At 62.3% G+C, this 224,443-nt stretch carries 220 protein-coding genes, 6 tRNA genes and 1 other RNA gene (2 of these 227 only partly in view); 120 read left to right on the plus strand and 107 right to left on the minus strand.

The genetic code is table 11. The annotated features are described in order from the left end of the window. Positions 1-48 carry the 3' end of a DUF938 domain-containing protein gene (locus K3146_RS01120; RefSeq protein ID WP_221544376.1) on the plus strand. Its footprint begins 543 nt before the window's first position, so only the last 48 of its 591 coding nucleotides appear in the window; its start codon lies beyond the left edge, outside the window; the stop codon is at positions 46-48. Between the two features lie 51 nt (positions 49-99). Here K3146_RS01120 and K3146_RS01125 read toward each other — a convergent pair whose 3' ends face one another. Together K3146_RS01125 and K3146_RS01130 are read right to left on the minus strand one after the other, a co-directional pair. Further along, positions 100-231, minus strand: coding sequence for an entericidin A/B family lipoprotein (locus K3146_RS01125; protein WP_221544377.1), 132 nt, complete (start codon positions 229-231; stop codon positions 100-102). A gap of 12 nt (positions 232-243) precedes the next feature. Beyond that, a complete protein-coding gene (locus K3146_RS01130; RefSeq protein WP_221544378.1) occupies positions 244-375 on the minus strand; it encodes an entericidin A/B family lipoprotein in 132 nt (43 codons plus the stop codon). 135 nt (positions 376-510) lie between these two features. Between K3146_RS01130 and K3146_RS01135 the strand changes: the two genes are divergently transcribed. Then, on the plus strand, positions 511-735 hold the full coding sequence (locus K3146_RS01135) for a hypothetical protein (RefSeq protein WP_247710974.1): 225 nt from the start codon (positions 511-513) through the stop codon (positions 733-735). A gap of 4 nt (positions 736-739) precedes the next feature. Here the strand turns inward: K3146_RS01135 and K3146_RS01140 are convergent, their stop codons facing one another. Further along, the gene (locus tag K3146_RS01140) at positions 740-2,269 is read right to left on the minus strand and encodes a TadA family conjugal transfer-associated ATPase (protein ID WP_221544380.1); all 1,530 of its coding nucleotides are present in this window, start codon (positions 2,267-2,269) and stop codon (positions 740-742) included. A gap of 190 nt (positions 2,270-2,459) precedes the next feature. On the opposite strand from K3146_RS01140, the gene K3146_RS01145 reads away from it, so the two are divergent. The 4 genes from K3146_RS01145 (at position 2,460) to K3146_RS01160 (ending at position 8,033) form a co-directional block, all read left to right on the plus strand. Beyond that, positions 2,460-3,362, plus strand: a complete 903-nt coding sequence (locus K3146_RS01145; protein WP_221544381.1) for a DMT family transporter — start codon at positions 2,460-2,462, stop codon at positions 3,360-3,362. 54 nt (positions 3,363-3,416) lie between these two features. Next, positions 3,417-5,240, plus strand: a complete 1,824-nt coding sequence (glmS, locus tag K3146_RS01150; protein ID WP_221544382.1) for a glutamine--fructose-6-phosphate transaminase (isomerizing) — start codon at positions 3,417-3,419, stop codon at positions 5,238-5,240. After that, positions 5,240-5,611 carry a GFA family protein gene (locus K3146_RS01155; protein ID WP_221544383.1) on the plus strand — a complete coding sequence of 124 codons (372 nt, stop codon included), beginning with the start codon at positions 5,240-5,242 and terminating at the stop codon, positions 5,609-5,611. The genes glmS and K3146_RS01155 overlap by 1 nt, the downstream gene beginning before the upstream one ends. 112 nt (positions 5,612-5,723) lie before the next feature. After that, positions 5,724-8,033 carry a putative bifunctional diguanylate cyclase/phosphodiesterase gene (locus K3146_RS01160; RefSeq protein ID WP_221545180.1) on the plus strand — a complete coding sequence of 770 codons (2,310 nt, stop codon included), beginning with the start codon at positions 5,724-5,726 and terminating at the stop codon, positions 8,031-8,033. Positions 8,034-8,039: 6 nt separating this feature from the next. Here K3146_RS01160 and purQ read toward each other — a convergent pair whose 3' ends face one another. Beyond that, positions 8,040-8,717, minus strand: a complete 678-nt coding sequence (purQ, locus tag K3146_RS01165) for a phosphoribosylformylglycinamidine synthase subunit PurQ (RefSeq protein ID WP_221544384.1) — start codon at positions 8,715-8,717, stop codon at positions 8,040-8,042. Continuing rightward, on the minus strand, positions 8,717-8,950 hold the full coding sequence (gene purS / locus K3146_RS01170) for a phosphoribosylformylglycinamidine synthase subunit PurS (protein ID WP_221544385.1): 234 nt from the start codon (positions 8,948-8,950) through the stop codon (positions 8,717-8,719). Before purS ends, purQ begins: the two co-directional genes overlap by 1 nt. 290 nt (positions 8,951-9,240) lie before the next feature. Between purS and K3146_RS01175 the strand changes: the two genes are divergently transcribed. Then, positions 9,241-11,463 carry a TonB-dependent receptor gene (locus K3146_RS01175; protein ID WP_221544386.1) on the plus strand — a complete coding sequence of 741 codons (2,223 nt, stop codon included), beginning with the start codon at positions 9,241-9,243 and terminating at the stop codon, positions 11,461-11,463. 70 nt (positions 11,464-11,533) lie between these two features. Here the strand turns inward: K3146_RS01175 and K3146_RS01180 are convergent, their stop codons facing one another. Further along, a complete protein-coding gene (locus K3146_RS01180; protein WP_221544387.1) occupies positions 11,534-14,413 on the minus strand; it encodes a M16 family metallopeptidase in 2,880 nt (959 codons plus the stop codon). A 168-nt stretch (positions 14,414-14,581) separates the two neighbouring features. Here K3146_RS01180 and K3146_RS13600 point away from each other — a divergent pair, with 168 nt between their 5' ends. Further along, the gene (locus K3146_RS13600; protein ID WP_221544388.1) at positions 14,582-15,463 is read left to right on the plus strand and encodes a diacylglycerol/lipid kinase family protein; all 882 of its coding nucleotides are present in this window, start codon (positions 14,582-14,584) and stop codon (positions 15,461-15,463) included. Here the strand turns inward: K3146_RS13600 and purC are convergent, their stop codons facing one another. Continuing rightward, entirely contained in the window at positions 15,464-16,270 is an 807-nt protein-coding gene (purC, locus tag K3146_RS01190; RefSeq protein ID WP_221544389.1) for a phosphoribosylaminoimidazolesuccinocarboxamide synthase, read from the minus strand. Between the two features lie 218 nt (positions 16,271-16,488). Between purC and K3146_RS01195 the strand changes: the two genes are divergently transcribed. Then, a complete protein-coding gene (locus K3146_RS01195) occupies positions 16,489-18,168 on the plus strand; it encodes a hypothetical protein (RefSeq protein ID WP_221544390.1) in 1,680 nt (559 codons plus the stop codon). 36 nt (positions 18,169-18,204) lie between these two features. Here K3146_RS01195 and K3146_RS01200 read toward each other — a convergent pair whose 3' ends face one another. After that, the gene (locus K3146_RS01200) at positions 18,205-19,509 is read right to left on the minus strand and encodes a cation:proton antiporter (protein WP_221544391.1); all 1,305 of its coding nucleotides are present in this window, start codon (positions 19,507-19,509) and stop codon (positions 18,205-18,207) included. 77 nt (positions 19,510-19,586) lie between these two features. Between K3146_RS01200 and K3146_RS01205 the strand changes: the two genes are divergently transcribed. After that, positions 19,587-20,483, plus strand: a complete 897-nt coding sequence (locus tag K3146_RS01205; RefSeq protein WP_221544392.1) for an HPr kinase/phosphorylase — start codon at positions 19,587-19,589, stop codon at positions 20,481-20,483. A gap of 10 nt (positions 20,484-20,493) precedes the next feature. Here K3146_RS01205 and K3146_RS01210 read toward each other — a convergent pair. From K3146_RS01210 to infA, 5 genes are all read right to left on the minus strand, one after another. Then, a tRNA-Phe gene (locus K3146_RS01210) sits at positions 20,494-20,569 on the minus strand. Between the two features lie 88 nt (positions 20,570-20,657). Next, positions 20,658-20,837, minus strand: a complete 180-nt coding sequence (yacG, locus tag K3146_RS01215) for a DNA gyrase inhibitor YacG (RefSeq protein WP_040965656.1) — start codon at positions 20,835-20,837, stop codon at positions 20,658-20,660. Continuing rightward, on the minus strand, positions 20,830-21,777 hold the full coding sequence (locus tag K3146_RS01220) for a ribonuclease E/G (RefSeq protein WP_221544393.1): 948 nt from the start codon (positions 21,775-21,777) through the stop codon (positions 20,830-20,832). Before K3146_RS01220 ends, yacG begins: the two co-directional genes overlap by 8 nt. Further along, positions 21,770-22,345: a Maf family protein gene (locus K3146_RS01225; RefSeq protein WP_221544394.1), complete on the minus strand. Its 576-nt coding sequence runs from the start codon at positions 22,343-22,345 to the stop codon at positions 21,770-21,772. Before K3146_RS01225 ends, K3146_RS01220 begins: the two co-directional genes overlap by 8 nt. A 6-nt stretch (positions 22,346-22,351) precedes the next feature. After that, complete coding sequence (infA, locus tag K3146_RS01230; protein WP_006833527.1) at positions 22,352-22,609, minus strand: translation initiation factor IF-1; 258 nt, start codon at positions 22,607-22,609, stop codon at positions 22,352-22,354. Positions 22,610-22,812: 203 nt separating this feature from the next. Here infA and K3146_RS01235 point away from each other — a divergent pair, with 203 nt between their 5' ends. Then, entirely contained in the window at positions 22,813-25,536 is a 2,724-nt protein-coding gene (locus K3146_RS01235; RefSeq protein ID WP_221544395.1) for a TonB-dependent receptor, read from the plus strand. 6 nt (positions 25,537-25,542) lie between these two features. Here the strand turns inward: K3146_RS01235 and K3146_RS01240 are convergent, their stop codons facing one another. The 4 genes from K3146_RS01240 to K3146_RS01255 all read right to left on the minus strand — a co-directional run bounded on the left by K3146_RS01240 (position 25,543) and on the right by K3146_RS01255 (position 30,495). Further along, on the minus strand, positions 25,543-26,331 hold the full coding sequence (locus K3146_RS01240; protein ID WP_345723477.1) for an esterase/lipase family protein: 789 nt from the start codon (positions 26,329-26,331) through the stop codon (positions 25,543-25,545). After that, positions 26,328-27,959: a wax ester/triacylglycerol synthase family O-acyltransferase gene (locus tag K3146_RS01245; RefSeq protein ID WP_247710975.1), complete on the minus strand. Its 1,632-nt coding sequence runs from the start codon at positions 27,957-27,959 to the stop codon at positions 26,328-26,330. Before K3146_RS01245 ends, K3146_RS01240 begins: the two co-directional genes overlap by 4 nt. Before the next feature lie 118 nt (positions 27,960-28,077). Beyond that, a complete protein-coding gene (locus K3146_RS01250; protein WP_221544396.1) occupies positions 28,078-29,253 on the minus strand; it encodes a BaiN/RdsA family NAD(P)/FAD-dependent oxidoreductase in 1,176 nt (391 codons plus the stop codon). 3 nt (positions 29,254-29,256) lie between these two features. Next, positions 29,257-30,495: an APC family permease gene (locus tag K3146_RS01255; RefSeq protein ID WP_247710976.1), complete on the minus strand. Its 1,239-nt coding sequence runs from the start codon at positions 30,493-30,495 to the stop codon at positions 29,257-29,259. A gap of 112 nt (positions 30,496-30,607) precedes the next feature. Between K3146_RS01255 and uvrC the strand changes: the two genes are divergently transcribed. Together uvrC and K3146_RS01265 are read left to right on the plus strand one after the other, a co-directional pair. Beyond that, positions 30,608-32,578, plus strand: a complete 1,971-nt coding sequence (uvrC, locus tag K3146_RS01260) for an excinuclease ABC subunit UvrC (RefSeq protein WP_221545183.1) — start codon at positions 30,608-30,610, stop codon at positions 32,576-32,578. Positions 32,579-32,726: 148 nt separating this feature from the next. After that, a complete protein-coding gene (locus K3146_RS01265; RefSeq protein WP_221544398.1) occupies positions 32,727-33,545 on the plus strand; it encodes a universal stress protein in 819 nt (272 codons plus the stop codon). A gap of 181 nt (positions 33,546-33,726) precedes the next feature. On the opposite strand, the gene K3146_RS01270 is transcribed toward K3146_RS01265, so the two are convergent. From K3146_RS01270 to hisG, 7 genes are all read right to left on the minus strand, one after another. Then, positions 33,727-35,547, minus strand: coding sequence for a DEAD/DEAH box helicase (locus tag K3146_RS01270; RefSeq protein ID WP_221544399.1), 1,821 nt, complete (start codon positions 35,545-35,547; stop codon positions 33,727-33,729). Positions 35,548-35,730: 183 nt separating this feature from the next. Next, positions 35,731-36,627 carry an acyl-CoA thioesterase gene (locus K3146_RS01275; protein ID WP_221544400.1) on the minus strand — a complete coding sequence of 299 codons (897 nt, stop codon included), beginning with the start codon at positions 36,625-36,627 and terminating at the stop codon, positions 35,731-35,733. Between the two features lie 96 nt (positions 36,628-36,723). Continuing rightward, positions 36,724-38,820: a sodium-translocating pyrophosphatase gene (locus K3146_RS01280; RefSeq protein WP_221544401.1), complete on the minus strand. Its 2,097-nt coding sequence runs from the start codon at positions 38,818-38,820 to the stop codon at positions 36,724-36,726. Positions 38,821-38,966: 146 nt separating this feature from the next. Continuing rightward, positions 38,967-39,830, minus strand: coding sequence for a thiamine-phosphate kinase (thiL, locus tag K3146_RS01285; RefSeq protein ID WP_221545184.1), 864 nt, complete (start codon positions 39,828-39,830; stop codon positions 38,967-38,969). After that, the gene (gene nusB / locus K3146_RS01290; RefSeq protein WP_221544402.1) at positions 39,827-40,279 is read right to left on the minus strand and encodes a transcription antitermination factor NusB; all 453 of its coding nucleotides are present in this window, start codon (positions 40,277-40,279) and stop codon (positions 39,827-39,829) included. The genes thiL and nusB overlap by 4 nt, the downstream gene beginning before the upstream one ends. Then, entirely contained in the window at positions 40,276-41,565 is a 1,290-nt protein-coding gene (gene hisD, locus K3146_RS01295) for a histidinol dehydrogenase (protein WP_221544403.1), read from the minus strand. Before hisD ends, nusB begins: the two co-directional genes overlap by 4 nt. After that, positions 41,565-42,218, minus strand: a complete 654-nt coding sequence (gene hisG / locus K3146_RS01300; protein ID WP_221544404.1) for an ATP phosphoribosyltransferase — start codon at positions 42,216-42,218, stop codon at positions 41,565-41,567. The genes hisD and hisG overlap by 1 nt, the downstream gene beginning before the upstream one ends. Positions 42,219-42,262: 44 nt before the next feature. Here hisG and K3146_RS01305 point away from each other — a divergent pair, with 44 nt between their 5' ends. Then, positions 42,263-43,330 carry a DUF2332 domain-containing protein gene (locus tag K3146_RS01305; protein WP_221544405.1) on the plus strand — a complete coding sequence of 356 codons (1,068 nt, stop codon included), beginning with the start codon at positions 42,263-42,265 and terminating at the stop codon, positions 43,328-43,330. 3 nt (positions 43,331-43,333) lie between these two features. Here the strand turns inward: K3146_RS01305 and K3146_RS01310 are convergent, their stop codons facing one another. From K3146_RS01310 to K3146_RS01325, 4 genes are all read right to left on the minus strand, one after another. Further along, a complete protein-coding gene (locus K3146_RS01310; protein WP_221544406.1) occupies positions 43,334-43,810 on the minus strand; it encodes a hypothetical protein in 477 nt (158 codons plus the stop codon). Positions 43,811-43,879: 69 nt separating this feature from the next. Next, positions 43,880-44,779 (minus strand): alpha/beta fold hydrolase, encoded by a 900-nt coding sequence (locus tag K3146_RS01315; protein WP_221544407.1) that lies wholly within the window; start codon positions 44,777-44,779, stop codon positions 43,880-43,882. Beyond that, positions 44,779-45,594, minus strand: coding sequence for an SDR family NAD(P)-dependent oxidoreductase (locus tag K3146_RS01320; protein ID WP_221544408.1), 816 nt, complete (start codon positions 45,592-45,594; stop codon positions 44,779-44,781). Before K3146_RS01320 ends, K3146_RS01315 begins: the two co-directional genes overlap by 1 nt. A 20-nt stretch (positions 45,595-45,614) precedes the next feature. Continuing rightward, positions 45,615-46,499 carry a pirin family protein gene (locus K3146_RS01325; RefSeq protein ID WP_221544409.1) on the minus strand — a complete coding sequence of 295 codons (885 nt, stop codon included), beginning with the start codon at positions 46,497-46,499 and terminating at the stop codon, positions 45,615-45,617. 59 nt (positions 46,500-46,558) lie between these two features. On the opposite strand from K3146_RS01325, the gene K3146_RS01330 reads away from it, so the two are divergent. Further along, positions 46,559-47,164, plus strand: coding sequence for a DUF6445 family protein (locus K3146_RS01330; protein WP_221544410.1), 606 nt, complete (start codon positions 46,559-46,561; stop codon positions 47,162-47,164). A gap of 132 nt (positions 47,165-47,296) precedes the next feature. Here the strand turns inward: K3146_RS01330 and K3146_RS01335 are convergent, their stop codons facing one another. Both K3146_RS01335 and K3146_RS01340 read right to left on the minus strand, forming a co-directional pair. Further along, positions 47,297-47,827, minus strand: a complete 531-nt coding sequence (locus K3146_RS01335; RefSeq protein ID WP_221544411.1) for a hypothetical protein — start codon at positions 47,825-47,827, stop codon at positions 47,297-47,299. 13 nt (positions 47,828-47,840) lie between these two features. Further along, the gene (locus K3146_RS01340; protein WP_221544412.1) at positions 47,841-48,113 is read right to left on the minus strand and encodes a BolA family protein; all 273 of its coding nucleotides are present in this window, start codon (positions 48,111-48,113) and stop codon (positions 47,841-47,843) included. A gap of 59 nt (positions 48,114-48,172) precedes the next feature. Between K3146_RS01340 and K3146_RS01345 the strand changes: the two genes are divergently transcribed. Continuing rightward, the gene (locus K3146_RS01345; protein ID WP_221544413.1) at positions 48,173-48,763 is read left to right on the plus strand and encodes a DnaJ domain-containing protein; all 591 of its coding nucleotides are present in this window, start codon (positions 48,173-48,175) and stop codon (positions 48,761-48,763) included. A gap of 6 nt (positions 48,764-48,769) precedes the next feature. Here K3146_RS01345 and aac(6') read toward each other — a convergent pair whose 3' ends face one another. Genes aac(6') through K3146_RS01365 form a run of 4 tightly spaced genes read right to left on the minus strand, consistent with a single transcriptional unit; the run spans position 48,770 to position 51,123 of the window. Next, on the minus strand, positions 48,770-49,228 hold the full coding sequence (gene aac(6') / locus K3146_RS01350; protein WP_247710977.1) for an aminoglycoside 6'-N-acetyltransferase: 459 nt from the start codon (positions 49,226-49,228) through the stop codon (positions 48,770-48,772). Between the two features lie 5 nt (positions 49,229-49,233). Beyond that, positions 49,234-49,866 carry a glutathione S-transferase family protein gene (locus tag K3146_RS01355; protein ID WP_221544414.1) on the minus strand — a complete coding sequence of 211 codons (633 nt, stop codon included), beginning with the start codon at positions 49,864-49,866 and terminating at the stop codon, positions 49,234-49,236. Beyond that, the gene (locus K3146_RS01360) at positions 49,866-50,225 is read right to left on the minus strand and encodes a DUF1428 domain-containing protein (RefSeq protein WP_221544415.1); all 360 of its coding nucleotides are present in this window, start codon (positions 50,223-50,225) and stop codon (positions 49,866-49,868) included. The genes K3146_RS01355 and K3146_RS01360 overlap by 1 nt, the downstream gene beginning before the upstream one ends. 52 nt (positions 50,226-50,277) lie before the next feature. Further along, the gene (locus K3146_RS01365) at positions 50,278-51,123 is read right to left on the minus strand and encodes an oxygenase MpaB family protein (protein WP_221544416.1); all 846 of its coding nucleotides are present in this window, start codon (positions 51,121-51,123) and stop codon (positions 50,278-50,280) included. Positions 51,124-51,209: 86 nt separating this feature from the next. On the opposite strand from K3146_RS01365, the gene K3146_RS01370 reads away from it, so the two are divergent. The 3 genes from K3146_RS01370 (at position 51,210) to K3146_RS01380 (ending at position 55,202) form a co-directional block, all read left to right on the plus strand. Then, on the plus strand, positions 51,210-51,884 hold the full coding sequence (locus tag K3146_RS01370; protein WP_221544417.1) for a cupin domain-containing protein: 675 nt from the start codon (positions 51,210-51,212) through the stop codon (positions 51,882-51,884). Positions 51,885-51,957: 73 nt separating this feature from the next. Further along, positions 51,958-52,941 carry a cobaltochelatase subunit CobS gene (gene cobS / locus K3146_RS01375; RefSeq protein ID WP_425594589.1) on the plus strand — a complete coding sequence of 328 codons (984 nt, stop codon included), beginning with the start codon at positions 51,958-51,960 and terminating at the stop codon, positions 52,939-52,941. 50 nt (positions 52,942-52,991) lie between these two features. After that, entirely contained in the window at positions 52,992-55,202 is a 2,211-nt protein-coding gene (locus tag K3146_RS01380; RefSeq protein WP_221544419.1) for a transglycosylase domain-containing protein, read from the plus strand. Here K3146_RS01380 and K3146_RS01385 read toward each other — a convergent pair. Both K3146_RS01385 and K3146_RS01390 read right to left on the minus strand, forming a co-directional pair. Continuing rightward, positions 55,199-55,612: a PaaI family thioesterase gene (locus tag K3146_RS01385; protein ID WP_221544420.1), complete on the minus strand. Its 414-nt coding sequence runs from the start codon at positions 55,610-55,612 to the stop codon at positions 55,199-55,201. The genes K3146_RS01380 and K3146_RS01385 overlap by 4 nt on opposite strands. Further along, entirely contained in the window at positions 55,605-56,066 is a 462-nt protein-coding gene (locus tag K3146_RS01390) for a PaaI family thioesterase (RefSeq protein WP_221544421.1), read from the minus strand. Before K3146_RS01390 ends, K3146_RS01385 begins: the two co-directional genes overlap by 8 nt. 138 nt (positions 56,067-56,204) lie before the next feature. Here K3146_RS01390 and K3146_RS01395 point away from each other — a divergent pair, with 138 nt between their 5' ends. The 3 genes from K3146_RS01395 to K3146_RS01405 are packed head-to-tail and all read left to right on the plus strand — an operon-like array spanning position 56,205 to position 58,223. Beyond that, the gene (locus tag K3146_RS01395) at positions 56,205-56,366 is read left to right on the plus strand and encodes a hypothetical protein (RefSeq protein ID WP_221544422.1); all 162 of its coding nucleotides are present in this window, start codon (positions 56,205-56,207) and stop codon (positions 56,364-56,366) included. Positions 56,367-56,382: 16 nt separating this feature from the next. Beyond that, the gene (locus K3146_RS01400; RefSeq protein ID WP_221544423.1) at positions 56,383-57,345 is read left to right on the plus strand and encodes a hypothetical protein; all 963 of its coding nucleotides are present in this window, start codon (positions 56,383-56,385) and stop codon (positions 57,343-57,345) included. Further along, complete coding sequence (locus tag K3146_RS01405; protein WP_221544424.1) at positions 57,333-58,223, plus strand: transposase; 891 nt, start codon at positions 57,333-57,335, stop codon at positions 58,221-58,223. Before K3146_RS01400 ends, K3146_RS01405 begins: the two co-directional genes overlap by 13 nt. A gap of 4 nt (positions 58,224-58,227) precedes the next feature. Here the strand turns inward: K3146_RS01405 and K3146_RS01410 are convergent, their stop codons facing one another. Genes K3146_RS01410 through pyrE form a run of 9 tightly spaced genes read right to left on the minus strand, consistent with a single transcriptional unit; the run spans position 58,228 to position 64,064 of the window. Beyond that, a complete protein-coding gene (locus K3146_RS01410) occupies positions 58,228-58,365 on the minus strand; it encodes a hypothetical protein (protein ID WP_221544425.1) in 138 nt (45 codons plus the stop codon). A gap of 18 nt (positions 58,366-58,383) precedes the next feature. Beyond that, positions 58,384-58,872, minus strand: a complete 489-nt coding sequence (ruvX, locus tag K3146_RS01415) for a Holliday junction resolvase RuvX (RefSeq protein WP_221544426.1) — start codon at positions 58,870-58,872, stop codon at positions 58,384-58,386. Then, positions 58,848-60,092, minus strand: coding sequence for a DUF3089 domain-containing protein (locus tag K3146_RS01420; RefSeq protein WP_221544427.1), 1,245 nt, complete (start codon positions 60,090-60,092; stop codon positions 58,848-58,850). The genes ruvX and K3146_RS01420 overlap by 25 nt, the downstream gene beginning before the upstream one ends. Further along, on the minus strand, positions 60,082-61,197 hold the full coding sequence (locus tag K3146_RS01425) for an AI-2E family transporter (RefSeq protein WP_221544428.1): 1,116 nt from the start codon (positions 61,195-61,197) through the stop codon (positions 60,082-60,084). The genes K3146_RS01420 and K3146_RS01425 overlap by 11 nt, the downstream gene beginning before the upstream one ends. Before the next feature lie 12 nt (positions 61,198-61,209). Beyond that, a complete protein-coding gene (gene lepB, locus K3146_RS01430) occupies positions 61,210-62,082 on the minus strand; it encodes a signal peptidase I (protein WP_221544429.1) in 873 nt (290 codons plus the stop codon). Beyond that, complete coding sequence (gene acpS, locus K3146_RS01435) at positions 62,079-62,480, minus strand: holo-ACP synthase (RefSeq protein WP_221544430.1); 402 nt, start codon at positions 62,478-62,480, stop codon at positions 62,079-62,081. The genes lepB and acpS overlap by 4 nt, the downstream gene beginning before the upstream one ends. Beyond that, entirely contained in the window at positions 62,477-62,749 is a 273-nt protein-coding gene (locus K3146_RS01440; RefSeq protein ID WP_221544431.1) for a pyridoxal phosphate biosynthetic protein, read from the minus strand. Before K3146_RS01440 ends, acpS begins: the two co-directional genes overlap by 4 nt. Further along, positions 62,746-63,486 (minus strand): pyridoxine 5'-phosphate synthase, encoded by a 741-nt coding sequence (locus K3146_RS01445; protein ID WP_221544432.1) that lies wholly within the window; start codon positions 63,484-63,486, stop codon positions 62,746-62,748. Before K3146_RS01445 ends, K3146_RS01440 begins: the two co-directional genes overlap by 4 nt. Further along, positions 63,483-64,064 carry an orotate phosphoribosyltransferase gene (gene pyrE, locus K3146_RS01450; RefSeq protein ID WP_221544433.1) on the minus strand — a complete coding sequence of 194 codons (582 nt, stop codon included), beginning with the start codon at positions 64,062-64,064 and terminating at the stop codon, positions 63,483-63,485. Before pyrE ends, K3146_RS01445 begins: the two co-directional genes overlap by 4 nt. Before the next feature lie 214 nt (positions 64,065-64,278). On the opposite strand from pyrE, the gene coxB reads away from it, so the two are divergent. From coxB to K3146_RS01520, 14 genes are all read left to right on the plus strand, one after another. Continuing rightward, a complete protein-coding gene (coxB, locus tag K3146_RS01455) occupies positions 64,279-65,319 on the plus strand; it encodes a cytochrome c oxidase subunit II (RefSeq protein ID WP_221544434.1) in 1,041 nt (346 codons plus the stop codon). Between the two features lie 30 nt (positions 65,320-65,349). After that, positions 65,350-67,065, plus strand: a complete 1,716-nt coding sequence (gene ctaD / locus K3146_RS01460; protein ID WP_221544435.1) for a cytochrome c oxidase subunit I — start codon at positions 65,350-65,352, stop codon at positions 67,063-67,065. A gap of 79 nt (positions 67,066-67,144) precedes the next feature. After that, positions 67,145-68,104, plus strand: a complete 960-nt coding sequence (locus tag K3146_RS01465) for an alpha/beta fold hydrolase (protein ID WP_247710978.1) — start codon at positions 67,145-67,147, stop codon at positions 68,102-68,104. Between the two features lie 30 nt (positions 68,105-68,134). Further along, positions 68,135-69,058, plus strand: a complete 924-nt coding sequence (locus K3146_RS01470) for a heme o synthase (protein ID WP_221544436.1) — start codon at positions 68,135-68,137, stop codon at positions 69,056-69,058. A 115-nt stretch (positions 69,059-69,173) separates the two neighbouring features. Continuing rightward, positions 69,174-69,746 carry a cytochrome c oxidase assembly protein gene (locus K3146_RS01475; protein WP_221544437.1) on the plus strand — a complete coding sequence of 191 codons (573 nt, stop codon included), beginning with the start codon at positions 69,174-69,176 and terminating at the stop codon, positions 69,744-69,746. Between the two features lie 76 nt (positions 69,747-69,822). After that, positions 69,823-70,686, plus strand: a complete 864-nt coding sequence (locus K3146_RS01480; protein WP_221544438.1) for a cytochrome c oxidase subunit 3 — start codon at positions 69,823-69,825, stop codon at positions 70,684-70,686. Positions 70,687-70,765: 79 nt separating this feature from the next. Further along, positions 70,766-71,353, plus strand: a complete 588-nt coding sequence (locus K3146_RS01485) for an SURF1 family cytochrome oxidase biogenesis protein (RefSeq protein WP_247710979.1) — start codon at positions 70,766-70,768, stop codon at positions 71,351-71,353. A 51-nt stretch (positions 71,354-71,404) separates the two neighbouring features. After that, entirely contained in the window at positions 71,405-72,799 is a 1,395-nt protein-coding gene (gene thrC, locus K3146_RS01490; RefSeq protein WP_221544440.1) for a threonine synthase, read from the plus strand. After that, positions 72,799-73,686, plus strand: a complete 888-nt coding sequence (locus K3146_RS01495) for a class I SAM-dependent methyltransferase (RefSeq protein ID WP_221544441.1) — start codon at positions 72,799-72,801, stop codon at positions 73,684-73,686. The genes thrC and K3146_RS01495 overlap by 1 nt, the downstream gene beginning before the upstream one ends. 9 nt (positions 73,687-73,695) lie before the next feature. Further along, positions 73,696-74,070 carry a dihydroneopterin aldolase gene (locus tag K3146_RS01500; protein WP_221544442.1) on the plus strand — a complete coding sequence of 125 codons (375 nt, stop codon included), beginning with the start codon at positions 73,696-73,698 and terminating at the stop codon, positions 74,068-74,070. Then, positions 74,067-74,372 (plus strand): Rossmann fold domain-containing protein, encoded by a 306-nt coding sequence (locus tag K3146_RS01505; protein WP_221544443.1) that lies wholly within the window; start codon positions 74,067-74,069, stop codon positions 74,370-74,372. The genes K3146_RS01500 and K3146_RS01505 overlap by 4 nt, the downstream gene beginning before the upstream one ends. Continuing rightward, the gene (locus tag K3146_RS01510) at positions 74,369-74,611 is read left to right on the plus strand and encodes a MoaD/ThiS family protein (protein ID WP_221544444.1); all 243 of its coding nucleotides are present in this window, start codon (positions 74,369-74,371) and stop codon (positions 74,609-74,611) included. The genes K3146_RS01505 and K3146_RS01510 overlap by 4 nt, the downstream gene beginning before the upstream one ends. Before the next feature lie 46 nt (positions 74,612-74,657). Further along, entirely contained in the window at positions 74,658-75,071 is a 414-nt protein-coding gene (locus tag K3146_RS01515) for a molybdenum cofactor biosynthesis protein MoaE (RefSeq protein ID WP_221545187.1), read from the plus strand. Between the two features lie 75 nt (positions 75,072-75,146). Then, positions 75,147-75,572 (plus strand): hypothetical protein, encoded by a 426-nt coding sequence (locus tag K3146_RS01520; RefSeq protein ID WP_221544445.1) that lies wholly within the window; start codon positions 75,147-75,149, stop codon positions 75,570-75,572. An 18-nt stretch (positions 75,573-75,590) separates the two neighbouring features. On the opposite strand, the gene K3146_RS01525 is transcribed toward K3146_RS01520, so the two are convergent. Then, positions 75,591-76,271 (minus strand): Crp/Fnr family transcriptional regulator, encoded by a 681-nt coding sequence (locus K3146_RS01525; RefSeq protein WP_221544446.1) that lies wholly within the window; start codon positions 76,269-76,271, stop codon positions 75,591-75,593. Then, entirely contained in the window at positions 76,268-76,786 is a 519-nt protein-coding gene (locus K3146_RS01530; RefSeq protein ID WP_221544447.1) for a hypothetical protein, read from the minus strand. The genes K3146_RS01525 and K3146_RS01530 overlap by 4 nt, the downstream gene beginning before the upstream one ends. 191 nt (positions 76,787-76,977) lie before the next feature. On the opposite strand from K3146_RS01530, the gene rplU reads away from it, so the two are divergent. The 3 genes from rplU to K3146_RS01545 all read left to right on the plus strand — a co-directional run bounded on the left by rplU (position 76,978) and on the right by K3146_RS01545 (position 78,514). Next, complete coding sequence (gene rplU, locus K3146_RS01535) at positions 76,978-77,484, plus strand: 50S ribosomal protein L21 (RefSeq protein WP_221544448.1); 507 nt, start codon at positions 76,978-76,980, stop codon at positions 77,482-77,484. An 11-nt stretch (positions 77,485-77,495) separates the two neighbouring features. Continuing rightward, positions 77,496-77,765, plus strand: coding sequence for a 50S ribosomal protein L27 (gene rpmA, locus K3146_RS01540; RefSeq protein ID WP_221428915.1), 270 nt, complete (start codon positions 77,496-77,498; stop codon positions 77,763-77,765). 209 nt (positions 77,766-77,974) lie between these two features. Further along, complete coding sequence (locus tag K3146_RS01545; RefSeq protein ID WP_221544449.1) at positions 77,975-78,514, plus strand: GNAT family N-acetyltransferase; 540 nt, start codon at positions 77,975-77,977, stop codon at positions 78,512-78,514. Positions 78,515-78,572: 58 nt separating this feature from the next. On the opposite strand, the gene K3146_RS01550 is transcribed toward K3146_RS01545, so the two are convergent. After that, positions 78,573-79,451, minus strand: a complete 879-nt coding sequence (locus K3146_RS01550) for a metal-dependent hydrolase (RefSeq protein ID WP_221544450.1) — start codon at positions 79,449-79,451, stop codon at positions 78,573-78,575. A 114-nt stretch (positions 79,452-79,565) separates the two neighbouring features. Here K3146_RS01550 and K3146_RS01555 point away from each other — a divergent pair, with 114 nt between their 5' ends. Further along, positions 79,566-80,165 (plus strand): TetR/AcrR family transcriptional regulator, encoded by a 600-nt coding sequence (locus K3146_RS01555; protein ID WP_221544451.1) that lies wholly within the window; start codon positions 79,566-79,568, stop codon positions 80,163-80,165. Between the two features lie 6 nt (positions 80,166-80,171). Here the strand turns inward: K3146_RS01555 and K3146_RS01560 are convergent, their stop codons facing one another. Beyond that, positions 80,172-81,251, minus strand: a complete 1,080-nt coding sequence (locus K3146_RS01560) for a S41 family peptidase (protein WP_221544452.1) — start codon at positions 81,249-81,251, stop codon at positions 80,172-80,174. Positions 81,252-81,330: 79 nt separating this feature from the next. After that, entirely contained in the window at positions 81,331-82,053 is a 723-nt protein-coding gene (gene ygfZ, locus K3146_RS01565) for a CAF17-like 4Fe-4S cluster assembly/insertion protein YgfZ (protein ID WP_221544453.1), read from the minus strand. Between the two features lie 38 nt (positions 82,054-82,091). On the opposite strand from ygfZ, the gene K3146_RS01570 reads away from it, so the two are divergent. After that, entirely contained in the window at positions 82,092-82,916 is an 825-nt protein-coding gene (locus K3146_RS01570; protein ID WP_221544454.1) for a patatin-like phospholipase family protein, read from the plus strand. A 10-nt stretch (positions 82,917-82,926) separates the two neighbouring features. Then, positions 82,927-83,964, plus strand: a complete 1,038-nt coding sequence (pyrC, locus tag K3146_RS01575) for a dihydroorotase (RefSeq protein WP_221544455.1) — start codon at positions 82,927-82,929, stop codon at positions 83,962-83,964. Here pyrC and rarD read toward each other — a convergent pair. Next, the gene (gene rarD / locus K3146_RS01580; protein WP_221544456.1) at positions 83,942-84,844 is read right to left on the minus strand and encodes an EamA family transporter RarD; all 903 of its coding nucleotides are present in this window, start codon (positions 84,842-84,844) and stop codon (positions 83,942-83,944) included. The genes pyrC and rarD overlap by 23 nt on opposite strands. A gap of 182 nt (positions 84,845-85,026) precedes the next feature. Between rarD and K3146_RS01585 the strand changes: the two genes are divergently transcribed. Then, complete coding sequence (locus K3146_RS01585) at positions 85,027-85,506, plus strand: glycine zipper 2TM domain-containing protein (RefSeq protein WP_247710980.1); 480 nt, start codon at positions 85,027-85,029, stop codon at positions 85,504-85,506. A 105-nt stretch (positions 85,507-85,611) separates the two neighbouring features. Here K3146_RS01585 and astD read toward each other — a convergent pair whose 3' ends face one another. Together astD and K3146_RS01595 are read right to left on the minus strand one after the other, a co-directional pair. Continuing rightward, complete coding sequence (gene astD / locus K3146_RS01590; RefSeq protein WP_221544457.1) at positions 85,612-87,060, minus strand: succinylglutamate-semialdehyde dehydrogenase; 1,449 nt, start codon at positions 87,058-87,060, stop codon at positions 85,612-85,614. A gap of 78 nt (positions 87,061-87,138) precedes the next feature. Beyond that, positions 87,139-88,536 (minus strand): protein adenylyltransferase SelO family protein, encoded by a 1,398-nt coding sequence (locus tag K3146_RS01595; RefSeq protein WP_221544458.1) that lies wholly within the window; start codon positions 88,534-88,536, stop codon positions 87,139-87,141. A gap of 79 nt (positions 88,537-88,615) precedes the next feature. On the opposite strand from K3146_RS01595, the gene K3146_RS01600 reads away from it, so the two are divergent. The 4 genes from K3146_RS01600 to K3146_RS01615 all read left to right on the plus strand — a co-directional run bounded on the left by K3146_RS01600 (position 88,616) and on the right by K3146_RS01615 (position 92,863). Continuing rightward, on the plus strand, positions 88,616-89,485 hold the full coding sequence (locus K3146_RS01600) for an alpha/beta fold hydrolase (RefSeq protein ID WP_221544459.1): 870 nt from the start codon (positions 88,616-88,618) through the stop codon (positions 89,483-89,485). Further along, positions 89,482-90,585, plus strand: a complete 1,104-nt coding sequence (locus K3146_RS01605) for a glycosyltransferase family 4 protein (RefSeq protein WP_221544460.1) — start codon at positions 89,482-89,484, stop codon at positions 90,583-90,585. Before K3146_RS01600 ends, K3146_RS01605 begins: the two co-directional genes overlap by 4 nt. Positions 90,586-90,713: 128 nt before the next feature. Next, positions 90,714-91,493 (plus strand): tetratricopeptide repeat protein, encoded by a 780-nt coding sequence (locus tag K3146_RS01610; RefSeq protein ID WP_221544461.1) that lies wholly within the window; start codon positions 90,714-90,716, stop codon positions 91,491-91,493. A 20-nt stretch (positions 91,494-91,513) separates the two neighbouring features. Further along, positions 91,514-92,863: a PQQ-binding-like beta-propeller repeat protein gene (locus K3146_RS01615; protein ID WP_221544462.1), complete on the plus strand. Its 1,350-nt coding sequence runs from the start codon at positions 91,514-91,516 to the stop codon at positions 92,861-92,863. A gap of 3 nt (positions 92,864-92,866) precedes the next feature. On the opposite strand, the gene K3146_RS01620 is transcribed toward K3146_RS01615, so the two are convergent. The 3 genes from K3146_RS01620 to K3146_RS01630 are packed head-to-tail and all read right to left on the minus strand — an operon-like array spanning position 92,867 to position 95,353. Next, the gene (locus K3146_RS01620) at positions 92,867-93,169 is read right to left on the minus strand and encodes a putative quinol monooxygenase (protein ID WP_221544463.1); all 303 of its coding nucleotides are present in this window, start codon (positions 93,167-93,169) and stop codon (positions 92,867-92,869) included. Positions 93,170-93,183: 14 nt separating this feature from the next. After that, positions 93,184-94,554 carry a glutamate--cysteine ligase gene (locus tag K3146_RS01625; RefSeq protein ID WP_221544464.1) on the minus strand — a complete coding sequence of 457 codons (1,371 nt, stop codon included), beginning with the start codon at positions 94,552-94,554 and terminating at the stop codon, positions 93,184-93,186. A gap of 40 nt (positions 94,555-94,594) precedes the next feature. After that, positions 94,595-95,353 carry a 16S rRNA (uracil(1498)-N(3))-methyltransferase gene (locus K3146_RS01630; protein WP_221544465.1) on the minus strand — a complete coding sequence of 253 codons (759 nt, stop codon included), beginning with the start codon at positions 95,351-95,353 and terminating at the stop codon, positions 94,595-94,597. A 39-nt stretch (positions 95,354-95,392) separates the two neighbouring features. Here K3146_RS01630 and K3146_RS01635 point away from each other — a divergent pair, with 39 nt between their 5' ends. Both K3146_RS01635 and ubiA read left to right on the plus strand, forming a co-directional pair. Beyond that, the gene (locus K3146_RS01635) at positions 95,393-95,776 is read left to right on the plus strand and encodes a hypothetical protein (protein WP_221544466.1); all 384 of its coding nucleotides are present in this window, start codon (positions 95,393-95,395) and stop codon (positions 95,774-95,776) included. Continuing rightward, positions 95,773-96,687: a 4-hydroxybenzoate octaprenyltransferase gene (gene ubiA / locus K3146_RS01640; protein ID WP_221544467.1), complete on the plus strand. Its 915-nt coding sequence runs from the start codon at positions 95,773-95,775 to the stop codon at positions 96,685-96,687. The genes K3146_RS01635 and ubiA overlap by 4 nt, the downstream gene beginning before the upstream one ends. Positions 96,688-96,723: 36 nt before the next feature. Here the strand turns inward: ubiA and K3146_RS01645 are convergent, their stop codons facing one another. Further along, entirely contained in the window at positions 96,724-96,948 is a 225-nt protein-coding gene (locus K3146_RS01645) for a hypothetical protein (protein WP_221544468.1), read from the minus strand. Between the two features lie 162 nt (positions 96,949-97,110). Here K3146_RS01645 and K3146_RS01650 point away from each other — a divergent pair, with 162 nt between their 5' ends. Together K3146_RS01650 and K3146_RS01655 are read left to right on the plus strand one after the other, a co-directional pair. Next, the gene (locus K3146_RS01650; RefSeq protein ID WP_221544469.1) at positions 97,111-97,731 is read left to right on the plus strand and encodes an SOS response-associated peptidase; all 621 of its coding nucleotides are present in this window, start codon (positions 97,111-97,113) and stop codon (positions 97,729-97,731) included. 5 nt (positions 97,732-97,736) lie between these two features. After that, entirely contained in the window at positions 97,737-98,189 is a 453-nt protein-coding gene (locus K3146_RS01655; protein WP_221544470.1) for a tRNA (cytidine(34)-2'-O)-methyltransferase, read from the plus strand. Here the strand turns inward: K3146_RS01655 and K3146_RS01660 are convergent. Then, the gene (locus K3146_RS01660; protein ID WP_221544471.1) at positions 98,186-99,445 is read right to left on the minus strand and encodes a Xaa-Pro dipeptidase; all 1,260 of its coding nucleotides are present in this window, start codon (positions 99,443-99,445) and stop codon (positions 98,186-98,188) included. The two genes, K3146_RS01655 and K3146_RS01660, sit on opposite strands and share 4 nt — an antisense overlap. A 165-nt stretch (positions 99,446-99,610) precedes the next feature. Continuing rightward, positions 99,611-99,994: a VOC family protein gene (locus K3146_RS01665; RefSeq protein ID WP_221544472.1), complete on the minus strand. Its 384-nt coding sequence runs from the start codon at positions 99,992-99,994 to the stop codon at positions 99,611-99,613. Positions 99,995-100,106: 112 nt separating this feature from the next. Here K3146_RS01665 and soxR point away from each other — a divergent pair, with 112 nt between their 5' ends. Further along, complete coding sequence (soxR, locus tag K3146_RS01670; RefSeq protein ID WP_221544473.1) at positions 100,107-100,544, plus strand: redox-sensitive transcriptional activator SoxR; 438 nt, start codon at positions 100,107-100,109, stop codon at positions 100,542-100,544. A 55-nt stretch (positions 100,545-100,599) separates the two neighbouring features. Here the strand turns inward: soxR and K3146_RS01675 are convergent, their stop codons facing one another. Further along, positions 100,600-100,977 (minus strand): hypothetical protein, encoded by a 378-nt coding sequence (locus K3146_RS01675; RefSeq protein WP_221544474.1) that lies wholly within the window; start codon positions 100,975-100,977, stop codon positions 100,600-100,602. A gap of 71 nt (positions 100,978-101,048) precedes the next feature. Between K3146_RS01675 and K3146_RS01680 the strand changes: the two genes are divergently transcribed. Beyond that, entirely contained in the window at positions 101,049-101,633 is a 585-nt protein-coding gene (locus tag K3146_RS01680) for a TetR/AcrR family transcriptional regulator (RefSeq protein WP_221544475.1), read from the plus strand. 131 nt (positions 101,634-101,764) lie between these two features. Here K3146_RS01680 and K3146_RS01685 read toward each other — a convergent pair whose 3' ends face one another. The 4 genes from K3146_RS01685 to K3146_RS01700 form a co-directional block, all read right to left on the minus strand. Further along, a complete protein-coding gene (locus K3146_RS01685; protein ID WP_221544476.1) occupies positions 101,765-102,292 on the minus strand; it encodes a SixA phosphatase family protein in 528 nt (175 codons plus the stop codon). 103 nt (positions 102,293-102,395) lie between these two features. After that, positions 102,396-103,232 (minus strand): sterol desaturase family protein, encoded by an 837-nt coding sequence (locus K3146_RS01690; protein WP_221544477.1) that lies wholly within the window; start codon positions 103,230-103,232, stop codon positions 102,396-102,398. 111 nt (positions 103,233-103,343) lie between these two features. Continuing rightward, on the minus strand, positions 103,344-104,402 hold the full coding sequence (locus K3146_RS01695; RefSeq protein WP_221544478.1) for an AraC family transcriptional regulator: 1,059 nt from the start codon (positions 104,400-104,402) through the stop codon (positions 103,344-103,346). Beyond that, positions 104,399-107,158, minus strand: a complete 2,760-nt coding sequence (locus tag K3146_RS01700) for an ATP-dependent DNA helicase (RefSeq protein ID WP_221544479.1) — start codon at positions 107,156-107,158, stop codon at positions 104,399-104,401. Before K3146_RS01700 ends, K3146_RS01695 begins: the two co-directional genes overlap by 4 nt. A 149-nt stretch (positions 107,159-107,307) precedes the next feature. Between K3146_RS01700 and K3146_RS01705 the strand changes: the two genes are divergently transcribed. The 3 genes from K3146_RS01705 (at position 107,308) to K3146_RS01715 (ending at position 111,208) form a co-directional block, all read left to right on the plus strand. Next, on the plus strand, positions 107,308-107,592 hold the full coding sequence (locus K3146_RS01705; RefSeq protein WP_221544480.1) for a hypothetical protein: 285 nt from the start codon (positions 107,308-107,310) through the stop codon (positions 107,590-107,592). A gap of 706 nt (positions 107,593-108,298) precedes the next feature. Next, positions 108,299-109,939, plus strand: coding sequence for a lysine--tRNA ligase (locus K3146_RS01710; RefSeq protein WP_221544481.1), 1,641 nt, complete (start codon positions 108,299-108,301; stop codon positions 109,937-109,939). A gap of 147 nt (positions 109,940-110,086) precedes the next feature. Then, entirely contained in the window at positions 110,087-111,208 is a 1,122-nt protein-coding gene (locus tag K3146_RS01715) for a PAS domain-containing protein (RefSeq protein WP_221544482.1), read from the plus strand. Between the two features lie 4 nt (positions 111,209-111,212). On the opposite strand, the gene K3146_RS01720 is transcribed toward K3146_RS01715, so the two are convergent. Next, on the minus strand, positions 111,213-111,881 hold the full coding sequence (locus K3146_RS01720) for a prolyl hydroxylase family protein (RefSeq protein WP_221544483.1): 669 nt from the start codon (positions 111,879-111,881) through the stop codon (positions 111,213-111,215). A 104-nt stretch (positions 111,882-111,985) separates the two neighbouring features. Here K3146_RS01720 and K3146_RS01725 point away from each other — a divergent pair, with 104 nt between their 5' ends. Further along, positions 111,986-112,546, plus strand: coding sequence for a cytochrome b (locus K3146_RS01725; RefSeq protein ID WP_221544484.1), 561 nt, complete (start codon positions 111,986-111,988; stop codon positions 112,544-112,546). Positions 112,547-112,641: 95 nt separating this feature from the next. On the opposite strand, the gene K3146_RS01730 is transcribed toward K3146_RS01725, so the two are convergent. Then, positions 112,642-113,673: an RcnB family protein gene (locus tag K3146_RS01730; protein WP_247710982.1), complete on the minus strand. Its 1,032-nt coding sequence runs from the start codon at positions 113,671-113,673 to the stop codon at positions 112,642-112,644. A 136-nt stretch (positions 113,674-113,809) separates the two neighbouring features. Here K3146_RS01730 and K3146_RS01735 point away from each other — a divergent pair, with 136 nt between their 5' ends. Further along, entirely contained in the window at positions 113,810-114,418 is a 609-nt protein-coding gene (locus K3146_RS01735; RefSeq protein ID WP_247710983.1) for a PNPOx family protein, read from the plus strand. Between the two features lie 35 nt (positions 114,419-114,453). Here the strand turns inward: K3146_RS01735 and K3146_RS01740 are convergent, their stop codons facing one another. Then, the gene (locus tag K3146_RS01740; protein ID WP_221544485.1) at positions 114,454-116,241 is read right to left on the minus strand and encodes a sensor domain-containing diguanylate cyclase; all 1,788 of its coding nucleotides are present in this window, start codon (positions 116,239-116,241) and stop codon (positions 114,454-114,456) included. A 155-nt stretch (positions 116,242-116,396) separates the two neighbouring features. Next, positions 116,397-117,677, minus strand: coding sequence for an aminotransferase class V-fold PLP-dependent enzyme (locus tag K3146_RS01745; protein WP_221544486.1), 1,281 nt, complete (start codon positions 117,675-117,677; stop codon positions 116,397-116,399). Between the two features lie 155 nt (positions 117,678-117,832). Here K3146_RS01745 and mddA point away from each other — a divergent pair, with 155 nt between their 5' ends. Together mddA and K3146_RS01755 are read left to right on the plus strand one after the other, a co-directional pair. Continuing rightward, a complete protein-coding gene (mddA, locus tag K3146_RS01750; protein WP_221544487.1) occupies positions 117,833-118,567 on the plus strand; it encodes a methanethiol S-methyltransferase in 735 nt (244 codons plus the stop codon). Positions 118,568-118,644: 77 nt separating this feature from the next. Continuing rightward, positions 118,645-119,487: a helix-turn-helix domain-containing protein gene (locus K3146_RS01755; protein ID WP_221544488.1), complete on the plus strand. Its 843-nt coding sequence runs from the start codon at positions 118,645-118,647 to the stop codon at positions 119,485-119,487. Positions 119,488-119,520: 33 nt separating this feature from the next. Here K3146_RS01755 and K3146_RS01760 read toward each other — a convergent pair whose 3' ends face one another. The 3 genes from K3146_RS01760 to ettA form a co-directional block, all read right to left on the minus strand. After that, positions 119,521-119,958: an FKBP-type peptidyl-prolyl cis-trans isomerase gene (locus tag K3146_RS01760; RefSeq protein ID WP_221544489.1), complete on the minus strand. Its 438-nt coding sequence runs from the start codon at positions 119,956-119,958 to the stop codon at positions 119,521-119,523. Between the two features lie 135 nt (positions 119,959-120,093). Beyond that, positions 120,094-121,107, minus strand: a complete 1,014-nt coding sequence (locus K3146_RS01765; protein ID WP_221544490.1) for a M28 family peptidase — start codon at positions 121,105-121,107, stop codon at positions 120,094-120,096. 3 nt (positions 121,108-121,110) lie between these two features. Continuing rightward, entirely contained in the window at positions 121,111-122,784 is a 1,674-nt protein-coding gene (gene ettA, locus K3146_RS01770; RefSeq protein ID WP_221544491.1) for an energy-dependent translational throttle protein EttA, read from the minus strand. Between the two features lie 338 nt (positions 122,785-123,122). Here ettA and K3146_RS01775 point away from each other — a divergent pair, with 338 nt between their 5' ends. Continuing rightward, a complete protein-coding gene (locus tag K3146_RS01775; RefSeq protein WP_221544492.1) occupies positions 123,123-124,328 on the plus strand; it encodes a GGDEF domain-containing protein in 1,206 nt (401 codons plus the stop codon). Here the strand turns inward: K3146_RS01775 and K3146_RS01780 are convergent. From K3146_RS01780 to K3146_RS01790, 3 genes are read right to left on the minus strand one after another with little or no spacing between them, the layout of a single operon-like run. Continuing rightward, complete coding sequence (locus tag K3146_RS01780; RefSeq protein ID WP_221544493.1) at positions 124,325-125,473, minus strand: DUF1501 domain-containing protein; 1,149 nt, start codon at positions 125,471-125,473, stop codon at positions 124,325-124,327. The two genes, K3146_RS01775 and K3146_RS01780, sit on opposite strands and share 4 nt — an antisense overlap. Positions 125,474-125,475: 2 nt before the next feature. Further along, a complete protein-coding gene (locus K3146_RS01785) occupies positions 125,476-126,861 on the minus strand; it encodes a DUF1800 domain-containing protein (protein ID WP_221544494.1) in 1,386 nt (461 codons plus the stop codon). Between the two features lie 58 nt (positions 126,862-126,919). Further along, positions 126,920-128,335: an MATE family efflux transporter gene (locus K3146_RS01790; RefSeq protein WP_221544495.1), complete on the minus strand. Its 1,416-nt coding sequence runs from the start codon at positions 128,333-128,335 to the stop codon at positions 126,920-126,922. An 85-nt stretch (positions 128,336-128,420) separates the two neighbouring features. Here K3146_RS01790 and K3146_RS01795 point away from each other — a divergent pair, with 85 nt between their 5' ends. Next, on the plus strand, positions 128,421-129,644 hold the full coding sequence (locus K3146_RS01795) for a M14 family metallopeptidase (protein ID WP_221544496.1): 1,224 nt from the start codon (positions 128,421-128,423) through the stop codon (positions 129,642-129,644). A 112-nt stretch (positions 129,645-129,756) separates the two neighbouring features. On the opposite strand, the gene K3146_RS01800 is transcribed toward K3146_RS01795, so the two are convergent. Beyond that, complete coding sequence (locus K3146_RS01800) at positions 129,757-130,425, minus strand: OmpW/AlkL family protein (RefSeq protein WP_221544497.1); 669 nt, start codon at positions 130,423-130,425, stop codon at positions 129,757-129,759. A gap of 145 nt (positions 130,426-130,570) precedes the next feature. Between K3146_RS01800 and K3146_RS01805 the strand changes: the two genes are divergently transcribed. From K3146_RS01805 to hemN, 10 genes are all read left to right on the plus strand, one after another. Continuing rightward, positions 130,571-131,269 (plus strand): helix-turn-helix domain-containing protein, encoded by a 699-nt coding sequence (locus K3146_RS01805; RefSeq protein ID WP_221544498.1) that lies wholly within the window; start codon positions 130,571-130,573, stop codon positions 131,267-131,269. Positions 131,270-131,348: 79 nt separating this feature from the next. Next, the gene (gene ccoN, locus K3146_RS01810; protein WP_221544499.1) at positions 131,349-133,022 is read left to right on the plus strand and encodes a cytochrome-c oxidase, cbb3-type subunit I; all 1,674 of its coding nucleotides are present in this window, start codon (positions 131,349-131,351) and stop codon (positions 133,020-133,022) included. A 12-nt stretch (positions 133,023-133,034) separates the two neighbouring features. Further along, positions 133,035-133,799 (plus strand): cytochrome-c oxidase, cbb3-type subunit II, encoded by a 765-nt coding sequence (gene ccoO, locus K3146_RS01815; protein ID WP_221544500.1) that lies wholly within the window; start codon positions 133,035-133,037, stop codon positions 133,797-133,799. Continuing rightward, positions 133,796-133,960, plus strand: coding sequence for a cbb3-type cytochrome c oxidase subunit 3 (locus K3146_RS01820; RefSeq protein WP_221544501.1), 165 nt, complete (start codon positions 133,796-133,798; stop codon positions 133,958-133,960). The genes ccoO and K3146_RS01820 overlap by 4 nt, the downstream gene beginning before the upstream one ends. Beyond that, a complete protein-coding gene (gene ccoP, locus K3146_RS01825; protein ID WP_221544502.1) occupies positions 133,950-134,873 on the plus strand; it encodes a cytochrome-c oxidase, cbb3-type subunit III in 924 nt (307 codons plus the stop codon). Before K3146_RS01820 ends, ccoP begins: the two co-directional genes overlap by 11 nt. Beyond that, entirely contained in the window at positions 134,860-136,443 is a 1,584-nt protein-coding gene (gene ccoG, locus K3146_RS01830) for a cytochrome c oxidase accessory protein CcoG (RefSeq protein WP_221544503.1), read from the plus strand. The genes ccoP and ccoG overlap by 14 nt, the downstream gene beginning before the upstream one ends. Beyond that, the gene (locus K3146_RS01835; protein ID WP_345723524.1) at positions 136,440-136,889 is read left to right on the plus strand and encodes a FixH family protein; all 450 of its coding nucleotides are present in this window, start codon (positions 136,440-136,442) and stop codon (positions 136,887-136,889) included. Before ccoG ends, K3146_RS01835 begins: the two co-directional genes overlap by 4 nt. Continuing rightward, entirely contained in the window at positions 136,886-139,009 is a 2,124-nt protein-coding gene (locus K3146_RS01840) for a heavy metal translocating P-type ATPase (protein ID WP_425594590.1), read from the plus strand. The genes K3146_RS01835 and K3146_RS01840 overlap by 4 nt, the downstream gene beginning before the upstream one ends. Beyond that, complete coding sequence (ccoS, locus tag K3146_RS01845) at positions 139,006-139,158, plus strand: cbb3-type cytochrome oxidase assembly protein CcoS (RefSeq protein WP_221544504.1); 153 nt, start codon at positions 139,006-139,008, stop codon at positions 139,156-139,158. The genes K3146_RS01840 and ccoS overlap by 4 nt, the downstream gene beginning before the upstream one ends. Positions 139,159-139,396: 238 nt before the next feature. Continuing rightward, on the plus strand, positions 139,397-140,710 hold the full coding sequence (gene hemN, locus K3146_RS01850) for an oxygen-independent coproporphyrinogen III oxidase (protein ID WP_221545193.1): 1,314 nt from the start codon (positions 139,397-139,399) through the stop codon (positions 140,708-140,710). A 36-nt stretch (positions 140,711-140,746) separates the two neighbouring features. Here hemN and K3146_RS01855 read toward each other — a convergent pair. The 3 genes from K3146_RS01855 to K3146_RS01865 form a co-directional block, all read right to left on the minus strand. Continuing rightward, positions 140,747-140,823, minus strand: a tRNA-Pro gene (locus tag K3146_RS01855). A gap of 33 nt (positions 140,824-140,856) precedes the next feature. Continuing rightward, positions 140,857-140,933, minus strand: a tRNA-Ile gene (locus K3146_RS01860). A 79-nt stretch (positions 140,934-141,012) separates the two neighbouring features. Continuing rightward, the gene (locus tag K3146_RS01865) at positions 141,013-142,782 is read right to left on the minus strand and encodes a sensor histidine kinase (protein WP_221544505.1); all 1,770 of its coding nucleotides are present in this window, start codon (positions 142,780-142,782) and stop codon (positions 141,013-141,015) included. 240 nt (positions 142,783-143,022) lie between these two features. On the opposite strand from K3146_RS01865, the gene K3146_RS01870 reads away from it, so the two are divergent. Together K3146_RS01870 and K3146_RS01875 are read left to right on the plus strand one after the other, a co-directional pair. Next, positions 143,023-143,484, plus strand: coding sequence for an Lrp/AsnC family transcriptional regulator (locus K3146_RS01870; RefSeq protein ID WP_221544506.1), 462 nt, complete (start codon positions 143,023-143,025; stop codon positions 143,482-143,484). Beyond that, positions 143,481-143,909 (plus strand): GFA family protein, encoded by a 429-nt coding sequence (locus K3146_RS01875; RefSeq protein ID WP_221544507.1) that lies wholly within the window; start codon positions 143,481-143,483, stop codon positions 143,907-143,909. Before K3146_RS01870 ends, K3146_RS01875 begins: the two co-directional genes overlap by 4 nt. A 9-nt stretch (positions 143,910-143,918) precedes the next feature. Here K3146_RS01875 and K3146_RS01880 read toward each other — a convergent pair whose 3' ends face one another. After that, positions 143,919-144,539: a hypothetical protein gene (locus tag K3146_RS01880; RefSeq protein WP_221544508.1), complete on the minus strand. Its 621-nt coding sequence runs from the start codon at positions 144,537-144,539 to the stop codon at positions 143,919-143,921. A gap of 2 nt (positions 144,540-144,541) precedes the next feature. Beyond that, on the minus strand, positions 144,542-145,537 hold the full coding sequence (locus K3146_RS01885) for a sterol desaturase family protein (protein ID WP_221544509.1): 996 nt from the start codon (positions 145,535-145,537) through the stop codon (positions 144,542-144,544). Between the two features lie 188 nt (positions 145,538-145,725). On the opposite strand from K3146_RS01885, the gene K3146_RS01890 reads away from it, so the two are divergent. Together K3146_RS01890 and K3146_RS01895 are read left to right on the plus strand one after the other, a co-directional pair. Further along, entirely contained in the window at positions 145,726-146,655 is a 930-nt protein-coding gene (locus K3146_RS01890) for a Vgb family protein (RefSeq protein WP_221544510.1), read from the plus strand. Between the two features lie 199 nt (positions 146,656-146,854). Beyond that, positions 146,855-148,762 (plus strand): TIR domain-containing protein, encoded by a 1,908-nt coding sequence (locus K3146_RS01895; RefSeq protein ID WP_221544511.1) that lies wholly within the window; start codon positions 146,855-146,857, stop codon positions 148,760-148,762. A 59-nt stretch (positions 148,763-148,821) separates the two neighbouring features. Here the strand turns inward: K3146_RS01895 and accC are convergent, their stop codons facing one another. The 5 genes from accC to K3146_RS01920 form a co-directional block, all read right to left on the minus strand. After that, positions 148,822-150,171 carry an acetyl-CoA carboxylase biotin carboxylase subunit gene (accC, locus tag K3146_RS01900; protein WP_221544512.1) on the minus strand — a complete coding sequence of 450 codons (1,350 nt, stop codon included), beginning with the start codon at positions 150,169-150,171 and terminating at the stop codon, positions 148,822-148,824. A gap of 3 nt (positions 150,172-150,174) precedes the next feature. After that, on the minus strand, positions 150,175-150,672 hold the full coding sequence (gene accB, locus K3146_RS01905) for an acetyl-CoA carboxylase biotin carboxyl carrier protein (RefSeq protein WP_221544513.1): 498 nt from the start codon (positions 150,670-150,672) through the stop codon (positions 150,175-150,177). 75 nt (positions 150,673-150,747) lie between these two features. Continuing rightward, on the minus strand, positions 150,748-151,182 hold the full coding sequence (locus K3146_RS01910; protein ID WP_221544514.1) for a type II 3-dehydroquinate dehydratase: 435 nt from the start codon (positions 151,180-151,182) through the stop codon (positions 150,748-150,750). A gap of 95 nt (positions 151,183-151,277) precedes the next feature. Next, positions 151,278-152,525, minus strand: coding sequence for a hypothetical protein (locus K3146_RS01915; protein WP_221544515.1), 1,248 nt, complete (start codon positions 152,523-152,525; stop codon positions 151,278-151,280). Between the two features lie 88 nt (positions 152,526-152,613). Next, positions 152,614-153,027, minus strand: coding sequence for a holin family protein (locus tag K3146_RS01920; protein WP_221544516.1), 414 nt, complete (start codon positions 153,025-153,027; stop codon positions 152,614-152,616). Between the two features lie 153 nt (positions 153,028-153,180). Between K3146_RS01920 and K3146_RS01925 the strand changes: the two genes are divergently transcribed. Next, positions 153,181-153,651: a hypothetical protein gene (locus tag K3146_RS01925; protein ID WP_221544517.1), complete on the plus strand. Its 471-nt coding sequence runs from the start codon at positions 153,181-153,183 to the stop codon at positions 153,649-153,651. A 220-nt stretch (positions 153,652-153,871) separates the two neighbouring features. Here the strand turns inward: K3146_RS01925 and K3146_RS01930 are convergent, their stop codons facing one another. Next, a complete protein-coding gene (locus tag K3146_RS01930; RefSeq protein ID WP_221544518.1) occupies positions 153,872-156,265 on the minus strand; it encodes a M10 family metallopeptidase C-terminal domain-containing protein in 2,394 nt (797 codons plus the stop codon). A 158-nt stretch (positions 156,266-156,423) separates the two neighbouring features. Here K3146_RS01930 and K3146_RS01935 point away from each other — a divergent pair, with 158 nt between their 5' ends. Then, positions 156,424-156,801 (plus strand): hypothetical protein, encoded by a 378-nt coding sequence (locus K3146_RS01935; RefSeq protein WP_221544519.1) that lies wholly within the window; start codon positions 156,424-156,426, stop codon positions 156,799-156,801. Between the two features lie 50 nt (positions 156,802-156,851). Here the strand turns inward: K3146_RS01935 and K3146_RS01940 are convergent. Next, positions 156,852-156,928: transfer RNA gene (locus K3146_RS01940), tRNA-Pro, on the minus strand. Positions 156,929-157,129: 201 nt separating this feature from the next. On the opposite strand from K3146_RS01940, the gene yajC reads away from it, so the two are divergent. From yajC to secF, 3 genes are read left to right on the plus strand one after another with little or no spacing between them, the layout of a single operon-like run. Further along, complete coding sequence (yajC, locus tag K3146_RS01945) at positions 157,130-157,453, plus strand: preprotein translocase subunit YajC (RefSeq protein ID WP_221544520.1); 324 nt, start codon at positions 157,130-157,132, stop codon at positions 157,451-157,453. A gap of 26 nt (positions 157,454-157,479) precedes the next feature. Next, complete coding sequence (gene secD, locus K3146_RS01950; protein WP_221544521.1) at positions 157,480-159,063, plus strand: protein translocase subunit SecD; 1,584 nt, start codon at positions 157,480-157,482, stop codon at positions 159,061-159,063. A 12-nt stretch (positions 159,064-159,075) separates the two neighbouring features. Beyond that, on the plus strand, positions 159,076-160,053 hold the full coding sequence (gene secF / locus K3146_RS01955) for a protein translocase subunit SecF (protein ID WP_221544522.1): 978 nt from the start codon (positions 159,076-159,078) through the stop codon (positions 160,051-160,053). Between the two features lie 18 nt (positions 160,054-160,071). On the opposite strand, the gene K3146_RS01960 is transcribed toward secF, so the two are convergent. Further along, positions 160,072-160,644, minus strand: coding sequence for a helix-turn-helix transcriptional regulator (locus tag K3146_RS01960; protein WP_221544523.1), 573 nt, complete (start codon positions 160,642-160,644; stop codon positions 160,072-160,074). 90 nt (positions 160,645-160,734) lie between these two features. Between K3146_RS01960 and K3146_RS01965 the strand changes: the two genes are divergently transcribed. After that, positions 160,735-161,211 (plus strand): DUF6456 domain-containing protein, encoded by a 477-nt coding sequence (locus K3146_RS01965; protein ID WP_221544524.1) that lies wholly within the window; start codon positions 160,735-160,737, stop codon positions 161,209-161,211. 145 nt (positions 161,212-161,356) lie between these two features. After that, positions 161,357-161,869 carry an SRPBCC family protein gene (locus tag K3146_RS01970; RefSeq protein ID WP_221544525.1) on the plus strand — a complete coding sequence of 171 codons (513 nt, stop codon included), beginning with the start codon at positions 161,357-161,359 and terminating at the stop codon, positions 161,867-161,869. 4 nt (positions 161,870-161,873) lie between these two features. On the opposite strand, the gene K3146_RS01975 is transcribed toward K3146_RS01970, so the two are convergent. The 3 genes from K3146_RS01975 to K3146_RS01985 are packed head-to-tail and all read right to left on the minus strand — an operon-like array spanning position 161,874 to position 165,856. Continuing rightward, positions 161,874-162,452: a uracil-DNA glycosylase family protein gene (locus K3146_RS01975; RefSeq protein ID WP_247710984.1), complete on the minus strand. Its 579-nt coding sequence runs from the start codon at positions 162,450-162,452 to the stop codon at positions 161,874-161,876. Continuing rightward, positions 162,449-164,254 carry an ABC-F family ATP-binding cassette domain-containing protein gene (locus K3146_RS01980; RefSeq protein ID WP_221544526.1) on the minus strand — a complete coding sequence of 602 codons (1,806 nt, stop codon included), beginning with the start codon at positions 164,252-164,254 and terminating at the stop codon, positions 162,449-162,451. The genes K3146_RS01975 and K3146_RS01980 overlap by 4 nt, the downstream gene beginning before the upstream one ends. Positions 164,255-164,296: 42 nt before the next feature. Then, the gene (locus K3146_RS01985) at positions 164,297-165,856 is read right to left on the minus strand and encodes an amidohydrolase family protein (protein ID WP_221544527.1); all 1,560 of its coding nucleotides are present in this window, start codon (positions 165,854-165,856) and stop codon (positions 164,297-164,299) included. 129 nt (positions 165,857-165,985) lie between these two features. Here K3146_RS01985 and K3146_RS01990 point away from each other — a divergent pair, with 129 nt between their 5' ends. The 5 genes from K3146_RS01990 (at position 165,986) to K3146_RS02010 (ending at position 170,218) form a co-directional block, all read left to right on the plus strand. After that, positions 165,986-166,705, plus strand: coding sequence for an SIMPL domain-containing protein (locus K3146_RS01990; protein WP_221544528.1), 720 nt, complete (start codon positions 165,986-165,988; stop codon positions 166,703-166,705). Between the two features lie 62 nt (positions 166,706-166,767). After that, positions 166,768-167,085, plus strand: coding sequence for a PepSY domain-containing protein (locus K3146_RS01995; protein ID WP_221544529.1), 318 nt, complete (start codon positions 166,768-166,770; stop codon positions 167,083-167,085). 85 nt (positions 167,086-167,170) lie between these two features. Next, positions 167,171-167,851, plus strand: a complete 681-nt coding sequence (locus tag K3146_RS02000; protein ID WP_221544530.1) for a response regulator transcription factor — start codon at positions 167,171-167,173, stop codon at positions 167,849-167,851. Further along, positions 167,799-169,289: a sensor histidine kinase gene (locus K3146_RS02005; protein WP_221544531.1), complete on the plus strand. Its 1,491-nt coding sequence runs from the start codon at positions 167,799-167,801 to the stop codon at positions 169,287-169,289. Before K3146_RS02000 ends, K3146_RS02005 begins: the two co-directional genes overlap by 53 nt. Positions 169,290-169,330: 41 nt before the next feature. After that, positions 169,331-170,218 carry a hypothetical protein gene (locus K3146_RS02010; RefSeq protein ID WP_221545241.1) on the plus strand — a complete coding sequence of 296 codons (888 nt, stop codon included), beginning with the start codon at positions 169,331-169,333 and terminating at the stop codon, positions 170,216-170,218. Between the two features lie 10 nt (positions 170,219-170,228). Here the strand turns inward: K3146_RS02010 and K3146_RS02015 are convergent, their stop codons facing one another. Continuing rightward, positions 170,229-170,543 carry a chorismate mutase gene (locus K3146_RS02015; protein ID WP_221544532.1) on the minus strand — a complete coding sequence of 105 codons (315 nt, stop codon included), beginning with the start codon at positions 170,541-170,543 and terminating at the stop codon, positions 170,229-170,231. A 67-nt stretch (positions 170,544-170,610) separates the two neighbouring features. Between K3146_RS02015 and K3146_RS02020 the strand changes: the two genes are divergently transcribed. Then, positions 170,611-171,627, plus strand: coding sequence for a polyprenyl synthetase family protein (locus K3146_RS02020; protein WP_221544533.1), 1,017 nt, complete (start codon positions 170,611-170,613; stop codon positions 171,625-171,627). 13 nt (positions 171,628-171,640) lie between these two features. On the opposite strand, the gene K3146_RS02025 is transcribed toward K3146_RS02020, so the two are convergent. Beyond that, the gene (locus tag K3146_RS02025; protein ID WP_221544534.1) at positions 171,641-172,447 is read right to left on the minus strand and encodes a hypothetical protein; all 807 of its coding nucleotides are present in this window, start codon (positions 172,445-172,447) and stop codon (positions 171,641-171,643) included. 143 nt (positions 172,448-172,590) lie between these two features. Between K3146_RS02025 and hrpB the strand changes: the two genes are divergently transcribed. Together hrpB and K3146_RS02035 are read left to right on the plus strand one after the other, a co-directional pair. Then, the gene (hrpB, locus tag K3146_RS02030) at positions 172,591-175,107 is read left to right on the plus strand and encodes an ATP-dependent helicase HrpB (RefSeq protein WP_221544535.1); all 2,517 of its coding nucleotides are present in this window, start codon (positions 172,591-172,593) and stop codon (positions 175,105-175,107) included. 17 nt (positions 175,108-175,124) lie between these two features. Then, a complete protein-coding gene (locus tag K3146_RS02035; RefSeq protein ID WP_221544536.1) occupies positions 175,125-175,403 on the plus strand; it encodes an ETC complex I subunit in 279 nt (92 codons plus the stop codon). 12 nt (positions 175,404-175,415) lie between these two features. Here K3146_RS02035 and K3146_RS02040 read toward each other — a convergent pair whose 3' ends face one another. Beyond that, positions 175,416-175,895, minus strand: a complete 480-nt coding sequence (locus K3146_RS02040; protein ID WP_221544537.1) for a hypothetical protein — start codon at positions 175,893-175,895, stop codon at positions 175,416-175,418. Positions 175,896-175,969: 74 nt separating this feature from the next. On the opposite strand from K3146_RS02040, the gene ffs reads away from it, so the two are divergent. The 5 genes from ffs to K3146_RS02065 all read left to right on the plus strand — a co-directional run bounded on the left by ffs (position 175,970) and on the right by K3146_RS02065 (position 181,474). Then, positions 175,970-176,064, plus strand: an RNA gene (gene ffs, locus K3146_RS02045) — signal recognition particle sRNA small type. A 73-nt stretch (positions 176,065-176,137) separates the two neighbouring features. Further along, entirely contained in the window at positions 176,138-177,952 is a 1,815-nt protein-coding gene (locus K3146_RS02050) for a DNA polymerase III subunit gamma/tau (RefSeq protein WP_221544538.1), read from the plus strand. Positions 177,953-177,962: 10 nt separating this feature from the next. Then, complete coding sequence (locus tag K3146_RS02055) at positions 177,963-178,304, plus strand: YbaB/EbfC family nucleoid-associated protein (protein ID WP_221544539.1); 342 nt, start codon at positions 177,963-177,965, stop codon at positions 178,302-178,304. 289 nt (positions 178,305-178,593) lie between these two features. Further along, positions 178,594-180,987 carry an endopeptidase La gene (lon, locus tag K3146_RS02060; protein WP_221544540.1) on the plus strand — a complete coding sequence of 798 codons (2,394 nt, stop codon included), beginning with the start codon at positions 178,594-178,596 and terminating at the stop codon, positions 180,985-180,987. A gap of 214 nt (positions 180,988-181,201) precedes the next feature. After that, the gene (locus K3146_RS02065) at positions 181,202-181,474 is read left to right on the plus strand and encodes an HU family DNA-binding protein (protein WP_221544541.1); all 273 of its coding nucleotides are present in this window, start codon (positions 181,202-181,204) and stop codon (positions 181,472-181,474) included. A 75-nt stretch (positions 181,475-181,549) separates the two neighbouring features. Here the strand turns inward: K3146_RS02065 and K3146_RS02070 are convergent, their stop codons facing one another. Next, entirely contained in the window at positions 181,550-182,404 is an 855-nt protein-coding gene (locus tag K3146_RS02070) for a hypothetical protein (RefSeq protein WP_221544542.1), read from the minus strand. A 24-nt stretch (positions 182,405-182,428) separates the two neighbouring features. Further along, positions 182,429-183,220 (minus strand): 23S rRNA (guanosine(2251)-2'-O)-methyltransferase RlmB, encoded by a 792-nt coding sequence (rlmB, locus tag K3146_RS02075; protein ID WP_221544543.1) that lies wholly within the window; start codon positions 183,218-183,220, stop codon positions 182,429-182,431. 155 nt (positions 183,221-183,375) lie between these two features. On the opposite strand from rlmB, the gene K3146_RS02080 reads away from it, so the two are divergent. Next, positions 183,376-183,461 (plus strand) — tRNA-Tyr (locus K3146_RS02080). Positions 183,462-183,690: 229 nt separating this feature from the next. Here K3146_RS02080 and K3146_RS13635 read toward each other — a convergent pair. After that, positions 183,691-184,602, minus strand: a complete 912-nt coding sequence (locus tag K3146_RS13635) for a Druantia anti-phage system protein DruA (protein ID WP_221544544.1) — start codon at positions 184,600-184,602, stop codon at positions 183,691-183,693. A gap of 702 nt (positions 184,603-185,304) precedes the next feature. On the opposite strand from K3146_RS13635, the gene K3146_RS02090 reads away from it, so the two are divergent. The 3 genes from K3146_RS02090 (at position 185,305) to K3146_RS13535 (ending at position 195,302) form a co-directional block, all read left to right on the plus strand. Next, positions 185,305-186,108 carry a hypothetical protein gene (locus K3146_RS02090; protein ID WP_221544545.1) on the plus strand — a complete coding sequence of 268 codons (804 nt, stop codon included), beginning with the start codon at positions 185,305-185,307 and terminating at the stop codon, positions 186,106-186,108. 388 nt (positions 186,109-186,496) lie between these two features. Next, positions 186,497-188,068, plus strand: a complete 1,572-nt coding sequence (locus tag K3146_RS02095; RefSeq protein ID WP_221544546.1) for a winged helix-turn-helix domain-containing tetratricopeptide repeat protein — start codon at positions 186,497-186,499, stop codon at positions 188,066-188,068. 244 nt (positions 188,069-188,312) lie between these two features. After that, on the plus strand, positions 188,313-195,302 hold the full coding sequence (locus K3146_RS13535) for a M10 family metallopeptidase (protein WP_221544547.1): 6,990 nt from the start codon (positions 188,313-188,315) through the stop codon (positions 195,300-195,302). A 24-nt stretch (positions 195,303-195,326) separates the two neighbouring features. Here the strand turns inward: K3146_RS13535 and K3146_RS02105 are convergent. The 3 genes from K3146_RS02105 to K3146_RS02115 all read right to left on the minus strand — a co-directional run bounded on the left by K3146_RS02105 (position 195,327) and on the right by K3146_RS02115 (position 197,644). Beyond that, a tRNA-Thr gene (locus tag K3146_RS02105) sits at positions 195,327-195,402 on the minus strand. A gap of 57 nt (positions 195,403-195,459) precedes the next feature. Beyond that, positions 195,460-196,335 carry a hypothetical protein gene (locus K3146_RS02110; protein ID WP_221544548.1) on the minus strand — a complete coding sequence of 292 codons (876 nt, stop codon included), beginning with the start codon at positions 196,333-196,335 and terminating at the stop codon, positions 195,460-195,462. Further along, the gene (locus tag K3146_RS02115; RefSeq protein WP_221544549.1) at positions 196,325-197,644 is read right to left on the minus strand and encodes a replication-associated recombination protein A; all 1,320 of its coding nucleotides are present in this window, start codon (positions 197,642-197,644) and stop codon (positions 196,325-196,327) included. The genes K3146_RS02110 and K3146_RS02115 overlap by 11 nt, the downstream gene beginning before the upstream one ends. 105 nt (positions 197,645-197,749) lie before the next feature. Between K3146_RS02115 and K3146_RS02120 the strand changes: the two genes are divergently transcribed. Both K3146_RS02120 and K3146_RS02125 read left to right on the plus strand, forming a co-directional pair. Further along, complete coding sequence (locus K3146_RS02120) at positions 197,750-198,346, plus strand: PadR family transcriptional regulator (protein ID WP_247710985.1); 597 nt, start codon at positions 197,750-197,752, stop codon at positions 198,344-198,346. Positions 198,347-198,417: 71 nt separating this feature from the next. After that, positions 198,418-198,840, plus strand: a complete 423-nt coding sequence (locus K3146_RS02125) for a hypothetical protein (RefSeq protein WP_221544550.1) — start codon at positions 198,418-198,420, stop codon at positions 198,838-198,840. 1 nt (position 198,841) lies between these two features. Here the strand turns inward: K3146_RS02125 and K3146_RS02130 are convergent, their stop codons facing one another. Next, complete coding sequence (locus K3146_RS02130) at positions 198,842-200,014, minus strand: glycosyltransferase family 4 protein (protein WP_221544551.1); 1,173 nt, start codon at positions 200,012-200,014, stop codon at positions 198,842-198,844. A 176-nt stretch (positions 200,015-200,190) separates the two neighbouring features. On the opposite strand from K3146_RS02130, the gene K3146_RS02135 reads away from it, so the two are divergent. The 3 genes from K3146_RS02135 to K3146_RS02145 all read left to right on the plus strand — a co-directional run bounded on the left by K3146_RS02135 (position 200,191) and on the right by K3146_RS02145 (position 204,185). After that, positions 200,191-201,348 (plus strand): phosphoserine transaminase, encoded by a 1,158-nt coding sequence (locus tag K3146_RS02135; protein WP_221544552.1) that lies wholly within the window; start codon positions 200,191-200,193, stop codon positions 201,346-201,348. A 112-nt stretch (positions 201,349-201,460) separates the two neighbouring features. Beyond that, complete coding sequence (gene serA, locus K3146_RS02140) at positions 201,461-203,044, plus strand: phosphoglycerate dehydrogenase (RefSeq protein ID WP_221544553.1); 1,584 nt, start codon at positions 201,461-201,463, stop codon at positions 203,042-203,044. Between the two features lie 28 nt (positions 203,045-203,072). Beyond that, positions 203,073-204,185, plus strand: coding sequence for an ATP phosphoribosyltransferase regulatory subunit (locus K3146_RS02145; protein WP_221544554.1), 1,113 nt, complete (start codon positions 203,073-203,075; stop codon positions 204,183-204,185). On the opposite strand, the gene K3146_RS02150 is transcribed toward K3146_RS02145, so the two are convergent. Genes K3146_RS02150 through K3146_RS02160 form a run of 3 tightly spaced genes read right to left on the minus strand, consistent with a single transcriptional unit; the run spans position 204,182 to position 206,251 of the window. Then, positions 204,182-204,784 (minus strand): glutathione S-transferase, encoded by a 603-nt coding sequence (locus tag K3146_RS02150; protein ID WP_221544555.1) that lies wholly within the window; start codon positions 204,782-204,784, stop codon positions 204,182-204,184. The two genes, K3146_RS02145 and K3146_RS02150, sit on opposite strands and share 4 nt — an antisense overlap. Next, a complete protein-coding gene (gene trhO / locus K3146_RS02155) occupies positions 204,777-205,718 on the minus strand; it encodes an oxygen-dependent tRNA uridine(34) hydroxylase TrhO (protein ID WP_221544556.1) in 942 nt (313 codons plus the stop codon). Before trhO ends, K3146_RS02150 begins: the two co-directional genes overlap by 8 nt. A 35-nt stretch (positions 205,719-205,753) precedes the next feature. Further along, complete coding sequence (locus K3146_RS02160) at positions 205,754-206,251, minus strand: RrF2 family transcriptional regulator (protein ID WP_247710986.1); 498 nt, start codon at positions 206,249-206,251, stop codon at positions 205,754-205,756. Positions 206,252-206,319: 68 nt separating this feature from the next. On the opposite strand from K3146_RS02160, the gene K3146_RS02165 reads away from it, so the two are divergent. The 5 genes from K3146_RS02165 (at position 206,320) to K3146_RS02185 (ending at position 211,528) form a co-directional block, all read left to right on the plus strand. Then, entirely contained in the window at positions 206,320-207,246 is a 927-nt protein-coding gene (locus K3146_RS02165; protein WP_221544557.1) for a hypothetical protein, read from the plus strand. Positions 207,247-207,416: 170 nt separating this feature from the next. Continuing rightward, positions 207,417-208,706: an adenylosuccinate synthase gene (locus K3146_RS02170; protein ID WP_221544558.1), complete on the plus strand. Its 1,290-nt coding sequence runs from the start codon at positions 207,417-207,419 to the stop codon at positions 208,704-208,706. Between the two features lie 49 nt (positions 208,707-208,755). Next, complete coding sequence (locus K3146_RS02175) at positions 208,756-209,898, plus strand: beta-ketoacyl-ACP synthase III (protein WP_221544559.1); 1,143 nt, start codon at positions 208,756-208,758, stop codon at positions 209,896-209,898. A 41-nt stretch (positions 209,899-209,939) separates the two neighbouring features. Then, positions 209,940-210,689, plus strand: a complete 750-nt coding sequence (locus K3146_RS02180) for a phosphatidylserine decarboxylase (protein ID WP_221544560.1) — start codon at positions 209,940-209,942, stop codon at positions 210,687-210,689. Then, complete coding sequence (locus K3146_RS02185; RefSeq protein WP_425594591.1) at positions 210,686-211,528, plus strand: CDP-alcohol phosphatidyltransferase family protein; 843 nt, start codon at positions 210,686-210,688, stop codon at positions 211,526-211,528. Before K3146_RS02180 ends, K3146_RS02185 begins: the two co-directional genes overlap by 4 nt. On the opposite strand, the gene K3146_RS02190 is transcribed toward K3146_RS02185, so the two are convergent. Next, positions 211,497-211,748, minus strand: coding sequence for a hypothetical protein (locus K3146_RS02190; protein ID WP_221544561.1), 252 nt, complete (start codon positions 211,746-211,748; stop codon positions 211,497-211,499). The genes K3146_RS02185 and K3146_RS02190 overlap by 32 nt on opposite strands. Before the next feature lie 347 nt (positions 211,749-212,095). Here K3146_RS02190 and rpsB point away from each other — a divergent pair, with 347 nt between their 5' ends. Both rpsB and tsf read left to right on the plus strand, forming a co-directional pair. Next, on the plus strand, positions 212,096-212,845 hold the full coding sequence (gene rpsB, locus K3146_RS02195) for a 30S ribosomal protein S2 (protein WP_221544562.1): 750 nt from the start codon (positions 212,096-212,098) through the stop codon (positions 212,843-212,845). Between the two features lie 121 nt (positions 212,846-212,966). Beyond that, complete coding sequence (gene tsf, locus K3146_RS02200) at positions 212,967-213,893, plus strand: translation elongation factor Ts (RefSeq protein ID WP_221544563.1); 927 nt, start codon at positions 212,967-212,969, stop codon at positions 213,891-213,893. 37 nt (positions 213,894-213,930) lie between these two features. Here the strand turns inward: tsf and K3146_RS02205 are convergent, their stop codons facing one another. After that, positions 213,931-214,785 (minus strand): metallophosphoesterase, encoded by an 855-nt coding sequence (locus K3146_RS02205; protein ID WP_221544564.1) that lies wholly within the window; start codon positions 214,783-214,785, stop codon positions 213,931-213,933. 49 nt (positions 214,786-214,834) lie between these two features. Further along, on the minus strand, positions 214,835-215,878 hold the full coding sequence (locus K3146_RS02210) for a hypothetical protein (protein WP_221544565.1): 1,044 nt from the start codon (positions 215,876-215,878) through the stop codon (positions 214,835-214,837). A 239-nt stretch (positions 215,879-216,117) separates the two neighbouring features. On the opposite strand from K3146_RS02210, the gene pyrH reads away from it, so the two are divergent. The 8 genes from pyrH to K3146_RS02250 all read left to right on the plus strand — a co-directional run. Beyond that, the gene (gene pyrH, locus K3146_RS02215; protein WP_221544566.1) at positions 216,118-216,843 is read left to right on the plus strand and encodes a UMP kinase; all 726 of its coding nucleotides are present in this window, start codon (positions 216,118-216,120) and stop codon (positions 216,841-216,843) included. 30 nt (positions 216,844-216,873) lie between these two features. Further along, positions 216,874-217,431 carry a ribosome recycling factor gene (frr, locus tag K3146_RS02220; RefSeq protein WP_221544567.1) on the plus strand — a complete coding sequence of 186 codons (558 nt, stop codon included), beginning with the start codon at positions 216,874-216,876 and terminating at the stop codon, positions 217,429-217,431. 36 nt (positions 217,432-217,467) lie between these two features. Beyond that, on the plus strand, positions 217,468-218,154 hold the full coding sequence (gene uppS / locus K3146_RS02225; RefSeq protein ID WP_221544568.1) for a polyprenyl diphosphate synthase: 687 nt from the start codon (positions 217,468-217,470) through the stop codon (positions 218,152-218,154). Positions 218,155-218,194: 40 nt separating this feature from the next. Next, positions 218,195-218,839 carry a phosphatidate cytidylyltransferase gene (locus K3146_RS02230; RefSeq protein ID WP_247710987.1) on the plus strand — a complete coding sequence of 215 codons (645 nt, stop codon included), beginning with the start codon at positions 218,195-218,197 and terminating at the stop codon, positions 218,837-218,839. Beyond that, on the plus strand, positions 218,836-219,987 hold the full coding sequence (gene dxr / locus K3146_RS02235; RefSeq protein WP_221544570.1) for a 1-deoxy-D-xylulose-5-phosphate reductoisomerase: 1,152 nt from the start codon (positions 218,836-218,838) through the stop codon (positions 219,985-219,987). Before K3146_RS02230 ends, dxr begins: the two co-directional genes overlap by 4 nt. A gap of 27 nt (positions 219,988-220,014) precedes the next feature. Then, on the plus strand, positions 220,015-221,124 hold the full coding sequence (rseP, locus tag K3146_RS02240; protein ID WP_221545198.1) for an RIP metalloprotease RseP: 1,110 nt from the start codon (positions 220,015-220,017) through the stop codon (positions 221,122-221,124). A gap of 136 nt (positions 221,125-221,260) precedes the next feature. After that, the gene (gene bamA, locus K3146_RS02245) at positions 221,261-224,005 is read left to right on the plus strand and encodes an outer membrane protein assembly factor BamA (protein ID WP_221544571.1); all 2,745 of its coding nucleotides are present in this window, start codon (positions 221,261-221,263) and stop codon (positions 224,003-224,005) included. Further along, positions 224,005-224,443 carry the 5' portion of an OmpH family outer membrane protein gene (locus tag K3146_RS02250; RefSeq protein ID WP_221544572.1) on the plus strand. It continues 251 nt past the right edge of the window, so 439 of the gene's 690 nt are visible here — the first part of the coding sequence; its start codon is at positions 224,005-224,007; its stop codon lies off the right edge, out of view. Before bamA ends, K3146_RS02250 begins: the two co-directional genes overlap by 1 nt.

A 224,443-nucleotide genomic window follows, 5' to 3' on the forward strand; every position in this document is an offset into this window, starting at 1 on the left:
CGCCATGAGATGCCCGCCAACAATCTGATGCTGGTATACCGCCGATAGCAAAACGCCCGCCGGTAAGGGCGGGCGCTTTCCTGTCGACTGACCGTGAGGTTAGTCGATCGCTTCTTCTCCGGCACGGCCGACGGACTGGACGTCCTCGCCGAATCCCTTGACGGTGTTACAGCCGGCCACCACCACCGACATCGTCAGAACCGAAAGAAGAACAGTGATTTTCTTGGTCATTTGAACCGATCCTTAGTTGATCGCTTCCTCACCGGCTTCACCGACCGATTCCACGTCTTCACCGAAGCCCTGCACGGTGTTGCAGGCGGTGGCAGCGAGGCTCATCGATGTAATTCCGAAAGCGATAAGTAGCTTCTTGATCATGGGTGTTCCTTCCCGAAGCGCCCGTTGGTGGCCTTCTGGAGGTTAACAACGCCTTGCTATAATCGCGGTTCCTTGGCGGGCAAGCCTCCATGTGGGCTTGGCGTTGGTGCCCGGTAGCACCATATGGCGCGCGCAATGCATGAATTCCTGACCTTCGCCAGCGATGCGGCCATCCTCGCCTTGTGGGGCGGAGGCTTCTTGCTGCTTGCCGGATTCGCGCTGTTGATGGAGCGAAGGCGGCTTAAGCGTGCCAGCCTGCACGGGGTCGGGTGGGTGCCGTGGACTGGGCTTTTCCTGACCTGCGTGGTGGTCGGCGGCGGCCTGCTGGCCGTCGCCGTACCGGGCATGTTGCAGGGCTAGTCTCTTAGAGACACGCTTCCAGATACGCTTGGTCGAAGCCGAACTGGCGGGCTTTTTCCAGCGTATAGGGACGCAGGCCGCTCGAGCGGAACTCGCCGAGGATCTTGCCGTCCTCGCTCTCGTCCAGATACTCGAACTTGAACAGGTTCTGCGTCACGATCACGTCGCCTTCCATGCCGATCACCTCGGTGATGTCGGTAGTACGGCGCGAACCGTCGCGAAGGCGCTTCACCTGCACGATGAGGTCGACCGATTCCGCGATCTGGCGCGAGATGGCTTCCTTCGGGATCTTGATGTCGCCCATCAGGATCATGTTTTCCATACGGCCGAGGCACTCACGCGGGCTGTTGGCGTGAAGCGTACACATCGAACCGTCGTGGCCCGTGTTCATGGCGGCGAGAAGGTCGAAACATTCCGCGCCACGGATTTCGCCCAAGATGATGCGGTCAGGACGCATACGCAGGGCGTTCTTCACGAGGTCGCCGATGGTGATGGCACCCTGGCCTTCAAGGTTCGGCGGACGCGTTTCCAGCGGCAGCCAGTGCGGCTGCTGCAGGCGAAGTTCGGCGGCATCCTCGATGGTGAGCACGCGCTCGCCCGGATCGATCATCTTCGACAGGGCGTTGAGCATGGTCGTCTTACCCGAACCCGTACCGCCCGAGATGACGATGTTCATGCGGCACGCGCCGGCAATCTTAAGCGCGGTACACATCTTCTCGCTCATCGAGCCGAAGCCCTGGAGCATGTCGAGCGTGATCGGCTTCTCGGAAAACTTACGAATCGAGATCGCGGTACCGCGCAGCGAAAGCGGCGGCACGATCACGTTCACACGCGAACCGTCCTTAAGACGGGCGTCGGCCAGCGGCGTGGTCTGGTCGACGCGGCGGCCGACCTGGTTCACGATGCGCTGGGCAATCTGGAATAGATGCGTCTCGTCGCGGAAACGGATCGGCGCGATCTGCAGCTTGCCCTTCTTTTCCACGTAGGTCTGGTCGGGGCCGTTGACCATGATGTCGGACACGTCGGGATCGTTCAGAAGCTCTTCGAGCGGGCCGAAGCCGAGCAACTCGTCGACCAGCACTTTCTCGAGCGCAAACTGTTCGCGGCGGTTCAGTGTGACCTTTAGTTCGGCCAGCACTTCCATGATGATCGGGCGGAATTCTTCCGACAGCTCATCCTTTGTCAGCGTAGCCGCTGCTTCGGGGTCGACGCGTTCGAGCAGGCGCGGGAGCACCTGTTCCTTGATTTTGTGGACGCTGGCCTCGAAGCCACCGACTTCAGACTCGCCCGAATGGGTTGCATTCATGCGATCCGAGAGGCGCTGCATCGCCTCGGCATTGGCCTCCGATCCGGTGCTTGGCGCAGAAGGTGCGTCCTGCGGGAGGGGCGGGAATTGCTCGCCACCCTTGCCTTCGGCTTTCTCGTCCTTCTCCGAGGAATCACCGCCACCCTGCATCGGGCGAGCTACACCAAATTGCGGACGAGCCCCGGCGCCCATACCCGCCGGTCCGTTTTTCCGCCCGAATGCACTCATTGCATAACCCCCGAGGTGATAAATTCGTGGCGCGCTCCACCTGCCCGAAAGACGGCGAAGTTCGCGTTTGCGTGTTTGGTGAATAAGAAGGAAACCTTGATTTTTTCCTAACCCGGCGCTTGATCCGGCTTCGCTTTGGCCCGAAGCGCAAGCTCTCCCGATTATCCCCGAAAAGAGACGACCTCAAACCATGCAGCCATCCGAACGAAGCGGCATCCTGATCGCTCTGTGTGGCTTTGCGCTACTCAGCGTCGGCGATGCAGTCATCAAGTCGATGGCTGGCGAATTCTCTCCCTTGGGCGTTGCGGCCATTCGCTTTGCTTTGGGGGCAGCGGGCTTGTCATTACTCTTGGGGCTGAACGAGGGAAGGGCGGCATTCCGTCCGCTCAATCCACGCCTGCAGGCAGTGCGGGGCATCTGCCTTGCGGCGGCGTCCCTGTGTTTCTTCTCAGCCATTTTCGTGATGCCGCTGGCCACGGCCATGGCGCTGGCCTTCGTGTCACCCGTGATCGTTGCCCTGCTGAGCGGACCGCTGCTTGGCGAGAAGGTTCGACCGGCGGTCTGGGTGGCGTCGATGATCGCGCTGTCGGGTGTCGTGCTGGTGCTGAGGCCGAATCTCGCGGAACTCGGCTGGGTTGCTTTGCTCCCGCTCCTCTCGGCCTTCTTCTTTGCATCGATGATCATCGCCAACCGCGCGAGCGCGGGGCAGGGCAGCGCCATGTCCATGCAGGTCTTCATGCAGATCGGGGCCATGCCCGTGCTCATCCTCGCCGCGACCGCAGGTCATTTCTCCGGCGTGGAGAGCTTGCGCCTGACCGTGCCCGACTGGACCATTGCGGCGCGCTGTGCGGTCGTTGCCGTCACGGCCAGCGCCGCCCACTGGCTCGCCTATATCGGGACGCAGCGCGCCGGTGCCGCAACCATCGCGCCCACCACCTATGTGCAGATGCTGGTAGCGACATTCATGGGCTGGTGGTGGTTCGGCGATGTTCCGGACCTGCTAACCCTGGTGGGGGCAGCGATCATTATTGGGGCAGGCCTGCTTTTGTGGTGGACGACGCCGAGGGAACCTGCATCCGCTGCTACCGATTGATCGCCTACGCCTTTGCGCTAAGGCTTCAGAGCGACTTACAAGGGATCGACAAGCATGTGCGGAATTATCGGTATCGTCGGCAAGGAATCGGTAGCAGACCGGCTGGTCGACGGTCTCAAACGCATGGAATATCGTGGTTATGACAGTGCAGGCATCTGCACCATCCACGATGGCGAGCTGGTTCGCCGCAGAGCGGAAGGTAAACTCGGCAACCTGGTCGCGGAGCTTGCCGAAAGCCCCGCGCCAGGCAAGATCGGTATCGCGCATACGCGCTGGGCGACACACGGTGCGCCCACGGCCAGCAATGCACACCCACACGCCACCGACCATGTCGCCCTGGTCCACAACGGCATCATCGAGAATTACAAGGAATTGCGCGCCGAGCTGACGGAGGATGGCCGCAAGCTTGAGAGCGACACGGACAGCGAGGTCGTCGCTCATCTCGTCTCGCGCAGGGTCGAGAGCGGCGAAAGCCCCGAAGAGGCGGTGGCCAATGTCCTGCCCCGCCTGCGAGGTGCCTTTGCGCTCGCCATGGTGTTTCGCGACCACCCTGAAATCGTAATCGGTGCACGGCGTGGGTCGCCCCTGGTGGTCGGATATGGCGAGGGTGAAACCTATCTCGGTTCGGATGCGTTGGCGCTCGCCCCGCTGACCCAGCAGATCTCCTATCTCGAAGAGGGCGACTGGGTCGTTGTCCGCCAGGATGGTGCCACTATCCGGGACGAGAACGGCGACGAAGTGACCCGCGAAGTCCGCACGTCAGGCGCATCCGCGGCCGCGGTCGAGAAGGGCAATTACCGCCACTTCATGCAGAAGGAGATCTTCGAGCAGCCGACCGTCGTCGCGCAGACGCTGGGCTCTTACCTGCGCCAGTCGGACAATTCGGTGGCGCTGCCGCAGTTCGATTTCGACATTTCAAGCATCAAACGCGTTACGATCGTCGCCTGCGGGACTTCGTTTTATGCAGGCATGGTGGCCAAATACTGGTTCGAACAGTTCGCCCGCGTTCCTGTCGATATCGATGTGGCTTCCGAATTCCGCTATCGCGAGCCGGTGCTTGAAGAGGGCGGACTTGCGCTGTTCATCTCGCAGAGCGGCGAGACAGCGGACACGCTGGCGGCGCTGCGTCACTGCAAGGAACACGGCCAGACCATCGGCGTCATCGTCAATGTGCCGACCAGCACGATGGCCCGCGAGGCAGACCTGCTGCTGCCGACACACGCTGGTCCGGAGATCGGTGTCGCCTCGACCAAGGCATTTACATGCCAACTCGCTGTCCTCGCAGCGCTGGCCGTGCACATGGCGGTCAAGAAGGGATTGATGAGCCGCGAGGAGGAGCAGGAAGTGGTTGCGCACCTGCTCGAGGCACCCGCTTGCCTCAATGCGGCGCTCGACCATGACGACGATATCGCAAGCATGGCGCACCTGATCGCCCCCGCACGCGACGTGCTCTACCTTGGTCGTGGTCCCGACTATCCTCTCGCCATGGAAGGTGCGCTGAAACTCAAGGAAATCAGCTATATACACGCGGAGGGCTATGCCAGCGGAGAGATGAAGCACGGCCCGATCGCGCTGATCGACGATGATGTGCCTGTGATTGTCCTCGCACCCTCGGGTCCGCTGTTCGAGAAGAGTATTTCGAACATGGAAGAAGTGCGCGCGCGCGGCGGACAGATCGTGCTCATCTCGGATGCGAAAGGCCTCGAAGAGGCTGGCGAGGGTTGCCTCGCCACGATCGAAATGCCGCGCGTCCACCCGCTGATCGCACCACTCGTATACGCCATTCCGGTGCAACTCCTCGCCTACCATGTCGCCTGCGTGAAGGGGACCGATGTGGATCAGCCTCGCAACCTTGCGAAGTCGGTTACGGTGGAGTGATGCGGATCGAGGGCGGCTGTCACTGCGGAGCCGTCCGTTTTGCGGCGAAGATCGAGCCGCCGGCGGAGCTTCTTGCCTGCAACTGTTCGATCTGCAGCATGACAGGCTTCCTGCACCTCTTCGTGCCGCATGCGGACTTCGAGTTGCTGCGCGGGGCGGATATGCTCTTGTCTTACCGTTTCGGCACGCGCAGCGCCGAGCATCTGTTTTGCTCGAGCTGCGGGATCAAGAGCTTCTACCAGCCCCGATCGCACCCGGATTGCTGGAGTGTCCATTGGCACTGTGTCGATGGACAAGAAGATATCGCACATGAAATCAGTCATTTCGATGGACGTAACTGGGAAGATGCACATTCCGGTTTGCAGGACTAGAAGTTCGTCCGGATCGGCTGCTCCCTTTACCCGTAAATAACCTTTCCCGCGTAATCCGCGAAGGGTGAGCGAGACGAAGATCGTGCCGTCCTTTGGAGACGCGCCGCTGACGATGCGGCAAATCGTCGGGTTGCAACAACCCGAGGGTCTCGATTTCGCTCGCGTATTCGGCAGGCAGTATGCACTCGTCACCCGACGCTCCGGGGTGAGGGTAATCATCAATATCTTCGCCGCACTCACGCTCGTCTGGTTCTGCTACCAGTCGGTCTCTGCCACGCTCCTGTCGGTCTGGGGAGTAGCCCTCGCTTTCACCGTAGGGTGCTCCTACTTTCTCGACCGCGTCATGCGGGATGCGGACGAACGTGATTTCACGTCAGACGAGATTCGCAATCACGCGATCGCGAGTGGACTCAAGGGCCTCGTCTGGTCGGCCGGTCTGTGCATCCTGGCCTTCTCCGGGGCTGGCACGCATCTCGCCGAGATGTGGGCAGTGCTCGCGTTCCTGATCCTGGCAAGCTCGGTCAGCCGTTACAGCGCGCCCCTCAGCACGATTGCCTTCTCGCTTACAATGACCGCCGGGGCTCTTGCTGCCGCCATCGGGACCTTCAACCACGGCCTCGCGGCCATCATGCTGGCTAGCGGCATCTTTGCCTGCTTTGGCGTGATCGAAACCGCTCGCATGTCCATCGGCGCACGGCTCGCCGAAATCGAGATGAACGAGAAGAGCGAAACCGTCTCGATGCTGCTGCGCGAATTCGAGGACGGTCAGGCAGACTGGTTGTGGCAGATCGATACCAAGCGCCGTCTCCACAACGTCAGCCCGCGGTTGGCATTCGCCCTGGGTCGGGAGTCCTCTCAGGTCGAGGGCAAGCCGCTCTTGCAGCTCATCTCCGGCGACAGCTGGAAGTCGGGCAACTTCCCCGCCAGCCTTCACGAGCTTGCCGATCGCCTGAAGGGCAAGGAGAGCTTCTCTAACCTTACCGTCAAGGCACTGGTCAACGGCCAGACACGCTGGTGGGAGCTGTCGGGCACGCCGACCTATGATGAAGACGGCAAATGGCTTGGTTTCCGCGGCGTGGGGTCCGACGTCACGACGCAGCGCGAGAGCAGCAAGAAGATCGAATACCTCGCGCGTTACGATACGCTAACGCAGCTGCCCAACCGCCTACAAATCAATGAATCGCTGTCTGCTGCGCTTACCTATGCCGATCAATGGCGCACGCGCTGCGCCCTGCTGATGATAGATCTGGATCGGTTCAAGGCGGTCAACGATTCCCTTGGCCACCTGGTCGGTGACAGGCTGCTGGCGCATGTCGCTTCGCGCCTTACGCCGCTCATGAACGAAGGCGAGATGTGTGGTCGCCTGGGCGGTGACGAATTTGCCGTGGTCATTCGCGATGCGAGCGATCGGCGCCGGGTCGACACGCTTGCCAAGGCGATCATCTCCTCGCTTTCCGCGCCCTATCACGTCGACAACCAGGTGCTCTATGTCGGAGCCAGCGTCGGTTCCTGCATCGGTCCACGTGACGGATCGAAAGTCGAGGAACTGCTGCGGAATGCAGACCTAGCGCTGTATCGCGCCAAGGACGAGGGCGGCGGAAGCCATTTCGAATACGAGCCCGCGCTTCATTCCAATGCGGAGGAACGGCGCGTGCTGGAATTTGCCTTGCGCCATGCGCTCGAGAAAAAAGAGTTCGTGCTGCACTATCAGCCGGTGGTGGATGCGCATACCGAAGAACTTGTCAGCTTTGAGGCGCTCGTCCGTTGGAACAGCGAAGAGCACGGCTTCGTCAGTCCTGGCAAGTTCATCCCGCTGGCAGAAGACACGCGCCTGATCGTGCCGATCGGCACCTGGGTGATGCAGGAAGCTTGCCGCGAAGCCGCGCGCAACTGGCCCGAACATGTGAAGGTCAACATCAACGTTTCGCCCGAACAGCTGGTCGAGCCGGACTTTGCCGGAACGGTGGTCCGGGCGCTGTCGCATAGCGGGCTCGACCCGCGCCGCCTCGAGATCGAAGTGACCGAGAGCATCTTCATGCGCGATGCCAATGTCGCGCGCAATGCGCTGGAGCAGTGCATGGCGCTGGGCTGCTCGGTCGCGCTGGACGACTTCGGCACGGGCTATTCTTCGCTGGGATACCTGCGCAAATTGAAGTTCACGACCATCAAGGTCGACCGGACCTTCGTCCAAGGTGCTGCACAAGACAGCCCGGAAAGCCTCGCGATCATTCGCGCAGTGGTGGCAATGGCGGATAGTCTCGGCATGACTACGACGGCAGAAGGCGTCGAGAATGATGACGAAGCAGAAATGATCCGCCGTCTCGGCTGCAACAAGATCCAGGGTTTCCACTTCGGCCGTCCGATGCCGGCCGAAGATGCTTGCAAGATCGTCGCCCGCGCCGGCTCGCGCAAACGCGCCTGAGCCGGATCAGGCGCTCGCGAGCGCCTTCATCGCACCTTCGAACAGGGCAATGCCATCCGTCCCGCCATGGGCGGCGTCGACCGCTCGCTCAGGGTGAGGCATCATGCCGAGCACATTACCCGACTTGTTCAGCACACCCGCGATATCGCGGCGCGAACCGTTGCAATTCTCGGTGTAACGGAAGGCAACGCGGCCATCGCCTTCGAGCCGGTCGAGCGTTTCCTCGTCGGCAAAATAGTTGCCGTCGTGATGCGCGACGGGGATCTGGATTTTCTGCCCCGCATCGTAGCCTTGGGTAAACAGGGACTGCGCATTCTCGACCTTGAGGCCGACAGTGCGGCAGATGAAATGCTGGCTGGCGTTGCGCATCAGTGCACCCGGAAGCAGCCGCGCTTCCGTCAAGACCTGGAACCCGTTGCAGACACCCAGGACCGGAACGCCGCGATCAGCGGCACGGATCACTTCGCGCATGATCGGGCTGTTCGCCGCCATCGCGCCCGAACGCAGGTAATCGCCATAGGAAAACCCGCCAGGCAGCGCGATGAAGTCGAGCCCCTCAGGCAGTTCGGCATCGCCGTGCCATACGCGCAGGGGTGCTGTCCCGGAAACCTGTTCGAGCGCCACCGCCATGTCGCGGTCGCAGTTCGAACCGGGGAAGGTGATGACAGCCGAACGGAACGCCATCAGCCCAGCTTCTCGATCTTGTAGTTCTCGATCACCGTGTTCGCGAGCAGCTTCTCGCACATTTCGGTCAGCGCTTCGTCACTCGTTTCGTCGGCCACGTCGAGCTCGACCGTGCGACCTATCCGCACATCGTCGACGCCCTTGAAGCCAAGCCCTTCCAGCGCATGGTGGACGGCGCGGCCTTGCGGGTCGAGCACGCCGGGCTTGAGGCTTACGAGAACGCGAATCTTCATGGGCGACCTTTCGGTTTGCTCAGGCTTGGTCTTGCGCCGCGCCTATGCCGTGTGAGGCGCGAGAGGGCAAGCGGCAGCGGAAAGTCGCGCGGGGACAGCGTGATAGCTTCCCTTGTCACATTTGGTCGATGTAACCACGATGCCACAATCCCGGAAATCCGCGCAGTTCTGCGGTCTTGCGACTCGAATTATGCGGCATTTCGGCTACAGGGGCCGCGTCAATTCACTCCCTCCATCCCACCAACCCGTGCCCAAGCAAAAGGCGTCGGGCCAAAAGGATTACAAATCCCATGATTGACCGCTCCCTTTCTCTCCGCCTCATCTCTGCCAGCACGCTGGCGCTCGCCTTTGCAAGCCCTGCATTGGCGCAGGACACCGTCGACAGTTCCGACAGCGAAGCCCCTGGCGCCGAACAGGCCGACGAAGGTGCTCTCGATGTCATCGTCGTGACCGCGAACCGCCGCGAGGAAAACCTCCAGACAGTTCCGATTTCGGCGGCCACGATTTCTGCAGACGCTGCGCAGACAATCTTCGATGCCGGTGCCGATGTCACTGCGCTTGCCGCGCGCGTGCCGGGTCTCTTCGTTGAGAGCTCGAATGGCCGTGCCGCCCCGCGCTTCTATATCCGCGGCCTCGGCAACACCGATTTCGACCTTGCTGCATCGCAGCCGGTTTCGGTCGTCATGGACGAGGTTGTCCTTGAAAACGTGACGCTCAAGAGCTTCCCGATCTTCGACGTTGAACGCATCGAAGTCCTGCGCGGACCGCAGGGCACGCTCTTTGGACGCAACACGCCGGCCGGTATCGTCAAGATCGACACCACCAAGCCGGGCGACGAATTCGCTGTGCGCGGTTCGGCAAGCTACGGCAGCTTCGGTTCGGTCGCGATCGATGGCGGCGTGACCGTCCCCGTGCTTCCCGGCATGCTCTCGGTTCGCCTCTCGGGCCTTTGGCAGCAACGCGATGACTGGGTGGACAATGGCTTCACCGGCGAGGAAGACGCGCTCGGCGCCTACAGCGACATCGCCGGCCGCGCGCAGGTGCTGTTCACCCCGACTGATCGCTTGTCGATCCTCGGCAGCTACTCGGTCCGCGATCTCGACGGTACTTCGACCCTGTTCCGCGCCAACATCCTCGGCCCCGGCAGCAACGATCTCAACGAGAACTACGATCGCGACACCGTGTTCTTCGACGCGGGCGCGGGTAACCAGGCCAAGTACACGGCGGAAATTTCGACCGTGAAGCTGGACTACGATTTCGACTTCGCAACGCTGACCAGCATATCGAGCTGGGCGGATAGCGAAGGCTCGAGCCGCGGCGATATCGACGGGGGCAACCTCGTCGACGGACCGGGTTTCATCCCATTTCCGTCAGATTCGCAGGACTCGATTGTTCTCGACCAGTTCACGCAGGAAATTCGCCTTGCTTCAGCCAGCGGCGGCCCGATCGAATGGCAGGTCGGCGGCTTCTACTTCAGCAGCGACTTCGACGTGACCACGGTCGGGTTCAACTTCCCGCCGCCCGTCACGGTCAACCACACCAATGACAGCTGGGCCCTGTTCGGCCAGGTCACGGGTGAAGTGACCGAAGCTCTCAAGCTGACCGGCGGCCTGCGTTACACCGAGGACGAGAAGGACTTCTTCGTTCGCGATGCTGCCGATCCGCAGGCTCGCTCGGTGTCGGACGAGCGTATCAGCTGGGACCTGGCTGCATTCTACGAGCTGAGCGCCGATGCGAGCCTCTACGCCCGCGTCGCCAGCGGTTTCCGCGCTCCGACCATCCAGGGCCGTGACGTGGCCTTCTTCGCAGCGCCTTCGGTGGCCGACAGCGAGAAGATCATGAGCTACGAGGCGGGTCTGAAAACCGAACTGGCCGATCGCCGTGTTCGGTTCAACCTCGCCGGCTACTATTACACGATCGAGGATCCGCAGTTCTCCGCGATCGGCGGTGGCGGCAACTTTGTCCAGCTCGTCAATGCGAACAAGGGTCGCGGCTACGGCTTCGAACTGGATAGCGCATTCCAGATCACGCCCGACTTCCTTGTCACTGCGGGTGCGAGCTACAACAACACCAAGATCCAGGACGGCGACCTCGCGGTCGGTATCTGCGCGCAGTGCACCGTGCTCGATCCGGTGGTCGATATCGGCGGGACCGATCGCGCTCTCGTGGATGGCAACCCCTTCCCGAATGCGCCCGAGTGGATCGCCGACGTATCGGCCCGCTACGGCATCCCGTTCGGGGACGATGGCGAAGTGTTCTTCTACACCGACTGGACCTACCAGGGTGCGACGAACTTCTTCCTCTACGAGAGCCTGGAGTTCAACGCCGACAACCAGATCGAGGGCGGTCTCCGGATCGGCTATGCTGCCTATGACGACAGCGTCGAAGTGGCTGTTTTCGCTCGTAACATTACCGATGAGGATAATGTGAAGGGCGGCATCGACTTCAACAACAATACCGGCTTCGTGAACGATCCGCGCGTTATCGGTATCTCGGTCCGTTTCAACTACTGATCGGACGCAGTCCAGCTTAAGGGGCCGCGGGGGCAATCACCCCGCGGCCCCTTTTCTAAGCACGATGAACCTATTCCTTCTCCGCCAAGGAAGAGTGAACGACACGGATGCGCAGCGCCTGCGCTGGATCGAGATAGCGCTGGGCAGCCGCCTGCAACATCTCGACCGTCACACCCTTGTAGCGCGCCTCGATGCTACGCACCCGCTCCAGGCGATCTGCCTCGAGTTGCGCGGCATCGGCAACGCCCAGCCAGTAACCGTTGTTTTTGCGCTGCTGGATGATCTGTTCGAGCAGCGGCTTGCGCGCACGGTCCAGCAAATCGTCATCGATCTGACCTGAACGCAGGCTCTCTGCGATCTCGTCAATCACGCCGAAGACCTGTTCCGCCTGGCTGGGCTCGACGATGACCGATGTGGAGAAGGTTCCATAATCCTCGTAGATGTCCGACATCGAAGACCTGGCACCGGGGGAGTAGGACGCACCGAGCTCCTCGCGAATGATTTCCAGCATCTCCAGGCGCATGATCCGTGCAAGGAGTTGCAGGGTGGCTTCTTCCTGCGGATCGTCGTCATCGGTGGTCGGCCAATAGGCGAGTACCAGCGCCTGGTCGGGCGCACCCTCGTGATAGAGAACACGCTCGCTGCGGTCGTCGGAGAAGGCCGCTTCTCGGCGGTCCGTGAATTCCGACAAGGCTTCGGCGCGATCGGGCAGGGCTCCGAAGGTCGCCGCCACGGCATCGATGACGCCCTGCTCGTCGAATTCCCCAACCACCGCGATCTCTATCGGAGCGCTTGCGAACTGCTCGGCGATCAAGCGCCGCGCGCGCTCGGCGTCGACGGATTCGAGTTCCTCTTGCGTCGGAATGCCGAAGCGCAGGTTGCCACCCGTCACGATGCGCGACACCGCAAACTGCGCGACGGCCTGTGGCGTCGCGTCAAGCTGCGCCATGAAAGGAGGGACTACGGCGCGCCATTGGCTGATCATTTCGGGTCGCAGGCCGGGGTCGGTCACGAAGGCCGCGCTGAGCTGCATCTGTGCAGGAAGGTCCGCCATGGTGATCGCACCCGACATGGTGAACTGATCGTCATCGACCGAGAAGCCGTAGCGCAGGCTTCGACCCGCGAAGATCTGGCGCAGCTCATCGAAGCTATGCTGTCCAAGCCCGCCTTGTGCGCTGAGATTGGATAGCAGCAGTGCCTCCGAGATGTTCCCTGTAGGGAAAGCAAGCTGACCCGAACCCATTCGGATCGAAAATCGCAGGCGGTCGTCCTCGAAATCGGTCGGCTTCAGGTTGAGCCGGACGTTATTCGCAAAGCGGATGGTGCGGATGCCGAGGTCCTCGATCGTCTCGTCCATGACAATTGCAGAGGGTTCTCCCTGATCCGTATAGGCGAACTCGATCGCACCGGTGTCCTCCGGCGCGGCCACGGCGATCTTGCTCGACGTGTCGTAGGCAGCAAGGATCGTCGATTCTGCGTCGGCAATCTCTTCCTTGGTGGAAACGTGGATCAGCGGATCGCTGAGGCGGTAATGCCGGGCAAAGGCCGCGTTGATTGCTTCAAGCGTAAGCTCGGGCTTGATCAGTTTGAACACCTCCAGCAGCGTGCTGGGTTTCACGAAGAGGCGTTCGGCACGTGCGGTCGACAGGATACCTTCGGCCAACGCGCGGTTGGAACGTGTGCCCTGCTGGCTGGCCGCATCGCTCAGGCGTTTCTCGAGATTGGCCATCTGCTCGGCAAGTTCGCTGACAGTGAAGCCATGCTCAACTGCTCGCCGCCACTCCTGCTCGCCTGTGGTCAACGCCTGTTCCCATTCTCCTTCCTTCGCCTGCATGCGGATGGAAGCCTGGCGATAGATATCGAAATAGTCGGAAGAACTGACTGCACCGCTGATGATCGGAGCGTCTTCGCTGTTGGCAATCTTCTGGAGCCTGCGGTTGAGCATCCGGTTGCCGAGATCGACCAAGTAGTCCTGGCGCAATTGCGCAATGGTCGCCTCGCGCTCGCGATAGGGAGCGAAGCGGTCGATCGTGACGTAATACTGCACGTCCGGATCCACGAAATTGCCTGCTGCCGGCCCGCGTTCGAGGTCGATCAGGCCCTTCTTCACCCGCTCGATAGGTTGTTCTGGCGCCTGCCAGCTGGCGAATCTCTCGACGATCTTGGCCTCGATCTCGTCGGGATCAATGTCGCCGACGAAGACGAGCGTGGCATTGTCGGGGCGATAGTAGCGGCGATAGAGATCGCGAACCACCGACCCAGGCGCGGCGTCGATATTCTCAACCGTCCCGTCGGCTCGGAAACGCTGCGCATAAAGCGTGTCGGGCGATACGAACTTGAAGTAGTCCTTGAAGCGCCGAATGGTGAAATTGTTGCGCGTGCGGGTCTCCGACTGGATGATTCCGCGCTCACGGTCGACAGCCTCGTCCGTAATGGTGAGTTCCGACGCCGTCTCGCGCATCAGCATCAGCGCTGTGTCGACCAGTTCTTCATCTACCCGTGGGAGGTCGAGCTTGTAGATCGTGTCTTCGAACCCAGTTGAAGCGTTGGTGTCTGCGCCGAATGCAAGCCCCAGCCGTTCGAGAAGCTTGACCATCTCGCCTTCGGGGATGTTGGTCGAGCCGTTGAACGCCATGTGTTCGACAAGATGGGCGAGGCCCAGCTCATTGTCGCGTTCGTCGATCCAGCCCACGTCGAAACCGAAGCGGACGACCGCAGTATCTTCCGGCGTCTCATTCCTGAGGATGGCGTATTTCATCCCGTTCTCGAGCACGCCGAAGCGCACATCAGCGTCGGCCGGTACATCGTAGATGGGGATGCCCCATGGCGTTTCGCCATTCTGTGTCGTCGATGTGACTGCCGCTTCATCCTGGGCCGAGGCCAGGTAGGGCATGCCGAGCGCCAGCAGGGGCAGGACGGCAAGGAGGTGGGTGATGTGTTTGCGTTTCATTCGTGCGTCCCCAACCGGTATCGCGAGGTTGCGACCCGTGCTTTCCTGTTGTGGCTAGGTCAGCTTGGGACGGGTGCAAAGGAAGAATCCGTCAAATTCTGCGAATGAACCATAGAAACGGACGCAGGACATGCTTGTCTTCGAAAAACACGGCCTTAGGACAGGGGCGTGACCACGCTCGATCTCGTCTACAATCCCGTATCGGGCAGTTTTTCGCAGCAGCATCTGGACCGGCTTGTGTCTGCCCTCGAGGCGGAGAGGTTCACGGTCAACCCACAGCCCACACGAGCCGACGGCGTTACGCTGACCGACAGGGCGGAGCTTGTCTGTATCCATGGTGGAGACGGCACGCTGCGTGACGTTGTACGCGCTTTGGGCGACAGGGCGGGATACGTGCCGCTTTGCGTCGCGCCCTCGGGTACGATCAACCTGGTCGCTCGCGAACTCGATTATCCGCGCAAACCCAGGGAATTTGCCCGTAAGCTGGCACAGGCTTGGGCGAGGGGACCGGAGACTTGGGTGGTCGCCCCGCTATATCGGCTTGGCGAATTGCCGATCGTATCCTGCCTCTCCATTGGTCCCGACAGTCACGCAGTGGCGCGTGTCTCTGGCAAGCTGAAGAAACGCATCGGACGCTATGCCTATGTCGCGGCGATGATGCAGCAAATGCGCGAATGGCCTCGCCAGCCGATGACGGTTCGTGGCACCACGACCGACGGGATGAGGTTCGAAGAGGAGGCCGAAGCGGTCATTGTCTCGAACGCCGCCCTCTATGCAGGCCCATTCCGGCTGAGCCCGGAGGCAGCCCTGAACGCCGATTCAGTCGAGCTTATCACTGTGCAGCACGGTACGCGGCTGCGTATCATGGCGCTCAGCCTCGCTGCTATGCTCGGCCTCCCCGTCGAGCGCTTCGCCAAGGCCAGCGTCCGAAGCTGCAGACGCGTAGAATTCGACCGCTGCGTTACGCCGGTGCAGGTCGATGGCGACCACATGCCCGATTGCGCCTATGCCATAGCGCCCGCAGGAATCGCACTGCGTTACGTGGTCTGACTACTTCTTCGGCGGAGTGATCTTGTTGCGCAGGCGGCTGCGGTGGGCACTCATGTCGAGCACTTCGCCGGGGCCGTTGTCGTCACCCTGAAGCAGGCCGAGGCGTCGCGCGACCTCCTGATAAGCTTCGCTCTCACCGCCCATGTCGCGGCGGAAACGGTCCTTGTCGAGCTTCTCGCCCGTGTTGATGTCCCACAATCGGCAGCCGTCGGGGCTGATCTCGTCGGCCAGGATCGTGCGGCTGTAGTCGCCATCCCAGATGCGGCCGAATTCCAGCTTGAAGTCGACGAGGCGAATGTCGATCGCTGCAAACATGCCGCACAGGAAATCGTTGATGCGGATGGCCATGCTGGACATGTCCTGCATCTCTTCATGGCTGCACCAGTTGAAGCAGGCGATCTCTTCCTCGGAGACCTTCGGGTCGCCCAGCGCATCGTCCTTGAGGCAGTATTCGATCAGCGTGTGCGGCAGCAGCTCGCCTTCCTCGATGCCGAGCCGCTTCGAAAGCGAACCGGCAGCGACATTGCGCACCACTACTTCCAGCGGAATGATCTCGACCTGGCGCACCAGCTGCTCGCGCATGTTGAGGCGGCGGATGAAATGCGTCGGGATGCCGATGTGCGATAGGCGCGTGAAGACATATTCGCTGATGCGATTGTTGATCACGCCCTTGCCGTTGATCGTACCCTTCTTCTCGGCGTTGAAGGCAGTCGCGTCATCCTTGAAATACTGGATGATCGTGCCCGGTTCGGGGCCTTCGTAGAGGATCTTGGCCTTGCCTTCGTAGATCTGGCGGCGACGTGCCATCGGTGCATTCCTTCGCGCGAAAATACTGCGCCCCGGTAAGCGGAATCGAAGAGGATCCGCGCGGCCCGGGGCGTTTGGCTGGCGCTTACCGGAAGCGCCTCGCGAAAGCAATTGCGGCCATCGAACTGGCACGCGGCTTTGTAGGACCTTATTCGCTTTCCTACCGGGTAATTCGGTCAATATCTGCGGCGCTCCCACGAAAGACAGGAGCAAGCAACATGACCATTGTCGCATCGCGCGCCGCCGCCATCGGACAGGACTTCACCGGATCGGATATCATCGAAACCGCAGGCTACGCCTTCAAGGGAGATGGCGGGGAAGGGCGGTATTACCTGATCGAACCGAACAGCTACTCCGGCGCACCGAGCGATGCAGGGCCCGGTACGATCGAGTGCGCAAACGGCTGGTACCGTTTGATGGGCGCAACGCTCTACATCGAGCAATTCGGTGCCAGCTCGCGCGGCGCCAGCCAGGCGAGCAATGACGGGAGCACGGGCCTCGACAATGCGCCTGCCATCAACGCGGCCATTGCATTCGCCAAGGCGAACGGGGCTCATCGCGTTTCGGCGAGAGGGAAGGGGCGTTTCGGGATCGGACAGAAGATCGTCCTCGATGACCAGCGGTTGACCTTCGGCAACGGCATCTCTCCGCTCAGCCTCTCGCTCGTCGCGCTCGCAACCAACACCTTCGCGGCCGATGAGGGGATAGTCGAGCTAACCGAAAATCGCGCCTCGATCGATGGTGTCTGGCTGCGTGTCCCGGGAGGCGTCTACGATCCGGCGACTGACACGGGTCCGCACGTTTCGGGAATCAAGATCATCGGCAATGGCAAGACCATCTTCCACAACCGGATCTGGAACGTAGAGGTCGAGGGTGGGTACAAGGCCTTCGATGTCCAGGGCCTCGAAGGCGATTTCCGGAAGGCCCGCGCCTTCGGTCCTTACGCTTTCGGATATCACGTCACCGGGGACGACACCGAGTTCTCGCCAAGCTGCACCGCGGCAGACGGCGATGTCGGCTTTTACGGATCGGCAGGCGTCGAGGGGGCGCTGCATTGCGTACGCAACCGCATCAACTTCCATATCGCCGGCGGCCTTCCCAATCGGCTGTTCTGCTTCGACGACACCCCGCTCGAAATCGGGATCTGGTGCGAGAACATGCGCGGCGGGCATTTGCTGACTTATCATGGCAAGGTCGGGCAACACGCCGATGCAGCCCCGATCGCGCACTACATCAAGCTGGAGCGCTGTCGCCACAACACGATCGAGAACGTCGGTGTCTATCGCGCAGAGGATGCGACGACACTAGCCGTTTCGGCTCCGGCCTATTTCCTCGACATTCCGGGTGAATGGGTCGGGGATCCCTGGACCAGCGTACGAAATCGCTTTCTCGGCTATCATCTGGAGGGTGTCGAGCTGGCGCAGGATGACGCCACGCTGCGTCGCGTGGCCCGCAATACCTTCCTCGGGTGCGAGGGCGCGCATGTCGCGCGTCTGGCAGGTGACAACCACCAGCTGACCGGTGCCGGTGAGGTGCTTGCAGCGGGCGGGACGACCAGTTTCGAGCGGCACCTGACGCGGCGACCTGGCGGAGCCTATCCGCAAGTGCTGCGCGTGCTCGGCCGGGCGCTGGTGTCGCGCAGTGCGACCGAAGACGCGCTTCTTGATATCTCGCTGCGCGTGCCGATCCTCGATAACACCTCGCCATTCTTCACTGGCAGCGCGAAGGTGACCGAACGAGAGCAGGTCGGAAGCGGGAATTTTGGCGTGACGGTGACCAATGTGACCTACCACGTCGCCGACAACCGGATCAGTTTCGACCTGACCGGCCCAGCAAATTTCGCGAGCAAGTGTGAGGTCGTTCTGACCGATGTCCTGTGCGACAACGGGGGCTTCTAAGCATGGCAAAGCGGGAGGGGTTGGCACCCCTCCTACCTAACGCACCGCTTGCGCTGATTCCTCCACTGCCGGAGCATGATCGTCCTTCAGCTTCTCGATCAGGCGTCCCAGCGTCGCGCGCTGTACGAGAACGCTGAACAAAACAGCGGCAAAGGTCGCGGCGAGGATGAAGTCGCGCGTTTCGCCTGGGGGGAGCGAGAGCGCCAAGGCGATGGAAATGCCACCGCGAAGGCCGCCCCACCACAAGACCCGGCCCGCACCCTTGTCCTGTAGCCGCGCCGCCGGGATGGTCTTGGTCGAGACGAAGATGCCAATGGCACGTGCCACAAGTGTGAGCGGGATGGCGAGCAAACCGAAGATCAGCACGTTTCCGCCAACCGTCAGCACAATCATCTCGAGGCCGATCAGCAGGAAGAGAACAGAATTGAGCAACTCGTCGAGCAATTCCCAGAACTTGAGCAGGTAATCGCGGGTAACGTCGCTCATCGCGTAGGTGACCCCGTGATTGCCGATGAGCAGCCCGGCCACGGCCATGGCAAGAGGGCCGGAAATGTGGAGTTGGCTGCACAATGCGTAGCCACCCATCACCACGGCGAGCGTAATCAGGACCTCGAGCGTATATTCGTCCATCCCTGCCAGCGCGCGATAGCCGAGATAACCCGTCACGAGCCCGACGAGAATGCCGCCGCCCGCCTCGAGCGCAAAGAGCTCTGCGCCTTCGATGAATGAGAATTCGTTGCCGCTCACTGCCGCACCGAGCAGGATGATGAACACGACGATCCCCACCCCGTCGTTGAACAGGCTTTCGCCCGCCACCGCGCTTTGCAGCGACTGCGGGACATTCTCCTCCTTGAGGACCCCGAGGACGGAGACTGGATCGGTCGGTGCAATGAGCGCACCGAAAACGAAGTACCAGATCGGCGCGAAAGCGAGCCCGATCATCGATCCTATGCCCCACATGGCGAGACCCACCAGCACGGTCGAAATAATCACCCCGACAGTCGAGAGCAGCAGCACCGGTAGCCAGGCGACCTTCAACCGGTCGAGATCGACATGCAGCGCGCCGGCGAAGAGCAGGAAGCTGAGCATCCCCTGGAGCAGGGTCTCGGTGAAATTCATCTGCTCGAGCGTATCGGCCACCCAATTGTCGAGCGTGATGCCGGGGACCAGCGCATCGACGATCATCAGCCCGATGGCGGCAATCGCGCCCATGACCGTCAGCCCGATGACATGCGGTAGCCGGACGAAATGATGGTTGAACCATCCTAGCAGGGCCGAGGCGACAACCAGCAAGGCGGCAATGTCGAAAGCGGAGAGCGCGCTAGCGGTTTCTTCGTGCATGGCCGCGAGCGATAGCGTGGGACAGGTGAATGGCCAAGCTTGCGTGTTCGCATCTGCTTGGGCAGCAACGATAATCGATGACAGGGCTCTATCATTATCGCCACTCGGGTCTGCTGGTCGCCTCGGAGCTAGAACTTCCCGAGTGGGCCGCCTTCGCCTGCAGCGAAGGCGAGCCGGATGTGCGCATCGTGATCTCGGACGATCCGTGCCCCGATTGCCCGGTCGATGGTAGCGTGGCGGTCGGTGAGACCCTTCGGTTCGCGATCGAGGGCATCGGCGGCTGGCAGGTCGAGTCCGGTCGCATCATCCGCCTTCATCCCGGGGTGACAAGCGATTTGCCCGAGCTCCGCCTGTTCACCCTCGGGAGTGCTTGGGGGGCGCTTGGCTATCAGCGCGGTTTCGCGATGTGGCACGGCAGCGCGGTCGAACGCGATGGACGCGCGATCTTGTTCTGCGGGGACAGCGGGGCCGGAAAAAGCACGATGGCCGCGGCCTTGTGTCAGGCAGGGGCGAAGCTGGTAGCGGACGATCTCAGCCGCATCGAGCCAGCGGCCGGTGGCGTGCTGATCCATCCCTCCTCTGCGCGAATCAAGCTGTGGCGCGAGGCGATCGACCACCTGGGATGGCAGGACCGAATCCTCCAGCGCGATTACTACCGTGACGACAAGTTCCACTGCTCTGCAAATGGGGCGCCTCCGACCGATACTCCCATTGCTGTGGCCGCCCTCGTGAGCCTGGAGGAGGGTGAAGCCACCTGGCTAGAGCGGTTACACGGCCGGGAAGCGCTTGGCGTTACCTTCAGGCAGACCATGTACCGACCGGAGATGGTCGACGCACTTGGCTTGTGGGGTGAACAGGGTGCGCTAGCTTCAAGGATTGTGGCCGATTGTCCGGCCTATCGCCTGATCCGTCCAAAATCTTACTCAACAATCGACGGCGTGTGCCGCGCTGTCGAACCGCTGTGGGGAGAATGAAAGGTAAAAGTGGTGCCCGGGGACGGATTCGAACCGCCGACACTGCGATTTTCAGTCGCATGCTCTACCAACTGAGCTACCCGGGCTAACCCTCGCTGCGGCCTCTCGTGGGGCTCGCCAGCGGTTGGAGTGCGCGCCTATGGCGAAGCCTAGCCGCCTTGGCAAGGGGCTATTTCAATCGTCCTGCGGCTTGACCACTTCCGCAGCGATTTCTTCGGGCAGGGCGGGTCGCCCCGGTACCGCGTAGCCATCACCAAACCACTGCGCGAGGTCGCGGTCCCGGCACCGCGTGGAGCAGAACGGCTTGTGCTCCTCGGTGCGTGGCTTCTTGCAGATAGGGCAGGGCTTATTCATGACCGACCACTTGGGCAGCAGCCGCCTCAATGGCAAGGCCGGGGTCGGTCTCTATCCGCAGGGGGCGTGCCGTCCGGCGCTCGACCTCCGCCATCCACTCTGGCTTGAGCTTGGCATTGAGCGCGGGATGAAGCGTCAGCAAGGTCGTGCCGACTCCCTCGACCATCTCGGCGCGGCGCAGCGCCATTCGCGCAGACATTCCCACCCGCGAGGTTGCAAAGCGATGCAGCAGTGAGGGACCTTCAAGTCGCGCGACCAGCTGCACGAAACCGAACCCGTTCATGGCCGTGCGTTCATGCGGCCAACCGTCCAGAGCATCTCCAAGCGCTGCGTCCACCGCCTTGCGGTCCGCCTTTGCCGCGAGCGTGGGGAAATCGATCCCGATCGACCCGCCAAGATCCAACAGGCGAAGCGCTGCAGCGATCGGGTCGACTGCGGCCATGGAGAGGGCACGGGAGTCAAGACTGCCGTCTATATCGATCAGCGTCATCGCGGGGGTGACAGCAAACAGCAACGAGCCTCCATTGAAGGCGACTTCGCCAGAGCTCGCCGCAGACCAAGCATCTTCCCATAGTCCGGGCGGGAAGCGATGAACCCTTCTTCCCGCATCAAAAACATCATCGACGGGGGCGGATGCCGATATGGGGCGAGCCGCCGCCAGCTTGAAACGTCCCCGTTCTGTCATCGCCGCACGGGATATGACGAGATCAAGCGTGCTTCCCTCGCCTACATCCCGCGGCAACTTGTCGACCAGCAGTTCGCGCCCATCCGGTGTTTCCGCTGTGCCACGCGTGCCATTCTTGGTTGTGAGTTTGGCAGAGATCGCTTGACCCGCATGGAATTCACCGGGCCAGCGACAGCGAGCACCAAGGATCTTTTCTCCATCGAGCAGTATCGCGCGGGTCTCGCCGATACCTTCCTCGATCAACCACTCAGGCAATGTCGAACCCCGCCGCCTTGAGCAGTGCGCGCGTTTCGTGGAGCGGGAGGCCGACCACTCCAGAATGGCTTCCCTGGATGCGGCTGATCAGTCCTTCCGCGATGCCCTGGATGGCATAGCCACCCGCTTTGCCCTCCCATTCGCCGCTGGCGATGTAGGCGTCGATTTCCTGTGTGGAGAGGCGCTTGAACAGGACCGCCGTCTCGTTCAGTCGCTCGCGCATACTTCCGTCGGGAGCACGCAAGGCTATGGCCGACAGCACGCGGTGACGGCGGCCTGACAGAAGTTCGAGGCACTTGCGCGCAGTTGCCTCGTCCTCGGCCTTGGGCAAGATACGTCGTCCGGCCGCGACAACCGTGTCACCTGCCAGAACGAAACCGCGATCGCTCGCTGCCGCTTCGGCTTTTTCGCGCGCCATTCGCTTTGCATAGTCGCGCGGTAACTCGCCCTTGGCCGGTGTCTCGTCGATATCGGCGGGAGCGACGGCGTCCGGCGTCAGCCCCAGACGCGCGATCAGCTCGCGGCGACGCGGACTTGCGGATGCGAGGATGAGAGTGGGCTTGCCCACCGCGTATTACTGCGGGCCGGGACCCTGGCCGGGTCCGCCACGTCCGGGCATGAAGCGGTAGGTGATGCGCGCCTTGGTCAGATCGTAAGGCGTTAGTTCGCAAAGCACCTCGTCGCCCACCAGCACGCGGATGCGGTTCTTGCGCATCTTGCCGGCCGTGTGACCGAGCACTTCGTGGCCGTTCTCGAGCTCGACGCGGAACATGGCGTTGGGCAGCAGTTCCACAACACGCCCGCGCATTTCGAGAAGTTCTTCCTTGGCCATTCGTTTCCTTAATTTGGTGCTATTGGTTGGCAAACGTCGCGCGCCCATAGCGGTAGGCGGGATAAAAGGGAAGAGTTTGGCATTTATCCCCTTGCAGCCGCGCTGCGACGATTTGTTACCCGAGATCCTATTGCCGAACGGCCGGTTACGCGACAATGCGAGCCGACGCCGATCACCAACTCGAACCGATTGGATAGCTGCACTTGATCAAGTTCGATTGGAAACCCACGCTCTTCACGGCCACCGCAGCTTGGGTCTCAACCGTAGGTCCTGTGGGTGCGCAGGAAATGGAGGAGGAAGAGGCAGCCGAGATGACAGCTCCGGCGGGGGTTACGCCCATACTGGAGGACGATGAGATCGTCGTCTTCGGCACGCGGCTCAAGGGCCAGCTCACGATCGATCAACCGCCGCTTGCCGAATATGACGAAGCGGATATCGCCGCGATCGGGGGTAGTTCGATCGCGGACATCATCGCCGCCATCGAACCATCGACCGGCAGTAGCGTGCGCGGTGGGCGCGGCGGCGGACGGCCCGTCTTTCTCATCAATGGCATTCGCGTCTCCAGCTGGCGCGAGTTTCGCAGCTACCCGCCCGAAAGCGTTGCCAAGGTCGAGGTCTTCCCAGAGGAAGTGGCGCAGCGTTTCGGATACTCGCCCGACCAGCGCGTGGTGAACATCGTCCTCAAGCCCAATTTCCAGAGCCTGACGGCGGAGGTCGAGTATGAAGGCCCGGCCGAAGGGGGCTATACGCGGACCGAACAGGAAGCGACCTGGCTTAGGAATGGCGAGCAGGGCAGGCTCAATTTCGACCTCGAGTTCGAGGATCGCAGCCTGCTGACCGAGGCCGAGCGCGGCCTGACGATTGGCAGTGATGACGGTGAAGCCGAATTCAGAAGCCTCCTGCCGGACACTTTCGGCTTTCAGGCGGAGGCGAATTACGCCCGGGCGATCATAGAGACCGGCACTTCGCTGGGGCTCAACGGGACATATGCCCGTAACGAGAGCCGCAGCCTGGCAGGATTGGCCACGGACGGTGCGTCTGTGCTCGAAAGGCGAGCTGAGAATGACAGCTATTCCGCCGGCCTTTCGGTCAACCAGCCGATCGGCGACTGGAGCGCGACTTTCACCAGCGACCTCAACCACACGGATTCGCTGAGCGAGATCGATCGCAACGACGCCAGCGGCTTCGATATTGCACGCAGCCGGACCTATACGGCGGTCAACAAGGCGACGTTGAACGGTTTCCCGATCGCCCTGCCTGCCGGCGAGGTGAGCTACACGCTCGACCTCGGCTTCGACTGGAAGCGAATAAACAGCGAGGATTCGCGCGCGACAGAGGACTTCTCCCTCACGCGCAGGCGGCTCAACGCAGGCGTGACGATCGCCGCGCCGATCTCGCGCCGCGGCGGGCCGCTTGGTGCGGTCGGCGATGTCACTTTGGTGGCATCGGGCGGGGTCGAGGACCTTTCCGATTTCGGCGCGCTGGCAAACTGGTCGCTGGGTGCCAACTGGTCGCCCACCAACAAGCTGAATGTCAGCGCGACCCGGATTTGGCGCGAGGTTGCTCCATCACTGACCAATCTTGGCAGCCCGCGTATCGACGAGTTCAACGCGACCGTGTTTGACTACCTGACCGGCCAGACTGTGCTTGCAACGCTGGTGACGGGCGGCAATCCCAACTTGCGGGCAGAAACGCAGGCCGACTGGAAATTCAGCGCTAACTGGGAAGTGCCGTTCTGGGAAAATGCGAGGCTCCAGGCGGATTATGGGATCAACCGCTCGCGAGACGTGACCGCTACCCCTTCGTTTAGCGCAGCTTTCGAAGAGGCTTTTACCAACCGCGTGACTCGCGATGCGGAGGGCGACCTCCTCGCCATCGATCGTCGGCCGCTGACGCTCTACCAAACCCGCAGCCGCATCCTCGCCTTCGGGCTCAATGCGCGGGGACAGATCGGCAAAGCGCCACCGCGGGCGGAAGGTGGTAGTGGGCGAGGCAGGGGAGGTGAAGGGAGCCGAGGTCCCGGCGGCTTCGATCCTGCACGAATGGAGCAGGCGCGTAAGGTCATCTGCGAAACCCGGGAGGGGGAGACGCCCGATCTCGCAAACCTGCCGGACATGGTTCGAGCGCGACTGATCGACGAGAACGGCAACCCTGATCCTGAAAAGATCGCAGCTGCCCGTGAGCGGTTCTGCGGAGAAGAAGGCACGCAGCGTAGTGAGAGATTTGCTGCCATGCGCGCAGCGGTTTGTGCCGATCCCCCGAAGCTTGAAGACCTTCCCGAAGCAATGCTGGCGCGCCTCAAGAGCGAGGACGGCGAGATCGATCCCGAGCGGCTCAAGGCTCTTCGTGAACGGATGTGCTCTGCAAGCGCGGAAAGCAATGCAGGTGGGCAGCCTCGTTCGAGGGGCGGAATGATGCGCATGCTGGGTGGGGGGAACCCCAATGATCGGCGACCGCGCTATTTCCTGTCGCTCAATCACACGATTACACTCGAGAACGAGGTGCTCCTGGCGCAAGACGGCCCGTTGTTCGACCAGCTTGATGGCTTCGTCCTCGGCGGTGGTACGATTCCCGATCAAAGCTCGACCCTCGAGGCCGGCATCTTCTGGCAGGGCTACGGTCTGAGGCTTTCAGGGCGCTACACCGGGGAAGCCGTGCTGCGAGGTGGGGACCAGCCCGGGGCGAGCGATCTCTTCTTCGGCGATCTGGCGACATTCGACGTCCGCTTGTTCGCCAATCTAGGGGAGATATTCGACAAGCAAGATGGCTGGCTGGACGGACTGCGAGTGTCGGTGCTGATGGACAATGTCTTCGATGCGCGCCGAAGGGTCGTCGACCAGAATGGCGATATTCCGGAGGCTTACGATCCGCTGCGGCTCGACCCGACGGGACGCTACCTCGGCATCGATATCAGGAAATCGTTCTAGACCTGCTTAATGAAGTGCGCGGCGGGGGAAGAACATCCTTGCCAGCCCGCGCGCCTCGAAACGCTTCCAGTCGCCTTCTTCCTGCGCGAGCCGGTCGGCCACAGCATAGACGACAGCCGGATTGACCCCGAGGCCGCAATGGCTGGCGACGACTTCGATATTCTCGCAGTCTTCGCGGTCGCCGCACTGGACCGAGCCGCGCCAATGCACGACGCCATCGGTGCGCGTCAGGATCGAGGTGGTCGGCACGGGAGGTGCTTCCGCGAGAGAACGGAAACTGCCGCCCTGCATCGGCTCGGGCTCCTTTCCGTTGAGGTATTCGAACAGGCGGGTCGCATTGGTGTGGCGACGGTCGTCGGTAATGGGCGAGCCCAGGCTGATCACGAGGCGCACCTTGTCGGGCGCCATCTTGGCCAATTCGCGTGCAAAAACGCCGCCCAGGCTCCAGCCGACTATGCTGATCGGACGCCCGGTACGATCGTGGAGTTCCTCCACGCAGGCCAGCATGGCATCGATCCGCGCATTGTCGACACGGACATTCCGGCCAAGTTTCCACCCTACCGCATCATAGCCAAGGTCGGAAAGCAGGCGACGCAGCGGACGGGTCGAATAATCGCTCGCCATGAAGCCCGGGAGCACAAGTACGCCGTGACCGTCGCCCCTTGGCAATCCCGACATGAGCGGGCGCAGCGCGTAGAAGCTGGCGAGTTCGCCCATCGCGCGGCCGGGTTCGGCCAGCATGAGGAGACGGCTCGGCGGGCGAGCTGCGGACGGATCGGTTGCGACTGTGGTCACGATTTGCTTGTTCCTTTCCCTTTCGGGGCAGCCGGTTTCTTCGAACGGCTGGCGACCCCTTTCGTGCCCGCCGCTCCCGTCTTCTTCTTCGGGGCGGCTTTTGCGGGCGTTTTCTTTTTGGGAGCAGCCCGCTTCTTAGCGGCGGGCTTGGTCGCACCCTTCTTAGGCGCTTGTGGTTTATTTTTGGTGGAGGCAGCGCCCTTATCCGCAGATTTCGCGGCTTCGCGCAACTCGTCGAAACTTGCCTGGATGCATTCTCTATAGAATTCGGGATCCGGCATCATCTCGCGATCGGCCGTAAATGCGATCGTCGCCTCGTCGGTATAGCTTTGCACCACATGGCCGAGGCCAAGCCCGTCGGTAAGACAAAGTAGCCCGAGCATGCTCTCCATCCGCGCTCCGGCCGAATAGATGGGCACAGGCGGTCCGGGGACGTTGGTCACTACGGTCGAGAAGATCGGGCCGACTCCACGATTGGCAAGGCTGAGGCGGCTGTAGAGCTGCGCGCCGAGAGCCATGAACAGGGCGGGGCTGGCCTTGCTCATCTCGGTCATGTTGCGAGCGCCGAGCGCGTCGGTCATCGCCTTGGAATTTTTGGTTCGGTCGTGGACCCATTCGAGCCGTTCGAGCGGATCGGCTATATGCGTGCCGAGCGGCGCGATCATCGCGGCGACCTGGTTGCCCATCGAATTCTTCTCGTCCTTCGAACGGACGGAAATCGGTGCCATCGCGGTGAGGGTCTTCTTGGGCAATTCGCCCTTATCTTCGAGATAGCGCCGCATGGCCCCGCCAACGATGGTCAGGAAGACGTCGTTGACCTTGGCCCCCTCGCTGGCCGTACGGATCGCCTTGATATCCGCCAGCGGAACGCTGACGCCCTCCACTACGCGGTGCGGTGATATCTTGCGATTGAACCGTGTCTTGGGGGCGATAATCTCGGTCGAGACGTCGAAATCCTTCGAAGCAAGGCCCTTCAACGCCTTGGCGAGGCCTGGCGCGGCCTTGGCGGCAACTTCAAGCTGCTTGAGCGGATTGGTGATCGCGTTGAAATAGCTCTTGCCGAGAAGCTCGACGGGATTGGGCAGCTTTTCGGGCTTCCAGGTGTCGGGTGCCTTCGGTGCAGGTTCGTCCGGCCGCAACGTATGCGTAGCTTCCATCAGGTCGATCCCGCTCATGCCGTCGATTGCGGCGTGATGGACCTTTGTAATGTAGGCGTAACAACCCCTCGGAAGGCCTTCGACGTTGTCGAGCCCTTCAACCACGGTGAACTCCCAGGGCGGGCGTTCGAGGTCGAGCGGGCGGGCAAAGATTCTCGCCGCCTGTATGCACAACTGTCGCCAATCACCGGGCTGGGGCAGGGCAACGTGCCGAACATGATATTCGAGATCGAAGTCGGGATCCTCGATCCAATAGGGGTAATCGAGGTCGAAAGGCACGCGCACGAGGCGCTGGCGCATGGTCGTTGAAAGCTGCAGGCGGCTTTCGATGAAGCCGAGGATGTCCTTGAACCTCACGAAGCCACCGGGCGCGGTCTCCGGATTGTAGATCAGGATCGAGCCGATATGCATCGGTGAATTGCGCGTTTCGAGCGCAACGAAGCTGGCATCCATGCCCTGGAGCTGCTGCATCCTGTTCCCCTTGCGACGGCCAGCTTTTCGCCGGTCCGTAAGCGCATGAGGCTAGCAGAGCCGCGAATCTCGTCAACTTGCCGCCCCGGTCAAGAACTGCCGTAGCAGTTACAACAGCTTAGAGCGCATCTCCTGCCGCCACACCGCTCGCCCAGGCCCATTGGAAGTTGTATCCGCCCAACCAGCCGGTCACATCGACCGCCTCACCGATAGCGAAGAGCCCGGGCACTTTCTTCGCTTCCATCGTCTTGGATGACAGTTCAGCGGTCGAAATTCCGCCAACAGTCACCTCGGCCTTCGCAAAGCCCTCGGTGCCTTTGGGGCTGAAGGTCCAGCGCTTGAGACGCTCTTGCGCCACGCGCAGCACCTTGTCACTGGCGTTGCCGAGCTCGGTTTCGACCCCAAGCTTCTCTGCCAGGATGCCGGCGAGCCTGTCGGGTAGCGCGTCACGCAGGACCGAGCGCAGTGTCGCGCGCGGCGTTTCCTGCTTGCGGGCAAGCAGCCAGTCGCCTGACTGGTCCGGCAGAAAGTCGATGGCGATCTGTTCGCCCGACTTCCAGTAAGAAGAAATCTGCAGGATCGAGGGGCCGGACAGGCCGCGATGCGTGAAAAGCGCTGCTTCGGGAAATCTGGCCTTGCCTGCACTGGCGACGACCGGTGCCGAAACGCCCGATATTTCGCGAAACAGCACTTCTTCGCCGCCCAGCGTCAGTGGGACGAGGGCGGGGCGGGGCTTGATGACCTTCAGGCCGAATTGGCGGGCGAGGTCATAGGCGAATCCGGTCGCGCCCATCTTTGGGATCGACGGCCCGCCGGTGGCAATTACGAGGTTTTCCGCCACAGCTATCTTGCCATTCGCCATAACGGCAAACCGCTCGCCATCATGCTCTACTGCAGACACATCGGCGTTGCACCGCACCTCGACATCGCCCTTCGCGCATTCCTCCAGCAGCATCGCCACGATCTGTTTCGAAGAGCCATCGCAGAACAGCTGGCCGAGCGTCTTCTCGTGCCAGGCAATGCCGTATTCCTCTACAAGATCGAGAAAATCGCGCGGTGTGTATCGCGCCAGCGCCGACTTCGCGAAATGCGGATTGCTCGACAGATAGTTTGCCGGACCCGCGCCGATATTGGTGAAGTTGCAGCGCCCGCCACCGGAGATCAGGACTTTCTTGCCCGGTTTCTCCGCCTTTTCCAGCACCAGCACGCGCTTGCCCCGCTGGCCTGCTCGCGCCGCGCACATGAGCCCTGCGGCACCCGCGCCGAGGATAATCGCGTCGAAACCTTCAGGCATGGCTCAGCCGGCAGCGGTCTCTGCTACGGGATCCCCGCGGCGGCGTGCGACAAAATAGAGCAGGGTCCCGACCACCAGCAGCACGCCGAACATCGACCATGCTTCCGCGCTCGCATGGCTGGAAATCCAGATAGAGGAGGCCAAGGCGAGGATGGCGACGATTGTACGGACAATGCTCGAGGCACCTTCGCGGCGCTCGATTACAGGGAGTGCGGCGGCGGTAATGACGTAGGTCAGCAGGCGTGAGAGCGTACTGGCGGCTGCAAGCACCAGGAACCCGCCCCACATTGCGCACAGGCAGGATGCCGCCCCGTAGAAGAGGATCGCATTGGCCGGCGTGAGGTAGCGCGGGTGGATACGTTCGAACCAGCTCGGCAGCATGCCTTGCTGCGCCATGCCATAGGCCATGCGCGGTACGACCACGACGCCTGAGAAACTGTTGGCGAGGATCGAGAATCCAGCCCCCAGCACGATCATGACCGCGCCGATATCGCCCAGCGCTGCTTGGGCGGAAGCTGCCAACGCACTCTCGTCTGCGGCTGGCGATGCGCCGATGGCGAGATAGGCCCATATGATCACCGCATAGAGCAAGGTCACGCCCGCCAGCACGGTAATGAGCACGCGTGGGAGATCGCGTTTGGGATCGCGCAATTCGCCGGCTGGGACCGTGACGCCTTCGAACCCGATGAAGGCATAGAACAGCAGCAGGATCACCGTTTCGACCTGGCTGAATTCGGGCAGCACGATCTCGGGCGACCCGTAGTTGCCGAAAAGTGCCGCGCCGATCAGGATCGCCAGAGGCACCAGCTTGAGCGCAGTCAGTCCCCCCAAAGCGTTCACCGAACCGCGCATGGAGAACAGGTTGATGATTGTGAGCGCCGCGATCACGACCACCGCCGTCACCGTGGCAAGCGTCGGGTCCTGCAAGGGCGGAAACAGCGCTGCGAAGTAGGCGACCATGACATGTGTATTGGCGGCCATCGCCACGGCGCCGGAAGCATAGCGACCCCAGCCAGCCTGGAAGCCGGCAAAGCTGCCGAAGGCTGTCTTGCCGTAAAGGACCGGGCCGCCGCTCATGTCGAAACGCGCAGCGAGCCAGGCGAAGACCAGCGCGAGCGGCAGGAACAGCACGCCGCCCAGCAGCATCAGCACAGGTGCAAAGCTGCCCACGCCGGCCGAAAGCACGGCGGGAAGCGCGAAAATGCCTGATCCGATCATCCCGTTGATCTGGAGCAGCGACATGCCGAAGAAGCCGACCGTGCGCGGCGGTGCGATTGTTTTTCCGTCCATCGTGCAGGGGATGGCGATATACGCGGCTTTGCACAAGCGCTGCGGTGTGACTATCTCCCTGCCCATGTCGCGCAGTAAGGCAGGTTCTCCCCACGATCCGAGAGGCAAGGAGCGTTTCCACGAGGAGCGCGCCACCAAGGTCGTGGCCAGCGCGCAGCCCGATCTCGAAACCGGGATCAAGGCGATCCGCGACACGGTAAAGACCTTGAAGCCGCGCCCCGGTGTCTACCGCATGCTCGATACGCGCGGGGACGTTCTTTACGTGGGCAAGGCGCGCAGCCTGAAGGCGCGTGTAGCGAATTACACGCAGGTGAAAAGTCTCTCAAACAGGCTCCAGCGCATGGTCAGCCAGTGCCGCGCGATGGAAATCGTGGTCACCAATTCGGAAGCCGAGGCGCTGCTGCTCGAGGCGCAGCTGATCAAGCGTTATCGCCCGCCGTTCAACGTGCTTCTGCGCGACGACAAGAGCTTCCCCTTCATCCTCCTGCGCGCCGATCACGCTTTCCCGCGCATCCAGAAACATCGCGGCGCGCGGAGGGCAAAAGGCAATTACTACGGACCCTTCGCTAGTGCCGGCTCAGTCAACAAGACGCTGAATGCGTTGCAGAAACTGTTCCTTCTGCGGTCCTGCACCGACAGCTTCTTCAACAATCGCGACCGGCCCTGCCTGCTTTACCAGATCAAGCGTTGCTCGGCCCCTTGCGTCGGCCGCATCGACGAGGCGGGCTACGATAGCCTTGTGCAGGAGGCGAAGGACTTCCTCTCGGGCAAGTCCGGCACGGTGCAGGCCAATATCGAACAGCAAATGGCGAAAGCCGCCGAGGGTCTCGACTTCGAGACCGCCGCTATCCTGCGCGACCGGCTGCGGGCGGCGACCTTTATCCAGGGCAGCCAGGCCATCAACGCGAGCGGTGTCGGCGATGCCGATGTCTTCGCGCTTGCTGCCAAAGGCGGTCAGATCGGCGTGCAGGCTTTTTTCATCCGCGGCGGGCAGAACTGGGGGCACAAGGCTTTCTTCCCCAAGAACACGGGCGATCTGGAGCATCCCGAGGTGCTGGCCGACGTCCTCCTACAGTTTTACGAGGAGGTCCCGCCGCCCAAGACCATCCTCGTCGATCGCGAACTGGCCGAACAGGAGCTGATCGCCGAGGCGCTGGCCGAGAAAGCCGGCCATGCGGTCGCCATTTCGATCCCGCAGCGCGGCGACCGGCGCAAGCTCATGCAGCAGGCGAGCCGCAATGCCACCGAGGCGCTGGAGCGGCGGCTGGCGGAGAGCGGCACCAAGGCGCAGCGCATGCGCGAGCTGGCGGAGTTTCTCGAACTCGACGAAGTGCCCCAGCGCATCGAGATTTACGACAACAGCCATATCCAGGGCGACAAAGCCCTGGGCGCGATGGTGGTCGCCAGCCCCGAAGGCTTCGAGAAGGGCCAGTACCGCAAGTTCAATATCAAGCAGGCCAAGACCAACGACGATTTCGGCATGATGCGTGAAGTCATGCAACGCCGCTTCCGCAAGCTCGCCGAAACCGAGCGCGACGACGATAGTACGCCCAAGGGAAAGGGCCACGAAGCGATCTGGCCCGACCTGTTGCTGATCGACGGCGGCAAGGGGCAGGTCTCCAGCGTCATGGCAGTGCTGGAGGACCTTGGGATTGCAGATCAGGTACCCGTCATCGGTATCGCCAAGGGCCCGCACCACGGGCGCGAGGGGCGCGAGGTGTTCCACTTCCCCGACGGGCGCGAGAAGACGCTGCCGGTCAATTCGCAGCTGCTGTTCTATCTCCAGACCCTGCGCGACGAAGTCCACCGCTTCGCCATCGGTGCCCACCGCGCCAAACGCAGCCGCGCCATCACCGCCTCACCACTCGACGAAATCCCCGGCATCGGCCCGGCAAGAAAACGCGCGCTGCTCCTCCATTTCGGCACCGCCGGCAAGGTAAGAGCTGCCGCACTGGACGACCTCAAACGCGCCCCCGGCATCAGCGAGGGCGTGGCGCAGCAGATTTACGATTTTTACCATGCGGGGGGTGACTGACCGAGCCGCGCCAGTGGCCCCCGTCATCGCTCTTGAGAAAAATCCGGTAAGATTTGATCCTCGTCAATGAAGAACCAAACTGCGGGCATTAGAGACGCATCTTATTCTCCAGCGGCATTTGCCGCCCGCGCCGGTGAGGAGAGATGCCATGCGCTCGATACTTCTGAATGCCTATGACGATGGGGATTTCGATAAACGCCTGGATGTGGCACTCGACCTGGCACGCTCCTTCGACAGCCATTTATCAATCGTCTCGGCCATGCCATTCGAGGCGGCTGGCGCAGTCGACCCTTACGGCGCTGCCTTCGCGGCACTCATTCCGGTCTGGCGAGAAGAGGCGGAAAGCTTCCAGGAACAGGTCGAGAAGGATCTCGCCAATGAGGATGTTCCTTGGGACTGGGAAAGCAGGCCCGGTCCCCCGGCCAGCGCACTTTTGCGCCGTTCCGCGCTCGCCGATCTCATTGTCCTTGGCTCGCGAGAGCCTCGAACCGGCGGCAAGGCGCCTTCCTTTACAGCGGGGGAATTGGCGGTATCCGCGTCTTGCCCGGTGCTGGTTCTGCCTGACGAGTGCGAGAGGATGGACCCCGACCGCCCGGCATTGGTAGCTTGGGACGGATCGGCAGAAGCTTCGCACGCCCTGCGAGCCGCCGTTCCGCTCCTGCAACATGTGAAGTCCGTTTTCCTCGCGACGATTCGATCCGACAAACCGTCCAAGAACGAGTATGACCTGCCACCTGTGAGCGGCGCGGATTATCTTGCAAGGCATGGTATTTCGAGCGAAATGGTCGAAATCGAAGCGGATGAAAAGGGAGTGGCGCATTCGCTGCTGAACGCTGCTTCTGCCCGCAACGTGGGCCTGATCGTCATGGGCGCCTATGGCCGCACCCGCCTGACTGAGTGGATTTTCGGCGGCGTAACGCGAGCGATGCTATCAGAGGTGCGAGTGCCTCTCCTGCTCAAACACTAGGCCCACAATCAGCCGCCAGATTCTCCAATCTGCCTGCCCTCGCCTGCGTGAAGCTCAACACTGGGGCCGAGAGATTGTTCGGTTGGCGCGGTTAGCTATCGCCACTATGGCTGGCGCTCCGTCTGGCCTTGCATGTCTGCTACAAGCGAAGCGCGTCGCGGGATCACGAGCGCCTGAAACCCTATTTCCCCTGCTTCCCGCCTGGCTTGCGTTTGCCGGCGAACTTCTTGCCGGTCGGCTTGGGGCCCTTCTTGAAGGGCGCTCCTGGCTTCTTGCTTCCTGCAGGTCCCTTGCGGGGGCCCTTGCCGAAAGGCTTGGGGCGGACGCGGGGGCCGTCGTGGGCACCGCTATGTCCACCGCGATCGCGGCGGTTCTGGCGGGCTTCGACGCGGGGGCCCTCGGGGGCTTCCTCGATGACGATCGCGTCCTGTTCGTCTTCGGCTGACGCCGTGCGCGCGACGGCGGCGGCGAACTTGGGGGCGATGGCGGTGGGCACCTGAAACCAGGTTTCGAACTGGCCGACGCGGATCGCGCCGATCTCGTTGCGGGTGATGTGGCCGCGGCGGCACAACAGGGGCAGGATCCAACGCGGCTCGGCATTCTGGCGGCGACCGACGCCGATCTTGAACCAGGCCACATCCTCGAAGCCGGGGCGGTGGCGATCGGCCTTGGCCTTGTCGCGCGCTTCGGGCGTGTTGGGCATGAGCTCTTCGGGCTCGGGCATCTTGGAGCGGTAGGACTGGACGAGCGCTGCGGCGATGTCCTCGGGCGACCGCTTGGCCATCAGTTCGTTGGCAAGATCGCGGTCGTATTCGTCGAAGTCGGTTTCTGCAGTGAGTAGGTCGATCAGGCGCGAGCGGTCGCGCTTGCGGATCATTTCGGGCGTGGGGGCATCCATCCACTCGGCCTCGATCCGCGCGCCGCGCAGCATGCCTTCGACCCGGCGGCGGCGGTTGAACGGGACGATGATCGCGGCGGTGCCTTTCTTGCCAGCGCGTCCCGTCCGGCCCGAGCGGTGCTGAAGCGTCTCCGCATCGCGCGGCACCTCGACATGGATCACGAGGCTGAGCGTGGGCAGGTCGATCCCGCGAGCGGCGACATCGGTGGCAACGCAAACGCGTGCGCGGCGGTCACGCAGCGCCTGGAGCGCCTGGTTGCGTTCGCTCTGCGAATGCTCGCCCGACAATGCGACGACGCCGAAGCCGCGCTCCTGCAGGGTGGCGTGGAAGCGGCGGACATTGTCACGCGTGGCGCAGAACAGGATCGCCGTTTCAGCCTCGTGGAAGCGCAGGAGGTTGACGACCGCATTCTCGATCTCGGCAGGCGAAACGGTGATTGCCTTGTAGCTGATATCGCCATGGCCGCGATCCTCGCCAACGAGGCTGAGGCGCAGGGCGTCCTGCTGATAGCGTTCGGCCAAACGCACGATCGGGCGCGGCATGGTGGCGGAGAAGAGGAGTGTGCGGCGCGTTTCAGGTGTCGCGTCGAGGATTTCCTCCAGGTCTTCGCGGAAACCCATGTCCAGCATCTCGTCCGCTTCATCGAGCACCACGCCAAGCAGGCCCGACAGGTCGAGCGCGCCGCGTTCGAGATGATCGCGCAGGCGGCCGGGCGTGCCGACGACGATGGCAGGACCTGCCCGCAGCGCGCGGCGTTCCTTGCTTGCGTCCATCCCACCAACACAGGTGGCAATTCGCAGTCCAGCCTTGGCATAGAGCCAGCCGAGCTCGCGGCTCACCTGCAAAGCGAGTTCGCGTGTCGGCGCGATTACCAGCATCAGCGGAGCTTCGGTAAGCGTCAGGTTCGCAGTCTCGGCCAGCAGCGCGTCGGCCATGACGAGGCCGAAAGCGACTGTCTTGCCCGAACCGGTCTGCGCCGAAACGATGAGGTCGCGCCCTTGCGCTTCGTCTTCAATAACGGCGGCCTGGACGGGTGTGAGATCGGTATAGCCGCGCTCGGTCATCGCTTCGCCGATCATCGGCGGGAGGGTTTCGAAAGGCATCTTGGCTCGCAATACAGATGCGCCGCGACAAGTTAGGCCGCGGGCGGGAAACAGGGCATGGGTGAAGCCGCTCGTTCCGGCGGCGAGATGGTCGCTCGGGCCGGACAACGGCTCCCATACGACCTTGGTTGGCCGCGCCCCTACACGAGAGAAGAGCGTTTGGCTTGTGTTATTTTTGCAAGGCTAGTCGCGCTTGGCTTTGCGCACGACACCTTCCTGGGCGACGCTCGCGACAAGCTGGCCAGCGCGGTTGAAAATCCGACCGCGATTGAAGCCGCGCCCCGCGCCCGACCACGGGCTGTCTGTGGCATAGAGGAGCCATTCGTCTGCGCTTGCCGGGCGATGGAACCAGATAGCGTGGTCCAGGCTGGCGCCTTTCAGCTCGCCGCGCGCCCAGCTGAGGCCGTGGGGAAGGGCGCTGGTGCCCAGCAAGGTGAAATCGCTGGCATAGGCGATCACGGCGCGGTGCAAGGCAGGATCGTCAGGCAGCGGTGCGGCCGCCTTGAACCAGCTGTGCGCGTGCGGCGGTTTCTTGTCCGCATTCATCCAGTGCAGCTTGCCGCTGGTGCGCATCTCGATCGGGCGAGGCCGAAGCATCAGCGTGCGCTGCACTTCCGAGACATCACCCATCTCCGCGATGAACTTTTCGCGCATCTCCATGTCTGAGGGAAGGTCCTCGGGTGCGGGCACGTCGGGCATGGGGCTATCGTCATGCTCGAGCCCTTCCTCGGGTTTCTGGAAACTGGCGGTGAGATTGAGGATCGGCGTGCCCTCTTGTCGCGCCACCACCCGCCGGTTGGCGAAGCTGCGCCCGTCGAAGTCCGATGCGACCGAATAGTCGATGTCGACGCCTTCGCGCCCGCCGCGCAGGAAATAGGCGTGAAGCGAGTGCGCCTCCATGCCCTCGGGCGCGCTGGCCTGTGCGGACTGGAGGGCCTGTGCGATCACCTGGCCTCCGAACACACGCCCGATGCCACCGGGCTGCTGATTGCCGGTGAAAGCGTTTTCGCCAGCCGGGGCGACGGTCAGCAGGCGAACGAGGCCTGCAACGAGTTGTTCGGGGGTCTTGGTATTGCTCACGCTCCCGGCTCTGCGTTCGCTTTACGGGAGGGTCAAGAAAAAGGCGGCGACACCGTAGTGCCGCCGCCTCTCTTCACGTTCAGGTGATCGGTAAAATCAGCCAGCCGCAAGCGCTGCAAGAAGCAGCAATGCAACGATGTTGGTGATCTTGATCATCGGGTTCACGGCCGGGCCCGCGGTGTCCTTGTAGGGATCGCCCACGGTGTCGCCGGTCACGGCAGCCTTGTGGGCTTCCGAGCCCTTGCCGCCGTGATTGCCGTCTTCGATGTACTTCTTCGCATTATCCCATGCACCGCCACCTGCGGTCATGGACAGAGCGACGAAGATACCACCGATGATCACGCCGAGCAGCAGTGCGCCCACGGCTGCGAATGCGTTCTCCTGACCTGCAAGCAGATCGATCGCGAAGTAGACCACGATCGGGGCAAGCAACGGCAGCATCGAAGGAATGATCATTTCCTTGATGGCGGCCTTTGTCACGAGGTCGACCGTCTTGGCGTAATTCGGCTTGGACGTACCAGCCATGATGCCGGCGTCTGCAGCGAACTGTTCGCGAACGTCGACAACCACGTCACCGGCAGCGCGGCCCACGGCGGTCATGCCCATCGCACCAAAGAGGTACGGGAGCAGTGCGCCCAAGAGCAGGCCGACGATGACATAGGGGTTCTCGAGGCTGAAATTCACGTCAGCATCAGGGAACAGCTTTGCCAGATCGGTGGTGTAGGCCGCGAAGAGCACCAACGCGCCGAGGCCTGCCGAACCGATTGCATAACCCTTGGTCACGGCCTTGGTCGTGTTGCCCACGGCGTCGAGCATGTCGGTCTTTTCACGAACGCTGTCGTCGAGACCGGCCATTTCGGCGATACCGCCTGCATTATCCGTAACCGGACCGTATGCATCGAGCGCCACGACCATGCCTGCCAGAGCCAGCATGGCTGTCGCCGCGTAAGCGATACCCATCAGGCCAGCGAGCTGGAAGGTGGCGATGATGCCGGCAACGATGACGATGGTCGGCAGTGCGGTCGATTCAAGGCTGATGGCGAGACCCTGGATCACGTTCGTGCCGTGGCCCGTTTCCGAGCTCTTGGCGATCGAGCGCACCGGACGATAGTTCGTGCCGGTATAGTATTCGGTGATCCAGATGATCAGGCCGGTGATCGCAAGACCGATCAGCGAGCAGTAGAATAACATGCGTCCGCTGAACTCGGTACCCTGGATCTGCGTCGTCATGCTGCCAAGAGCATATTCCATGACCAGCCAGATCAACGGGATGGCGAGGATCGCAGAGACCAGGAAGCCCTTGTACATGGCGCCCATCACGTTCGTGCTGCCCTTGCCGAGCTTCACGAAGTAGGTGCCGACGATGCTGGTCACGATGCACGCGCCGCCAATCAGCAGCGGGAGCGCCATCATGGGCATCAGCAAATCGCCGAGGAGGTCGCCGAACAGCAGTGCGGTCAGAACCATAGTTGCACCGACGGTGACGACATAGGTTTCGAACAGGTCGGCAGCCATACCGGCACAGTCGCCGACGTTGTCGCCCACGTTGTCCGCAATCACAGCCGGGTTGCGCGGATCGTCTTCGGGAATACCAGCCTCGACCTTCCCGACGAGGTCGGCGCCGACGTCGGCAGCCTTGGTGAAGATACCGCCGCCAAGACGCGCGAAGATCGAGATCAGCGATGCACCGAAGGCAAGGCCGACAAGGCCGTAGACCACTTCATCGCTGTCAGCAGCGAAATTGGCGACACTGGTCAGGTACCAGAAGAACACCGCCATCGAGAGCAGGGCGAGGCCCGCCACGAGCATACCGGTGATGGCACCCGCGCGGAAGGCGAGGGTCAGTCCCTGCTGCAAGCCGCTTTGCGCAGCCGCAGCGGTACGCACGTTCGAGCGCACCGAAATGTTCATCCCGATGAAGCCTGCCACGCCCGACAGCACTGCGCCAATGACGAAACCGATGGCCGGAAACAGACCAAGGAACACGAACACCAGCACGGCGACGACGACGCCGACCATGCCGATAGTGGTGTACTGACGCTTCAGATAGGCCTGCGCGCCTTCTTGAATGGCGCCGGCGATTTCCTGCATTTTCTCATTGCCTGCGCCCGAATTGAGCACCTGGCGGCTGGTTACGAAGCCGTAGATAACGGCCAGCAGTCCCAACCCTATGGATAGGATTACAAGGTCCACGAAAAACTCCCCTCCCGTTTATGTGATATGCGACCCGGCGTGGGAGACGCCGACGCATTGTGGGCGAGGGGTATAAAGGGCAGGAGAGTGCTGACAAGGGGGCAAAGGCGCAGGTTTCCGCGCTTTTCTCCACAAGCCGAGAAATATTAGTGCGTGTAGCCCAGATCGCCTTGGGGAACTGAGCCGTCGAGCAGCACCGGATGGTCCGTCTGGGCGTGAACTTCTCCGATGCAGGTCACGTCGAATTCGCGGTCCAGACCGGCAGGGCCAGTGGCGAGCAGGACGTAATCGTCCCCCCAGCGCATCGCATCGGTGAGGCGATTCTCCGGGGCGAGTGGGGCCACAGCTTCGGACGAGATTGCAAGCGTCGCTCCGCTTGCCTTGCCAATCCTCGAGGCGTCGAGGAGCAGTCCGTCGGACACGTCCATCATCGCTGTTACGTGGGGCGCCAGTTGCCTGCCCAGCTCCAACTGCGGGATCGGTCGACGATAGGCGGTGTCGTCAGCCTCTGTATCGTCTCGCAGGGCCTCGAAGCCAAGCATGGCCTGGCCTATGGGCCCGCCAAGGTAGACCTTGTCGCCCGGTTTCGCTCCAGCCCGAGAGGGCACGGGCGTATGGCTGGCGCGTCCGATGGCGGTGCAGCCCCAGCTTCTCGCTCCGTCGCCGCGCACAGTATCGCCACCGAGCAGTGGCACGTTGAAGGTATCCAGCACCTCCCTGAGACCTGTCACGAACCGATGGTCATCGGTGCCGAGCATGTGCGAGAGCAGCACGCCCACCGGCATTGCGCCCTTTGCAGCAAGGTCCGACAAGTTCACCGCGACAAGCTTCCACGCGATGTCGGCCGGGTCCTGCCCTTCGAGGACATGGACGCCCTCGACCAGCGTGTCATGGGTCAGGACAAGTGTTTCGTCGCCGATTTCGAGAACGGCAGCATCGTCTTCGAGGCCCCGCGCTCCGGAGTTGGTGGCCAGCGCTCGAAGCGCTGCGACGAATTCGCTCTCGTTCAGCGCCCGATTTCCTTGGCGACCGCGTCGAGGATCCCGTTCACGAACTTCGCCTCACGATCATCGAAGAATGCCTTCGCCACATCGACATATTCGCTGATCGCGGCAGCCTTGGGCACGTCGTTGCGCGCGATCAGTTCGTAAGTCCCTGCACGCAGGATCTGCAGCATGGTCTTATCGAGGCGGGCGAGGGTCCAGCCCTCGGCAAGGCGAGCGGTCAGGAGATCGTCGATCTCGCTGCGGCGGGCTTCTACGCCCATGACGACATCGTCGAAGAAGTCGACGTCCGCCTCGGCATATTCCTCTTCCTCGATGACCTTGCCGAGGCGGTGCTGGTGGAATTCATTGAGCAGCTTGGCTGTCGCAGTGCCTTCCATCTGCTGCTGGTAGAGCGCCTGCACCGCACCAAGGCGCGCGGCGCTGCGGGACTGCGAACGGGGGTTGTGGCTCACGAAAGCCTCCTGGAAATGGAAAGGGCGTGCGCCGGGAGGCCTTCTGCCTCTGCAAGACGCACGGCGGCTGGACCGATCGCTTTCAGAGCATCTTCGGACGCTCCGATGAAGCTGGTCCGCTTCATGAAATCGAGCACCGACAGCCCGCTCGCGAAGCGAGCACGGCGGCCGGTGGGAAGAACGTGGTTCGGCCCCGCGATGTAGTCGCCGACGGCTTCTGGCGTCATGCGCCCGAGGAACACGCTGCCTGCATGGCGGAGCTTGTTGAACAGCGCCTCGGAATCGGCGGTCGCGATCTCGACGTGTTCGGCAGCGAGCCGGTCCGACAGGGCGGGGGCCTCGTCGAGACTGTCGACAAGGATCACGAGGCCATGATCGTCCCAGCTCGCCTTGGCCGTCTTGGCCGTGGGCAGTTTCAGGAACTCGAGGTCGATCGCGTCCATCACCTGGTTGGCGAGGCCGCGGTCGTCGGTAATCAGGATCGACTGGCTGGTCGGGTCATGCTCAGCCTGGCTCAGCAGATCGGCGGCGAGCCATTCGGGATCATTGTCCTTGTCGGCAATGACCAGGATTTCGCTCGGCCCCGCGACCATGTCGATGCCGACTACACCGTAGAGCTGGCGCTTGGCTTCCGCGACCCAGGCATTGCCGGGGCCTGTTACGACATCGACGCGCTTGATGCGCTCCGTGCCATAGGCCAGCGCGGCTACGGCCTGCGCGCCTCCGACGCGGTAGATTTCGTCCACTCCGGCGACGTGCGCGGCGGCGAGCACGAGGTCGTTCGCTTCGCCCCTGGGTGTGGGCGTGGTGACGACCAGTCGCTCGACCCCGGCAACCTTGGCGGGAATGGCGTTCATTAACAGGGAAGACGGATAAGCCGCGCGGCCACCGGGGACGTAGAGGCCTGCCGCGTCGACCGCGCTCCAGCGTGCGCCCAGACGCATGCCAATGCTGTCGGTATAGTCGCGATCTTCAGGCAGTTGGCCCTCGTGATAGGCGCGAATGCGGGTGGCAGCCGTTTCGAGCGCCTCGCGCAAATCCGCATCGAGGCTGTCATAGGCGGCCTTGCATGCTTCTTTGGAAATCGACCAGTCGTCGTCGCTCGAGAGATTATGCTGGTCGAAACGGGTAGTGTATTCGACCAGCGCCTTGTCGCCGCGCTCGCGAACCTCGTTGAGGATGGTCGCGACATCGCGCCCGACCTGCGCATCGCTTTCACGGCGGTCGCGCACGATCTTGGCAAATTTCGTCTCGAAATCGGCATCGCTGGTCTTGAGCAGCTGCATCAGGCGGCGCTCCGCTCTGCGCTGTCTGCGCGAAACGCCTCGACCAGCTCGGCCACGCGTGGATCGGTCTTCAGCGCCGCACGGTTGACGATTAGCCGGGCGGTGATGTCCATGATGTGACCCGTTTCGACAAGGCCATTGTCCTTGAGTGTCTGGCCGCTGGAGACAAGGTCGACGATGCGGCCAGCGAGGCCCAGCTCTGGCGCAATTTCCATCGCGCCGTTGAGCTTCACGCACTCGGCCTGGATGCCCTGCCGCTCGAAATGGCGGCGGGTGAGATTTGGGTACTTGGTCGCCACGCGCAGGTGGCTCGCGCCGTTGGTTGCGCTCGCACCCTTCGGTTCGGCGACGGCAAGGTGGCAGTGGCCGATGTCGAGGTCGACCGGCGCGTAGAGTTCGGCGTAATCGAACTCCTCGATCACGTCCGAGCCGACAATGCCGAGCTGCGCGGCGCCATGGGCGACGAAGGTCGCCACGTCGAAGGCGCGCACGCGGATAAGCCGCATGTCCTCGCGCGTGGTGCCGAAGGTGAGCGAGCGGTTCGCCTTGTCGTGAAACGCGTCTTCGGGCACGACGCCCGCACGCGCCATGACGGGCAGCGCCTCGTCGAGGATGCGCCCCTTGGGAATGGCAAATGTGAGTGAGCCTGTCATTGCGAGGCGGCAGATAGGGACACGAGCGAAAAAGGGCAACGGATATGGCGGCAGGTAGCGTGATGGATATCGTATCCGTGGCCGAAGCTATCGAATGGCAGGCACAACATGCGGAAAATGCAGGCGCACCGGGCACAGCGATGGTAGTGCGCGCGCTGCTGGCTCTGCAGGACAGCCAAGCGGCGACGGCGCGGCGCATCTTCTCATGGCAGGGATTGAGCCTGCGCGATGCCATGCCGCTGCGGATCGCTGGCGGGATCCACAACCTCTTGCTGACCGGAGACGAGCCGCGACTGGAAGACATCTACGCTGGGCGCGTGGCGTCGCAGGACGAGGCGGATCGGCTCGTGCTCGAGCTGGTGGAGCGCCACGATACGCGGCTCTTGCCATGGCTGGACGGGCCGCCGCAGACCAATGAGGCCGGACGGTCGGCGAGCTTTGCGGCCGGATTGCTCTGGCTAGCGGAGGGACGGGTAGCGCCGCGTTTCGAATGGCTCGAGATCGGAGCGAGTGCGGGGATCAACACGATGATGCCGCGCTATCGCTATGACCTTGGCGGCGTGCATGTTGGACCGCAGGGCAGCCCGATGCAGATTACGCCTGAATGGCGCGGCGCTCCTCCGCCAAACGCCGAATTCGCCTTTATCGATGCGAGGGGCAGCGACATCGGGCCGGTCGACCTGACCCAGCGCGAGGAAGCCCTGCGGCTGAAGAGCTATGTCTGGCCCGAGGCGACCGGCCGGATGGCGCGGATCGATGCAGCGATCGCACTCGCCAAGGACAGCCCGCCGCAGATCGAGCCGATGGATGCCGGAGACTGGGTATCGAAGGAACTCGCGAGGCCGCAGGAAGACGGTGCAACGCGGGTTCTCGCCCACTCGATCATGTGGCAATACCTCCCGGACGCGACACAGGATCACATCGAAGAGGCCATGCAGCGAGCGGGCGCATCAGCTACCGAGAGCCGGCCCTTTGCGCATATCTCGCTCGAGACCAATCGCGAGACCTTCGCGCACGAGCTGAAGGTCCGCTACTGGCCGGGCGGAGAGGAAGCCGCGCACCTCGCCAATGCCCACCCGCATGGCGCATGGGTCGAGTGGCTCGGCAGCTGAGCCCTATTTGTAGACGTGGATGACCTCGCGGCACCTGTCTGCCTTGATGCCGGAACCTACGAGATCGCAAATTCCCTGCGAATGGGCGCTGGCAGCGCGATACCGCACGTATAGCTGGGTGCCCTGCTTCTGGGGATTAAGGATATAGGCCCGGCTCTCCTTCGCCGCATCCATCAGCATGGGCATGGCAGCGGTCTCGATGTCGGCAAACTGCCGGTTGTCGAGCACCATCGTCAAAACTGTGCCCGACTGAAAATCGGCGCAAGCAAAGGCAACGCCGCGCAGAGTAACGTAGACCTGCACGCCCTTGCAGGTCATTCGCTCGTGACCTGCCGGCAGCGGTCCTTGTTGCAGGTTCATGCCGGGGTTCGGCGCGGGCGTCGAGCGCTGGCGCAGCTGCGCCTGTTGGGCGTTGGCAACGCTCATGCCGCCCAAAGCAATGGTCGCGGCGGCCAGAGCGCCGATGGCGATCTTTTTCATGGTCTTACCCCTCAAATCGTTGCGCGACCCCTTGCGCATCGCCCTCCCGGCGAACCGATAGAGGCTAGCCTAAACCGGGTTCACTTCAAGAAAGTTACCGATTGCGCTGTTGACGATGTCAGGAGCCTCCCAGGGGACGAAGTGCCCGCAATCAGGCACTTCGACCAGTGTCAGGTTGCTGACGTGCCGATCGAGTTCGGCGGTATTTTCGGGCGGCAGGGCAAGGTCGTCCTGCGCCCAGATTACCAGCGTCGGGATGCCGAGCTTGGGGAAGGGGGGAGGAGACCAGTTCTCTGGAACCTCGAAGGGCGCATCCATCGGAGGAATGTCGATCGGGCTGGCGCGATACCAGTTGAGCATGGCGAAGGCCGCATCGCGGTCTTGCCAGTCCTCCAGCAGCTTCGCGCGCTCTTCGGGCTCCATCTTGTCGGGGGCATCCCAGCGGATCTGCGCCTCTAGAATGCCGAAGAGCCCTTTCTCCCGCACGAGCGCGTCATTTCCCGGATCGCGAAAGCCGCGCATGTACTGGCTCGCCTCGCGCTGCACCGGGGAGGTGTAGAGCAGCTTCTGGAAGATCGCGTGATGCGGAGCATTGGCAATCACGGCACGCGGGACGCGTCCCATCTGTTCGCCCGCCATGGCAACACCCCATGCGATCGCGCCGCCCCAGTCGTGGCCGACCACGGTGAAATGCTTCACGCCGAGCGTATCGGCCAGCAGGAAGACATCGCCTACCAGCTTGTCGGGTGTGTAATTGTCGATCCCCTCGGGCTTGGACGAGCCGCGATAGCCGCGCTGGTCGGGCGCAATGCAGCGATAACGGTCACTGAAATTTGCGATCTGGTGACGCCAGGTGCGGTGGCTCTCCGGGAACCCGTGAAGGAATATAATCGCAGGCGCATCCCTCGGACCGACATCGACCGTATCGAGCTCGATCCCGTTGGCGAGTGGAACGCGGACCTGGTCCATCAGTCGTCCGCCTGCATTTTTTCCATGTAACCGGCAGCGACCATGCCCGCGATCTGGTCGAACAGCTGGTCGGGCGTTCGGCGCATCTCGCCCATTGCCTCTTCCATGCCGTCGGCCACAATGATTTCGCGCTGGTTCAGCTCGACCGCGTCGATGATCCGCTTTGCCGCATCGGCTGGCTTGATGCCGTTGTCGATCACCTTGTCGCTGCGGCCGCGCGGGGTTCCATCGGCGGAGAGCGCGTTGCGGCTGACGTCGGTCGCCACCGAGCCGGGGCAGATCACATGTACGTCGACCCCGCTCTGCGACAGTTCTCCGCGCAGGGCGTCGGCATAGCCGATAAGGCCGTGCTTGGCCGCGCAATAGGCCGTGCGCATGGGCACGCCGACCTTGCCTGCAATGGAAGAGATGAAGAGCAGTTTCCCGCTTCCGCGCTGGGTCATGTGGGGGAGCAGGGCCTGCGTCGCAGCGATCTGCGCGGTGAGGTCGATATCGATGATATCGCGATAGACCTGCATGGATGTTTCGACGGCTGGGCTCCGCTGCGAGATACCCGCGTTGGCGACGAAGATGTCGACGCCGTCCTTCCAGCCTGTCGCCTTCTCGGTCGCTGCCGCCATCACGTCTTCGTCGCGCACGTCGAAAGGCAGCACCAGCGTGTCGGCATCGATGCTTCCCGCGACGTCTTCCAGCCGCCCTTCGTCCCTTCCCGACAGGATTATCGTGGCACCGCGGCTCGCCCACTCGCGCGCCAGCGCGGCGCCGATCCCAGAGGATGCGCCTGTGATCCAGGCAGTCTTGCCTTCGAAACTCATGGTTGCTCCTTAATTCGGGGTCAGGGGTAGGTGACGGTCTTCGGCTGGCCATCGGGAAGTGGGATGAATTCTTCCTCATCGCCCGGAACCTTGGGGAATCGTCCCTTGGCCCAATCTTCCTTGGCCTGCTGAATCCTCTCGCGGCTGGAGCTGACGAAGTTCCACCAGGCATGGCGCCGGGTCTGGAAGGCTTCGCCACCCAGCAGCATGACGCGCGCGCCGGTCTTGCTTTCCAGCGTCATGTCCCGACCCGGTTGCAGAACGGAGAGCGAGAACTTCTCGAGCGCGTGTCCGTCGATCATCGCCTCGCCGCCGACCAGCATGACCGCGCGTTCGTCGGCATCCTCCTCGATGGGGATTGCGCCGCCCGGCTCCAGCACGATCTCGGCATAGATCGTGTCGGCATAGGTCGTGGTGGGTGCGCGCTCGCCCCAGAGCTCTCCCATGATAACGATAGCCTTGGCGCGGCCATCCTCGACCACAGGCAAATCCGACACGGCTTCAAACGCCGGGTCGATCTCCTCCTTGCCGTCGGGCAGGGCGAGCCAGGTCTGCATGCCATAGAGCTTGGGTCCGGCCCTGCGCTCGGCTGTGGGCGAGCGTTCCGAATGCACGATGCCCTTGCCCGCCGTCATCAGGTTCACCTGCCCCGGACGGATGGTCGAAAAGCTGCCGAGGCTGTCGCGGTGATCGATCGCTCCTTCGAACAGCCATGTCACGGTGGCGAGGTTGATATGCGGATGCGGCCTCACATCCATTCCCGAGCCAAGATCGAGCTGCGCCGGGCCGAACTGGTCGACGAAAATGAAGGGGCCGACCATAGTCCGCATCTTGGACGGCAAGACCCGTCGGACCTCGAACTGCCCGAGATCATGTGTCGTCGGCGTAATAGTCGATCCGATCATAGGCCAATGTCCTCCAAAGGATTTGTGCCTGCATTGCCATGGCGATATGTCCAGCCACCATGGCCTTGTCTTTCCTAGTCGTCGATGACTTTCTCGAACAACCGGATGCATTTCGCAAGCAGGCGCTTTCGCTGGATTACCCCGACATCAAGGGCAACTACCCCGGACGCAACAGTCAGCAACGTCTGCAAATCCCGGGTGTAGAGCGATATGTCTCACAACTTGTCGGGGAGCCATTGAAGCCGATCGACCCGCTTGAGTCGCACGGGAAATGCCGCATCACGCTGGCCAGCGATCCACGCCGGGGTGCAATCCATGTCGACAAGTCGCAATGGTCTGCCATCCTCTACCTGACGCTGCCCGAGCATTGCCGCGGAGGCACCGAGTTCTTCCGGCACAAGGCGACTGGACTGGAACGTTCCCCCATTACCGACCGTGAGGCGATCGCCCTAGGGCTTCGCGGCCGCGATGCGGTCATCGACCAGACCATCGGCAAGGACGGTATGAAGCGCTCTGCCTGGGAGAAGACAATGGATATCCCAATGCGCTACAACCGGCTCGTCATGCTGCGGCCGTGGCTATTCCATACGGCGGGTCCGGGATTCGGAAAGACAGTTGAGGACGGACGGCTGATCTATGTGATGTTCTTCACGTTGGATCGGTGAGGCAAGCTATCCTGTCGGCGCGGACGGCTGGATCGCGTGAGTCGACAACTGTGCGCTCCGTCGACGTAGAGAACCGCAGAGCCCTGAACCTACCAAGATGCTCCGTCGCTATGGGAGTGAAGTTGTCTCGGCTCATAAACGTTGGATATTTCGACTTTTGGGTCCTCGAATGAGCCGGATGGACAGTAACAGGGTTGCGATGATCACGGAGAACCCCAATGCCAGTAGCCACCAGGGCGGGTAGTAATCCTCTAATTTCATAGCAAAAGTGTGGGCCCCGGTTTCTGGTGCGTATTCTTCTGTCCAGTTTCCCCAGTAACAGAGGCGGTAGGTATGCCCATCTTTGGTCAACTCGGACTTCTCACCAAGAGCGCACTGGTCGCGGGATGAGACTATGCGGACATTCTGCTTGATGAAACTCGCTGAAAAAGTCTGAGATTCCAACCAATCCTCTAGAGTGACTTGGGAAGGCAACTCTCCCATTTCGGAGCGATGCTTCTCAACGAAGGTTCCGACCCTGATCATATCAGCATGGAGATTACGCTGGTTGGACAGGCTGTCCTGATATGTGCTCGGCAATCTCAAGCTCATGAGGGCGAATGCCATCATCAGGGCGATCAAACCAAGGATCATGCCCGTTGCGATGCCGAAAGCGCGTCTCATTGTCAGTGATTTGTCATGCCGTCGGCGCGGAAGCCTGGATGGCGAGGGCGTGGACGCGCTCTCCGGGAATGTCGCCAAGCGCCTTGTTGACCATGCGTTGGCGGTCGAGGCGCGATTTGTCGGCGAAGGCGGGCGCTTCGATCACAACTGTGAAATGCGATTCCCCGCTACCGTCGTCTCCGGCATGGCCATGGTGCTTCGCACTGTCGTTGACGACTTCGAGCCGCGTCGGGGCGAATGCCTCGGTCAATAGGCGTTCCATCTCCTGCTGGACCGATCCTGCCATGCGTTTGAATCTCCTCTTGCCTCTTTCCATACAGCGTTTGGCTCCCCATCCTAGAACGAATGCGCCAGTCGAAGTTTCACGGACGATATGAAGATACCGGACGGGTTTGCGCCCATCCGGCGTGCCAGGAACCAGGCGAATTCCGTGCACCGGGCAGCGGGCACCGGTTCGACGGGCCGGGCGAATACCGCTGGATGTGCCTCGAACACGTGCGCGAGTTCAACGCCGGATACGACTGGTTCGAGGGCATGAGCGCGGAGGAAATCTTCGATGCGCAAAGCCCGGCAAGCGGCTGGCGGACGGAAAGCCCGAGCTTCCGACCCACCGCCGGTGTCGACGGCATGCCGCGCTGGGCGGATTATGATGACCCGCTCGAGGCGATCTCGGCGCGTGCGAACGGCATCAAGAGCCGCGCCCAGCGTGAGGCGGCGATGGCGATGGATGGCCGCTTCAGTCGCGAGGAGGCGCAAGCGCTGGAAGTGATGGGGCTCGGGTCGGACACCGACCGACGCAGGCTCAGGCGCCGCTATTCCGAGCTCGTTCGACGCTACCACCCGGACCGCAATGGCGGGGATCGGCAGTATGAAACGCGCCTCAACCGGGTCGTCGAGGCCTACAACACCCTGCGCCGGTGCCGGGCGATTGCCTGAGCTGTTTCAAAGTTCCCGCCGGAAATAGACGAGGCGTTCCGTCTCTTCGAAACCGATCGCCTCGTGGAAGGCGTGACTTTCGGAATTCTCCAGCAGGGCATTCGAGGCAAATTCCGAACAGCCTTGTTCGCGAGCCCATGATGCCACGTGGTGGCAGAGCCTGCTGGCCAGGCCATCTCTACGACAGTCTTCTTCGATGAAGATCCCTTCGAGGAAGCAGACCGGAGAAGTCTGACAGCCTTCGACATAATCGTGCCTGAGCCTGGCCTCAGCGAACCCGACCAATCGTTCTCCGATCCGAGCGATGAGCGCAATACACCCGGGATTCCCGGACAAATACATGCTGCGAGCCTCATCCGCATGCGACTGGGCATCATCCCAGGGCCAGAGTTGGTGACGCATCTGCGCCCAGCGGTCCAGCATCTCGGACCGCGCCGGAATGATCTCTACCGCTGACCCAGGCATTGCCCTTACGAACCCTGAGCCTCTGCAATCAGCGCCATGTCGATTGCCTTCGCCTCCTTGTAGGCAGGGCGTTCACGCAGTCGGGCAGCGTAGTCCTCGAACACGGCGCGTTTGGGTATGGTGCCGAACTGCAGGCCCCAGTCGACCTGGCTGCCGACATAGACATCGGCCATGGTGAAGCGATCGCCGCACACAAAGTCGCGGTCGGACAGCAAGGTATCGAGCGTGTCCATGGCCCGCTCATAACTACCGAAACCGGCAGTGGCCTGCTTCTGTGGCTCCTTCACATCCCAGCCCATGCTGCGCGCCATGATGGCCTGCTCGACAGGGCCGGAAGCGAAGAACAGTCGGCGGAAGTAGGCGGCCTTCTCATGCGCTTCGGGAAGGAGGCCTGCTTCGGGATGCATCTCGGCAAGGTAATGGCAGATTGCCGCTGCCTCGGTCACGACGTGGACATGGTCGCCGTGGTGGTGGACCAGCGTCGGCACCTTGCCAAGCGGATTAGCCTTGAGGAAGGCTTCGGATTTCGCCGCCCATTCTACCAGTTCGGTATCGTAGTCCGCGCCGACCTCGTGCAGAGCCCAGCGTGCGATTTGGCCCCGGCTCATGGGGTTGGTGAAGAAGGTATAGGTGGCCATCAGTCTCTTCCCATTGTGTAAATCGGGGTGAAGCCGCCCCACATCATGCGCATGCCATCGAAGGCCATCTCGGACATTTCCTCCTCCCAGAAGAGATCGCTTGCCATTTTCTCGTGAGCTTCGTCAGCTGTCGCCTTGTCCGGCCAGATCATCCAGCTGAACACGATCTTCTCGCCAGGTTCGGCCTTCGTGGCCATGCGGAAATCGGTGACCTTGCCGTCGGCAACGTCCTCTTCCCAAGCCTCGACTATCTCGGTGACACCATATTCGCGGAACTTTGCTCCGGCCTTCTCGGCGGATACGCGATAGGCCTCCTTGTTGCCTTCAGGCACAGCGATGAGAAATCCCTGCACATACATTGCGGCTCTCCTCTCATGATCGAGGGTATCACCACCCCGCGGCAAATGCGCGTCAATTCTGACGGAATGCCCACCTGAGCGTCTTGCCCATTCCCCAGGTCGCTGCGCGAGCCGGTATGCTAGCGAGACCGGGCCGCTCGAGCCCGAGCATCGAGCGGGCGAAGGGAGAGAGAAGTGCAACGGCCTCGGCACCCAGCAAGGCCTGCACCGCAGGAGGCGCGCCTTCCGGGCGTTGGCTTAGCACGAGATCGGCGATCTCGCGTGCTTGCGGGCTGGTTGCGAGATCGGAACGCAATTCGCGGAAGATCGCTTCGGCCTCGCGGCGGTCCGTGGGAACCGGGTCGGCTCCTAATGCGCGCGCGATCAGGGCGAATTGGCGATAGTACTCGTCCTGTTCTGACCCCGGCATGTCGGGCCGGACGTGACGCAGATAGGCGGCGAGGAAGCTCGTGGATTCGGCTACATGGACCCACGCAAGCGTGCGCGGATCGGTGGCGGAGTAGGTCGTTCCGTCGGGCAAACTGCCGCCGACCGCCGCATGGATGCGGTTGACCCGCTCGATGGCCTTCTGCGCATCGTCGCGGTGCCCGAACGTAGTCACAGCGATGAAGCGAGCGGTCCGGCGAAGCCTGCCGTGCATGTCGCTGCGGAAATTCGAATGGTCGAGCACACCCTGAAGCGCATGCGGGTGGAGCATCTGGAGTAGTAGCCCCCGAATGCCTCCGACCATCATTGCGACTATATCGGCATGGACCAGTCGGATGGGTGTATCCTTCACGAACAGTGCCTCGTCGGAAACCGGGACCGGCTTCTCGCCGCCTTCGATATCGTTGAAGACCCCGCGCACCTTCTCGACGAGCTTCAATCGCAAGTATTCGCTGGGGGAAGGCGACGCCATGACACCAATCTAGGAAAGATGCACGGGCTTGGCGAGGGGAGTAATCGTTCCCATCTGGCGCGGACAGCCAGAGGCGGAGCGATGCAATGCGCGTGAATGCAGATTTTTCCGAGCGGGTGCTGGTCCACACCAGCGAACTCGATTGGCAAGCCTCGCCGATGAAAGGCGTGGATCGTCGCATGCTCGACCGGATTGGCGGAGAAGTGGCGCGGGCGACCTCGATCGTTCGATACGCGCCGGGAAGTGCTTTCAGCGAGCACACCCATGACGGCGGCGAGGAATTCATCGTCCTCGAAGGCACTTTCCAGGACGAACACGGCGATTATCCGGCCGGAACCTATGTCCGCAATCCTCCTACCACACACCACATTCCGCGCGCCGACGATGGCTGCACGATCTTCGTGAAGCTGTGGCAATTCGACAGCGAGGACCGCAACCAGTTTAGCCTGGATCTCGATGCGGTAGAACTGAACGTGGTGGGCGAGGGCGTTTCGCAGGCCATCCTGCACAAGGACGAGCTCGAGACTGTCCTGCTCCGGCAGATTGAGCCGGGCGCGATGACCTCGATCGGGGATGCCGGTGGGGCGGAGCTGCTTGTTCTCGACGGATCCGTGTCCGGCGGAGATGCCGAACTGACCCGCCATGACTGGCTGCGGCTACCCAAGGGAGACCTGGCCGACCTCGTCGCCGGCGAGCATGGAGCGCGATTGTGGATCAAGACCGGCCACCTCGACCATGTGAAGGAACCAAAGCGGGCCTGAAATCGGTTTTCCTTCGCAATGGGCATTGCGAGCCGCGCGCGCCTCATCTAACCCGCCACACGCGATGAACGATATGACCGACAAGACCTTCGAGCCTTCCGCCAAGACCGTGCTTCCCGCGCCCGACACCGAAGTCGACGTGCGCGAGACCTTCGGCATCGATATCGACTGGAAGGTCCCGGCCTTTTCAAAGCCGGATTCGCGCACGCCGGACCTCGACGAGGCATACGTTTTTGATCCGGACACGACGCTCGCGATCCTCGCCGGCTTCGCACATGACCGCCGCGTGATGGTGCAGGGCTATCATGGTACCGGTAAGTCGACCCATATCGAGCAGGTCGCCGCGCGTCTCAACTGGCCGTGTATCCGCATCAACCTCGATGCCCACATCAGCCGTATCGACCTTGTCGGCCGTGATGCCATCGTTTTGCGCGACGGGCTTCAGGTTACCGAATTCCGCGAAGGCCTGCTGCCCTGGGCGCTCCAGCACCCGGTGGCTCTCGTGTTCGACGAATACGACGCGGGCCGTCCCGACGTGATGTTCGTGATCCAGCGCGTGCTCGAACAGCAGGGCAAGCTGACCCTGCTCGACCAGAACCGCGTGATTCGCCCCGATCCGCATTTCCGCCTGTTTGCGACCGCCAACACGGTCGGCCTCGGCGATACGTCCGGGCTCTATCACGGCACGCAGGCGATCAACCAGGGCCAGATGGACCGCTGGAACATCGTCACCGCGCTGAACTACCTTCCGGCAGAGACCGAGCAGCAGATCGTCGAGGCGAAGAATCCCGACATCGACCCGAAGATTCTCGCCGACATGATCAAGGTCGCGGACCTGTCGCGGCAGGGCTTCATCAATGGTGATATCTCGACCGTGATGAGCCCGCGTACGGTGATCACCTGGGCGCAGAACTACGCGATCTTCAAGGATGTCGGCTTCGCCTTCCGCCTCTCCTTCCTCAACAAATGCGACGAGGAAGAGCGCATGCTGGTGGCTGAGTATTACCAGCGCGTGTTCGGTGAAGACCTGCCCGAAAGCGTGGTCGGGAAGAGTTAAGGTTGGAGCCCCTATGCATAGCTGTGTTATTCGTGTAGCACAGTGAGCGCATGGGCGTTTTGGACACCTTCTTCCGTCGCAGGCAGGCCGAGCCGGAGCCCGTGGCCCATCGCGGCTACTACTCGCTGAACGACGACTGGGACGATGACGATGCCTGGGACGACCGGCTCGACCGGATCGACAGTGCCGTAGTCGAGGAAGAGCGCAGGCGCCTGCGCTTCTGGCAACCGTCCTACTGGAAAAACCGCCGCAAGCGCTGGTGGGTGGTGCGGATCGTCGCGGCGCTGCTGGCGCTGTTCATGCTGTTGGTCGCCTGGCTGGCGATCACCGCACCGCTGAACAAGTCGCTCGAGCCGATCGCGCCGCCGCAGATCACCCTTCTGGCTTCGGACGGCACGCCCATCGCGCGCAATGGCGCGGTGGTAGACGAGCCGGTCGATATCGACACGCTGCCGCCGCATGTGGTCGAGGCCTTCCTGGCGATCGAGGATCGGCGGTTCTACGATCACTGGGGTATCGACCCGCGAGGCATCGCGCGTGCCGCCATCACTGGCACCGGCGGCGGATCCACCATCACGCAGCAGCTCGCGAAATTCACTTTCCTCACGCCTGAGCGCACGTTGACGCGTAAGGGACAAGAGGCGCTGATCGCCTTCTGGCTCGAGGCGTGGCTGACCAAGGACGAGATTCTCGAACGCTATCTCTCGAACGCCTACTTCGGCGACAATGTTTACGGTCTGCGCGCAGCGAGCCTGCATTACTTCTACCGAAAGCCGGAGAACCTCCTGCCAAACCAGGCGGCGATGCTTGCGGGTCTGTTGCAGGCACCCTCGCGCTATGCGCCGACGCACCATTACGACCGGGCCGAAAAACGCATGCAGCTGGTGGTGCAGTCGATGGTTGCAGCAGGCTATATCACCGAGGCTGAGGGCAAAGCCATGCGCCCGCCCGCGCTCGATGTACGTTTGAAGAGCGATCTTCCGACCGGGACCTACTTCGCCGACTGGGCGCTGCCCGAAGCGCGGCAGATGTCCGAAACCGGTTATGCCCGGCAGACGCTGACCACCACGCTCGACGCGCGCCTGCAGAATATTGCTCGCCGCGTGACCAGCCGCGCGCCGCTGGGCGAGGCGCAGGTGGCGCTTGTCGCCATGCGCCCCAATGGCGAGGTCGTGGCAATGATCGGTGGCAAGGATTACGCCAAATCGCCTTTCAACCGCGCCACGCAGGCAAAGCGCCAGCCGGGATCGACCTTCAAATTGTTCGTTTACCTGGCCGCCATGCGCGCCGGCTGGGACCCGGACGACACGATCGCCAACACAAAGATCGAGCAGGGTGGGTACCGGCCGGAGAATTCCGGTGGCCGCTATTCCGAAAGCCTCACGCTCGAACAGGCCTTCGCCCAGTCGAGCAATGTCGCCGCCGTGAGACTGTTCGGTGAAGTCGGAAGCGAGAAAGTGATTGCAACAGCGCGCGACCTCGGGGTCACCTCGCCGCTCACAAAGGGTGATCCGAGCATGGCGCTCGGCACCTCGACCATGAGCCTGCTCGAACTCACCTCCGCCTATGCCGCGCTTGCCTCAAATGCCTATCCTATCGAGCCGCGTGCCTTCGCCGAACCGGAGCGGGGATGGTTCGAGAATCTCATCGACGGGCCGTCCAGTCTCTCGGGTTCGACGAGCCGCAAGATGGACCGCCTGCTGAGCGCAGCGGTCGACGAAGGTACCGGCCGCGCCGCGCGCCTGTCCGTGCCTGCTTTCGGCAAGACCGGCACAACGCAGAACAACCGCGATGCGCTGTTTGTCGGCTATGCGGGCGATCTCGTGGTGGGTGTCTGGATCGGGAATGACGACAATTCGCCGCTAAAAGGCATTTCAGGCGGTGGGCTTCCGGCACGCATCTGGCGCGATTTCATGAGCCAGGCGCTCGGCGCCTCTGCCGCACCCAGTCGCCCGACGCCCACGACCTCGCCCGATCCGGAAGGCCCGGTCGAACCGCTCGACGTGCCCGACCTCGACGACATCCCCATCGGCGACGGCAACTCGCGCATCCGCATCCGCGATGGCGAGGCGATCTTCAGCACGGAGATCGATGGGATACCCATCGACATCCGCATTGGCGAAGACGGCGTAGGCGTCGACGAAGAGCAGATCGAAGAGGCGCGCCGCAGAGTCGAGGAACGCCGCGAAGAAGCCGAGGAACGTCAGTACGAAGCCATAAGGCGCGAACTCGAACGCCAGGCCGAGCGAAACGGCAATTAGCCTTCCGGCTCACCCATCAGCACGTTCATCACCGCGGTAGCGATCGGGCGAGATCGGTCGTCCTGCCACGCCTCGACTGTCAGGTTTGCACTGCGCCGCCCGAGCTTGGTCACGCGGCCCTTGGCGAAGCTCGGCTGGCTCTTGCCCGCAGCGAGATATTGCACCGTAATGTTGATCGGCTTGAGCACCGCCTGGCGATCGCGCTCGACCAGCTCGGCGCGAAGCGCAGCATAGCCCGCCGTCTCGAGTAGGCCCCCCGTGGCGCCCCCGTGGAAATGCTCGGGCCGCCCTTCGACCGCCTCGACGAAATCGACGCGCATGATGGGCACACCGTCTTCCCAGCCTTCCATCGCTATGCCGAGCGAGCGGGCATAGGGCGTCAGGGCCTCGAATTCGGGTTGGTCAGCCATTGGGCAGCTCCCTCGTGTCCTTGCCGCCGCCGATCTTCATGAAGATCGCCTGGATATGGGCGACGGGATCGTCGATGTCTCCGTCATGCGCGACGCCGCGTACGAAGGCGGCGCTGCGCGTGATCCGGTAGCATTGGGAGCGACCGAAAACCGCCGATCCTTCGCGCGCCGGTCGTACGTAATCGACGCGCAGGTCCAGCGTGGCGATGGCCTGGAACTTGTCCATCGCCTTCCAGATCGCGAGGCCGCTCGCCATGTCCATCAGGCTCAGGATCGGGCCGGAGGCGAGCACATGCTGGCCTTCCTCGCCGAGGAGGTCTTCGCGCCAGGGCAATTCGAGCTCTACCCAGTCATCGCCATGCGACGAATACCTAAGCCCCAGCCAGCCGGAATGGCCCCGGCTGGTCAGGAACGGCGTCGCCGTTTGCGGATCGAATTTCGGTGCTTTGGTCATGTGTCCTGCCGCTGCCGATAGCCGCCAGTTCCCAAGGCTTACAATCTTTTAATTCGATCACGGCCGCATCGATTGCCAGCAAGCGCCCCCGGGAGCGTGGCACGGGGTCGCGCCTCCCGCCAATAAGGAAGAAAACCTATGAATTTGCCAAAGATCGACCTCTCCAGCCTGCCTAGTCTCGACAGCGTTTCCGGCCTTTTCGGTTCGCTTGCCCGCGATACAGGCCCGACGGTCGATGATCGCGTGGTCGTCATTATGACCTATCTCTATGAACTGGCGCAGCCGGAAGCGCTCCTCTGAGCGGCGATCACCAGCGATGCGCATAGATCCGCAATTCGCCGCGCTGCAGAGCAATCCCGCTCTGCAGCGCAAGGCGCAGGCCGCCCTCGAGGCGGCTCGCAACGGCTGGCTGGACAGCGAGGCCAAGGCAATTGTCGATGACCTCAAGCTTTATGGGTCGGGAGCAGGGCTGGACGCCTGTCCGGCGCTGGGCGAACTCTATCGCAATGCCGACGCGGCAATCGCTCTGGTCGAGGCGCTCGTCGGTCCGATGATCGAGGCGCTCTCGTGCCATCCGCACGGCCATGTCCCGCTGCGCCACCAGCGTTCCGTTGGCTTAACAATCCTGCAACTGGCGCAGAAGGGTCGCGCCACGCTGAGCCTGCTCGCCTATGACGCGATGGAGCAATCGCCGACCTCGGCCTGTTTCAGCGGCGGCGACCGGCACGAGATCGTGCTCGCCGGCGCAGCGGACATGCGACTGCTGAACCTGATGGAAGTGCGCGAGGGCAGGGCGGCGATCGATTGCGAGAGGCGTCGTCTTGTTGCTGGCGAAAGCATTTCGACCGAGGGCTTCTCGCAAACACGCGTCGTCGAGCGCGTTCATGGCCGGATGGTCCTGCTGCGGCTCGCCCGCAGTGACGAACAACCCTGCGATAGCCTGCAATATGCGTTGGGCGATGGCCGCCTCATCCATCGTGCGAGCGGAAGCCGGGACGAAAGCCGTAGCGAGATGGCGATGGCCCTGCTCGGCCGGATGGGCCGAAGCGACGCTGCACCCTTGCTCGCCGAGCTGGCGAATGAAGGCAGTCGGCACATTCGCTGGCAGGCCCTGCGCGAATGCCTCGCACTCGACAGTCTCGAGGGCTTCAGGGCGCTTTCTGGCATCGCAGCCGATGCAGAAGATGAGCTTGCCTCGCCTGCCGGTGCACTGCGCGCGCAGCTGCTCGAAACCTACCCCGAACTTTCCCATCTGGAGACCGCACCATGCCCCGCGTGATCGAGACCCGCGAGAACCAGTCGCACGGCCTGGAAGACTGCCTTGCCATGCTGGACGAGCACCCCTTCGATCCTTCGTGTGAGGTTAGCCTCGCTCATGGCGCAAAGGCATTGAAGCGCCTCGCGAATGATCGGGATTTCCTCGGCGATATCCTGATCGAACAGCTCGAGAGCCGCTTCCGCGAGAACTCAGTCGAAAGCGGCTATGGCCCGCAGTCGATCGTCCTATCGCACCTGCGCAGCAACAGTTTCCTGCGCGCCAATATCTGGCCCAGCGAGGACGAAAGCTGCTTTCGCGCCAGCGGCGGGGACGCCTTCGTCTACGGCATCCCGCACGATCACAATTTCAGCTTCCTGACTGCAGGCTATTTCGGCCCCGGTTATGGCAGCGACTATTATGAGTACGACTACGAGAGCGTGGCCGGATATCGAGGCGAGAAAGCAGCGCTTACCTTTGTCGAGCGGACACATCTCAGCGAAGGCAAGCTCATGCTCTATCGCGCGCACCGAGACATCCATGCGCAGCTGCCGCCGAGTTCGATGTCGGTCTCGCTCAACATCATGCATATCGATCCGGCGCAGGGCTGGTTTGACCAATATGGCTTCGATCTCGACAGCAATGCGGTCACCGGCATCCTCAATCCGACTTCGACCGAATGCTTCATGCGTTGCGCTGTTGGTCTCGGCGGAGAGCGGGCGGTCGAGTTTGCCGAGTGGACGGGGCGGCACCACCCCAGCGACCGAATGCGAGTGGCCAGTTTCGAGGCACGTAGCAGCCTCCTGTCGCGCGAACAGCAGGACACGCTCTGGCACCAAGCCGAGCAGTCGGGCAGCCTGATGGTAGCCAGAGAAGCGGCTATGCGCCGGGCGGCGCTCTAACCGGTCACCACAGGACGAAGATCGTCAGCATGAAGAAGAGGGCGAGAAAGGCGAATCCGATCATCCGCCCCAAGGCCAAAGCTGCTCCGCCGCGCCTTCGGCGCGAGCGGACACCTTCGAAAACGTCCAGAAAATCCAGCATTGGCGCGACCCTCTCCCCCTAAAATCCGCCTCCCGCCAATGCGTCTATCGCGCCTTGCAGGATGACCGCAGCTGCGTGGCTGTCGATCTTCACGGCCCGCTTTGCGCGGCTCATGTCCTGACCGATCATGGCGCTCTCGGCCGAAGAAGTCGACCAGCGTTCGTCCCATAAAAGCACCGGTAAATCGAAGGCTTGCGCGAGATTCTTCGCATAGGCGCGGCTTGCTTGCGCGCGCGGACCTTCGCTGCCGTCCATGTTTCGCGGCAGGCCGACGACCAGCGCCTTGATGCTTCGCTCGGTGACGATCTCACGCAGCTTGCCACAATCCTTCGTGAACTTACTGCGTTCGATCGTCTTGCCCGCCGTGGCATAGCGCCAGCCAGCATCGCAGGTCGCGACCCCGATGGTCTTGGTGCCAAGATCGAGACCCAGCAGCGCCCCGCCATCGGGCAGGGCATCGCCGAACTCTAGCGCGCTGTCGGTTACGAGCGAGCCCGCGCCGTCCATGCCCTGACCCTCGAGAGTACGTCTTCCTGCAGGTTCTTCCAGAATAGCGGAATGTCGTAGACGTGGTAGTTACCGCCCGGCAGCACACCGGGACCGAGGTCCGGTGGATCGCCGATGCGCAGGATGCCGCGTTCGTCGCACCTTGCCGGAACTGCGCCAGCGACCAGTTCGCCGGAGGAAAGGTCTTCGGAGGGCTTGAGCGTGCCGAGATTGGCGGATGAGGGCGAAGAACCGCCATTCATCCCGCTCAAGGGATTGGTACAGACGATCGTATCGCCATTACCGCGCGGCTCCCCGTCGATCCCGGGCAGGGCGCTGTAGCGCTTGAGCAACTGGCCCGGATTACCATCGTCGGAGAAGCTCAGATAGCTGACGATGCAGCCGGCTTGCCCCGGCGCTGCGCAGGCGGGCAAGGGATAGGCGGGCAGATCGTGTTCAACGGAAATGGGCCAGCCCGGTGCATAGACTGCAGCAACGCGGTCCTCGGCGCCCGACGCGGCCAATTTGTCGCGCAGCAGTCGGAGGATGTGAACCGAGCCCTGGCTATGCCCTGCAAGGACGATCGGCTTGTCGTCATCTATGCTCCCGAGGAAGTATTCGAAGGCCTGCGCCACGTCGGCATAGGCAGCATCAATGGCGAGCGACGCTTCCTCCTTGTCGGTGAGGAATGCGCCAACGGCAGCCTGCCTATACTTGGGAGCCCAGATCTCGTCCGCGCGATTGAACGGGCTGGCGAGACCGCGCAGGAACACGCGCGCAAGCCGGTCGGTCTCTGCATCACCCAGTGGCGCGTTCCAGTCGCCGAGTGCACCCTTGGTGTAGCTGGTCGGCGGCACAAAGAAGACTGCGAAGGAGGGCGTCGCGTCGGCGTTGACAGCCTCACCGGCAATCGAACCGGAGGTATCGAGAGCGTCCGGCTCGTCGAGACTTTGCTCTGCCGCCGGGCTGTCGGGCGAGACCTCCTGCTGCGCAGGATCTACCGCTGGCTGCGCGATTGCTGGCTGATATCGTGCTGGATCTCTCGCGCCGAGGCCGGGCCGCGAATACCACATATCGGGATCTTCATAGGCATTGGCGGCCAGCGCTTCCTGCTCAACGAATTCGCCGCGCGGGACGAAGGCGATTTCGGTTGCCTCGCGTGACCAGATCGCCAGCGCGATCGCGCCGGCGATCAGCACCACGATGATGATCGCGACGAAGTAAAGGAACTTACGCGCCATTCTCGGCTGCCTCCTGCTGTTTCGCTTCGGCGTCGTTCTGTTCGGCTCGGCGTTCGAGTGCGACCTTGATCATCGCCAGCATCGGGTCGGCAAGGAACAGGCCGAGGATGCCGAAGAGGATACCCATGATGAGCTGCGCGGCGAGCACGAGGGCAGGCGCGAGGTCGACCGTTTTCTGCGCGATCATCGGGATGACCACATAGCCATCGAAGTTCTGCACGAAGAAATAGACGAAGATCGTGTAGAGACCCATATCGGTCCCGCCCGAAAAGCCCACCAGTACCATCAACGCGCCCGAGATGATCGCACCGAGATTGGGCACGAAGGCGAGCAGTCCGGTAAGGATCGCCAGCAGGGCCGCCATCGGCACCGGCCCGATCCCGAACAGCTGACCGCCATAGGCGAGCAGGACGTAGGTGAAGACGCCCTCCACGAACATGCCCAGCAGCCGGCCCGCCATGAGCCGGCGCAAAGTATAGCCCATGCGCGCTGCGGTTACGTAGAATGCATCGCGCTTGTGGCGGGGCAGCATCCAGGCGACACCCCGTTCATACAGGATCGGGTCGATCGCCACGTAGATGCCGATGATGGCGATCAGGATGATCGTAGTCACTCCGCCTACGATGCCGCCAAGGGCGCGCGTTACGGTGCTGATGCCGCTGCCTATGCTGCCGGCGTAATTCTGGATCTGGTCCTGCGAGATGCTGAAGCCCTGCGAGCGGGCGTATTCGATCAACTGACCGATCTGCTGTTCGATGATCGCCGGAAATTCGCTCGCCTCGCGCGAAATCGTCGCCCCGGCAAAGCTGACCAGCCAATAGAGAAAGCCGACCAGAAAGGTGAGGACAATGGCCACCCGCCAGGTCCGCCCGATCGGCAGGGCACGTCCGAGAAGGCGCGCGCCTCCATCGATCATCGAGGCAAATACGAGCGCGCCGAAAATGACCAGCAGAGGTCGTGCGATATAAACGGCAAGAACGGCGAGCCCGACAACCCCGGTCCAGATTGCCGCACGCACGATCTCGTGGCGGATGCGCGGATCGCCGATGCGCGAAGGGCTGGTGCCGAGATCTTCGCCAGCTATGTCAAGCTTATCCTCGGCCATCCGAACCTTTCGTCAATCCTGCTGCTCGCCCGCAACCGAGGGGCGGAGCGTCGTCCATGCGCGGCCTTCACGAAGGCTCGTAAACCATGAAACCGGATTGAGCGTGGTTGTTCCGTCGAGCGAGAAGGTGATGAATTCTGCACGCCCGCCGATATTTTCCAGCGGTACGGGTCCCAGCAGGCCGCGTGGGTCGTTGAGTTCACGGCTGTCCGAAGAGTGGTCGCGATTGTCGCCCATCACGAAGACGTGGCCTTCGGGCACGGTGATCTCCGCGAAATCGTCCAGCATAGTGTTCATGTGGTCGATCACGAGGTAATTCGCCCCATTGGGCATCGTCTCGCGGTAAACCGGGACGCGGCAAACCGTTTCGCCCTCGTCGTTGGTCACGATGAAGCTGTCATCGCGAAAGCCGCGACAGGTCGAATTGGCATCGATCGGCAGGTCGAGTTCGGGCTCCACTTCCTGTTTCACAGGCGTGCCGTTGAGGACAATCAGGCCGTCGCGCACCGCGATCCGGTCACCCGGCAGAGCCACGACGCGCTTGATGTAATCCTCGTCGCGCTCCGGATGGACGGGGATCACGATATCGCCATACTCAGGCGTCGATCCCGCGATGCGCCAGTCACCGCGCGGGGCGAGGTGGAAACTGACCGAAGACCAGTTCCAGCCATAGGGATATTTGCTGACCACCAGCCGGTCTCCCACCAGCATATTGGGGAGCATGCTTTCGGAAGGGATGTAGAACGGCTTGGCGATGAGGCTGTGGAAGGCGAAAACCGCCAGCAGCATGAGCGCCAGGCCGCGGATCTCGGCGATCCAGTCGACCTTTTCCTTGCTCTTCTTCTTGTCCTTGGAATCTGTCACGGCGGCTATGTCTGCACTCATGCGGGGAAGGCCTCGATGATCACGAATGCCTGTGCCCATGGATGGTCGTCGGTGAGGGTGAGATGAATGCGCGCCTCATGGCCGTGCGGCATCATTTCGGCAAGCCTTAGTGCAGCGCCTCCGGTGAGATGCAGTGTCGGCGCGCCCGAGCGCGCGTTCACGACGCCGATGTCCTTATGGAACACCCCGCGCGAAAAGCCCGTGCCGATTGCCTTGGCATATGCCTCCTTGGCGGCCCAGCGCTTGGCGAATGTGCCGACGCGGGTGAAGGGGCGCTTTGCCGCCTTGGCGCGCTCTATCTCGGTAAAGCACCGCATTTCGAACTTCTCGCCCCATCGCTCGAGAGAATTCGCGATCCGGTCCATATTGGTAAGGTCATTGCCCATGCCGATGATCATGCCGTCCTCCCGATCATGACAATTAGAATGACCAGCATGATCCAGTGAATGAAGACCTGGGACTTTACCAGCGGATGATCGACCGTGCCGCCCGACCGCTTGAGCGACCCGGCATAGCCGATCACCTGCAGGATCGGCCAGCCGATGGCAAAGGCGAGCGCGGCCTGTTGCGCGACGGCATAGGCGAGCAGGGCTATGCTTAAGAGAAAAGGGATCGCCGCGGCGAGGGCCCACAGCGTGTCGGCGCGACTTGGCGATTGGGCGCTCACCGCGCTTCGTCCATCAGCTCGCGCATCTGGCGCACCGCGTGCTCCAGGCCGACGAATACCGCCTCGCCGACGAGGTAATGGCCGATGTTGAGTTCGGCCAGCTGCGGGATGGCTGCGATCGGCTGGACGTTCTCATAGGTCAGGCCGTGGCCCGCATGCGGCTCGATGCCGTTCTTGGCGGCGAGAGCGGACATGTCGGCGATGCGCTTCAGCTCGCGCGCAGTCTTCTCGCTGTCGCCGGCGAGGTGCGCATGCGCGTATTCGCCCGTGTGGAATTCGACGACGGGCACGCCCAGTTTGAGTGCGGCATCGAGCTGACGCTCGTTCGCCTCGATGAAGAGCGAAACGCGGATACCCTTGTCTTTCAGCTTCCACACGATCGGCGCGAGCGTGTTATGCTGCCCTGCCGCATCCAGCCCGCCCTCCGTTGTACGTTCCTCGCGCTTCTCCGGCACGATGCAGGCAGCATGCGGCATGTGCTTGAGGGCGATCTCCAGCATCTCCTCGGTTGCCGCCATCTCGAGATTGAGCGGGAGGTCGGTCGCATCCTGGATGCGCCTCAAGTCGGCATCGCGAATATGGCGGCGGTCCTCGCGCAAGTGAGCGGTGATCCCGTCACCGCCGACGCTGGCCACGATCTCGGCGGCGCGAACGGGGTCGGGATGATCACCGCCACGCGCATTGCGTATGGTGGCAACGTGATCGATGTTGACGCCGAGGCGGAGCGGGCGGATCAAGCCTTCCGGCTCCCGGGCTTCGTCACCTCGATAGCGGCAAGTTCATCCGGCACTTCTTCGTCGGCATAGGTCGGGAATGTGATCTCGATCAGCGGGAAGAAGGGTACGCCGAGGTCCGCTTCGCCATTGCTGCGGTCGACCAGCGCCACTTCGGCGATGACCTCGCCGCCTTCGCATCCGACCGCGGCGATAGCCTCGCGGCTGGAGAGCCCGGTGGTGACCACGTCCTCCACCATCAGGACCTTCGCCCCCGGTTCGATCCTGAAACCGCGGCGCAGGTGGAACTCGCCCTCGGGCCGTTCGAGAAACATTGCGTCCTTGCCCAAGGCGCGGCCCATTTCCTGACCGATGATGATGCCGCCCATGGCAGGGCTGACCACGATGTCGACCTGGCTGCGGATATCGCGCGGGATCTTCTGGGCGAGGGCGAAGGCCAGCCGTCCGGCGCGTTCGGGGTTCATCAGCACGCGCGCGCACTGGAGATAATGCCCGCTGTGGCGGCCGCTCGAGAGCAGGAAATGGCCTTCGAGCAGGGCTTCGCTGGCGCGGAATTCGGAGAGGATTTCGTCTTCGGTCATCGTGCCTGCGTCCAAAGCGCCTCGCGCGCGTTTGCGCAAGAGGCAAAGGCACTTGCACATTTTTATCGGACACACGCTTGAGGCTAGCGGAAAGCCTGCCTATAGGGCGCAGCGCAATCGGACCTCGCTCGAGGTGCGTCCTCCGCGCGGATGCGGGATTCGCGAAGAGCTGCAATGTTCGACAGACGACACGACACGAAAGAGTTCCAACGTAATGAAAACTCTCGGATTTCACCGGATCGTAGCCAGCCTGGCGCTGGCCTTCTCGCTGGTTATCGGCACGCCTGCCGCCATGGCGCAGGACACCGCCGCAACCGAACAGCTCGAATCCATCGATCCGGCCGAAGCTGCCGATGTCGCCGATCCGGAGGCCGTTTCGGCAGGTAGCGGTGCCTACACGCCGATGAAGCCGACCGAAGGCAAGGGCATGCCTGTAGACGGTGGCTGGGACGTACAGCCGCAGTTTTCGGAGATCGGTGATACTGCCTATACGCTGCACTATGGCCTGATTTGGGTCATGGCGATCATCAGCTTCTTCGTGCTCGCACTGCTGCTCTACACCGTTTTCCGCTTCCGCCGTTCGGCCAATCCCGTGCCTTCCAAGACCAGCCACAACACGCTGATCGAGGTGATCTGGACGGTCGTTCCCGCGCTTATCCTGCTGGTCATCGCGATCCCCTCGATCACGCTGATCGCCAAGCAGTACGAGACCCCGCCGAAGGATGCGATCACCATCAAGGCGATCGGTTACCAGTGGTACTGGGGCTATGCCTATCCCGACAATGGCGACTTCGAGATCGTCTCCAACATGCTGTCGAAGGAAGAGGCTGATGCACGCGGCGAGCCGCACCAGCTGGCCGTCGACAACCGCATGGTCGTGCCTGCAGGTGTTCCGATCCGTCTCCAGGTGACTGCAGCCGACGTGATCCACTCGTTCGCAGTGCCGAGCCTCTGGTTCAAGATGGACGCCGTTCCGGGACGTCTCAACGAACGCATTTTCCAGGTCGACGAGCCGGGCGTGTATTACGGCCAGTGCTCGGAACTTTGCGGCGCGCGTCACGGCTATATGCCGATCGCGGTCGAAGCGCTGCCGATGGACCAGTACAATGCATGGGTCCTGGCCCAGGGCGGCACAGTGAAGGCTGCCGAAGGCGATGGTGTGGAAGCCTCGCTTCCGCCGCTGCAGGATCCCGAGAGCGCCGCCCCTGATGCCCCGGGTGCAGGCGCACCGCCGGTCGAAAATCCGGCTGCCTAACAGATACGATAGACGCGAGAGACTGATATCATGGCTACAACTGCCGACAGCTTCCAGGCTCATACCGACGACCACGCACACGATGCCGATCACAAGCCCGGCTTCTTCGCGCGCTGGTTCATGTCCACCAACCACAAGGACATCGGTACGCTGTACCTGATCTTCGCGATCGTCGCCGGGATCATCGGCGGCGCGATGTCTGGCGTGATGCGCTTCGAACTTGCCGAGCCGGGCATCCAGTACCTCGGCTGGTGGGTCGAGTTCTTCGGCGGCGAGGCCAGCTTCGATGCCAACTTGCACATGTGGAACGTGTTCATCACCGCCCACGGCCTGATCATGGTCTTCTTCATGGTCATGCCCGCGATGATCGGCGGTTTCGGCAACTGGTTCGTACCGCTCATGATCGGCGCGCCCGACATGGCGTTCCCGCGCATGAACAACATCTCGTTCTGGCTGACCGTTGCCGGCTTCCTCAGCCTGTGCTTCTCGCTCTTCGTACCGGGCGGCACGGGTCTTGGCGCTGGCGTTGGCTGGACCGTCTATGCACCGCTTTCGACTTCGGGCTCCACCGGGCCGGCTGTCGACTTCGCGATCTTCTCGCTCCACCTTGCGGGCGCGGGTTCGATCCTCGGTGCGACCAACTTCATCACCACTATCTTCAACATGCGCGCGCCGGGCATGACCCTGCACAAGATGCCGCTGTTCGTGTGGTCGGTGCTGGTTACCGCATTCCTGCTGCTGCTGGCCCTCCCGGTCCTCGCAGCCGCGATCACCATGCTGATTACCGACCGTAACTTCGGCACGACCTTCTTCGACCCGGCAGGCGGCGGCGACCCGATCCTGTACCAGCACTTGTTCTGGTTCTTCGGTCACCCCGAAGTCTACATCATGATCCTGCCGGGCTTCGGCATGATCTCGCAGATCGTTGCCACCTTCAGCCGCAAGCCGGTCTTCGGCTATCTCGGCATGGCCTACGCCATGGTCGCGATCGGCGTCGTCGGCTTCATCGTGTGGGCGCACCACATGTATACCGTGGGCCTCGACGTGAACACGAAGATGTACTTCACCGCGGCCACCATGGTCATCGCGGTTCCGACCGGCGTGAAGATCTTCAGCTGGATCGCCACGATGTGGGGCGGTTCGATCGAGTTCAAGAGCCCCATGGTCTGGGCGCTGGGCTTCATCTTCCTGTTCACTGTCGGTGGTGTGACCGGCGTCTATCTCGCCAACGGCGGCGTCGATGACGTGGTACACGACACCTACTTCGTGGTGGCTCACTTCCACTACGTGCTGTCGATGGGTGCCGTCTTCTCGATGTTCGCGGGCTTCTACTACTGGTTCCCGAAGATGAGCGGCCGGATGCACTCCGAACTGCTGAGCCACCTGCACTTCTGGGGCTTCTTCATCGGCGTGAACGTGATCTTCTTCCCGCAGCACTTCCTCGGCTGGCAGGGTATGCCGCGTCGCTATCCCGACTATGCCGATGCCTATGCCTACTGGAACGAGATCAGCTCGCTCGGTTACACGATCATGGCGCTTTCGATGATCCTGTTCTTCGTGAACATCATCTACGCCTTCGTCGCCGGCAAGAAGGCGGAAGACAACTACTGGGGCGAAGGTGCGACCACGCTCGAGTGGAGCCTGTCGAGCCCGCCGCCGTTCCACCAATTCAGCGAACTGCCGGTGATCGAAGACCACCACGACCACCATGACCACATTGGCGATGCGAAGCCTGCAACGGCTTGAGCCACGCTAATCGCTGGACAGAAACAAGCGGCCGGTTCCACAAGGGACCGGCCGTTTTCTTTAGCCGGAGAGGAATGCGATGCCCGAGATGCGGATGGTCGGTGTCGGTGAGCTGAGCCTCAGATGCGCGATCGAGGGTGAGGGCCCGCTCGCCATCATGGTCCACGGTTTCCCGGAGAGCTGGTACAGCTGGCGTCACCAGATCGCGGCGCTGGCCGAGGCAGGGTTCACCGCCTGCGCCATCGACGTTCGCGGCTATGGCGGTTCGGACAAGCCGCATCCGGTCGATGCCTATTCGATGGAGAATATCGTCGGCGACCTCGTCGGCCTGCGCAAGGCGCTCTCGCCGGACAAACCTGCCATATTGATTGGTCACGACTGGGGTGCGCCGATCGTGTGGAATTCCGCACTCACGAACCCTGAGCATTTCCGCGCCGTTGCCGGGCTGTCGGTCCCCTTTGCCGGAGTACCGCAGCGACCATTCACCGAAGTCTTCCACGAACACTTCATCAGCCAGGGCAAGTTCTTCTACCAGGAGTATTTCCAGGAGCCGGGCGTTGCAGAGGCCGAGGCGGAGAAGGACCCGCGCGACTGGGTTGCCCGGATGATGTATTCGATCAGCGGCGACGTGCCGCCGGGCGATTACTGGTCGAAGCCCTATGGCGCGACCTTCCTCGAGGGCTTGCCCGATCCTCAGCCCGTGCCTTGGCTGACGGAGGAGGACCTCGACTTCTACGAAAGCGAGTTCAAGGCTTCGGGATTTCGCGGACCGCTCAACCGCTATCGCAACCACGAAAACGACTTCGAATGGCTCCGGCAATGGCAGGGCCGGAGGATCGAGCAGCCTGCGCTGTTCATCGGCGGCACGCGCGATCCGGCAACCTATCTTTTCGGCGCCATCACCGATCCCGTGATGCTGATGAAGATGACCGCGCCCAAGGTCGAAGGACATATCCTTGAAGGCGTCGGGCACTGGACGCAGCAGGAGCGGCCCGAGGAGGTCAATCGCTTGCTGATTGACTGGATTCAGCGGCTCTAACCCCCTATAGGGCGCGCAGAAACGAATCCCATGACTCAGGCAGCTTCCCCATCCACCCAGCTCCCCGCGGACTGGCGCGACTTTTTCGCGCTGACCAAGCCGCGCGTGATGAGCCTGGTGATCTTCACCGGGCTTTGCGGACTGCTGGCAGCGCCCGGCCATATCCACCCGATCATCGGCTTCACCGCGATCCTCTGCATTGCGCTGGGCGCAGGCGGGGCGGCGGCGCTCAACCAGTGGTGGGAAGCCGATATCGATGCGGGGATGAAGCGCACCTCCAAGCGGCCGCTTCCAGCAGGCCGGATGCAGCGGATCGACGCGCGCGATTTCGGGATTCTCATTTCGGCGGCCTCGGTCGTGATCATGGGGCTGGGCGTGAACTGGCTGGCGGCAGCAATCCTCGCGGTCAGCATCGTGTATTACGCGGTGATCTACACCATCTGGCTCAAGCCGCGCACGCCGCAGAATATCGTCATCGGCGGCGGAGCAGGGGCCTTCCCGCCCATGATCGGCTGGATCGCGGTGACCGGCGACGTCACGCTGATGCCGGTGCTGCTTTTCGCGATTATCTTCTTCTGGACCCCGCCGCATTTCTGGGCGCTGGCGCTGTTCGTGCAGAGCGATTACGCGAAGGTCGGTATCCCCATGATGCCGGTCGTGAAAGGCGAACGATCCACCCGGCGCCAAATCCTTGCCTACTGCATCCTGCTCGTGCCGATTGCGGCCGCGCCGTGGTTCATCGGCGGGACCGGCGCATTCTACGGCGTGACTGCTATCCTGCTCTCGCTCATCTTCCTCGCCATGAGCCTTCCCGTGGCATTTCGAACCGCGGGTGAGAACGACAAGATGTCCCTTGAGAAACGCCTGTTCGCCTTCAGCGTTTTCTACCTGTTCGCCCTGTTCGCCGCGCTGGTGATCGACCGCGTGGCTGCGCAATACGGAGTATTCGGATGACGCCCGAAGAAGAGAAGGAATTCCGCCGCCGCCAGAAGAGCCGCAACCTCGTGGTCGGCGGTGTGCTGCTGTTCCTGGCCCTCCTGTTCTATGCGATCACCATTGTGAGGATGTAATGCCGGCAGCCGCTTCCGCTTCGCTGGAAAGTCGTAACCTTAAGACCGGGCTGATTGCCTTCGCGGGCGCGCTGGCGATGCTTGGTCTCGGCTATGCCGCGGTTCCGCTTTACGAGCTGTTCTGCCGGGTGACGGGGTTCGGCGGCACGACGCAACGTGCCACCGAGACAGAGGCCGAAATGGCTGCGCGCATGGGTGCTGCAGCAGGCGGCAAGCAGATTTCCATCCGCTTCGACGCAACGACTGCGCCCGGCCTCGGCTGGAGCTTCAAGCCCGAACAGGTGACCGACACGGTCACCATCGGCCAGCGCGACATGGCGATCTATGTCGCGAAGAACAACTCCGACCGGCCGGTAACCGGGACCGCGACCTTCAACGTCGAGCCGGAACAGGCTGGCATCTATTTCAACAAGATCCAGTGCTTCTGCTTCACCGAACAGACGCTGCAACCCGGCCAGCAGGTGCGCATGCCGGTGCTGTATTTCGTCGATCCCAAGGCGCTCGACGATCCGAACATGGAAGGCGTGGAGCAGATCACGCTCTCCTATACTTTCCACGAAGCGAAGAAATAAGCGCTCGCGCCCCTAGACCCGCACGGGATCGCGCATTAAGGGCACAGCGCAAAGCGTAACCCAGGACACAGGTACAATGGCTGGCAACGTCAATCACGAATATCACATCCTCGAACCCGATATCTGGCCGCTGATCGGCTCGATTGCGGCGCTGACCTTCACCAGCGGCATGGTGCTCTACATGCACGACATGCCGTCCGCGCACCTCGTGCTCGGCCTCGGTATCGCCGGCCTCATCGCCACCTTCTTCAGCTGGTTCTCGAACATCGTGAAGGAAGCCGAGCGTGGCGACCACACGCCCATCGTCCAGCTGCACATGCGCTACGGCATGATCCTGTTCATCGCCTCGGAAGTCATGTTCTTCGTCGGCTGGTTCTGGAGCTTCTTCGACTTCGCGCTGTTCCCCGAACTGCTGCAATACAATGCGGAAGACGGAACGACGCTCTCGCTCTTCGGCCAGACTAGCGCTGCTACTGCGACGCTAGTTCCCGAGGGCATGGAGGTCATCAGTGCCTTCGGCCTGCCGCTCCTCAACACGCTGATCCTGCTGTGTTCGGGCACCACGGTGACCTGGGCACACCATTCGCTGATCCATGGCGATCGTGACGGTCTGAAGAAGGGCCTGTGGCTCACCATCATTCTCGGCGCGATCTTCACCTGCATCCAGGCCTACGAATATGCCGTTGCCCCGTTCGCTTTCGGTGGCAATACCTACAGCTCGGCCTTCTACATGGCGACCGGCTTCCACGGCTTCCACGTGCTGATCGGCACGATCTTCCTGATCGTCTGCCTCGTGCGCGCCTATGCCGGCCATTTCACCCCGCGCCAGCACTTCGGCTTCGAAGCGGCTGCATGGTACTGGCACTTCGTCGACGTGGTGTGGCTGTTCCTCTTCGCCGTCGTCTATGTCTGGGGCGGCTGGGGCGCTCCGACCCACTGATGGGTCGTAGCCTACCGGATCATTCAAGGGGGCAGCCCGGTTCGCCGCGGCTGCCCCTTTCGCATTCCGAGTGATGACCATGCGTATTCCGATCATTCCGACAATCATCGTTGCTTGCGCGATTGCCGTAATGGTCGCGTTGGGTTTCTGGCAGCTGTCGCGCATGGGCGAGAAGGAGGCGTTGCTGGCCCGATATGCACAGGCGGAGCAAATGAAGGACGATGCTCCACTCATGGGCAAGGCGCTTGAGCGACCGCTCTTCTATTTTCGCCACACAACGCTGGGCTGCCAAGGCAGCGGCATGACCGAACCGCGGGCGGGCGCAAATACCGAAGGCGAAATCGGTTGGGCGCATTGGGCGAAATGCACGGCCGACGTCGATAGGATTACTGTTTCGGTAAACGTCGGGTGGTCGAAAGAGCCGGCCGCTGTTCCATACGCACTCAGTCAAGTTGTTGGTACTATCGCACCCGATGGTCCGGATGGCGCACGCGTTGTGGCCGATGAGCCCGCTCCAGGTCTCCAAGGAAGCGCCAAGCCCGATCCGCGCAACATACCAAACAATCACCTCGCCTATGCAGGCCAGTGGTTCTTTTTCGCGCTGACTGCGCTGGTGATCTATATCCTCGCACTGCGCCGACGGGCCACACGGGCTACGGACGAATAAACACCGGCTTGCTTGCTCCACCGCGCGGGCACGGCTAACCGCCTTGGCGCAATGAAATACGTCTCGACCCGCGGACAGGCCCCGAGCCTCGATTTTGCCGAAGTGACCCTCGCCGGTCTCGCCAGCGATGGCGGTCTCTACCTGCCGCAAGAGTGGCCGCAATTCTCGCCCGAGGAGATCCGGGCCATGCGCGGGCTGCCTTATCCCGAGCTGGCGGCGCGGGTGATGCAGCCTTTTGTCGGTGATTGCCTCACGCCCGATCGGCTGCGCGAACTGACGGAGAAGGCTTATGAGCGCTTTGCGCATAAGGCGGTCACTCCGCTCGTCCAGTTGAACGAGCAGCAATGGGTGCTCGAGCTTTTCCACGGCCCCACGCTCGCATTCAAGGACGTGGCCTTGCAGATGCTCGGCCTGCTGTTCGAGGAGTTCCTGTCGCGGTCGGGAGGGAACCTGACCATCGTCGGTGCGACCAGCGGCGATACCGGAAGCGCGGCGATCGATGCGGTAGCAGGCCTCGACAATGTCGAAATCTTCATGCTCCATCCCAAGGGCCGGGTAAGTGATGTCCAGCGCCGCCAGATGACGACGGTGCGCGCTCCCAACATCCATAATATTGCGGTCGAGGATGCCAGCTTCGACGATGCGCAGGCCATGGTGAAGCGCATTTTCGCCGACGAGACCGTAATCGCGAAACACCGGATCGGGGCGGTGAACTCGATCAACTGGGCGCGTCTGATGGCGCAGGTCGTCTATTATTTTGCCGCCTCCCTCCAACTCGGCGGGCCGGATCGCAAGCTTGCCTTCAGCGTGCCGACCGGCAATTTCGGCGATGTCTTCGCCGGCCATGTGGCGGCGCGCATGGGGCTTCCCATCGAACAGCTGATCGTGGCGACCAACGTCAACGACATCCTCCACCGCGCGCTATCCGCGGGCGACTATTCGGCCGGCAAGGTCACGCCCACGGCCGCGCCAAGCATGGATATTCAGGTCAGCTCGAACTTCGAGCGCCTGCTCTTCGATGTCGGCGGACGCGATGGGGCTGCGCTGGCCGAGCAGATGCGCGGGTTCGACGCGAACAAGGCGATGCAGCTGACCAATGCGCAGCGCGAAGGCGCAGCCGCACTCTTCACGAGTGCTCGTGCGGACGAACACGACACGGCACAGGCGCTGCGCTGGGCCTACGAGCAATGCGGCGAGCTCATCGATCCGCACACTGCCATCGGCCTCCATGCGGCCCTGCAGGCGGAGATCGACCCCTCGGTGCCGGTCGTGACGCTGGCGACCGCCCATCCCAGCAAGTTCCGTGATGCGGTGGAGCAGGCGACCGGCTGCCGCCCTGCGCTTCCCGCGCGCATCGGCGACCTTTTCTCGCGCGAGGAAAGCTATGTCTCGCTGTCCGGCACATACGAGGCCGTGCGCGACCATATCCTCGAAAACGCCGCCTGATGGCTGACCTGCACCGCGATCCCGTGCTGATGGTGGGCGAGGGCTGGGAAGGCTATCGCCTGCTCGACAGCGGCCATGGCCGCAAGTTCGAGGCCTATGGCGACTATCGCTTCATTCGCCCGGAACCGCAGGCCATGTGGTCGCCCAAGCTCGATCATTGGGACGCGCATGGTGAATTCGTGCCCGGCAGCGACGAGGATGGCGGCGGGCGCTGGCAGTACTCGAAAGACGTGCCGCAAGATGGGTGGGAGCTTGGCTGGGGCGACGAGGTTCGCTTCACCGCGCAATGCACGCCCTTCCGCCATCTCGGCTTCTTCCCCGACATGGCACCTGTCTGGACCTGGATGGGCGAGCAGCTTGCCGGGCGAAGCGATGCCGAGACGATGAACCTGTTCGGCTATACCGGCGTGGGCACGCAGGCGCTGAGCAAATACGGCCGGGTCACACATGTCGACGCCAGCAAGAAGTCGGTTGCGCAGGCTCGCGAGAATGCGGCGCTGGCAGGGCTCGATGACCGGCCGATCCGATGGCTTGTCGAAGACGCGATGAAATACACCGCCCGCGAAGTGCGCCGGGGGCGACGCTACGATGGCATCATCCTCGATCCGCCTAAGTTCGGTCGCGGGCCCGACGGCGAAGTCTGGCGGCTGGAAGAGGGGCTTCCGGGCCTCGTGTCCGATTGTCGGCAACTGCTCGATGCGGACAGCAGTTTCCTCTTCCTCACCGTCTATGCCGTCCGCATGAGCAGCCTCGCGCTTGGCGGCCTCCTAGAAGAGGTCTTCGCCGACTTGCCGGGCAAAATTGAACACGGCGATCTTGCGGTGCAGGAAGAGGGCGGTCGAATGCTGCCCACCGCCATCTTCGCACGCTGGTCCAATCCGCGGTAGGGAAACCCAATGACCGATTCGCTGATCCTCGAAGTTGCCGACTTCGAACATGACGTCCTCACCGGCATCTATTCGGAAGAGACCGGCAAGCCGCAGCCGCTGCGCTTCACCATCCAGGCGAGGATGAAGCCGCTTGCGCATTACGATGCGGATACCTCGCTCGACCATTCGAAGAACTACATGGACTTGAAGTTCGCAGCGTCGGAAGCGCTTCCCGAAGGCGTCCATTTCAAGCTTATCGAGGCAGTGGCCGATCACGTTTGCGAAACGCTGTTCCTGCAGGACAAACGCGTCGAGGCTGTGACCGTGAAGATCGTCAAGCTGGCAATCGCCGAAGCGGGCGAGAAGATCGGCATCACTCTCCATCGCGAGCGCCGCGAATGAAACGGATCGAGGTCGAGGGCCTTCCGGAGGAGCCGCTCGCGGCAGCGGGCCTCTTCCACCAGAACTGGCTCGATCCGATCGAACGCGCGCTGGAGGCAGGTCTCGATGTCATGGTGACGCTCGATCCTGCTGACCATACGCATGGCGAATGGCGCAGGGCCGCCGCTGCCATGCTTGCCCGCAAGCACGCCCCGCAGCGCGCCAATCTCGTGGCTGGCACGAGCGAGAAACTCGCGGCGATTGAAGCCTACCTTGTCAAAGCGCCCGGTGTGACCGGACAGTATTTCGAGGCGGCGGAATGAGTGTGACCATCCTCTTCCTCGGTCCGCTGCGCGATCTCGCCGGACGTCAGGAGATCGAAGTCGATGCGCCGCTTGACTGGGCGGGTCTACTCGCCGCGGTCGGACCGGAGGTGGCAGAACAGCTCGAACAGAAACGCGTCAATGTCGCCTGCAGGGGCCGTGTCCGGGCCGACAAGCGCGCCTTGCTGGCAGAGGATGGCGATGAGGTAGCATTGCTGCCGCCGGTCAGCGGTGGCTAGGCTCTCGCTCTCCACGCCGCTCGATGTCCGCCTGCTCGACAAGGGGATGTCGGTGGGCGAGGCGCTGGCAGCCTTCAACGCAACTCATGCCGAAGCGGGGGGCATCGCCACCTTCCTTGGCAAGGTCAGGCCAGATGGCGAAGTTCGCGCGCTGGAGCTCAGCCATTACGAGCCGCTCACTCTTGCCGGGATGGAAGAGCTTGCAGGGAATGCCAGGGAGCGATTCGATCTCGACGGCGTCCTGGTCTGGCACCGGGTCGGGGTCATGGTGCCGGGCGAGGCGATCGTTCTGATTGCCGCTGCCGCACGCCATCGCCGCAGCGCCTTCGAAGCGGCCGACTTCCTGATGGATCACCTCAAGTCGGCGGCGTGGTTCTGGAAGCGGGAGCGCCGGGCGGATGGCTGGCACTGGATCGAACCCCGACCGGAAGATCACGAAGACCGCGAGCGCTGGAAATAATCGCACCGGTTTGATCTCGATCAAGGTAGCGGCGGCGCCGGAAGGGCAGGAAGGCTCCAACAAAGGAGATCGTCCATGTCGAAGCACCTTACCCGCGAACTCGTTGCCGAACAGGCCGCCATCGTCGCTGCGCCGAAAAAGCGCCACGAGACCGATCGCACGTTCGAACTGCCGAAGGCGCTCTATGGGGCGACTGTAGCGCTCTACCTCGGGTTCCTCGCCGTCATGGCCACCGGCCTTGCAACGCCCGGCCTCATCATTCCCATGGCGATCTTCACGGTCTTTATCGTGGCCGGATTCGGCATCCCTGCGATCTGGACCCGCCTGTCGCCGGAAACGCCGTCGAAGCAGATGAGCTTCGCCAAGCTGCGGCGCGAAGGCGTATCGACCTACACCGGCCGCGTCAGTGCGGTGGATGCGTCCGTCCAGATGCTCATCCTGCCCGCGCTGATCTTCTGCTGGGGTGTCGCCATGGTGACCGTGGCAGCACTGGTGGGCTGAACCTAATTCTCAGGTGCCTCAGGAGAGGGGCAGGAGCGCGGGGTCGATGAGTTCGATCCCGCGCTTTCCTTCGCGCCGGATCGCGCCGTCGCGTTCGAACCGGGTCAGCATCCGGCTTACGGTCTCGATAGTCAGCCCAAGCATGTCCGCCAGTTCCCCGCGTGAGAGCGGCAGGTCGAACCGGGTCGCCGGATGACAGGGCGAATCGCTGGCCGCACGAGCCATCGAGAGCAGGGCCCCGGCTACGCGCTGCTCCGCAGATGAATTACCGGTCAACGCTAGCAATTCGCGGCTGGCGAAGAGATCTTCCTGCGTGCGCCGCAGCAGCGCCTGGGCGAGGCGCGGATAACGCTCGATCGCGTCGGCAAAGGCGGGGCCGGAGAATACGCAGAGCTCGCTTTCGCCGAGCGCCACCACGTCATGGCGCATGTAGGGCGCAAACATTTCGCCGACGAAGCCGGATGGGTGGACCAGCGAAAGGATACGCTCGCGCCCGTCTATGTCGGTCGCGGTGATCTTGAGCGCGCCGCTTTTGAGGGTTGCGCAGGCTGCCCCGCTTTCGCCCGCCGCGAACAGCGTCTCGCCCTTTGAGAGCTTGCGCGTACGTCCGACGCGCGCAAGTTCATCGCGCTCTGCCTCGTCGAGGACGGCGCAGGCCGCGCGGTCACGCACGGGGCAGGTGGCACAGGACAGGCTCATTGGATCCGTCCCCGCAAATCGGCGAGGATCGCGTCTTCGCTGCTCACCAGCGCGACAACCTCGTTGCGGGCCGCATCGATGGCGGCGGTCTCCTCCGCGGCTACGCTTTTCGCGGTATAGATCGCATCGAGGTCGCCAAGCGGCACAGCCGCGCGGCTCCGGGCCGAATCGAGTTCCGCCAAGGCGACCTGCGCGGCGGCCCAGCGATCGCTGCCGACCTCGCTGCCCGATGCGGCGGCGACCAGTTCCTGGGCTCGCGGGGTCACTTCGACAAATTCGGCATGCGCTTCGCGGGCGGCGGCGACCAAGCTGGCGAGCCGCGTCTCGAGCCCGCCCGTCAGGTCGACCTCGACCGGCGGCACGTCGAGGCGCGCCGGCTCACCGGTCTCGAACTGCCCCTGGGCGCGTTCGACATCGCGTATGGCGAGCGAGGGGTACTCCCCGCGCGGTCCTGCACAGGCACCCAGCAGGAAGATGAGGGGAAGGACGATAGCTGGCCTTGCATTTCCAAGCATGCCCGCCACATAGCGAGGGCTTCCGCAGCGTGCCAGCGCGAAAGGTAAAAAACCGCCCGATCCGGCGTTGACTTGGGCCCGCCTTTCGCCTAACGGCACGCTTCTTTCCGGGCCCGCCAATCGGCGGGTCGACGGGTGCGCCGTAGATTCGCAAGAATGCGGCACAGCAATTTGAACGAGAGATACGTACCATGTTCGCAGTAGTGCGCACGGGCGGCAAGCAGTACCGGGTTGCCGCCGGAGACAAGATCGCGGTTGAGAAGCTGGCTGGCGAAGCCGGTGACACCATCACGCTGGGCGACGTCCTGCTCGCCGGTGAAGGCGACAAGCTGGAAGACGCCGGCAAGGTGACCGTTTCGGCCGAAATCATCGCACAGGCGAAGAGCGAAAAGGTCGTCGTCTTCAAGAAGCGTCGTCGTCACAACTATCGCCGCAAGAACGGCCACCGTCAGATGATGACGCTCCTGCGCATCACCGACGTCGGCACCGGCGGTGCCGAGAAGGCTGCACCGAAGAAGGCCGAAGCCAAGAAGGACGCTCCCAAGAAGGACACTTCCGAAGAGAAGGCAGCGCCGAAGGCCAAGAAGGCTGCGCCGAAGAAGGCTGCAGCTACCAAGGCGGCTCCTGCCAAGAAGGCACCCGCCAAGAAGGCTGCGCCCAAGAAGGCCGCCGCCAAGAAGACCGAATCCAAGAAGTAAGGATCTGAACCATGGCACATAAAAAAGCAGGCGGTTCATCGCGTAACGGTCGCGACTCAGCCGGTCGTCGTCTTGGTGTGAAGAAGTTCGGCAGCGAAAACGTCGTCGCCGGCAACATTATCGTGCGCCAGCGCGGCACGAAGTTCTACCCGGCCGTCAATGTCGGCATGGGCAAGGACCACACGTTGTTCGCGCTTACCGACGGCGTCGTCCGATTCCACTCGGGCAAGCTCGGCCGCAAGTATGTTTCGGTCGATGCGATGGCGGAAGCCGCAGAATAATCGGACGCTCCGATAACGGGATCGTCCAGACGGAACGGTCCCAGCCGGGTTAACGACCGGCAGACGAAGAGGGAGATGGGGCCGACCCGTCTCCCTCTTGTCGTTTCTCCCTCTTCAACACCGCTTGGACGAAAGTTCCTTTCGTCATCATGCAATTGTCACGTGTCCGGCCTAGGAGCCCGGAGCGTGGTCCTACGGGGAGAATACCGATGTTCCATGTCACCAAGAGGCTGCTGTTGCGGCCTGCCTGGCCCGAAGATGCAGAAGCACTGTTTGGCGGAATCGCCGACCAGGGTGTCGTCCGCAATCTTGCCCGTGCGCCGTGGCCCTATCTCCCCGAACACGCCCGCGAATTCGTCAAGCGCGAGCAGGACCCGATGTATCCGGTCTTCCTGATTACCATGCCCGGCACGCAGGGTTCGCAGATCATTGGTTGTATCGGGATCGACCCGGGTGAGGACGGAACCGAGATCGGTTACTGGATCGCCCGTCCCTTCTGGGGGCAGGGAATCGCGACCGAAGCAGCCCGCGGTGTGCTCGAAGTGGCGCGCCTGCTGGGGCACACCCGGCTGGCTGCCGGCCACTTCGCGGACAATCCCGCCTCGGGCAAGGTGCTGCGAAAGCTCGGGTTCAAGCCAACAGGCAAGATCGCGCCGCGCCACAGCTGCGGGCGTGGCGAGAAGGCGGACTGCGTGATGTATCGCCTCGAGCTCGAAGCCGAGTCGGGGCCGACGCTCCAGGCCGCATAAACGAAAGGCCCCGCGAGATCCTCGCGGGGCCATTTTCTTGTTTTCCGGAGATCGGGTCCTATTCGGCCGGCATCAGCGCGGCTTCAAATTCGCCGTCGTATTTGCCGATCAGCGCGCGATCGTCGTGATCCCACGGATGGAAGCCCGGCTTGAAGTAAGCGAGCCAGGCCGGGAAGATGCGGCGCACGACACCCGGCTTCACGGTAAGGTACTTGAACAGGCCCCACTTGGCCTTCCAGCCGGTGATGCCGTCCTGCGCGAGCAATTCGAGCGAATCTTCCCAGCGATGCTTGAAGAAGCGCGCGGTGACGATCAGCATCATGAGGCTGCGGACCTTGTAGCGACGCCACTTGGTCCAATCGCGCGTGGCGTGGTTCCAGGTGTCGTAGGCCACGCCCTTGTGTTCGATCTCCTCGATTGAATGCCATTCCCACATGGCGCGGACTTCGGGGTCTGCATCCTTGAAGTGGTTGGGATTGCCGAGGAACTCTGCGGCCATCATCGCGGTGTAGTGTTCCAGCGCCATGGTCGAGGCGAGGTTCAGATATTCCGGGCGGCCCTTGAACATAGCAAGCATGTCGGCAACGCGCTGGTCGATCGCCTTGATGTCGTAGCCAGCATCTTCGGCGAGACGGTTGAAGGCAACGTGTTCGCGCGTGTGGTTGATTTCCTGCTTCACGAAAGCGCGGATTTCCGCGGTCAGCTTGGGATCGGCACCTTCACGGTGCGCCTTAACGGCTTCGATGAAGAAAGCTTCGCCGCGCGGGAAAGTGGCGGAAAGGGCATTGTGCCAGGCCGTGCCAAAGGGTTCGCCGGCCCACCAGCGACGCGGTGTGGTCCCGCGGTTGAAACGCTCGTCACGCACGGTGATGGTGAGATCGCCCGGGGTAGGGGCGGTCTTGGCAGTGGCAGTATCGATGGGGAGGGGGGCGTTCATGTCCGGCTCCAAGGTTAACTTACAAGAGTGTAAGTAAGCGATACTGACACAAATGTCAATAAGGATGCCGCGCGGCTTCCCCTAGCCGCCGCAATGCTTTACCGCCCTGTCCCAATGGCAACGCGCAAACGTCTTTCGCCCGAAGCATCGCGACTCGCAGCCCTCGAGGCAGCGCGTTCGCTTCTCATCGAGACCGGGCCGCAATCGGTAACCCTGAAGGCGGTCGCCGGCCGGATCGGCCGGACGCACGCCAACTTGCTGCACCATTTCGGGTCTGCTGCGGGCCTGCAGAAGGCGCTTGCGGGCCATCTTGCCGAAACGGTTTGTGCCACAATTGCCGATGCCGTGCGTGCCAGCCGGGCCGGGTTGGGAAGTCCGCGAGAGGTCGTGGATCTCGCCTTCGACGCCTTCGACAAGGAGGGGGCAGGCGCGCTCGCTAGCTGGATGATCCTGACTGGCAACGAAGATGCGCTCACGCCGATCGTGGAAACCATCCACGAGCTGGTCGACGAGATCGCCCCCGAAGAGGCGGGCCATTCGGGCGACGCCAGCCATGTTCATGAGGAAACGCTCGCGCTGGTCCTCATGGCTATGGGCGACGCGCTTATCGGTGGTGCCCTTTCCCGCTCGCTCGGCCTGCCTGAGACGGCTGCCCGCGACCGCGCCGAACGAATGCTCGTGCGCTCGCTCGAGGCTACCGGCGGACAGGGCTGATCCCCGCTATTCGCGCGGATGTTTCCAGGTCGGCATTTCGGCCGGGGTCTCTGTCGCCAGTCTTTCGAGTTCGCTTCTCACCCCGGCGTCTTCTTCGTCTTCCGCCGCCTTGGCCAGGGCCATGTTGTAAGCCACGTGGAGCGCTTCTTCGGCCGCAACCGCATGTTCGGGCACGACACCGACATGTTCCCAATTGGTGCCGGTGATCGGGTTGATCGCACGCCCCGTGGGAATGAAGGCCACGAAGCCGTGACCCAGTGAAACCGGCCCGCCCGGATTGGCACCGCCACCGGTGGTTTCGCCGATGAGCACCGCACGCTCCTGCGTCTGCAGATCGTAGGCGAATTCCTCGCCGCCCGAGAATGTGTAGTCCGAGGTCAGGACGTAGACCGGGCCGGTGAAGCGGGTATTCACCGAGCGAACCGTCCAGAAGTCCCGCGTTTCATCCTCGGGGCGGAAGTAGAGACTGTTGAGATGGCGTTCGTCGCCTACGGCAAAGAAATGGCTGGCAAGCTGGGCCACGCTCGATGGATCGCCGCCGCCGTTCGAGCGCAGGTCGATGATGATCGCGCGGCTGCCCGCGAGCAAGTGGATCGCCGATTCGAATGCCGGGCCCACAAATTCGGTCGGACCGAAGAAGCGCACGTCGAGATAGCCGATGTTGCCGGGCAGCTGGGCCGTCCGGTAGATGCCATAGCCATTGGCGGCCATGTCCTTGCGCATCTGCTGGATTTCCTCGGCGCTAGGCGTGCCGTCCCCATTCTCCATCTCGCGGAACGACGGATTGTAACGCACCTGCAAATGCCGGTCGTTGCCCGCTTCGCGCAGGTCCAGGCGCAGCGCATCGGCAAAGGCCTGCGAGCTATCGTGTTCACGATAGGCACCCGCCTTGGCGCGGCGATCAAGTTCCTGCGCCGTTTCTTCGGCGACATCGGGGAAAACGTAATTCGAGCGCATCTTGGCGCCGAGCGTCTCGACAACTTCCATCTTGGCCGCGTCCGAAATCGGCGCGTCCGGCCTCTCCTGCCCCGCTGCACCAACCGCAGCGAATACTCCGAGCGCTATTGGCCCAAGAAACTTCAGCATCCCATCCTCCCGAGGTTCAAACAGAATCGAGCGGAGGAATATCGACGATGACAGCTGTAGTTAAAGAGCAATCGACGAACTACAATTGCAGCCAGTCGGGCGCCAAATCGGGGTCCAGATCACCGATGCGCACATGATCGACGGCAAGGCCGAGATCCTCATAGGCCACCTTGCGCCGCTTCTCGTTCGACCGGTCGAGCGGGACAACGAGCAGCCGGCGATTGACCTTGCTGCGCCAGTTCATCCGCGCGGTATTTTCCTGTCCGATATAGCAGCCCTTGTCGAATGCCACGCCGTGGAGCTCGACAGCATTGGTCTCGAGCCACAATATGTCGCCCAGTTCTGCCCGTCCCTCGGGCACGCCCAGCGAAAGGCGATACGCGCGATAGTCGTCGTCGGCAGCTTCCTCCCCGTCCTGGGCAGGGGCAAGCCAGCGCTGGCCCAGTGCGGCGAGCCGCGGATCGGATGCTCCGCCATCGCCTTGATGCTTCTCCCAATGCACGGCTACGCTGTCGTCGACATCGATCGCGATCTTGCGGCGCAGGCGGTAGAGTGAGAGACGTTTCGCGAGATCTGCGGCGAATTCCGCTTCGCAGTCGAGCAACATCTCCCCATCACCAGCCGGCCAGACGATCATGTCGAACAGTGCCTTGCCCTGCGGTGTCAGCAGCCCGGCATAAACCGGCAACTGGCCCTTCACGTCGTTCGTAAGCAGGCCTTGCAGGAAATCGGCGACGCTTTCGCCCTCTTCCAGCGGAGAGAGGCGGATCACGGCGCGGCTCGTCAGGCGGGTGGCTGTCATGCGTGACAGATAGGCCGCCTGTAGCCATAGGCAACGGCGTGGACACGCAATTCGACCAGATTGTCTTCTCGGGCGGCGGTATTCGCTGCTTCTGGCATGGCGGCTTTCTCGCCGTTGCCGGCAGCAAGCTGGGGCTGGACATCAAGCGGGTCAGCGGCGTTTCGGGCGGGGCACTGAGTGCGGCGGCATGGATCGGAGGACGCGAGCAGGACCTGCGCATGCTGATGGCCGAGGCATTCCGGATCAACGATGCCAACTACGACCGCAGCTATCCGCGCTACACGCCGCACCAGGAGATCTACCGAGCCGTTGTGGAAACCACGCTCGACAGCGAGGCGATCGCGAGGATTTGCGACGGGCCGGAGTACCAGGTGCATCTTTCCTCCCCGCCGCGTCACTTGCCGGCAGGTCTGGCGGCGGTCATTTACGGGGTCCTGTACAAGTTCGACCAGACGGTTCGTCAGACACCGCATCTCGTCCTCCCGAAGCGAGCCGGACTGCGCACCATCTGCGTGGACGCTCGCCATGCCGCGCGTGAGGGGAGGCTGGTGGACTTGATCTGTGCAGCAGCGACTATCCCGCCGGTTTTCGAAGTGCCGCACTGGAACGGGAAACGCGTTCTCGATGGCGGCATGCTCGACAAGGCACCGCTGCCGCGACCCGATGAGGGCCGCACGCTGATCCTCCTGAGCAGCCGCTATGCACGGCTGCCGCAGGACGAGCGGCATCTCTATGTGCAGCCAAGCCGCGAGGTTGCCGCCGACAAGATCGACTTCTCCGATGCAGACAAGGTCCGCCGGACGTGGGAACAGGGCGAAGAGGACGGCAGAAGCTGGCTGGCGGATCAAGGATTCGAAGGCTAGAGCGCGCCTTATGACCACCACGCTGACGATCCGCCGCCCCGACGACTGGCATCTCCACTTCCGCGATGGCGAAACCATGCGCGCGGTCGTCCCGCATACGGCGCGTCAGTTTGCGCGGGCGATCGTGATGCCCAATCTCTCGCCGCCAGTAACTACCGGCGCGCTTGCCGCAGCCTATCGCGAGCGGATAGTGGATGCGGTTCCCGATGGCGTCGAGTTCACGCCGCTCATGACCGCCTACCTCACCGACCAGACCGATCCGGACGATCTCGCTGCGGGCTTTGCCGACGGCGTGCTGACCGCGGCCAAGCTCTATCCGGCCGGCGCGACGACAAATTCAGCGCATGGCGTGACCGATATCGCCAATATCGAGCGCGTACTAGAGCGAATGGCAGAGATCGGCATGCCGCTATGCGTCCACGGAGAGGTGACGCATGCCGACATCGATATCTTCGACCGCGAGGCTGTCTTCATCGACCGCATCCTCGCCCCGCTGGTCGAACGGTTGCCGCAGCTGAAAGTGATCTTCGAGCACATCACCACGAAGCAGGCGGTCAAATTCGTCGACAGCGCGGGCCCGCAGGTCGGCGCAACGATCACCCCGCAGCACCTCCATATCAACCGCAATGCCATCCTCGTCGGCGGTATCCGCCCGCACATGTTTTGCCTGCCGGTCGCGAAGCGCGAAGAGCATCGCATTGCCCTGCGCAAGGCGGCGACCGGCGGCTCGACCAAGTACTTCCTCGGCACAGACAGCGCCCCGCATCACCGGCACGACAAGGAAAGTGCCTGCGGCTGCGCGGGTATTTTCAACGCGCCCTTCGCGCTTGAAAGCTATGTGACCGTCTTTGATGAAGAGGGGGCGCTGGACCGTTTCGAGGCCTTCGCCAGCCTCAATGGCCCGGCCTTCTATGGCCTACCCGTCAATGAGGACACGATTACGCTGGAGAAGGCGCCGGTGGAGGTCCCGGCCGAAGTGGACGGGGGAGCGGCGCAGATCGTCCCCTTCCATGCAGGCGAGACGCTCAACTGGCGGCTGGTTTCCTAGAACGCGACCACAGGTCCCAGACGAAAATACCCGCTGCCGCCCAGATGCAGGCGAAGCAGGCGGCCTGGACCGGTTTCAGTTCCTCGCCGAAAACCGTCAGCCCCAGCACGAAGACGATGCTCGGCGCGAGGAACTGGATAAACCCCAGCGTCGAATAAGGAAGGCGCCGCGCCGCGATAGCGAACAGCAGGAGCGGGATTGCGGTCAGTGCGCCGCCCAGCATGATCGCCAGGCTGAGATCGGTCGATTGCGTGAAGGAAGAGCCGGTTGGTAGTCCGGCATAATACCATGCCACGCCCGCAGCGGGCACAAGCAACAACATCGACTCAATGGTCAGGCCTGGGAGCGCGCCGACATCAACCTGCTTGCGGATCAGGCCGTACGTTCCGAAGCTGAGCGCCAGCGTCAGGCTGATCCACAAGGTCGTCAGCGCACCGCCGAGCAATAGCGACACACCTACGGCGGCAAGCGCAACCGCACTCCATTGCGCGCGAGACAGGCGTTCCTTGAGCAGGAGCGTGCCCAGCAGGACATTGACCAGCGGATTGATGTAATATCCGAGGCTGGCAGCGTAGACGTATCCCGACTGGATCGCCCAGACGTAGACCACCCAGTTCACCGCGATCAGCGTTGCCGAAAGAAGCAGCCAGCCCATGGCCCTGCGGCTGGCGAGCACAGCTCGAAGCTGGGGGATCTGCTTCCTCAATGCGACGATCAGCAAGCACAGCGGCAGCGTCCAGATAATCCGCCAGCCGACAAATTCGAAGGCTGGAACCTCGCGCACCAGAATCAGGTAGAGCGGCAGGAAGCCCCAGATCAGATAGGCTGCAAACGCTGCCCAGAGCCCCGTTTTCGGGTGTTCGGTTGCTGTCGCGTCCATGAATGCCTGCCGCCTAGGCGCAGCGAAAACGCGCGGCAAGCCTCATCTCGTCGCTGCCACATATTCGGTTCGTCGATTAACGCAATTCTGACGCTGCGGTTGCAATCCGTTCAGGAAACGATCGCTAACTATGAACGGCATCGACCCCCTAACGAGTCGAATACGACCAAAGGAACCTAGCTATGCCGAAGCTGACCAAGACACTATCCCTCGCCATTGCCGCAACCGGCATGACCCTCGCCATGCCCGCTGCCGCTGCTGTCCCCGCACATGCCGCGCCGCAAGCCCACGCCGCTGTCGCTGGCGACATGGTTTTCGAACACGGCAAGAAGCACAAGCGCCACAAGCATCGCCATCACCACCGCGGTCATCACGGCGATCGCTATTACGGCGAACGTCGCCCCTATTACATGGGTTACGACCGCCACTATGGCGAGCCGGTCTACCGCGACACCCGCATCTGGCGCGGTCGTGACAACCGCTACTACTGCCGCAAGGAAGACGGCACCACCGGCCTGCTGGTCGGGGCAGGTGTCGGCGCGCTGATCGGTCACGAACTGGCGGGCCGCAACGGCGACCGTACGCTCGGCGCCATCCTCGGCGGTGCGGCAGGTGCGCTGCTCGGCCGGACGATCGACCGCTCCAGCACGCGCTGCGGCTAAACCAGACCAACGAGCTTCAGGTTGCGCCCACCCGCAGCCTGGAGGCGGCCTCCGGGTCGCAGCGGGCGTCGTCCGGATCCCATAACGGGAGCGGGCGGCGCCCTTTTATGTGTGCTTGTCCTTGGTCTTGCGGGTCTGCTTTGACGGTTCCGCAAGCCCCACACCGATGGTTGCACGGGGTTGGTCTACCTCCGTACTGGCGACCGGGTAGGCGCAATAATCGGCGGCGTAATAGGCGGCCGGGCGGTGATTGCCCGACAGGCCGATGCCGCCGAAGGGCGCGGCCGAGGACGCGCCATTGGTCGGACGGTTCCAGTTGACGATTCCGGCGCGGATTTCAGTCCAGAACCGCTCGAAATCTTCCGGCTTGCCGCCGATGAGCGATGCCGACAGGCCATAACGCGTGTTGTTCGCCTCGGCGATCGCTGCGTCGTAATCCTTGACCCGGATGATCTGGAGTAGCGGGCCGAACAGCTCTACGTCCGGGCGGTCCTTGATCTTGGTCGTGTCGATGATGCCGGGACTAAGGAACGGGAGATCGTCCTTCAGCCGCTTCATGGCGAGCACGTCCTGGCCCCCGTTTTCGAGCAACGCCTCGCGGCTTTCGACCAGCTGGTCTGCCGCGACATTGTCGATCACTGTGCCCATGAAGGGCTGCGGATCGGCGAAAGGTTCATCGACGATCAGGCGCTTGGTCAGGCCCACCAGCACCGGCACGATCTCGTGGTACATCTCGTCGAGCACGATCAGGCGGCGCGCAGCGGTGCAACGCTGCCCGGCAGTCGTGAAGGCCGACTGGATGATGGTTGTCGCCGCATCTTCGAGCTTGGGCGTATCGAGCAGGACGATCGGGTTGTTGCCGCCCATTTCCAGCGCGACGATCTTGCCGGGATCGGTGGCGAGCTTCTTGTTGATCGCGATGCCGGCTTGCGCCGAACCGGTGAACAGGAGGCCGTTAATGTCGGGATGGCCGACCAGTGCCTTGCCGACATTCGCCCCGCCGTGGACGCACTGGATCACGTCTTCGGGGATTTCGGCTTCGTGGAACAGCTTGGTCAGGAATTCGCCGACCGCCGGGGTCTTCTCGCTCGGCTTGAAAACCACCGTATTGCCAGCGATGAGCGCGGGCACGATGTGGCCGTTCGGCAGGTGGGCGGGGAAATTGTACGGGCCCAGCACCGCCATCACGCCATGCGGCTTGTGCCGTAGCCCGGCGGTTCCCTGCAATGCGCTGTCGAGCTTCTTCTGGCCCGTCCGCTCGAGATAGGCCGAGATCGAGATTTCGACCTTGTTCTTGACCGCGTCGACTTCGGTGCGCGCCTCCCAAAGGGGCTTGCCAGTCTCGCGCGCGATCAGTTCGGCAAAGGGTTCCGCGTGCTTGAGCACCTGGTTGGCGAAACGGCGCATGAATTCCATGCGGCGCGCGGGTGACTCGTTCGCCCAGCCGGCCTTTGCAGCCTGCGCGCGCTCGATGGCTTCATCGACATTGCCCACCTTGCCACGCCAGATCTCATTGCCGGTCGCGGGTTCCGTGGAAATCATCTTGTCCGCCACGTAAATTCCGATCCTCAATCAGGAAACACTCTTGGATGCGCCTATGTAAGTTCCGCGGTGGCGCGTCAAATAGGAGTTTCACCTGTGCCCTGCAGGCCTTGGAGCGGGGCCATGCGCATCGCCCATCCGCCGCAGGCGCTCGACCTTATTACTGAGCGGCTGCCAGTCGTCCCGCTCGTCGATTGCCGACCAGATTGCCTCGACCTCTTCGATCAGCATGCTTTCGGGTTCGCCTTCTGACCAATATTCGTGGCTGTCTTCGACCGGTGTGTAGTCCGACAGGATCGGCGTTAGGCTCTCCTCAGCGTTCCGACCCCCGCGCAGCCGGTAGAAGAATGCGTCCGGCTGATCGCCACTCTCTGCCATCGCAGCCTCGCAGGCTCCCACTAGCCTGGCGTCCTCTTCGAAACCACGGCTTTGGACGCCCAGCCGCCAGCACCAGCGCCGCCCGACTGCTGCCATATATAGCGGACCGAAACGCTCCATCGCGGCGATCAGCGGCGGCGCATCGGCAATCAGGCGCAGGGCTATGGCGAACTGCCCGCAATTCCAGTGCAATGCCTCGGGCTGGCGACCGAAGGCATAGAGCCCTGCGTGGTCGAAATAGGCGGCGGTGAAGCCCGGTTGCCATTGGGGCAGGAAGCGCCAGGGACCGTAGTCGAAGCTTTCGCCAGAGATATTCATGTTGTCCGTGTTGAGCACCCCGTGGACGAAGCCCGCGACCATCCAGCTTGCGGCGAGATCGGCGAGCCGTTCGACGACGAGATGCATGAGCTGGACTGCCGGTTCATCGCGTCCGGGCGCGTCCTCGGGTGGGGGAGGGCCCGGGAACTGTTCGAAGCAATAGGCGACTAGCTGCTCCATATGCGCTTTCTCCTCCAGCGCGAGCAGGCGCTGGAAGGTCCCGATCCTTATGTGGCCGTGGCTCAGCCGGGTCATCACGGCGGATCGTGTGGGCGAAGGTTCGTCGCTGCGCATCAGTTCTTCGCCGGTCTCGGTAATCGAGAAGGTCTTCGACGTATTCACGCCAAGCGCTTCGAGCATTTCGGTTGCGAGGATCTCGCGCACTCCGCCTTTCAGTGTCAGCCGCCCGTCGCCATCGCGGCTCCACGGAGTCTGTCCCGAACCTTTGGTGCCGAGATCGAGCAGCCGTCCGTCGCCATCGCGTAGCTGGGCGAAGAGAAAGCCGCGCCCGTCACCGATCTCGGGATTGTACACGCGGAACTGGTGCCCGTGATAGCGGAGCGCGAGGGGGCGAGGGAGGTTTCCCTCCAGAGGCGCGAACCTGCCGAAGTGTTTTGTCCATTGCTCGTCGGTCAGGTCGCCGAGCCCGATGGCGGTCGCCCAGCGATCGTTGCGAAACCGGGTTTGTGTGCGCGGGAAGGGAGCTGCATCAACCGGATCGCCCAGCCAATCGGCGAGATCGAGGATCGGTGTATCGGGGCGATATTCGGCGGGTTCTGGTGCGCTTGGCATGGGTCGGGGATGGCGATGCGTGACGTGCCATGCAAGTCGTCTCTCGAAATTTGCGCGCGAGGGCGCTACCGGAGCAATCATGGAAAGCGAATTCAGCGAACGCAGCTGGCAAAGCCCCGACGGGTTGGAGCTGTATTTCCGCGAGTATGGCGCGGAGAATGGCGACAAGACACCGGTCGTGTGCCTCCACGGCCTGACCCGCAACAGCCGCGATTTCGAAGGGCTGGCCCCGCATATCGCGAAGCAGGGACACCGCGTGATCGTGCCCGACATGCGCGGCCGCGGAAAAAGCGCCTATTCCGATGACAGCGCAAGCTATGCTGTCCCGACCTACATCGGAGATGTCATGGCGCTGCTCGAACAGGAGGGGATCGAGCGGTATGTTTCCATCGGCACCTCGATGGGCGGGCTGATGACCATGCTGATCGCGCAATTCGCACCGCATCGGATCGCGGGGGCAGTGATCAACGATATCGGTCCTGCAGTCGACCCGACGGGGATCGAGAAGATCAGGACCTATCTCGGCAAGGGCGGCAGCTATCCCACATGGATGCACGCGGCCCGCAGCCTCGAGGAGGTACATGGCGATTCGCATCCCTCCTTCGACACGAACGACTGGATCACCATGGCGAAGCGTTCGATGACGCTATGCACCAATGGCCGGATCGCCTTCGATTACGACATGAAGATCGCCGAGCCTTTCAACGACGCGGACGAGAACGCGGTGCCGCCAGACCTGTGGCCCGGTTTCGAGGCACTGGCGGCGAAGCCGCTGCTGGTAGTGCGGGGCGGAATCTCCGCGATCCTGAGCGCCGATACGCTGGTGGAAATGCAGAAGCGTGCGCCCAATGCGGACACGGTGGTCGTGCCTGACGCTGGCCATGCCCCCACGCTCGACGAGCCCGAGGTGCGTAGCGCCATCGATGCCCTGCTCGCCAGCGTCGGATGAGCGGTTCCGATAACGGCCTTGCGCCGCATATCCTTCACGTCCTTCCGCAAGGGGCCTCGACCGGTCTCATCGGTGCCTTCGGAACCAAGCTGCGCCACACGCTGGTGATGGCGGACGGAGCCATGCCCGCCGGTCTCCAGCCGAGTGCCTATCTCCGGCTGGCCAGCAATTTCCCGCCGATCGAGGGCCTGCCGACGCCGGGGCGCATGCAGAAGCTCGCCCGCGCAATGACACCCTTCGACCTCGTGCTCACCCATGGGCCCGAAGCGCTCGATGTCGCCATGGCGCATACGCTGTTCAAGGACGCGATGAGCCTGCCTGCTCTGGTCCATCACGAGTACGAGCCGGACGAGAAGTCTGTCCTCAAGCGCAAGTGGTACCGGCGTCTTGCGCTGGGCAAGTCGGCAGGCGTGGTCGTGCCGGGCGAGACATTAGAGGCCGCGGCACTGGTGGACTGGCAGCAGCCGCTCGGTCGGGTGAAAAGGATTGCGCCGGGGATCGACACCAAGGCCTTCGCCAAGCGGCCCAAGAAGGATGGCTTCCGCCTTATCAAGCGCGATGGTGAGCGCTGGATCGGCATGCACCGCGAATGCAGCAGCGACGCCGGGTTGGCGCGGGTGCTCGAAGCCTTTGCTCCGCTGGGCGAGGATTTCCATCTCGTCATCCTGGGCCAGACCGAGGAGCAGTCGGATATCGAGGCCGTGGTCGACCGGCTGGAAATCAACCACCGCGTCCACCATGCGGGCGAAGTCACGGACATGCCCAAGGTCATGGGGCTGTTCGATATCTACGTACAGCCGGACTCGCCTGTTTCCTTTCCGGTCCACATCGTGGAGGCCATGGCCGCGGCGGTGCCGGTAATCGCACCTGGTGGCGGAGAGATCGAGGAACTCCTGTCCAAGGAGAACCGCAACTGGTTGCCCAATGCGGGCGATGCGGATGCCCTTGCCTCATTCCTGCGCGATCTGTCGGCAGATGCCACGCTCCGCAAGGCCGTGGGTGAGGCCAATCGCGCCCGCGCGGTGAAGGAATTCGATCGTGACAAGACGATCGCCACTTATCGCCGCCTTTATTCGAGCGCGATGAAGCGCGAATTCTAGCCTTTCATTTCCCATTCACGCAGGCGGGGACAGGCTCTGCCGGCCGGGTCCGAAAGCATTGCCCTCGCGCGATGCGATGCTTAAAGACCCGCGAACCCGAATTTTGATGGACCGGAGACCGCGCCGCAGTGGCACGCACACCCAAGACAGAACTGAGCCGCGAGGAAGAACGCGCCAAGCGCGACGCCGCCGAACAGGAGGCATTGCTGCGCGAGGTCGACGATGCCGTGCGGCAGGGCGATTTCGAAAGCTTCATGGGCAGTTATGGCAAGCCGCTGCTGGCAGTCATCGCGCTCGGCCTCGCCGGTTTCGGCGGGTACCTGTTCTGGGACAACCAGCGCGAGAACGCGATGGAGAGCTCGAGCGAGGAACTGGTGACGGTGCTCGACCAGCTCGATGCAGGCAACATGGACACGGTTGCCACGCGCCTGGAGGCATTCGAGGGCGAAGGCGCTCCTGCCGTCAGCGCAAAGATGCTGCGCGCAGGCATGGCAGCCGAGAATGGCGAACGGGCTGAGGCTGCCACCCTGTTCGGCGAAGTCGCGGCTGACGAAACCGCTCCGCAGGCGATGCGCGACGTTGCGCTGATCCGCCAGACCGCGCTCAATTTCGATGAGATGGAGCCTGCCGAGATCGTTGCCGCGATGAAACCTTTGGCGGTGCCCGGCGAACCCTTTTTTACCAGCGCGGGCGAGCTTCTCGGCCATGCCTATCTGGCGCAGGACAAGCGCGATGAGGCGGGCGCGCTGTTCGCGCAGATCGCCCGTGACGAGAGCACACCGGAAACGGCGCGCGCGCGCTTGTTGAACTTGGCGGGAATTCTCGGCGTCGATGCTATCGACGATGTGCAGGATGTCCTCGAAGCCCAGCGCTCCCAGCCGGGGCAGGGCGCCAGCCTCGTCGAATAATGATACGAAACGGAAATTCCATGAGCCAGACTATCGCACCTTCTTTCCTGCGTACTTCGCTGCTGGTTACCTGCGCGCTCGCGATGACCGCCTGCAGCGGCGGCCTGTTTGGCGGCGGTGACAAGAAGGATACGCCGACTGTCGGCAATCGTACGCCGATCCTTTCGCGGATCGAAAGCGGGGCGAAGGTCGACCCGGCACTCGCAGGAACGCAGGTCGTGCTTCCAGCCGAGCGGTCGAACGACACTTGGGGCCAGGCCGGCGGCACGGCGAGCAAGAGCTACGGCCACCTCGCGCTCGGCGCTGCTCCCACGCAGGCTTTCTCGGTACAGATCGCCGGGGCCAGCAACAAGCGGCGCCTCGGCGCGGCTCCGGTGATCGGCGGCGGCAAGCTCTTTGCGGTCGGCACGGATGGCGAGGTAACGGCATTCGACGCGCAAACCGGCTCACGCAACTGGACCTACCAGAGCGAACTGACCGACGATACGCGCCCCTCGGCCTTCGGCGGCGGCGTGAGCTTCGACAATGGCAGGCTCTACGGCACCGATGGTGCGGGCAATGTCTACGCCCTCGATGCGAATACGGGAGCGGAGCTGTGGAAGGTCAAGCCGGGCGGTCCGCTGCGCGGGTCTCCGACCGTGGCGTTCGGCAATGTCTTCGTGATGTCGCAGGACAATCAGCTCTTCGCGATCCGCTCCACCGACGGCACGCCCGTGTGGCAGGAATCGGGATCGACAACCATGGCCGGCGTGTTCGGCGTAGCGGCTCCTGCTGCTGGGAATGGCACGCTTGTCGCCGGGTATACCTCGGGCGAACTCGTCGCCTATCGCTACGAGAACGGCCGCAGCCTGTGGGCCGATGCCCTCGCGCGGACCTCGATCTCGACGCAGGTCGGCGCGCTGAGCGACATCGACGCCGATCCGATCATCGACAGCGGACAGGTCTTCGCACTCGGCCAGGGCGGGCGCATGGCGGCCTATGAACTGGTCACCGGCCAGCGCCTGTGGGAACTCAACGTGGCAGGGATCAGCACGCCCGCGATTGCCGGCGACTGGATTTTCGCTCTCACCGATGATGCGCGGATGATGGCCATCGCCCGAACCACCGGCAAGGTTCGCTGGCTGACGCAGATGCCGCGTTTCCGTGACGAGGAAGACCGCAAGGGCCCGATCTTCTGGCAGGGTCCGGTCCTCGCCGGGAACCGGCTGTGGGCAGTCAACTCCGAAGGCGAGATCTATGCGGTGAGCACGGGCGAAGGCTCTGCATCGCTGTTCCGCGAGCTCAAGGAATCGATCAGCCTCCCGCCGGTCGTCGCGAACAACACGCTCTACGTCCTGGACGACAGCGGCACGATTACCGCTTTCCGCTAAGCGTCAGCCGAGCGGCTGACCGTCGTCGGTCTCGTAGATCCGGATTTCGCGCGAAGCGGGCGGATTGGCCGCCATGACCTTCTGGAATTCGGCCATATGCGCCGACCGTCCATGCGCCTCGAGCGCTGCGCGGTCGCGCCAGCGTTCGAACAGGACCAGCGTATCCGGATCGGCCATGTCGCGCGCGAAGGTGTAATCGAGACAGCCATCCTCGGCGCGGCTGGCGCGGACCATCTCGACCATTGCCTTCTGCGTGGCTGCATCGATCGTGCGCCCCAGTTTGATGGTGCCATTGATCTGGATCATGCTGTCTCTCCCGCTCAGAAACTGTATTTGTAGACGCGCGAAATATCGCCCTGCCATTCTCCGTGATAGCGATCGAGCAGGACCTGCGCCGGGACCTTGCCGCTGGCGACGATCTCGTCGAGTGTCTCTAGGAAGCCGGTCTCGTTGTCGCCCGAGGAATTGAGCCGTCCGCGCGAGGCAAGGCCGCTGCGGGCGATCGCGAGGACTTCCTTTGCTAGGTCATGCAGCTTGCCGCCGCCAGGGATCGGTGCATCGAGCGCCAGCCTGGGAACCGCATTGCGCAGTTCCTCGCGCTCTTCCATCGTCCAGTGCTTGACGAGATCCCATGCAGCATCGAGCGCATCCTGCTCGTAAAGCAGGCCGACCCAGAAGGCAGGCAGCGCACAGATGCGGCTCCACGGTCCACCATCGGCACCGCGCATCTCAAGGAAGCTCTTCAACCGCACTTCGGGGAAGGCGGTCGAGAGGTGGTCCCACCAGTCGCTCTCGGTCGGTTTCTCGCCGGGGAGCACCGAAAGCTTGCCCTCGAGAAAGTCCCGGAAACTGAGGCCTGCGGCGTCGATGTATTTCCCTTCGCGGAAGACGAAATACATCGGCACGTCGAGCATGTAGTCGACGTAGCGTTCGTAGCCGAAACCATCCTCGAACACGAAAGGCAGCATCCCGGTGCGATGCGGGTCCGTATCGCTCCAGATATGGCTGCGGTAGGACAGGTAGCCGTTGGGCTTGCCCTCGGTGAAGGGCGAATTGGCAAACAGCGCGGTCGCCAGAGGCTGGAGCGCGAGGCCGGTGCGGAATTTCTGCGCCATGTCGGCTTCGCTCGAATAGTCGAGGTTCACCTGGATTGTGCAGGTGCGCAGCATCATGTCGAGGCCGAGATTGCCCACGCGCGGCATGTGCCGCATCATGATCTCGTAGCGACCCTTTGGCATGATCGGCAGTTCTTCGCGGGTCTTGTCGGGCCACATGCCGAGGCCGAGGAAGCCGACATTGTTGCGCGATCCGATTTCCTTCACCTGCTGCAGGTGCCGCCCGGTCTCGGCGCAGGTCTGGTGCAGGTTTTCGAGCGGAGCGCCCGACAGTTCGAGTTGTCCGGCCGGTTCGAGGCTGACCGTGCCGTCATCGCCGCGCATGGCGATGACCTTGCCGTTCTCCTCCACCGGCTCCCAGCCATACTCGCGCAGCGAGAGCAGGATGTCCCGTATGCCGCCCTCTTCCTCATAGGAAAGCGCGCGGTGTTCCTTGCAGCAATAGACGAGTTTCTCGTGCTCAGTCCCGATCCGCCAATCTGACTTGGGCTTCTCGCCCTTCTGCATCGGCGCGACCAGCTGGTCGCGGCTTTCGATGATGGGATCAGCGTCCCCCGAGGCCTCTCTCGTGCTCATTCAGTGGCGATAGGCAACCGAACCTTGCGTGGAAAGGAAATTATTCTTCGTCACCGATCCAGTCGCCCGCTTCGGCCATCCAGACTGCAATCCCGGCGAGGGCCGCCGTTTCTCCGCGCAGGATGCGGGGGCCGAGGCTGACCGGCCGAGCACTGGGGTGGGCGCGAATGGCGGAACGCTCGACATCGTCGAAACCGCCTTCCGGCCCGATGAGAAGGGCGGCAGGTTCTGCGGCGTAGCAGAATGCGTCTGCTGCCGCTTCGCCGCCTTCCTCGTCGGCGAAGAACAGGATGCGGTCCTCCGGCCAGTCCTTCAGAAGGGCCGCAAGCTTCAGCGGTTCCTCGACTTCGGGCAAAGCGGTGCGCGCGCATTGCTCTGCCGCCTCGGTCACGATGGTCCGGGCGCGTTCGGGGTTGAGCTTGTCCGCAACGCAGCGGCTGGTGACTACCGGCTGGATACGGGCGACGCCGAGTTCGGTCGCCTTCTCCAGCACCATGTCGAAGCGGTCTTTCTTCAGCAGTGCTGCACAGAGCCAGAAATCGGGCACTTCCTCGCGCGGGCGCAAATGCTGTTTCGGCTCGAGCGTGACGTGGCGCTTCGCTGCTTCCACTACCTCGGTGGCCCATTCTCCGGTCTCATCGTCGCACAGTATCACTGTGTCGCCCGGCGAAACGCGCATCACCTTGGCGAGGTAATGCGCCTGATTGCCTTCGACGCGGACGGGTGCGCCCTCCGCCAACGGGTTGTCGACGAACAGGCGCGGGGCGCTCTTGGGCGGCCAGGCGGGTGTTGCAGGCATGGCTTTGCAGGTGGCACGCTCGCTTGTAGGGAGCAAGCCATGACAGCGCGTGTCGCACAACTCTACATAAGCGCAGTGTTCCTCATCCTTGGGGGCTGGGCACTCTTCTTCCCGGGCCACGTCATCGACCTGGGCTTTACCGACGCCTATCGCGAAAACAGTTTTGAGACCCGGTTCATCATGGCGTGTTTCGGTGCCCAGGCAGTCCTGTTTGGCATCGTCTCTCTCGCCGTCCGGTGGAGCGCGCGCACCTTTCTGGTGTTCGCGGTGCTCCTGTTGCCGTTCTTCTGGTTCAACTACCATTTCCACTATGTCGTGCCCGTTCTGACGACCTATGGCATGATCGACTTCGCGGGGAATCTGACCATGTTCATCGCAAGCCTGATCGGCTGGAATGCAACCCGTCCGAGACCGCAATCATGAGCGAAAGTGGTTCGGTCGAAGTCGTCCCCGACAGCGAGCACCGCGGGATCGTTGCGCGCCTGCCGCAGCTACCGCGTGATCTCGCGCAACTCGCCCGGTTCGACCGGCCGATCGGCTGGTGGCTGTTGTTCTGGCCCTGCGTCTGGGGTGTGTGGCTGACGGGAGCAGGTTGGCAATGGGCGCTGCTTGGATGGCTTCTGCTGGGCAGCATCGCCATGCGCGGGGCAGGGTGCGTCTACAACGATATCGTTGATGCCAAGCTCGATCGGCAGGTGGCGCGCACGGCCAGCCGTCCGGTCGCGAGCGGGCGCGTTTCGAAGAAGCTGGCTTGGGGCTGGCTGCTGGCGTTGTGCCTCGTAGGGCTGGTGGTGCTGCTGCAACTGAGGACCGAGGCGCAGCTTGTCGCCTTGGCAAGCCTTGCGCTGGTTGCCGCCTATCCTTTCATGAAGCGCATCACATGGTGGCCGCAGGCTTGGCTCGGCATGGTTTTCACCTGGGGGCTGCTGGTCGGCTGGGCGCAGCTTCGCTTGGACAATCTGGATGCCCTTGCCGCCATGTACGCGGGCGCGGCGCTGTGGGTGATCGGCTACGATACGATCTACGCCATGCAGGACCGTGAGGACGATGCGCTCGTCGGCATTCGTTCCTCGGCGCTTCGGCTAGGCGGACGAGTAAAGGGCGGGGTGGCGCTGTTCTATGCCGGAGCGGTGTCGCTGTGGGCGCTCGCCTTCTCGCTATACCGCGCAGACTGGGTGGCACTGTTGGCGCTGCTGCCCGCGGCAGGCCACTTGTGGTGGCAAGTCGCAACGCTCGACGGTGAGGGCGCAGGCAATCCACTCGAACGTTTCCGCTCCAACCGCTGGACCGGTGGGTTGGTGGCAGCTGCTTGTTTTGTCGTGGGAAATGCCTGATGGTTATCCCGGTTGACACGGCTCGGCGGTGCGCCTTCACTGCGTAGCGAAGGGAGACTGGACATGGGCCTGATCCGAATTGATCTTCGCACAGATATCCGCCCGGACGAGATCGATCACGTCGACATTCACCTCATCGACGAGCGCGACGAGCGGGAGAACCGATTTCACCTGATCGACACGCTGGGGGGCGATCTCGTGCGCGGCGAACGCATCCATATCTTCGAAGGGCTTCGCAACGAAACTGTCTATGGAGTCCACCTCCGACTTTTCCTTCGGCAGGGTGAGCCGTCCTTTCGGCATGAATATCTGCGGATCAGCCTGGGCGAGCGCACCTGTACGGGGCGGCTGTGGTGGAGGCGCTGCACCGACCCGCGCGCCAATGCGAATTTCGTAATCGCTCGCTGACTGTCGCTCTCCGCCATGTGCAATCTCTACCGCATGACCAAGAACAAGGACGAAGTCGCCGCGTGGTTCGATGCGGTGAACGAGCTTAGCGGGGCGAATTTCGGTGAGGAAGTTTACCCGGGCTATCCCGGCGCGGTTGTAGCGGGTGGAAAGCTGAAGCAGATGAGCTGGGGCTTCCCGCTGGTGATGAAGGGCAAGAGTGGCCAGCCATTGAAGCCCAAGCCGGTCAACAATGCCCGCACCGACAAGCTCGACAGCTTCTTCTGGCGCTACAGCTTCGAGGAACGCCGCTGCCTGATCCCCGTCACCGCATGGGCAGAGGCGGAAGGGCCGAAGGGCGGAAAGACCCGCAGCTGGCTCTCGCGGCCCGATGCGGAGCTGTTCGCCGTTGCCGGCGTATGGCGCGACAGCGAGGAATGGGGCGCGTGCTATTCCATGGTCATGACCGATGCGGGAGGCCTCGCGAAGGAAGTGCACACGCGGATGCCCGTGCTGCTTGCAAAGGAAAGCTGGGATCAATGGACCGGCGGCACGCCGGAAGAGGCGTTTGCGCTCTGCCGGCCATGGGAGGGCGAGCTTGCGCTCGATCGGACGAAGGTTCCGTGGTCGGGCAAGGGGCAGGTGGGGCTGCTGTAGACGCCATGCGTATCGCCCTTTTCGAACCAGAAATCGCCGGGAACGTCGGCAATGTCATGCGCCTTGGCGCCTGCATGGGCGCGGGCGTGGATCTTATCGAGCCGCTCGGTTTCGAGTGGGACGATCGCCGCGTGCGCCGTGCGGCGATGGACTATATCGAATATGTCGACGTGGTTCGGCACGCGGATTTCGATGCCTTCTTGCAGACTAGGGCAGGGCGCAGGCTGGTGCTGTTCACCACCCGCGCGACGCAATCGTCCTACGAATTCGATTACCGGCACGACGACATCCTCCTCTTCGGAAAGGAAAGCGCGGGTGTGACCGACGCGGTGCGCGCTGCCGTCGATGCAAGTGTGCGCCTGCCGATGCGCGCAGGTGTGCGGTCGCTCAACCTCGCCACGAGTGCAGGGATCGCGCTCGGTGAAGCGCTCCGCCAGACGGGATCGCTCCCGGACTAGTCGACCAGCTTGCCGCCCTTGATCACGGCATCGACATCGGCAAGCTCGCCGACATCGGCCAGCGGATCGCCATCGACCGCAATGAGATCGCCCCATGAACCCGGCTTCACTACGCCGACCTGCCCTTCTTGGCCCAGCGCATCGGCAGCATTGACCGTCGCCGCGCGGATCGCCTCGATCGGGGTCATGCCGTATTCGACCATCACGCGGAATTGCCCGCCGACATCTTCATGCGGCATTACGCCCGCATCGCTGGCGAAGATCATCTTCACCCCGGCCTCATGCGCGCGGCGGAAATTGTCGCGCTGCGCCTGGCTCAAGGCGCGCTCCTTGGCGATGTTCTCTTCGAGCACGCCATTCGCCGCGCCCTGACTGAGCGTGTATTCGGTGTTGAAGATATCCATCGAGAAATAGGTGCCGCGCTGTTTGGCGAGCTTGATCGCCTCGTCATCGGCATAGCTTGCGTGCTCGATCGTATCGAAGCCGGCGCGGATCGCGGCCTTGATCCCTTCAGCCCCATGCGCGTGGGCAGCGGTCTTGAGACCCCAGAAATGCGCTTCGTCGACGATCGCTTCGAGCTCTTCGGGATGCAGTTGCTGGATGCCGGGCGCGGTGTTGCGGCTGAAGACGCCGCCCGTTGCACAGGCCTTGATGACTTCCGCGCCATATTTGCGCTGTTCGCGAACAGCTGCGCGCAAAGCCTCGGGACCGTCGGCTGCGGCCGGGCTGCGTGTTTCGAAGCTCGGCGGGAGGAAGGTTTCGTCGCAGTGCCCGCCGGTCGCACCGAGCGAGTGATTGGCGGTGACAATGCGCGGACCTTCGATCCAACCCTCTGCAATTGCCTGATCAACACCGATCACCCGATACTCGCTGTCACCAAGGTTGCGCACGGTGGTGAATCCCGCTTCCAGCATCGCACGGGCGTTCGACACGGCGATCGCGCTCCAGAACTGGTCGGTGAATTGCAGGCTCGAATAGCCGCCATATTCGGGCCGACCATCGAGATGGACATGCATGTCGATAAGCCCGGGAAGGAGCGTGTGTCCGGCAAGATCGATATGTTCGGCGCCCTCCGGAACCGCGCTTCCTGACGAGACGCTCGTTACCTTGCCGTCGACGATGACCACCACCGGCGCATCGATATAGCGCCCGCTTTCGACATCGAGCAGCCGATCGGCGGTGACCGCCACGGTTTCGGCAGATGCTGGAACGGCTGCAAAGACGGCGGCAGCAGCGGCAAGAGCGACAGGCTTCATGATAATCTCCCCCGGAATTGGGCCACACGGGGCCATCCGGGGGAAACTCATACACGAAGCGGCCTTTCGGGAAAGCCGGGTCGTGACGCTCGCGCCTTGTCTGCTGCTTGCGCTCGCAAGGGCCTGTCTTTGGGACGCACGAAGAGCGGTCGGCGCAGGATTATCTCATTCATAGCTGACCACCTCGAATTCGATCCCGTCCCAGTCGAAGAAGTAGAACCGTCGACCCGGCTCGTAGTCGCCGTGGCTGAAGGTCTTCAGGCCATGCCGAAGAACCACCTCTTCCGCCGCGTCCAGATCGTCGACCGTGAAGGCGATGTGGTTGAGCGGCAGGCCCTTGCTGAATTCGCCCGTCACATGGTCGCCCGTGTAGAGCGCGAGATAATCATGATCCGCGCCGACGTGGATGGTCTTGCCGCCGAGCATAGAGGGGCCGCGCCAGCGCTCTTCCCAGCCGAGCAGGTCGATAAGGAACCTCGCGCTGCGATCCGGGTCGGTGACCGAGAGATTGGCGTGTTCGAGGCGTCCCGGGGACTTTGGCTTTGACATGTTGCATCTCCTGTTGCGGCCGGCGCGAGACGCGTCGGCCAAGTGATGCACAGACATATGCAACCTCAAGCTAAGTTGAGGTCAAGTTTCAAATCCGCTATCTCTGTGATCGATGAAAGCAAACGACCTCCTGTCCATCGGCGATCTCGCCCGCCGCACCGGTCTTTCGGTCTCGGCGATCCGCTTCTACGAGGAGAAGGGGCTGGTCGAGGCGCACCGCACAGCAGGCAACCAGCGGCGCTTCCCGCGCAGTGACATCCGGCGGCTGAGTTTCGTTCTGATCGCGCAAAGGCTCGGCTTGACCCTGGCCGAGATCGAAGAGGCGCTGTCCGGCCTGCCGCAAGGCCGCACGCCAAATTCCGCCGACTGGAAACGCATCAGCGGCGAGGTGCGCACCCGGATCGACGCCCAGATCGCGGCGCTGGAGAAGGTGCGCAACAATCTCGACGGCTGCATCGGCTGCGGCTGCCTGAGCCTGAAGAAATGCGCGCTCTATAATGCGGACGATGAGGCAGGCGCGGACGGGGCAGGACCGCGGGTGTTGCGGTAAGAGATCGTATGGCTGCTTTCGACCCGGATTGCGTACGCGCGCCGTCTGACCAATGCTAACCAGAAGCGGACGCTGTCCGATCAAGCTCACCGAAAAAGCCGATCACCTTCAGTATCTTGCCCGCATCGCTCACTTCCGTGACATCGAAACCGGTCATGACTTCTTCGTCGTCGCTGTGGATGGACCAGTGGTAGCGACAGAAATTGTTTTGCATCTGCGGCTCGCAAGAAGGCCCGTACCGCAAACCGGGATGCTCTTGCTGGGTCTTGCGAACCATACTTAAGAACGCATCTCGCCCCATGATGTTATGTCTCGGATCCACGAAATGAACGTTGTGCTCCAGCGCCTCAGTGGCGAGCTTCTCCTGTTCGCTCGAATCAAGCGTATTCCAAACTGCGAACATGTGGTCGAGACTCGTGAGATAATCAGACAAGACGAACACTCCTCCAGAAACCGACTGGCGGTTTGTTTGCACTTGGCGCAGTTGTTTGTAAAGAGCAGCGGATGGTCAAACAGGAAGAACGTTCGGCTTCGACGCGTGCCAAATTACTGGAGGCGTTCCGCAGATTGCTGCTGTCGCGCGGCCTGCAAGCGACCACGACACAACTCGTTCTTGAGGACACCGGGCTGAGCAAAGGCGCGCTGTATCATCATTTCCGAAGCAAGGATGAGATCATCGAAGCGCTGTACGCGCAAGAGTCCGAGGCAACACTCGAACGGGCCTTCGGGCCTCGCAACGTCACTGGCCCGCCATTGGAACGAGTGAAGGGCGGATGTATCGCTTGGTTGGATGAGGTGAAGGACACCGATGTTGCGGCGATCCTATTTCGGATTGGGCCGTCCGCGCTTGGCCAAGAACGGGCGAGCGCCATCGAAGATCAACAGGGCATCGCCCGAATACGCGCCTTACTTGAGGAAGCGGCTGAAGACGGAATTGCGCTCGGTAACGTCGAACTGCTCGCATCGTTCATCAACTCGCTAGTTGCTCAGGCGGTTCTTCATCGTCTGAAGTCGGGAAATGAAGTCGGTGACGACCTCGAGAGGGCAATCGATGCAATGATCGATCGCTTCGCTGGGGTCACTAGGTAGGCTGAGCGGTAGACCGACGAAACAACGCGTATCGACGGGCGATGGTATGCCCGCTTATCTGTCCAGGTTTTCTAAAGTGGTCGTTCTGCTTCCCACCCCAATAGCCGACAGTGCGGCGATCTACCGAATTTCTATTGCTCCGGCCCCAATGCGGGATCCAGGTCCCGCGGCCTTGCAAAGTGCACCAGCCTGCCGCAGCCTTCCTTTAGGTCGGCCCAGTCCTCGATGTCCAGCTCGAACACGGCGAAGGCGGCGGTGGGGAATTTGACTTTCGCCTCGTCGAACAAGTCGTTCTCGTTTTTTGGGGCGACGAGTTCGAACACCATGTCGCCGAGGCCGGGATTATGGCCTGCGAGCAGCAGCGCATCGACGTCGCCGCCTTCTTCGGCGATGACATCGAAGATCGTCTCGGTGCTGGCAAGGTAGAGGCGTTGGTCCCACTGCGGGTCGATGCCGAGTTCGGCTTCCTCGAGCGTAACCTTGACCCGTTCGGCCGGGCTGGCAACGAGCTTGTCCCACTTTACCCCGTGATCGCGGATGTGCCGGCCGATCAGTGCCGCGCCCTTGCAGCCGCGCTTGTTGAGGCCCCGGTCGAAATCGCGCTTGTCGCTCTGTCCCCAATCGGACTTTGCATGGCGCAGGAGACCAAGGATTTTCACGGGGCATCATTCTCCGGGTGAGTGCGGAGCCTCCAGCATAGCGAGGCCCCGTACCCTTACAACTCCCGTTGAACCCGTGTCGCGAAATTCTCGCGCGGCTGCCTCAGGGCGCGCTGGCGGAACCGGCCGGAACAGGCTCCCCGCGCTGCCAGATCGGCTTGGCGACGGCGCGGAAACGTTCCTTGTACTGCGGGTGCTCCGTACCCATCCAGCGGTCCCACCAGGTGAAGTAGAAACCGAAATTGTGGTTGCCGCCCGAATGGTGGAGATCGTGGTGCGTCGTGGTGCTGATCCAGTCGAGCCACTTGGTGTCGACCCAACCCGCCGGATGGATCTCCACCCCCGCATGCTGCATCACGTTGCGGCTGATCTGCACCCAGATGAAGATCAGGATCGCAAGTCCGGTATAGGCAAAGCCCATGAGGCTGGTCGCGAGCAGGAACAGCGGGACATAGGCCGCCTCGATGATCGCCTCCCAGATGGAGAAGCTGTAGGCGGTGAAGGGCGTCGGCACGCGCGACTTGTGATGATGCAGGTGCGTCGCGCGGAACAGCCGCTTGGAATGCATCGCGCGGTGCGACCAGTAGAAATAGGTGTCGTGCACCAGGATCATGATCGCCGCCTGGAAGATGGCGAGCCAGAGCGGGAATTCGTTGAGCTCGAAGCGGATGATCCCGGCCTCGCGCAGGCCGAGTGTGGCGAGCGTCGTGATCCCGAAGAAGAACACCGTCCTGAAGGAGGAGAATATCTCGCGGGCGTAATCCTTGCGCTGGGCACGCCGTTCTTGGATGCGGCGATTCTCCGCCCAGGCGCGGAAAATGACGAGCACGCCGAACATCGTGCCCGCCGCGATGGCATAGCGCGAGAAGTCGAAATACATCACGTTCAGAATATGATCGGACACGACCGTGAAAAGCGATGTCAGTGTATCCTGCGTCATTCGTTCGGGCTCCTGTTTCCCGGTGTTGCAGGTCGGTAATGGCATGCGCCTCGCCGGATGGCTCCGCAAGTCCGAAGAATGCCGGTCGATTTCAAAAACGTTCGGCGTTTTTCAGTTTTGATCGATGGCCGAGCGGCGGAAATCCGTAGGAGTTGTGCCGGATTCCACGCGAAATGCGCGGTTGAAGGTCGGCAGTGAATTATAGCCAAGATCCATCGCGATCGTCAGCACGGGCAGGTCCACCCGCGCCGGATCGGCCAGCACCTCGCGCGCTTCGGCGATACGATGGCGGTTGAGGAAGGCCGAGAAATTGCGATAGCCGAGCCGCTGGTTGATCAATGCGCGCAGCCGGTGCTCGGGCGTGTCGAGATGGTCGGCAAGTCCCGTAATGGTAAGGCCGGGGGTGCGATAGAAGCCGTCCGCCATGGCTTGCTCGAGCTTGTCTTTCAGGACCTTCTCGCTGGGCGAAAGCGACTCACCAGAATGTTCTGGCGCGCCATCGTCGACTGTCTCGACCAGCAACACCGAATCGGTCTCGAGCAGGGCGTGGCCGGCGAACAGCGTCAGCGCAAAAATCAGCACCGCGTTGACCAGTTGCACGGCGGGGTGGGCGATCGCCTGTCCCATGACCAATTCGTAGGTCAGGATGCCTCCCGCCTGCGCGGCGACCAGCAGAGGCAACCAGAGACGGATCAGGCGGCGCTTTTCGATCAGGTCGTCTGCCCGGTCCGACAGTGCGACCCGGACGAGGTCGACGATCAGGACCAGCGAGAGAATGTGGATCAGATAGAAGCCGAAGGGATGACCGATCCAGCTGCCCACTGCGCTTTCCGTGGGGATGAAATTGCCAGAGAACCAGCTGAAGACGAGCAGCGCGGCGCTCCCGCCGATGACCCATGGTGGCGGGGTGCGCTCGAACAGATTGCGCGCGAACACCCAGATCCAGAACGGGGTGAAGACCGAAAAGAGGTCGAGAAGCCGTTTCAGCCCCCGCTGCCCATCGGCGATCAGCTCGGAAGAATTGAACAGGTAAGCGACCGCGCCAAGCAACAGGCCGGAAAGGCTGAGCTTGATTGCCGGCCTAGCGCGCCCTGCGACCAGCAATAGCAAAAGGAGCATGGCTGCGCCGGCGGTCGCGATACGCAGGGTCGTGTCGAGCTGCTCGATCATATGTCGCTGTCTGCCGCTTCCTCGTGCGTTGCGCCAGCCCCGGTTTCGCCTGCGCCAATCCCCCGCTCGACCCGTCTCAGCGCTTCGTCGAGCGTTACGCGGTGGACGGGCGTGCCTTCGGGGAAGGCGGAGAGCAGGCGGCTGGGGAAGGCGGGCGAGAGGACGACGAAATGGCCTGCGTCGTCCTTGCTGCGGATCAGGCGGCCGAATGCCTGTGCCAGCCGCGCGCGGATGATGCGGTCGTCATAGCGTTGGGCACCGCCCGGTTCTTCGGCAGCAGCGGCGCGGCGGGCGCGGTGGAGGATGGTCGGGCGCGGCCAGGGCACGCTTTCCATGACGACACAACGCAACGAGCGACCCGGCACGTCCACCCCGTCGCGCAGCGCGTCGGTGCCGAGCAAGCTGGCGCGCGCATCGTCGCGGAAGATATCGGTTAGCGTGCCGGTGTCGATCGGGTCGACGTGCTGCGCGAAGAGCGGCAGGCCCGCCCGCGCGAGCCGGTCGGCGATCCGGCCATAGACTGCGCGCATGCGGCGGATGGCAGTGAAAAGGCCGAGCACGCCGCCATCGCTCGCCTCGATCAGCCGCGCATAGGCCCCCGCGAGCGCCGGGATATCGCCGCGCTTGATATCGGTGACGATCAGCACCTCGGCGCGGCCCGCATAATCGAAGGGGCTGTCGGCCTGCGTGGTCTTCGGCAGCAGTTCGAGATGCGGCGTGCCGCTCTTCGCAATGGCGTGGTCCCAGTCGGCTCCGCCCTCGTCGCGGTCGGTCAATGTCGCGCTGGTCAGCATGACGCCATGCGCCGGCTCAAGCACGACCTTGGCAAAGGGCTTCATCGGGTCGAGCCAATGGCGGTAGAGCCCGACATCGAATTCGCGCGCATCGTTGCGGTCGACCGCAAGCCAGTCGACGAATTCCGGGTCGGCCGGTCCGCCGAGGCGCGAGAGCAGCGCTTCCCATGCCGCGATCAGGTCGATCCGCCAGGCGAGCGAGTGGCGCGCACCTTCGATCCGCGCGCGGCCCTGTCCGTCGAGCCAGTCGGGCGCGTCCTCGATGACTGCCTCCAGCCGGCCTGCGAGCTTCAGCAGTGGCGTGCGGATCTGGGCGAGCGCCTGTGCCGCAGTCCCCGCCGCCTCGACCAGTTCGCCGGGAAGCTGGGAGGTCTCGGTCTCGATGCCGTAGCCCGCTTCCTGCCCGTTCTCGTCGCGCGCATAGGTGACAGCGCGGACCTGCGCGAGCAGCGCTTCGAGCGGTCCCGATGGCGCGCCCTCCGCCAGCCGTCCCAGCCAGCCATCGGAGGGAAGGGCATCGGCCGCTTCGATGGCCGCCTCGACCGCATCGCCGCCAGCCTCGTCATAGCTCGCCACATCCGCCAACCGCGCTGCCAGCCCGCGCCGCCTTCCGCGCGAATTGCGCTCAGGCCCGATGATCCAGCGGCGGAGTTCGATCGCTTCCTGCCCGGTCAGCGCCGCGGAAAACGTGCTGTCGGCCGCGTCGAAGACATGGTGGCCCTCGTCGAACACGATGCGGGTCGGGCGGCTGGCGAGATCGCGCCCGCGCGCGGCGTTGACCATCACCAGTGCATGGTTGGCGATGACGAGGTCGGCCTGCGCGGCATTGCGCGCGCTGCGCTCGATGAAACACTTCCGGTAATGCGGACAGCCTGCATAGACGCACTCGCCGCGCTGGTCGGTCAGCGCTGCGATCCCCCGCTTGCGAAAGAGCGTGCCGAGCCAGCCGGGCAGATCGCCGCCGATCATGTCCCCATCCTGCGTATAGGCAGCCCAACGCGCGACGAGATGCGCGAGGATCGCCGGACGACCCGCGAACCCGCCTTGCAGCGCATCTTCGAGGTTGAGCAGGCAGAGATAGTTCTCGCGCCCCTTGCGCACCACCACGGGCGGCGACCCGTCGGGCCGCTTCTCGGGCCATGCGCGCCTGCTTTCGCCGCGCAGCTGGCGCTGGAGGTTCTTGGTATAGGTGGAAACCCAGACCGTGCCGCCCGATTGTTCGGCCCAGAGCGAGGCAGGCGCGAGATAGCCCAGCGTCTTGCCGATCCCCGTGCCCGCCTGCGCAAGCAACACATGCGGCCGTTTCTGCCGGTCGCGCGGGCCGAAGACATGGCCAGCGCCGCGCGCGAACATCCGCTGCCCCTCGCGCCGCTCCGCCCCTTCGCCGGTCAGGCTTTCGAGATGGGCCTCGATCTCGGGCTCGTCGATCAGTACCTGCGCAGGTTGCGGGCGCTCGGGCGTATCTTCCCATTCCGGCAGGCGAGTGAATAGCCATTTCTCGGCCTTCTCGGGCTTCCTTACATGGGGGCTGAGGACATTGGCCCAGGGCCACCGCAGCCGCGCGAGCGATTGCAGACTCGACCACGCGCCCTCGCGCTCCGCCCAGTCCTCGCTCTCGCAAGTCGCCACCAGAGCACCCGCCGCCTTTTGCAACAGGAGAGGAACCTCCGCATCGTCCTCCGGCTCGGCCAGATCGAGCGCATCGGCAAGCCCCTTGGGCGTTGGCACGCAGAACTTGGCGGGATGGACAAAGGCGAACAGTTCCAGCAGGTCGAGCCCCGACAAGTCCGGATAGCCCAGCCTGCTCGCCACAAGCGGCGCGTTCATCATCAGCAGCGGCGTATCCGCCGCCGCCATCACCGCCTCGCCCTTCGAACACCCCCGCGTCGACCCATTGGCATCGCGCAGCCATGTGCCAGCGTGGCTTGCGTGCAGGGAGGGAAGAGGGAGAGGCTGGCTCACCCCGCAGCGTTAGAACACAAACGGAACGCGGGGCAAGCGACGAGGGTCGGTTTTCCTCGCGGCTATTTCGGCTTTCGAGAACAAGTTCGTCAGCCTAATTTGTCCGACTTTGGGTGGAAAGCTGCCACTTGCGATACTAGGCTAGGATTATGTCGCTCGGTTCGTTCGCTCATAAAATGGCTCGCTTCAACCGAGGCTATGGTCGAATTTTCATACCGATTTGGCTCGCATTCGTTGGGTTCTTCACGATTGCTGCTGTCGCTGACTCAATCTTGGAGTTTGGATGGGGTTACGACTGGAGCGATGTAAAAATCGGCCTGATAATGTTCGGCTGTGGGATCGCTTTTTGGTTCGTCTGGCAAGGCGGGCTCAGACTGAGCGAGTGGTTCAACGAGACCATGTTTGGACCTGACCCGACAAAGAACGACGATTGAGTTCGAGGTAAGGTCGCTAGCCGCCCTTCTGTTTCTGGCACATCGCTAGCTCGGTGAAAGCGACTTCAGAGGGGTGGAAAGCGGACGCCGCCAAAACTAGGTTTGCTGCATGATTCCGCCCCATCGTAACGAAGAAGCGCTGAGGAGCTGGCGCTGGATAGCCCAAGTCTACGTTTGGCTGAGCGTAGCGATATGTATCCTTGCGGCGTTTTCGCTAGGACTCTTCTCGCAAGCCGAGAATGCGAAACTAGTGGGAGCGGGTCTCTTGGTTTTTGCCGGTATTGGAGCCGCCTTCGCCCGAGCACTTCCTAATATCCAGAACGCCCGCTGGTGGCATTGGGCGTTGGGAGCTCTGCTGATTTCTCCTGCTGTGCTCTTGGTTTTTTAGTCCGCAATCGGGTCGTTAGCTGAACAGCTGCTTTCGGGTGCCGTCCCATCCCAACCTCCTGACACGCCCCTGTCCTACTTCGGCTGCGCACAGTATCTGCTGCCGTATGGCAATCCCCGCTTCCCTGTTCATGCCCGCTCTCCATCGGAGGAAAGGTGACACATTTCGCACCAAGGGTGACACTATTGCCGCTACAGCGACAGGTGACGGCTTTTCCGCCGAGACCGTGTTCCATGTGTTCCATCCTGTCGGGCTTGCCTGCGCGCGCTCCAACACTTCGCACTTGCAACACGCCCGGCAAGCGGCAAGAGGGTTCGCATGAGCATGACCGACCTGATCGAAGCCGCACGAGTGTCCAAGGCCTGGCCCTTCCAGGAGGCGCAGCGGCTGCTCAAGCGCTACCCCGATGGGGTGAAGACCGCCAAAGACGGAAGCACCTCGCCGGTCCTGTTCGAAACGGGCTACGGCCCCAGCGGCCTGCCGCATATCGGCACCTTCCAGGAAGTACTGCGCACCACGCTCGTGCGCCGCGCGTTCGAGGCGATGATCGGGGCGAAGCCGGAGGACGGCAAGACGCGCCTCGTCGCCTTCTCCGACGACATGGATGGTCTGCGCAAGGTGCCCGACAACGTGCCCAACCAGGCGCTGCTCGAGGCGAATTTACACCTCCCGCTCAGCCGTGTGCCCGACCCGTTCGAGAAGGGCCACGAGAGCTTCGCCGCGCACAACAACGCCATGCTGCGCGCCTTCCTCGACCGCTTCGGTTTCCAGTACGAGTTCATCGCGGCAAGCGACATGTACAATTCGGGCCGTTTCGACGACGCGCTGCGCCAGGTCCTGCGCAAGAACCAGGCGATCCTCGACATCATGCTGCCCACGCTGCGCGAGGAGCGGCGCAAGACCTACTCGCCGGTCCTGCCGGTCAGCCCGCAGACGGGCCGCGTCCTGCAGGTGCCGGTAGAGGTGGTGGATGCCGAAGCCGGCACGATCCGCTTCACCGACGAGGACGGCACGGTGATCGAGCAGTCGGCGCTGGGCGGAATGTCCAAGCTGCAGTGGAAGGTCGACTGGGCGATGCGCTGGTATGCGCTGGGCGTCGATTACGAGATGTATGGCAAGGATCTGACCGACAGCGGCGTGCAGTCGGGCCGGATCGTCAAGGCACTCGGCGGACGCAAGCCTGAAGGCCTGATCTACGAGATGTTCCTCGACGAGAAGGGCGAGAAGATTTCCAAGTCGAAGGGCAATGGCCTCTCGATCGAGGAATGGCTGCAATATGGCAGCGAAGAGAGCCTCGGCTTCTACATCTTCCCCAATCCCAAGAGCGCCAAGCAGCTTCACGTGGGTGTGATCCCGCGCGCGGTCGACGATTACTGGCAGTTCCGCGAGCGGCTGGCTGAGCAGGAGCTCGACAAGCAGCTTGGCAACCCAGTGTGGCATCTTGCGCGCGCCAATGGCGGTTTTGAGGGCAGCGAGGCTCCGGGTGCGGGCGACAGCCTGCCGGTGACTTATGGTCTGCTGCTGAACCTCGCCAGCGTGCTGGGAGCTGAAGCGAGCGAGGAGAGCCTGCGCGATTACCTCGCCAGCTATATCGGCGCGGACAGGATCGGGCCGGAGCTGGACGTTCTGATCGGTACGGCGGTTGCCTACACGCGCGACTATATCGTGCCGACTCTGTCCAAGCGTGCGCCTGCGGCGAACGAGGCCGAGGCATTGAAAGCTCTCGATGCCTATCTCGCCACTGCCGATGCGGAGACCACCGCCGAGGACTTGCAGACCGAAGTCTACGAGATCGGCAAGCGCGAGGAGTATGGTTTCGAATCACTGCGAGACTGGTTCAAGGCGCTCTACCAGACGCTGCTTGGGAGCGATCAGGGCCCCCGAATGGGCAGCTTTATTGCGCTTTACGGAATTGAAAATAGCCGCAAGCTGATCGCCGAAGCTTTAGCGCGTGCGTGATCGTTAACAAAGTTTACAATCCAATCAGCCTCTTGGCCGAATAATGGCCGAAAAACGGCAGAATACCGCGCTTTTCTTCTTGCAATCCAAAGATCTGGAGGCACTCTCGCAACTGGATCGTTAGGGTAGCAAAAGGGAGTCGTTGGCATGGGTCGCGCCAATGGTGGTGGCGGTGGATCGCGTCCGCCGTCCGGGGATAGCCGGACATTCATGAAATTCGCCGCACGCAATGCGCGGCAAGCCGGGAGGCTGGCAGATCTGAAGATCGGCTCGGCAGAGCTCTTCCTGCAGACGACCGAGCAGACGCGTATGGCGCTGTGCATTTCGGACCCGAACCAGCCCGACTGCCCGATCGTCTATTGCAACCAGGCCTTCGTCAACCTCACCGGCTATCCTCGGGACGAGATCATTGGCCGCAACTGCCGTTTTCTTCAGGGTCGGGGCACACGGCCTGATGCGGTGGCGAAGCTGCGCAGGGCCATTGAAACCGAAGAATATACGGTCGTGGACATCCTCAATTACCGCAGGGATGGAAGCGCCTTCTGGAACGCGGTGCACGTCGGGCCGATCTATCATGAAGACGGCACTTTGGCGTATTGTTTCGGTTCGCAATGGGACATCACCGAACTGCTTGCCGCTCGGGAAACCATCGTCGAGAACGAACGCGTGGCGGCGGAACTGCGTCACCGGACGGACAATCTTTTCGCCGTGCTGACGGCCATCGTCCGCCTGTCGGCCAAGGGCTCGACGGATGTCGACCAGATGTCACAGAAGATCGAACGGCGCATCGAGGCGCTGGCCGGCGCGCACAGGGCCAGCCTTTCGGGCGAGGGGATCGAGAAGGACCGGACCAACCTGCGCAATCTGGTCGAGGCGGTTCTGCAACCTTATCGCAACGCGCATCTCGATCGGATCGAGATCGAGGGCGGCATCATCGACCTTTCGCGCAGGAATGTGACCCCGGTGGGCCTGACGCTTCACGAGCTGGCAACGAATGCGCTCAAATACGGGGCATTGTCGACCGAAGATGGGAAGGTCCATGTCGATTGGGTCGTCGAGGACGAACGTGTCGAGATCCATTGGGTCGAGCGACTGGGCGCGGGTGCGCGGCCGCTCGAGGCGAGGTCAGAACCGCAGGGATCGGGATCGGGCACGAGGCTGATCGACGGCATGATCCGCGGCATTCGCGGGTCCATCTCGACCGACTACAGGCCCGATGGCTTCCGGGCCACGATCCGCGTGCCACTGAGCAGCAAGGTGATGCGCTAACCGGTCAGCTGTGCTTGCGCGTGCGATACCATTTGGTGAGCACGTATTTGGAGCCCTCGATGACCGGGGTTCCAGCATGCATCGTGTCTTCGTTCGGCGTGCCGTCAGGCATGGCGTTGTTCCAGATCAGCAGCACGCCGGGCTTGGGTTCGATCGAGGCACCGACATGGGTGAAGTGCGTGTGCCCGCCCTCGGGGACTTTGTTGAGAAATGCCATGGCGGTCCAGCACCGCTGACCGCCCCGCTTGCGCTCGAGCTTCCAGTATTCCTGGTCGGTATAGAACCAGTCGTTATGCGGCTTGAATTCCTGGCCTGGCAGGTAGCGCTGGCCCTGGATCGGTTCGCCGGTGATGGGACTGAGGCCAAGCAGGTCGTCGATCCGCCGCGACACGCCTTTCACGAAGGGATCGTGCGGGTTGAAGTTGCCCGAATAGGAGGTGCGGAACTTCGCAACGTAAGCCGTCTCGTGCAACTCGCTCGGCCGGGCAACGACATCGATCATGGTGATGAAACGACGGCATTCCTCGGGGGTGAGGAAGTTGGGCACGGCAAAAATCTCGGCCTTGTCGGTCGGGACCTTGTAGATGTCTGGATCGGCCTCGAGCCGCTTGCGCACCTGGGCTCCGAGGCGCTTGAGGGCATCCTGATCGGGAATCGCGGCGGTCTTCGTCATGCGTGAATTTTTAGCAAGCCGGCAGCGCGCCGCAAGCCAACATCTTGTGCGCAAAGCCAATCACGCTAGTCTGCCGGAGAAAAGAGGGACGGGAGCCTGCAACCATGACCGATACTGCCAATGCACGCCGCTATTCGATCGGTGCGATGATCTTTCACTGGGTGATCGCTATCGCGGTCATCGTGAACTGGCGGATCGCCGAAGCCGGCGAGCATGCCGCGGCGGTGGAAGACAAGATTGCCATCTTCGCCAACCACAAGGCACTGGGCTTTCTCATCCTGTTGTTGACGCTTGGTCGCCTTGCCTGGCGCTGGACCCACCCGGTGCCCGCGCTGCCATCCGACCTTGTCAAGTGGGAGGCGACTTTGGCGCGAACCGTGCATATCATCTTCTACGTCCTGCTGATCGGGCTGCCGCTTGGCGGCTGGTTCGCAAATTCGCTTGCCGGGCGCGAGATCGATATGTTCGGTTTCTTCACAATCCCTCCGCTTCCGGTGGGTGAGAATGCAGAGGCAGCCAAGGCGATCTTCGGCTTCCATGCCACCGGCGGATCGATCTTCATTTACCTGATCGCGCTCCACATCCTTGGCGCGCTCAAGCACACTTTCTTCGACAAGAAAGGCGGCATCTTCCGCATGCTGCCCTTCGGCAAGGTTCCAGGCTGACGACAACGAAAAACCCCCGCCGATCTCTCGGCGGGGGTTTCCCGAGCGCTCCTCCGGTCCACTCTCACTCCGGAGAAGCGAAGGAGGCCTGAGGCTTACCAGAAGAAGTCGTAGATCACGTCGACCACTTCGCCGCTGTAGATATCGACCAGCAGCACGTCGTCGTAATAGCGGACCCAGCGATAGGGGCCGTAGACTTCGGGCAGGCGGTAATACCAGGGATCGTTGATCCAGTAGCGGCTGCCGAAGAACAGGCTGCCGAGGCGGAAGCCAATTTCCAGACGGCGATAGCGATAATCGCGATAGGGCGCATAGTAACGACCGATCCGGTAGATATGCCTGTGCGAATGGCGGTAGTCGCGCCAATTGTAGCGACGGTCGCCGCGCCAGCGACGATGGTCCCACCGGTTGTATTCGCGCCACCGGCGTCCGTCGTGATAGCGCGCGCGGCGATCGCTACGGCGGGCATCGCGATAACCATCACGATAGGCATCGCGGCGGATGCGGCGGTCCTCGCGATAGTCGTGACGCCGTTCGTCACGCCGGCCGGCCCGATAGGCGTCGCGATAGCTGCGGTCACGGTTGCCGCGATAGCTCCGGTCGCGGTCGCCGCGGTAGGTTCGGTTGCGGTCCCAGTCGCGATTGCCGCGACGGTCCGAACGCCGATCCTGCCTGCGGTCTTCGCGTCGCTCGCTACGGCGGTCCGACCGACGTTCTTCGCGGCGCTCGCTTCGACGATCGCCGCGGCGTTCCCAGCGGTCATCCGAACGTTCTGCGGCCCTGCGGATTGCCCGATCGCCGAAATCACCTCGATTGCCCCGGGATTCCTGCCGACGTTCCTGGCGCCGCTCCTGCCTGCGTTCACCGCGATATTCGGAACGTCGCTCCTCACGACGTTCGCTGCGGCGTTCCTGGCGCCTCTCGCTGCGTCGCTCCTGGCGACGCTCACCGCGACGTTCCTGCCGACGCTCGCCACGTCGTTCGGACCGATCGCGGCGATCATCGCGCTGGCTGCGTTGTTCGGAGGCTGTTTCTGCGGCTTGGGTCGGGGCGGGCAGGGCCGTGAACGCGGTGGCGATTGCCAAAGCACTCAACGCGCTGCCCTTCATCAGCTGGGTAAGTGTCATGGAGCGTGTCCTCTTCGAGTCGAAAGCCGCTCCACACCTGCGGCCAATGGTTTCGATGTTGCTCCTTGTATCAGCTCGGCCTGTCCCGAAACTGAACCGCTCCAACCGGTCGCCATTCAGGAAAGTACTCCTGACAATGAACGCAACCCCTCGCGTCTTCGCGCGTTCGTGTGAAATGGAATTCACACTCGCCAACGTTCGCGCCGATATCGTCGAGAGGCTGTCACATGCCGCCTCAGACCGCCATTCGGCAATGCACACACCGGTTGTCGCAACCGCCGATGCAGACGCGCGGGTGATGGTCTTGCGGGAGTTCGATGCGGAGAACTGGCGCCTGCGATTCCACACCGATGCGCGTGCACCCAAGAGCGAGGTCATCGCAGATGGATCGCCGGTCGGCGTGCTGTTCTACGACAGGGAGGCGAAGATCCAGATTCGCTGTCGCGGAACTGGCAGGATCGAAGGCGCGGGTCCAATTGCCGACAGGGCCTGGGAGGAGAGCACGCCCTTTGCTCGCCGGTGCTACCTCGGCGCGGCCCCTGGCGAGACGCGACAGGAGCCCTCAAGCGGCCTACCCGACTGGATCGCGGGCAAGCAACCCGAAGAAGAACAGCTCGCTCCGGCGCGGCAAAACTTCGCGGTCTTGATCATCGAGATCCAGAGTGCCGATTGGTACTTCCTGTCCAACGAAGGACATCGCCGGGCGGAATTCGAGAACGGCGAGGGGCGCTGGCTAACGCCCTGAAGTCTGGAAACCGGGTTTTCTCTGGCAAGCAGCGATCACGCTGCGTGGACGGCGTGGCGGTCGCGGCCAGCGTGCTTGGCGGCATAGAGCGCCTCGTCTGCCGCGCGTAGCAGGTCGCGGTCGTCCCAGCCGGGCTGCAGCTCGGCCAGACCGATGCTCAAGGTAACCTGCAGCGGCTGGCCCCAGTCTTGCTGTGACAGGCGATGCCGGATCGCCTCGCAGCGGACCGCAAGGTCTGCGGCGCGGCGGCCCGGGAAGACGAAGAGGAATTCTTCCCCGCCGATCCGGCCAACAGTATCTGCGTCGATCGCCGCTTCGGACAGGATATCGGCAATCTGCTTGATGACCCGGTCGCCGACCCCGTGACCAAAGCGGTCATTGACCGACTTGAAGTAGTCGATGTCGACCATGGCAACGGTCAGCGGATCGCCGGCGAGGTCCGATCGGTCCATCGCTTCCGCCAGATTGGCGAGGATGCAGCGACGGTTTGGCATTCCGGTCAACGGATCGGTGGCAGCCAGCATGCGCACTTCGGCAGCCTCGCGTTCCGCCTTGGCGCGGGCGATTTCGAGATGCTGCATGGTTTCGGCACGCTCGGTCACGTCGAGGATCGTACCGAACAGCTCGACCACGCGGCCGTCCTCGTCGGCTTCGGCTTCGCCGCGGCAATCGAGATGGACGATTTCGCCCGTGGGCGTCTCGATGCGCGATTCGAAAGCGAAGGGCAGGGCATGGGTCGATGCTTCGAGGATGAAAGCGCGGACGCGACCGCGGTCTTCGCTGACATGCAATGCCAGCCAGTCCTCGAAGCGAGGCTCGGCGTCCTCGTCGAAGCCGCAGATGCGCAGTGCCTCACGCGACCAGCGTGCCGAGCTGTCCTGCGGGCAGAAGCGGAAGTGACCAACCTTTGCGGCGTGTTCCGCAATCTCGAGAAGGCGGGCAGTCTCGGCGACCTCGGCGAGTCCTTTCTCCCGCTGGGCCAGTAGAATGGCAAGCGGCATCGAGGATGCGATCAGCGCCACCAGATAGACCTGGAAGAAGAGGACCTGCTGTTCGGTCGATGGGAAGAACAGCGTGACGGGACCGGCGTTGAATGCGGTGAGCACCGAACCGATGATCGCGATGACCGTGAGGGCCACCGCAGCGCCGCTCAGCCCCATGGTCGTTGTGGCCAGCGCCATCGCCATGACCGGAAGGAACAGCAGCGGAATGTCAGCCTGGCCGAACGCAGCAATGGAAAGGATCGCCACCACAGTCACAGTCCAGGCGGACCGGAACGAGAGCAGGTTGCGCCGATCTTGCGGGTCGTTGGCGACGAACAGGATGACCGGCGTTACGATAAGCATGCCGAGCGAGACCGTGCTGGCCCAGGACGAAAGGAATGCATAACTGAGGTTGAGTGAAAGCAGGCCGGCCATCAGTGCGCTGGCGCACCCGCCGACGATGGCAGCCGCAGCGAAGCGTAGCGTCGACAGTGGACGCTCAAGCGTTACCGAATTGCCGGTCTTGCCACCCATCAGCGCGAAGACGAGATAGCCTTCGAGCAAGTTCGCCACTGTGTAACCCGTCGTGGCAAGGAAGCTCGAACCCGACCACATGTTGGAAATCATGCTGGCAACCGCCACCCATGCGGCGGTCACGACACGGTCACGGGGCCCCATCAGCAACAGGGCGGCAACGAAAATCCCGCTGGAGGGCCAGACCGCGGCGATGCCGTCTGCACCTTGCGTGAGGTCCAGTGCGATCACGGCGCATGCCAGCCATGCGATGCCCACCAGCATCGGCCAGCCAAAATAGCCTGCACGTGAAACGCGATCGGTCAAAGCTAGCTCCCCCTTCGACATTCGATCCTAGCCAGCGATTCTGGCTGCCGGATGAATGTCGCGACTCGGTATAGTCGATTCCCCCTATCCACGATTGGAAGGAATCGACCGCAAGCGACCCATCGCCCGATTTGCACAAAGGGGTGTCGAAATGGTTACAGGGCGGCAATCGCCCTGATCGTTCGCTCGACATCTGCCTCATCGGTCATCAGGCTCGGGGCGACGCGCATGTGCAGCGGGCGATAGAAACCCGGCACGACGCTGGCGATGATGCCCATCGTATCAAGCTTGTCGACCGCCTCATAAGGGTCCCATCCGGCCACATCGAAAGCAATGATGCCGGCGGAAAGTGCCTCATCATCGGGAGTCGCCAGTGTCACCTTTGGCAGCTTGGCCAATCCCTGCTTGGTCATGGTCGCAAGCGATGCGATGCGTTCGGCGATTCGCCTGCGTCCGATGGCGCTGCAAAAGCGGAAGGCATCTTCGACTGCCCAGCTATGCTCGAAGGCGTGGAAGCCACCGGGCGTGTGCCATGCTGCCAAAGGCATCTCCCGAGGCGGCATTTTGCGCCAGCTCGGGTCGAAGGTGGGGATCGTCGCCTGCACGAAAGCCTGCGCTTCTGGCCGCGCCCAAACGAGGCCGGTGCCGCGGGGTCCGTAAATCCACTTGTGCGTCCCGGCGATGAAGAAGTCTGCTCCCATGTCGGGAATGTCGATGTCCTGGTTTCCAAAACCGTGAACCCCATCGACGGCAAACAGCGTGCGTGCCTCGTCGGATTTGCCGCGATTGTGCTCGGCTACGACCTCGCCGATTTCTTCGACCGGCATCTTTACCCCGGTACCCGAATGCACCCAGGTCATTGCGAAGAGCCGCGTCTCGTCGCGAAGCGCGGCGCGGACATTGGATATGATCTCGTCCTTCGTCGCGTGCCGGGAGGCGGCATAGAGGGGTTCGCGGCGCAGGTCGGCGCCCGAGCGCTGGGCCGCGTACATCGTCGAGATATGGGTCACGATGTGGTCGCGCGTGTCCGTGAGGACTTCGCGGCCTTGCTCTATCGGGATGTTCGACAGGGTGAGGCCGAGACCCGCCGTGGTCGAACCGACTTGGGCGAGGTGGTCGGGATCGGCGCCCATGAACTCGGCTGCTGCATCGCGCAAACCACGCTCGCACGGCTCCATCATTGCGAGGATGTATCCATGGCTCTCGCGGTCGAGGCCGAGCTGATGCCTCGCAATGGCCTCGCGTACCGGCTTGGGGTGCGAGGCGAGGTAGAACGCACTCATCTGGGTGATGCCGGGCGCAGGATCGAACTGCGCTTTCACCTCCGCCCAATCCATCTCGCCAAGCGCCTTGGCCGTGCTGGCGGTGCTGCCGGCACCCGTTGCTACCGCTCCGGCACCAATGCTCGATGCAACGAGAAATTCCCTGCGCTTCATGATCCAGTCCTCCTCGAGTCGGCAAGGTACGCCTGTTTCGCATCCGCTCCAAATGGAGGGCGCAAGCGCCTCGACTTCCAGAAATGTCCCGTCGCTGCTATTCCGGAGCCAGAAAGCAAACAGATGGGGTCGCGGTTTCTGGAGGGGAGAATCCAATGCCTGCCTTGCGCTTCGGCTATGCCGTCATCGTATACCTGCTGTTTTTCGCGACATTCCTGTACCTTATCGCCTTCACGGCCGACATGTTCGTACCAAAGAGCGTCGATAGCGGCGCCGCGCCCGGCCTTGGCACGGCGCTGATTGTCGACCTCGGCCTGATCGCCCTGTTCGGTATCCAGCACTCGGTCATGGCGCGTCCCGCGTTCAAAAAGAAGCTGACCAGGACATTGCATCCGGCAATCGAACGGGCGACCTACGTCCTTGCTACGCTTGTGGTTCTGTGGGCGATCTTCGCCTTCTGGCAGCCGATCCCGCAGGTCCTCTGGTCGGCGCAGGCCGATTGGGCGGTGATGGCGCTCTGGGCGCTTTTCCTGATCGGCTGGACGATTGCTTTCATCAGCACCTGGCTGCTCAACCATTTCGAGCTGTTCGGCCTCCAGCAGGTCTGGCTCGACATGACCGGTCGCGAGGCGCAGCCGCAGCAATTCCGCGATCCGCTGTTCTACAAGCTTTCGCGCCACCCGCTCTATCTCGGAATGCTCATCGGCCTGTGGGCGATCCCCGAGATGACTGTGGGCCATGCGGTCTTTGCGGGCGGCCTGACGGTCTACGTCCTCATCGCCATTCGCTATGAAGAGCGCGACCTCACCGAGTTCCTAGGTGAGCGCTATACGGAGTATCGTCGGCGCGTGGGGATGCTGGTTCCGGGCATTGGGAAAGCAAGGAATTAACTGCGGTCACTGTCGTGTCCTTACAATTTGTTAGTTCCCGTTTACCCCATAATCTCGGGCGGGAGGGTCCAGTCCCCATGCATGTGCGCTATTTCCGGCCTCGCGAAGATATCGCGGAGTTCGTCAGCAGTTATTACAGCGTGCGCTTCGACACGCCGGTAGCTGACGTCATGCGGGCAGAGATCGCCAGCGTCCGGTTCCTGGTCAAAGGCTCGCTGACGATCGACATCGGGCAGGGGCCGGTTGAGCTGGCTGCCAAGTGCAGCCTGCTGTGCGGGGCCACCCACCAGGCCAGCCCGGTCGAATTTTCGCAAGGCTTCCACGTCTTCGGCGCTGCGGTCACGCCGCTCGGCTGGGCGCGCATGTTTAGCGTCGACGCCAGCGACCTCGCCGATTCCGTTGCGCCACTCGAGGAATATGTCGCCAAGGAGCAGGCTGCGCTGGCAAAGCGGATCGTCAACGCAACCGACGACGAAACCCGGGTGACCATTTGCGATCACCTGTTCGCCTCGATGGCCGACCACGAAAAGCCTATCAATCGAACCTTCATCGATGTGGTGACCGCCTGGATTACCTCGCCCGACGATCACGAGCTTGCGGACCTGCTCGAGAGGCTGGACCTTTCGCCCCGCCAGGTGGAGCGCCTTTGCAAGAAGTATTTCGGCAGCCCGCCCCAGATGCTCCACCGCAAGTTTCGCGCATTGAATTGCGCAAACCAGCTAAGCTGGCACGACCTTACCGACTGGCGGGAAGTGGCGCTCGAACAATATTGCGACCAGCCCCACTTCATCCGCGAGTTCAAGCACTTCAACGGCCACACGCCGAAAGAGTTTATCGAGGGCCCGCACATCCTCCTGCGCACGACGCTACAGGAGCGCCTGCAGATCGAGCATGAATCGCCGTTGAGTTTGATTGGGTGAGGGCGACCACATCAGGCCGCCCTCGCGATTTGTTCAGGCGGCTTTCTGGATATCGCGCAAGGTCAGTTCGAAACTGACGTCCTCGCCCGCAAGAGGGTGATTGCCGTCGGCCTTCACGCTCTTTTCGTTCACCTCAAGGATGAAGAGCACCATTGGCTGGCCGTTTGGAGCTTGCGCGTTGAGCTGCATACCGGGCTGCGGAGCTGGCTCGGGAGGCAAGTTGGCGCGGGGGATGTCGATCACCAGTTCCTCGCGGCGAGGGCCGAAGGCGTTGTCGCTGGCGATCTCGACAGTCTGGCTTTCACCGACCTGCATACCAGAGAGCACCTGCTCGACCTGCGGGAAGATCGGCCCGCTGCCGAGCTGGACCTGCTGCGGCCCTACCTGCTCGGTATTGCCGATAATTTCGCCATCGCCCCGGCGAAGGACGTAGTCGATGGTCACGGTGTCACCGGTGTTGGGAGTGGTCATGGATATCCTTTGGAAGTTCGTGTTCGCGGCGCGGGTAGGGGTGCGCCGTCTGGAACCGCACTCGCGTTTCGAGCGCATCGTGCACGATTGTGTCAAAGGTGGGTAGGGGGAGTCAAATGAAGTTCGAAGCCTGCCCTACTGCGAGAGCACGTCACTCCGGATCAGGTCTTCGAGCCCTTCGACAACGAGGGCAAGGCGAGCATAGTCGAGCGTATCCGCAGTATCTGTGGTGCGGTGGTAATTCGGATTTCTGAAGATGGCGGTATCCGTTATCATGAAGGCGTCGATTCCCCGTTCGGAATAGGCCCAGTGATCTGACCAGTCGATCCCGCGAACAAAGGACGGTGCGGTGCCGCCGATTGAAGGGATGCGGGCGGATTCGCGAAATTGGCCGATCGCTTTCCTAAGGAAATCTCGCGCGGACGTGTCACCAACGAATGCAATGAAGTTGCCGGTCCCCGGATAGCGTAGCGAGAGCGGAAACGGGTAATCCTGACTCCCAGGCTCATCGGAATAATACCCCATCGTTTCCAGCGAAATCATTCCAACAATTTCCTGCGTTGCCGGTATGGCTTGGGCATGAACAAAGCTGCCCATCGCGGGAGTCTTGAAGTGTGGCGGTTCCTCATTCGCGAAGAAGACGAGTTCGAGCGCTAGTTGGCGGTTTGCAGGCACTGACTTCAGGGACCTCGCAAGTTCGAGCAAGGCTGCGATGCCGCTGGCATTGTCGTCGGCGCCAGGCGAGGCACCAGCCGTGTCATAGTGAGCCCCGATGATCAAAACAGGCGCATCGGCAATCGGGGCGGGAAGCCTGACGATCACATTATCGGCGGGTGACACCACCGTTTGGCGATGCGGCTCGTAGCCATAGCTCCTGAGCTCGCCTTCCAGATAGGCGACCGTTCGCATGATCGACGCCTGACGCTCAAGATTACGCGAACCGGTGGAGAGCGCGATCACATGCTCTTCGAGCCTGTCAGCAAGCTCTGTATCGAGTGGTTTGGCTGAAGATCCGGAGTAAGAACTGCCCGGAGTGCTGGTCGCCCAGAAAAATCCTGCAACCAACAAGAGCAGGAGGCCCAAGCCCAAGAACAGAGAAACGCGGCGAGCAATGTCGCTGCGCTTCTCTGCTTGTTCGAAGAAGCTCACTGATTACCTAGTCAGCTTCTTATACGCCAAGCGCGTCGGACGATCCGCTGCGTCACCAAGACGGCGACGCTTGTCTTCCTCGTAAGCTTCGAAGTTGCCCTCGAACCACTCGACGTGGCTGTCACCCTCGAACGCCAAAATGTGCGTAGCGAGGCGGTCGAGGAAGAAGCGGTCATGCGAGATGACCACGGCGCAGCCGGCGAAGTTTTCTATCGCCTCTTCCAGCGCGCCCAGCGTTTCCACGTCGAGGTCGTTGGTCGGTTCGTCGAGCAGCAGGACGTTGCCGCCTTCCTTCAGCATCTTGGCCATGTGCACGCGGTTGCGTTCACCGCCCGAGAGTTTGCCGACGTTCTTCTGCTGGTCCGCGCCCTTGAAGTTGAACGCGCCGACATAGGCACGGGTCGAGGTGTCGTGGCCGTTGACCTTCATGTAGTCGAGGCCGTCCGAAATCTCTTCCCAGACGTTGTTCTTGGGATTCAGGTGGTCGCGGCTCTGGTCGACATAGCCGAGGTGAACGGTCGAACCGATTTCCACCGTGCCGCTGTCGGGTTCTTCCTTGCCGGTCAGGATCTTGAACAGCGTGGACTTGCCCGCGCCGTTCGGCCCGATCACGCCGACGATGCCGCCCGGGGGCAGCATGAAGGAGAGGTTTTCGAACAGCAGCTTGTCGCCATAGGCCTTGGAGATGTTCTTGGCCTCGATGACCTTGCCGCCCAGGCGCTCGGGCACCTGGATGACGATCTGCGCCTTGCCGGGCTTCCGGTCCTTCTGGCTTTCCTGCAGTTCCTCGAACTTGCGGATACGCGCCTTGGACTTGGTCTGGCGCGCGCTGGGCGTCTGCCGGATCCATTCGAGTTCGCGGTTTAGGGCCTTCGAACGGCCGCTTTCCTCGCGCGCTTCCTGCTCGAGACGCTTGGCCTTCTTTTCCAGATAGGTCGAGTAGTTGCCTTCGTAAGGATAGTACGAACCGCGGTCTAGCTCGAGGATCCACTCCACCACATTGTCGAGGAAATAGCGGTCATGGGTGATCATCAGCACCGCACCCGCATAGTCCTTGAGGTGGTTTTCGAGCCACTGGACGGATTCAGCGTCGAGGTGGTTGGTCGGTTCGTCCAGCAGCAGGATCGAGGGCTTCTGGATCAGCAGTCGAGTGAGGGCGACGCGGCGCTTCTCACCGCCGGACAGGTCGGTGACGGGCCAGTCGCCGGGAGGGCAGCGCAGCGCTTCCATGGCGACTTCGAGCTGGTTGTCGAGCGTCCAGCCGTCGACTGCATCGATCTTGTCCTGCAATTCGGCCATCTCGGTGCTGAGCGCATCGAAATCGGCGTCTTCTTCGGCCATTTCCATGCCGATCGCGTTGAAGCGTTCGACCATGTCCGCGATCTCGCGCGCGCCGTCCTTGACGTTTTCGAGCACGGTCTTGCTCTCGTCGAGCTCGGGCTCCTGCTCGAGATAGCCGACGGTGATGTTCTCGCCCGGCCATGCCTCGCCGGTGAAGTCCTTGTCGATGCCGGCCATGATCTTGATCAGCGTGGACTTACCCGCCCCGTTCGGCCCCACGATGCCGATCTTGGCACCCTGGTAGAACTGCAGGTTGATATTGCTGAGCACCGGCTTCTGGGCACCGGGGAAAGTCTTGGTCATGTCCTTCATGACGAAGGCGTACTGCGCGGCCATCGGGCGAATCCTTGGATATCTTCAAAGAGAATGGGAAAGTTGGTGGGGCAGATAGTCGCGCGAGGCCGTCGGGGCAAGGCGCGAAGCGGGGAGACGCGTTGCAATTCTCCTCCCCAGGCATGGGCGGAAGTCAGTGAGCTTCAATTCGGGAGAGTAGCCACAAGTCAAAACACGCCGGGATCGTGTGAATTGTTAAACTAGTATTTGGAAATCATACGAATTTTCTCTCGAAAACTTGCAGGTTTGCCTCCGCCATCCCTTGTAAGAACGCGCCAAATCTATACGGCGCGTTAAGGCTTTCTCTCTAGGGAAGACGGCGAGGGTCGAAGGGCAGTCGCATGCGCGAGCAAATACTCGGATTCATAACGCCGACCATGGCGATCGTATTCTTCTTCGTTTTCCTGGTGATGTGGCACCGGGGGAAGATGGGGAGCTACGTCCTCGCTTTTGCGGCGTCGTACATCTTGTTCGCGATCGGATTCATGATCACCCATGTCGCCGATACGGCCGCTTCATGGACCTGGCACGCGACCCAGTTCTTCTACACGCTGAGCCTTGTGGTCGGCACTTGGGGCCTCGCGAGGCGCGTCGACCAGCCCGCACACCTTGGCATTTTCCTGACGATCTACCTCCTTGCGGCTTTCACGCTGGGCTTTGCGATCGTCATGTCGGCGGAAATCGGCACGCGCCTGATCATCGTCAATATTGCGTATGGCGCGATCAAGCTGGTGTGCATGATGATCCTCCTCGGCGCACCCCGGCGAGAGGCGATCGACAAGCTGATCATCGCCTTCCAGGCGGTGATGGCCGCGCAGTTTTTCGTCCGCCCCTCGATGACCCTGATGGTCGAGAACAGCATCCTGGCCAATGCCTATCGCGATTCTATCTACTACTCGGTGCTCAATTTCTCGCTCACCCTGTTGTCGCTGCTGGGGGCGGTCATCCTTATCGGGGCCTGCATTTACGACCAGATCCGAGCCGTGCGCGAAAAGGCGGAACTCGACCTCCTCACCGGCCTGCGCACCCGGCGCGGTTTCGAGCAGGACGTGCTTGCGCGGATCGAACAGGCCAAGGTCGAAGGTGTTCCGGTTTCGCTCGTTGTTGCCGATATCGACCACTTCAAGGCGGTCAACGATGTCTGGGGCCACCAGGTCGGCGACCGCGCCATCGCGGCATTCGGTAAGGTGATCGAGAACACTGTCCGGGACAACGACATCGCCGGCCGTATCGGAGGCGAGGAATTCTGTGTCCTGGCCTGGAATTGCGGGGGCGATGCCGCCGTTGCCATGGCGGAACGGATCCGCATGGGCTTTGCCGAAGTCAAGGTCGACGGCATGCCGGGCGATCACCGTCTGACCGCTTCCTTCGGCGTTGCCGGACGCCGCGAAGGCGAGGGATACGGCAAGGTCTTCGCGAGGGCGGATGCGGCGCTTTACACAGCGAAACAGGAAGGCCGCAATCGCACCGTTCGCGGCAGCCGGGATGAAAGCACGATCGCGCAGCTCCTCACGGACAAGGAAAAGACAGAGGCGGCGTCCGCCTAGCCGATCAAACCGCCGACCGGTTGCGCGGCCCGCCCGGGGAACAATTCACGCAGCGTCCGCTCGGCATCGAGTGCGAAATGATCCGACAAAGCGCCTGCGAGAACGGCTTCGAGCGCCATCGTCGGCATCAGGTCGCGGCCCTCGTAAAGCTGCGATGGCGCAAGTCCGGGCCAGTCCGACACCACTCTGCCTCCCCTGACTGCGCCGCCCAGTAGGAGCGCTGCCCCACCCGTTCCGTGGTCGGTGCCGTTCGTCCCGTTGATGGCGACCGTCCGTCCGAACTCGGTGACGACGACGACCAGCGTGTCATCCCAGACCTCGCCGATTTCGCTGCGGAATGCGGAGACCAGCGTGTCGAGTCCCTTGTACCGGTTGCCAAGCATCCGCACCTGGCCGGCGTGGCTGTCCCAGCCGGGCAGGTCGAGCATAACTACGCGCGCGCCAGCCGGATCGGCCAGCATACGTCCGGCCAGTTGCCCAGCCTCCCTGGCCTGGCCGAGATTGCGAATATCCGATGCATCGCGCAGGGCGTTGGCTTCCTGGGCCTGCTCCCACATCCGCGCCAGTTGCGGATCACCGGCGTAAAGACCCGGTATCCGTTCGAGCAGCGCCTCGCTGGCTTCGGGAAGATTACCGGGCGCGTAGGTAGATGCGGGCTGGTCACCGCGCAGCGCTAGCGGCATCGCCGAAGCGAGCGCAATGGCGGGTGGAGCGCTCGAACCCACCAGCCCGAGCAGCCGATTGAGGAATCCGTCTTTTCGCTCGAATGGCTTTCTGCCGCCGCTTTCCAGAAGATTCTGGGCATCGAAATGCGACCGTTCGCGATAGCTCGTCGCCACGGCGTGGACGACCAGCGCGTCTCCATCGGCATAGAGGCGACCCGTATCCGCCAAGGCGGGGTGGAGCGCGAACATGCTGTCGAGGCGCGGTGCCGCGTCGTAGTCGTCGATCCACTGTGCCCGGTGGGTAGCAAGACCGGGATCGCCCAGCGGGGCAGCCAGGGAGAGCCCGTCGGCCGCGCCGCGCTGGACCAGGAGCAGCAGGCGCTTGTCGCTCTCTGCCTGCGCCCAGGCCAGCCGCGGACCCGTCGCGGCCATCGCAAGTCCCATCGCCCCGCCTGCAAGGATTTTCCGGCGTGTCGGCATCCCTATCTCCTCAGCATTTCGGGTGAGACCATCAGCAAGGCGAAAGCCATTTCATTGCTTTCGGCCCAGTCGATGGTCTGACGGGTGGTCCGCGAGAGCGATCCGGGGAACAACGCCTCGGCAAGCGCGCGCGTGTCATCGAGCTTTGCGCTCGCGGCGATCCGCTCGGCCGCCTCCACTCGGCGCAAGAGCGCTGTCGACCCGGTCCAGCTGGCATCGCGATCGTCCCATCCGGCCGGCGAGCCGGGGGCCCATACTTGCTGGCCAAGGTCGCGCATCATCATAGCGAACCTGCGCTCGGGAAGCTGCGACTGCTCGCTGGCGCGCAACACGGCCACCGCCCATTCCCAGGGCTGGCGATAACGCACAGGCCCGGATTGCCAGGCTTCCGGTGCGTCGATCAGCGCTTCGTAGACGGTGGGCAGATGCCCTCCACTGCCGAGAAAAGCGTCTGCAAGACGATCGACGAGTGTCGAGGGTGGGGCATCGCCGGCAAAGTGGCGCGCCAACTTCGTAGCGATGAAGCGGGCGGTCGATGGATGGGCGGCAAGATCGTCGAGGATAGCGAGTGCCTGTCGGGCGCCCGTATCGGGATAGTTGCGGCCCATCACACGGCGGACACCGGGTTGGTGGATGAAGGCGTAGAAATTCGCCCCGTTGGGCTGCGGTTCGGACGGATCGGTGAAGGGCATGCCCGGCACAGTCCAGCCGGTGAGCGCCTTGGCCAGTTCGATCACGTCCTCCTGCGCATAGCCGCCATCGACTCCCAATGTGTGAAGCTCGAGAATCTCGCGGCCCAGGTTTTCGTTGAGTCCCCGTTCGGGACGACCGCGCCTCCGCCGGTTTCTTGCCGCCTTGCTATCGGGGCCCTGCGAGCGCGACTGGTCGAGATAGGCAAGCATTGCCGGGTGTAGAGCGGCCGCACGCAGCAGGTCGGCGAAGAACCCGCCAACATGCAGGCGGATGGCGGCAAATTCGAAGGGACCGGCGAGCAGGGGGAGATGGGTCTTGTCGGTCGAAACCGCGAAGTGGTTTGCCCAGAAATGGACCATCCGCTCCATGAAGGGCGTGTTGCTTTCGATCGCGACGCGCGCACGCCGCGCCACGTCGCCTGCGTAGGTTTCCCGGTTGGATCGAGCGCGCAAGCGCTGCATTTCCTCGCGCTCCTCGGTGTCGGACGTGCTGCGCCGCATGTCACGATAGGCAAAGATATCCTCGACCGTTCGCCTAAGCTCTTCGCCATCAAGTGCCCGGTTACCGAGTTCAGGGGGAGCGGGGTCGAATGCCGCTACTTGCGCCTTGAGGTCTGCACGCGGGTCAAGCGGCAGGTCATCACCCCGGCGATAGCCGAGCCCGAACCTGTTCAGGGCGATGGCTGTTGGCGTCATATCTGCACGTTCGACCCTTGTTGGGCGCGGCGCAAGTATCGGATTGTCGCGCTTTTTCTCAGGTGGCGAAGTCACGCCTTAGCAGCCCGGGCATGAACGCGACCTGCAGGATCGCGCGCACCACGAGGAAGAGGCAGAAGGACAGCCACAGGCCGTGGCTGCCGAGAGGCCAGGTGAGATAGAGTGCGATCGCGTAGACCAGCGCCGCCCCCATCATCGTCCACAGCAACCTCCCGGTCCAGCTTGCGCCGACATAGACGCCGTCGAGCACGAACCCTGCGAGACCGGCAAAGGGGATCGCCACCAGCCAGGGGGCTAGTTCCTGCGCTGCGACACGGACCTCATCGGTGGCTGCAAAGCTGGCAAGGATGGGATCGGCAAAAAGCGCGAAAGCAACGGCGACAATTACTGCTGCGGCCATGCCTCGCCACAGGATTGCGCGGACATAGGCCGTGAAGCCTGGGCGGTCCTTTGCCCCCTTGCGCTCGCCATTGAGCACCTGGGCAGCATTCTCGAAACCGTCGAGAAGCAAGGCGGTGAATACGAAGAGCTGGTAGATAATCCCGTTTGCGGCCAGCACCACGGCGCCGCGTTCGGCAGACAAGCGGGTAAGGGCGGCCAGTGCGACCATCAGGACCACCGTGCGAAGGAAGAGGTCACGGTTGACTGAAAGGAAGGGCTTGAGGTCGCGGATACGCGCGATACCGCCGGTTCTGGTGCGCTCGAGCAGTGCCCTCCCGCCGGCTCCGGCCAGCAGGATGACCGAAAGTGCCGTGAGCTTTGCGAATTCCGCGATGAAGCTCGACCAGCCGATGCCCGCAATGCCCCAGTCGAGGCCGAGGACGAACCAAAGGCCCAGCCCGACGTTGAGCAAGTTATAGGCCACTTCGACCAGCAGCACGGTCTTCATCCTGCGCTGGCCGACAAGGAAACCGATGGCCGCGAAATTGGCCATCACTGCAGGCGCGCTCCAGTAGCGGATATCGGCATAAATGCGCGCCGCTTCGCGAACCTCCCCGCTGGCGCCCAGAGCATCGAGAAATAGCGGCAAGAGGACCGGCTTTGCGAGCAGTAACAGCGCAGCAATGGCGAGACCGACCAGCAGGCCGCGCAGGAGGACCGCGGCCTGTTCGGGCAGACCCGAGCGCGTACCCGCCTGAGCCACGAGCCCGGTCGTGCCGGTCTTGAGGAAGTTCATGACAGTGAACAGTACGGCGAAGAGGCGGGCGCCGATATCGACTGCGCCCTGCGTTGGTGCATCCCCGAGTTGCCCGACAATCCACATGTCGCCGATCCCGATCAGCGCTGTGGCGACATTGGTCACCATAGCGGGCAGGGCAATCACCCAGATCGCGCGCGTGTCGAGTGGTCCCGCGGGATTGGAGGACGTAACAGTCAGTTGGTATTTCTCCCTGGGATGTTGCCTTCGATCGATCGCGATTCCCCCGCCTAGCGGGAATCCTTGGCAGGTCACAGCATTTCGGCCAGACAGCTTTGCGGAACCGGCGAAGGCTTCATATCGAACGTCCGCCTGGAACCGGCACGTGGAGATGATTGGGATGCGGGGCCTTCTTCTTGGTTCGATTGTCGCAGCTTTGCTGCTCGGGAGTTGCGCTGCACCCAGAGCTGGAATCGAGGCAACCGCGATACCGGCGAGCGTTGCGGACAAGGCACGCTGCGCCAGCAGCGATATCGCGGTCGATACGGATTTTGCTGCGGGCGCGCTCCAATCCTGCGTGATCGGAGAGGGAGGAGCCATAGCCATAACCCTCGCGCCCGAGGACGAACCACCCATCAACTGCAGTCCCTGGTATGCCTTCCGGGTGACCCCCGCCGCTCCGGTCGAAGTCGACATATCGCTGTCCTATACGGCATGTGGTCACCGGTACTGGCCCAAGATCAGTCACGACGGTGTTGTCTGGACATATCTCGAACCCGACCAGGTGGTTGTCGCGGAGGTGGGCGAGAGCCGGATGGCTCGATTGAACCTCGACAGCGACGGGCGCCCCTTCTTCATCGCGGCGCAGGAGATCGTGGTTTCCTCGACCTACGAGGCCTGGCTGGACAGCGTTGAGCCGCATCCGGACGTGAAACGAAGCCTCCTCGGAAAATCCGCAGAAGGGCGCGAGATTCCGATGCTGAACATCGGGAACACTTTGGCGCCCGCGCGCGAAACGGTTGTCCTCGTGGGGCGACAGCATCCGCCAGAGGTCACCGGGGCCTTGGCCATGTTCCCGTTCGTCGAGGCGCTGTTGGCGGATGACGAGCTCGCGCGGGCCTATCGCGCGCGGTTCCAGACGGTCGTGGTGCCACTATTGAACCCCGATGGCGTCGAGCGCGGTTACTGGCGGCATGCGACTGGCGGCGTCGACCTAAACCGCGACTGGGGTAGGTTCACGCAGCCGGAAACGCGCCTCATGGGCGACCTGATCGCGGGGATACACGCCGACCCTGCGCGCAAGTTCATGCTGTTCCTCGACTTCCACTCGACCCAGAACGATGTGGTCTACACGCTCTCGAAAGACCTCGAAACCGATCCGGTCGGCTTTACCGATGCCTGGCTGGCCGAATACCAGGCCATGCTTCCGGGCTACGAAGTGGCCGAGAGACCCGGCTACAGCGCAGGACGCGGGGTAGCGAAGAACTGGATCTACGAAGAGTACGGAGTGCCCACGGCGACCTTCGAACTGGGCGACGAGACCGACCGGGCGCTTGTCCGACGACTGGGCACAGCGGCGGCAAGGGCGATGATGAAGACGCTCCTGGAAACTCCCGCAAGCTGAAGCAACCACTCCCCTTTCGGTGGGGACTGCATCGCAAAAGCCCCCGGCGAGGGAGATCGCCGGGGGCCTCCGGATTGCGCACCGATATGGGAGGTTCGGTGCGACCAGCCGATCAGAAACGGAAAGCCACGCCCGCGCTGATGACCCATGGATCGAGCTTGTGCTCGGTTTCGATCGCTAGGGTTTCCCCTGCGTACCAACGCGCGGTCGTGTCGACGAAATAGCGCTTGGCATCGAGGGTCAGTCCGAAACCGTTCTCGCCGAGGCTGATGTCGGTGCCTGCCTGTAATACGAAGCCGAATTCGTCCGACAACGTCGTGCGGGTGACGCCGAGCGGGATGGTGTCCGCGCCCGGTTCGACATCGACCCACCAGAAATAGGTCGCACCTGCGCCGATATAGGGTTTCACCGCGCCCGCATCGAAATGATACTTGGCGGTAAAGGTCGCGGGAATGACCTTGCCGTCAGACACCAGTTCCGCGCCGGTCAGGCCCGATACTGCATCGACATCATGTTGCGTCAGGCAGCAGATCGTTTCGATCGAGAAATTGGGGCTGACGAAGTATTCGATCGCCAGCGTGGGCACGACATTGTCGTTCGCTTCTGTTTGCGTGCCGGCAGGCAGGCCGACATTGTCGGTCGTGAATTCGGTGATCTTGCCGTCCGGAGCGACATAGGTTCCGAGCACCTTGATCTGCAGCTTGCCCTCGTCGTCCTGCGCCTGGGCAGGCGCGGCAAGCATTGCCAGACCGCCGAGTGAAGCCACGAGCAGATTTTTCATTTCCTTGTCCTCTGGCGCTGCAGTGGCCGCACCTCGCGGCCCAGGGTTCTTGCTGCGCATGGCGGTGAGGTAGGGGCCCGCAAATTTCCGCGCATTGATCTGGATCAAGGAACTGGCAGGCCGATTGTCGGACAGGGATTGCATGATGAAATGCGTCCCCGCCTTCGAACTGTTTGCCAGCCGGGTCCTGCCGCCGAGGCTTCCCGCCTGTGAATTGGCAGAGTTCCAGTCGCTCGCGCGCTCCAGCCAGCTGACGAAAGAGCAATCGCTCGATTTCCAGCACGGCGGATCGCAATTCGTATTCCTGGCGCGCGGAGCAACGAAGCTGGTCGCGCATGCCTCTGAATCGCGCGACCAGATCGTGGCATTCCATTTCGCGGGAGACGTGTTCGCTGTCCCCGAAGCCGATAACTACTCCTACTCGGTCAGCGCCCTGAAGGACTGCGATGTCCTGTCATTTCCGAGCGAGGAATTCCTGTCCCTGGCATCGAACGACACAAAGGTGCTGCGCCACTTGCTTGACAATACCACACTCTCGCTACGCCGCTGCCGGGAGAAGACGGTTGCGCTGGGCCGCAAGACCGCTGGCGAGCGGATCGCCGTCTTCCTGCTCGGCATGGCGGAGCGGATCGGTGTCGAACAGGACGGCCGGATATCGCTCGACCTGCCCATGTCTCGCCGTGACATATCGGAGAGCCTCGGCCTCACGATCGAAACGGTCAGCAGGCAATTCACCAAGCTGAAGGACGACGGAGTGATCGCGACGACGGGCAGGTCGGGCGTGGTTCTTCGCAAACCGGCACATCTTCGCGATCGAGCCGGCTTCATGCGCGATGCCGCATGATTTCTTTTTCGAATTTGATCTGGATCAATGCCCTTCGCGGGCCAGCCGCCTAGTCACCGGCAAAAGGACGGAGAATTCTATGCACGCGGAAGCAGCGCTGGGCCGGGTGGGCCTGTGGTTCCTTGTCATGCTTGCGGCCGTTGCGGCGGCGCTGGGCGCAGCCGATAGCGGCTTTGCGGCGCACGCATGGCTGATCGCGATCCTGGGCTTCGTGATGATCTGGTTGAGCGCCTCGCGCTTCGATCCCGTCGGTCGGGCTCAAGGCTTCTTCAAGATGCCGGATACACCCTCGCGTTACGACGACGATGTCATTCGCTGGGGCGTTATCGCGACCATGTTCTGGGGCCTGGCGGGGCTTCTGGCCGGTGTCTTCATCGCTGCCCAGCTCGCCTTTCCGCAGCTGAATATCGAGCCTTACCTCAACTTCGGGCGAGTGCGTCCGCTGCATACCAGTGCGGTGATTTTCGCCTTCGGCGGCAACGCACTGCTCGCCACCAGCTTCTATGTCGTGCAACGCACGTGCCGCACGCAATTGGCCTTCCCCGGCCTCGCGCGCTTCGTGTTCTGGGGCTACCAGCTCTTCATCGTGCTGGCGGCGACCGGCTATCTCCTGGGTGTTACCCAGTCGAAGGAATATGCCGAGCCCGAATGGTATGTCGACCTGTGGCTGACGATCGTCTGGGTCGCCTATTTCATCGTCTTCGTCGGCACGCTGGCGAAGCGCCGCGAGCCGCACATTTACGTGGCGAACTGGTTCTATCTCGCTTTCATCGTGACCGTCGCGATGCTGCACATCGTCAACAATCTGGCGATGCCGGTGAGCCTGCTGGGCGCCAAGAGCTATTCGGCCTTCGCGGGCGTGCAGGATGCGCTGACGCAGTGGTGGTACGGCCATAACGCGGTGGGCTTCTTCCTGACCGCCGGCTTCCTCGCGATGATGTATTACTTCGTCCCGAAGCAGGCCGAACGTCCGGTCTATTCCTACCGCCTGTCGATCATCCACTTCTGGTCGCTGATCTTCCTCTACATCTGGGCAGGTCCGCACCACCTTCATTATACCGCGCTGCCCGACTGGGCGCAGACGCTCGGCATGGTCTTCTCGATCATGCTGTGGATGCCGAGCTGGGGCGGGATGATCAACGGCTTGATGACGCTCAACGGCGCCTGGGACAAGGTCCGCACCGACCCGATTATCCGCATGATGGTAATGGCTCTCGCCTTCTACGGCATGAGCACTTTCGAAGGGCCAATGCTGTCTATCAAGAGCGTCAATTCGCTCTCGCACTATACCGACTGGACCATCGGGCATGTGCATTCCGGCGCGCTCGGCTGGAACGGGCTGATCACCTTCGCCTGCGTCTATTTCCTCGTGCCGCGCCTTTGGAAGCGCGAGCGGATGTATTCGCTGCGCATGATCAACTGGCACTTCTGGCTCGCGACGATCGGCATCGTTTTCTACGCCGCCAGCATGTGGGTTGCCGGCATCATGCAGGGCCTAATGTGGCGCGAATACGGTCCCGACGGGTACCTCGTCTGGTCTTTCGCCGACAGCGTTTCCGCGATGTTCCCGATGTATGTCCTGCGCGCCGTGGGCGGACTGATGTACCTCGGAGGGGCGATCATCATGTCCTACAACATCTGGATGACGCTGGCGGGCAAGCAACGCGAGGAAACGCCGATGCGCGATGCTGCCTACGATCCCGAGGCGGACCGTCCGATCGTCAACCAACCCACCGCCATTCCGGCCGAATAGGATCCCGCGACCATGACCGATCCCGTCGTCGACGAAACCGTCAAGGGCCACAAGCGGCTCGAACGCAACATCACGCTGCTTGCCATCGCCACGTTCGTGACCGTGGCCATCGGTGGCCTCGTCCAGATCACGCCGCTGTTCTATCTCGAGAACACGATCGAGAAGGTCGAGGGGGTGCGCCCCTACACCCCGCTGGAACAGGCCGGGCGCGACATCTACATTCGTGAAGGCTGCTACGTCTGTCACAGCCAGATGGTACGCCCCTTCCGCGACGAGGTGGAACGCTACGGCCACTACAGCCTCGCAGCCGAGAGCATGTACGACCATCCTTTCCAGTGGGGCTCCAAGCGCACCGGACCGGACCTTGCTCGCGTGGGCGGGCGCTATTCGGACGAATGGCACGTCCAGCATCTCGAAGACCCGCAGAGCGTCGTCCCCGAGAGCGTGATGCCGCAATATGGCTTCCTCAAAAACACCGATCTCCACATTGGTGATCCCAAAGCCACGATGACTGCGCTGATGCGGGTCGGCGTGCCCTATACGGAAGAGGATCTTGAGAAGGCTGAGGCCGACATGCTCGCGCAGGCCGATCCCGACCTCGATCCGGGCAATCTGGCCGAGCGCTATCCCAAGGCGCAAATTCGCGATTTCGACGGCAACCCCGACCGGTTGACCGAGATGGACGCCCTGATCGCCTATCTCCAGATGCTCGGCACGCTGGTCGATTTCGAAAGCGCCGCCCCGCTCGAGGAACTGGCAGAGGAGAAGGGTCGATGAGCCTTTACGAGACCCTTCGCCACTTCGCCGACAGCTATGCGCTGATCGTGATGCTGGTGCTGTTCGTGGGCCTGTGCGCCTGGCCGTTCCGCCCGGGTGCGAAGAAGCGCAACGAGGAAGCTGCAAATCTGATCTTCGAAGGACAAGACGATGGCGAATGAGGGCCCTGGCAAACGGATCGACCAGCCGACCGGCACCGAAACCGTCGGCCACGAGTGGGACGGGATCGAGGAACTGGACACGCCGCTGCCGCGCTGGTGGCTGTGGACGTTCTATCTCACGATCATTTTCTCGATTGGATATGTAATCGCCTATCCCGCCTGGCCGATGATCGACCGTGCAACCGCGGGCATGCTCGGCTGGTCGAGCCGAGGACAGCTGTCCGAAGAGATGAGCGCAGCCGACCAGGCCCGTGCCACGGTGCGCGAACAGCTGGCCCGCATCCCGCTCGAGCGACTGCCCGAGAACAGCGACCTGATGCAGCAGGCCGTTGCCGGCGGCGCTGCCGCCTTCCGCGTCAACTGCGTGCAGTGTCACGGCTCGGGCGCGGCGGGCAGTCAGGAACTGGGCTATCCCAACCTCAATGACGACGACTGGCTTTGGGGAGGCGACCTAAAGGCAATCGAGTACACGCTGGTCCATGGCATTCGCGAAGCAGGCGACGACGAGACGCGCAGCAGCGTCATGCCGCCCTTCGCAGGGGCCTTCGACAGCGCGCAGCTCGACGCACTGACCGATCACGTCCTCTCCTTGAGCGGCAAGGCCGACGCGAATGCAGTGGGCGCCCAGATCTATGCCGACAACTGCGCCGCCTGCCACGGTGTGCGTGGCGAAGGCGACCGCGCGCAGGGTGCGCCGACTCTCAATGACGCGATCTGGCTGCGCGGGAGCAGCCGTGACCAGATCAAGCAGCAAATCCTCAATCCGCGCATGGGCATGATGCCCAAGTGGGAGGGTCGTCTCGATCCGGTGACGATCAAGATGCTGGCTGCCTATGTCCATTCGCTCGGGGGAGGGGAGAACTTCGTGGAAGTTGCCGAGGATCCCGAGGTAGAGGTCGATGAGCAACCCTGACGATCCAAGAAAAGACGGCGAGCGCGACTGGTCGGTCGTCGTCGAGGACGGAATAGCCAAGTCCAACGAACCCGTGTCGAGCGCGGTCGCCGATGCCGAGGCGGCGACCCGCCGACACGAACCGCACGAGCCGCCGCGCCAGTCTTTGCCGGAAAAGCTCTACGAACCGCGCAAGGCAGTTCACAACAAGCGCATCGATGGGCCCTTCCGGCGCTTCAAGTGGCTGGTGATGGTTGTCACGCTCGGCATCTACTACATCACCCCCTGGCTGCGCTGGGATCGCGGTCCCTACTCGCCCGACCAGGCAGTGCTCGTGGATCTGGCCAATCGGCGCTTCTACATGTTCAGCATCGAGATCTGGCCGCACGAGTTCTATTTCGTTGCCGGACTGCTGATCATGGCCGGCATCGGCCTGTTCCTCGTCACCAGCGCGGTTGGCCGCGCCTGGTGTGGCTATGCCTGTCCGCAGACTGTCTGGACGGACCTATTCCAGCACGTCGATCGCTTCGTGGATGGGGACCGGAACGCGCGCATGCGCCTTGATGCAGCGCCCTGGACATGGGGCAAGGTGACCCGGCGCGGCCTCAAATGGTCGATCTACGCGGTCATCGGTTTTGTCACGGGCGGTGCGTGGATCCTCTATTTTGCGGATGCTCCGTCCCTGTTCCGCGATTTCTTCGCCGGCGAGGCCGCGCCCGTCGCCTATATCACCGTCGCGATCCTCACGCTTACCACGGTGACGCTGGGCGGCTTCATGCGCGAGCAGGTATGCATCTACATGTGCCCCTGGCCGCGCATCCAGACCGCGCTGATGGACGAGAAGTCCCTCCTGGTGACCTACAAGGACTGGCGCGGCGAACCTCGTGGAAGCCTCAAGAAGTCCAAGAAGGACCCCGACCAATTCGGTGACTGCATCGATTGCATGCAGTGCGTTCAGGTCTGCCCGACAGGGATAGACATTCGCGAAGGGCCGCAGATCGGGTGCATCACCTGTGCATTGTGCATCGATGCCTGCGACCGCGTGATGGCGGATATCGGCCGCCCGCGCGGGCTGATCGACTACGCCACGCTGGAGGATTGCGAGCGGGAGGCTGCGGGTGGCGAACCCAAGGCTCCCTGGCGCACGCTCCTGCATCCGCGCACAATCGCCTATTTCATGATTTGGGCCGGTATCGGTGGGGCTTTGCTCTTCGCCCTCGGTACGCGCAGCCATACGGAGCTGACCGTGGCGCCCGATCGCAATCCACCCTTCATGCTCCTGTCGGATGGCTCTGTGCGCAATTCCTACACTCTCAAGCTGCGCAACATGGAAAGCCGGCCGCGCGAAATGGAAATCGCGGTGGAGGGCCTGCCCGGCGCCATCATGTGGACCGATACGATCGGCCGGGACAATGCGGCGGCGGCCCAGACCGTGACCGTTCCGGCAGACCTCGTGCGGCAGGTGCGCGCCTATGTCGCGGTCCCGGCCGGCGGTACCTCGCAGCAATTCACTTTCCGCGTCACTTCGCTCGATGAGCAGCGCGAGACCGACGTCGTGGAAACCCGCTTCGATGCACCGGAGGACGAATGATGCAGCGTGAATTCACCGGCAAGCACATGACCATGATCCTCGTCGCCGGATTCGGCATCGTGATCGCGGTCAATTTCTACATGGCTTCGGTTGCCATTGGCGGTTTCGGGGGCGTGGTGGTCGAGAACTCCTATGTCGCCAGCCAGAAATTCAACGGCTGGCTCGCCGAAGCGCGCGAGACCGAGAAGCTCGGCTATTCGGCGGACCTTACAAGGGACGCAGACGGCAGGCTGGTTGTAGAGACACGAGGCGTGCCCGACACGGCCATGCTTTCTGCAGAACTGCGCAGACCGCTTGGCAAACCCGAGGACCGCTCGGCCCTGTTCGAGCAGGTTGCAGAAGGCCGCTATGTTTCGACAGAACCGCTTCCTTCCGGACGGTGGATCGCCCGGCTCACGGTCGAAACGGGCGGGCGTCGCTGGGTGGACGAAGCCGAAGTCCGTTGAACGCTCCGCTCTCTCACGATGCCCTTGATGGCGCGAGGATGCAGGACAGCCGTTTCACGGTTCCGGGCATGCGTTGTGCCGGATGCATCGCGAAGATCGAGCGCGGCCTAGAGCAGGTCGACGGAGTCGAGGCGGCACGGGTCAATTTCTCGGCCAAGCGCGTCGCTGTACGTCACGGCGAGACGCTGGGGGAACAGGACCTGATCGACGCCATCGCGCAGATCGGTTTCGAGGCGCAGCCGGTCGCCGACAATCCACTTGCGACCGATGACCGCGAGCAGAAAGCACTCCTGCGCGCCTTGGCCGTAGCGGGCTTCGGCATGATGAACATCATGCTGCTTTCGGTCAGCGTCTGGTCGGGTGCGGGCGGGGTAACGCGCGAGCTGTTTCACTGGCTTTCGGCGCTGATCGCACTACCGGTGATCGCCTATAGCGGGCGTCCCTTCTTCTCCAGCGCAGCGATGGCGCTTCGGCACAGGCGCACGAATATGGATGTACCGATCTCGATCGGTGTCCTGCTGGCGACTGCGCTCAGCGTCCACGAAACCATCATCGGCGGCCCGCACGCCTATTTCGACAGCGCCGTGATGCTGCTGTTCTTCCTGCTGGCCGGACGCGCACTCGACGCGACCATGCGCAACAAGACGCGCGAGGGTATCGGGGCGCTGCTGTCGCGCATGGGCAAGAGCGCGAGGGTGCTTGATGAATGCGGGGGTAGCCGGACTGTCGCTGCAGAAGATCTCGAACCAGGCATGCTCATGCTGGTGGCGGCGGGCGATGCGCTCGCCGCGGACGGGACGATAGAGGAGGGCGACACCGCGCTCGACAACTCCATGCTCACCGGCGAAAGCGCCCCGCAACCTGTCGCTACGGGTGATCTGGTCCATGCAGGAGCGGTGAATCTCGGCAACCCCGTTCGCGTGCGGGTGACGGCAGCGAGTTCGGATACTGCGCTGGCCCGGATTGCCCGGATGATGGACGAGGCGGGGCAATCGCGCAGCCAGTATGTCCGGATCGCCGATCGCGCATCGCGCCTCTATGCCCCCGCCGTGCACACGCTGGCATTGCTGGCCTTCGCAGGCTGGATGATCGCGGGAGCAGGCTGGCACCAGTCGCTGATCATCGCGATCGCCGTGCTGATTATCACTTGCCCCTGCGCCATGGGCCTTGCGGTCCCTGCTGCGCAGGTCGTCGCCTCCGGCGCGCTGGCAAAGCGCGGGCTCTTAGTGAAGGACGGTAGTGCGCTGGAACGGCTGGCAGAAGTAGACGTGGCGCTGTTCGACAAGACCGGCACGCTGACGCTGGGCGAGCCGGTGCCGGATCTCGATCACCTTACCGCCCGGCAGGCTTCGATTGCCCTCGCGCTGGCGCGCACCAGCCGTCATCCGCTGAGCAAGGGGATTGCAAAACATCTCGAAACGCAGGGTGTCCGGCCGACAGACGTTTCCGAGATGCGCGAGGAGAGCGGCAAAGGGCTTACTGCCAGTTTTGGAGGTGTGCCCGTCGCATTCGTCCGCCCCGAAGGCACCGTGGCTGGTATCGCTACACGGCTGACAATCGGCGAAGAGCAGGTCGACATTACATTTCACGATGCCATCCGGGCCGATGCAGGCGACGCGATCCGCGCGCTTGCCGAACTGGGTGTACAAGCTTCGGTACTCTCGGGAGATCGCGCGGCGCCGGTCGAAGAAGTTGCCAATTCGCTCGGCCTCGAATGGAGGGCTGGGCTGCTTCCGGGCGAGAAGCTTTCCCTGCTGGAAGATATCAAGGCCGCTGGTCACCGTCCGCTGATGGTCGGCGACGGAATCAACGACGGCCCGGCCCTCGCTGCCGCCCATGCCTCGATTGCACCGGGAACCGCGAGCGACGTCAGCCAGCAGGCCGCCGATGCGGTCTTCCTCGGGAAGGCACTGATGCCTGTAGCACTCGCGGTCCGTGTGGCCCGTAAGACGATGCAGATCGTGCGCCAGAATTTCGCATTGGCGGTGATCTACAACGTGCTTGCAGTACCGCTCGCACTGGCTGGCTTGGCTACGCCGCTCATCGCAGCAGTAGCAATGTCGCTGAGCTCGCTGATCGTGGTGGGCAACTCGCTTCGCCTGGCTAGGGCAGCCGGATGACCGGTCTCGCTTTCCTGATCCCCATTGCGCTCGGTCTCGGGCTGCTGGGCCTTGCCGCCTTCTTCTGGGCGATGCGCAAGGGGCAGTTCGAGGACCTGGACGGGGCAGCGCAGCGTATCCTGATCGACGATGAGGAGGATGGCGAGTGAGTGCCTCGATGCTTTCCGGCCTGCTTGTGGCGGTCAGCCTTGTGCTCGGCCCGCTAGAGGCAGCGCCCGAGACGATCAGCGCAAGGCTCTGCAATGGAGGCTTGATCGAGATACCGATCGAGCGTGAGCCGCAACCGGACGAGCCCTGCGCCCTTAAGGCCTGTCATTCCGCCTCGTGCCGCAAGAGATTTGATCTGGCTCAATGACCCCGCGCGCCCGCAAGCGCATCACCGCGCGCATGTGGACATACTACCCAGAACTGCTCGCCAAGCCCGTGCCGCGTTACACGAGCTATCCGACTGCTGCCGAATTCGGTGATCTCGATCCGGATCGGTACCGACAGGCGCTGCGCAACGCAGAAGGCGACATCTCGCTCTACATCCACATCCCCTTCTGCGAGAAGATCTGCTTCTATTGCGGTTGCAACACGGCCCATGCCGGGCGCAAGCAGCGGCTGGAATCCTATCTTGATGCCCTGCATGCCGAAATCGAACTGGTCGCTTCTCTCTTGCCTCCTACCGCGCTGGTCCGCAGGATTGCGTTCGGCGGTGGAAGCCCCAACGCCATCGAGCCCGATCAATTCCGGCTGCTCGTCGACAAGCTGTTCTTCTCTTTCGCGACAGCTGATCCGGTGCTTTCGATCGAGCTCGATCCCCGGACCATGACGAGCGATTGGGCAGAGGCCATCGGACATGTCGGGATCCAGCGCGCAAGCCTGGGCGTGCAAACTTTCGCCCCGCATTGCCAGCAGGCGATCGGGCGCGTGCAGGACGAGGATTGCATCGTGCGTACCGTCGACTGGCTGCGCGAAGCGGGCGTGACCTCGCTCAATTTCGACCTGATGTACGGTCTTCCCGGCCAGACGATGGCCGATCTCGAGGATAGCCTGCAGCGTACCCGCGTGCTGGGCGCGGATCGCGTGGCGCTGTTCGGCTATGCACATGTCCCGCACATCGTCCCGCGCCAGCGCGTGATCGACGCAAGCGAGCTACCTGACCAGGAACAGCGCTTCGCCATGGCGGAGCTGGGCTACGCCTATTTCGCCACCCATGGCTACACACCCATCGGCTTCGACCATTTTGCTCGGCCCGGCGGGGACCCGCTGGCACGCGCTGCCTTCGACGGCACGCTGCGGCGCAATTTCCAGGGATTCACAGACGACACGAGCGACGTGCTCGTAGGATTGGGCGCCTCGGCGATCAGCAGCTTTCCGCATTTGCTCGCGCAGAACGAGAAGAACAGCGGCCGTTATCGCATGCTGTCATCGCAGGATCACCTCGCGGCCAACCGCGGCATCCTGCGCACGGCCGACGATCGCTATCGCGGCGCCGTGATCGAGCAGTTGCTGTGCCAGGGACGGGCACAGCTCGGCGCCTGCCTGATGCGCGAGGTGAGGCCCTCGCTCCAGCCCTTCCTCGATCGCGGATTGGTGGACATCGATCGCCAGTGGCTAGACATACTGCCCGAGGGGTTGCCCTATGCGCGCACCATTGCCGCGTTGTTCGACGCCCATCGCGCGGCCACGATGCAGCAATTCAGTTCGGCTGTCTGAGGTCTCTCGCAAGGCAGAGCGGGATTGATCGACGTGTGGTCGGGGAGACTGGATTCGAACCAGCGACCCCTTGTACCCAAAACAAGTGCGCTACCAGGCTGCGCCACTCCCCGACGTACGTCGATCTTCATGCCGGACGGTAAGGTTGGTAGGCCCGGCAGGACTCGAACCCGCGACCTAGCCGTTATGAGCGGCCAGCTCTAACCAACTGAGCTACGGGCCCCCGCCAACCGTCCGTGAAGGCGAGATCGCCGCCTAGCGCCGCCCATCGGCAATCGCAAGCGGCGATACGCGGGTTTTGCCTATCCGGCGGCACTTTCCGGGCTGGGTATGGCATCGGCGCCCGCGAGAAGCGGGAGCGATAGCACCAGCCGGTCGCCATCACGCATCAGTTCGCCGCCTGCGACACGGGCCTCCGCCCGCGCAAGACGAAGCGAGAATCCCGCGCCGAATATCCCCGCGCTGAGCGAGCCGGCGGTGGGCCGCGTCTCTACCGAGAAGATGTCCTCCGCCTCTCGTAGCGTTGCGGGAAGGGTAGCGGCGAACTCGATCTGGTCGCCCTCGGTATCGAGCTGGAGCGCGATGGCCTCGCCCGCGCCCGTCGCTCCCGCAAGCGTTGCGAGCAGTCGCCAGGCGAGGATCTCGGCCTCGGACTGGGCAATCCCGATTGGTGCCCGCGCATCGCCAAGCTTCGCGTCGAAGCGCGCCACGCGGGGGCTGAGCACTGTTTGCAGCTGCATTACCTGCCGCCGGGCGATCGCAGCGAAATCGGCCTGCCCTGCCTCGAGGTCGAGCGCGCCCGCCTCGAGCCTTGCCAGACGGTCGAGCTCGTCGAAGCCGGCGAGGATATGCGCGGCATCGCCTGCGATGGTCGCCGCGATGGCACGGTATTCATGCGGCACTGGCCCGATGACCTGTTGCTGGATGATCTCGGCATAGCCCTGCATCGCATTGACTGGCGTGCGCAGTTCGTGGAGCAACTGGCGGAGGCGATCGGCCTCGGCCTCGCGGCGGCCCGTGCCCTCTTCGGAGACGCGGCGGAAGCGGCCGACATAGCCGAAGAAACGCCCGTCGCCGCGAGTGAAGCGCGGCGTTGCATCGATGATCCACTCACCCTCAATCCGCTTCGCACCGTGCAGGGCGATCCTCGTGTTGTGGAGCGGCTGGCGGCGGTCGATCGCCTCCGCAATCGCGGCCGAGCCGAGAGCCTTGAGATCGATCCCGATCACCATGGGCGCGATCCGGTCCTCCGCCCAGTCGATCTTCCCGGCGGAATCGGCCCCGAACAGGAAGTGATCGAGCTCGGCAGGTTCCGGCACATCCTCCATTGGCATGGGCAGGGGCGGTGCTTCGGGTGGTTCGTGTTCCGTGGTTTCCGCTTCCGGCTCCGCATCAGGCTCTGGGGCAGGCGCGGGGGTGTCTCCTGACCTGGCTGCACGCTCGCGGCGGAAGGCCTCAATCCGTTCGACAAGTGCGCGCACGTCGTCCTTGCCCGGAACCGCGGGGGCAGGCTCGGGTGCCTCGTCTTCCTCAGCAGGTTCTGGAGGCGAGGGATTGTCCTCGGAAATCTCCGGTTCTTCGGACGGCGCTTCTGGCGGAGGACCCAGCTCCTCCATCAGTTCGAGCACTTCGGGCTCGGGCAATGCCCGGTCCGACACACCCAGCCGGTCGAGCACGCGTTCCGCCTCCACCGGCAGGTCCCGGCGATGGCGCAGGAAGCCGCGTGCACGGATCGGTAGCTTCGGGATCAGGTCTACCCATTCCTGCCCGGTCAGTTGCGCACGGTAGAGTGCGGCGGCGGCGACATGCGGGTGCGCCTCGCCGAACCACTTCACCAGTTCGGGATTGCGGAACCGCCAGCCATGTTCTCCCACGATCGAAGCGCGGGTCTTTGGCGGGATCATCTCTCCTAGCGCGATCAGCCGCAGGTAGGCTGCCGCCTTCAGCGCGGGATCGCCTGCCTGTGGGCGCTCGCCGAGCAGGTCGATCAGCTGGCGGAACTGCGTCTTCGCCGCACGCTCGCCAGTTGCGCGGATGCGCAGCACAGTGGCAAGGCGGTCGTCGAAATGCATTCAGTCTCCGGCAAATAGGCGCAAGATCGGAGGCTCAGCCATCGCACAACCGCCCTCAGGGACGGACAACAGATATGGTTAGCCCCGCGTTTACCACTCGCATGCTTTGCGCCGTTGCAAAGCGGGACAATTGCTGGCAAAGATAATAATGTTAGCCAATCGCGTGGCTGTGCGTTTTCAACATTTCATATACGCAAAGCGATGCTGGGGGCTTGTGGCTCAACCGGGGAACGAAGTGTGATGGCCAATCTCGACGATATCGATCGCCGCTTGTTGTCCGAATTGCAGGACGAAGGCCGCATCACCAATGTCGAGCTGGCGCACCGCGTCGGACTGACCGCGCCGCCGTGCCTGCGCCGTGTCCGTGCGCTGGAGGAAGAGGGTGTAATTCGCGGCTACCACGCCGAACTCGATCCCTCGAAATTGGGCTTCTCCATCACCGTTTTCGCCATGGTCAGCCTGAAGAGCCAGGCGGAAGACGCGCTGCGCGAATTCGAAACGGCGATGAAGGATCTGCCCGAGGTGCGCGAGGTGCACATGCTCAATGGCGAGATCGACTTCATCATCAAGATCGTTGCGCGCGATTTGCAGGCATTCCAAGAATTCCTCACCAGCAAGCTCACGCCCGCACCAAATGTGGCGAGCGTGAAAACCTCGCTGACGATCCGCACCAGCAAGAACGAGCCGGGCGTTCCGCTGTGAGCGAGAGCATGCACGGACATTGCCTGTGCGGCGCGGTGCAGATCGAACTGGTCGCGCCCAAGGACGAAATCGAAATCTGCCAGTGCGCCATGTGCCGCCGATGGGGCGGGGCATTCTACCCGGCATTGGCTGGCGAGAGCTTTTCCATCACCGGCGAAGAGTCGATCACGGCCTATGCATCGAGCGACTGGGGCGAGCGCGCCTTCTGCTCGACTTGCGGCACGAATATCTGGTGGCGTTTCAAGCCGACCGGCAATCGGAGCTTCTCTGCGGGATTGTTCGATGACGCGACCGGTCTCGCCATCGAGAAAGAGATATTCGTCGATGAAGGCGCCGAATGGTGCAGTCTCGAGGGGGAGCACCCGCGTCAGACGGGGGCGGAGGTGATCGCCGAGGCAAAGGCAGCGGGTTTCAGCTTCGACTGACCGCCGACGCTAGGGCTCGGACCCTGCGTGGATGGTCCTGCGCAAGGTTTTCCTGAACAAATACGGCTCCAGAAATCGTCCGACGAGATAGATCAGCGCGAACAATGCGGCGAGGCCGTAGGCATCGCGCGGGGAGTAGTCGTCGTCCTCCTCGTCCTCTTCTTCGTCCTCGCCCGGATCCTCCGGGGCCGGAGCGCCGAGCATCTGGTCGAACCAGTGCAATTCGCCCGGCTCCTCGTCTTCCTCGTCCTCTTCCTCGGCTTGCGAGGCTTCCTTGCTCTCCTCCCACTGGCCAAGCATCACGAATCCTTGCGCAAGCGCGAGGAACAGGAGCGGGGCGAGGAAGGTCAGCAGCAAGGCCGGGCTTCCGACATCGTAGCGCAGAAGCTGACCTTGGTTGTCTCCGGCCAGTTCAAGCGAGCCATTGCTGAAGGTCGCCAGCTTGTCCTGCGCGGCGGGATTGGGCTTGCGATAGTCGAGCCGGCGATTGGCCTGGTCTATTTCGAGTTCGCCCTGATCGAAAAGGCCGGAAAGCCGGTCGAATATCTCCCCCGGGGGCAGCGGCGGGTCGACCGGAACAGCGCCACGCGATCGCCAGATGCGGTCGATGACCGGCCATTTGCGAGCCATGACTAGCTTTCCAGCCCGGTGATCTGCTTTGCTTCGCGTCGCTGCGCGATCCAATCGCGCCAGGCCTTGCGTCCTTCGGTCCAGGGAAAGACCATGGTTTCGGAGATTTTCATCCTGCGGCCGCCCTCCATGCCCAGCAGTTCGGCCTCTCCATCGACACATGTGCCGAACATGCGGTCGAAGATGATCCAGATCGTGCCGTAGTTGCTGCGCGTTCCTTCGTAATCCTGCGAGTGGTGGACGCTGTGGTGGTCGGTGGTGTTGAACAGGAAGCGCCACCAGCGCGGTGAATTGAAGCGTGTGTTGATGTGCTGGTACGATCCCACCATGAGGCCGATCGCCCCTGCAATCAGGAAGGCGCGCGGGAGGAAGTCGAAGAAGCCACCCACGCCGAGGCCGATCAGGAACAGCTCGATCGGATGTCCGACCGATCCCTTATACACGTTGAGCTGGGTGATGTAGTGATGCGGTGCGTGGAAGATCCATAGCGGCTGCCAATTGTGCATGCCCCGATGCATCCAGTACTGGCCGAAGTCGAAGATCAGCGAGATCGCGAGTGCCTGCACCAGCAGCGGCAGGGCCACGAACCAGGCGAAGCTCTCCCAGTCGAAAGCGCCCTGGACCCATTCGGTGATCGCATCGGCTCCCCAATACAGCTCCATCATGGTTACCACAGTCATGCCCATGCCGAGGTAGAAGATGTCGGTGGCGAACTCCTTCCAGGTGATATTCCAGCTGCCGTAACGCGGATTGATCCACTCGAGCAGCATCAGGAAAATGCTGAAGCCGATGAATATCTTGAAGCCTGTCGAAGCGACCGCGATTTCGTTGGGGGCATAGTACCAGAAGGCAATCGCGGCGAAGAGCATCACTGGCTGGAAATAGGTGAAGAAGGCCTTCTTGAAGGCGCCTCCCTCGACACGTTCGACATTGTCCCAGCCGACCGTGACGGGCGAATCCGCACCGACGATCCGATTGCCTACACGCACACCTGCCATTTTGCTGTCCCCAATTCCCGGGCGCAGGACCAATGCGTCCTCGCCAGTCGCCGCGTCCCCTTCGTAGCGCCCGAAATTGATTGGCGCCGAGACTATACCTTCCCGGCTTCCCGTCAAGCGGGGCCCGTGCTCTATTGTGTGCGGGTGTCGCAATTGCCGCGTGTATGGTGCGGCGAGGGAGAGGCCAGATGAGAACTATTGCCCTGATTGCGATGCTGTGCGCGGCCTGCGCTCCGACCAGTTCCGAGGAGGTGGAAACGCCCGCCTCAATGGTTGAAGTGAAGATAGCGGCGCCGGGTTTCGTAGACTTCCTGACTGTCGACCAGGACAATGTCTGGGTCACCAATACGGGAAGGGTGGAACTCTGGGGCGTGTCCGGTAAGCGGGCCGAGGTAGAAATTCCGCGTCCTTGCGGCACGATGGCGGCGCTCGATGGCAAGCTCTTTGCAGCCAATTGCGAGGGTGCCAATCTCTACCGCATCGATATGGCAAGCGCCGAGGTTGAGGCGGTGATCGAGACGGGCGTCGCCAATCCCGACGGTGAAACCAACGTCGTCGCTGGCGCCGGCTCGATCTGGATTCCCAGCAATGCGGATGGGCGCATTGCGCGCGTCGATCCGTCGACCAATACGGTGATCGCCGAGATCGAAGTTGTCCCCGGAACCTATTTCCTTGCTTTCGGCTTCGACCGACTTTGGGCCGTCAGCAGCGACCGGCAATTGCTCCAGCGCATCGATCCGGCAAGCGACAGCGTCACCGGGACTGCAGAGCTGGGCAACCAACCGGGGTTCCTCGCAGCAGGCGAAGGCGGGGTCTGGGTGCAGGAACAGAAAGACGGAACTGTGGCGCGGGTCGATCCCGACAGCATGGCGTTGGTGGGCCGCACCAAGGTCGGCGAAAGCCTGCTTTGGGGCGATATCGACACCGCCAAAGGAAGCGTCTGGCTCCGCACGACCGAAGACCAGACATTCGTGCAGATCGATGCCGAGACAGGCGAGATACTTGAGCGCTTCGGCGAACCGGTCGGCAGCGGCGCAATCCGGGCGACACCATATGGTGTCTGGACCAGCGCCCACGACGTCGAGCGGATATCGTGGTGGGGCCAGGCGAGGGACTGAGGGGCAACGCCGGGATGTTCTTGGCGAGCAACCACTTGCGCGGCTCCTCTAGCGATCGCGAAAGGTCATGCTATCCAATGAGAGGTCGATTGTGCTTGTCGACACTGGGGTGAACTGGTCCCGTGAGATAAGGCACTAATCTGCTGCAATGACCCTTTCGACGTGCTAACAATACCTGCGTCGCATGTTTGGAGGGTCCTTGGCCGATATCTTCATATCATACGCACACGGCGACCGCGGCACGATCGAGAAACTTGCCAGCGCACTGGAAACCAGAGGTTACTCGGTTTGGTGGGATCGAGAGATCGCCGCCGGGTCGGAATTCAGCATGGTGATCGAGCAAGAGTTGAAGGCTGCCGATGCTGTCGTCGTAGCGTGGTCTGAACGTTCGCTCGGTTCGCACTGGGTTCGGGATGAAGCGGATTTTGCACGCGGACAGGGGAAACTCCTACCCTTGTCGCTCGACGGTTCCCTGCCGCCGCTGGGGTTTCGGCAAATCCACGCGGTGAACTTTCACGAGTGGGACGGCGATCCTTCACATCGAGTGATGGACGAACTGGATTCATCGATCGGCGGCTCCCAATCTGTCCTGAACGGCGCAGCTTCTGAGCGGCAGGTTCGTCCGACTTCGGCTTCGATTGCGGTTCTTCCCTTCGCAAATATGTCCTCCGACCCCGAGCAGGAATATTTCTCCGATGGAATGGCAGAAGAAGTTCTCAATGCTCTTGCCAATGTGCCGAGCCTTCTCGTGGCGGGAAGGACTTCGTCTTTCGCGTTCAAAGGCAAGAACGTCGATATTCGCGAAATCGGCAGGGTGTTGAATGTCGCCAATGTACTCGAAGGTTCTGTTCGCAAACAAGGCGAGAGGGTCCGCATAACCGCGCAGCTCATCAGGGCCTCGGACGGCTTTCATCTCTGGTCGGAAAAATATGATGGAACGCTCGATGATGTCTTCGATCTACAGGACAAGATATCGCTGGCGATAGTCGGAAAGCTGGAGACCCTCCTTTGCCCAAACACGGATCAGCGCCTTGCCGAGAGGTTGACGGAGAACAAGGAAGCCTATGACCTTTTCCTCAGGGCTCGCGCCTTTCTGAACAAGTACTGGGGTGACGAAACTGTGTCGCGCGCGCTTGAACTTCTGCAAGCTGCGGTGGAGCTCGATCCCGACTTCTTGAAAGCATGGGAATTGATGGCATTTGCCCAGGCGCAGTTGCCGCAGATCATCACTGTTCCCGATGAATCCGTTTATTACGAAGCTTCAGCAAGGGCAGCCGCTCGCGCCCTTGAGATCGATCCTCACTCACTGACTGCTAAATACATAATCGCCTACTCCCAGTGGGATGGGACAGATTTCGTCGGCTACTATGAGAAAACGAGCGAAACGATAGAGAACAATCCCGAGTCGATATTCGCAAAGGCTTACAAGAGCATGGCAATCGGCAGGTTATCTGCTGCCTTGCCGCATATCATGGATGCCCTCGAACTTGAGCCGCTATCTGGCCGAATCTCCCATTGCGCCGGACAATGCTATCTCGGCCTCTCTGAGTTTGAACTGGCCGAAGCGATGTTCCACCGGTCGCAAGAGGCGGGCTTTGCCGGTAGTATTTTCTATTTGGCAGAAGCAAAGGCGATGCAGGGTGAGCCAGATGCCGCGCTCGATATGGTCATGCAAAATTACGAAGCGGTTGGCGAAAGATTTGCCTCGCAATTGAGGTCAAAGGAACAATGGGAAGTCATCTTTCGCGCCAAGTTTTATGACGATCCGAAAGCCCAGGACATGGTGGAGGCATTCATCCTCAATGCCGCGAGAACCGGGTCCGAACCGATCAACTTTCCAATGCTGTCAGGGTTGGTCTGTGGAAGGAGCGCCGAGAGCTATTTCAAGCTTTACCTCGAGCACAGATCACCAAGCAACTGGATCTCCCTCGTAAGCGAAGTCTGGATGCCATCTAAGCGTGCGCGGGGATTTCGCAGGCATCCGGGCTTCAAGGCCTTCGCAGAAAAGATCGGCCTGACTGCCGCCTGGCAGAAATACGGCTGGCCGGACCTCGCGCGGCCCGATCCCGGAACAGACGGATCCAATGGCGCGTGGAGTATAGATTAGGCGATTGGTGGCTGTTGCCGACTCACACTAAGTCGTCAGCGACATGAGCCAGACTCAACCTATCCGTCCCGTTCCTTCAGCCATTCTTCCAGCCATTTGATCGTGTAATCGCCGCTCTTCACGTCGTCCTGCTCGAGCAGTGCCTGGTGCAGCGGGATAGAGGTCTTGACGCCTTCGACGACCATCTCCTCCAGCGCGCGCTTGAGGCGCATCATGCAGCCTTCGCGGTTGCGGCCATAGACGATCAGCTTGGCGATCATGCTGTCGTAGTAGGGCGGTATCGAATAGCCGGCGTAAAGCCCGCTATCTACGCGCACATGCATCCCGCCAGCCGGGTGGTAATGGGTGATCTTGCCCGGGCTTGGCGCGAAGGTGAACGGGTCTTCCGCATTGATGCGGCACTCGATCGCGTGGCCCTTGAACTCGAGCTCTTCCTGCTTGACCGAAAGCGGATGGCCTGCCGCGATGCGGATCTGTTCGCGCACAAGGTCGACGCCGGTGATAGCCTCGGTGACCGGGTGTTCGACCTGCAGGCGCGTGTTCATCTCGATGAAGTAGAACTCGCCGTTCTCCCACAAGAATTCGATCGTGCCTGCACCGCGATAAGCCATGTCGCGCATCGCCTTGGAACAGACTTCGCCCATGCGCATGCGTTCTTCATGCGTGATGACGGGGGAGGGCGCTTCCTCGAGCACCTTCTGGTGGCGGCGCTGCAGCGAGCAGTCGCGCTCGCCAAGGTGGATCGCATTGCCTTCGCCATCGCCGAAAACCTGGAATTCGATGTGGCGCGGATTGCCGAGATACTTCTCGATATAGACAGTCGCGTCGCCGAATGCGGCCTTCGCCTCGCTGCCAGCCTGCTGCATCAGCGTTTCGAGCTGGTCTTCGCTTTCGCAGACCTTCATCCCGCGACCACCGCCGCCCGACGCAGCCTTGATGATGACCGGATAGCCGATCTCCGCTGCGATCTTGCGCGCCTCGGACACTTCCGACACCGCCCCATCGCTGCCCGGAACCAGCGGCAGGCCGAGCTTGCCCGCAGTGCGCTTGGCTTCGACCTTGTCGCCCATGGTGCGGATATGCTCGGGCTTGGGGCCAATCCACTTGATGTCATGCGCTTCGACGATCTCGGCGAACTTGGCGTTTTCCGAAAGGAAGCCATAACCCGGGTGGATCGCGTCAGCGTGGCTCACCTCTGCTGCAGAGATGATGTTGGCGATGTTGAGATAACTGTCAGCAGCGGCCGGCGGGCCGATGCACACGGCGTGATCGGCCAGGCGCACATGCATGGCATCGGCATCGGCGGTGGAGTGCACCGCGACCGTCTCGATGCCCATTTCATGCGCCGCACGGTGGATACGCAGCGCGATTTCGCCGCGATTGGCGATAAGAATGCGAGTGATAGTCATGGCTTACCCAATGACGACGAGCGGCTGATCGAACTCGACCGGCTGGGCGTTCTCGACCAGGATCGACTTCACCGTGCCGGCCTTGTCGGCGGTGATCGGGTTCATGACCTTCATGGCTTCGACGATCAGGACAGTCTGGCCTTCCTTCACGCTGTCGCCGACCTTTACGAAGTCCGCCGCGCCCGGTTCGGGAGCGAGATAGACCGTGCCGACCATGGGCGACTTGATCGCGCCTGCCGTGTCGGCCTCTGCAGGGGCGCTATCGGTTGCGGGGGCTGCTGCTGCGGGTGCCGGAGCTGCCGGGGCGGGTGCTGCCACCGGGGCGGGGGCTGCCGCTGCCATTGCAACGCCGCCGCCGCGGGATACGCGGATCTTGCGGTCGCCATCCTCGACTTCGATCTCGGTGAGCCCGGTGTCGCCCAGCATCTCGGCGAGTTCGCGCACGAGCGAGGTGTCGACGTTCATGCCGGATTTCCCGGCGCTACCTTTGCGTTCGGCCATGAATGGTCCCTTGTTTGGTGTTGCACGCGCCTATGCTCCGGCTGGCGCGGCAAGACAAGGGGTAGGGGGCGGAATTTACAGCGCTGCCGCCTTCTCCAACGCTACGGAATAGCTGCGCGCGCCGAGGCCCTGCACACAGTCCGCCGCTGCCATCCCGACATAGGAAATGTGGCGGAAATCCTCGCGAGTGGTGGGGTCTGACAGGTGCACCTCGATGACCGGCACCTCGATCGCCTTGATGGCATCGAGCAGCGCGATGGAGGTGTGCGTATAGGCCGCCGCATTGAGCAACACGGCCTTGGCCCCCTGCCGGTTGGCCTCGTGCAACCAATCGACCAGTTGGCCTTCGTGGTTGGTCTGGTGGAAGCTGATCTCCAGGCCCAGCGGCCCAGCCTGTTCGCGCAACCTCTTCTCGATGTTGGCAAGCGTATCGGAGCCGTAAATCTCCGGCTCGCGCGTGCCGAGCAGGTTGAGGTTGGGGCCGTTGAGGACGAAGACGGTGTTGGTCATGGACGCTGCGTTAGCGGCAGTTCGCCGGGCTGAGAAGCGGTGTGTCTTCTACCGGCCCGAAAGCGGACGCGCCTCCCGCTTCCGCTTACCCGTTCTCAACCTGCCTTCAGCGCGAAGAACATTGCGGCCATTCCGAACATGATGACGATTCCCGTCACGCTAAGCAGCCGAATGTAAGCGTTCGGTCGATGCTCTTCGGGCATGTCACAACGCGTAATGACGAGATGATTGAGCAGCGCGATGACTGGCCCGACAACAAAATAGATCGACGTTACGAGATCGATGAAAACACTGAAGCTTTCCATCATCATTGCAAGAATGAACAAGCACAAAGCCGCCAGGGCTAACAGGAAGAATGCATACCCACTTTCGCTCGCGCGGCCTCCTGTGTTGCCACGATACTCTTCGTAAACGGCGCCAAACCCGCGTGCTGCACCGTCGAACGAGGCGATCATGGTTGTCGCCATCACACAAAGGGCAGCGATTGCAGCAAGATAGGCCGGGATTGTGCCCAGTGTTTCCCGGTAGAGACCGATTATCTGGGATGCGAGATCGGCCGCTCCGCTTTCTGGGGCGATCCCTCCCGAGTGCATCACGCCGGCCCCCATTACGCAGAAGCAAACAGCAAGTATGCCGGTAAGCATGTAGGCGGCGAAAAAGCCTTTGCGCATGGCTCCCATCGACATCCGCTCGCCCTCCGCTTCATCCTCCTGCGCCTTAAGGGTCCACAGGGAGACTTGCACCGATTGGCCGATAGGGCTTGGCATGAACCCTGCCAGAGCAACAACGAAGAGCAGCGCCATCGGATCAAGGCTCCATTCGACATTTGCCATGCTCTGCCAATCCACGCGCGGCAGAGCCAAGGCCGAAGCGGTGATGGTCGCTACCGTCAGAAAGGCGATCAAGATCTTGTTGAGACCATCCAGCCAACCGAAACCGCCTACAAGCAGAAGCAGTATGGTTGCAGCGATTGCCGATGCGGCCAACGCGAGGATGGGAAGCTGAACACCTGTGAGGGCCGCCAATATCGCGGCTGTCGTGACCGTAACGGCGGCGAGACCTATCGGCGCAATCGTCAACGAGGAGAGCGCATAAAGCGGCACGGCCCAAGGGCCCAATTCCCGATAACCACCGATGATCGTCCTGCGGGTTGCGTGAGCGTAATCCATGCCGAACCGGAAGGCCGGATATTTAAGGGCATTGATGAGGACGATAATGACGATCAACGCCAACCCGAACATCGCGCCTGCGCGGGTCGATTGAACGAGGTGCGATACGCCGATTGCCGAACCGGAAAAAATCAAACCCGGAGCCGCAGCTCGTTGCCATGCGCGAAAATCCATTCATCCCCCTGAAGCCCAAATGCTTCTCGCGCCCATCGGACAGCTTACAGGGTATTCAATCAATGGCAATTGTAGCCGCCGATTGTCGCTATCGTTCGACCCCCTTGACCTTCCCCCATTGCCGCGCGGCGGTGTAGCCTAGGTAGCCGGTACCGAAGAGGGCGTAGAGTTCCTCCGGCAGGGCGCGCAGATAGCTGGTCATGCCGTGACCGATGTCCTGTGCCGTCTGGGCGGAGAAGGCCGCGAGAACGCCCATCGGCAGGGCGAACAGGATCATGGCGTACATGACGTAGAGGAAGCTGGGACGGGCGCGGCTGGTCCAGGGGTCTTTCGAATTGGCCTCGGCAACAATCGCGGACAGGCGTGCCTCGATCTGTTTGAGCTCGTGGCTGCCTTCGAGCGCGAGCAGTTCGAGCTTGGCCCTGGCGCGGGCTTCCTTGTCGGGAATGATCTTGTCGATGATCGAGGCGATCGGGCCGATGAGCGAATCGATAAGTGCCATAACGCGTCTCCTTTCCAAATAGACTGAACCGATATGGTTCGTGTAGGAAAGGGGGATCACTTATTTCTCGCCTTGCTTCGGCACGGGCGCTAAGCAAAAATTCATATCTGCTGGGCAATAAGTCGATACGTAAAATACCGGGTAACCTTCAGGATGCGCAGAATTCTCCCGATAGTGATGATCGCCGTGGCGAGCTCGCTCGCCGTGAACGGCGCACTTGCGCAGCCGCGTCAGGATGACACGGCTCCGGTCTTCTCCCGCGAGAAGGGAGACCTGCTGCCGCCCGAAGAATGGGACTGCGGCATCTACGTCGAAGAGTATCGCGAATTCCTCAAGGCGGGCAACGCCCCGGAAGCCTGGCGCTATCACGATAAGCGCTACAAGTCCGAGAACACCGGAGAGGTGTATGACTGGGACCTGTGGCTCCAGTGGGAAAGCAGCGCGCGTTGCGGAGGCGGTGCCTATCTCGACCAGTCGAGCGGTCCGGGTGGCCATCAGAGCGGTCCGGGAGGCGGTTCCTTCGACGGCATGACTGCCGTTGGTATCGTTGCCGGCCTGCTTACGGTTGGCGCGATCGCCGCCGGTGGTGGTGGCGGCGACGGGAACAGCAAGAGCCCCGGCTGATAGACTTGGGTGCGCGGCGCGGTTGCGCTTCCCCGCCTACAATCTAGTTTCACGGTTCCATCCCGCAGCAAGCGGATCCATCCCTTTGCCTGGTGCACGGGCAGGGAGGTGCGGACCTACCTAATCCGGTGTGAGACGGACTTACCGCGTCACCGGCAAGAGAAAACCCCGGAGGCGCCAGGCCCCCGGGGTTCAATCTCATGTCGAAATGATCGTTGGATCAGACGACGTGGTAGGTGAACAGGTCCGCGGTCGCGAAGGAGTTCGCGAAGCCGATGACTTCCGAACCGGCCCATTCGCTGGCCATGACGCCTGCCGACTGGCCCTGGAACACTGCCGTGGCCACGCCATCGACATACAGCACTGCGCCATTGTCGCCCTGCGCCCACTGGACCGAGCCGTCGCTGTCGATCTGGATGCTGTCGTTCCGGGCATCGTAACCGACCACCGTGTCGACCGCGCCATCGAAGTTGTCGAAGACGAACAGGTCGGGGCCACGGCCGCCATTGAGGATGTCCGCACCGGCACCGCCGTTGAGGATGTCGGCGCCATTGCCACCGTACAGCATGTCATCGCCTTCGTCGCCAGAGAGGAAGTCGCTGGCATTGCCACCCTGCAGGATGTCGTCACCCATGCCGCCGAACAGCGAGTCTTCGCCATTGCCACCGCTGACGAAGTCGTCACCGCCATCGCCGTAGAGTTCGTCATTGTCGTTGCCGCCGAAGATGTCATCAGCGCCGTCGCGGCCCATGATGATATCGTCGCCGTCATTGCCCGACAGGACGTTGGCGTATTCGTTGCCGAGGATGACGTCGTTGCCTTCGCCGCCGCTGGCATTCTCGATCACGACCGAGTTGGCAATCGTGTAGCCACCGAACACACCATCGACGAAGGAGACGACGCCGCCGCCGGTCGGGGTGTAGTCGAGCGTGGCAGCAAGCAGGTCGATGCGGACATCGACTTCGCCGTCGTAACGGATCTCGTCCGTGCCGCCCGAATCCCAGATCGTGAGATAGCTGGCTTCTTCCTGGTTGTCGGTCAGCATGTAGACGTCATCGCCGGTGTTGTAGTCGTGCACGCCGTAACGGGCCTGCAAAACCGCGATGTCGAACGCGCCGAGCGATTCGCTCCAGCCATCGCCCAGGGTCGCGCCGGTGAATGCGCGCTCTCCGTCCGGATGGGTAATCCAGCCGTCGTTGTAGGACATGACCGTGTAGACGCCCTGGTTGAGGTCGTAGACGCCAAGCGAGGCCGAGCTGGTGACGCCGAGCATGACGTCCGAACCGCCACCCGTGTCGTGCGGGTGGGCGATGCCGTGGGCATGGCCGAACTCGTGCAGGACGACGGCCCAGGAGAATCCGCCCGGATCGAGGCTCTCGGGGAAGGCACCGAAGCCGCCGCTGAGCAGGTTGAAGATGCCGATGCCGACATCGTCGCCATAGGCAGCAGCGTCCTGCGGGAAGAAGCGGGCACCATAGGCCAGATTCTCGGTCGTCAGCAGGCGGAAGGTCGCCTCATCGACGTCAGTGGTGATGACGTAATCGATGCCCGTGATCGGCGTGTAATAGGTGTTCAGCGAATCCATGATCGCGTCGATCTGGTATTGCTGCCAGCCGAAGGTCGCCATCGGAGTCACGCCGTCGGGTTCGAACTGGCCGAAGTTCTCGCCAGCCGGTGCGAAGTAAACATAGGCGGTCGGCACTCCGTCGACCAAGACCGTCGGAATATTCGCAGCCGAATCCCAGTTGAGCGAATCCAGCGGATCGAAATCTGCCGGGTCGAGCTGTTCGACGTCGATCGTGTAGCCGCCCGAGAAATCGAGGCCGAACTGCGCGCCGAAGTCGACGGTGCGAACATAGACCGTTCCACCCGTTGCCGCGAAGTAGCTGAGGCTGCTTTCGTAGTTGAGGTTGGTCCCGATCAGTTCGCCGGCTTCGTTATAAAGCTCGAGCGTGACGACTGCCTCACCCGGCTCGAAGTCGAAATCGCCCTGGCCCGAAACGCCGCCCGAGAAGCTGAAGTTGTAGACATAGCCCTGCTCGACCGTGATCGAGTACATGTCGTTGTCGCCTGGGACATCGACATAGCCGTAGTTCGTGCCGACCGAGAGGGTCTCGGTGGTGGCGAAGCTGTCCGGCGCGTCATGCGCGGGATCCGGGCTCCACTGCACGAGCGTGTAGTCGCCGGTGTCGAAGTCGGACAGCCCGACGAGTTCGTACCAGGAGGTCAGGTAAAGGAAGTAGGTCCCGTCCGCCGGTGCAGTGAACGTGATCTGCGACGTACGGCCGAAACCGCCGTCATCATCCGTGGTGATGATCGAGAAATCCGTGCCGAGGAGGAACATGAACGGGTCTTCGATCCCGTCTTCCGTGCCGCGGAACGACCAGGTGTAGGTCTGGCCTGCGACCAGGTTGAGGGCGATGATGTCCCCACCTTCGCCCATTTCCAGAGTGCCGCCCAGCGAGAGGTCGGGGTGAGTAGAAATCTCTCCGCCGCGAACGGCGGCCTCGACCGCAGACGAAATTGCCGCAGCCCGCGCATCGAAGTTCAGGGGACGCGTAATCTCGTCTCCGAAAAAGCTATCCCAACCGGAATTCAGAAAAGTCTCAGCCATTGTAAGTTAACCCCTCCAGGACCGCGAATCATTCGCGGACAACTTGTCCACTCGAACACGGAATATTAACTATCGCAAGGTCGTTAGGTATATTGTCCAAAATTTGGCCATCAGATGAATGATGGCCCTGCCCTGCGAGCAAATCGGGAACATTCTCAATGCGTTCGAATCTGTCGATCCTTGCCATGGCTCTTGCTCTCCCGCAGTCGGCTTGCGCGGCAGCAGAGGGGGAAGGGCTGCCGGCGGATGATGCCCAGGAGATCGATAAGGTGCAGCAAGAACCGGGTGACGACATGACCGCGGACAAACCGAAAGGAGTGGCCAGCCTGCCCTTTGCCAGAGGCAGGACATTCGCGACGCTCGATGCCTATCTGCTCTATCTCGAGCAATACAACGGCCCGGTCGACATGCCCTGGTGGCGTGAAATCGCTCCCGGTGTCTATCGCCAGGAAATCCGCATGGCTGGAGGGCCGGAGCCCGAGGTCGCAACGCGCGCTGAATTGCTCGAGCGGTTCGGCTTCCCCGCCGAGGAATGACCCAAGCAGGCCGACCGCTTGTGATGGCGGCGATTGGGAAGGAAAACCACTGGTCGGGATGACTGGATTCGAACCAGCGACCCCCACACCCCCAGTATGGTGCGCTACCAGGCTGCGCTACATCCCGAAACCAGTGGAGGCGGCCCTATAGGCGGGGCCATTCGACATGGCAACACCTCTTCACGCCCAATTCGTTGCCAGCCAACCGCATTGCTGCTAACCGCGCGCCACCAATCGGCGGGAGGGGTTACAGGCAGGCTTGAACCTTGCCCAACACGCCCCAACTCACCGTAACCAGACACACCTATTTACGACAGGCTCTCCTTCGATGATCACCCTTCTTGCCGCCGCCGGTACCGCCGCAGCCCAGCCGCCCATCTGGCTGCAGATCCTGCCCTGGGTCGCTATCTTTGCGGTCTTCTGGTTCCTGATGATCCGCCCGCAGCTGCGTCAGCAGAAGGCACACCAGGAAAAGGTCGCAGGGCTGAAGAAGGGTGACGAGGTGGTCACTGCCGGCGGTCTCGTCGGCAAGATCACCAAGGTCGAAGACCAGTTCGTCGAGCTCGAACTTGCCAAGGGCATGAAGGTCCGCGCGGTCAAGAACACCATCGGCGAAGTGCTCAGCGGCAAGGCCGCTGCGGCCAACGACTGATCCGCGCGAAAGGATAAGGCGCAGCCATGCTGGAATTCCCGACCTGGAAGAAGGTCATGCTCTGGGGCATCGCCATATTGGGCGTGCTTGCAGCACTCCCCTCGATCGCCTCGCTGACCAATAACGACTGGCCCGAGCAACTTCCCAACCCGACGGTCAACCTCGGTCTCGACCTTGCCGGCGGCAGTCATATCCTGCTCGAAGCAGAGGCTTCGCAGGTCGCGGCCAAGCGGCTGGAAGACATGGAAGAAGGCGTGCGCAGTGCTCTACGCCGCGCCGAACCGCGTATTCGCATTGGCGATGTATCGACCGAGAATGGCCAGCTCAGCTTCTTCCTCGACGAAGCGTCCGAGGTGGATCGCGCCCGCGCCGAAATCGAAGGCCTGATGAACGGCACCGGCCCGGTCCGCGAATGGGACTTGCAGGTGGTCGATGGCCAGCGCTTCGTCCTCACACCGACACAGGCGGGTCTCGACAATGCCGTCGATGGGGCGATGGAAGGGGCGCTGCGCACCATCGGCATCCGCGTCGACGAACTCGGCACGCGCGAACCGACCATCCTGCGCCAGGGCGATACCCGTATTGTGGTCCAGGTGCCTGGCCTGCAGGATCCGGAACAGCTCAAGGAATTGCTCGGTAAGACCGCCAAGCTCGAATTCAAGCTGGTCGAACGCGGTGCCACGCAGGAAGAGGTCGATCGCGGCTTCGTATCCGGCGGTGAAGTCGTTCCCTATGCCGACGGGCCGGGTGGGGTCGTGGTCCGGCGTCTGGGCGGTATCGACGGCGATACGCTCACAGGAGCCGTGCAGACTTTCGACAGCCAGACCAACGAGCCGGTTGTCTCGATCACCTTCAATCCCGACGGCGGCCGGCGTTTCCGCGTGATGACGACCAGATACACGGGTCGCCAGTTCGCGATCATCCTCGATGGCGAGGTCATATCCGCGCCAGTCATGCAGGAGCCGATTGTGAACGGTCAGTCCCAGATTTCGGGCACATTCACGGTCGAAAGCGCCAACGAACTCGCCATCCAGCTGCGCTCGGGTGCGCTGCCGGTTGACCTGTCGGTGGTCGAGGAACGCACGGTCGGGCCCGATCTCGGTGCCGACTCGATCAAGCAGGGCCTGCTCGCCATGGGCATCGGCACGCTGCTCGTGATGGTGCTGATGATCGTTTCCTACGGGCGGTTCGGTATCTATGCGACGGTGGCACTGTTCATCAACGTGATGATGTTGCTCGGCATCATGGCGGCGCTCAACGCCACACTGACATTGCCAGGTATTGCGGGCTTCGTGCTGACGATTGGCGCTGCGGTCGATGCTAACGTGCTGATCAACGAGCGTATCCGCGAGGAGCGAAAGCGAGGCCGCCGTGTGATTGCCGCGGTCGAGAATGGCTACAAGGAAGCCAGCCGCGCGATTTACGACGCCAACGTCACCAACTTCATTGCCGGCGTACTGCTTTTCAACTTCGGCTCGGGACCCATCAAGGGCTTTGCCGTGGTTCTGGTGGTCGGCCTGTTTACCTCGGTCTTCACTGCCCTGCCGCTGACGCGGATGTGGGTTGCGGGCTGGCTGCGCAAGGCGCGGCCGGCGGATCTGAATCTTTAAGGAGGGCGGACGATGAAACTTCTCAAGCTCGTCCCCGACGACACTAATATCAAATTCCTCAAGTGGCGTGTGCCCTTCTTCGTCGTCAGCATCCTGCTGATCGCGGCAAGCTGGGCGCTGGTCTATTCCAAGGGCCTAAACTACGGTGTCGACTTCGCCGGCGGCCTCGAAGTTCGCGCGACCTTTACCGAGAGCACGGATGCGCCGATCGCGCAGCTGCGCACCGATATCGAAGGGCTGGGCTATGGCAGCCCTGTCGTCCAGCGCTTCGGGGAGGATAATCAGGTCTCGATCCGCGTGCGCCTTCCTGACGAGGTTTCGGCCGACAAGGACGCCGCGCAGGCGGCAGCCGATGCGGTGATCGATGAGCTCCGGACCAACTATTCCGATATCCGCATCGACGGGAACGACAACGTCTCGGGCAAGGTGTCCGGCGAATTCCGCGAGGATGCGGTCTTCGCGCTTGTCGCGGCGATGCTGGCGGTGGCGCTCTACATCTGGATCCGCTTCGAATGGCAGTTCGGCGTGGGCGCACTGTTCGCTCTGTTCCACGACGTCTCGTTGACGCTTGGCATGTTCGCGCTGTTCCAGCTCGAATTCAGCCTGCAGATCATCGCCGCAATCCTGGCCATCATCGGCTATTCGCTGAACGATACGATCGTCGTCTACGACCGCATCCGCGAGAACCTGAAGAAGTACCGCAAGATGCCCTTGCCCGAGCTGCTCGACCTGTCGGTCAACGAGACGCTGGCGCGTACCGTGATGACTTCGTTGACGCTGCTGGTGGCGCTCTTGCCGCTGCTGTTCTTCGGTCCGGCCAGCCTCTTCGGCCTCACTGCGGCGATCGTGCTTGGCCTGTTCGTCGGCACCTATTCCTCGGTCTACATGGCGGCGCCGCTGCTGATCTGGATGGGCGTGAATTCGAACAGCTTCGTGCCCGAAGAGACCGTAGCCGACCGGCAGGAAAAGAAGCTGCGCGGCGAGGTCTAGTAGATCGGTCCGCCGTCGCTAGAGGCGGCGGACAAGCATTTCCGCAACACCGATCCAGGCAGGGCTGTCCACGACCTGCTGCTTCTCACCGTGACCAGGGGGCAGGATGCCGACGAGGCTGCCCTGGCGATCTATCAGACGTCCAAAGGCGAAGCGTCCGCCGGGGCGGGGTATAAGCACATCGCGATTGACCGCACGTCCCGCATCCTCGGGATCGATCTGGCGCAGCCAAAGCTGGTCGCCAGGTCGGTATTCGCCGTGGGGGTAGTCGACGGTGAGAACCACCAGCGTTCCTTCGCTGCCGAGGTCGGTGGCAAGGATCGCGTCGCGCGTCTTGCCGAGCGCTTCGGGGCCCGCCTGCCCGAGGCTGGCGATTACCTGCGGATGCCCTACGTCTTCGGAGCGCACAAGTACTTCGGGCTCGACACCAAGCGCCGCGCCGATCCGCTCCATCCATTTGAGCGACAAGTTCCGCATGCCCGTTTCTAGCCGCCCGACGGTCTGCGGCGTGGTGGGAGGAGTGCAGGCGGCTGCCAGGTCGGCAAGCGTCATGCCCATTTCCTTGCGAATATCGCGGATGCGGTTGATCACGGTTCCGGCCCTCATAACCAAAATGGTGTTTTCTCTTTCCTACATGAACCGCAAGATTGCAAGTCCGCTATCCACAACAAGGAGGCTGGCATGCAGAGGGAATTGGTCGAACGCGAACTGACGGAAGTAGGACCTAAGCGTGATGGTTCTGCAAAGGGCAGGCAGCGAACCGTAACGGTGAATGTCGGAGAGTCGCCTTTGACGTGGCTGCATTCGCGCGGACATCTCGACGACCGGCAGTTCGATGCGGGCGAGCGGCTGCGTGCAGACTACGAGCGTACACAACTATCGCCTTCTGTCACCATGCGGTGGGACCCGGTGCGCGTGGATGGGGGCGGGGCCGGTGACGGATTGACGCCATCCGAACGCCAGCTTGCGGCGAAGGCTCGCTTCGACGGCGCGATGACCGAGGCAGGAGCGGGGCTGAAGGACATCCTGTGGCGTGTCGCATGCGGTTGCGAGGCACTGCCTGATGCAGAGAAGGGGCTGGGGTGGCCTACACGCAGCGGCAAGCTGGTGCTCAAGCTGGCGCTCGACCGGGTGGCCGATTTCTACCGGATCAGGTGAATTGCCCTTGGACCGTGTTCCATGTGTTCCATCCTGTTGGATTGCAGGCAGGGGTATCCGCCCGGCCTCATCTTCAAAGACGCGCGACATTTACCGATTGCTAGATGCTTCCTGCTATTGGATCGATGGCAATAGGGGGCTTTTCATGTTCGGATGGTTCAAGAAGAAGATGGCGCCGCAGGAGCCGATCCAACTGGCAGCTGTCACACCCGTCAATGCGACGCCCGAGCGTTTCTTCGCGCTTGCGGATTTCTCCGATCCCGCGAATGCGAAGCGCCAGCTCGGCCACGAAGTGCGAGAAACGGGCGACGGCGAGTTTGTTCTCGTAATGAATTTCATGCCGGATCTCGAATTTCCGATCACCGTGCAGAAATCCGAACCGCCCGGCCGCTATGCCTACTCTATCGTCATGCCCGAGGGAGTGGGCAATCTGGTCCGCAGCGAGGAATCCTATCAGATCGAGCCAGACGAGAACGGTGGCTGTATCGTCGCCATGACCATGTCCGCGGAACTGAGGCCGGGGCTCACGATGCGCGAATATGATCGCGAGATCGAATTACTGACCTTGTCGTTGCAAAACGCGATAGGGAAAATGAAACTGCATGCCGAAGGCAGTATCGAAGAAGTCCTCGATTACGAGCGCCAGCAGGCCGGCTAACCGGTTAGGCGACGCGCGCTCTCACACACTCGCGCAGTTCGGGTAGTACTTCGGCCTCGAACCAGGGGTTCTGTTTCATCCAGATCGCGCTGCGCCATGCGGGGTGGGGCAGCGGCAGGAAGTGCGGCAGGAAATCGCGAAAATGTCGTACGCGCTCGGTCATCGAGAGCTTGCGGGCATGGGGGAGGTAGTGGGCCTGCGCATAGGTTCCGACGAGCAGCGTGAGCCGGTCCTTAGGCAGCATTTCCAACACCCGGTCATGCCATTGCGGGGCGCATTCGGGACGTGGCGGCTTGTCGCCTCCGCTGGCCTTGCCGGGATAGCAGAAGCCCATCGGGACCAATGCGACGCGGGCTGGGTCGTACATCTGGTACTTGGCGAGGCCCGTCCATTCGCGCAGGCGGTCGCCGCTCGCATCGTCCCAGGGTATGCCTGTCTCGTGGACCTTCGATCCGGGTGCCTGTCCGATGATGAGCAGCCGCGCGGTGGGGGAGAAACTCGTCACGGGCCGCACGCCGTGGGGCAGGTGGGCCGCGCAGATGCGGCAGCCCGCGATTTCACTGGCGAGCGCTTCGTGGCTCAAAGCGCCTCGACCTGCTCGGCGAGCTCCAGCCAGCGCTCCTCGGCCGCGTCCTTTTCGGAGCGCGCATTCTCGATGCCCTTGGAGACGTTGGCGAAGCGCTGTGGGTCGGCGGTGTAGAGGTCGGGGTCGGCGAGAATTTCCTCGCCGCGCGCGATGGCCGCTTCCAGTTCCTCGATCCGCGCAGGCAGCAGCTCGTAATCGCGCTGGTCCTTGTAGGAGAGCTTGGTCGGCCTCGACGGCGGAGGAGGGGGGGCGGGCTTCTCGCCGGGCTTCTCGGTTCTGGTCTTGCCAACGACGGGCTTCTGCCGCTTCTTCTCCCAGTCCTCGTAGCCGCCTGCCACGACGTCGACCTTGCCCGTACCGTCGAGGCCGAGCGTGATCGTCACCGTCCGGTCGAGGAAGTCGCGGTCGTGGCTTACGATCAGGACCGTGCCTTCGTAGTCAGCGATCACTTCCTGCAGCAGGTCGAGCGTTTCAAGGTCGAGATCGTTGGTCGGCTCGTCGAGCACGAGGAGGTTGGAGGCCTTGGCAAATTCGCGCGCCAGCAGGAGCCGCGAGCGTTCGCCGCCCGACAGCACGGCGACCTTCATGTCGACGATCTTCGGATCGAAGAGGAAGTCCTTGAGATAGGCCTGCACGTGCTTCCGGTTGCCGCGCACGTCGAGCCAGTCGCCGCCCTCGGCCAATACCTGCCGCACGGTCTTGTCGGCGGTGAGGAGCTGGCGCTGCTGGTCGATCATCACGCCGGTCAGCGTCTTGGCGATGTCCACCGTGCCGCTGTCAGGTTCAAGCTCGCCGGTGAGCATCTTGAGCAGCGTCGTCTTGCCCGCACCATTCGCGCCGACGATGCCGATCCGGTCGCCGCGCTGGATGCGCAGCGAAAAGGGCTTGATGATCGTGCGGTCGCCGTAGCCCTTGGTGATCTTGTCGGCGACGATGACGGACTTGGACTTGAAGTCCTCCTCGGTCGCAAGCTTCAGCTTGGCCGTTCCGCCTGCCGAAATCATCGAGGCCCGCTGGGCGCGCATCTGCCAGAGCTTTTCGAGGCGCCCCTGGTTGCGCTTGCGCCGTGCGGTCACGCCGCGTTCGAGCCAGTGCGCCTCGATCTTCAGCTTCGCGTCGAGCTTCTCCGCCGCGCGCGCTTCCTCGGCATAGACCTGTTCTTCCCACGCCTCGTAGCCGCCAAAGCCGACTTCCTTGCGGCGCAGGTTTCCGCGGTCGAGCCAGATGGTCGCGCGGGTCAGGCGCTTGAGGAAAGTCCGGTCGTGGCTGATGACGACGAAGGCGCCCTTGTACCGCTCGAGCCAGCCCTCCAGCCAGTCGATCGCGCCAAGGTCGAGGTGGTTGGTCGGCTCGTCCATAAGCAGGAGGTCGGGTTCCTGCGCCAGCGCGCGGGCGATGGCTGCGCGCCGCCTCTCGCCCCCACTGGCGCCCTTTGTCTCGCGGCTCAGATCGATGCCGAGCTGACCGGCAATCGCTTCAATTTCGTGCTCCTGCGGGGCGTGTTCGCCTGCCAGCGCCCAGTCCATGAGGGTTGCAAACCCGGAAAGGTCAGGGTCCTGTTCGAGCAGGACGATCTTGGCGTGCGGCTTGACCTTGCGCGTGCCCGCGTCGGTTTCGATCTGCCCGTCGATCATGCGGAAAAGCGTGGTCTTGCCGACGCCATTGCGGCCGATCAGCGCGAGCCTGTCGCGCTGGCCGATATGCAGGTTGAGCGGTTCGTGGTCCGGCCCGCCGAACAGCCACTTGCCGCCCTGCTGCAGGGCCATGCCTTCGAGGCTGAGGATGGGGGGCTGTGCCATAGGCCGCGCGAGGTAGTCGCGCCGCCCCGTTCTCGCAAGCGCTTAGCGCGCTGCTTTTTGTGCCTCGACCATGCGTGCGACATCCTCAAGCAGCGCAGGCGCGTCGTAGACGATGCCGTCCTTGATGGTCCAGCGCACGCCGCCGACCTGTTCGATTGCGCCGGTCTCGTAGTTCAGCCGGGTATGGCCAGTGCCGTAGAGCAGCTTCAGGTTGTCGAGCGGATTGCCCGGCACGATGACGAGATCGGCAAGTTTGCCGACCTGGATCGTGCCCATCGGCGCGATTTCGCCTCGCGCCTCGTAAATCTCCTCGGCCCCGGCAATCGTGGCGGCTCGGATCACCTCGAGCGGTTCCAGTCCCGCTTCGCGAAGCATCTCCAACTCTCCGACATAGGCGAAGCCCCAGGTCTGGTAGATATAGCCCGGATCGCTGCCCGCCGTAACGCGGCCGCCGCGCCGGTGAAATTCCTTCGTCAGGTCGAACCAGTAACGGTAGAATTTGCGCCAGGCGACTTCGTCCTCCGTCGACCAGTCCTTGTAGTAGCTGCCGTGATTGGTCGCGCTGGGGGCGTAGAAATCCATGAGGCTCGGCAGGGTATATCGCTCGTGCCAGTCACGGGTCTTGGCCGCCATCACATCGCGGCTGGCGGAATAGATATTGAAGGTGGGGCTGAGCGTCACGCCGCTTTCGACGAGATGATCGATATACTCGTCCCATTCTTCGCTGCCCGGCTCGACCACCTGGTCAGCAAGCCGTGCAACCCAGCCGAAACGCGATTGCTCGTCGAAATAATTGTAGCCCTGCGGATATTTCGGCAACGCGGCCGCTTCGAGCAGGCTTTCGAAATGGCCGTAGAAATGGGTGATCCCGTCCATGCCAAGCTCTACCGCCTTGGCCGCATTTACCCGTTGCACCCCGGGCTGTGCGAGGTGGGCGACCGTGCCGAGGCCCTGCTTCTCCGCCTCGTCGAGCGCGGCTTCGAGTATGGCCGGTTCGAGAGAATTGAAGAACTTGATGCCCCAGAAACCCTGCGCCTTCGCCCAGCGGACCCATGCGCGTGCCTTGGCCTCGCTGTCGATTGCGCCGCCATCCCATTTGTCGCCCATCGCTGCGTAAGGAAACAGTCGGGGCGCGGTGATCGTGTTGTCCGCGCTGCGCTGCGTGTCGGTGAGGTCCGGCTGGCCGGGTCCCCAGTAGAATGCAACGCCGCGAACGCTGGTCACACCATGAGCGAGCCACAGCTTGTAGCCATAGGATGGCTGTGCTGCCTTCATCGGATCGCCATTGTGGCCGTGGGTATCGACGAAGCCGGGCATCACGGTCATTCCGGTCGCATCGATGATCCGCGCGGCTCTTGCGCGCATTTCGTCAGGTGCGCGACCCCCGTGGATCGCCGCGATGCGGTTACCTTCGACGACGATATCGACCGGGCCCATCGGCGGTGCGCCCGATCCTTCCACCATCGTCGCGCCGGAGATGATCAGCGTCTCATATGGACCTTCGCCCTCGCTTCGAGCGGGGACGGGTTGCATCTGCGCCGAGACAGCGGCGGCTGCGAAAGTGACCAAGGCGACCAATCCGATTGTGAGTGTCCTGATCATTCCGCCCCTCCGTTTGGGTCCGTGCTAACGCGCAAATGCTTGCGACGAAAGCGCAATCCGGGACCCATTCGTTCAGCGAGGCGTAAAGCGAGCGGTCGGAAACTGTCTCCGATCAGAGGAGAATCGCCCATGTTCCGTTTTGCCGTTCCCGCCCTGCTGCTGACTGTTGCCATGCCGATGAGCGTACAGGCGGCCGAGGTCCAGATTGCTGCCGAAGGTCCGGTAGTGGAGCTGAATGTCCAGGAAATCGTGCATTCCGCTCCCGACGTCGCACAAATCGGCGCAGGTGTGATCACGCGCGCACCGACTGCGCAGGCAGCAGTTCAGCAGAACGCGCAGGCAATGGAGCGGTTGGTCGAACGGATGCGGGCGCTAGGCATCGACCGGCGCGATATCCAGACGTCGAACTTCAACCTCAATCCCGATTACCGTCACAATCCGCAAACGGGCGAACAGACGTTCTCGGGTTACACCGTGCACAACCAGGTCAATGTGAAACTACGCGACCTCAAGCGAGCGGGCGAAGTGCTCGATGCCCTTGTAGCAGCGGGAGCGAACAATATTCACGGCCCCAATTTCATGCTGGAGGATGACCAATCCGCCAAGGCGGAAGCGCGTAGCGCCGCCTTTGCCAGCGGCAAGGCCATGGCCGAGAACTACGCCCGCATGGCTGGCTATTCCGGCGTGCGGCTGCTCGAAGTATCGGAAAGCTTCCAATCCTACGGGCCGCGCCCGATCATGGTCACCGCCTCGCGGATGGAATCGGCCATGGACGCCGCGACGCCGATCGAGCCGGGCGAGGTGGGCACCGGAGTCATGATTACGGTCAAATACGAGATGGTTCGCTGAACGGGTGTGAACGTCCACATTCACACCTTGTTCAATGCTCCATGCCTAGTAAGACGGGCACTATGAAACAGGTTCTCGCCTCCCTGCTTGCCTTCGGCCTGATCGCCGGGCCGATTGCCGCGACCATTGGTGCGGCCTCGGCAGAAGCGCAGCGTCGCTCCGACCAGGGCGAGGCGCGCAAGGAGATGCGTGCCGGCAATATCCTGCGCGCCCGCGATATCGAGAACCGCGTGCTCCCGATGATGGGCGATGCCGAATATCTCGGCTTCGACTATGATTCGACCGCGATGGCTTACCGCTTGAAGTTCATCAAGAACGGCAAGGTCCTATATGTCGATGTCGACGCGCGCACCGGCCGCATCCTGCGCCGGAGCCGCTGATTTCCGCCATTAGAAACCTCGGCAAACTTGACGCGTTCATGTACATGAACGAAACGCGCAAGAATATTAGCGAGGATGGAAATTCATGAGGATCCTGATCGTCGAGGACGAGCCGACGCTCGGCCAGCAGCTGAAGAATACGCTCGAACAGAACGGCTATGCAGTCGATCTTTCGACCGATGGCGAGGACGGGCATTTCCTCGGCTCCACCGAAGATTACGACGCGGTGATCCTCGACCTCGGCCTGCCTGAGATTGATGGGCTGACCGTGCTCGGCATGTGGCGCAAGGAGGGGCGCAAGTTCCCCGTCCTCGTCCTCACCGCGCGCGACAGCTGGTCCGACAAGGTCGCCGGCCTCGATGCGGGCGCGGACGATTACCTCGCCAAGCCATTCCAGACCGAAGAACTGATCGCCCGCCTGCGCGCGCTCATCCGCCGTGCTTCGGGCAATACCTCAAGCGAGCTGACGGCTGGCGACGTGCGTCTCGACACGCGTTCGGGCCGCGTCACGCTGAAGGGCGAGCCGGTCAAGCTGACCGCGCAGGAATACAAGCTGCTGAGCTACCTCATGCACCACAAGGGCAAGGTGGTCAGCCGCACCGAACTGATCGAACACATTTACGATCAGGATTTCGACCGCGATTCGAATACGATCGAGGTCTTCGTTACGCGCATCCGCAAGAAGCTGGGTGCAGAGGTAATCACAACGATCCGTGGACTCGGTTACAGCCTCGACGACCCCGCCGACCAGCCTCGCGCATCCTGAAGAGGGTGCGACCGGGGCGCGGACGGCGGCGGGTTCTTCCCTCGCGGAAACTTCTGCGCCTGCCGCCGATCCCGTAACGCTGCAGACACCGCCCGCGCCACAGCGCAGCCTTGCCAAGCGCATGATGGCGATTGCCGCCATCTGGATAACGCTGCTGTTGCTCGGCGGTGGTTTCGCTCTCGAACGCGCGCTCACCCGGCAGGTGCAAAGCAATTTCGACGACCAGCTCGAATATGTGCTGACCGCGCTGATCGCCTCGGCCGAGGTCGACGACTGGGGCGATGTGCGTTTCTACCGCTCGCTCGGCGACCAGCGGTTTCTCGAGGTCAACAGCGGCGTCTATTGGCAGATCAGCGGGCCTGGCAGGGATCCCTATCCTAGCCGCAGCCTGTGGGACCGCACGCTCGAAGTCGAAGGCGATCACCAGGATGACGAGCCGCATTTCTACGATAGCGAGCAGTTTGCCGACGAGCCGCTGAGAATTGTCGAGCGGGACATAATCCTCCCGGACAGCGATACGCGTTGGACGTTCGTGGTTGCCTCCGCGCGCGAGGAGCTCGATTTCCAGATCGCCCGCATTCGCTCGATCCTTGTCTGGAGTTTCGTGGCGCTGGGCCTCGGCCTGCTGATCATGGCGGCGCTGCAAAGCTATTACGGTCTTTCGCCGCTGCGGCGTGTCCGGGCGGCGATCCAGTCGATGCGCTCCGAGGGTGCAAACCGGATCGAGGAGCCTTTGCCGCTCGAGGTGGAGCCGCTGGTTGACGAGATCAATGCGCTGCTCGCACATAGCGAGAAACAGGCCGAAGAGGCGCGCACCCATGCCGGCAACCTTGCTCATGCTCTGAAGACCCCGCTAACCGTGTTGACCAATGCGGCAACGGCGCATGATCCCAAGCTGTCGGACCTCGTCTGCCGTGAAACCAAGACGATGCAGCGCCATGTCGAGCACCACCTCGCGCGGGCGAGGGCGGTCGGCCGGCGCGCCACGGGCCATGCCCGCGCCGAAGTCTGGCCAAGCGCCCAGAGCGTGCTGCGCGCCGTCACCCGGATCTACGAGAACACGCGCTTCGATGTGGATGGAAACCAGCAGGCCGCTGTCGCTATCGAACGGCAGGACCTCGACGAAATCCTCGGCAATCTGATCGAGAACGCGGCCAAATATGGCGGGGGAAGTGTCTTCGTAACGGTCGATGCCGAACCCGACAGCGAATTCTGCACCATCTGGGTGGAAGATGACGGTGCAGGCATCCCCGAGGCCGAGCGCATCCGGATATTCGATCGCGGTGCGCGGCTCGACACCGGAAAGCCCGGGACGGGCCTCGGCCTGGCAATCGTTCGAGACGTCGCCGAAATCTACTCCGGCGAGGTCGAACTGGGTGAAAGCGAGGACCTCGGCGGCCTGCAAGTGACCCTAAGATTACCGAGACCCGGCAATTAAATTCACTAATCGTTCAATTCGTCGCTGATACAGCACGATACATGGACGAGAAAAACATCAAGGGGCGCCTGGCGCCATTCGCTATCCGGACCGGCGTGATCGCTCTTGCGGGTCTCGGGCTCGCCGGGTGTACTATCGTGAACGACCCCTATGCCCATTCGGGCGTCTCGGTCGGCGTCGGCTATTACGACGACGACTATTACGACCCCTATTACGATGACTACTACTACGGCTGGTATGACGGGTATTATTATCCCGGCACCGGCTATTACGTCTACGACCGGCGCGGTCATCGTCATCGCTGGCACGACCATCACCGTCGCTACTGGATCGAACGCCGCAGCGGCCTGCGCGAACTGCGCGACAACTGGGCCGGCTACAGCCGTGGCCATGACGGCTACTACCGCGACGAGCGGCGCGGAGCGCGTCGTGACGATCGTCGCGACCGCCGGACGGAACGCCGCGATCGGCGCGAAGAATCCTTCGGAGACAATGTAGTGCGCGAGGCGGCACGCCGTGCTGCCCGCGAGGAACGCCGCGCGACCGACGAGGTTCGCCGCGATGCACGTGAGCAGCGCCGCGATACCCGTGAGGAACGCCGCACCGCACGCGACCAGCGCCGCGACGCTCGCACGTCCGAACAACCTCGTCGTGGGAACGGCCTTGGAAATGCCGCCGTGCGCGAGGCCGCAGCCCGCGCAGCAGAGCAGCGAGCCGCAGCAGCGGATGCGCGCCGCGACCGCCGGACCGAACGTGCCACCGCTCCTGCACCTGTGTCGCGTCCTGCCGCCACGCCCGCACCGAGCCAGCAGCGCCAGGAACGTCGCCAGCAAAGCCAGCAGCGCCGCGAACGGCCGCAGGCAAGCCAGCGCCGCCAGCAGGCACGCGATCAACTGCGCTCGCGCAGCAAGCCCGACAAGGACAATTGACAGGCCCGGCCTAGCCGCCGGTCGATTGCGCCTGTTCGTGGTGGCGAATGACCTCGTCGATGATGAAGCGCAGGAATTTCTCGCTGAACTCGGGGTCTAGCTCGCTTTCCTCTGCCAGCCGCCGCAGCCGGGCAATCTGCTCGGCCTCGCGGGCCGGATCGGCGGGGGGAAGCGTGACCTTCGCCTTGTAGGCGCCGACCGCCTGGGTGATCCGGAAACGCTCCGCCAGCATATGGACCAGCGCGGCATCGATATTGTCGATACTCTTGCGAAAGCCAGCCAGGACGGCGTCATCGCCCGCGGTTTGTTGCACCTCTTGCGTCATCGCTTGCCAGATTAGCGGCAATTGCTCCCTTGCCAAGAAAGCTTAGGCAGGACATGGCCAAGCTGCAATGACAGCAGACGTCGTCCCCCTGCCGCGCAAGGCACCCGAAGCCTCGATCGAGCCCATGCTCGCGTTGACGGCGCAAGGAATGAATGCGGTCAACCAGGTCATTCTGGACCGGATGCAGAGCGAAGTGCCGCTCATTCCGGCGCTTGCAGGCCATCTGATATCGGGTGGCGGCAAGCGGCTACGCCCGATGCTAACTCTCGCGGGGGCAGAACTGGTCGGATACAGCGGGACGCGCCACCACAAGCTGGCCGCCGCGGTCGAGTTCATCCACACCGCTACGCTGCTGCATGATGATGTCGTCGATGGCAGCGACCTGCGGCGCGGCAAGACTGCGGCCAATATCATCTTCGGCAATCCCGCCACGGTGCTGGTCGGCGATTTCCTGTTCAGCCGCAGCTTCGAACTGATGACCGAGGATGGCAGCCTCAAGGTCCTCAAGATCCTTTCGGGCGCCAGTGCGATCATTGCCGAGGGCGAGGTCGACCAGCTCACCGCCCAGCGCAAGATCGACACCAGCGAGGAACGCTACCTCCACATCATCCGTGCCAAGACGGCGGCGCTGTTCGCTGCGGCCAGCCGGATTGCGGCGGTTGTTGCCGAATGCAGCGAGGATGAGGAGCGAGCGCTCGACGAGTATGGCCGCAACCTCGGCGTCGCCTTCCAGCTGGTCGACGACGCGCTCGACTACGATTCCAATGCCGCCGAGATGGGCAAGGACCGCGGCGACGATTTCCGCGAAGGCAAGATGACCCTGCCGGTCATTCTCGCCTATGCGCGCGGTGACGAGAAGGAACGCGAATTCTGGAAGGCTGCCATCGCGGGGTTCAGGACTTCGGACGAGGATCTCGAAGAGGCGATCAGCCTGATCGATAGCCACAATGCCGTTGCCGACACCAAGGCGCGCGCACGTCACTTTGCGCAGCGGGCGATCGATGCGCTGTCGATGTTCCCTGATGGCAAGGCGCGACAGGCCATGACGCAGGCAGCGCTGTTCGCGGTTTCGCGGGGCTACTGAGCGCCGCTCAGCCTTAGCGGCGCTTCGCAACCCATTCGACACGGCTTCCGCTACGCGGATCGATGGTCGTCCCGATCAGCGAGTCGCCATTCACGACCAGTTCGTTGATGACCGTCGTTTCGCCGTTGAGCATGTAGGTTTCGCGGACTCCGCCATCGCCATAGGGCTCGACCTTCACCATCGTGCCATCGTCGAGGCCTTCTACCTCGACCGCATCACCACCCATCGTGGCGGTATAGCCGACGACATTGCGCTTGTTGGTCACTTCGTCGCCGTCGAGCTTGAAGCTGAACTGCAATGCCTCGTCATTCACATCGCCGACGCCGGAGGTGATCCATTTGCCCGAAACGGCATGCGCGCCTTCGGGCCCCGCAGCGGCGCGTGTGTAGCTGGTAGTGCCCTCGTTGCGCTGGTCGCCGCGGATCGTGGTCCAGCTTGCTTCCATCGCTTCGCCATCGGGGCTGACGGTCCAAGTGGTCGAACCAACATCTTCGTCTTCGCGGCGCATCGAGGTGGTGACGCTCCTGTCGCCGGATACGTCGACCTTGGTGCTCATCCCGTTCGACCCGGCGATTTCGTGCCATGCGCCGTCCGCCGGAATTTCGATCGGGGTCGGGCAAGTCGGGCAGGCATAGGTGCCGTCCGCAAGGGAAAATTCCTGGGTGGTCTCGTCAAAATGGGTGTTGCCGACATCGACCATCCAGTCCCCGGCAATGGTCGTCTCGCCGCTGCTGGCCGTGGCTTCCGTCGCATTGTCGCTGCATGCGGTTGTAGCCACTGCGAGACCCAAAACGGCCCATGCTGCCAATACACCTCTCATGAATTCCTCCCCGCCATTTCCATCGGCACCCGGGACTTTCACGCATTACAGGCCTATATTCAAGCGTTGCTCTTCCCGTGTCCCGATGCGGTATGCGTAGGTGACCCGCCAATTGATGGGTGTCTTGCGCAGTGCATTGTGCAATGAGCGCTCCAGTGTCCGACTTGCCCATCGATACCGTCCTGCCAGACCTGCTCGCGGCCTTGCGAGACAAGAGCGGTGCAGTGCTGGTCGCGCCGCCGGGTGCGGGCAAGACGACGGCTGTCGCGCCCGCTCTGCTCGGTGAGGATTGGTGCAGCGGCACGATCATACTGACCTCGCCACGCCGTGTGGCCGCACGCGCTGCAGCAGAACGCATGGCGCACATACTTGGCGAAAAGCCCGGGGAGACAATCGGTTACCTCACGCGCCTCGACAGCAAGCGAAGTGCAAAGACCCGCGTTTTGGTGGTGACCGAAGCGATCTTCGTGAACACGATCCTCGACGATCCCGAGCTTGCGGGCGTTTCCGCGGTGCTGTTCGACGAGGCGCATGAGCGGCACCTCGACAGCGATCTCGGCCTCGCCCTCGCGCTGGAAACGCAGAGCGTGCTGCGCGAGGACCTGCGCGTGCTGGTCATGTCTGCGACCATCGACGGGGCGCGGTTCGCCTCGCTCATGGGTGACGGTATCCCGGTGATCGAGAGTGAGGGACGCGCCCATCCGCTTGATATCCGCTGGCTCGGGTCATCGCCGCAGGCGCGTGTCGAAGATGCGATGACCGCCGCGATTGTCACCGCCTGGCGCGACGAAGAGGGAGACATCCTCGCCTTCCTCCCGGGTGTCGCAGAGATCGAACGGACACGCGAGCGGCTGGCGGAGCGGCTGCCCAAGGCGCTCGTCCTGCCGCTCCATGGCCAAGTCCAGCCAGCTGAGCAGCGTGCAGCCATCCGGCGTAATCCCGAGGGGCACCGCCGGATCGTACTTGCTACTGCCATTGCCGAGACATCGCTCACGCTCGATGGTGTATCGGTGGTGGTCGACGCCGGACTTTCGCGGCGGGCGGAGTTCGACCGTGCGGCTGGCACGACGCATCTCGTAACCCATCGGGCAAGCCAGGCAGCCGCCGCCCAGCGCGCCGGGCGTGCGGCGCGTCAGGGACCGGGCGTCGCATACCGGCTGTGGGAAGAGGGCGGACATGCCGGACGCCGGCAGTTCGATCCTCCCGAAATGGAAACAGCCGACCTCGCGCCGCTGGTGCTCGACCTTGCAAAATGGGGGACGAGCGATCCGGCAAGCCTCCAATGGCTCGATACTCCGCCCGAAGCTTCGGTATCGGCGGCACGGCGCATGCTGGAAGGTCTCGGCGCGCTCGACGGAGACGGGCAGATTACCGGCCGCGGAAGGCAGTTGGCGAGATTGCCGCTCGACCCGGCATCGGCAGCCATGGTGCTGTTCGGGACAGAGCATGGTGCGATGGAAACGGCGGCGCGACTGGCGCTGCTCCTGCAGGAACGCGGGCTCGGAGGGCGGGGCGAGGACCTCGAAGCAAGACTTTTGCGGTGGAACTCCGACCGCGGGGCAAGGGCAGAGGCGAGCCGCAAGCTGGCGGGTCGCTGGGCAGCTTTGGCTAAACATCAGCTTTCCGTTCGCCCTGAGCTTGTCGAAGGGCCGCACTTCACTTCACACGCGGTACCTGAAGAAAAGTACAGGGCTTCGACAAGCTCAGCCCGAACGGCTTTAGAGGTTCCCCCAGCCGTCCTGCTCGCTGCGGGACGCCCAGATTTCGTTGCCAAACGTCGCGATGCTTCGGGAGAGAACTGGATTGCTGCCGGTGGACGCGGATTCGTGCTCGATCCTGCATCGCCGCTGGCTCGGGCTGAGTTCCTCGTGATCGGTGATGCGCAGGGGCAGGCGAAAGGCGCCAGGATCACCTCGGCCATCGCGCTCGAGGAGGCGGAGATCGAGCGCTGTCTGGGCGACCGGATAGAGAAGCGCTCTGTGCTGCGCTGGAAAGACGATCGAGTTGAGGCGCGGCTTGAACGCCGGCTCGGTTCAATCACGCTCGCGAGCGGTCCCGACCCCTCTCCCGATCCGCAGGCGGTTGTGGATATCCTTGTGGAGAAGGCTCTGGAAAATTCGGGAAAACTCCTTCCCGAAGAGCTGCTTGCCCGCGCTTCCTTCGTCGGAATTGAGGCATTCGAGTCCGACCGGCTGGCCGAAACCGCAGCGCTGTGGCTTGCCCCGCTGCTCGAGGGCAGGCGCGATCTGGACATTCCCAAGGGCAGGCTGGTCGACGCACTTCTCGGTACACTCGAATGGACTGACCGCCAGCGGCTCGACACCGAAGCGCCGCGCGAATTCACCTCGCCTGCCGGGACGACGCACCGGATCGACTACACGGGCGACGATGCGCCGAGCGTGGAGGTCCGCGTGCAGGCGCTGTTCGGGCTCGAGCGGCATCCGATGGTGGGCAGGACCCCGCTCCTGCTCAAGCTGACCAGCCCCGCCGGCCGACCGATCCAGTCGACTCGCGACCTGCCCGGCTTCTGGCGGGGTAGCTGGGCCGATGTGCGCAAGGACATGAAGGGCCGCTACCCCAAGCACCGCTGGCCCGAGGAACCTTGGACGGAACAGCCCAGTTTGAAGACCAAGAACGCCTTCCAAAATTCGGGAGGGTGAATTACAGGGCGCCCACTATGGCTGCACGAATCTATCAACGTCCGCAAAACGCGATGCAATCGGGCAAGGCCCGCACTGACGAGTGGGTGCTTGAGTTCGAGCAGACCGAGGCGCGCCGCGCCGACCCGCTGATGGGTTGGACCGGCAGCGGCGACACGCAGGCGCAGGTGCAGCTTACCTTCCCGAGCAAGGACGAGGCAAAGGCCTATGCCGAGAAATACGGGATTGCCGCCCGCGTCCACGCAACGCCGCCGCACAGCCTGAAGCTGCAGGCCTACGCCGACAATTTCCGGTAAGGCGCCTCGCGGTCAGTCGCCGACCGTAAGCCCCATCTCGATCTCGGCCGCATTGGCCTGCCAGGTCAGTTCGCCCGCTTCCACGCCCTCGCGACAGTCGCTCGCATCGTGGCCGATGTCCTCGGCAAGATAGAGCGTTTCGGGCGAGTGCGGCCCGACGAAGCGGATATCGTCGCAAATCCCGTCATAGGCGAAGCTCGAGGTGTTATCGCCAAAGTCGTAGACCCCATTTGTGGCGGGATCGGCGAACAGGGGGTTGCGCTCGATCGAGCCAGCCTTGAACGCCGCGCTGCAATCGGTGGCATCCTTGCCGATATTGTCCGTCAGCAGCGCCTCGGCCATTCCCTCGCCCACGAAGCGCACATCGTCGCATTCGCCGTCGCGGGCGTATTCGGAGCTGTCGTCGCCGAAATCGGGCGAGTCTTCCGCCACTGCCGGCACCGACGCGGCAGCATGCAGCGCAAGCGCCGCCATGGTCGTGTGAAATTTCATGCAGTCCCTCCCACGGCGCATGATAGCCGCTTCGCAGGACTTGCCAAGCGGGGGCCTCGTCGCCATATGGCGCGCCGGGAGTCGGGTGGACGTTTGCGTTCGCTCACCGGGTCAGGTCCGGAAGGAAGCAGCCCAGGTGAATTGCGGCGGGTCGCTCGGCTCCTTTTTACCCACAATTCGTTCCCACAATTCCTGGGCGTCACCATGTGACAACCGGCGCGTCTGCGCCTACCTAATCCTGCATGGGTGATTCACCGGATAATTCTGACGGCCTTCCGTGGGAGAGCGACGTCGAGGACGACGCACCGAGCGCTGCCGAGCTGGAGGCGGCGGGGCAGAATTCGATGTTCGGCGATGCGCCCGAGCCCTCTCCAGCACCTGCGCCGGTCGAAGCGCCACCGAAACCTGAACCGGTCGCTGCCGAAGAGCCTGCCAAGGCCGCACAGCCCTACCGCGTGCTCGCCCGGAAATACCGTCCGCAGACTTTTGCCGAACTGATCGGACAGGATGCGATGGTGCGCACGCTGGCCAATGCCATCGCGCGTGATCGGCTGGCCCATGCCTTTCTGATGACCGGCGTACGCGGGGTGGGCAAGACCTCGACCGCGCGCCTGATTGCCAAGGCCCTGAACTGCATCGGTCCGGATGGACAGGGCGGCCCCACGATAAGCCCTTGCGGGCAATGCGAACCCTGTACGGCCATCGCCGAGGGCCGCCATATCGACGTGATCGAGATGGACGCCGCGTCGCATACGGGTGTCGACGACGTACGCGAGATCATCGAGGCGGTGCGCTACGCGGCCGTATCGGCGCGCTACAAGATTTACATCATCGACGAGGTCCACATGCTCTCGCGCAATGCCTTCAATGCGTTGCTCAAGACGCTGGAAGAACCGCCCGCGCATGTGAAGTTCCTCTTCGCCACGACCGAGGTCGACAAGCTTCCCGTCACCGTGCTCAGCCGGACACAGCGTTTCGACCTGCGCCGCATCCCGGTCGAACTGCTCGAGGCGCATTTTGCCGAGATTTGCCGCAAGGAAGGCGTCGAGGCCGAGGACGAAGCACTCCACATCATCGCCAATGCCGCCGAAGGTTCGGTACGTGACGGGCTTTCCATCCTCGACCAGGCCATCGCTCATGCCGACATGGACACGGGCGGCAAGGTCACTGCCGAGCGCGTGCGCGACATGCTCGGCCTCGCCGATCGCGGTGCGCAAAGGCGGCTCTTTGCGCATATCCTCGATGGCGATGCCAAGGCAGCGCTGGCTGCGGTCGATGACCAATACGCACTCGGTGTGGAACCGCTGGCGCTGATGCGCAGCCTAATGGACCTCACCCACCGGATCGCGCTGGCACAGGTCGCGGGCGGCGAAGCCGATGCACCAACAGCCGAGGAACGCGAACAGCTGAGCGAATGGGCCGGGCGGCTCGAAGTCGGGCAAGTGCACCGGCTGTGGCAATTGCTGCTCAAGGGGCATGACGAAGTCCGACAGGCGCCCGATCCGCTAGTATCCGCCCGCATGGCGCTGCTGCGCGTGCTCCACGCCAGCACCATGCCCGATCCCGGAAAGCTGGCGAAGAAGCTGGAAGAGCTTGCCTCGCGCGCTCCGGCAGCTTCGCCGTCGGGCGGCGAGGGCGGGGTAAGTGCCCCCACCGCAACGCTCGATTGGGAAGAGCTGGTCGAGAAGGTCTCAGCCGCCGGCAAGCTGCAGGCCGAAAGCATCATGCGCCTGCAGATCCGCCCGATAAGCGTGGAGATGGGCAAGCTCGTCTATGCGCGCGATGCGAAGTATTCGGACGCGATCGAGCCGGTGCTCAAGGACGCGCTCTATGCGATTACCGAAACGCGCTGGCAGCTCGAAACGGGCGATCCCGCGCTGGCTGCGCCCTCGATGGAGGAGCAGCGCGTGGCCAAGGCCAAAGCGGCCAGAGCCGCCATGCTCGAACATCCGATGGTGAAAGCGGTTGAAGCCGCCTTCCCCGATGCCGAAATGATAGAAGACGGCGCCGATCTCCCCCCGATGCGGCGCGAGGTTCCCTGGAACCGCAGAGCATGAGGAAATCCCTATGAAGTCCATGGAAGAAATGATCGCTGCCGCTCAGAAGGCTGCCGAAACGATCCAGACCCAGATGAACGAGGCGCAGGCCAAGCTCGACAACATCGAGGTCGAGGGCACGGCTGGTGGCGGGCTCGTGAAGGTCCGTGCCACGGCGCGCGGCCGCATCATCGGTGTCGAGATCGATGAGAGCCTGATGAAGCCGGAAGAAAAGCAGATTGTTGAAGACCTTGTCGCAGCGGCCTTCAACGATGCGCGCGACAAGGCGGACCGCAAGTCGGCCGAACAGATGGAAGCGATCCAGGGCAGCATGGGTCTGCCGCCGGGTATGAATATTCCGGGCTTCGGCTGATCTGTCCTACAGCAGCTGCCGCGTGATAGGTTGCGGCCGTGTCGAAATCATCGAGTTCCATGAAGGTGCCGCGCGAGCGATCGTTGCGGCACTTTGCATTTCCGGCCGGGTTTTCCTTCCAATACCGTGTTCCAAGTGTTCCATCCTTCAGCTTGGCTTGCCTGAAGCTGAACGGAAAGCGCTGTGCACAGCTTAGCTGGAAGCGGACGTTGCACGAGGGCGGGGGGCTACCCATATTCGGTCCCAACGCGATGGCCCCGCTCGCGGGCCTCAGATGGACAGAATGCATATGACCGAGACCTTCCCCCTCCTTCCCCTGCGCGACATCGTCGTTTTCCCCGGCATGGTCGTCCCGCTTTTCGTTGGGCGAGACAAGTCGGTGGCGGCGCTGGAAGTCGCGATGGAAGGCTCGAAGGACATCTTCCTCCTCTCGCAGCTCGATCCGGGTTGTGACGATCCGGAGGGAACCGATCTCTATGACACCGGCGTAGTGGCGCAGGTGCTCCAGCTGCTGAAGCTGCCCGATGGCACGGTACGCGTGCTGGTCGAGGGGCAAGAGCGAGCCAAGCTCGTCGGGCTGCACAACGCCAGCGGCCATGTGAACGCCGAGGTTTCGATCATCGAGGAACCGACCGCTTCGGGCACTGAGATCAGCGCCATGATGCGCCAGGTGGTCGAACAGTTCGGCGAATACGCCAAGCTTAACAAGAAGATCGGCGAAGACGCCGCCGAACAGCTCGGCGAGATCGACGATGCAGGTGAACTGGCCGACACTATCGCGGCCGCGATCAACGCCAAGGTTTCCGACAAGCAGTCGCTGCTGGTCGAACCCGATCCGCTAAAGCGTCTCGAAATGGTCATGTCCTTCATGGAAGGCGAACTGTCGGTGCTGCAGGTGGAACGCCGCATCCGTGGCCGCGTGAAGCGGCAGATGGAAAAGACGCAGCGCGAATATTATCTCAACGAGCAGTTGAAGGCGATCCAGAACGAGCTTGGCGACGGCGACGAGGACGGCGGCAACGAGATTGCCGAGCTGACCGAGAAGATCGGCAAGACCAAGCTTTCGAAGGAAGCGCGCGCCAAGGCTGAAAGCGAGCTCAAAAAGCTCAAGGCGATGCAGCCGATGAGCGCCGAGGCGACCGTCATCCGCAACTATCTCGACGTGCTGCTCGGCCTGCCGTGGGGCAAGAAGAGCAAGGTCAAGAAGGACATCGGCAAGGCGCAGGAGATCCTCGATGCGGATCACTATGCGCTGGAAAAGGTCAAGGACCGGATCATCGAATATCTCGCCGTGCAGGCGCGCACCAACAAGCTTAAGGGGCCGATCCTGTGCCTCGTCGGCCCTCCGGGTGTCGGCAAGACCTCCCTGGGCAAGTCGATTGCCAAGGCGACCGGGCGCGAGTTCATTCGTCAGTCGCTGGGCGGCGTGCGCGACGAGGCCGAAATCCGCGGCCATCGCCGCACCTATATCGGCTCGCTGCCGGGCAAGATCGTCACCAACCTCAAGAAGGCCGGCAAGAGCAATCCGCTCTTCTTGCTCGACGAGATCGACAAGCTGGGACAGGACTTCCGCGGCGATCCAGCCTCGGCGCTGCTCGAAGTGCTCGACCCCGAACAGAACAACAAGTTCCAGGACCATTACCTGGAGCTCGACCTCGACCTGTCGGACATCATGTTCGTCACCACGGCCAACAGCCTCAACCTGCCGCAGCCGCTGCTCGACCGCATGGAGATCATCCGGCTCGAAGGCTATACCGAGGATGAAAAGGTCGAAATCGCCCAGCGCCACCTCCTGCGCAAGCAGGTCAAGGACCATGGCCTGAAGGATGGCGAATTCGAGCTGACCGAGGACGCGTTGCGCGATATCATCCGCTATTACACGCGCGAGGCGGGTGTCCGCACTCTCGAGCGCGAGCTGGCGCGGCTGGCCCGCAAGAGCTTGCGCAAGATCCTCGAAGGCAAGGCCGAGAGCGTTTCGATCACGCCGGAAAACCTCAGCGAGTTCGCTGGCGTACGCAAGTTCAAGCACGGAATGAGCGAGGAGGAGGCGCAGGTTGGCGCCGTCACCGGTCTCGCATGGACTGAAGTCGGCGGCGAGCTGCTGACTATCGAAAGCGTCACCACGCCGGGCAAGGGCGAGATCAAAACCACCGGCAAGCTGGGCGAGGTGATGAACGAAAGCGTCGCCGCGGCCTTCAGTTTCGTGAAGGCCCGCGCGCCGCATTACGGCATCAAGCCGAGCATCTTCCAGCGCAAGAACATCCACATCCACCTTCCAGAAGGTGCGGTGCCCAAGGATGGTCCGTCGGCTGGAATCGGCATGGTCACCTCGATCGTCTCGACCCTGTCGGGTCTGGCGGTGCGGCCCGATGTGGCGATGACCGGAGAAGTCACGCTGCGCGGCCGCGTGCTGCCTATCGGCGGGCTCAAGGAAAAGCTGCTCGCGGCGCTTCGCGGCGGGATCAAGAAGGTCCTTATCCCAGAGGAGAATGTGAAGGACCTCGCCGAGATTCCCGACAATGTGAAGGAAGGCCTGGAAATTGTTCCGGTCAGCCATGTCGACGAAGTGCTCGAACACGCGCTCACGTCGCTGCCGAATCCCATTGAGTGGACCGAAGCAGATGACCTCGCCAGCCAACCAGAAAAGGCCCACGGCGGGACGCCTTCGCCCACTGCGCATTAACAATTGCTATGATGCGCCGCAGCGATTTGTCTCGCTGCGGCACAGCATATTACCGTTTTACCGCGCAAATAACTGCACCGGCCTAAAAACCGCGAAATTTCGCCGATTTTGCCTTTGACAGGCGGCGGAAAATTCTTTCAATTCGCTGCCTCCACCGGGGGAGTCGATTCACCGGACAACAAATCAAAACTCGAATGAGGGGGTTCTACCTAGAATGAACAAGAACGATCTGATTGGTGCTGTCGCAGAATCGAGCGGCCTGTCGAAGAGCGACGCTTCGAGCGCCGTCGAAGGCGTGTTCGACGCGATCACCAAGTCGCTGTCGAAGGGCGACGAAGTGCGCCTGGTCGGTTTCGGCACCTTCTCGGTCGCAAAGCGCAAGGCCTCGACCGGCCGTAACCCGCGCACCGGCGAGCCGATGAACATCCCCGCTTCGAACCAGCCCAAGTTCAAGGCTGGCAAGGGTCTGAAGGACGCCGTCAACTAAGACGCGCCGACTACATAAGAAAAACGCCGCGGCTACGACGGGTAGCTGCGGCGTTTTTGTTTGACGGCAGCCAACCTATTCGAAAGCGATCAAGGCCGTCGGCGCCTGCTCGGTACGCGGGCTGATCTCCCAGACGAGCGCCTGTCCGCGCGCATTGGCGACCGGCCCTTCGTCCGTGTTGTTGGCTAGGATCCGGCCATCGGTCACGATGGTGAAAGTCCCTTCCGGCACCACCATTTTGCCGATATCTTCCCCGTCGCCCTTTTCCGACATCTGGGCGAGACCGGCCATGCCGGCCATCATCCCCTGCATCGGGTTGCCGCCGCCCTGCGCGGCAAATCCGGGTGCATCGACGCGAACCTGCGCTTGGTCGCGCAGCACCACGGTGACGAACATATTGCCCATCGGCATCTTCTCGATGACCGGGAAGGCGAAATCATGCGTCATCCGACCCGATATGCGGAAGTCGACATCGAACAGACCGTCACCCTTGTAGGTGACCTCGTCCCAACCACGCTGGCGCGACAGCTTGGCGGCCAGTTCCTGGGCGGCTTCGGGGTTCGAGGGATCGATGCCGCCGAGAAAGGCTTTCATCTGCTCGGCTTCTTCGCGCTCCTCCGCGGCGCGGGCGCTTGCATTGGCATCCCATTCGGCGCGCTGTTCGTTGACCTCGGCCAGCGTGCATTCGCGCTCTTCGAAATTGTCGTCGTAGCATTCGGCTTCGAATTCTTCCGCCTTATTGCCCATCTCGGCGAGCTTGGAGAGCGCGAGCATCTGGATCTCGCCGTCATAACTGTAGGAGAAGCTGCCGTCTTGCATCAGCTGCAATTCGCTGGTGAAGGCACCCGGCGACAGCAGGCAGCCAGAAAGCGCCAGCGAACTTGCTGCTGCAAGACCGGCAGCGCGGATCTTCATCGAAATCTTGGTCACGTCCAAATCCCCCTGAAACGGATATCAGCCTCGTGTAGCCACTGCATATAGCGCAATGGCAGCTGCGTTGGACACGTTCAGGCTTTCGATTTCGTTAGAGATCGGCAATTTCGCCAGAGCATCGCAATGCGTCTCGATATTGTGGCGCATGCCTTCGCCCTCGGCACCGAGCACGATAGCGACCGGACCTGCGGGCAGGGCTTCGGCGAAAGTGGTTTCGGTGTGGCCGGTGAGCCCGATCCGCCAGTATCCGGCCTCTGCCATCTCTTCCATCGCCCGGGCGAGGTTGACGACGCGTATCCATGGCAGCGTTTCGAGCGCGCCCGAGGCAGACTTGGCAATCACGCCGCCCTCGGGCGGGGCATGGCGGTCCTGGGTAACCAGCGCCGCCGCATTGAAGGCTACAGCCGATCGCATGATAGCGCCGACGTTGTGCGGGTCTGTCACTTGGTCAAGCACGACAATGGGGCGCGCCGGATCGCCGTCCAGGACATCGGAAAGGAACTGGTCTTCAAGCGCCGCGCATTCGAGCACAAGCCCCTGATGCGGTGCGTCCTTGGCGACGAGCCGAGCGAGGTCCTGCACATCGGCATACTCAACGGGGAAATCGGGCGGCAGCTCGCCGTCGAGCGAGGCGACCCCCTCGCGGGTGGCCCATAGCTTGCGGTGCTGGCGCTCGGGGTTCTTCAACGCTGCCTCGACCGCGTGGCGACCCCACAGGCGCACATGGCCTGCACTGGCGCGGCCGCTGCCGCGCCCGCCTTTCATGCGGCCCGCCCGGCCCCTCAATGCGCGTTTGCGTTCACCCTTTGCCATGCTTGAAGTCCTGTAATCGTGTTTGCGTCGCGCTCCTGCCAGCGAGGGCATTGACAGGCAAGCGCCGCTTCGCCAAAGGGGCGCCTCTCGGCAGGGGATGCCAATGCGAATCCCCGCAAATTTCTCTTCGAACAAGAGAATTGGCGAACCGGTGTGGACAGGTGGCCGAGTGGTTAAAGGCAGCAGACTGTAAATCTGCCCGCGCAAGCGTACGCTGGTTCGAATCCAGCCCTGTCCACCACCCGCCAAACCCGCAGAAAACCTTGATTTTACGGCCCCGCGAGGGGCCGTTTTGCGTTGCGCGTTAAGGTCGTCGAAGGGGCTGAAGAGATGTGCAAGTCCCCCCAAAGTTCCCCCAAAATGTGAAGTCGGATATCGCATCCTAAACCTTCCTCCAGTCCACGCTTGGCCTGACTGAGGTGCTGCAAATAGGTAGAGTCGAGGTGCTGAGGCGCTTTCCGGAGAGACACTCAGATCCTTTTTCGCCGCGATGGAAAGTGGCGCACCATGATGAGCTTCCTCCGGCCATGGTGCTCCCTGCGATCTGACCTACCGGACCGTGCGGTACCCTTGGTCATTCCGACGACCTTCCAGTTCGAGGCCAGATAGCAGGTTCCTTTGAACAGCTTTGGATCCACGAATGTTTCAGCCCATCGCAGTTCTACGCGGTAGTGCTTCCTCCAATGATTCATCGCATGCTTTGTCGCGACAGAAAGGATCCTTGACGCCAAGTTTGGCACTTGAACCCAGGGGAGAATTAGAAACCGGGTGTTGTTGACGCCCGCATGATGATCTGAGCCGCCCACAACATTTTCGTCGAGATAATTATCGCGTGGCTGAATTCGGAGACACGGATCCGCCCATGCGAGACAAGCGACCGGGCGCTCCCCGCAAAACACTATCTGCCTCAAATTTCTCCCGACAAGTGGCTTTCGGCCCAAATAATGGAATTGCTCGATTAGGCCGTTCCACAGGCGTGCTTCACATGGAGCGCCGACACCTTGAACCTTCAAGTCTTGGACGGGAGTGGCAATCGCTCTTTGGTCTAGATCTGCTATCTGTGCAGTCGCAAAGCCATTGTTGCGCTCAAGAGGTACTAACGGTGGCGGTAGCTTTACAAGGCCGATGTCCTCCAGTCTGCGCAGAACGTCGCGCATGGCGGACTCCTTCAGCTTGCCGTTTGGCTGGCGATAGGAGAGTTCCCGACAAAGAATCTGGCTGGCTTGTGTGCGTCCGCGACTACCTTCGAGAACTTTTCGTACTCGCTCCAATTTTTCGGGATCAAAAGTGAGACCTCGAATATGGACTTCATGGGAAGTGTCGGGATCATTCGGTATAGGCTCGCCGAGTTGTCTTTCATTGCGCTTTGCGTCGACTGACATCTCTATCCTTGGCTGAAGAGAGGAACGAGTAATACCACTGCAAACCTATGTTCTTTCTTTTGGAATGCGAACCGCAAATCAGCAATTGCCCACGCCTTCGTTAGGGGTGTAGGTAGGATTCGATCAATCCCACGGAGTTGCATGTCTAGCGCGGTGCCAGTCGAATTTCGCAATGAGAGTGCGTTAAGGTTCTCCGACATTTCCAGCGAGGAATGGCGTGAGTATCATTTTGAGTCTGGGACGGTGGTTAGAATTCTAAACCCCCTCCGCCTTAACGTGAGTGCAAGCGGTGGCCATCGAATCTTCGATGCAAATGGGGAGTCACACTACATTCCGTCAGGATGGATACATCTCAAGTGGCAAGCGAAGCCCAATGCGCCACATTTTGTAAGATAGACATCAGGGGCACTTTATTTGATCGTTCTGCTTTCTTCGGCACCACCGAACAGACCACGTTACTCTGATGACATCATTCGCGTCTTGGCTCAGCCTTTAGGCGGACAGATGCAATTCCGATATGATCGGCGTTGGATGACCGATGAGCTTTGGGGGCGGATCGATCATGAGGGTCTCGCGGGTGAGTGGGGGGTTGCCTGCTTTCTTGCCCAGAATCCTCGGAGTGACCCGGACCAAGCAACGCCAGTAATCATCCCGCTCCGGTATGTGAGGACTATCCGAGCAGAGAAAATTGGCTCGTCCTGCTTGATCGTCTTTGAAGCCGGTCAATTCGCTGCAAATCTGACCGATTCCGACGTGCGTTCGCATGCTGCTCCTAGCGATCAAGCGAGCCTACCTGGTGTGGCTGCAAGAGATGATACGAAATACGCCTTTCAAGCGTGTCTGGCGCGCCCTCGAATATCGACAGACCTAGATTTGCGTGCCTTTGAGATAATTGTTGAACGGCTCAGCGATTGTTCCCCATTCGATAGCGATGACACTGTCTTTTATGTGTTGTTTCGAGTCTCCAGAAAGCCAGCCCGGAGCTGGTTCGGCACGTGGCCTAAGGCGGAGAAGGTGGCGAGCGCCTCCTTTGGCGCCTTCGCGTTATCAAGCGGCCTCAACTATGAGTTTGAGGTCTATACCCTCAGCAATGCATCGGGCAGCTCATCGACGTCCGCGCCGGAAATCTCGCTGCAGATACTTCCGTTCGGGGATGATCTCAATTTCATCAGCTCCACCGAGAACACGATTGACTCACGATATGACGTAAAACGCTTTGTTTGCAGCTCAGAGCATTCGTTGGTTGGCCGCGTGAGCAGTTGCAATCTAGCCCTAGCTGGTCCGTCAGGCGTGCGAGCACGAGACATCACTGTCCCAATCATTCTCTCCAGGAATGTTCTACTCGGCTGGACAAAATGGGCATTCTTAACGGCGGGTACGGCCCTCGCGGCTATCTCCGCGCTCATAGCGTCAGAGAAGGACTCTCCAGAGGCTATCATATCGATCGTTATCGGCGCGGCTCTCGCTGCTATCGCTGCTCTATTCCCGTCCATCAAAAAGTACTGAACGCTAACTTGTCATGCCGCTGACGAACCGTTCAGAACCATCAGTCTAGGGGCGGGAGATCCAAAGTCTGCTACCCTTGGGATATTTAAGATACTGAAATATGGAAACAAAATCGCTTCGAATTCGAGTTCCCCCAAAAGTTCCCCCAAACTGAAATCGTGCAGAGATTGTGTCTGCATTTCAGTCCCTTAGGGCAGCAGATTAGGGGACTGTAAATCTGCCCGCGCAAGCGTACGCCGGTTCGAATCCAGCCCTGTCCACCACCCGGCTCCTTCCGACATGAATGTTTCCGGTCGCTGGCAATCCTGGCAGCTTGGACCTATGATCGAGGCATGAACGGTCACCCCTGCGGACAGGATGGTGACCGCCTTCTTCAGCTTCGGGTTTCATGACTAAGTTTACTTTCCTGGATTTCGACTTCGATAGCCTGTCGAACGAATTGCGCCGCGAAAACCAGCCGGTTCCGCTTCGACGCAAGGCATCACTCCTGCTGCGCGTATTCGTGAACAATCCCGGCCGGATCGTCAGCAAGGAGGTGATGGTCGAGGAGGTCTGGAACGGGCGGGTGGTCTCGGATGACGCCATCTACTCCCAGATCATGGCGCTTCGCCGGTTGCTCGATCAGCCAGGGGGCGGGCCATCGGTCATCACGACTGTTCACGGCCAGGGTTTCCGCTTCATGCCAAGCGTTACACGCCTGGCAAGTGCAGAATTGCGCGCTCAGGATTTATCGCTTCAAGCAGCGGCCGAAACCGCTGAGATCGATGGCCCGCCGATCGTCGCGGTACTGCCTCTAAAGTGGCTGGGGCCTACCAGCGAACGCTCGAACCTCGCGCTGGCAATCCCCGACGAGATCATCACGGGGCTGCAGAAGACACGCTACATCAGGATCATTGATCGCGGTTCGGCCTTCCGGTTCCTCTCGCACGATGCGGCAAGCCATGAATTGCGCGAACGGCTTGCTGCCGACTACGCCCTGTCAGGTTCTCTCGAAGTGTGGGACGATAGGTGCAGCATCTCGATGGAACTCGCAGACCTGCGCAGCGGGCGAGTAGTCTGGACCGACCGGTTCGAAGGGTCGGTCGCGGAAATCCACGCGGTCCGCGCCGAGGCGGTTCGGGGCGTGCTCCAGAACATCGACACGGTGGTACCCGAGAACGAAGCGCGGCGCGCGAGCAAGATTGCCGAAGACCAGCTATCGGCCTGGGAGCTCTACCATTTGGGACGGTCGAATGTTTTTGCAGTGACCAACAAGGACCTGCGCACGGGGCTCAGCCGGTTCGAAAGAGCTATGCAGCTGGATCCCGAATTCGCGCGCGCGCAGGCAGGCATCACCTTCTGCCTGTGGTCGATATCGATGGTCAATCTGGGAGACGATGACCGTCCCGGCCTCATCCGGAAGATGGAAGAAGCGACGCGGCACGCCCTGCGCCTCGACCCGAATGACCCGTTCGTGGCCGTAGCAACCGGGCGGGCGATGAGCGCATTGGGACATACCGACACCTCGATGGAACTCCTTACGCGCTCGGTGAAGATTGCACCGGCGAGCGCTTTTGCACACCTCTCGCTTGCATCAGTGCAAGCTCAGATCGGCCTTTTCGAAGAGGCGCTGGACCATTCGCAACTGGCGCTCGAGTTGAGCCCGCTCGATCCGAACTATCACCATATCTGCGCGTTAAGGTCGCTTTCGATGCTCGGGTTGGGTCGTTTCGAGGAAGCGGCAACTTGGGGAAGGCGCGGGATCGCGTTCGATAGTGCGCCGATCGCCCTGCTTGCAATAACGCTGACGAGCATGGTGAAGAGCGGGAACGATGAAGGGCTACAGAAGATAGTCGAGGAAATCGCGAGGGAGTATCCAGGCCTCACGCGCGAAGGGCTGAAAGAGCGTTTCCCGATCGCACGTCCGGATATGCTCGAGCTGATGACCGGCGCCTTTGAGAGGCAGGGACTCCTGTCCTGAGAGATTGCCAGAAGCTCGGAGCGCTTGACGAGAATCCAGAAATTTTCCGGATTTGGTTCACCTTTCGAAAAACCGATCCCGCTAATCCGAAATCCTGATTGCGGATCGGGATCGCTGGAACGGACAAGCTGTTGGGGGTTCACCGGGCAGGGCATTCGCCTCTGCCCGGCGTCACAAACACGCATGGAAGCCGGCAGGTCCCCTTCTTCTCCGCACGGGATGGAACAGGGACGGAAGCAAGACCATGGCTGTGGCACGAAATTTTGACGAAACGGACATTACCAACGAGTACGTCCGCACGCTCATCTACGGCACATACTACACGGGGACAATCAGCTTCTATCTGTCGGATGACGACACTGCCCTCGATGACTATGGCAATCCCACTGTAGGCGGCTGGGCAGCTAACAATTCCGACGACATGTTCCGACACGCGATAAACGCGTGGAGCGCGGTTGCCGATATTACTTTCCAGGAAGTGACGGACCCGGCCGACGATCCGACGTGGACCGAGTATCTCGTGTCGGGCCAGAACTATGGTTACGGTGCCTATCATTGGACGCCGAACAACAATGGCGACGGCGGCGCATACAACTCTTATTACGTAAACGCCTCGACCAACGTCGAGGGCGGCTACGGCCTCTACACCTTCCTGCACGAAATCGGCCACGCCCTCGGCCTCAACCACACTTTCGAGACCGATGGAGACGGCCCCTTCGCAGGTGTCGACGGTCAGAACGATGCGGGCGACAATAATCTGGGGTCGGGCCTCTATTCGGTCATGGCCTATGTCTTCCAGCATCCCGATCTCGACAGCGGAACGACCAGGGCCGGTTATGCCGCAACCCCGATGGCGTTCGACATCGCGGCGATCCAGGCGATCTACGGTGCGAACATGTCGACTGCTACCGGCGACGATGTCTACTATCTCCCCTCCAGTTCCGGCACTGAAAGCTGGATATGCATCTGGGATGTCAGCGGGACTGACGAGCTCAGCGCAGCCCTGTGCGATGGCGGCGTAACCCTCGATCTTCGCGCTGCGACCCTGCTCAACGAAGAGGGCGGTGGCGGCTGGGCGAGCTACCAGGATGGCAGCAGCGGCGCCGGTATCGTCTATGGCGGCTATACCATCGCAAATGGCGTCGTAATCGAGAATGCTACCGGCAGTTCCTATGCCGACAGCATTACGGGCAATGACGAAGACAACGTCCTCGATGGCGGCAATGGTGACGACACCATCAACGCCATGGGTGGCAACGACACCATCGATGGCGGTGCCGGTGCCGACACGATGATCGGCGGCACTGGCGACGACAGGTACTATGTCGACAATGCCGGCGATGTGGTCACCGAGAGTGCCGACGAGGGCACCGACCGGGTCTATACCTCGCTCGCGACCTATGTCCTGCCCGACAATGTCGAACAGCTCCGGACGACAGGAAACACCGCTGCGCGCGACTTTACCGGGAATGACCTAGACAACGTCATCGTCGGCTCGAGCTCGGACGACACGCTTCGCGGCGGCCTCGGCAACGATACGCTGAACGGCGATGGCGGATCCGACACAATGATCGGCGGCGCCGGCGACGATACCTACCATGTGAATGCTGAGGGCGATGTCGTTACCGAACTGGCCGATGAAGGCACGGACACGGTCATCACGTCGCTTTCGACCTACACGCTCGGCGACAATGTCGAGAATCTTCAGTCGACCGGCTCCAGAGCACGAACTTTCACGGGCAATGCGCTAGATAACACTATCACAAGCGGCACCTATTCCGACACGCTGGACGGTGGTGCCGGAAACGATGTGCTCGATGGCGATGGCGGCGATGATACGATGATCGGCGGCGCGGGCGATGACACCTTCTACGTCGATACCGCGGGCGATGTCGTTACCGAACTGGCCGGCGAAGGCACGGACTCGGTCATCACATCGCTCTTGGCCTACACGCTGGGCGACAATGTCGAGAACCTGTCAGCCGCCGACAGCACCGGCAGCAGGACATTCACCGGCAATGACCTGGATAACACGATCTCCGGCACCGAGGACGACGACGTTCTCGACGGTGGTGCGGGCGACGACGCGCTGGTCGGCGGCCTTGGCGACGACACCTACTACACCGACAGCGAAAACGACGTCGTCACCGAAGAATATGGCGAAGGCACCGACACGGTCATCACGACGGCAAGCCGCTACGTTCTTGGCAACAATGTCGAAAACCTGACAGCTGGCAACAACCTCATCGCATACACCCTGGTCGGTAATGACCTCGACAACACGATCACTGGCAGCACCAACGATGACACGCTGAACGGCGATGGCGGCGACGACACTATGGTCGGCGGGCAAGGCGATGACTTGTATCACGTCAACTCCACCGGCGATGTGGTGACCGAACTGGAAGGGGAAGGCACCGACACTATCACGACCGCGCTGACCAGCTTTTCGCTGCAGGATCACGCCAACGTAGAGAACCTCACTTCGGTGCACACCAGCCGGAGCAGCGAATTCGAAGGCAACGCGCTCGACAATTTCATCTCGGGCAACGATGCCGACGACATCCTGCGCGGCCTCGATGGCAATGACATCCTCGACGGCGGCGCGGGTGCCGACCGCATGACCGGCGGGCTTGGCGACGACATCTTCTATGTCGACAATAACGGCGACACCGTCATCGAAAACGATGGTGAGGGCACCGATGAAGTCATCACCACCCTGACGACCTACACGCTCGTGGACCACGTCGAGAACCTTACCGCCGGCGATACCGTTTCGGACAATACGCTGACCGGCAACGCTCTCGACAACACCATCACCGGCGGCGATGGCGACGACGAGCTGGACGGCGGTGCGGGCGCGGACACGCTGATCGGCGGCCTCGGCCACGACATCTATTACGTCGACAACATCGGCGACGTCGTAATCGAAAACGACGACGAAGGTGTCGACCATGTGATCACCTCGCTGACGACCTACACGCTCGGCGATAATGTCGATTACCTGACCGCTGGCGACACGGTTTCTGACAACACGCTCACCGGCAACGATCTCGACAACCTCATTACCGGTGGTGACCGCAACGACATCATCGATGGTGGCGCGGGGACCGACTTCATGGTCGGCGGACTCGGGGACGATACCTATTACGTCGATGATGCGAGCGACCTTGTCTCGGAAAACTTCGGCGAGGGCTTCGACCGCATCATTGCCTCGCTGGGGACCTATGCGCTGTCCGCCAACACCGAGGCATTGACCATCAATGCCAGCACTGCGGTGACCGCGACTGGCAATGCGGATGACAACGACATCGTGGTCAACCAGACCGGTTCTTCGGACTCGGTCTACGCCTATGGCCTGGAAGGCGCGGATACCATCACCATCGATGCCAGCGGCGACAACATCTACGCCTATGGCGGCGACGGCGACGACACGATCACCGTGACGGGGCTCGATGAAATCACCATCGACGGCGGCACCGGTGCGGACGTGATGGACGCGACCGCCAGCGTCGGCGCGGAAATCACATTCTATGTCGATGACGAGAACGACACGATCCTGTTCGACACGGCGACGGGCGCTTCGGTCTTCCTGACCGCGTCGAACTATGCGCTCGTGGAGGGCGTCGACTATGTCTATCTGGGCGGTTCTGGCGGCCAGACCGTCGTCGGCAGCGACACCGCGGCCGCATATTTCAATATCAATGCGTTCGACAGCGTGACTGGCGGCGCAGGAGACGACCGCTACTACATCACCGATGCCTCGGCGATCATCGTGGAAGCCGCAGACGGCGGCTATGACTACGTCCAGATCACCGGCGATATCGACTATACGGTCGCGGACAATATCGAGGAAGCGTACCTCAACGGCGTCGGCACGCTGACGGGCAATGACGGCGCGAACATCCTGCGCGCAGACGCAGGCTCGACCATGGTCGGCGGGCTCGGCGATGACAGCTATTACGTCGTCGGCTCCGTGACCATTACCGAGAATGCCGGTGAAGGTACCGATACGGTCTATGTCCAGAACGACTATACGCTCGGGGCCAACCTCGAAAATATCGTTGCCGCAGCTGCCTACACCGGCAACCGCCTGATCCTGACGGGCAACGAGCTCGACAACCACTTCAGCTGGGAGACCTCGCAGGAACTGTCCTTCGCCTATGGCGGCGAAGGCAACGATACTTTCGATGCCTCGAATTTCGATGCGGACAGCTTTGTCGAACTCAACGGCGAGGATGGCGACGATATCATGATCGGCGGCGCGGGCTGGAACCAGTTCTTCGATGGCGCCGGAGCCGACACAATAATCGGCGGCTCGGGCACCAACCTGTTCTTCCTGTCCGATAATCTCAACACGATCACCATCGACGAAAGCGGCTACAACGAGCTGACCCTCCTTACAGGGGTCACCCATTACGAGCTGCAGAACACCTACGACGAAGTCTGGATCCAGGATGAGGATGCCCATGTCATCGGATCGGATGGCGACGACAATTTTGTTTTTCTGAATGACAACCAGATCGTCGAAGGCGGTGCGGGTAACGACACTTACCATGTGTCAGACGCGAATGTGACGGTTATCGAAACTGCCGATGGCGGCGATGCCGACTATGTCTGGACCAGCATGACCTCGTACGTCCTGCCCGATTTTGTCGAGGATGGTTATTCCTCGGTCAGGAATTCGACCATCACCGGCAACGATCTCGATAACATACTCGAGATTTCATATTCCAGCTCAGCTTACGGCCTTGCCGGCGACGATTTCTTCATCACCAACTACGGGTCGGGTTCGGACGACACGATCGATGGCGGCGAGGGCAATGACACCATGTCCTATGCCGGCGCCTTTTCGGCGGTAACCGTTTCGCTCGCCCTGCAGGGCTCGGTGCAGGACACCGGTTCGGCTGGCATGGACACGCTTGTGAGCATCGAGAACCTGATCGGCGGCGACTATGACGACACGCTGACCGGCGACGACAACGCCAATTTCCTCGATGGCGGCGCAGGCGACGATACACTGGCAGGCGGCCTCGGCGATGACGTCTATTACGTTGAAGGATCGAGCGACACCGTTGTCGAGAATGCAGGCGAAGGGACCGATACCGTCTACGTACGAGGCGGCTATCACGCCATGTCGGACAATGTCGAAAATGCTGTCGGGGCTGATGAATACGACGGTTATGTGAGCATTGACGGCAACGAACTGGACAACTCGATGACTTTGTCGGGTCACCATTCGATCGCCTACATGGACGGAGGTGCGGGCAACGACACCCTCGACGGCTCCAACATCGAGGACGGCGGCGACGCCTATTTCAATGGCGGGGCCGGCGACGATATTCTTATCGGCGGGAGCGGCAACAACGAGCTCGATGGAGGCGAAGGTGCCGACACGCTCTATGGCGGCCTGGGCGAAAACTACTTCTACGTGGACAGCAATGACGATGTCGTCGTCCTGATGGACGGTGCAGAAGAGAACAACCTGGAAGTCACCGCTGCGTATTACGAAGTACAGGCGAGCTTCGATACGATTTCGACGCAAGCCACAGCCCAGCACATCATCGGCTCCGATAGCGATGACTACTTCAACGCCTTTGGAACAGATCACACCCTCGAAGGCGGAGCTGGAAACGACACATATGTCGTCTGGAGCGATACGACGACGATCGTCGAGGCGGCGGATGGCGGCGATAGCGATACGGTGCAGGTCCGCTTCTCGGGCTATGTCTTGCCGGAATACGTCGAGAACGGCGAAGCCTTGGGTTCCGGAAACGGGATGACAGGCAACTCGCTCGATAACGATATCTATCTCTTCAGCGGCGGTTCGGCTTACGGCATGGATGGCGACGACACGCTTCACGGGTTCTCAGGCAATTACGACCTCTATGGCGGAACCGGCGACGACACGCTGCTTGCCAACACCGGCGACAATACGCTGGACGGCGGCGAAGACACTGACACGGCGAGCTACGAGAATGCCATTTCGGGTGTCGTCGTCTCGCTCGCGCTTCAGGGCGCCGCGCAAATCACCGGCTCAGGCAGCGATATGCTGATCGATATCGAGAACCTGACCGGCTCCGACTATGCCGACACGCTGACGGGTGACGATAACGCCAATGTGCTGAGCGGCGGTTTGAGCGGCGATGCGCTGAATGGCGAAGGCGGGAACGACATCATCTATGGCGGTGACGATGCCGACGTCCTAATGGGCGGCTCGGGCTGGGACACGCTTGACGGCGGCGACGGCGACGATCTGCTCGACGGCGGGAACGGTACCGATACCGCGAGCTACGGCTCGGCCTCGGCAGGCGTCACCGTTAGCCTCGCCGTGACCGATCCGCAGGACACGATCGGCGCGGGTATCGATGTCCTTGCCAACATCGAAAACCTTACCGGCTCCGACCATGCCGATACGCTTAGCGGTGATGACAACGTGAACACCATTCTCGGTGGACTCGTTGCCGACATGATCGCTGGCGGCGGCGGATCGGATTATCTTTATGGCGAGGACGGCGATGATGCTCTCGAGGGCGGGGCCGGCTTCGACCGCCTGCTGGGCGGTGACGGCGACGATGTGCTCACCGGTGGCAATGGCGGCGATTATCTGCGCGGCGGCAGCGGTGCCGATCTCGCCTATGGCGATGCTGGCAACGACACCGCCTATCTCGACGACGGCGATGACATCGCCTGGGGCGGGGAGGGCGACGACCTTCTGAACGGCCTTGGCGACCACGACACGCTCTATGGCGAGGCGGGCGACGACCAGCTATATGGAACGAGTGGCCGCGATGAGCTCCACGGTGGCGATTACAACGACACGCTCGACGGCGGCGCGCATAGCGATACGCTCTATGGCGATGCGGGCGATGACATCATCATCGGTGGTTCGAGCTACGACCAGCTTCATGGCGGCACGGGCGCGGACATTTTCTGGTTCGCCGAGGGCGATACGGGCCGCTGGAAGGGCAATGCCGATGTCATCCACGACTTCAGCCAGAGCGAGGGCGACCTCATCGACCTGTCAGCAATCGACGCGATCGCGGGTGGCGGGGATGACGCCTTCACCTTCGTAGGCGAGGCGGAATTCTCCGGCACGGCGGGCGAACTGCGTTTCTTCACCGAGAACGGCGATACCTTCGCCGCCGCCGATACCGATGGGGATGGTTTCGCCGACCTGCAGGTCAGGCTCGAAGGCCTCTACGACCTCACCAGCGCTGACTTCGTGCTGTAGGCTGATCGCAGGAGAGGAATAGAATGGTGCCGGTTAGAGGATTCGAACCCCTGGCCTGATGATTACAAATCAACTGCTCTACCAACTGAGCTAAACCGGCACATGATCGGGCAGGGCGCGCCTCTGGCGGAAAAAGTTCCTCGCGTCCAGCCCGATATCACAATGCTCCGAAGGTCCAACCCTCCGTGCGGGCAATCTCGGGCGTGAGGTCGGCTGGCGCCCAGCGATGGGGCTCGTGAGCGACCTTGCGGAGCCATGCCGCTGTCAACAAGGCGTCGGTCGCGTGATCGTCGATCTTGCCGATGCCCTCTACTGGCGGCGAGCCCAAGGCAGATAGCGCGTTGTTGAGCTCCCCCAGGCTTCGCATCTTGGCCTTGGCCGAGCTTCTACCGGCCTCGATGGCCGCCAGGCTGGTGTAGATCTCGACCACGACAGATCCGCGGTCGGGCAAGAAATCTACCGGCCAGACGGGCAGGTGGCCCCGCAGTCGATGGAGCATTCGCATTCCCGTGAGGCTGGACTTGCCAACCTGCGCTGCGCCAACCAGATTGAAGTTCGAATAGGGTTTGCAGCCCATTGCTGCCTGAGCCTGCTCGGTGACACGGAAGCGGCCCCGGCCATGATTCGCTCCATCGCACCCGAAGTGCACACCGGTCTCCGACCCGTCGCGGAAGTAGGTTCGCAGCTCAGGGTGGGCAATGAAGCTGTTGGCTCCAAGGTTTGGATCGCCCGAGGCAAGCCGGTCGATCAACTCCCAAAGCGAAGGAGCGTCTTGCGGAGTGTCGTCCCAACCCGGAAAGAAAGCGCCGCAATCGGCGTGGGGCAGTGCCATTCCCAGGTCGAGACCAACCAGCGTATCGGCTGGCAAGTCGTCGCGGAGCACCGCCATAACCTCCTCGCGCGACCAGACATGACGCACAAGGACAGGCGGACCGCCTACTGCATCGGCTAGGGCGAGGGCGATCCCTTTCTGCCTGGCACCTTTCGCCCCCGACCAGTCAATCGCGAGGAAATGACGGAACCTATCCTTCACGTTCGCGCCTGAGCTTGTCCCAATAGTCGAGCCGCTTCTTCACCTCCCGCTCGAAGCCTCGTTCGACCGGCTCGTAATAGTTTTGCGGCTCCATCTCCTCGGGCCAGTAATTGTCGCCCGAAAATCCGTCATCGGCATCGTGATCGTAGCTGTAGCCCGAGCCATAACCGATATCCTTCATCAGCTTGGTCGGCGCGTTGAGGATGTTCTGCGGCGGCATCAGGCTGCCGGTTTCCTTCGCCGATTTGAAGGAAGCTTTTTGCGCCTTGTAGACCGCGTTCGATTTTGGCGCGGTGGCGAGGTAGGTGCAGGCCTGCACCAGTGCAAGCTCGCCTTCCGGACTGCCTAGAAACTCATATGCGTCTTTCGCCGCCATGCACTGCACCAGCGCCTGGGGGTCTGCCATGCCGATGTCCTCCACCGCCATGCGGACGAGACGGCGGGCGAGAAAGCGTGGCTCTTCGCCCGCGATGAGCATGCGCGCCAGGTAATAGAGGCTCGCCTGCACGTCGCTACCGCGCACTGCCTTGTGGAGCGCAGAGATGAGGTTGTAGTGGCCCTCGCGGTCCTTGTCATAGACGGCGACGCGGCGTTGCAGGAACTTGCCGAGCGCGGCCGGGTCGAGTTCGCCATCGATCTTCGCATTGTAGAGCGTTTCGGCCTGGTTGAGCAGGAAACGCCCGTCGCCATCGGCGCTGGCGATCAGCGCCTCGCGCGCATTCTCGGTGAGTGGAAGCGGGCCTTCGAGCGTCTCGGCCCGGTCGAGCAATTGCCCCAAGGCTTCATGGTCGAGCCGCTGGAGGATTAGTACCTGCGCGCGGCTAAGCAATGCGGCGTTGAGCGCAAAGCTGGGGTTTTCTGTCGTCGCACCCACGAGCGTCACCGTCCCGCGCTCGACGAAGGGGAGGAAGCCATCCTGCTGGGCGCGGTTGAAGCGGTGGATTTCGTCCACGAAGAGCAGTGTGCGCTGCCCCGCTTCGGCAGCCTTGTCTGCAGCGGCGAACGCCTTCTTGAGGTCGGCCACGCCGCTGAAGACGGCGCTCACACTCTCGAAACGCATTCCTACGCTGTCCGCCAGCAAGCGCGCGGTGGTGGTCTTGCCCGTTCCCGGTGGCCCCCACAGGATCATGCTCGATAGGCGTCCGGCGGCAACCATCCGGCCGATGGCGCCTTCGGGACCGGTGAGGTGGTCTTGCCCGATGACTTCATCGAGGGTTCTGGGGCGCAGACGGTCGGCGAGCGGCGCGTCCTCGCGCGGCGCTTCGCGGCTGGGTGCCTGTGGCATTTCGTCGGGAAAGAGATCGGCCATTGGTCGGCTGACATAGGGTGTTCGCAGAGGATTTGCATGGGGCTCTTGCATGCTGCAATGTAAGATATATCGTAGAGCTATCGAAGATGCATTGAGGAATTTGACATGTACAAGGCTCACAAACTCAGGAAACTGCGCAAGCTCCGCAAACTGGGCATGCTGTCACGCATGGAGATGATGGGCGGTTGGGAAGAAGCATTCGGACCGGGCGGACCTTTTGCAGGTCGCAGTGGCGGGCGCCGTCGGAGGATGTTCGGCTCGGGCGAACTGCGCCTCGTGCTGCTGAAGCTGCTCGGCGACGAGCCGCGCCACGGCTACGAGCTTATCAAGGCAATCGAGGATCTGACCGGCGGTAGCTATGCGCCCAGTCCGGGCACGGTCTATCCGACGCTGTCACTGCTCGAGGATGAGGGCGCAATCACGCCCGCCAAGGGCGATGAAACGCGCAAGGCCTACGAAGCCACGGAGGAGGGGCAGAAGGAACTCGAAGACCGGGCCGAGGAAGTCGAGCGGATCATGGAGCGCCTTTCGGGTCACGGCGAACACCGCCGCGCCTATGCGACACCGGAGATGTTCCGCGCGGTTGGCAATCTTGCGACAGTCCTCAAGAACCGCGCCCGCACCGGCAAGCTAGACGAAGATACGGTCCGAGAGATCGTGGACCTAGTCGACGAGCTGGCGAAGAAGATCGAGCGCCTTTGACCGACTCCCGCTTGCGTCCCTTGCAGCCCGCGTTAGGCTGTGTTTGAGGGACGTGAGAGGGGAGAAGAGAGATGGAAACGCAAGCTAAAGCGCCCTGGCACCTGTGGGTCGTCGGAATTCTCACACTGCTGTGGAACGCGGTGGGGGCTTGGAGCTACACCAGCACCCAACTTGGCAAACTCGATGGCTTCGGGATGAGTCATGAGGCAATCGATTACGTCTCCAACTTCCCTGCCTGGGCCGATGCGCTCTGGGCGCTCGGCGTCTGGGGTGCGACGCTTGGATCGGTGCTCCTGCTCCTGCGGTCACGCTGGGCGGTCACGGCATTTCTGGTTTCGGTGATCGGGCTGGTCGGCACTACGATCTACCAGCGGGTGCTCAACGAGTTGCCGGCGGATATGCAGGGTTGGGGGATCGCGCTGACCATATGGGCGGTCACGCTATTCCTGGTCTGGTATTCGATCCGGATGCGCGCACAAGGCGTGCTGCGATAGCCTATCGAGCGGCCGCACGAGAGGCTTGCAATCGGAGGTAGGTATCGACCACGGCCTGGTTGATTGCATCCCAGCTGTAGGCACGTGCGGCCTTTTCCCCGGCAGAGCCATGCGCCAGTCGCAGCGTGTCGTTCGTACAGTAGGGAGCGAGCGCTTCGGCGCAGCCCTTGGAAAATGCTTCGGGCTTGCCGGGTGGGACCAATTGTCCTGTCTCACCCGGTGTGACCAGGCTGGCCGCACCGGTCGCTCCGGCTGCGACTACCGGCAGGCCGCAAGCCATGGCTTCCAGCGTCACATTGCCGAAGGTTTCGGTGATCGACGGGTTGAAGAAAATGTCTCCGCTCGCCAGCGCACGGCCCAGATCCTTCCCGGTCTGGAAACCCACGAAGGTTCCGCCCGGCAGCGCCTTTTCGAACCACCCGCGAGCCGGGCCATCTCCGATCACCAGAACCTTGTGCGGCACCTGCCGTTTGCGCAGTTCGACGATGGTATCGGCGAACACGTCGAGACCTTTCTCCATCACCAGCCTGCCAAGGAAAACGATCGCGACATCGTCATCGGCCAGGCCGTTGGCGCGCCGCCACTCCAGGTCTCGGCGCGAGGGGTCGAAAGTCTCGCGATCGACTCCGCGTGACCAGATCGAGATGTCCTCGTGCATGCCTTGCGCCCGGAGTTCGTCGATCTGGCTTTGGGAAGGCGCCACTAGCGCATCGCAGCGGTTGTAGAACCGGCGCAAGATACCTTCGACCACCGGTTCGAGGAAGCCGAGGCCGTAGTAGCGTGGATAGGTCTCGAACCTGGTGTGAACGCTGGCGAGAACCGGCACATCCTTACTCCGCGCCCATTTCAGTGCGGCATGTCCCGTGGGATCGGGTGAAGATACATGCACCGTGTTCGGAGCGAAGTCCTCAAGATCGCGCTTTGCCTCATCGTTGAGACCGAGTGGCAGTCGGTATTCGCCCCTTCCCTTGACCGGCATGCGGACGTTGGGGACATTCACCAGATCGCCGGTGGGCTCAAAGTCGGGATTGTCGACCACGGGTGCAAATACACGCAGCGACGCGCCCTGCCGCAGCAGGTATTCCGCCAGCCGGTTGAGCGCTTGGTTCGCACCATCGCGGGTATAGTTGTAATTCCCGCTGAACAGCGCGATGCGAAGATCGGTCACATCCATCGCGAAGCGCCTTAGGGAAGCGGAACCACTTTGGCGAGAGGGTGGTTGGTGCAGCGAAGCCGGAGTTTCGACAGGCGCATACCTATTTCGCGTTGACTCCCTGAAAAGCAACTTTATTGCCGCCGGCGGGCCACGCGGTCCCAACGCCGCGCGTGCTCTCTGCAAGGAGAGAATACATGACTGAACCGACGCTCAAGCCTGAGCGCCCCTTCTTTTCGTCGGGGCCGACCGCCAAACACAAGGGCTGGTCCGCTTCCAATCTGAAAACCGAATCGCTCGGACGCTCGCATCGCAGCGCCCTTGGCAAGTCGCGGCTGAAATACGCCATCGACCTGTCGAAGGAGATGCTCGGCGTGCCCGAGGATTACCTCGTCGGCATCATGCCCGCCTCGGACACGGGCGCGCTTGAATGCGCAATGTGGACGATGCTGCGCCCTGACCGTCCGGCCACCGTGGCGGCGTGGGAAAGCTTCGGTAACGTCTGGATCCAGGACGCGGTCAGGCAGCTCAAGCTGCCCAAGCTGACCACGCTCGACGCCGATTACGGCGAAATCCCCGACCTTGCCTCGATCCCGCAAGACAATGACGTCGTCTTCACCTGGAACGGCACTACGTCGGGCGCCAAGATCCCGAACACCGACTGGCTCGCCCCGGGCCGTGAAGGTGTGACCATCAACGACGCCACCAGTGCCGTCTTTGCGATGGAAATGGACTGGGCCAAGCTCGATGCCACGACCTACAGCTGGCAGAAGGTGATGGGCTCGGAAGCGCAGCACGGCATGCTGGTGCTATCGCCCAAGGCCGTGCAGCGGATTGAGGAATATGATCCGGAATGGCCGCTGCCCAAGCTCTTCCGCCTGAAGAAGGGCGGCAAGATCAATCGCGGCATTTTCGAAGGCGCGACCATCAATACGCCCTCGATGCTGGCCACCGAAGATTACATCGATGCGCTCGAATGGGCGCAGGCGATGGGCGGCCGCAAGGCGATGTTCGAACGCGCCGATGCCAACGCCAAGATCGTCAAGGACTGGATCGAAGCGACCCTTTGGCTGCGCAACATGGTCTCCGACCCGGCCAAGCAGACCAACACCGGCGTGTGCTTCGTCTTCCAGGGTGACTGGTACGACAACCTCTCCGACGAGGATAAGGCAGGTGTGCCGAAGAAGATCGTCAAGCTGCTCGAAGAGCGCGACGTCGGCTACGACTTCAACGGCTATCGCGACGCTCCGCCGTCCTTGCGCATCTGGTGCGGCGGCACGGTCGAGCAGGAAGACCTGAAGCGTCTCCTGCCGTGGATCGAGTGGGCCTACGAGCAGGTAAAGGCTGGCGCCTGACCTATCGCGTCACCCCGGCCTTGAGCCGGGGTCCCACTTCCCTTTTCTCCCGCCTTCAAGAAAGCGGGACCCCGGATCAGGTCCGGGGTGACGATTTCAAGGAATTCAAGACATGAGCAAACCCAAAGTCCTCATCAGCGACAAGATGGACCCGAACGCCGCGAAAATATTCGAAGAGCGCGGCTGCGACGTCGATGTCATCACCGGCGAAACGCCCGAAGAACTGAAAGCCCGCATCGGCGAATACGATGGCCTCGCCATCCGTTCGTCGACCAAGGTGACGCCCGAAATCCTCGACGCGGCGACCAATCTCAAGGTCATCGGCCGCGCAGGTATCGGTGTCGACAATGTCGACATCCCTTATGCCAGCGGCAAGGGCGTAGTGGTGATGAATACCCCCTTCGGTAACTCGATCACGACCGCCGAACACGCGATCGCGATGATCATGGCGCTCGCCCGCCAGATTCCCGCCGCCGACCGCCGCACGCAGGCGGGTGAATGGCCCAAGAATGATTTCATGGGCGTGGAAGTGACCGGCAAGACGCTCGGCCTGATCGGAGCTGGCAACATCGGTTCGATCGTCGCCAGTCGCGCCCAAGGTCTCAAGATGAAGGTCATCGCCTTCGACCCATTCCTCACCGAGGAGCGCGCGCTGGAGATCGGCGTCGAGAAGGTCACGCTGGACACGCTTCTAGCCCGCGCCGACTTCATCACGCTTCACACTCCGCTGACCGATGAGACCCGCAATATCCTTAGCCGCGAAAACCTTGCCAAGACCAAGAAGGGTGTTCGCATCGTCAACTGCGCGCGCGGTGGCCTGATCGACGAGGCGGCGCTTGCGGAGGCGCTCGAGACCGGACAGGTCGCAGGCGCTGCGCTCGACGTATTCCAGACAGAACCTGCCAAGGACAGCCCCTTGTTCGGCATGCCCAACTTCATTTGCACGCCGCACCTCGGCGCCAGCACCACCGAAGCGCAGGTCAATGTCGCGTTGCAGGTGGCAGAGCAGATGGCCGACTACCTCGTCAACGGCGGCGTGACCAACGCGCTGAACATGCCTTCGCTGAGCGCAGAGGAAGCGCCCAAGTTGCGCCCCTACATGGGCCTCGCGGAAAACCTCGGCAGCCTTGTCGGTCAGCTTGCGCACGGCAACCTCACCAAGATCAGTATCGAGCGTGAAGGCGCCGCGGCCGAACTGTCGGGCAAGCCGATCGAGGGCGCTGTCCTTGCCGGCCTCATGCGCCAGTATTCGGACACGGTGAACATGGTCAACGCGCCCTTCCTGGCGAAGGAACGCGGCCTCGACATCCGTTCGATCCGCCACGAGAAAGAGGGTGCCTACAACACTCTGCTCCGCGTGACCGTTGGGACGGAAGACGGCGATCGGTCGGTTGCCGGAACTCTCTTCGGCGCAGAAGCGCCGCGTCTCACGGAGATATTCGGCGTCCGTATCGAGGCCGAACTCGACGGGCACATGCTCTACATCGTGAACCAGGACGCGCCCGGTTTCATCGGTCGTATCGGTTCGCTGCTGGGCGAAAACGGCATCAACATCGGTACCTTCAACCTCGGCCGCCGTGCGGCTGGCGGAGAAGCGGTGCTGCTGCTCAGTGTCGACCAGCCAATCCCGGAAGAGGTCGTCAAGAAGGCTTGCGCGCTCGAAGGCGTGAAGACGGTAATGCCACTGGCATTCTGATGCGTGATAGGGCAGGGGCGCTGGCCGTATGACACAGCCTGACGATCTCCTGCCCATCGGCCTCGAAGACGCGCTGCCTGCGCGCGCGGCCGCGATTACCCGCGCCATGCGCCAGGTCCTCGATGCGATGGACACGCATGGCTATGATCGCGTCCGTCCTCCGCTGGTGGAGTTCGAGAGATCTCTGGCTGGCCGGATGGAAGGCGTGGCGACCCGCCGGATGGTGCGATTCACCGATCCCGAAAGCCTGCGGACGCTTGCGCTACGGAGCGACATTACGGTGCAGGTCGGCCGGATTGCAGCGACCAGCCTTGCTCAGGCGCCGCGCCCCTTGCGGCTCGCCTATGCCGGCGAAGTCGCCACTCTCAAGGCCGACCAGCTCGATCCGGCCCGCCAGCGTTTGCAGATGGGCGCTGAACTCATCGGCAGTGACAGTGTCGCGGCTGCCATCGAAGCGGTGACCGTTGCACTCGACGCTCTCGAGGCTGCCGGTATCTCCGGCCTCTCGGTGGATTTCACGCTCCCCGATCTCGTGGATACGCTGGCCGAGAAGGCCCTGCCGCTCGCCTCGGGGCAGCGTGATGCGGTGCGGCGCGAGCTGGATATGAAGGATGCGGGCGGTTTGAAAGCTGCTGGCGGCGAGGACTATCTCCCGCTGCTCTATGCAACCGGACCGTTCGAAGAAGCCATCGACAAACTTGCGTCGATCGATGCCGGCGGCGTGCTCGCCACCCGGATTGCAGCGTTGCGCGAGATTGCGGCGGCGCTGGGTGATCGCGCACGGCTGACGCTCGATCCGTCCGAACGGCATGGTTTCGAATACCAGAGCTGGTTCGGCTTCACGATCCATGCAGCCGGTGCTCGTGGAGCACTTGGTCGCGGCGGAACCTATGCGATCAAGGGCAGCGAAGAGGCCGCCACTGGGTTCTCGCTCTACATGGAGCCACTGCTAGAGGCGCTCGGCAATTCCGACCTTCCCGATCGTAAGTCACTGTTCCTCCCTCTAGACCACGACCGCGAGGTTGCTGCACGCCTGCGTGGTGAAGGATGGCGCACGGTGGCGGCAATCGGAGAGGGTGATGATGCGTCGGCTCTGGGCTGCACGCATATCCTTGAGCAGGGTCAGCCAAAGGCGCTTTAGGAGCCCTTCCACTGGTCGTGCTTTGCCATGACCCCCTCGTAGAGTTCCGAGTTCACCAGACCATCGAGCCAGCGCTGCACATTTGGCAAGTCCTGCGCTTCGAACCAATCGCGGTCGGCATTGGCGAACTGGCGCACGAAGGGAAAAATGGCGATATCCGCGAAGCCCCTTTCTTCTCCGCACAAATAGGGTGAAGCGGAGAGGCGATCGTCCAAGGCGCACAGATGGACGAGAGCGGCTTGCCGGTGCTCTTCCGGATCAACATCGTTGTAGCGGGTCGAATACTTGTAGCGATCGAGGTGGTGTTTGAACGGGCCGTCATTGGCGGCGAGCAATTCTGGTGCCTCGCGTTCCAGCCAGCCCTCAGGATCGTTCCGCACCAAGGCCCAGCGCATGATGTCGAGGCTCTCTTCGAGCACCCCTTCGTCGGTTACGAGCACGGGGACCGTTCCTTTGGGCGAGACCTTGAGCATCTGTGGTGGCTTGTCGCGCAGCACGACTTCGCGGTGTTCGTGGGCGACCCCGCTCACGTGCAATGCCATCCGGGCGCGCATGGCATAGGGGCAGCGGCGGAAGCTGTAGAGGATCGGTTCAGCCATCGGCGTCCTTGCGCCCGATGTGCTCTTCATCGCGCTTGGTTGCGAGTTTGGCCTGGCGGTGCCTTTCACGGTAGCGGGCGCGCTGTTCGTCGGAGCGCTCACCGAAACACTGGTGGCAGGAGATGCCTTCCTCATAGCGTTCGTGGGCGAGATCACGATCGCTCAAGGGGCGGCGGCAGGCGCGGCACAGGCTGTGCGTGCCGACATCGAGGCCATGCGTGACGCTGACCCGCTCGTCGAAGACGAAACATTCGCCCTGCCAGCGGCTTTCTTCCGCGGGTACATCCTCCAGGTATTTGAGGATGCCGCCTTTGAGGTGATAGACCTCTTCCAGCCCTTCTGATTTCACGAATGCGGTCGATTTCTCGCAGCGGATACCGCCAGTGCAGAACATCGCAATCTTCGGCGTCCTGCCTTCCGCTTCGAACTCCGCGCGGCGTGAACGAAACCATTCGGGAAATTCGCGGAAGCTCCTGGTTCCAGGATCGATCGCGCCCTCGAATGTGCCAATAGCCACTTCATAGTCGTTACGGGTATCGATCAGGATGGTGTCGGGATCGGAGATCAGCGCGTTCCATTCCTGCGGATCGACATAGATGCCCACACCACCGACCGGATTGAGGTCGGGCTGGCCCATGGTCACGATCTCCTTCTTGAGGCGGACCTTGGTGCGGTGGAAGGGCATTTCGGCCGCGCGCGATTCCTTCCATTCGAGGTTCGAGCAACCGGGCAGGGCGCGGATGTAGCCGAGCAGCGCCTCGATGCCCGCGTCGGTCCCCGCAACGGTGCCGTTGATCCCTTCGTTCGCCAGCAGCAATGTCCCGCGAACGCCATGGTCTTCGGCGCAGGCCAGCAGACCGGGCTTGAGTCCGGCAGGATCGTCGAACCGCGTGAAATGATAGAGGGCGGCAATACGGATAGGCAGGTCTGACATGTCGGCGGGCCCTTAGCAGCCCCGCGCCAGCGATGCTATTGGCGCGATCGCAGGTTGTCTGCCATCCATTCAGCGGCCTGCCCGACCTTCGCGGGGCCCAGCTGCGCTGCCACGCTGCGGCTGAGGGTTACCAGATCGACGCGCGCAAGGCTTTCCCGATAGGCCGCCTCCGCCTGCGCAAAGCCGGCAGCAATGTTGCAGGGCAGCTTGCAGTCCTGGGGCTTGCTGGCGCAGGGCCCGTTCTGGCGGATTTCCGTGCAGCGAAACATGGGTTCCTCGCCATCGACGGCAAGCAGGATGTCGAGAAGCGTGACCTCCGCCGGTGGTCGCGCCATGCTGTAGAACCCGCTTCGTCCGCGACCGCCATTCACGATACCGGCGCGGGCGAGCGCCTGCATCTGCTTGGCCATGTAGGGTTCGGGGACGCCGTGGAACTCCGCCAGTGCGGAAAGCGAAAGCCCGCGATCCGGCCACAGGGGAGCCAGCAGCGCGCAGGCATGCGCAGCCCATTCGACACCCTTGTTGATCCTCATCCGAAATATCCTTCTTGCGCGCCCTCTAAAATATGGATATCAAATATCCGAATATAAGGAGATGCGCGATGTTGGGCAAACCTGATGGCCTCGACCGGTTGATGCAAGTGATGATCGCGCTGGTTGCGCTTTTCGCGATCGCCAACGGGCTCTTCATGCTGACCGACCCGCTGGTCTGGTACGGCACGCTGGAGACGGTGCAGACCACCGGCCCGGCAAATCGCCATTTCATCGGCGATATCGGGTTGGCCTACATGATCTCGGGCGCGGTGCTGCTCTATGCGGCAGCCAATCTTGGGCTGCGCTGGGGAGCGGCGCTGATTGGGGTCAGCTGGCTCGCGGCGCATGGCGCGTTCCACGTCTACGAAGTAACCACCGGGATCTGCAACCCCTCGGTATTCTGGCAGGACGCACCGGGCGTGCTCGGCCCGCCGTTGCTGGTACTGCTGGCGGTGGGCATCCAGTTCGCACGTCGACGCGTCTCGCCGGTTCCTCTTCCAAAGCACGTCTTTCTTGCTGCCATGCGCAAGGTAGCGGGCGAGGCCGAACCTTACATGGATGACCTCGACCGGGCAGGGGGATTTGCAACTGAAAAGTTCCAGCATGCGATGCTGCTTTCCGGCCACCGGCATCATGCTCCCTCTGCCCTTTTGCATATGGCGCGGCTGGGCTCGACCCGCGCCGAGGACTGCGGCCCCTGCGTGGAGATCGTCCGCCAATTCGCACTGGCCGATGGCCTCGATCCTGCGCGCATCCAGAATGCGTTGATGGGCAGGCCCGAAAGCGAAGAGGACAAGCTTGCCTATGATTTCGGCGCGGCAGTCTCCTCGGGCGATGTTGCCACGGCCGCCGAGCTGGGCGAGCGACTCGAGGCGCTATTCGGGCGCAAGGTTCGCACCGAACTGGCGCTCGGCGCGGCGAGTGGAAGGCTGTTCCCGGCAATCAAGCGCGGGCTTGGCTTTGCTTCGGCCTGCACCATCCCTCAGGCCGCCTGACAGCGCGCCGCCAGCCGGGCGAATGCGTATGCCTGCGGCTTGACGGGACACCTCCGGCCCCCTAACCCGCGCACCGCATTTGAAGCGGGTGTCCGCTTCTCCATTCCATCCCCTGGTCGAGTCCTGTCGAAGGACCTTGTGGATCCCCTGGCAGGGGTAAAGGCGTAATCATGGCAAACGTGACCGTAATCGGTGCCCAGTGGGGCGATGAGGGCAAGGGCAAGATCGTCGACTGGCTCGCCAGCCGTGCCGATGCAGTCGTCCGCTTCCAGGGCGGACACAATGCCGGCCATACGCTGGTAATCGACGGGACGACCTACAAGCTTTCGCTGCTGCCTTCGGGCATTGTCTCGGGCACGCTGTCGATCATCGGCAATGGCGTAGTGCTCGATCCCTGGGCGCTGAAGGCCGAAGTCGAGAAGCTCGAGGGGCAGGGCGTCAAGATCACTGCGGACAATCTCGCCGTGGCGGACAATTGTCCGCTGATCCTGCCGATCCACCGCGACCTTGACGGCTTGCGCGAAACCGCCGCCGGTTCGGGCAAGATCGGCACGACGGGCCGCGGTATCGGCCCGGCCTACGAAGACAAGGTCGGCCGCCGCGCTATCCGCGTGTGCGACCTGGCGCATCTCGACCATCTGGAACCGCAACTCGATCGCTTGTGCGCGCATCACGATGCCCTGCGCGCAGGCTTCGACCAGCCGCCAGTCGACCGCGAGGCGCTCCTCGAGGAACTGCGCGGGATCGCCGATTTCGTGCTGCAATACGCCCAGCCCGTTTGGAAGCGCCTCAAGAAGGTTCGCAAGGCGGGCGCCAAGATCCTGTTCGAAGGCGCACAGGGCGTTCTGCTCGATATCGATCACGGCACCTATCCCTTCGTGACAAGTTCGAACACGGTCAGCGGTACCGCAGCTTCGGGTAGCGGGCTGGGTCCCAATTCTACCGGCTACGTGCTGGGAATCGTGAAAGCCTACACCACGCGTGTCGGCAGCGGTCCTTTTCCGACCGAGCTCGAGGACGATATCGGCAAGCGGCTTGGCGAACGCGGCCATGAATTCGGCACGGTTACCGGCCGCCAGCGCCGCGTCGGCTGGTTCGATGCCGTGATCGTGCGCCAGAGCTGCGCCATCAGTGGTGTCACCGGCATCGCGCTCACCAAGATCGATGTGCTCGACGGCCTCGACGAAGTGAAGATCTGCACCGGCTACCGACTGCGGAACAATGTCTACGACTACTTCCCCAGCCATGCCGCCGACCAGGCTGCCGTGGAACCAATTTACGAGACGATGGAAGGCTGGAGCGAAAGCACCGCGGGCGCGCGCAGCTTCGCAGACCTGCCGGCCAATGCCGTGAAATATGTCCAGCGTATCCAGGAACTGATCGAAACGCCCGTGGCGCTGGTTTCAACCAGCCCCGAGCGTGACGACACGATCCTGATGCGCGATCCTTTCATGGATTGATGCGCCGGCCCGTCTTGCGGGCTCTCGCGCACGAGACTAGGCACGCCGCATGACTGACCATGCCAAGCTGACCGGCCGTCCGGTAATTTCGTCGACCGGCCTTTTCACGCCTTCCGAAAGCATCACCAACGAAGAGCTGGTTGCCAGCTTCAACGAGTTTGTGAAGCGTCACAACGAGCGGAACGCCGCCTTGATCGAAGTAGGCGACATGGAGCCGCTAGCGCCGAGCTCGGTCGAATTCATCGAAAAGGCGAGCGGGATCAAGGCGCGCCATGTAATGGCAAAAAAGCCGGTCCTCGATCCGGAGATCATGGCGCCGCGCTGGCCGCAGCGGTCGAATGACGAGCTGTCGATCCTTGCCGAGATTGGCGTGAAGGCTGCCCGGGATGCGCTCGATCGTGCCGGACGCAGGCCGGAAGACGTCGACGCCGTGCTCTGCGCCGCTTCGAACATGGAGCGCCCCTATCCGGCTATGGCGATCGAGATCCAGCAGGCGCTGGGAATCGAGGGATTCGGATTCGATATGAATGTCGCCTGCTCCTCCGCCACTTTCGGCATCCAGACCGCAGCCGACTATATACGCGCTGGTAATGCGAAGAGCGTGCTGGTCGTCAGCCCGGAGATCACAAGCGGGCACCTGAACTGGCGTGACCGGGACAGCCATTTCATTTTCGGCGATGTCGCAACAGCCGTGCTGGTCGAGGATGCGGGTGTGGCACCTGCCGCGCATTGGGACATCATCGGCACCAAGCTGAAGACAGTTTTTTCGAACAATATCCGCAACAACTTTGGCTTCCTCAATCGCGCCTATCCGGAGGAAGCGGGCGGAGCAGACAAGCTGTTCGTCCAGGAAGGACGCAAGGTGTTCAAGGAAGTCGTGCCGATGGTCGCGCAGATGATCATCGACGAAGCACAGCGGCTCGACCTTGATCCGCAGGGCTTGCGGCGCCTGTGGCTCCACCAGGCGAATACGGGCATGAACCGGCTAATTGCGCACCGTGTGCTGGGGCATGAGGCGAATGAAGACGAAAGCCCGACAGTGCTCGACACCTATGGGAACACCTCCAGCGCCGGGTCGATCATTGCCTTTCACCTTCACAGCGATGACCTCCAGAACGGGGACACGGGGCTGATTTGCAGCTTTGGCGCAGGTTATTCGGCGGGCACTGTTTTCGTGCGCAAGGCTGCCTGACCGGCTTGTGAGCAAAGGTTCGAGCGCCTAAGCCCGCTCCCATGGCAGGAGACCTCCAAGACAATCGCGGCCGCGGCGACATCCCCTCGAGCATTCCGCGCATTCATCCCGAAGGGCGCAAATTCGGTCTTGCCGCCCTCGGCCTCTCGCTGGTTTTCGCCTGGTTCGCGTGGGAAACGCTGGCTTGGCCGTTGGCTTTCCTGTCACTGCTGATCTTCGCCTTCTTTCGCGATCCGGAGCGTGTGGTTCCACAGGACGACCGGTTCATCGTCGCGCCAGCTGATGGCAAGGTCATTCAGATCGTCGAAGTCGAGCCTCCACACGAGATGGTGATCCCCGACGGCAGCGGAACCGAAGGCCTCACGGCCACACCGGTGACGCGCATATCGATCTACCTGTCGCTGTTCGACGTCCATATCAATCGCACGCCCATCGGTGGCGTGGTGCGGCGGCTCGTCTATATTCCCGGCAAGTTTCTCAATGCAGAGCTCGACAAGGCGAGCGATGACAACGAGCGCCAGCATATCGTCATCGAGCGGTCCGACGGGGTGAAGGTCGGAATTACGCAGATTGCGGGAATAATCTCGCGGCGCATCATCGCCTTCGTGAAACCGGGCGATACGCTCGGCGTTGGCCAAAGAGTGGGAATGATCCGCTTCGGTAGCCGGGTCGATGTCTACCTGCCCGCAGGTACGGGTGCCTATGTCATGGTCGGCCAGAAGGTCGTGGCGGGCGAAACCGTGCTTGCAGCGGTCGGTAGCCAGCCGCTGCTTGAAGGAGTGTCGCAATGAACCAGCCGCCCGAACACCGACCGGTCACCGAGCTTGAAGAACGAGCACGGCTCGGACCGAAGGCGGCCGAGGACGAGAAGCCGGTCATGGGCCGGTCGCGCGGGCTTTCACTTCGCGCAATGGCACCGAACGCAATTACTGCTGCCGCGCTTTGTTCAGGGCTGACGGGCATCCGCTTCGCAATCTCGGAACAGTGGTCGGCCGCAGCCGTGGCGATTATCGTCGCGGGACTTCTCGACGGCATGGACGGGCGCATCGCGCGTCTGCTCAAGGCGCAGTCTCGTTTCGGGGCCGAGCTCGACAGTCTCGCCGATTCCCTGAGCTTCGGTACCGCACCCGCCATCATTATCTACCTGTGGTCGCTTTCGACCGAGCCGCGCTGGGGCTGGCTTGCCGCACTGGCGCTGGCCATCTGCTGTGCATTGCGGCTGGCGCGGTTCAATGCGCAGATCGACGTCGAGGACCAGCCGCACAAGTCGCTGGGTTTCCTCACCGGCGTACCTGCACCCATGGGGGCTGGGCTGGCCTTTATGCCGTTCTATCTATGGATGGCGACCGGACAGGAGATATTCCGCGAGCCGATCTTTGTGGCCCCGTGGATCCTTGCCACCGCACTCTTGATGATTTCCAGCATGGCTACGCCCAGCTGGGCCTCGTTGCGCCCGCGTCGCGGGATTCGCCTGTGGGTGCTGGTGTTCGTGGGGCTGCTGTTCGGTGCCCTGATGTTGGAACCCTGGTGGACCCTCAGCGTGATCGGGATAGGCTACTTGGCGCTTCTTCCGTTTACGCTCATGCGTTACGCAAGGCTCAAGCGGCGCGCTGCATCGCCTGCCGAATGACCGGATAGGCGCGGGCCTGGCGCCCGAAGCCATTGGCGCTGCCGGTAACGACTGCGGGCCGCGGGCCAACGCCGGCCGTCGAATAGCCTTGCTTCATACGCTGCCGCAGCATGCCGAAGGCGGACCACCAACGCAGCCCGCTGTCGGCAAGCACGAGCACCGTCGCCAGTCCGGCGAGGGCGAATGCGGCAATGAGAACAAATGCGAACATCTCGATCATCTCCTGCCCCGTCTGCCTGTGCACAAGGCTGTTGACAGCCGGGGTAAATCTACGGGAGAACCCCTATTGACCGCCGCAGTTCCGGCGATGAGAACAATGTTCTCGTTCTGTTCCGTCCTGTCAAGCGCTTTTTGCGTTCGGATTCCCTTTTTCGTCGGTGAATTGAGGCTGGATTTATCCGGGAAAGGCCACTATGTGCGCGCCGTTCGCCACAGAATCGGCCAATCCGGGCCAATTCGAACGGCGGGCAAATCCACATGGAAGGCGCTCATACCGGTGCCCGATCGCGGGAAGCTCCGCATCACGGGTTCCAGCCTTCCAGAGGTACAACCGGAAAGGAAATGACCATGGCGGCTCCTACCGTCACCATGCAGCAACTGATCGAGGCCGGCGCACACTTCGGCCACCAGACCCACCGTTGGAACCCGCGCATGAAGCCGTATATCTTCGGCGCGCGCAACGGCATCCACATCATCGACCTGTCGCAGTCCGTGCCGCTTTTCGCGCGCGCTCTCGACTTCATCAGCTCGACCGCTCGTTCGGGCGGCAAGGTGCTCTTCGTCGGCACCAAGCGCCAGGCGCAGGACCCGATCCGCGAAGCTGCGCTCGCTTCGGGCCAGCACTTCGTCAACCACCGCTGGCTGGGCGGCATGCTCACCAACTGGAAGACGATCTCCCAGTCGATCAAGCGTCTTAAGACACTTGAGGAACAGCTTTCGGGCGACACCGGCGGCCTGACCAAGAAGGAAGTCCTCCAGCTGACCCGTGAAAAGGACAAGCTGGAACTCTCGCTCGGCGGTATCCGCGACATGGGCGGCATTCCGGACGTGATGTTCGTAATCGACGCCAACAAGGAAGACCTGGCCATCAAGGAAGCCAACGTGCTTGGCATCCCCGTCGTCGCAATCCTCGACACCAACGTCGACCCGAACGGCATCGCCTTCCCGATCCCGGGCAATGACGATGCTGCTCGCGCCATCAAGCTCTATTGCGATGCGGTTGCCGAAGCAGCCCGCAGCGGCAAGGGCGAAGGCGTCCAGGACAGCGGTGCAGACGTCGGCGCGATGGAAAATCCGCCCGAAGAAGCCGCGGCCTAAGGCCCATTCCCGTGAGGCGAGGGCGCCATGCTCTCGTCACACAAGCGAACTATGCGCCGGGCCGCTGCTCACAGCAGGTCCGGTGCCTACGCATTCAAGACGACCCAAGAAGGAAAATACCATGGCTGCATTCACTGCCGCTGACGTAAAGGCCCTGCGCGAGAAGACCGGCGCGGGCATGATGGACGCCAAGAAGGCGCTCGAAGCCGCTAACGGCGATATCGAAGCCGCTGTCGACGCACTGCGCGCAAAGGGCCTCGCCACCGCCCAGAAGAAGTCGAGCCGTACCGCGGCCGAAGGCCTCGTCGGCATCGCCGTCGAAGGCACGAAGGGCGTTGCCGTCGAAGTGAACTCGGAAACCGACTTCGTTGCGAAGAACGACCAGTTCCAGGACTTCGTCCGCAAGACCACCGAAGTTGCCCTTGGCACCGACGGTGACGACATCGAAGCGCTCAAGAACGCTGCCTACCCGACCGGCGGTACGGTTGCCGAGAAGCTGACCAACAACGTCGCCACGATCGGTGAGAACCAGCAGATCCGCCGCATGAAGACTGTTTCGGTCAGCAATGGCGTGATCGTGCCCTACATGCACAATGCTGTCGCTCCCGACCTCGGCAAGATCGGCGTTCTCGTTGCGCTCGAGTCGGAAGGTGACAAGGCGAAGCTGGAAGAACTCGGCAAGAAGCTGGGCATGCACATTGCTGCTGCATTCCCGCAGGCGCTGACCGCTGAAGGCCTCGACGCCGACGTGATCGCGCGCGAGCGCGCAATCGCCCAGGAAAAGGCTGCCGAGAGCGGCAAGCCCGAAAACGTCCAGGAAAAGATGGTCGAAGGCGCGGTCAACAAGTACGCCAAGGAAAACGCGCTGCTCAGCCAGATCTACGTGATCGACAACAAGACCCCGATCTCGCAGGTCGTCGAGCAGGCTGGCAAGGATGTCGGCGCCAAGGTCGAACTGGTGGACTACGTCCGCTTCCAGCTCGGCGAAGGCATCGAGAAGGAAGAAACCGACTTCGCTGCCGAAGTGGCTGCTGCCGTAGCCGGCTAAGCGAATTTCGCTTCCCATCGAATTGGGCCGCCGGACCTCAGGGTTCGGCGGCCTTTTTCGTAGGTGGCACGAGGTCGATCACCCAGATTTCCGGCTGGGTGAACAGGCGAAAGGGCAACACGCTGGTCCCCAGGCCTGCGCTGGTGACAAGGACGTTCCCCTGCTCCTCTACGACCCCGCAGGAATAGCGTTGACCGTATCTCGACATTGTCGCTGGAGACCCGCCCCAGGGCCAGCCGATCTGGCCGCAATGCGTATGACCCGCGAGCATGATCCCAGTCTTCGGCGGAACCGCAGCGAAGGGATCAGGGCTATGGCTGAGGAGTATCGCAGGCCTGTCTGGTAGTTCGAGCCCGGCCAGCACAGCGGGCAGGTCGGCCTGTCCGGTGAAGTCGTCGTCCAGCCCACCCACGGTGATACCCGCGAACTCAGCCACCTCGTTTCGCAGGACCGTGATGCCGTGGCCGACAAGCTCGGCTTCGATCGCGTCGATATCGCGCCAGTGATCGTGATTTCCCGGGACCGCGACCTTTACGGCAGCAGGATAGAGATGGGCTAGCGGGGCGAGGGCCTCCTCAACCGAATAGTGGCGGGTAGCAGTCCGCTTGTCGCTAACGAGATCGCCCGCGATCATGATGATCGTCGGACGGATGGCGTTGACCTGTTCGACTATTGCAGCAAGCCGATCCGGCGGCATGTCGGGCCCAGAGACGTGGAGATCGGCCAGGAGGACAATCCGGTGCGTCTGGCTGGTCTCAAGCGCATCCCATTCTAGCTCGACCCTCTGCACGACGGGGTCGCGCATAGTGTCGTGCCATGCCTTGGCCGCGACGCTTCCCAGCAGAACGACAAGGACAAGCACGGCGATCCGCACATGTTTCGAGATTCTCATGATAGCAGGCTTACCGGCCTGGCAGCGCTTGCCAATGCCCTGTGCCGGTTCAGCTTAAGACCGCGAGCGCCAGCGTGAATGTCTGCGCATCGAAGCTCGCCTGGATGCCGGCATCCTTCATCATCTCGGGCCCGACGTAAGAATTGGCGCTCGCGGAGTTGGCGAGGGCGGCATATTCGTCCGGATCCATCTGGGTTTCGACGAGCTTGAGGACTTCGCCCAGCTTTACCGAGGCGAGCTCTCCATCGACGAGCTGGACCGATTCCGGCGAAGGCTGCCCGCTGATCGTGGGCGGGGCCGTGGCCGCAGCCAGTTGAGCTGCCTCTTCCGCCCCAAGCCTCGTGTCGCGTGCGGCACCGGTGCCAGCCAGCGTGTTCGAATAATCGCGGCGGATGTAGTCGCGACCCGTAGTCGGGGTTGGTGGAGTACTGGCAGGTGGAGCCATGGCGATTTCAACGCTCAGCGAATCTGGCCGGGCGCCAGCAGGTTCGGGCGCTTGGCGGATCGCCGTCGCAAGCGATTGCTTGGCCGGGATAGACTTTGCGCTTGGGACAGCCACGGGAGCCGCATCGATCTGAAGCGGGGCCAACTCCTCTATGCTGCGGGTACGCGGCGCGAGTGCTTCTGTTTCGACTGAGCTGTCGCGCGCAGGTCTCGCAGCCATCTCATATTGGCGCTTGTCCGGCGTTGCGGGCTGCCAGCTTCCGGATGCCTTTACAGAAGGCGAGGCGATCGGGCTGGGGCCCGCACTGTACTGCCGAGGTTCGGAGCGGTTTTCGAGCGCAACAGGAGACTGGAGCGGGATTGTTGGAATCGCGACGCGAACCGCCGGACCGCTCGCTTCGGGTGAGATGTCATCATTGCCGAAGGTCTTGTCCGACCTTTCGTCCTGCGGAAGGTCGCTGGTGGTGACGAAAGCCAGCGCACCCAGGGCCAGGGCTGCTGCCGCGGGAACGGCGCCCGAGATATTCCATGCCAGGCTACGCTCTTCGCTTTCGTCTGCCTTTGGCGCACGCTGTTCGGCGCGCGGCGCGACCCCGTAGGTCACGATCGGCGCGGACTGACGATACCTAGCTGCGAAAGCCTGTCCCACTGTCTCCTTTCCATCTGCCACTTCGCCCGGCGCAAATGTTACACGAAAAGTAACAATATGCGAAAGCCCGCTTGGGTATTTATGCGCGGTGCAGTTTCGTTAAAGGAAACGATTGGACTGGGTAATGGCTCCGAGGGGCCGACAGCGACGCCTTTCCTTAGTGCTCGGGGCATCCCCACTTGGCAGGAAAGCCCACGCGCTCTAAGGCCGCGCAAACCTTAAGAATAGAGACCGCCCGCATGACCCTGCCCAAGATGAACCGCGTCCTCCTGAAACTCTCGGGCGAGGTACTAATGGGTGACCAGCAGTTCGGGATCGATCCGGCCTTCGTGCTTGAGCTTGCCAAGGAAGTGAAGGCAGCGAAGGATACCGGGCTCGAAATCTGCCTCGTGATCGGCGGCGGCAATATCTTCCGCGGCATGGCTGGCGCCGCGCAGGGCATGGATCGCGCTCAGGCAGATTACATGGGCATGCTGGCCACGGTGATGAATGCGCTGGCGATGCAAAGCGCGCTCGAACAGCTGGGCGTACAGACCCGTGTTCAGAGTGCGGTGCAGATGGACCAGGTCTGCGAACCCGTTATCCGCCGCCGCGCAGAACGCCATCTGGAGAAGGGGCGCATCGTGATCTTCGCCGCTGGCGTCGGGGCACCCTATTTCACCACCGACAGCGGCGCAGCCCTTCGCGCCGCCGAGATGAACTGCGATGCGCTGCTCAAGGGCACCAGCGTCGACGGGGTCTACGACAGCGATCCGAAGAAGAACAAGGATGCCAAGCGCTACGAAACTGTCAGCTATGGCAAGGTGCTGGCCGATGATTTGAAGGTCATGGACGCCAGCGCGGTTGCGCTCTGCCGAGACAATGACATCCCGATCGTGGTCTTCTCGATCCGCGAGAAGGGCAATGTCGCCAAGGTCCTGTCTGGCAAGGGCGTGCAGACCGTCGTGACCGATCACACCGCTTAAGAAGAACGAGAGAAGACGAGGAAGCCGATCATGGCAAAATATGACAAAGCCGATATCGAACGCCGGATGAAGGGTGCGATCGATAGCCTGAAGGGAGACCTTTCGGGCCTGCGCACAGGCCGCGCCAATACCAGCCTGCTCGATCCGGTCGTGGTCGAGGTCTACGGATCGATGATGCCACTGAACCAGGTGGCCACCGTATCGGCGCCCGAGCCGCGCATGCTCAGCGTGCAAGTGTGGGACAAGGCCAATGTGACCGCAGTCGAGAAAGGGATTGCGAAGGCAAATCTCGGCCTCAATCCGATGATCGACGGCCAGAATGTTCGCCTGCCGATGCCCGACCTGACCGAGGAGCGCCGCAAGGACCTCGCAAAGCTCGCCGGACAGTATTCCGAGCAGGCAAAAATCGCGATCCGCAACGTGCGCCGCGATGGCATGGAAGCGCTCAAGGACGACGAGAAGAAGAAGGAGATCTCCGAAGATGAGCGCAAGCGTTCGGAAGACGAGGTCCAGAAGCTGACCGACAAATATGTCGGGGAGGCCGATCAGGCCGCGACGGCCAAGGAAAAGGAAATCATGACGCAGTGAGGTCCATCCGGACCCTTGCTGAGCGGATTGCAGGTCATGGCTGACAGCCTCGAGAAAACTGCCCGCCACGTGGCCATAATCATGGATGGCAACGGGCGCTGGGCAAAGCGCAAGCACCTCCCGCGAGCCATGGGGCATCGCAAGGGCGTGGAGGCGGTGCGCGAACTCGTGCGTAGCCTCAAGGATACCCCGATCGAGTGCCTGACCCTATACGCTTTTAGTAGCGAGAACTGGAAGCGGCCCGACGAAGAGGTCGACGATCTGATGAATTTGATGCGCAAGTTCATCAAGTCGGACCTGCCGGAATTTATCGCCAATGACGTGAAGCTGCATATCCTTGGCGATTGGCGCGGGCTGGCTCCCGATATCGTCGAGATGCTGGAAGACTCGCTTCAACAGACTTCCAAAGGGTCGCGGACTCTGGCGGTAGCCTTGAACTACGGTGCGCATGCCGAAATAACCCAGGCGGCCCGCAAGGCAGCCGAGGCGGGCGAGGTGACGGAAGATACCATCGCAGCCAATCTCTATTCTGCAGAGCTGCCCCCGCTTGATCTCCTGATCCGTACGAGCGGCGAGGTGCGCCTGTCCAATTTCCTCTTGTGGCAGGCCGCTTATGCGGAAATGATCTTTACCGAGGTACTTTGGCCCGACTTCACCCCGGGGCACCTTCGGGATGCGCTGGACCAGTTTGCGGGCAGGGAGAGACGTTTTGGCGGACGGTGAGAGCCCGGCGAAAAGGAATGCGGATCTGCCGGTACGGCTTATGTCCGCCGCAGTCATGCTGGCGGTGGCCATCGGGGCACTATTTGCCGGCGATCCCTGGCTCGACATGTTCATCACGGCGGTGGTGATCGCGACGCTGGTCGAATTCGTCCTGCTAGTTCTCAAGGCCACGCAAAGCACGGTTGCGCGCATTATCGCGGTGGTTGCCGGTGCTGCCTATATCGTGCTCGCAGGCGTGGTTCTGACGAGGCTCACGGTTCCCCTTGTGGTCGGCGTCGTCGGTACCGTTATCGCTGTCGATACTTTCGCCTATTTCTTCGGACGCACACTCGGTGGGCCCAAAATTGCCCCCAGCATCAGCCCGTCGAAAACGTGGGCGGGGCTGCTCGGGGGTGTTGTCGGCGCAAGCGCATGGCTTGCCCTGTTCATCTACCTCGCGGCCCGTCAGGTCAGCGGCCCGACCACCATGGGTTTCGAACTTGGAGAAATCGGCACGATCTTGGGACTGGGCGCAATGCTGGCCACTGCCGCACAGGCTGGCGATTTCCTCGAAAGCTGGCTCAAGCGCAAGGCGGGCGTCAAGGATAGCTCGCGGCTCATTCCGGGCCATGGCGGCGTGTTCGACCGCACCGACGGGATGATACCCGTGGCGCTGCTGGCGGGCCTGTTCCTGGGCACGCTGTGACGAGGAGCATCACCATCCTGGGCGCGACCGGATCGGTGGGCGCCTCGACGCTCGACCTGGTCCGGCGCAACCGCGAGGCTTGGAAGGTCGAGGCGCTGACCGCCCATTCCAATGTCGAAGAACTGTCCAGGCTGGCGCGCGAATTCGATGCACGGTGCGCGGTAATTGCGGACGAAGCACGTCTTGCCGCATTGCGCGATGCGCTGGAGGGGACGGGCATCGAAGTGGCGGCCGGTAGGGCGGCGCTGTGCGAAGCTGCGTCGCGACCGGTCGACATCGTGATGGCGGCCATTGTCGGGTGCGCAGGTCTCGGCCCGGTCATGGCCGCAATCGAGCAGGGGACGACCGTCGCACTCGCCAACAAGGAAGCTCTGGTTTCCGCGGGCGAGGTGATGACGGCGGCCGTAGAGCGGCACGGTGCGACCCTGCTTCCTGTCGACAGCGAGCACAATGCGATTTTCCAGTGCCTTCAGGGCGGAAGGCTCGACGAGGTCCGCACGATAACGCTTACGGCGAGCGGTGGTCCGCTCCGGCTGGTCGAGGATCTCGATGCAGTCACTCCGCAGCAGGCGATTGCGCATCCAAATTGGGACATGGGCGCCAAGATCAGCGTCGACAGCGCGACGATGTTCAACAAGGGCCTCGAACTGATCGAGGCACATCATCTGTTCCCGGTAGGCCTCGACCGGATCCGCATCGTGGTTCACCCGCAAAGCGTGATCCATTCGATGGTCGAATATCGCGACGGCTCGACTCTCGCGCAGCTGGGGCCCAGTGACATGCGCGTGCCGATTGCATCCTGCCTCGCTTACCCAGCGCGCATGGACACGCCGATGGCATCGCTCGACCTTGCCGAAATCGGCGAGCTAAGCTTTTTCCGCCCCGATGAAACCCGCTTCCCTGCCACGAAACTGGCGCGGCAGGCTGCCGAAGCGGGAGGCGCGGCTCCGGCAGTGCTCAACGCCGCCAACGAGGTGGCAGTTGCCGCATTCCTTGCCGGTAAGATAAAGTTCAGCCGCATTGCGCTAATGGTGGAAGCCGTACTGAATGCCGGAAACTTGTCCGACGCGCCGCGTTCGCTTGATGACGTGCTCGTGATAGACGAGGCCGCACGCGCGCTCGCCGAAGCGCAAATGGAGACTGCCTGAACCGTGGACGGATCGATCCCCTTCTGGATGTATATCATCGGCTTCCCGCTGTTGCTGGGGCCGCTGGTGACCCTGCACGAGCTCGGCCACTATCTCGTCGGGCGGATGTTCGGTGTGAAAGCGCTGGCCTTCTCCGTGGGCTTCGGGAAGGAACTGGCTGGCTATACAGACAAGTGCGGGACCCGCTGGAAACTCTGCGCGCTCCCACTGGGCGGATATGTCCAGTTCAAGGGCGATATGGATCCCGCAAGCATCCCGCATCCCGAGGTTGCAGCCAAGGCCACTGCAGAGGAGCGCGACGGCAGCTTCCATCACGCCTCACTCTGGAAGCGCGCGCTGATCGTGTTTGCAGGTCCTGCTGCCAATATCCTCATTACGCTCGCGATTTTTGCGAGCTTCTTCGCGCTCTATGGCAAGCCCGTTTCGGACAATGCCAGCGAGACCAACGTTGTACGCAGCTTTGCCGAGGAATCGGTGGCGCGCGACGCAGGCCTGCTCGAAGGCGATCGGATTGTCTCGATCGATGGCGAGGCAATCGATGAATTCCAGGACATCCAGGATCGCGTCCTCATGTACCCCGGGAAAACCATCGAGGTCGGTATCGAGCGTGACGGTTCCGACCTCACCCTTCCGGTAACGATCGCTGACATTCGCGAAACAGACCGCTTCGGGAATGAATCGAGAATTGGTCGCCTCGGGATCTACTCGACAGGAATGAGGTTCGAGGACGTCGGGATCGGCGAATCCATCAGTCTCGCTTTCACCCAGACCGGCAAGCTGGTCGATATGATGGTCACCGGCATCAAGCAGATCATCGTCGGCGATCGGTCGGTGAAAGAACTGGGTGGACCGGTCACGATCGGCAAGTTCGCAGGCGAGCAATTGAGCCTGGGCTGGATCGCATTTGTCAACTTCGCTGCGCTGATTTCGCTTAACTTGGCATTCATCAACCTCCTGCCAATCCCGGCACTCGACGGCGGGCACCTGGCTTTTTATGCGGCAGAGGCAATCCGCCGCAAACCGCTGGGACCGCGCAGTACGGAGGTGGCCTACAGGGCCGGTGTGGCGCTGGTGCTCGCACTGATGGTTTTCGTCACCTTCATCGATATCGCCAAACTTCCCTTCTTCGGGAATTAAGGCGGGGACAGGGCCGTTGGAGGCGCCTTGCGGCGTGTCACACGGCTTGATTGGACGGCCTTCATCGGGCAGGGGGCCTTCGGGCTTCCGGACGGGGAAGCCGATGACTAATTTGAGGACGGGATTTCCCTTGTCGATGACTGGATTTGCTACTGCCGCCGGCAATACGAAAACGCGGGCCAAGCGGCTGACGGCTAGCCTCCTTGCAGGCACGATCATGGGCGGCCTTCCCGCCGCCGCCTTGGCGCAGGAAACCCCCGAGGAGCCGACCGAGGCTGAAGCTACTCCTGTCGCGCAACAGGACATCGTGCGGACGATCGCCGTCGCCGGAGCGCAGCGCCTCGAACCGCAGACGATCCTGTCCTATATCCGCCTTCGTCCAGGCGACACCTACACGCAGGCAGCCGGTGACCAGGTCCTGAAAGACCTCTACGCGACCGAACTGTTCTCCAATGTCAGCGTCGTGAACAATGCCGGTAACGTGGTCATCACGCTAACCGAGAACCCGGTGATCAACCGCATTCTGCTCGAGGGCAACAAGCGGATCAAGAACGACAAGATCATCCCCGAAATCCGCCTTGCGCCGCGCCAGATCTTTACCCGATCCAAAGTTCGCGCCGACGTTGCCCGCATCATCGAGCTGTACAAGCGCCAGGGCCGCTTCGCCGCCACGGTCGAACCGCAGATGGTGCAGCTGAGCCAGAACCGCGTCGATATCGTGTTCGAGATTGACGAGGGGCCGAAGTCGAAGGTCCGCCAGATCAACATTATCGGGAACGAGCAATTCTCCGATGGTGAGCTGAAGGGCGAAATGGTCACCAAGCAGACCGGTGGCCTGTTCAGTTTCCTCAGCTCGAACACCAGCTACGACCCGGACCGCCTGGCTTTCGACCAGCAAAACCTGCGCACATTCTACCTCACCGAAGGCTATGCCGATTTCCGCGTCGTCTCCGCGGTCGCTGAGCTGACCCCGGACAAGGAAGACTTCATCGTCACTTATGTGGTCGAGGAAGGCGAGCGTTATAAGTTCGGCGACGTCGACGTGCGCAGCGATTTGCGCGATTTCGACAGCGAGACCATGACCCAGCGCCTCCCGATGGCCAAGGGCGACTGGTACAACGCCGAGACGGTCGAAGACACGGTCGAACAGCTGACTGATCTCGCCGGGACATTCGGTTATGCCTTCGCGGACGTGCGCCCGGATTTCCGTCGCAATCCCGAAACGCTGACCATGGACGTCACTTTTGTGCTGCGTGAGGCGCCGCGTGTTTATGTCGAGCGGATCGATGTCAACGGCAACACCCTAACCCAGGACAAGGTCGTCCGCCGCGAGTTCCGCGTGTCGGAAGGCGACGCTTTCAACAGCCTTGGCATCAAGCGTTCGGAAGCGCGTATCAATTCGCTCGGCTACTTCCAGGAGAATTTCGAGATTGCCCAGGTCGAGGGCAGCGCACCCGACCGCGTCGTCCTCGAGGCGAACATAGAGGAGCAGCCGACCGGCGAGTTGCAGCTTTCCGCAGGCTTCTCGTCGATCGAGAAATTCGTGCTGGCCGGCTCGATCCGCCAGCGCAATTTCCGCGGTCGTGGCCAGACGATCGGTCTTAGCCTCAACTACTCGCGCTTCTCGCGTTCGGCGCAGGTAAGCTTTAGCGAACCCTATGTCTTCGACCGCAACGTGTCGCTCGGCGCGGACATCTACCATCGCGAATACGACAACGATTTCTTCGCTTCGGACCGCAATCGCTACAAGCAGGCGACAACCGGCCTCTCGATCCGGGCCGGTGTCCCGCTTACCGAATACATGTCCGCGATCGGCAGCTACACGCTGAACTTCGAGGACGTGACCGTCGGCACCGACTTCTTCCAGGACCTCGATGGGGACGGGGTCGAGGAATGTATCCAGTCGCGCTTCATTTGCGAGGCGATCGGCAAGCGGACCAGCTCCATCCTCGGTCTTACGCTCAACTATGACACGTTGAACAACCGCTTCCGCCCGACGCGAGGCGAATCGATTTCGACGACGGCAGAATTCGCCGGGCTTGGCGGCGATGTGAAGTACCTTCGCATGCGTTCCAAACTCGGCAAATGGATGCCCCTGGGCGGAGGTTTCATCTTCTCGCTGCAGGCCGAAGGCGGCTGGATCAGGTCGCTCAAGGACCGTGCGGAGCCGGGCTTCGACGACGTCCGCCTGACCGACCGCTTCTTCCTCGGCGAACCTCAGTTCCGCGGTTTCGATATCCGCGGCGTGGGACCGCGCGTCATTCGCCTGAATTACCTAGACGACGATGGCGATCCCACGACGCCGCGCATCCTCCAGACGATCGACGAGTTCCGCGACAACGACAATCGCCAGTTCGACGATGCCCTGGGCGGCAAGGCCTATTACCTTGGCCGTGCGGAAATCGAGATTCCGCTGGGCAGTGGCGCACAGGAAATGGGGCTTCGGCCTTCCGTCTGGCTCGATGTCGGCTCGCTGTTCGCAGTGACGCGGCCGAAGCTGGATGATTTCCCGGATGGTCGTCAGGCGGTCAACGCCGATGGTGACCTGCTCTTCAGCGGACCTCTGTTCAACGATGACGGAACACCGCGAATCAGTGACAACAATACTCCGAATGATCCCTCGGACGATTTCCAGATTGTCGGTATCACTACAGATGCCACTGCTCCGGATGGCACAGCAAATGCTCGCGCGATTGTGCCGAACACCTTCTACAAGGAGGTATTCCTCGGCAACAGCGTGAGCCCGCGCATCACTGCCGGTATCGGGGTCAACTGGAACTCGCCCTTCGGTCCGTTCAGGATCGATATCTCCCAGGTCATTAAAAAGCAGCCGGGTGACGACACCAAGGTCATCTCATTTAACGTAGGAACGCAATTCTAATGAAACTTCTCACCAAGACCCTCGCCGCCGCGAGCATCGCAACTGCCGCACTCGCCGCAGTCCCGGCCGCCGCGCAGGTAAGCGGCAATATCGCCGTGGTGAACCCGCCGGCGACCGTCGCGGCCTCCACTGCGCTTGGTAACGCCTACCAGCAGATCAACACCACCTATGCTTCGCAGATCACCCAGATCCAGCAGAAGCAGCAGCAGGCGCAGACGCTTCTCCAGCAGCTCGATACCAATAGCGACGGAAATCTGGACCAGGCCGAACAGCAGGCTGCGCAGAGCGCACCGCAGGCCCAGCAGCTCCAGACGCTGGAAGCCGAGATCGGCCAGCTGCAGAACCAGATCGATGCGGCCCGCGTCTATGCAGTCGAGCAGATCCTGGTCCAGTACAGCGCCGCGCTTCAGTCGGTCACGACTGCGGACAACATCCAGG

The sequence above is a fragment of the Qipengyuania vesicularis genome, from assembly GCF_019711415.1.
GTDB lineage: Bacteria > Pseudomonadota > Alphaproteobacteria > Sphingomonadales > Sphingomonadaceae > Qipengyuania > Qipengyuania vesicularis.

Excerpts from the sequence above, each read along its gene's own strand:
- pyrH (WP_221544566.1), top strand. The coding sequence starts at position 216,118 with ATGACCCTGCCCAAGATGAACCGCGTCCTCCTGAAACTCTCGGGCGAG.
- K3146_RS01390 (WP_221544421.1), bottom strand. The coding sequence starts at position 56,066 with ATGACCAAAGCACCGAAATTCGATCCGCAAACGGCGACGCCGTTCCTG.
- K3146_RS01695 (WP_221544478.1), bottom strand. The coding sequence starts at position 104,402 with ATGATCGAGCAGCTCGACACGACCCTGCGTATCGCGACCGCCGGCGCA.
- K3146_RS01345 (WP_221544413.1), top strand. The coding sequence starts at position 48,173 with ATGCGCCAGTCGAAGTTTCACGGACGATATGAAGATACCGGACGGGTT.
- K3146_RS01800 (WP_221544497.1), bottom strand. The coding sequence starts at position 130,425 with ATGAAAAATCTGCTCGTGGCTTCACTCGGCGGTCTGGCAATGCTTGCC.
- hisG (WP_221544404.1), bottom strand. The coding sequence starts at position 42,218 with ATGACAGGCTCACTCACATTTGCCATTCCCAAGGGGCGCATCCTCGAC.
- K3146_RS01870 (WP_221544506.1), top strand. The coding sequence starts at position 143,023 with ATGGCCAATCTCGACGATATCGATCGCCGCTTGTTGTCCGAATTGCAG.
- ubiA (WP_221544467.1), top strand. The coding sequence starts at position 95,773 with ATGAGCGAAAGTGGTTCGGTCGAAGTCGTCCCCGACAGCGAGCACCGC.
- K3146_RS02130 (WP_221544551.1), bottom strand. The coding sequence starts at position 200,014 with ATGGATGTGACCGATCTTCGCATCGCGCTGTTCAGCGGGAATTACAAC.
- K3146_RS02050 (WP_221544538.1), top strand. The coding sequence starts at position 176,138 with ATGGGTGATTCACCGGATAATTCTGACGGCCTTCCGTGGGAGAGCGAC.
- K3146_RS02230 (WP_247710987.1), top strand. The coding sequence starts at position 218,195 with ATGTCCGCCGCAGTCATGCTGGCGGTGGCCATCGGGGCACTATTTGCC.
- K3146_RS01665 (WP_221544472.1), bottom strand. The coding sequence starts at position 99,994 with ATGTCAAAGCCAAAGTCCCCGGGACGCCTCGAACACGCCAATCTCTCG.
- ctaD (WP_221544435.1), top strand. The coding sequence starts at position 65,350 with ATGGCTACAACTGCCGACAGCTTCCAGGCTCATACCGACGACCACGCA.
- K3146_RS01715 (WP_221544482.1), top strand. The coding sequence starts at position 110,087 with ATGGGTCGCGCCAATGGTGGTGGCGGTGGATCGCGTCCGCCGTCCGGG.
- secD (WP_221544521.1), top strand. The coding sequence starts at position 157,480 with ATGCTGGAATTCCCGACCTGGAAGAAGGTCATGCTCTGGGGCATCGCC.
- K3146_RS02055 (WP_221544539.1), top strand. The coding sequence starts at position 177,963 with ATGAAGTCCATGGAAGAAATGATCGCTGCCGCTCAGAAGGCTGCCGAA.
- K3146_RS01505 (WP_221544443.1), top strand. The coding sequence starts at position 74,067 with ATGAAACGGATCGAGGTCGAGGGCCTTCCGGAGGAGCCGCTCGCGGCA.
- rpsB (WP_221544562.1), top strand. The coding sequence starts at position 212,096 with ATGGCGGCTCCTACCGTCACCATGCAGCAACTGATCGAGGCCGGCGCA.
- K3146_RS01660 (WP_221544471.1), bottom strand. The coding sequence starts at position 99,445 with ATGAAGCCTGTCGCTCTTGCCGCTGCTGCCGCCGTCTTTGCAGCCGTT.
- K3146_RS01915 (WP_221544515.1), bottom strand. The coding sequence starts at position 152,525 with ATGGATTTTCGCGCATGGCAACGAGCTGCGGCTCCGGGTTTGATTTTT.
- K3146_RS01735 (WP_247710983.1), top strand. The coding sequence starts at position 113,810 with ATGAACGCAACCCCTCGCGTCTTCGCGCGTTCGTGTGAAATGGAATTC.
- K3146_RS02180 (WP_221544560.1), top strand. The coding sequence starts at position 209,940 with ATGGCAGGAGACCTCCAAGACAATCGCGGCCGCGGCGACATCCCCTCG.
- K3146_RS01545 (WP_221544449.1), top strand. The coding sequence starts at position 77,975 with ATGTTCCATGTCACCAAGAGGCTGCTGTTGCGGCCTGCCTGGCCCGAA.
- K3146_RS02185 (WP_425594591.1), top strand. The coding sequence starts at position 210,686 with ATGAACCAGCCGCCCGAACACCGACCGGTCACCGAGCTTGAAGAACGA.
- trhO (WP_221544556.1), bottom strand. The coding sequence starts at position 205,718 with ATGTCAGACCTGCCTATCCGTATTGCCGCCCTCTATCATTTCACGCGG.
- K3146_RS01255 (WP_247710976.1), bottom strand. The coding sequence starts at position 30,495 with ATGTCGCTGCTCCAGATCAACGGGATGATCGGATCAGGCATTTTCGCG.
- K3146_RS02190 (WP_221544561.1), bottom strand. The coding sequence starts at position 211,748 with ATGATCGAGATGTTCGCATTTGTTCTCATTGCCGCATTCGCCCTCGCC.
- K3146_RS02095 (WP_221544546.1), top strand. The coding sequence starts at position 186,497 with ATGACTAAGTTTACTTTCCTGGATTTCGACTTCGATAGCCTGTCGAAC.
- K3146_RS01480 (WP_221544438.1), top strand. The coding sequence starts at position 69,823 with ATGGCTGGCAACGTCAATCACGAATATCACATCCTCGAACCCGATATC.
- K3146_RS01365 (WP_221544416.1), bottom strand. The coding sequence starts at position 51,123 with ATGGCGTCGCCTTCCCCCAGCGAATACTTGCGATTGAAGCTCGTCGAG.
- K3146_RS01195 (WP_221544390.1), top strand. The coding sequence starts at position 16,489 with ATGACCATTGTCGCATCGCGCGCCGCCGCCATCGGACAGGACTTCACC.
- K3146_RS01605 (WP_221544460.1), top strand. The coding sequence starts at position 89,482 with ATGAGCGGTTCCGATAACGGCCTTGCGCCGCATATCCTTCACGTCCTT.
- K3146_RS01680 (WP_221544475.1), top strand. The coding sequence starts at position 101,049 with ATGGTCAAACAGGAAGAACGTTCGGCTTCGACGCGTGCCAAATTACTG.
- K3146_RS01910 (WP_221544514.1), bottom strand. The coding sequence starts at position 151,182 with ATGACCAACACCGTCTTCGTCCTCAACGGCCCCAACCTCAACCTGCTC.
- K3146_RS01985 (WP_221544527.1), bottom strand. The coding sequence starts at position 165,856 with ATGATCAGGACACTCACAATCGGATTGGTCGCCTTGGTCACTTTCGCA.
- K3146_RS02205 (WP_221544564.1), bottom strand. The coding sequence starts at position 214,785 with ATGAGAATCTCGAAACATGTGCGGATCGCCGTGCTTGTCCTTGTCGTT.
- yacG (WP_040965656.1), bottom strand. The coding sequence starts at position 20,837 with ATGAATAAGCCCTGCCCTATCTGCAAGAAGCCACGCACCGAGGAGCAC.
- K3146_RS01805 (WP_221544498.1), top strand. The coding sequence starts at position 130,571 with ATGAAATGCGTCCCCGCCTTCGAACTGTTTGCCAGCCGGGTCCTGCCG.
- hemN (WP_221545193.1), top strand. The coding sequence starts at position 139,397 with ATGTGGACATACTACCCAGAACTGCTCGCCAAGCCCGTGCCGCGTTAC.
- K3146_RS01965 (WP_221544524.1), top strand. The coding sequence starts at position 160,735 with ATGCAGAGGGAATTGGTCGAACGCGAACTGACGGAAGTAGGACCTAAG.
- ccoN (WP_221544499.1), top strand. The coding sequence starts at position 131,349 with ATGCACGCGGAAGCAGCGCTGGGCCGGGTGGGCCTGTGGTTCCTTGTC.
- K3146_RS01425 (WP_221544428.1), bottom strand. The coding sequence starts at position 61,197 with ATGGCCGAGGATAAGCTTGACATAGCTGGCGAAGATCTCGGCACCAGC.
- K3146_RS01890 (WP_221544510.1), top strand. The coding sequence starts at position 145,726 with ATGAGAACTATTGCCCTGATTGCGATGCTGTGCGCGGCCTGCGCTCCG.
- hrpB (WP_221544535.1), top strand. The coding sequence starts at position 172,591 with ATGAGCGCTCCAGTGTCCGACTTGCCCATCGATACCGTCCTGCCAGAC.
- accC (WP_221544512.1), bottom strand. The coding sequence starts at position 150,171 with ATGACTATCACTCGCATTCTTATCGCCAATCGCGGCGAAATCGCGCTG.
- K3146_RS02010 (WP_221545241.1), top strand. The coding sequence starts at position 169,331 with ATGGACGAGAAAAACATCAAGGGGCGCCTGGCGCCATTCGCTATCCGG.
- K3146_RS01155 (WP_221544383.1), top strand. The coding sequence starts at position 5,240 with ATGCGGATCGAGGGCGGCTGTCACTGCGGAGCCGTCCGTTTTGCGGCG.
- ccoO (WP_221544500.1), top strand. The coding sequence starts at position 133,035 with ATGACCGATCCCGTCGTCGACGAAACCGTCAAGGGCCACAAGCGGCTC.
- ccoG (WP_221544503.1), top strand. The coding sequence starts at position 134,860 with ATGAGCAACCCTGACGATCCAAGAAAAGACGGCGAGCGCGACTGGTCG.
- K3146_RS02035 (WP_221544536.1), top strand. The coding sequence starts at position 175,125 with ATGGCTGCACGAATCTATCAACGTCCGCAAAACGCGATGCAATCGGGC.
- K3146_RS01595 (WP_221544458.1), bottom strand. The coding sequence starts at position 88,536 with ATGCCAAGCGCACCAGAACCCGCCGAATATCGCCCCGATACACCGATC.
- K3146_RS01835 (WP_345723524.1), top strand. The coding sequence starts at position 136,440 with ATGATGCAGCGTGAATTCACCGGCAAGCACATGACCATGATCCTCGTC.
- K3146_RS01690 (WP_221544477.1), bottom strand. The coding sequence starts at position 103,232 with ATGACGCAGGATACACTGACATCGCTTTTCACGGTCGTGTCCGATCAT.
- lon (WP_221544540.1), top strand. The coding sequence starts at position 178,594 with ATGACCGAGACCTTCCCCCTCCTTCCCCTGCGCGACATCGTCGTTTTC.
- rlmB (WP_221544543.1), bottom strand. The coding sequence starts at position 183,220 with ATGGCAAAGGGTGAACGCAAACGCGCATTGAGGGGCCGGGCGGGCCGC.
- K3146_RS02145 (WP_221544554.1), top strand. The coding sequence starts at position 203,073 with ATGACACAGCCTGACGATCTCCTGCCCATCGGCCTCGAAGACGCGCTG.
- K3146_RS02015 (WP_221544532.1), bottom strand. The coding sequence starts at position 170,543 with ATGACGCAAGAGGTGCAACAAACCGCGGGCGATGACGCCGTCCTGGCT.
- K3146_RS02170 (WP_221544558.1), top strand. The coding sequence starts at position 207,417 with ATGGCAAACGTGACCGTAATCGGTGCCCAGTGGGGCGATGAGGGCAAG.
- K3146_RS02040 (WP_221544537.1), bottom strand. The coding sequence starts at position 175,895 with ATGAAATTTCACACGACCATGGCGGCGCTTGCGCTGCATGCTGCCGCG.
- ccoP (WP_221544502.1), top strand. The coding sequence starts at position 133,950 with ATGGCGAATGAGGGCCCTGGCAAACGGATCGACCAGCCGACCGGCACC.
- K3146_RS01785 (WP_221544494.1), bottom strand. The coding sequence starts at position 126,861 with ATGACGCCAACAGCCATCGCCCTGAACAGGTTCGGGCTCGGCTATCGC.
- K3146_RS01625 (WP_221544464.1), bottom strand. The coding sequence starts at position 94,554 with ATGAGCACGAGAGAGGCCTCGGGGGACGCTGATCCCATCATCGAAAGC.
- K3146_RS02020 (WP_221544533.1), top strand. The coding sequence starts at position 170,611 with ATGACAGCAGACGTCGTCCCCCTGCCGCGCAAGGCACCCGAAGCCTCG.
- K3146_RS01780 (WP_221544493.1), bottom strand. The coding sequence starts at position 125,473 with ATGCCGACACGCCGGAAAATCCTTGCAGGCGGGGCGATGGGACTTGCG.
- K3146_RS01520 (WP_221544445.1), top strand. The coding sequence starts at position 75,147 with ATGTCGAAGCACCTTACCCGCGAACTCGTTGCCGAACAGGCCGCCATC.
- rseP (WP_221545198.1), top strand. The coding sequence starts at position 220,015 with ATGTATATCATCGGCTTCCCGCTGTTGCTGGGGCCGCTGGTGACCCTG.
- K3146_RS01140 (WP_221544380.1), bottom strand. The coding sequence starts at position 2,269 with ATGAGTGCATTCGGGCGGAAAAACGGACCGGCGGGTATGGGCGCCGGG.
- pyrC (WP_221544455.1), top strand. The coding sequence starts at position 82,927 with ATGACCACCACGCTGACGATCCGCCGCCCCGACGACTGGCATCTCCAC.
- K3146_RS01525 (WP_221544446.1), bottom strand. The coding sequence starts at position 76,271 with ATGAGCCTGTCCTGTGCCACCTGCCCCGTGCGTGACCGCGCGGCCTGC.
- K3146_RS01885 (WP_221544509.1), bottom strand. The coding sequence starts at position 145,537 with ATGGCAGGTGTGCGTGTAGGCAATCGGATCGTCGGTGCGGATTCGCCC.
- K3146_RS13635 (WP_221544544.1), bottom strand. The coding sequence starts at position 184,602 with ATGTCAGTCGACGCAAAGCGCAATGAAAGACAACTCGGCGAGCCTATA.
- purQ (WP_221544384.1), bottom strand. The coding sequence starts at position 8,717 with ATGGCGTTCCGTTCGGCTGTCATCACCTTCCCCGGTTCGAACTGCGAC.
- infA (WP_006833527.1), bottom strand. The coding sequence starts at position 22,609 with ATGGCCAAGGAAGAACTTCTCGAAATGCGCGGGCGTGTTGTGGAACTG.
- K3146_RS01245 (WP_247710975.1), bottom strand. The coding sequence starts at position 27,959 with ATGCAGCAGCTCCAGGGCATGGATGCCAGCTTCGTTGCGCTCGAAACG.
- purS (WP_221544385.1), bottom strand. The coding sequence starts at position 8,950 with ATGAAGATTCGCGTTCTCGTAAGCCTCAAGCCCGGCGTGCTCGACCCG.
- K3146_RS01710 (WP_221544481.1), top strand. The coding sequence starts at position 108,299 with ATGAGCATGACCGACCTGATCGAAGCCGCACGAGTGTCCAAGGCCTGG.
- K3146_RS01745 (WP_221544486.1), bottom strand. The coding sequence starts at position 117,677 with ATGAAGCGCAGGGAATTTCTCGTTGCATCGAGCATTGGTGCCGGAGCG.
- purC (WP_221544389.1), bottom strand. The coding sequence starts at position 16,270 with ATGGCACGTCGCCGCCAGATCTACGAAGGCAAGGCCAAGATCCTCTAC.
- K3146_RS01880 (WP_221544508.1), bottom strand. The coding sequence starts at position 144,539 with ATGGCTCGCAAATGGCCGGTCATCGACCGCATCTGGCGATCGCGTGGC.
- rplU (WP_221544448.1), top strand. The coding sequence starts at position 76,978 with ATGTTCGCAGTAGTGCGCACGGGCGGCAAGCAGTACCGGGTTGCCGCC.
- tsf (WP_221544563.1), top strand. The coding sequence starts at position 212,967 with ATGGCTGCATTCACTGCCGCTGACGTAAAGGCCCTGCGCGAGAAGACC.
- K3146_RS01200 (WP_221544391.1), bottom strand. The coding sequence starts at position 19,509 with ATGCACGAAGAAACCGCTAGCGCGCTCTCCGCTTTCGACATTGCCGCC.
- K3146_RS01125 (WP_221544377.1), bottom strand. The coding sequence starts at position 231 with ATGACCAAGAAAATCACTGTTCTTCTTTCGGTTCTGACGATGTCGGTG.
- uppS (WP_221544568.1), top strand. The coding sequence starts at position 217,468 with ATGGCTGACAGCCTCGAGAAAACTGCCCGCCACGTGGCCATAATCATG.
- K3146_RS01270 (WP_221544399.1), bottom strand. The coding sequence starts at position 35,547 with ATGCCTTTCGAAACCCTCCCGCCGATGATCGGCGAAGCGATGACCGAG.
- K3146_RS01760 (WP_221544489.1), bottom strand. The coding sequence starts at position 119,958 with ATGACCACTCCCAACACCGGTGACACCGTGACCATCGACTACGTCCTT.
- K3146_RS01620 (WP_221544463.1), bottom strand. The coding sequence starts at position 93,169 with ATGATCCAGATCAATGGCACCATCAAACTGGGGCGCACGATCGATGCA.
- K3146_RS01925 (WP_221544517.1), top strand. The coding sequence starts at position 153,181 with ATGCGCAGAATTCTCCCGATAGTGATGATCGCCGTGGCGAGCTCGCTC.
- K3146_RS01550 (WP_221544450.1), bottom strand. The coding sequence starts at position 79,451 with ATGAACGCCCCCCTCCCCATCGATACTGCCACTGCCAAGACCGCCCCT.
- pyrE (WP_221544433.1), bottom strand. The coding sequence starts at position 64,064 with ATGACCGAAGACGAAATCCTCTCCGAATTCCGCGCCAGCGAAGCCCTG.
- K3146_RS01555 (WP_221544451.1), top strand. The coding sequence starts at position 79,566 with ATGGCAACGCGCAAACGTCTTTCGCCCGAAGCATCGCGACTCGCAGCC.
- K3146_RS02160 (WP_247710986.1), bottom strand. The coding sequence starts at position 206,251 with ATGAGGATCAACAAGGGTGTCGAATGGGCTGCGCATGCCTGCGCGCTG.
- K3146_RS01465 (WP_247710978.1), top strand. The coding sequence starts at position 67,145 with ATGCCCGAGATGCGGATGGTCGGTGTCGGTGAGCTGAGCCTCAGATGC.
- K3146_RS01180 (WP_221544387.1), bottom strand. The coding sequence starts at position 14,413 with ATGAAACGCAAACACATCACCCACCTCCTTGCCGTCCTGCCCCTGCTG.
- K3146_RS01725 (WP_221544484.1), top strand. The coding sequence starts at position 111,986 with ATGACCGATACTGCCAATGCACGCCGCTATTCGATCGGTGCGATGATC.
- K3146_RS01380 (WP_221544419.1), top strand. The coding sequence starts at position 52,992 with ATGGGCGTTTTGGACACCTTCTTCCGTCGCAGGCAGGCCGAGCCGGAG.
- K3146_RS02165 (WP_221544557.1), top strand. The coding sequence starts at position 206,320 with ATGTTGGGCAAACCTGATGGCCTCGACCGGTTGATGCAAGTGATGATC.
- K3146_RS01310 (WP_221544406.1), bottom strand. The coding sequence starts at position 43,810 with ATGAAAAAGATCGCCATCGGCGCTCTGGCCGCCGCGACCATTGCTTTG.
- soxR (WP_221544473.1), top strand. The coding sequence starts at position 100,107 with ATGAAAGCAAACGACCTCCTGTCCATCGGCGATCTCGCCCGCCGCACC.
- K3146_RS01920 (WP_221544516.1), bottom strand. The coding sequence starts at position 153,027 with ATGGCACTTATCGATTCGCTCATCGGCCCGATCGCCTCGATCATCGAC.
- K3146_RS02115 (WP_221544549.1), bottom strand. The coding sequence starts at position 197,644 with ATGGCCGATCTCTTTCCCGACGAAATGCCACAGGCACCCAGCCGCGAA.
- K3146_RS01320 (WP_221544408.1), bottom strand. The coding sequence starts at position 45,594 with ATGAGTTTCGAAGGCAAGACTGCCTGGATCACAGGCGCATCCTCTGGG.
- K3146_RS01775 (WP_221544492.1), top strand. The coding sequence starts at position 123,123 with ATGCGCGAGCAAATACTCGGATTCATAACGCCGACCATGGCGATCGTA.
- K3146_RS01615 (WP_221544462.1), top strand. The coding sequence starts at position 91,514 with ATGAGCCAGACTATCGCACCTTCTTTCCTGCGTACTTCGCTGCTGGTT.
- K3146_RS01370 (WP_221544417.1), top strand. The coding sequence starts at position 51,210 with ATGCGCGTGAATGCAGATTTTTCCGAGCGGGTGCTGGTCCACACCAGC.
- K3146_RS01865 (WP_221544505.1), bottom strand. The coding sequence starts at position 142,782 with ATGCATTTCGACGACCGCCTTGCCACTGTGCTGCGCATCCGCGCAACT.
- ccoS (WP_221544504.1), top strand. The coding sequence starts at position 139,006 with ATGACCGGTCTCGCTTTCCTGATCCCCATTGCGCTCGGTCTCGGGCTG.
- K3146_RS01340 (WP_221544412.1), bottom strand. The coding sequence starts at position 48,113 with ATGGCAGGATCGGTCCAGCAGGAGATGGAACGCCTATTGACCGAGGCA.
- K3146_RS01250 (WP_221544396.1), bottom strand. The coding sequence starts at position 29,253 with ATGCCTGAAGGTTTCGACGCGATTATCCTCGGCGCGGGTGCCGCAGGG.
- acpS (WP_221544430.1), bottom strand. The coding sequence starts at position 62,480 with ATGATCATCGGCATGGGCAATGACCTTACCAATATGGACCGGATCGCG.
- K3146_RS01495 (WP_221544441.1), top strand. The coding sequence starts at position 72,799 with ATGGCTGACCTGCACCGCGATCCCGTGCTGATGGTGGGCGAGGGCTGG.
- K3146_RS01315 (WP_221544407.1), bottom strand. The coding sequence starts at position 44,779 with ATGGACCAGGTCCGCGTTCCACTCGCCAACGGGATCGAGCTCGATACG.
- K3146_RS01635 (WP_221544466.1), top strand. The coding sequence starts at position 95,393 with ATGACAGCGCGTGTCGCACAACTCTACATAAGCGCAGTGTTCCTCATC.
- K3146_RS01160 (WP_221545180.1), top strand. The coding sequence starts at position 5,724 with ATGCGGCAAATCGTCGGGTTGCAACAACCCGAGGGTCTCGATTTCGCT.
- K3146_RS01515 (WP_221545187.1), top strand. The coding sequence starts at position 74,658 with ATGTCGGTGGGCGAGGCGCTGGCAGCCTTCAACGCAACTCATGCCGAA.
- K3146_RS01600 (WP_221544459.1), top strand. The coding sequence starts at position 88,616 with ATGGAAAGCGAATTCAGCGAACGCAGCTGGCAAAGCCCCGACGGGTTG.
- K3146_RS01400 (WP_221544423.1), top strand. The coding sequence starts at position 56,383 with ATGCGCATAGATCCGCAATTCGCCGCGCTGCAGAGCAATCCCGCTCTG.
- K3146_RS01655 (WP_221544470.1), top strand. The coding sequence starts at position 97,737 with ATGCGTATCGCCCTTTTCGAACCAGAAATCGCCGGGAACGTCGGCAAT.
- K3146_RS01145 (WP_221544381.1), top strand. The coding sequence starts at position 2,460 with ATGCAGCCATCCGAACGAAGCGGCATCCTGATCGCTCTGTGTGGCTTT.
- K3146_RS02175 (WP_221544559.1), top strand. The coding sequence starts at position 208,756 with ATGACTGACCATGCCAAGCTGACCGGCCGTCCGGTAATTTCGTCGACC.
- K3146_RS02120 (WP_247710985.1), top strand. The coding sequence starts at position 197,750 with ATGTACAAGGCTCACAAACTCAGGAAACTGCGCAAGCTCCGCAAACTG.
- K3146_RS01335 (WP_221544411.1), bottom strand. The coding sequence starts at position 47,827 with ATGAGACGCGCTTTCGGCATCGCAACGGGCATGATCCTTGGTTTGATC.
- K3146_RS02000 (WP_221544530.1), top strand. The coding sequence starts at position 167,171 with ATGAGGATCCTGATCGTCGAGGACGAGCCGACGCTCGGCCAGCAGCTG.
- yajC (WP_221544520.1), top strand. The coding sequence starts at position 157,130 with ATGATCACCCTTCTTGCCGCCGCCGGTACCGCCGCAGCCCAGCCGCCC.
- bamA (WP_221544571.1), top strand. The coding sequence starts at position 221,261 with ATGACTGGATTTGCTACTGCCGCCGGCAATACGAAAACGCGGGCCAAG.
- K3146_RS01500 (WP_221544442.1), top strand. The coding sequence starts at position 73,696 with ATGACCGATTCGCTGATCCTCGAAGTTGCCGACTTCGAACATGACGTC.
- K3146_RS02135 (WP_221544552.1), top strand. The coding sequence starts at position 200,191 with ATGACTGAACCGACGCTCAAGCCTGAGCGCCCCTTCTTTTCGTCGGGG.
- K3146_RS01990 (WP_221544528.1), top strand. The coding sequence starts at position 165,986 with ATGTTCCGTTTTGCCGTTCCCGCCCTGCTGCTGACTGTTGCCATGCCG.
- K3146_RS01560 (WP_221544452.1), bottom strand. The coding sequence starts at position 81,251 with ATGCTGAAGTTTCTTGGGCCAATAGCGCTCGGAGTATTCGCTGCGGTT.
- K3146_RS01585 (WP_247710980.1), top strand. The coding sequence starts at position 85,027 with ATGCCGAAGCTGACCAAGACACTATCCCTCGCCATTGCCGCAACCGGC.
- K3146_RS01265 (WP_221544398.1), top strand. The coding sequence starts at position 32,727 with ATGCGCTCGATACTTCTGAATGCCTATGACGATGGGGATTTCGATAAA.
- K3146_RS01795 (WP_221544496.1), top strand. The coding sequence starts at position 128,421 with ATGCGGGGCCTTCTTCTTGGTTCGATTGTCGCAGCTTTGCTGCTCGGG.
- K3146_RS01930 (WP_221544518.1), bottom strand. The coding sequence starts at position 156,265 with ATGGCTGAGACTTTTCTGAATTCCGGTTGGGATAGCTTTTTCGGAGAC.
- ygfZ (WP_221544453.1), bottom strand. The coding sequence starts at position 82,053 with ATGACAGCCACCCGCCTGACGAGCCGCGCCGTGATCCGCCTCTCTCCG.
- rpmA (WP_221428915.1), top strand. The coding sequence starts at position 77,496 with ATGGCACATAAAAAAGCAGGCGGTTCATCGCGTAACGGTCGCGACTCA.
- K3146_RS01385 (WP_221544420.1), bottom strand. The coding sequence starts at position 55,612 with ATGGCTGACCAACCCGAATTCGAGGCCCTGACGCCCTATGCCCGCTCG.
- K3146_RS01205 (WP_221544392.1), top strand. The coding sequence starts at position 19,587 with ATGACAGGGCTCTATCATTATCGCCACTCGGGTCTGCTGGTCGCCTCG.
- hisD (WP_221544403.1), bottom strand. The coding sequence starts at position 41,565 with ATGCAGCTGCTCAAGACCAGCGATGCCGATTTCGAGACGAAATTTGCC.
- K3146_RS01330 (WP_221544410.1), top strand. The coding sequence starts at position 46,559 with ATGGCCTTGTCTTTCCTAGTCGTCGATGACTTTCTCGAACAACCGGAT.
- K3146_RS02025 (WP_221544534.1), bottom strand. The coding sequence starts at position 172,447 with ATGAGAGGTGTATTGGCAGCATGGGCCGTTTTGGGTCTCGCAGTGGCT.
- K3146_RS02150 (WP_221544555.1), bottom strand. The coding sequence starts at position 204,784 with ATGGCTGAACCGATCCTCTACAGCTTCCGCCGCTGCCCCTATGCCATG.
- cobS (WP_425594589.1), top strand. The coding sequence starts at position 51,958 with ATGACCGACAAGACCTTCGAGCCTTCCGCCAAGACCGTGCTTCCCGCG.
- coxB (WP_221544434.1), top strand. The coding sequence starts at position 64,279 with ATGAAAACTCTCGGATTTCACCGGATCGTAGCCAGCCTGGCGCTGGCC.
- K3146_RS01970 (WP_221544525.1), top strand. The coding sequence starts at position 161,357 with ATGTTCGGATGGTTCAAGAAGAAGATGGCGCCGCAGGAGCCGATCCAA.
- K3146_RS01935 (WP_221544519.1), top strand. The coding sequence starts at position 156,424 with ATGCGTTCGAATCTGTCGATCCTTGCCATGGCTCTTGCTCTCCCGCAG.
- K3146_RS01530 (WP_221544447.1), bottom strand. The coding sequence starts at position 76,786 with ATGCTTGGAAATGCAAGGCCAGCTATCGTCCTTCCCCTCATCTTCCTG.
- serA (WP_221544553.1), top strand. The coding sequence starts at position 201,461 with ATGAGCAAACCCAAAGTCCTCATCAGCGACAAGATGGACCCGAACGCC.
- K3146_RS01360 (WP_221544415.1), bottom strand. The coding sequence starts at position 50,225 with ATGTATGTGCAGGGATTTCTCATCGCTGTGCCTGAAGGCAACAAGGAG.
- K3146_RS01705 (WP_221544480.1), top strand. The coding sequence starts at position 107,308 with ATGTCGCTCGGTTCGTTCGCTCATAAAATGGCTCGCTTCAACCGAGGC.
- K3146_RS01755 (WP_221544488.1), top strand. The coding sequence starts at position 118,645 with ATGCATGTGCGCTATTTCCGGCCTCGCGAAGATATCGCGGAGTTCGTC.
- K3146_RS01720 (WP_221544483.1), bottom strand. The coding sequence starts at position 111,881 with ATGACGAAGACCGCCGCGATTCCCGATCAGGATGCCCTCAAGCGCCTC.
- frr (WP_221544567.1), top strand. The coding sequence starts at position 216,874 with ATGGCAAAATATGACAAAGCCGATATCGAACGCCGGATGAAGGGTGCG.
- accB (WP_221544513.1), bottom strand. The coding sequence starts at position 150,672 with ATGGCCGAACGCAAAGGTAGCGCCGGGAAATCCGGCATGAACGTCGAC.
- thrC (WP_221544440.1), top strand. The coding sequence starts at position 71,405 with ATGAAATACGTCTCGACCCGCGGACAGGCCCCGAGCCTCGATTTTGCC.
- K3146_RS02065 (WP_221544541.1), top strand. The coding sequence starts at position 181,202 with ATGAACAAGAACGATCTGATTGGTGCTGTCGCAGAATCGAGCGGCCTG.
- K3146_RS02125 (WP_221544550.1), top strand. The coding sequence starts at position 198,418 with ATGGAAACGCAAGCTAAAGCGCCCTGGCACCTGTGGGTCGTCGGAATT.
- rarD (WP_221544456.1), bottom strand. The coding sequence starts at position 84,844 with ATGGACGCGACAGCAACCGAACACCCGAAAACGGGGCTCTGGGCAGCG.
- lepB (WP_221544429.1), bottom strand. The coding sequence starts at position 62,082 with ATGAGTGCAGACATAGCCGCCGTGACAGATTCCAAGGACAAGAAGAAG.
- K3146_RS13535 (WP_221544547.1), top strand. The coding sequence starts at position 188,313 with ATGGCTGTGGCACGAAATTTTGACGAAACGGACATTACCAACGAGTAC.
- K3146_RS01420 (WP_221544427.1), bottom strand. The coding sequence starts at position 60,092 with ATGGCGCGTAAGTTCCTTTACTTCGTCGCGATCATCATCGTGGTGCTG.
- K3146_RS01820 (WP_221544501.1), top strand. The coding sequence starts at position 133,796 with ATGAGCCTTTACGAGACCCTTCGCCACTTCGCCGACAGCTATGCGCTG.
- K3146_RS01650 (WP_221544469.1), top strand. The coding sequence starts at position 97,111 with ATGTGCAATCTCTACCGCATGACCAAGAACAAGGACGAAGTCGCCGCG.
- K3146_RS01995 (WP_221544529.1), top strand. The coding sequence starts at position 166,768 with ATGAAACAGGTTCTCGCCTCCCTGCTTGCCTTCGGCCTGATCGCCGGG.
- K3146_RS01305 (WP_221544405.1), top strand. The coding sequence starts at position 42,263 with ATGGCGGCAGGTAGCGTGATGGATATCGTATCCGTGGCCGAAGCTATC.
- K3146_RS01475 (WP_221544437.1), top strand. The coding sequence starts at position 69,174 with ATGCCGGCAGCCGCTTCCGCTTCGCTGGAAAGTCGTAACCTTAAGACC.
- K3146_RS01980 (WP_221544526.1), bottom strand. The coding sequence starts at position 164,254 with ATGGCACAGCCCCCCATCCTCAGCCTCGAAGGCATGGCCCTGCAGCAG.
- K3146_RS01325 (WP_221544409.1), bottom strand. The coding sequence starts at position 46,499 with ATGATCGGATCGACTATTACGCCGACGACACATGATCTCGGGCAGTTC.
- K3146_RS01175 (WP_221544386.1), top strand. The coding sequence starts at position 9,241 with ATGATTGACCGCTCCCTTTCTCTCCGCCTCATCTCTGCCAGCACGCTG.
- K3146_RS01485 (WP_247710979.1), top strand. The coding sequence starts at position 70,766 with ATGCGTATTCCGATCATTCCGACAATCATCGTTGCTTGCGCGATTGCC.
- K3146_RS01405 (WP_221544424.1), top strand. The coding sequence starts at position 57,333 with ATGCCCCGCGTGATCGAGACCCGCGAGAACCAGTCGCACGGCCTGGAA.
- secF (WP_221544522.1), top strand. The coding sequence starts at position 159,076 with ATGAAACTTCTCAAGCTCGTCCCCGACGACACTAATATCAAATTCCTC.
- uvrC (WP_221545183.1), top strand. The coding sequence starts at position 30,608 with ATGTCGCGCAGTAAGGCAGGTTCTCCCCACGATCCGAGAGGCAAGGAG.
- ettA (WP_221544491.1), bottom strand. The coding sequence starts at position 122,784 with ATGGCCGCGCAGTACGCCTTCGTCATGAAGGACATGACCAAGACTTTC.
- K3146_RS01470 (WP_221544436.1), top strand. The coding sequence starts at position 68,135 with ATGACTCAGGCAGCTTCCCCATCCACCCAGCTCCCCGCGGACTGGCGC.
- K3146_RS01510 (WP_221544444.1), top strand. The coding sequence starts at position 74,369 with ATGAGTGTGACCATCCTCTTCCTCGGTCCGCTGCGCGATCTCGCCGGA.
- K3146_RS01355 (WP_221544414.1), bottom strand. The coding sequence starts at position 49,866 with ATGGCCACCTATACCTTCTTCACCAACCCCATGAGCCGGGGCCAAATC.
- ruvX (WP_221544426.1), bottom strand. The coding sequence starts at position 58,872 with ATGGACGGCGCGGGCTCGCTCGTAACCGACAGCGCGCTAGAGTTCGGC.
- K3146_RS01395 (WP_221544422.1), top strand. The coding sequence starts at position 56,205 with ATGAATTTGCCAAAGATCGACCTCTCCAGCCTGCCTAGTCTCGACAGC.
- K3146_RS01130 (WP_221544378.1), bottom strand. The coding sequence starts at position 375 with ATGATCAAGAAGCTACTTATCGCTTTCGGAATTACATCGATGAGCCTC.
- mddA (WP_221544487.1), top strand. The coding sequence starts at position 117,833 with ATGCCTGCCTTGCGCTTCGGCTATGCCGTCATCGTATACCTGCTGTTT.
- K3146_RS01410 (WP_221544425.1), bottom strand. The coding sequence starts at position 58,365 with ATGCTGGATTTTCTGGACGTTTTCGAAGGTGTCCGCTCGCGCCGAAGG.
- glmS (WP_221544382.1), top strand. The coding sequence starts at position 3,417 with ATGTGCGGAATTATCGGTATCGTCGGCAAGGAATCGGTAGCAGACCGG.
- K3146_RS01730 (WP_247710982.1), bottom strand. The coding sequence starts at position 113,673 with ATGACACTTACCCAGCTGATGAAGGGCAGCGCGTTGAGTGCTTTGGCA.
- K3146_RS01135 (WP_247710974.1), top strand. The coding sequence starts at position 511 with ATGCATGAATTCCTGACCTTCGCCAGCGATGCGGCCATCCTCGCCTTG.
- K3146_RS01630 (WP_221544465.1), bottom strand. The coding sequence starts at position 95,353 with ATGCCTGCAACACCCGCCTGGCCGCCCAAGAGCGCCCCGCGCCTGTTC.